Here is a 230,686-nt window from a genome sequence, read left to right on the forward strand (position 1 = left end):
GTGCTGCGTAAACGTTAGACGGTGCATCTAATGAATGAAGAAAAGGCATGTATCCCGCGATTGGGATGCATGCCTTTTTGATGCGCATGTGGGCAGGCTGACCGTTCCAACTGATTCCAAAAGTGGGAGCAAGCTTGTGGTATACTTAGGTAACAAACATTGTTTCTTGTAGGATGGAGAGGGAGTGGATACAGATGGAAGTTTTTATTCTCATCGTCGTCGTATTTGTAATCTTAGTCATTGTCTTTGCAAACAAAGCCAAAACTGGCACAACCAGACGCTCGTACTCAAATTCTACCGATAGCAGCAGCTCCTTCTACGCCGACAGCAGCCATCACCATCGCGACCGTGATACAGATGGAGATTGGAGAAGCAGCGACAGCGGCAGTGACTACAGCAGCAGCAGCGGCAGTGATAGCGGAGGCGGAGACAGCGGCGGAGGCGGCGGTGGAGACTGACGCTTTTGCCACGCCGCGTTGTATGTTACAATGATTGGGAAAATGATTCCAAACCATAAATGGTGCGGTCTTGAAAAGGAGAGATGTTTTATGTCAAACATGAAAAACGCTCAGAGTGTAGGAAGTTTCGTCGCAGGAATCCTCCTTTCAAGCGGAAAATAACACCGTTCACAAAATGAGGATTCGACTGCGACTGGTGTTGGCGTACGGCCAATCATTAACCATTTGCAGGGGGAATCCGTAGTGAATCAAGCAACCAATCAATCAACATTGCAATCTTTGGGCTGGAATGAGCATTTTGCCAATCTGTTTGCCCCTTATGCCGAAGAAGGCTTCAGCGTGGGAAGAATCTCGCTGGAACATAAACGCATTTACCGTCTGATGAGCGAGCATGGCGAGCTGTTGGGCGAAGTCACGGGCAAGCTGCGCTATGAGGCGACGGGTCGCGAGGATTATCCGGCGGTAGGAGACTGGGTAGTCATCAAGGCGCGTCCCGAGGAAAAGAAAGCCTCGATTCATGCGCTGCTCCCGCGCAAGAGCAAGTTTTCGCGAAAAGTGGCCGGGGAAACGGTCGAAGAACAAATCGTGGCAGCCAACGTCGATACGGTCTTTTTGGTGACTGCCTTGAACAACGACTTTAATATACGCAGGATGGAGCGTTATCTCATCCTCGCCTGGGAAAGCGGAGCCAATCCGGTGATCGTGCTGTCCAAGGCTGATTTGTGCGACGATCTGGAAAAGTGCATGGCTGAAGTGGAAACCGTCGCGATCGGCGTGCCTGTGCACGTAGTCAGTGCAGAGCAGGGAGAAGGGCTGGAACAGCTCGCACCTTACCTGGGCAGCGGACAGACGGTGGCGCTCATGGGCTCGTCGGGGGTCGGCAAATCGACGCTGATCAACAAGCTGAGCGGAGCAGAGCGTCAAAAAGTAAGCGGCGTTCGCGACGGAGATGATCGCGGACGGCATACGACGACGCACCGCGAGCTGTTCCAGTTGCCAGGCGGCGCTCTCATGATCGACACGCCGGGAATGAGAGAATTGCAGCTGTGGGAAGCCGATGAAGGATTCCGTGGCGCTTTTGACGATGTCGAGAAGCTGGCGGAAGACTGCCGATTCAGCGATTGCCAGCACGGGCGGGAGCCGGGCTGTGCCGTCCGGGAAGCGATTGCGGATGGCACATTGGAGCAGGCTCGCTTCGACAGCTATTTGAAGCTGCAACGGGAACTGGCTCATCTGGCGCGCAAGGAAGACGCCAGGCTGGCAGCGGCCGAGAAAGACAAATGGAAGAAAATGACGATGCAGCATCGCAGCAAAAAGCCTAAGCGATAAACGAAAAGACCCTCGAAGCTTCGGGGGTTTTTTCCGTTTTTCAGCAAGCAAAAACAGCTTGGCAGACTTTCAGAAATTTACCCTTGATCACAGCAAGCCAGTTGTGATAGATTTGGTCAAGACCCAGCAAACACGCTGGGTAATAGGCAGAAGAAGTGCTCGTATAATTTTGGGAATAAGGCCCAACAGTTTCTACCGGGTGACCGTAAATCGCCTGACTACGAGTGAAATAGCGTCTGTTTGGCATCGCGGATGCCGTTCCTTTGTTCTTCGCAACAAAAGGAGTGGTTTTATCCCGATCCGAACGATGCTGACACGCATTTGTTGGCGTGCTGCACCTAAAGGGAAAAATGCCCCGAGGGACAGTTTCACTTGGCGTTGGTTTTATTACCTGAGCCTGCTTGTGAACTGTCCGTTCGGGGCTTTTATTTTTTTCACCAGGTTTGAGCGAGTGGCGTTGGCAGGCAACGTCCGAGTGTTGATGGAGGAGGAAGAACAGATGAAAGAATTGCAAGAGCGCATTGTCCAGGACGGCAAAGTATTGTCCGCATCCGTGTTGAAGGTGGATGCGTTTTTGAACCATCAGGTAGACCCGCAGTTGACGATGAAAATCGGGGAGCGCTTCGCCGAGCTTTTCGCAGGTGAAAAGATTACGAAAGTATTGACGATTGAGGCAAGCGGGATTCATTTTGCGCTGGCGACGTCGTTTGCCCTCGGTGTGCCTTTTGTATACGCGAAAAAGAAAAAGGCCGTGACGCTGACGGAAGACGTGTACTCGGCTCCTGTGCACTCGTTTACCCGCCAGGAAACGTATCAGATCAGTGTGTCCAAGCAGTACCTGTCTGCCGATGACCGCGTGCTGATCGTCGACGACTTCCTTGCGACAGGAGCAGCTTTGATTGGGTTGACCCAAATCATCAAAGATGCGAATGCTCATCTGGTCGGCATCGGAGCCGTGATCGAGAAAAGCTTCCAGGAAGGTCGCGGACTGCTGGAGCAAGCGGGTGTGCGCATTGAATCGTTGGCCTGTATCGAGTCCATGTCGCCAGAAGGCATTCACTTTATTCAACCGGAATCTGTTCGCGTCTAAAACCGATCGATCAAGAGGAGAGAAGATTACTTCATGCTATCCAAACAAAAGATAGTTACTTTAGGTTTGCAGCACGTTTTGGCGATGTATGCCGGTGCTGTTGTCGTGCCGCTCATTATTGGCGGGGCTTTGAACCTGACTCCCGCCCAGATTGCCTATTTGATTGCCGCTGACTTGTTTACGTGCGGGATTGCCACTCTGTTGCAGGTGATCGGCACGCGTTACACCGGGATTCGTCTTCCGGTCGTGCTCGGGTGTACGTTTACAGCGGTAGGGCCGATTATTGCGATTGCCTCGACGAGCAATTTGGCGACGGCCTACGGGGCCATTATCGTTTCCGGTTTGTTTGTAGTATTGGCAGCTCCTCTGTTTGGCAAGCTGCTGCGGTTTTTCCCGACGGTGGTGCAAGGTTCCGTCGTGACGATTATCGGCTTGTCGCTCATTCCTGTGGCGATGAACAACGCGGCTGGCGGCCAGGGCATGCCTGATTTCGGTTCCCCGCGAAACTTGCTCTTGGCTTTGGGTACATTGGTCATCATTTTGGTTATTAACCGTTTCTTTACCGGATTTATTCGGGCGATTTCTGTCCTGCTCGGCCTTGTGATCGGTACGGTCGTGGCGTACACGATGGGCATGGTCAGCTTCGCCAATGTGGCGGAGGCGTCCTGGTTCAGCGTGGTCGAGCCGTTCTACTTCGGCACCCCGCAATTTTCCATCGTGGCGATTGTGACGATGATTCTGGTCAACATTATCAGTATGGCTGAGTCGACTGGCGTTTATTTTGCGCTTGGAAAAGTAACCGATACGAAGGTTACGGACAAAGACGTAGTCAAAGGTTTGCGCGGGGAAGGAATCGCGATCGTTTTGGGCGGTGTTTTCAATGCCTTCCCGTACACAGCCTTTTCGCAAAACGTTGGTCTGGTTTCCTTGACAGGCATCAAAACGCGCGATGTGATGATCGGAGCCGGCGGCCTGCTGGTTGTCCTCGGCCTTTTGCCGAAGCTGGCTGCCCTGACGACCGTTGTGCCGAATGCCGTGCTGGGCGGCGCCATGATCGCGATGTTCGGCATGGTGGTAGCGTCCGGCATCAACATTTTGTCGCAGGTGGATCTTCGCCAAAACGAAAACTTGCTGATTGCCGCTTGCAGTATCGCAGTCGGTCTTGGCTCCGCGGCTGTTCCAACGATGTTTGACCAACTGCCGACTTTGGCGAAAATGATGCTGCAAAACGGCATCGTGACAGGCTCGCTGACTGCTGTGATTTTGAACATTTTGCTCGTTCATACGAATAAAAAAGTGCAACAGGCTCCTGTGCCGAGTACGATCTCAGAAGCTTCCTGAGGCTTGTCAGGCAATCGTCAGTCCATTAAAAAGATGAAAACCGCCATTCTCTAGCTGTGTGCAGAGGATGGCGGTTTTTTTGGCGATAAAAAAGGCTCTCCCGAGGTTGGCAAGCGTCTAATGGCCTTGGCCAAGTCAGACATACGATGGCTATGTACGAAATCAACAGGGAAGGAAAGATGAGTGCATGGCTACCTTTCGGGAGGCGCTGAAAGCGAAGAACCATCTCGTGAAAAAATGGAAGCGAATGCCCGGTGTCATGGGCATTGGCGTCGGATATGTAAACGGCAGGAACAACCAAAAGGGCGCTTGTGTCGTACTGTATACGCTGGACGCTAGTGCCGCCGTGAAAAAAGGCTGCCCGAGCTGCGTGGCGGTCAAACGGAAAAAAGGCGGAAAGCGGCCAAAGATTACTTCCCATGTGGCTGTCCCTGTGCGAACAGTGACATCGGGGAGATGCAGCAGCCATCAAAAATGGCGGGCAACGTCGAGCTATCGCCGGAGGATTCGTCCGGTGATAGCAGGCGTCAGCGTAGGATATCCGGGAGCGTCCGGGACGGCGGGCCTGATCGTGACCGGAGCGCTCAGACGGGCACAACGCTTTTTGTTGAGCAACAACCACGTTTTGAACCGCAACAATACCGGAGGCTACACGGAGACAATCCAGCCGGGAGGATCGGATGGCGGGCGTTCCGGACGCGACCGGATTGGACAACTGTACCGTTTTGTCCGGCTGCGAAAAAATGCCGTCAACGATATGGATGTGGCGATCAGCATTCCGACTTCCAATAACCTGCTTGCTCCGCGCTATGCGAAAGTCGGCACGATTCCCGGATATGTCCGCTCTTATGCGATCGGCAGCCGTTTGAAAAAGGTAGGCCGGACCACGGGCTTCGTCCATGGAGTCGTAGAGTCGACTCACACCGATATTAACGTCGATTACGGAGATTACGGCGGACTGGGAACGATTCGCTTCCGCAACCAGACCGTGATCCGCAGCGCCGCGCCGATTTCGCTGCCAGGTGATTCCGGCTCTGTCTGGTTGACCGCAAACAACTACGCCGCTGCCGTCAACTTCGCAGGCTCAGCAGACGGCAGGCTGTCGATCGCTTTTCCGATTCACCGGGCGATGCGCGCGCTTGGCTTGCGGGTGGCCCAGCCTGCTTCCGCGCTTTCGTCCAGAAAACGCGCTGTTCGCCGCAGGAAAAAGGTTAGGAAGTAATCTGGTTCATTTCGGAAGCGAGATCGTCCAGACAGGCAAGCACCTCCGCAGAGCGTGCTTCCAGGATGGCAAATGCCATCTCGGCCTCTTTTTGTTTGCCCGTAGAAGCCAGCGTGAAAATATGGCGAATCGCGTCGTGAAACCCTCTGTGCGGCTCTGCCAGCCGTTTGAAAGCGGGGAGGGAGCTGATCGCCTGGTTTTGTTTCGCCTCGTCATACCAAAGCCCGAGACGGCAATTGTGGTGATCGATGAGGTCTTTTTCCGTGATGGAATGATAACCGAGCAAGAAGTTGTACACCCACCATTTCCAGAGCAGATGGTCGGTTTTGACGATGCGCAAGCTGTGTTTGGCTTTCAGGCGTGTAATTTGACTGATGCTGTTTTTGTGCAGGGCGTTGATGCCAGCCCCGATTTCGTAGACGTTTTTGCCTGCGTGGGAGACGTGGGTGAAAATTTGTTCCATATTGTTCTCCACCTGGGAAATTCGCATGGAAATATCTTCGGTTGAAGCTGACTGTTCTTCTGTCAACGAAGCGATGTGTCCCGTCGCATGGCCTACTTGTTCGATATTTTGCACAATCTCGCCTAACAACTCGATCGCTTCGCGTGTCTGAGTGGCATTGTCGTTGAAATGAGTGCCAAGCAGAGCCGCCGTTTCTTTGACCAGGCTCGCTTCATGGCGGACGGTATCCATCGTGCTGGTGATGCTTTGTACGGAATGTTTGGTTTGTTCCGCGAGCTTGCGCACTTCCTCGGCGACGATGGAAAAGCCGCGCCCATGCTCACCCGCCCGGGCAGCTTCGATAGAGGCGTTCAAGGCGAGCAAATTCGTCTGATCCGCGACGCTTTTGATCACTTGCACGACTTGGGAGACAGCTTCGATGGAAGTCGTCAGTGACGAGATTTTGGCCTGCATCTCATTAAATTCTTCCGCCATGGACAGGAAGCTTGTCAATGACGTCTGGATGATTTTTTGCCCGGCTGTGGCCTGCTCCATGGTCGTCGCAGCATTTTCCGCCACGTGCACGGCGGAGGCGGCTACCTTTTGCACCGATTCGGACAATTGCTCGGCTGCGTGTCTGACCGTGCCGGTTTCGACGCTTGTCGTGTCGATGGTATCGAGTACATGCTTGATTTTATCGATTTGCATGACCAGCTCCAGGACATTGCCCAGGCGGTCGATCGTTTTGTAGTCGTGATCCTCTTGATAAGCTTCCAGCACGATCTGGGAGTCGAGCGTGAGCAGCTTGATCAAGGCAAGCAAGATGGAAGACAGTTCGTCCGGCTTTTTGCTGTAAGTATGGACGATGGCGGGAATAAAGCATTCGTACAGCCGCATGTAAGAGCCGGTGTACCACTCTGGGGCGAGTCCGATTTTACTGTGGACTTCCCCGATTTTTTCCCGTCCCGCGACGTAGGCATCGTTGAGTTGTGCGTTGGAAAGCGATTGCAAATAGTGGCGAAAGGAACCGGAGAGGCGTCCTACAGTAGTATGGACTTCAATGATATTCATCAAATTCGCATAGTGGCCAAGTATCTGATAATGCCGCTCGGTAATCGTGTCGATATGCTCGGTTATGAGCGGTTCGATTTGCGCGAGCCGCCTGAGATCGTCATTGTTCATCTGCAAAAAGTTTACTTTTGCCCGCAATTGCTCTGTCATCGCGATATCGCTTTCCTGGATCGGGGCCGTTTGTGATCGCGCCCAACGCTTGCCAAACATAGAATCCCTCCGCTTTTTTATCAAAAACTGACCTATCCATGCCACGGAATAGGTCAGCCACCGTCATCCAAAATAGTTCTCACTACCTACCTGATTATACCATTCGAGGAAGAAATGATACTGTGGAACTACTGTGAATTTGTGAAATGTTTATGTAAGTCAGGCTGCTTCAATCGAAAAAAGTCATGTGTGGCATAGCTTCGCGGTAGTAGGCGAGCCGATCCTGCAACGTTCCAGTGTGCAGCTCGAACTTATGCCCGTCCGGGTCGGTGAAATAAAGCGAGAGCTTGTCCCGTTCATCGCGTTCCCGGCCCGGCAAAATGGGGACGCCGTGCTGTTGCAGATGACGTTTCCAGTCGTCAAAAGCGGCTTCGGAAAGCGAAAAGGCCAGATGCGTGTAGGACAAGGAAATCTCGTTGCGGGGGATGTCGGGTTCTTCGTTCAAAGCGAGCCAGTAGCCGTTCCAGTCAAAATAAGCCAGCTTTCTGCCGCGGACGAGCGGCTTGGCGCCGAGCACGTCACGGTAAAAGCAAAAGGAGCGTTCCAAATCGGCTACCGAAAACAGAAAATGGTTGATTCCGCCCAGTGGTTGCATAGCCATCGCCTCTTTCTCCTTTGCACACAAGTTGCCTTTATTTTACGGTAACAAGGAGCGGGGTGCCAACGACGATCAATCGGACAACTGGACAGGACAGGCGAATAGCGAGCGGCAAAAACAGGCATCCCGCACCATGCGGCTGCCTGTTTTGCCTGTTCAAGCACCAGGGCTAGGATTGGCTCTGTTGCGACTGGGCTTGTGTTTGCAGCGTGGATTGGACTTGCGACACCATCGTTTGCGCCTGGGCAATCTCCTGGGAAGCTTGCTTCAATGCTTCCTCGGCCAGTTGCGGGTTGGCAGCGGATTGCTCGATGGCTTGCGTAATCATATTTTTCGCGAGAGTGGTCGCCACTTCGGCTTTTTTCAGAGAGTCTGTGTTGATTTGGCTTGGCATGTTTGTTCCTCCTTGAACAGATGGTTGATGTGGCACACCGTACTACTTTCTCCTGTTTGCCCGCAATTATGTATGGGGGATGTGCCCAACCGTTTGCGCTGGTGGTTGCATACCCTTGTAGGAGGGGAGGAATGCGAGATGAAGAAAAAGTGGGTTGGGGTTGTCCGGCAAGCGGAGCAGGCTTTTTGGACGATCGTGTTTTCAGCACACAAGCGTGTAGGCAATCGAGGCGTCATTTTGCCCAAACGCTTTAATTCCGTCAGCAAAATTCGCCGGTTCTTGACGAGATTCATGACGCCTTGCCTCGCAAACCGCGTGATCGGCAATCTCGATCTGAGAAGGATCAACGGCCAGCTTGCCGTTCCGGTTGGAGACGGGATCGGAGCGACTCCAATCGTCAAATCGCAGGTGTTGAAAAAGAGTGCGAGGTGCGTGACCATCGCAGTCTGGTTTCAGTTTGACCCGAGCGACCGCTTTTTTCGCGTGTATCAGTTGAAAAAGCTGCCGGACGGCCGCTGGATTGTAGTCGGGCGTCATCCTTTGGACTATCCATTCAATTTGCCAAACCAACTGTTCAGAATCGTGCCGGGTTGCTGCAAGCCGTGTGTGCGCGGATGCAGGCGGCGGGTGAGGGGCAAGGTGCGGCCTGGGGCGAGGACGGCGCTAACAAAACGCAGGAGCGCATGCTGCGCCTGAGAAGCGATCGCAAATTTTCAGGAAAGAAGTGGTGACATTTTCGTACTGACTTCGTTTGGATGAAAGGGAGGTGGGAGATGAAGGCACAATTATGGAGCGAATGGTTCGCTGAGCACCAGCACCCACTGTATCGTTATTTGTATCGGGGTGTGCGGGTTGCGCGAAATTGCCGAAGAGATATTGCAGGAGACTTGTTACCGTGCCATGCTCTCCCTCTCGATTCAAGCTGCCCGGCAGGCTCAGGCGTGGCTCTGCAAAGCGGCGCGGCATTTGTATATGGACTGGCTGCGCAAAAAACATCCGAAAAAAGCAGGCGGGAAAACTTGCGCTGCTTGTTCAGCACATCCTTGCGCCTATATGAACCGGAAGCGATCTAGCGCCAAAAAACGGACAAGGAACGGGCAGGCAGATCATTTTTAAAAAACGGTATTGATTTTGGGACGACTTGCCTGTAAAATATCTAAGTGTTGCGACTCCTATCAGATTTTGTCGAATAGAAGGAGCAATAACGTGTGGGAAATCGGGAAGTAGCTCAGCTTGGTAGAGTACTTGGCTTGGGACCAAGGGGTCGCAGGTTCGAATCCTGTCTTCCCGACCATTTTACACACGAACAGGCCGGTATGGCGGAATTGGCAGACGCGCGCGACTCAAAATCGTGAGGGAAACCGTGGGGGTTCAAGTCCCTCTACCGGCACCAGCAATCTATACATATGGTTTTCGTTATAAGGTGGGAAACAGTGAGTAGACCTGTTTCTCACTTTTTCATTTTGTCCGAAAAAGGGACGTTGCAGCTCGCAGCCTTTCCAATTGCTCTTTCGTTTGTTTACAATAAGGCTCTTTTCGCAAATTTTGTTGCTATTGCTGTTGTGGAAACGTGTGTTCTATAATGAAAATCAGGAAGTCTATAGGATTTCCATTTACCGTGAATGCACGCTTCGCTTGGTACTATAAATATCAAGCAACTCACGGCTTTTCTAAAAGCAACAATTTCTTAGAAAAGAGCGTACAATAAAGAGGAAAAGGAGGCGGATCGCGTGAGACTTGCGGGAAAACAAGTAGTCTGCTTTGTGGAAAGCGAATTTGAAGATCTGGAACTGTGGTACCCGGTGCTCCGGCTGCGCGAGGAAGGGGCGGCTGTTCATCTGGTTGGACCGAAAGCGGGACATGTCTACATCGGAAAATACGGTGTGCCATGCGAAGCGGACAAGGCGATGAGCGAGATTGATCCTTCGCAGTACGACGGCGTGCTCGTTCCGGGCGGCTGGGCGCCGGACAAGCTGCGGCGTTATCCGGAGGTGCTCGCGTTTGTCCGTGCCATGCACGAGGCGAAAAAGCCGATCGGTCACATCTGCCATGCAGGTTGGGTGCTCGCTTCGGCAAAAATTTTGCATGGAGTGAAAACAACGTCGACGCCAGGCATCAAGGATGACATGGAAAACGCTGGTGCGATTTGGATCGATGAAGAGGTCGTGGTCGATGGACACATCGTCGGTTCCCGTCGTCCGCCAGATTTGCCAGCGTACGCCAAAGCTTTCGCCGATTTGCTCGCACAGTAGCAAGCAGGCAATCCGAATATACGAGTGGAACGAAAAGGCACACCCGCAGCGATCAAGCGGGTGTGCCTTTTCTATGTCCGTCAGCTTGCTCTTCACGAGTTGGTTTTTCTGTCTTTTTTCCAGGGCGGATCGCCCCATTCGTGCAGCTTGTTGCTTGCGACATAAAACAGGTACGGAATCAAAAAAGCGAGCAAGGCTCCGCCGAAAGTGAGAAACGGAGGCAGAGAACCGAAGTATTTGAACATAACTGTCACCTTCCTTCCTCTAACTCTGAACGGTTGATGGAGCCGACATTGCGCAAATACACCTTTGCTTCGACCTTGATCGTGCTCTTTTCGTACAGGCGCTGTCCGCTCTCCCAATCTTTCTGGATTTGTTTCCAGAGCGAGTATTCTTTTTGCCGGATATTGCTGCCCAGCTTGATGACATCCACTTTCATTTCCTTATGCACCTTTTGCAGCGTGTCCAGACACATCCGCTCGATTTCCTTGGCGAAGGCGCGTTCCAGCTTTTTCGTCTCTTCTTTGCTGAGAAAATCCATGAGCGCGTAGGCTTCCGCCAAAATGCCCTCGCATTCGATTTTGATGGTGAACTTGAAATTTTGCTTGTCTCGCAAGTCTTGCACGATTTCATGCTTCGTTCCTTGAATGTTCAATACGACGAGATCGCCTTTTACCTTGGCTTTCAACAGTCCTCCATCAATGCTCCCGGTGAGAAAGTTCAAGCCTTCCGTCTCTTCCTCGCCGAGAAAGCCGACCATCTGATTGTAGAGGGAAAATACGGCGCTTCCTGCCATCTTGATTTCATTTTTTTCCGCCCGTACTCGGGGGATGACGAAGCTGAACGGATTAAGCAATTCTTCATGAATATCGCCGATGCGTACCTCGGGGAGCATGCGCGCGTTTTTTTCGATATTTTCGCCAATCGAATTGATGTAGAGCGAGGGCAGCTTTTCTGTTTTCGGCTTGACCTCGATGATGCTTTTGGCTAACCCGTTGGCAATAAACACTTTGCCGCTCCGTCTGGAATCCGGGTCGCGCAGCAGAAAGTCCATGGCGTTGGCGAAGCCGTTGGGAGTACGCGCCACTTCTTCGGAGATGACGAGCACTTTCAGATGCTGGTAAAAAGGAGCGCGGCTCGTACGCGTAGCCAGCTCGCGGGACACTTCGAAGAGCGAGTCACCCTCTGAGGTGAGGTTCAAAAACGCTTCGTTCGTCGTGTTTTGCCCGCCGCCGCCTCCCTGGCTACCCGCGATCAATCCTCCGGGGATGACGAGCTGATGGGTGACGAGAAAGCGTTGCTTCACTTTCGGTTTTCGCGGTGCCTCTTTGGCCGCCCGTTTTTCCACTTCTTTTGTCCGGGGCGCATCAATCGCAATTCCGACGACAAAGCCGCGCTCCTCGATTTGCACCTGATCCCAGCACCCGGCGAGCAGAGCCGAGACGATGACGAGGATGGTCGGCAAGGCAAAGCGCTTATTCATGCCCCTTCACCCCGCGCATGATGGCGATCAGGAGCAGACAGATCGGACATAAATAGACGATGATCATGCCGAAATACGTGATGGCGTCCGCAAAAGCGAAGAAGTCGACCAGGTTTTGCGGCAACATCGCCACGAAGTAAATGATCGGCGACAGGGCCAAAATCCAGACCATCTTTTTCACTTTGCGAAACATGGAGGTCAGATTGAGAATGGTGATGTCGAGCCACATGACGCACGTGTTGAAAATGGTCATGATCCAGATCGTGAAAAACATGGACTCTACCCGTTCAAAAAAACCGCCGGGAATTTCTACTTCCTTCGCGAGGTCAATGGTCGGATAGGTCAGATTTTTGGCGACCTCGGCGGAAAAGACCCCGATGACAAAAATGTAGATGGTGACGTAAAGGGAGACGGGGATGAACAGCCCCAGAAGCATTGCTTTAGGTCCTTCCTCTGGATTTCTCATCAACATCGTATAGAACAGGATGATTTCAAAGCCGGAGTAAGAAAGCCCGACCGCTTTGGAGCCTTCCAGAAGTGATTTCCAGCTTGAAGAAAAATAAGGCCGGATGTTTTCGATTTCCAACAGTTGCGTGGTGAACACCAGAACGAAAAAGATCACGACGAGGACAACGGGCAGAAAAAGCAGGTTCAGCCGCAGCATGGCGATACGCGATCCAGCCACGGCGTATTGTACGATCAACAAAAAGCTGAGGGTAATCATCTCGACGGGCGTACTGTAAAACAAATACTGCTTGGCGATATTTCCGATCGCGCGGATTTCAAACGACACAAACAGCATCGTGTACAGACAGACGAGCAAGGTCAGCGCATAGGCGACAGGTTTGCTCGCGATGATAGCGGTGTAGTCAAAAAACGTTTGCCGGGGAAAGCGTGCCGCCAGCTTCGCCAGCAACCACCCGATCAATAAAGCGACAAGCCCGCTGATCACGACAGAAATCCAGCCGTCGAACCCGCTCGTTGCTTTTGCCAGGGCGCGGGGAAAAGTGAGGATGCCCACCCCGACTGTAACCGAGGCGATGTTGATGCCCATATGATTTTTGCTAATCATTTTTTCCGACAAGGTTTGTGCACTCATTTGGAATCCCCTGTTCTCATGCGAATTTCATCTTCTGGATGCAGGGCTTGCGGCCGCTCTTTCAAGAAGGTCACAGGTGCGCGCAAGATCAAATCTTTCCAGTCCCTGGGCATTTGCGGCGCAAGCGGAGCCAGGTACGGATAGCCGATGCTCGTCAAATTCGACAGGTGGATCATGATGGCGATCAAGCTCAAAATGACCCCGTATATTCCGAAGATGGCCGCGCCAAACATGGCGAAAAACCGGATCATGCGAAAAGCGATCGCCAACTGAAAGGACGGGATCGCAAAAGAGGAGATGGCTGTTAGCGCGACGACGATGACCATGACCGGGCTTACAATCCCGGCGGATACGGCTGCATCTCCGATGACCAAACCGCCGACGATCCCGACGGTTTGTCCGATCGGCTTGGGCAGGCGCAGCCCGGCTTCCTGAAGCAACTCCATGGTCGTGATCATCATGAGCGATTCAATGAAGGCGGGAAACGGAACACCGTCTCGCGTGGCGGCAATCGAGAAGGCGAGATCGGACGGGATCAAGCCCGGGTGAAACGTCACAAGTGCGATATACAACGATGGGGAAAACACCGCGAAAAAAGCGGCCAGATAGCGTAAAAGCCGTGTCAGTGTACCGACGATCCAGCGTTCGTAGTAATCCTCCGGCGAGTGCAGAAGCAGGCCAATTGTGACAGGGAGGATCAACACCATCGGCGTACCGTCGAGCAGGATCGCTACGCGTCCTTGAAACAGCGAAGCGCTGACCTTGTCCGGCCGTTCGGTGTTGTGAGCCTGCGGGAAGGGCGAGAGAAAATCGTCCTCGATCCACTGTTCGATAAAACCGGATTCCTCGACTTCGTCAATGTCAATCGTGGCAATCCGCCGTCTGACCTCGTCCAGCATTTCGTGATCGACGATGTCATCTATATAGGCGATGATCAGCTCGGTTTTGCTGCGTGTCCCTACCCATGAACTTTCAAAGCGCAGATTGGGGTCTTTTACCCGTCTGCGGATGCGCACGGTATTATCGCGGATGCTTTCCGTGAAGCCGTCCCGTGGGCCGCGAACGAGTCCCTCGGAGACTGGCTCTTCGATGCCGCGGGTTTTCCAGCCTTTGCTGTCGATGAGGATCAGCTCGCTGGAACCATCGACAAACAGGGCTGTGTCTCCGGACAAAATACAGTCGAGGGCTGCGGTAAGCGATGTTTCTTTTTTGATCTCGACAACGGACAATACTTCTTCAAAAAGGAGCTGGATGATCTCGTCAGGTTCAGGGGGAACCGATTTTTCCGAGGTGGAGATCATCAACTGGATGTGCCCCAGGACTTGGTTATGCAGCATATCCGAATCCGCTAATCCGTCAAGGGCAATGACCGCGCACGTATGGTTTGTATTGCCGATGAGAAACGTGCGGATCAGCAAATCGTGGGGGTTGCCCAATAAAGTACGGAACAGCTCCAAGTTATCCGCAAGGTTGGGAGAGAGCGTTAATTCAGGCGTTTGCCGCTGTTGCATGTGCTGGGAAAAGGGAGAGGTTTTCTTTTTGCGTCGCTGGGCGAAAAATTTTCGCATCATGGAATTCCCTCCCGTTCAAAATGCGAATAGCATGTTAGTGCGATTTTTTCCAGAACAGAGGGAAATTATGCGGATGAAAGTTCCACGACAAACTTTCGCACAAAGAATTGAACAACCCTATGAGGTATGATACATTCGGCATGGTAGAATAGAGAGTAGTAGAGAGAGTAGGAATGACGGAGAAGGGTGGAATAGTAGTGCTTGACAGTCAAGTTTTGGTTCGGGATACAGACTTTTCAAGACTCGCGCTTACATGGGAGCAGCTTGCGCAGTTGATGGGGGAGCAGGGAGATGCGACAACCCCTGCCAAACTGAGACAGCTGGCTGAAAAAACAAGGAGAGCAGAGTTGAACATCGCTTTTTGCGGACACTTCTCCGCAGGAAAGTCCACGATGATCAATACGCTTCTGGGCGTCAGCCTGCTGCCGTCCAATCCCATACCGACCAGCGCCAATGTAGTGAAGATCCGCGGGGGCGAAAAAGCCGCTCGCGTCTATACAATGAACGGCGATGTCGTGACGTTTGATCCGGATACGGAGATGGAGAAGCTCAAGCAGTTTGCGGTCGATGGGGATACCGTTGAATCGGTGGAAGTTTCCTATCCCGGAACGCTGCTCGACGAACACTCCAGCCTGCTCGATACCCCGGGGATCGACTCGACGGACGCCGCGCACAAAATCGCTACGGAATCCGCGCTGCACCTTGCAGATGTGGTCATTTACATGATGGATTACAACCACGTCCAGGCAGAAGAGAACTTCAATTTTACGAAAACGTTGAAAGACCGCGGCAAACCAGTGTATCTGGTCGTGAACATGATCGACAAGCACATTGACTTTGAGCTTGATTTCGAGAGCTACAAGGAAAGTGTGGAGGAAGCGTTTGCGACCTGGAACATTCATCCGGACGGCATTTTTTACACGTCCCTGGCTGAGCCTGACCACCCAGAAAATCAGTACGTGGAGCTGAAGCAAAAGCTGCTCTCGCTGATTGCCGGACGCGAAGAACTGGTAGCAAAAAGCGTGCGCAGTGCCGCCGAGCATCTGATCGAGGAGCACGTGCAGGCAGTGAAGGCAAGCCATGCGCAAACGCGCCAGGAGCTTGAGAACAAGCTGGACAGCCTGAATGTGGCGGATGTAGACAGCCGCGACGCACATGCTGTCGCCGCTGCGCTTGAACAGGCGCAGGCGATCATGCAGTCGCTTGGCAACCGTACGGCAGAAGCGCGTGCCCAGATGGAAAAAGAGTTGGGTGTTTTGCTCGACAACGCCCGCTTGACTTACTACAGCACGAGCGAAGCAGCGGCAAGCTACCTGGAAAGCCGCAAGCCAGGCTTCAAAATGGGCTTTTTGTTCGCAGGGAAAAAGACGGAGGAAGAGCGTCAGCGCCGCGAGGAAGCACTTCTGGCTGAGTTCCGCGAAAAGGTGGCGGGCAATCTCGACTTCCATTTCAAGGAATTGATGAGCAAACAATTGCAAGCGTACGAGCTGCGCGACGAAGATTACCACGCACGCGTCCATGCGACCGAGATTGTGATTACGGGCGAGTTTCTTGCCAAGCACATCAAGGATGGAGCGGCTTCCCGCGAATATGTGATGAACTACTGTACAGATGTCGCAAGCGCGATCAAACTGGAGTACAGACGCGCTGGCCTTGCGTTCATCGAGGAAGTCACCGCGCGCCTTGCGACCAACATGCAGGCGGAGAGCGCTTCGCAGCAGGAGCGTCTCGACGTGCTGCGCGAGATGGCCGCGGTGCACGGGCAGTTGGCCAGCTTTACTGCAAGCGAGGAAAACACAAGAGAGCGATTGCAGGCAATCATGCGTGAAGGAGAACAAGAATCATGAATCAGCTACGAGACAAATTAGTTGCGGCAGCAGAACGTCTGCGGCGCGCGAGTCACGAAATCGTTTCCGTACCAGGGATGCAAGCACAGGCGCAGGCGATGCTGGATCGCGCAGACCGTCTGACAGCGAACCGCTTCACTGTTGCGCTGTTCGGCGCGTTCAGCGCGGGTAAATCTTCTTTTGCCAATGCCTTGATGGGCGATCTCGTCCTGCCTGTATCCCCGAATCCGACTACGGCAGCGATCAACAAAATCATGCCGCCGAGTGAGGAGCATCCGCACGGCACAGTCCGCGTGGTGCTGAAAAGCAGGGAAGCGATCGAGCAGGATGTGCTGCGCTCGCTCGCTGTTTTCGGATTCCACGCTTCCAGTCTGGAAAGCGCTTTGGCCGAGCTGGACAAGATCGATGTGGCGCAAATTCCGCCGACAGCGAAGCCGCACTATACGTTCCTGAAAGCCGTCACAAAAGGGCTGGGCGAGATGAATGCTCACCTGGGCGGAGAGCTGATTGTCGACATGCAGGCGTTCAAAGGCTTTGTTGCCAAAGAAGAAAAAGCTTGCTTCGCCGAATACATCGAGCTGTTTTATTCCTGCCCGCTGACTGACCAGGGCATCGTGCTGGTCGATACGCCTGGGGCGGATTCGATCAATGCCCGCCATACGGGCGTGGCGTTTGAATACATGAAAAACGCGGACGCTGTTCTGTTCGTCACTTATTACAACCATGCGTTTTCCCAGGCAGACCGCGAATTTTTGCTGCAAATGGGCCGGGTCAAGGACACCTTCGAGATGGACAAGATGTTCTTCATCGTCAATGCAGCCGATCTCGCCGCTTCCCAGGAAGAGTTGCAGGGCGTGATTACGCACGTAGAGAAAAACTTGCTCACTTGTGGCATCCGTTTGCCGCGCATTTATCCGGTATCCAGCCAGACTGCGCTGTTGGCGCGCATGCACGAAAAAGGCAAGCTGGCTGCCTCGGCGGAAAAAGTATACCGTCAACGCACGCAAACAGCAGAAGGCGAGCCGCTCATGGCAGCAGACGAAGCGTTCAAGCTGTCCGGCATGGCTTCGTTTGAAAAAGAGTTCTTGCGTTTCACTATCGAGGAACTGACGCAAATTGCCGTGAACGCAGCGACAGGCGAAATTCGCCGCGCTTTCGACACGCTGAACGAGTTCATGCGCATGGCTCAATCTGGCGAAGACGAGCGCCTCGCGCGCAAAGAAGCGGCGAGCAAGGCCCAATCCGGGGCACTGGCTGCTGTTTCCGCGCTGGCGACTGCTTCGTACGAGCGCGACTTGGCAAAAGAACGGGAAGAGCTGCTCTACTACGTCAAGCAACGGCTGTTCTTCCGTTTTAACGAGTTGTTCAATGTGGCGTTCAACCCGGCTGTCCTGAAAGAAGACGGACGCAACATGAAGCAAGCCCTCCAAGGCTGCATGACCGATCTGTTGCGCTCGATCAGCTACGACCTGGCGCAGGAGCTGCGTGCGACCACGCTGCGCCTGGAGAAGTTTTTGAGCAAGCAGGGAACAGCGCTCGTTTCCGCTTGGCAAAAAGATGTGCATGCTTTCGCGGCAGGCTTGACACTGGCGCCGTACCAGCAGCGCCAGGTAGAGACGTTGAATTTTGCCGAGGAATTGCCTGTAGCGGAAGGGGCTTTCCAGCCAGCGCTCGGACTGTTCAAAAACACGAAAGACTTTTTCGAACTGGACGGCAAGCTGAAGCTGCGCGAAGAACTGGAAAAGCGCATGCAGGAGCCTGTAACGGCTTACGTGGCGACCGGAAGCGAACAGCTGAATCAGCAGTTTACGGCTTTGTTCAACGAGCTTGTCACCACGGAGCGCAACCGGGTAGTCGAGCAAATCAACGAATACTTCACAGGATTGTTCGCCGCGCTGGATATGACGGTCGATCTGGACGAGCTGGGAGCGAAAGTAGACCGCGTAGCGGCAGAGCTTTCCTAACATCTCATCAAGTCAAAAGGATAAGGCAAAAGACAAAAGGCAGTTCGCGCTCTCGTCAGGCAAATGACGGGCGTGACTGCCTTTTGTTGTTGGCTGTGCCTGAGCATGGGGGGCGCAGCCTGCTTTCTTTTGGCGATGTGGCTATTGTTTCCGCGCAAGCTGCTCCCATTCCTCGCGCAAAATGCCCATCTTGATCGCATCGTAGTATTCGCCGCGAACGATCCGCGCTTTTCGCACTCTGGCTTCTTCCTGCATGCCGAGTCGAGCGGCGAGCTTGATCATGCGCTCATTGCCCGACCAGGTGCCGATTCCCAGCCGCACCGTATCCATATGGGTGAACAGGTAATCCATCCACATCGCGAACGCTTCCTGCCCGTAGCCATTTGACCAGTAGCGCGAATCGTAAATGACAATGCCGATTTCAAACCAGTTCGTCTCCTGGGATACCCAATATCGGCCGACACTGCCGCGCAGCTCTCCGTCGATCTCGATGATCAGCTGTGTGCGTGGAGCATCTGTGCCGGCCAGCGCGAGTGATTCCGCGTGGCGAGGCAGGGTGCGGTACTCGTCCAGCGTCATTGGATCGAGCGGCTTGTACGGGCCGTTCCAGTTGAGATGCTCCCGGTCTTTCGCTTCGTAGTTCCAGTAGTAGAGCGTATCGATATCCTCATGGCGGATGTCGCGCAACAAAACTTTTTTTCCTTGCAAATGGACGTGCATGATTTTTCTCCTCTCTGCTTGAACAATCTGTTACCATTACTGTACGGGAAAATGTTCTGCATACATAGGGACAGAGTGCGTGTTTTTAATAGGGACAAAAAGGAGGCGAAGCACATGGAGTTTACGCCCACTTTACATAACGATGCCAGTGAGCCGCTCTATCGGCAGTTGTACAGGCAAATCAGCAAGCAAATCGTGTCGGGCGAGATTGCGGCGGGCACGCGGATGCCATCGATCCGCCAGATGGCAGAGGCGAGCGGTGTAGCGAAAAATACGGTAGAAGCCGCCTATCAGCAGCTGCTTGCCGAAGGTTATTTGACGAGCCGGGAGCGCAGCGGTTTTTTTGCCGCACAGGTGGAGGTGTGGGGGGAGCCGGAGCAGGGAGGGGCGGACATTCGGCAAAAAGCATGGAGCCTGAAAAAGAAAAAGGGCGATCATTTGAGCTGCCGCTTTAATTTTCACGGCTCCGTCGTGGATACGAAGCATTTTCCGTATGCAGCCTGGCGGTCGTGCATGCTGGAAGCACTGGACCGCTATCCGGACGATTTCGCTTTTTACGGAGACGATCAGGGGGAGTGGGAGCTGCGGGAACAGCTGGCGAGCTATTTGCGCAGGGCGCGCACGCTCGCTTGTACGCCTGAGCAAATATGGATCGGAACGGGACTGCAGCAATCGCTCAGCTTCTTGTGCCTGTTGCTTGCGGATCGGCATCGCGTGATCGCGGTGGAAGAACCCGGCTATGCCGATGCGCGGATTGTGTTTTCGCAGCACGGGTATGAAGTGGTTCCGATTCCGCTGGACGCTGACGGGCTATCTATCCAATGCCTTGCGCAGAGCGGGGCAACGGTTGTCTATACGACACCTTCGCACCAGTATCCGTACGGAATGGTCATGCCGATTGCGCAGCGGCAGCGGCTGTTGCAATGGGCGGAGCGCACAAACGGGATCATCATCGAAAACGACTACGATGGAGAATTTCGCTATAATGTGCAGCCGACGCCCTCTTTGCAAGGACTGGATCGGGAGGGGCGCGTCGTTTATGTCGGCAATTTTTCCAAAGCGTTCTCCCCGGCTCTGCGAATGGACTATATGGTGCTGCCAGCGGAACTGCTTGAGCGCTATTTGCAATCGTTTCAAGCCTATCCCGCTGTGGTGTCGCGCCACCTGCAACGGACGATGCAGCTGTTCATGCAAAAAGGGCACTGGGAGAAGCATGTGCGGAAAATGCGCACGATCTATCAGCGCAAGCATGCGATCCTGCTGCAAGCGATCCGCGACTATATGCCACCTACCGTCACGGTGCTCGGCCATTCTGCCGGGCTGCACATTTTGCTTGCGGTACATACGAAGCAGTGCGAGGCAGAGCTGATCGCAGCGGCTTGGGAAGCGGGAATCCGCGTGTATTCGAGCGGGCGCAACTGGATGACGGCCCCGGACATGGAGCTGCCGCGCATCATCGTCGGCTTTGGCGGGATGGAGGAGGACGATATACGGGAAGGGATTCGCCTGCTGGCAAAAGCGTGGTCGGACGCGTAGCGGGCGATTGTGCCCGGAGAATCAGGAATCATCACGATGGGAAGAGGAAAAGCAAGCACAGGCTGCGCTCGCGACAGCAAAACGCCCAAGCACTTGCACAATCGGCAAGGCTCGGGCGTTTCTTTCATTCACTAGTCCAGCTTATTCCGTTACTTTTTTGTACTGATCGAACTGATCCGTTACTGCTTTGGATGGAGAGCTGGTCAGCTTGCTGACGATCACGATGGCAAGCAGGCTCATCGCAAAGCCTGGAACCATTTCGTACAGGAAGTCTTTCAGCACATCGAAACGCGTCCAGATGATCACGGTCAAGGCGCCGGCGATCATGCCGGAGAGTGCGCCCCACTTGTTCATCCGTTTCCAGTACAGGGAGAGCAGGATTACAGGGCCGAACGAAGCGCCGAATCCGGCCCAAGCGTAACCGACGAGATCGAGAATCGTGTCATTTTTGTCCAATGCGAGCAAAAAGGCGATGACAGCGACGAGCAGGACGGAGAGGCGGCCAACGGTCACAAGCTCCTTGTCGCTTGCAGAGCGTTTGAGAAACGTCTTGAAAATGTCTTCTGTCAGTGAGCTGGACGTCACGAGCAACTGGGACGAAATCGTACTCATGATCGCAGCCAAAATCGCAGCGAGCAAGAATCCGGTGATAATCGGGTGGAACAACACGGTGCCGAGCTGAATGAAGATCGTCTCAGGGTCGGCAATCGTCCAGCCTTGTTTCGAGTACAGGGCGATACCGATCAGACCCGTCAGCATGGCTCCGGCAACCGAGAAGATCATCCAGCCCATTCCGATTGAACGCGCTTTCTTGATTTCTTTTGTAGAAGTAATCGCCATAAAGCGGACGATGATGTGCGGCTGCCCGAAGTAACCAAGCCCCCAGGCGAACAGGGAGATGATGCCGAGCAAGCTTGTCCCTTTGAAAATATCAAGCAGGGACGGGTCCACCGCCTGGATCGTTGTAAAAGTTTCACCCACACCGCCAACGGTCAAAATCGTCACCAGCGGAACGAGGATGAGCGCGATGACCATGATCAGTCCTTGCACGGCATCGGTCCAGCTTACGGCGAGGAAGCCGCCAAACAGCGTGTACGCGATGGTAACGAGGCCGACAATCCACAAACCAGTGTGGTAGTCCATGTGGAACGTATTTTCAAACAGGACGCCGCCAGAAACGAGACCGGACGAGACGTAAAACGTAAAAAAGACCATGATGACGAGAGCAGAGACGAGACGCAGCATGCGGGAGCTATCCCCGAAGCGGTTTTCCAGGTAGGCCGGAATCGTGATGGAGTTGTTGGCTACCTCTGTGTACGTTCGCAGGCGCGGCGCTACATACAGCCAGTTTGCATACGCACCGAGAGTCAGTCCGATGGCAATCCACGATGCGCTTAAACCAGAGGCGAACATCGCACCGGGCAAGCCCATCATCAGCCAGCCGCTCATGTCGGAGGCTCCCGCGCTCAGGGCGGTGACGGTTGGGCCGAGTGACCGACCGCCGAGCATGTAGTCAGTCAGATTGGAGGTACGCTTGTAGGCATAGTAGCCGATGAGCAGCATGCCTAGCATGTACACAATAATGGACGCGAGCAGCATATTCATGGATAGCACCTCTTGTTGTGTTGTATATTTATAAAAATTATAGTAACGTCTTACACATTATCATGCCCAGATATGAAAATCTAGAACAAAACACAGAAAATTGTGTAGAGAAGCAATAAAAAGTTTTTAATTGAACTAAAAAACCCGCGATATCGCTATCGCAGGTTCGTTTGCTAATTATTTACTTTTTTATTGGACTTGAATTTGTCCATTGCTGTCGAGACTGACTTTAAACTCTTTCACGACGGTAGGCTCTGCACTTGGATTGTTCAGGTCGTGCTTCAGCACCTGAAACGATCCGTTTGCGGCAAGCTTGCCTGTGTATTCCACTCCGAACGTGTCGGATTTGTAAAAGCTGAAGGTAGCGAGTTCGGTCTTTTGCAACTCGTCGACAAGCAACTGACCGTCGCCGCTGAACATCGCATTGCGCAGCGACTCAGACGATTCGTACTTTTGCTGGAGGTACGTTTGCAATTGCTGGGCAACTTCCGATTCTGCCAGTTGCTTCCCTGCTTCCACGGCTTGTTTGCCGACTTCAATCGCTTGCTTGCCTGTCTCTACTGCCTGCTGTGCCGTCTGCACCCCTTCGGAAATTTCCGAGCATGCTGTAAGCATCAGGGCGCAGCCAATGATCCATGCTTTTTTCATATAGTGTTGCTCCACTCCTTTCACGCGCTCTTATAGCGTACTTTATTTATTTTACTGTATATCCACTTTCGGCGCATCCGCATATGATGAGGTAAGCGTAAGAGCTGCACTGATTACAGGGAGGAAACGCAATGATTCAAGGGAAAGTGAAATGGTTCAGCAAGGAAAAAGGATACGGTTTCATTGAGCGGGATGGAGGACCTGACGTGTTCGTGCACTATTCAGCGATCACCGGCACAGGCTACCGGAATTTGGAGGAAGGCGAGCAGGTTGTCTTCGAGATTGTGAATGGGCAGCGAGGATTGCAAGCAGCCAACGTAGCGCGCAAAAGCTAGGGCACAACTTTTTCAGTCACTTACAAACAGCAGATGACCTAAGCCGTCATCTTTCCATTCTGGACGCCGTCATACCCAGCCAGGGCAGACGGCGTCTTTGTTGATCATCGATTCGATTCCATTCGCAACAGATTGGCGTTGTCAGACTTATACATTGTATAGAAATACAGCCAAAGCAATGACAAGCATCGACGTAATACATCCGTATATGAGCAAAAGGTTGCGCGAACGTTGCTTGAAGCTCAGTTGCTTGCCTTCCGTCGGTTTCAAGCCGATCAGGAACGTGGCGACAAAAGCGATGACCACGAGGATGATGACGGCAATAATAAAGGGATAAATACTCATGACGGTCAATCGTCCTTTCTGTATCACTCTGCTTTGATCATATACCGTCCGTCAAAAAAAGGGGCCATCCACTTGGCTGTTTTTTTGCTCATCCACTTGCGGCAAAAGCTTCCGCAAACCGTTCCACAGCAGCAGGAATTTGCGCAAGGGAAGCTCTGCCAAAAGTAAAGCGTACGTGGCCCGGCTCTGCTCCGAACAAGTGGCCGGGTACGAAGACCACGCCGCGCTTGACCGCTTCCGTCAAAAGCTGCTGCTCACTCCATGTTCCGGCAAAGCGGCACCACAGATGAATGCCGCCTTGTGCACCTGCCATGGCGACTTGCTCGCCGAACTTGTCCTCTAGGGAAAACAGCAGCTGATCGTGGCGCAAAGCCAGTTGGGTGCGCAACCGATCGACGTGCTGGGCAAAGTCAGGCGAAGCCAAAAAACGGTCCGCCAGCCACTGCGGGAAAATGCTGTGTCCAAAATCAAACTGCTGCTTCGCATCCGCCAGCCGCTCGATAACCGTCTGCGGCCCGACGATCCAGCCGATGCGCAAGCCGGAAGCGACGATTTTGGTCAGCGAGCTGATATACAAAACCGTGCCGTGTTTATCCAACGATTTGAGGGTAGGGATCGGCTCTTTGGAAAACGAAGTCAAGCTGTACGGATCGTCCTCGATGATCGGGATGCCGTTTTCGGCGGAAAAAGCGAGCAGCTGTTGCCGCCGGGCCAGCGACAGCAAAGTGCCTGTCGGATTTTGAAAGTTCGGGTTGAGAAACACCATTTTGATCCGGTGCTTGCGATGCAGTTCAGCCAAATGGTTCGGATCGATGCCGTTTTGCTCTACGGGCAGCGAAAAGGTGCGCAGTCCTGCTGAATGAAACAACGGCAGGGAGTGACAATACGATGGCGCCTCGATCGCCACGGCGTCACCTGGCTTGAGCAGGCATTGCACGACGAGGTGGAGGGCTTGCTGCGCTCCCGATGTAATCATGATCGACGTGGCAGGCGCTTCGATGTTTCGCCATTCTTTCATGTGTTTGCCGAGCGTTTCGCGCAGCGACCAGTTGCCCTGCGGATGCTCATAGCCGAGGTGATCGGGAAAATCGTCCGGGCTGATCAAGTGCGACAGCGTGTGGCGGGGAACGAGGTCAGGCGAAAGCTCGCCGCTCGCCAGATCGATCAGTTCATTTTCCTGCGTCTCCCTGCGGATTTTGCGGATCAGCGGCAAATTGGGCCTGAACGACCCGGTTTCCGTCAAATGCCGCCAGTTCGGCACACGCGTGCGAGCCAGCCCCCAGATGTCCTGACTGACGAGTGTTCCACTCCCTTGCTTGCGCTCTACGATCCCGGCGGCCTGCAATTCATCATAGACGGCGACGATCGTCGAACGGTTGACCCCGAGTTCTTTTGCCAGTGAGCGCTCCGAGGGCAGACTGCTGCCCGGGCCGAACTCGCCGCTGCTGATGCGCTGCTCGATCTGTTCGGCAATTTGTTTATATAAAGGCTTGTTTTTTGGCCCTGCTGTCTTGTCATCCATGCCAATCCTGCTTTCTGTACGTGGTCGTTTCCGGTTTTCAAAAGGTTTCAAAACGGTTCCAAAACGGTTCCAAAACCAAAATCATCCAGCCTATTATACCACGCAATGGAAGGCTTTCCTTTTCGACCAGCTTTGTTTAGTATAGAGAACGGAAGGAGTGGTGGGGATGAAACAATATTTAGACTTGTGCCAGCGCATTTTGACAGAAGGCGTGACGAAAGAGGATCGGACAGGCACAGGAACGATTAGCATTTTTGGACACCAGATGCGTTTTGACCTGAGCGAGGGCTTCCCGCTGGTCACGACGAAAAAACTACATATGAAATCGATCATTCACGAGTTGCTGTGGTTTTTGGCCGGAGACACGAATGTGCGCTACCTGCAGGAAAATGGGGTGCGGATTTGGAATGAGTGGGCGGATGAAAACGGCGACTTGGGACCCGTCTACGGAAAGCAGTGGCGTTCTTTTGTCGGGCGCGACGGCAAGACGGTCGACCAAATCCAGTGGGTGATCGACGAAATCAAAAAAAATCCCGACTCAAGACGCCTGATCGTCAGTGCGTGGAATCCGGCTGATCTCGCGGAGATGGTCTTGCCGCCGTGTCATTTGCTGTTCCAGTTTTATGTGGCAGACGGCAAGCTGTCGTGTCAGTTGTACCAGCGCAGTGCCGACACGTTTTTGGGGGTGCCGTTCAACATCGCTTCCTATGCGCTTTTGACGCATATGGTTGCCCATGTGACCGGACTTGAGGTGGGCGACTTCGTTCACACGCTGGGAGACGCGCACTTGTATACAAACCATATCGAACAAGTGAAGCTGCAACTCACTCGCGAGCCGAAGCCGTTGCCTAAGCTGAAGCTTAATCCAGAAGTGACGTCCATTTTTGACTTCACGTATGACGACATTGAAATCGTCGATTACGAGGCCCATCCGCACATCAAAGGCGAGGTGGCTGTATGATCAGTCTGATTGTGGCCTACGCGAAAAATCAGGTGATCGGCAAAGATGGCGACATGCCGTGGAGCCTGCCCGCCGATTTGAAAAACGTCAAGGAAATCACGACAGGGAACACGATTGTGATGGGCCGCAAGACGTTCGAATCGATCGGCAGACCGCTGCCGAACAGACGAAATGTCGTGCTGACGAGAAGCCGCGACTTTCATCCGGAAGGTGTCGATGTCGTCCATACGAAGGAAGAAGTGCTCGCTCTGGGCGACGTCATCATTTTTGGCGGCGCCAACATTTACGGGCAGTTCCTGGACGTGGTAGATCGCATGTACATTACCGAAATCGAGCTGGAAACAGAGGGCGACACGTTTTTCCCTGCGTGGGACAAAGACGCGTTTGTGCTTGTGGACAAGCGCGAAGGTGTTGTCGATGAAAAGAATGCCTACCCGCATACGTTTTACGTGTATGAACGCAAAAATGGTTAGCCCTTCCCGTTGAAACCGGGCAAACTGCCTCCTGAACATCAGGGGGTTTTTTTGTGCAAAACGTCTCGGCGTTTTTCATGAAATTGGATGTGACCGTCTTGTTGTATCCAGATCGAAAAGTCCCGGACAAGCGGCTCGCAGCCTGGGAGGAACGACACAGAGCCTTCATACATATCCCGGCGGTTTCGCGCATACAAACAGTAGAAAACGGTTGGACAAACCGCAGGGGGGATGGGATGAAAGTCGACTTTCATGTGCATCTGGAAGAGGGACCGTATTCGCTGGACTGGTTGGTCGGGCAAGCGTGCGCACTGCGGCCGCTTCTGGACGAAAAGGAAGAGAGCGGAAGCAGGGGCTGGGCACACGAGCTGGTCAAGGGGCTTGCCCACAGGCTCCAAAGAGGGCCTTACTCCAGGGAGTGGCTGGATTTGTACCGGGCGCGGGCGAAACAAGCTGGCATCTCGCAAGTGTGCGTCGTCGAGCATTTGTATCGCTTTGCCGATTTTCGTCCTTATTATGAGCAATTTATTCACGTGGGGCACGACCGTTTAGGCAAAGCGCAGCGGCAGTGGCTTGGACAGATGGCGAACGACTCTTTGCCAGCTTATGTGGCGTTTCTTGCAGAGGAGCGCGAGCGGTGGGCGGAAGATGGGGTGGCGCTTCGCATCGGGATCGAGCTGGATTATTTTCCGGGCGGGGAAGGCGAGCTGCGCGAGGTGATCGAAAAATATCCGTGGGACGTATGCATGGGAGCCGTCCATTTCCCTGGCGGAAAAGGCTATCTCGTTCGCAATCTCCAGGAGCAGCTGGAAGTGCATGCATCACCCGGATGGTTCGTGCGTTATTTTGATGTGGTGGAGCAGGCGATTGACAGTGGCCTGTTCGATGTTTTGACGCATCTGGACGGGGTCAGGGCGTTTGACCCGAAAGCGGATGAAATGACGCTGTTGCCGTACTATCAGCGGATCGCCCGGGCATTGCGGCGGATGGATACGGCAACCGAACTGAACACAGCGTGCGTGCGCGGACAGACGCAGCGGGAGTTTTCGCCGAGCTATCGCTTTTTGCAAATATTGGCGCAGCATGAAGTGCCGATTACGCTGTCCTCCCATGCGACAGCTCCTGATCAGGTCGGGCAGCATCTCGCAGAAGCGCGAATGCAGCTGAGGCGCGCAGGATATGCCAGCTTAGCCGTTTTTGCTGACAGAAAAAGGAGCCTGATGGAGATTGAATAGCAGACTTCCCCGCTAGGTGCGCTTTTTTGCTATGATAGAGACAAGCGTATAAATATGCATCCAGCGGGAGGAGAACACAGCATGTCGTTGCAGGAACGTTTGAAATCGTTGCTCAAAGAGGTGGAGCCGCAAATGATCGCGTGGCGCCGCCATCTTCACCAATATCCGGAACTGTCCTTTCAAGAGGAAAAAACTCCGGCGATGATCGCGGAAATTTTGCGTGGCCTGGAGTTTGACGAAGTAAAAACAGGAGTGGGCGGCCGCGGGGTCATCGGAGTGCTCAAGGGCAGCCGTCCGGGCAAAGTCGTCGCTTTGCGGGCTGATTTCGACGCGTTGCCGATTCAGGATCAAAAAGATGTTCCGTACAAATCGACGGTTCCTGGTGTCATGCACGCCTGCGGCCACGATGCCCATACCTCCGAACTGTTGGGCTTGGCGAGTGTGCTGGCGGCGCATCGCGACCAGTTTGCCGGGGAAATCCGTTTTTTGTTCCAGCACGCGGAAGAAGAATCGCCAGGCGGAGCGATCCAGATGACAGCGGACGGCGCAGTCGACGGCGTAGACGCTGTATTTGGCGTCCATCTCTGGTCCATGCTGCCAGTAGGCAAAGTGTTCATCAGCGGTGGCCCGATCATGGCGAATACAGATGACTTTGTGATCGAAATCAAGGGCCGCGGCGGTCATGGCGCTGTTCCTGAGGAGACAGTCGATTCGATCGTGGTCGGCTCGCAAATCGTAGGAAATTTGCAGACGATCGCCAGCCGCAACGTCAGTCCGTTGGAAAGCGTCGTCGTGACGGTCGGGACGTTCAACGGCGGTGACAACAACAACATCATCGCAGACAGCTGTCGCCTGACGGGAACGGTGCGTTCGTTCCTGCCGGACGTGCGTGATCGCGCTGAGCTTCGCCTCACGGAAATCGCTGTCGGCACGGCTGCCATGATGGGCGCAGAGGCGAAAGTGTCGTACGAGCGCGGCTATCCTGCGGTGATCAATCATGAAGCGGAAGCGCAAATCGCCCGTGAAGCGGCGCTGGCTGCCTTTGGTCCGGAGCGCGTGGAACCGATGAAGCCGCTCATGGGAGGAGAAGACTTCTCTTACTATTTGGAAAAGGTGCCTGGGGCGTATTTGTTTGTCGGGGCCGGCAACCCGGAGAAGCTGGCGAAGTATCCGCACCACCACCCGCATTTTGACATCGACGAAGACTCCATGCTCATCGCCGGAGAGCTGCTCGGACGAACAGCCTTGCTCTATCTGGAGAAAAACGAGGGGTAGTATAAACCTTTCCCTTGCAAAGATGCGCTTTTGCCTAGCAGTGGCAATGGCGCTTTTTTGGCGTCTTGCCATAAACTGTTGAAATGAGGCATCGCATACCGCACACGGCAATCAGATGAGCAAAGGAGGGGGCTGCCTCCAGTGAGAAAACGGATCGGCATACTGACCTACCGGGGAGAATCCGGCTTTATCGAACCGGGATTTTTTCGCCGTCTGGTCAAGGAAGGGAGAGAGCTGGGCGCCGACGTCTTTGTTTTCGGGCCGCAGGATGTGCATGTGTCCGAGCGGAAAATCAAAGGCTTCATCCCTGCCGAAAAAGGCTGGAAGAGCGAATGGTTTGAGTGGCCGGACATTGTCATAGACCGCTATCGGTATTATCCGTTGGCGAAGCATAGCCACTATCCGCCGTTTCGCAAGCAAAACTTGTTCCGCTATGCCAACAGCCGTTTTACGAATAAATTCAATCTCCATCAAATTTTGCTGGAAGACCCGTTTTTGACGAAATGGCTGCCCGAGACGTTCGCTTACGCAAGAAGCACGCTGGTTTCGATGCTGAAACGCCATCGCCAGGTGTATCTCAAGCCGACAAACGGCTCGGGCGGGCGAAGCATTTTGCGCGTGGAAAAAACAGAAGAGGGCTATTTGCTGCATGGCAGAACCAAACAGCAGGCGAAAAGCAGGGAAAAGCTGTCCTCGATCAGCAAAGTATGCGAGCGGCTCGAAGCGTGGATGGAAAAAGAAAAGAACGGAAAAGAGCAGTTTTTTCTCCAGCAAGGTTTGCAATTGGCTCTGGTGCCTGGGCGAACCGTCGATGCCAGGGTGCTTGCGCAAAAAGACGGAGAAGGCATCTGGCGGCTGACAGGCATGGGCATACGCATCGGCTCGACGCGCTCTTCGACGTCCAATTTGCACGGCGGCGGGACGGCGATGCCGGCCATTCCTTTTTTGGCGAGCCGCTTCGGGCAAGAAGCCGCCAAAAGAATCGTGCTCGAATGCAAAGAGCTTGTCATGCTGACTATCGGCAGAATCGAGCAGCACTTCGGGCAGATGATGGAGTTCGGGTTTGACTTAGGCATCGATGTGCACGGCCATGTGTGGATTATCGAGATCAATCCGAAGCCTGGCAGGGAAATATTCCGGCAGCTCGGGGAGCATCGGCGCTATCGGCAGGCCGTGCGCAGGCCGTTGGAATACGCCTTGTATTTGATCGAAAAAAATGAGCGGATGAAAGACCAGCGATTCGGACTCGGGTGAAAAGGCTCTCCACAGCTTGGAGGGTCTTTTTCATTTCTTTTGCGCAAGGCATGCGGCATAATAATAGCCAGGTGGATGCGTGCTCCTTGACGGCGTGCAAGGTTCACAAACAAAGGAATGGAGGAGATGAGCATGAGACAGGAAGCTTTTTCGATTGAGTTGGGCGAAGGCTTGACGCTTCGGGGGAATGTACATACAGACGAGGCAGCGGGTGCCGACCAGCCGCTGTTGCTGTTTTGCCACGGGTTCAAAGGCTTCAAGGATTGGGGCAGCTTCCCCTATGTGGCAGACGAGCTGGCGAAGCGAGGCGTGACGACGATCCGCTTTAATTTTAGCTGCAACGGTGTGGGCGAGAGCTTGACCGAATTTGACGAGCTGGAAAAGTTCGGCCGCAACACGTACGCGCGTGAGCTTGCCGACCTGCAAGCGCTGGTCGAATGGATCGATTCCGGTGAGTTTGTCTGGCCAGACTATGTGGACAAATCCAGACTGTACGTGCTTGGACACAGCAAAGGCGGCGGGGATGCCATCCTGTTCGGAGCGGGCAATCCGCGCGTGGCGGGAATCGTGACCTGGAATGGAATTGCCGATGTCAATTTGTTTGATGCGGGACTGCGCAAGCAAATCGCGGAAACAGGCGTCGGCTATATCGCCAATGCGCGCACCGGGCAAGACATGCCGATTACGCGGACGGTGATCGAGGATGTGGATCAAAACCGGGAAGCGTATGACATTTTGGCGAAAGTGTCTTCGATGGAAACACCTTTGTGCATCTTGAGCGGAGAAAAAGATTTTGTCCGTCTGGTAGAGGGTGCCAAACGGATTCATCAGGCGGCGAAGCACAGCGAGCTGCACTGGATAGAAGGCGGCGACCATACGTGGAACACGCGTCATCCGTTTGCAGGAACTTCTCCGCAACTGGAAGCGGTCATTGAGCAAACGGCGGCTTTTGTCCGTACCCCGCGGACATAGAAAAAGCCTGGATTTTCCTGCGTTTTCAATCCATTTGGGCTATGGTATACTGGGTAACGTCAAAAGATTCAAATGATGTGACTATTCAGAAAATACTAGAGATAGGTGGAGAAGAAACATGAACAGCAAGGTGTATCTGTACGATACCACCCTGCGAGATGGTACGCAGGGAGAGGGGATCAGCCTGTCGGTGGAAGACAAGATAAAGATCGCACTGCGGCTGGATCAGTTCGGAATTGATTTTATCGAGGGCGGTTGGCCTGGAAGCAATCCAAAGGATATGGCATTTTTTGAGCGTATCCGCGAGATTCCGCTACAGCACGCCAAAGTGACGGCTTTTGGCAGCACCTGTCGTCCGAATGTGGCAGCAGCCGCAGACGACAACTTGCTGGCGCTGATCGCCAGCGGTGCCGAAGCTGCGGCGATTTTCGGGAAGTCATGGGACTTGCACGTGACGGACGCCTTGAAGACGACTTTGGAAGAAAACGTGCGCATGGTCGCTGATTCGGTGGCCTTTTTGAAACAGAACGGTTTGACGACGCTCTTTTTGGCGGAGCATTTCTTCGACGGCTACAAAGCAAACCCGCTGTATGCCCTGCGGGTGCTTGCGGCTGCCGAAGAGGCGGGTGCCGACTGGATTGTCCTTTGCGATACAAACGGAGGAAGTCTGCCACACGAAATATACGAGATCGTCAAGGCGGCTGCCGGACAACTTCGTACGCCGCTGGGGATTCATCCGCACAACGACAGCGGCGTAGCTGTGGCGAACGCTTTGGCCGCGATTCAGGCGGGAGCCAAGCAAGTGCAAGGAACGATCAACGGGATCGGGGAGCGCTGCGGCAACGTCAACCTTATTTCCGTTGTGCCCAATTTGCAGCTCAAGCTCGGCTACGAGTGCGTGAGCAGCGAGCAGTTGCAAGAGCTGACGCAGCTTTCGCGCTACGTGGCGGAGATCGCCAACATGACGCTGCCGAACAACCAGCCTTTTGTCGGACACAGCGCTTTTGCCCACAAAGGCGGAATCCACGTCAGCGCCGTATTGCGCGATCCGAAAACGTACGAGCACATCGAACCGGAAAACATCGGCAACAAGCGCCGCGTGCTCGTCTCCGAGCTGGCCGGACAGAGCAATCTGCTCGCCAAAATGGAAGAGCTGGAGATCGATCTGTCGCTGGATCGGGAAAAGACCCGCGAGATTATCACGCGCATCAAAGAGCGCGAGTTCCAGGGTTACCAGTACGAGGGCGCGGAAGCTTCGCTCACGCTCATGCTGCTTGAGGCTGCCGGCAAGCTGAAAAATTTGTTCACGCTCGATTCTTTCAAGATTTTGATGGAAAAGGCGGCCATCCAGTCGATCACGTCCGAGGCGACAGTCAAGCTGCGGGTAAACGGGGAGAGCGTACATACAGCCGCGGATGGCAACGGTCCTGTCAACGCGCTGGACAACGCCATGCGCAAAGCGCTGGAGAGCTACTACCCCTGTATCGCCAACATGCACCTGGCCGACTACAAGGTGCGTGTTCTGGATGAAAACGGAGCGACAGCGGCAAAAGTCCGCGTGCTGATCGAGTCGGCAAGCAACGGGGAGAAGTGGAGCACGGTCGGGGTGTCTACCAACGTAATCGAAGCAAGCTGGGAGGCGCTCGCAGACAGTATTCGCTACTTGTTGTGGCGGGAAGGCTGCGAGGAAGCGGGACATTTGTCCGCAGCAGAGGCGCGGGTCGGAATCGTCAATCATTAGTTGGAAACACCCCATGTAAAGGGAACAAAAATGCAAGGAAGCGTGGCATGTTTGCACACACGCACGCTTAAAAATGACCAGCTACAGTTCAGCGAATTGGCCCTCCTGTTGTGAGACAGAGCGAACAGGAGAGGCTGTCCGAATGAGCGTGGGCTGGTCTTTTTTGCGTTGCGCGTGCCAGCTCAGTCTGGCGTCTCCGCAGCGGGGCGGTCCATCAGCTGGCGCAGCTTTGTTTCGGTCGACGATTGGGGGTCCGGGGTATAAATGCTGCAACGCAAGTCAGCGCTGCCCTGTACTTGCAGGGAGGTGAGGTGAAACTGCATTTTTCCGGCTTTGGCATGGCGAAACTCCAGCAGCACCTCAGGAGCCGTGCTGACGTCGCTCTGTTCCCACAGCCGATGAAAGTCGGGGTGGACGTCTCTCATTTCGCGCAAAAAGTGCTCGTACCATTCGTCTTCCACGTACTGTCCGTAGTACGCGCGAAAAATCGCGAGAAAGCCACTGACGAAGTGCTCCCAGTTGACGGCGAGCCGCCGCAGCTCTTTTCGCGTGAACAACAGTCGGATCAGATTGCGCTCTTCCACTGGTATTTGCTCGAAATCGAGAAAGACGTGCGCCGCCGCTTTGTTCCAACCGACGATGTGGAGTCGTCTGTCCGAGATGATGGCAGGACAGGAGTGCAGCTCGTTCACAATTCGCTCCAGGGCTGGACTGATCTGGGGCGACTCGTCTTTGTGCAGCGTGGTGCCGACAGTTGTGCCGCTTTCCAAGGCGAGCGCGTACAAATACTTGCGCTCGTCGACAGTCAGTTGCAGTGCTTTGGATACGGCATCGAGAACGGAGGGGGATACTTTGATATCCCGGCCTTGTTCCAGCCACGTGTACCAGGTGGAGCTTACCCCTGCCAATTGTGCCACTTCTTCCCGGCGCAGGCCAGGCGTCCGCCGCCTTGTGCCAGGAGCAAGCCCGACGGACTGAGGCAAAATTTTTGCTCGCTGCGCTTTTAAAAAGGACGAGAGTGCTTGCAGGCGTGTCTGATTGTTCATGCGGACTTCCTTTCCAAGTCGAAAATGGGTAAAACTGTTACTTATTATACTAGGATAAACAACAACTTGTAATAGGATAAATCATGTGACAAGATGGTTTCCATAAGGGCTTGTAAAGGAGGATAATGATGGAGAAAGTAGTGGTTACGGGGATGGGCGTCATTTCCCCTATCGGAAGCAATGTCGAGCAATTTTGGAGCAGCCTGGTTGAAGGAAAGCCAGGCATCTCCCACATTGACATATTTGATACATCCCGGTTTAAAACGAAAATCGCGGGTCTTGTCCGGGATTTTGACCCGGAGGCGCGATTCGGGCGCAAAGAGGCGAGAAGAATGGACCGCTTTTGCCAGTTTGCGATTGCAGCGGCGGACGAAGCGCTGGCAGATGCAGGACTCCGGCTCGACGATTGCGATCGCGAACGGATAGGCGTCTATGTCGGCTCTGGAATTGGCGGCGTGCAGACGTTATTGGACCAGTACGACACGCTGAGAAGCCGCGGGCCGGAGCGGGTCAGCCCTACGCTGGTGCCGATGCTGATCTCCAATATAGCAGCAGCAATGATCAGCATCAAATACGGCATATACGGCCCGACGATGTCGCCTGTCACGGCCTGCTCGATTGGCAATACTTCGATCGGCGAAGCGTATCGGCTGATCCAATCGGGCAAAGCTGACGTAGTGATTGCCGGAGGAACGGAAGCCGCGATTAACGAGGTATCGCTGGCGAGCTTCAGCAATGCGACTGCCTTGTCCACGCGAAACGACGATCCGGCTGCGGCGAGCCGCCCTTTTGATGCCAAGCGTGACGGGTTTGTCATGGCGGAGGGAGCGGGTATCCTGATTGTGGAGTCTTACTCGCATGCAAGGAAGCGTGACGCTCGGATTTACGCGGAAGTAATCGGCTACGGAGCAAGCTCCGACGCCTACCATATGGTTGCTACCCATCCGGAAGGGCTTGGCCCATACCGGGCGATGAAATGGGCGCTGGAGGAAGCGGGAATCGAGCCTGCGGAGCTGGATGTGATCAGCGCTCACGCTACAGGTACGGAAGTCGGTGACCGTTCGGAGACGCTGGCGATCAAACGTCTGTTGGGCGACCACGCCGGGCGCATCCCGATCACGGCCAACAAGTCGATGACAGGGCATATGTTCGGGGCGGCAGGCGGCGCGGAGGCGATTGCGCTGATCAAGAGCCTTCAGGAGGGAGTCGTACCGCCGACGATCAACCAGGACGAGCGCGATCCTGTCTGTGACCTGGACTATGTGCCAAATACAGCCCGGCGCATGGCGCTGAACGTGGGGATGTCCAATTCCTTTGGCTTTGGTGGTCACAATGCGGTGATTGTGCTGCGGAAGTACGAGGGGTAAGGAAGTCAGAAAGTTAGAGTGAGGGAGTCTTCCGGGGTGTTTGGGGCGGCTCTTTTTTTTTGCTTGATTAGAGATCAGGGAAGCGGACGCACGTTGCCGCCTGAAAGCGTGTTTTCCTTTTTCGCCTGCGTCTCGGTAAGAGTCCCAAAGCCCTTTCGCTTGTTTCCCCTGTTTCCTCGGCCGACGTGTAGCTTTGGTTGGATAGTGCTTTTTGAAAGTTGATCAGGGATGAGAAATCTCTTTTTTGGCGTGTTTTCGCTTTTCCCCGGAGCCGTGCAGTGAAGTCAACAGGGGGTATCCCAAGAAGCTACAGCGATTCGTCTCTTTCCTCGCCACGCCTAAAGTACCGACGAAGCAGACTACGAAGCGCCATCTCAAACAAAGCTTTCAATCATTCAGCCTTTTCTTTAAAACCTCCGCCGACCACAACCAGCCCCAGACGAGAAAGAGACGAAATCCGCGAAAGCTCTTTGGGATACCGACCGAGGCTGCGAGGAAAAAGCGAAACACGGTTTTAAGCGTCAACGTGCCCTCGCTTCTGTGAGATGCTGCTTTTGACGCGGTTTCGCTTTTTCCCCGGAGCCGTGCAGTCTAAGTCCACAGGGGGTATCCCAAGAAGCTACAGCGATTCGTCTCTTTCCTCGCCACGCCAAAAGTACCGACGAAGCAGACTACGAAGCGCCCCCCCAAACCAATCTTTCAATCCTTCATCCTTTTCTTCGCGATCTCCGAAGTTTCGAAATAAAGCAGACTCCAAAGCACGATCCCAAGCAATCTTTCAGTCATTCACCATTCCGCCTAGAACCCCCCGCCAACTCCAAGAATGCCCCTAGGAAAAAGGCAGCATACTAACAAAAACCAGAACCAAAAAAGGGGAATCATTCATGACGAACGAGCAGGGAGCGACAGAAACAAACATCCAGCGGGCACCGATTCTCGGCGTCATTATTGCCGGAGCGATAGCGGCCCTGCTGAACCAGACACTCCTCAACGTAGCCCTCCCCAAGCTGATGGAGCAATTCCACATCACTACCTCCACAGCCCAATGGGTCATCACCATTTACATGCTGGTCAACGGCGTCCTGATCCCGACGACGGCTTTTCTGATGGAAAAATATACGACCAGACAGCTGTTTATTTCCGCAATGAGCCTTTTTGCCGCAGGAACGCTCATCTGCGGCATTGCCCCCAGCTTCTCGATCATGTTGATCGGACGCGTGGTGCAAGCAGCGGGGGCAGGGATTCTCATGCCGCTCATGACCAATGTCATTTTCAACATGTTCCCCGCTGATCGGCGCGGTTCCGCGATGGGCATCGTCGGGATTGCCATGGTCTTTGCCCCGGCGATCGGGCCGACCTTGTCCGGGTGGATTGTCGAGCATTACTCGTGGCGCTTGCTGTTTTTCGTCGTCCTGCCGATTGCGCTGATCGTGCTGGTCACGTCCTTTTTCGTCCTGAAAAATGTGACCGAGACGCAAAATCCGAAGCTGGACTCATGGGGAGTCGTCTTGTCGACGATCGGCTTCGGCGGGCTGCTCTACGGCTTCAGCTCCGCAGGCGCGGCGGGCTGGAGGAGTGCAGAAGTCATCGGCATGCTGCTCGTGGGCTGTATCAGCTTGGGGGCGTTTGTCTGGCGGCAGTTGTCGATTGACCATGCGATGCTGGAGTTTCGCATCTTTCAAACTCCGGCCTACACGTTGGCCGTCCTGATCAGCCTGATGGTCAACATGTCGCTCTACTCGGGGATGATTCTCCTGCCTGTCTACGTGCAAAACATCCTGCACTTCACACCTGTGCAATCAGGTTTGCTGCTTTTGCCGGGGAGCATCATCATGGGCATCATGTCTCCGATCACAGGCAAGCTGTTTGACAAGTTTGGCGCAAAATGGCTCGCCCTGATCGGACTCATTATCACGATCGTCACGACTTACGGCTTCACGAAGCTGAGCCTCTCGACAAGCTACAGCTACTTGGTGACACTTTATACCGTGCGTATGTTCGGACTGTCGATGCTGATGATGCCCGTCATGACGTCAGGCTTGAACGCCCTGCCATTGCAGCTCAATCCGCACGGGACGGCGATGTCCAACACGATCAACGCGATAGGGGGAGCGCTCGGCACAGCGTTGTTCGTCACGATCATGACGACGAAAAGCGCAGCCCACACGGCGGATATCGTCCGAAGCCAGCACCTCAACCCGGCTGACCTCGCCCAGATGCAGCTGGCGACGAAGCAAGGAATTGCCATGGGCACAAACGATGCCTTTATGATCGCCACGCTGTTTACCGTCATCGCGCTCGTTTTGGCGCTGTTCCTCGGCAACAAAACGCCGCGAAGACAAGAGGCTGCCGCACAAAAAAGAGTACCCCAGCCGTCGTAAGCAAGCGCAGTCCGCCAAAAGCCATAAAAAAACCAAAAACCATAACATAAAAAAAAGCGCCGCTTCCGCAAAAGGGAGGCGCCGCTTTTTGACGCGTGCTGCGTACTAGCCTTGTTTTCTCATAGCCCCTAATTCTTCGACGATCGCCGTCATCTCATTGATGCCAAACGCCGTTTTTTTCTGCACCATGTTGTACAGGTACAAAAGGTCTTCGTAGTGGGCGAGGTCAAAATCTTCCGGGCGCATAACCGCTGTGTTCGCCATGTTGAGCTTGGCTTTGATGCCCTCGATCAGAACCGCCAAATTTTCCTGGGTTGCCTCTTTCAAATCTGCCATTGCTTGGTCTCCTCTCCAAAAACGCTGCTTGTTATTTGGTCAGCTGTCCACGCGTGACGCCGAGCTGGTTGGTCGCTTTCAGCGTGCGCCATACGTGTGTGCCGCTAACTTCTCCGCGCAGAGCCTTACGATACAGGCTGATGACTTCACGCACGCGCTCCGGTTCTTCTTCCAGAAACTCGATGCGGTAGCTGCCTACATTCAGGGAGCGGAACTCTTTCAAATACTCCGCGCCAGACTGGTCGATGGCGTTGTACACCGTGTTGCGGCAGCCGGTATCTACCCGCACCGGATGCGAGAAGCCGACGCGATCCTTGAGCGAGATGCGAGAGGTTTCGCATGGGGTTCCGCAGTTGGTATGGTCGGTTCCCTCACTCATGAACGTGCAATATACGCAGTGCTCGGTATGGAACATCGGCATATGCTGATGGATGACCAGCTCCATGTTTGCTGCGTTGGAGCGGCTGAGCAAGTCCACCATTTGCTGGATGTTCAGATCATACGAAGGTGTGACCCGTGTCAGGCCAGCTTCGAGGAACAGCTCCACCGCTTTATGGTTGGCCACGTTCAGGGAGAAATCGCCGATCAGCGGGATGTCGATCTCATCCTTGCGGGACAGGTAGTAGTAGAGTGCCCCTGTATTGCGCACCAAAATCGCGTCCGGCTTGCTTTTGGCAATCAGGGCGAGCACGCCGTTTTCATCCGGCATGTGGATGCGCATCGTGGCAATCCCGATTTTCTTGCCGTATTTGTGCGCCAGCTTGACGCCTTCCGGATACTGTTTGACAAATTCGAAGTCCGCGTAAAGGAAATCGACGTCCGTCTGCGCCGCAGCTTCCAGTTGTTCCAGCGAGCGGCACAAAGCTGTCAACAGCGGCTTTTCCACCGGCTGCGAGCGAGGCACGTCCGCATACACATTCACATTGCGATGCTGGTAGACAGGCGGCTTGGAACGCAAGTACACAAGCTGCTCTACCGCTTCACGGCGCATCCGGTTCAGCTCGCTGACCGGAACGATCAAGTCTCCGGCAAGGTCAACCGTCAAATCGTGAGCGTCCAGATGGTAAACCGTTCCGCCCAGACGGCTGAGCTGGTCATGCAAAAGCTCGTGCGTCAGCGGTCGCTTCACGGCAGATTCCAGCAGCTTCTCCGACGGAACGGTGACAGCGTGGTTCGCCTGTTTGTCCACCCAGGTGATGCAGAGTTTATCGCCCAGCTTGCCGCTGACATGCACCGACAGTGGGAACGTGCGGTACGGCTTTTCCGTTTCAAACGTTTTGCGCAGGCGGCGGTCAAGCTCGGGATCGCTTGTTTTCCAGACGCGGTCGCCTACGTGGAGTCGTTTCAGGTTGACGTCGTTTCGGCCCATCACGATCTCGTACACGCCTTTTTCCACTTCGCCCTCGATCTTTTTGCCGCGGGACAAAATATCGTAGACGCGTCCGCCTTCTTCTTTTTGCGTCGGGTCGCCCGCGTCGAACACGATGCCGTCACCGCGTTTGACAGGAGCAGCAATTTCCACGAGCACGCTTGTGCCCAGCAACTTTTTCACTGTGCCTAAAAAGACGCCGCGGCTTTTCGGGAACGATCCGTCTATGAGCTGCTTGTTGTTCGTTCCTTCCAAAAATCCGTGGGTGAAACCACGGGAAAAGCTTTGCTGCAACTCGCGAATTTCTATTTCCGACGGGCCTGTGTCTTGTCCGGCAAAATAGCGCTCGATTGCCGCGTTGTATTTGCTGACCACGTTGGCTACGTACTCCGGAGATTTCAGGCGCCCTTCGATTTTAAAAGAAGTGACGCCTGCCTCGATCAGCTCGGGAACCAGGTCGACGGCAGCCAGATCTTTTGGCGAGAGGACGTAGGCGATGTTGCCCATATCCTTTTGCACGCCGTCCACGATCAAATCGTACGGCAGTCGGCAAGCCTGGGCGCACTCGCCGCGGTTGGCAGAGCGGCCGCCCCACATTTCCGAAGTCAGACACTGACCAGAGTAGGAGACGCACAAAGCGCCGTGGACAAAAACTTCCATCGGCAGCTTCGCTTTTTCGCCGATCTTCTTGATTTCCTTCAAGGAATTTTCCCGGCCCAAAACGACGCGTTCCATGTCGAATGGTTTCGTAAATTCGACAGCTTCCGGGGAAGTGATCGTCATCTGCGTGGAGCCGTGGATCGGGAAGTCAGGGGAGATTTCGCGAATCAGCTTCACCAGACCGAGGTCCTGGACGATAACCGCGTCCACCCCGGCGTGAATACAGGCGTCAATCAGCTCGCGGGCATCCTCCAGCTCGTTTTCGAATACGAGAATATTAAAGGTAAGAAAACCTTTTACACCGTACATATGCAAGTAAGCCATAATCTCAGGCAGCTCAGCCATTTGAAAGTTCTCCGCGCGTGCGCGTGCGTTGAACTTTTCTACACCGAAAAAGATGGCGTTGGCACCATTCGCGACGGCGGCTTTCAAACAGTCCCAGTTGCCTGCGGGGGCCAACAGCTCAATATCTTCACGCTTTATGTTGTTTCGCATGTGTATGTCATTACCTCCAAGGTCTTTAAAAAAAGCTCTTCTTCATCATAGGGAAATGTCCTTGCTCCCGCAACAAAAACCTCCACTTCTCCAAATGTTGAAAATTGTCGCTTCCAGTAAGTGTGAGTTTGATGGTATTCTGTAAGAAAAATCAAAAGATTCCACAATGGAATGATCAGCCAAATCGACAAAATTCGTGGATTTTTTTGAGCAACAAGCTTCCCCACCATTATAGCCATCGTTTGCACAGCTTATAGCTCGGCTCGTGATCTAGCCGAATGACAACTGGCAACAGCAGCGCAGAAAGGAGGCGAACATGGCACAGGACCAGGAAATGTGGGACAAGCTGTTTCATGAGCTTGCCTGCATCAAAAGCGAGTTAAAAGCGTTTAAGCTTGAAACCCGGGCAGAACTATACCAAATCAAAGACGAGCTGAAAGAATGGCAACAGCAGAATGGACAACAACGGCTCCCTAAAAAAGGGGAATAAACGATGATGACAGCAAACAAGAACAGCAACTGGTGGAATAAAACGGTCAAAGCGGTACTCGCGACAGGCTTGACCGTATCTCTGGCGGCGTGCGGACAGGCACCGGAAGCCGCAAAACCAGCCCAGCCATCGCAACAGGCGACAACTCAGCCGGCACCAGCGAAGGAAACCAAACAGCCTGAGCAGGTGCTCCGACTGAACAACTTTACGGAGCCGCTTTCTCTGCATCCGGGAATGATTACAGATGTATGGTCTTCCAATGTCATTTTCCAGACGTTTGAGGGACTGACACGAATCGACAAAGACGGCGTGCCACAACCGGCGATTGCCCAAGAAATCAAAGCGTCCGACGATCTGCTCACCTATACCTTTACACTGCGGGACAACGCCAAATGGTCAAACGGTGATCCGGTAACGGCACACGACTTCGAGAACGCCTGGAAATGGGTATTGGACGCGAAAAACGGTTCCGAATACGCCTACCAGCTCTTTTATGTGAAAAATGCAGAAGCGGCATTCAGCGGAAAAGCAAAGCCGGAAGAGATCGGGGTAAAAGCGACGGATGACAAGACACTGGTCGTCCAGTTGGAAAACCCGACGCCGTTTTTCCTGGAGCTGACCGCGTTCTACAGCTACTTCCCGGTTAACACAAAAGTAGCGAAAGAGCACCCGGATTGGGCGAAGGACGCAGGTCCGAACTACACTTCGAACGGACCGTTCAAGCTGACTTCCTGGGATCACAAAAACAAGCTGGTGCTGGAGAAAAACGAGAACTACTGGGATGCTGGCACAGTCAAGCTGACGAAAATCGAAATGAACATCATCAATGACGCCAATACCGAGTTGTCCATGCTGGAGAACGGCGATCTGGACTGGGCAGGAGCGCCTACCGGAAACTTGCCGCTCGACGCGATGCAGACGCTGAAGGAAAAAGGTCTTCTGGAGATTACACCGAAAGCAGGAACGTACTGGTACGAGTTCAATACGCAACAAAAACCGTTCAATAACAAAAAAATTCGCCAAGCGTTCGCACTGGCGATCAGCCGCCAAGACATCGTCGACAACGTGACGCAAGGCGGCGAACTGGTTGCGACAGCCGTAGTGCCTCCGACCATGTTTGCAGAAAACACGCAAGGCTTGTTCAAGGACAACGATGTGGAAAAAGCGAAACAGCTTCTGGCAGAAGGCATGAAGGAAGAAGGATACGCGAGCGCCGACAAGCTGCCGCCAATCACGCTCTCCTACAACACAGAAGAAGCGCAGACCAAAATCGCGCAAGCCGTGCAAGACATGTGGCAAAAAAATCTCGGAGTACAAGTGAAGCTGGAGAACCAAGAGTGGAACGTGTACTACGAAAACGTGAAAAACGGCAAGTTCCAGGTAGCCCGCATGGGTTGGACAGGCGATTTCAACGATCCGATCAACTTCCTGGAAATTTTCCGCACGAAAGAAGGCAACAACCACACCGGATGGGAAAGCAAGGCATACGCCGAGCTGCTCGCCAAGTCTTCCAAGGAAAAGGATGCTGCCAAACGCAAGGCGATCTTGCAGGATGCAGAAAAGCTGCTGGTGGATGAAATGCCAGTAATTCCGTTCTACTTCAAATCCACAGTTTACGCGAAAAATCCGAACCTAAAAGATGTCGTCATTTCCGGGCTGGGTAATGCGCAGTACAAATGGGCCTATTTTGAATAATCGTTCCTAACAAAAATGTGAAGGGCTGGTCGCTTGGATTAATCCACGACCAGCCCTTCGAATACAATCGAGACCTTCTCTTCCATTATTTCTTCCAGCGCCCAGGCGCCTTCGCTGCGCACCCAGTCATACAGCGCGTTGTAGTAGATGTTTTCCAACATGTTTGCCGCCACGAGCGGATTGAACTTGGCCTTTAGCTGTTGCCGATCCTGCGCTTCTTCGATCAGGTCTGCAAAAAGCTGGCGCAGCTCAAAGTACATGTTCTTTTCGTTCTCCAGCACTTTGCGATGCTTCATCGACGATTCCACGACGACCTTGATGAAATCAAAATTGGTGATCGTCACTTCGTTCATGATTTTGTAAATCCGCAGAACCTTGGATTTGCAATCGTCCCCGTAGTCCCACTCCGCACGGCGTTCTTCGATTTCGTGAAGCCGTTCATATCCCCAGTTGGCGAGGATTGCTTCCTTTGACGTGAAATGCAGAAAAATGGTGCCGCGAGCGACATCTGCTTCTTCCGAGATCATGTCGATGGTCGTTGCTTCAAAGCCGTGCTGCTTGAACAGCTTGATGGCAGCGTTGAAGATTTTTTCGCGTGTTTCCCGCTTTTTTCTCTCCCGTCTCGTCGTCAAAAAGGTAGTACCTCCTCTGCTCGTTTGTATGATTATAACATAACACTTACTTACAAAAGAATTTTCCGTACATTTCAGGAGCAAAAGGGCAAAAAAAGGGATAGACTTCTGTGCGAGTCGGATGTATATTTATATATTATAATGAATAAATATTTAATCATACCGAGCTGTTAGAGCATGGGGTGGAGGAGAGTAAAATGAGCGTTGCAAAAGCGCTGACAGTACGTCAGGCAATGATGAAGGACGTCGATGCCATGTTGGAAATCATTAATGAATATGCACAACAGGGATTGATGTTGCCGCGAACGAAACTTTCTGTCTGTGAAAATTTGCAGTCATTTATCGTCGCTCATGATGGAGATACAGTGGTTGGCGTTGCCGGACTGCATATTTTATGGGAGGACCTGGCGGAAATCCGCTCCCTGGCGATATCGGAAAAAGCAAAAGGGATGGGCGTGGGCAAGCATCTCGTCCTTCATCTCGTAGACCAGTGCCGCAACCTGGGCATTAACCGTGTGCTTGCGCTAACCTATCAAAAAGTGTTCTTTGAAAAGTGCGGATTTTGGATCGTAGCGAAGGAAACGTTGCCGCAAAAAGTGTGGAAAGACTGCATTAACTGTTCCAAACTGCCCATGTGCGACGAAATCGCGATGATTTTCGAGACTGCCTGATACATTTGGTATAGCCTTCCTTTTTTCTTTTCTGGTACTATATTCGTAACAATAATAAAAATATAGAGAATATTGAATCAGAAAAGATGTTCGAATTGGGGGGCTTTCCATGAAGCTGGGCGCGCGCGTACTGATCGTGCTCCTGGTCGCGAGTATCGTACCATTGACCGCGGCAGGAGTGTTTGCTTACCAAGAGACGAAACAGGAATTGCTGAATGGCAGTGCAGCCAAGCTGGAAGCGTTGCGAATCAGCAACAAGGAGCAGGTGGAGAATTACTTGCGGGAGCGCACGAAAAACGTCGATACGCTGGCGGCCTCCGGAACAGTAATCTCTGCCGTTTCTGTCTTTTCCGAGTTGTGGCAAGGAGGCAGGGAGTCTGCCGCCTACAAAGAGGCAGAGCTGTCCTACGCCAAAGAGTTGAAGATGGAAGTCGCGCGCTACGGGTTTTCCAACGCCTTTTTGCTCAGTGAAACAGGCGAGATCGTGTACGAGACAAAGCCGCAAGCGGATTTTGGCACCAATTTGCTGACAGGCCCGCATGCAAGCTCCGTATTGGGCAAGACTGTTCAGCAGGTCGTGAAGGGACAGAGCGCCGAGGTGTCTGATCTGGGCAAGTACGAACCGTCAGGCAATGTGCCAGGTGTCTACATTGCGGCTCCGATTTACGAAAAAGGCTATATGATGGGGCAGCTCGCGGTCGAAGTGCCGCTCGATTACATCTCCCGCCTCTTGAACCAGAGAGAGGGCTTGGGCGAAACCGGAAAAATTTATCTCGTCGGGCCGGACAAGCTGATGCGTTCGCAGTTGGGAAGCGGCGAGGAGACGATTCTCAAGCAGGTCGTAGACACGCCGATCATCGGGCAGGCTTTCCAGTCCGAAGGGTTTTCAGGGACGCAGGAGAGCGTCGATTATCGCGGACAGCCCGTTCTCGTTTCCTATGACCAGATCAAAGTAGCGAAGCATACATGGGTCATTCTCGCCGAGATGGACATGACGGAAATTTTGGCGGGGCCAAGCCGGATTCAAACGGCGATGGTCGTTTTCAACGGAGCGGTTCTCTTGCTCATCGTGGCGATTTCGCTCTACACGGCAGGCTGGCTGCGCCGTTCTTTCAGCGGAATGCTCCTGGCCGCAGAACGGATCGGAAAAGGCGACTTCACGACCTCGTTTCCAAGCAAACTTTTGAAGCGCAAAGACGAGCTGGGCGAGCTTGCCCGTTCGCTGTCGGCGATGCAAAAGCAGTTGCAAGGCATTCTTTTGCAAGTCGGACAAGCGGCAGCATCTGTGGCACACGCCGTGCGGGAAATTCACGGGAACACGAATGAGATTGCCGCATCGAGCCAGCAAATTGTGCAGGTGGTCGATCAGGTGGCAGCTTCGAGTGAAAACCAGATGGAGAAAATGGGGCAAACGCTGAATCTGGCCGTGGATTTGACGAATGACGTAGCGGGGGTCACGCAAAACGTGCAGCAAGTCACGCTGTCCTCGACCGAGATGAAGCAGCACGCAGAGGAAGGCAGGGAAGCAGTGACTGCGGTCATTCTCAGCATGGAGGAAATCAACCGCTCGGTAGAAGCTGCCACCTCTGTGATCCACGTCCTGGAGCAGCGCTCGCAAGATATATCGCGCATCATTGCGGTCATTACGGAAATTGCCAGACAGACGAACTTGCTGGCTTTGAATGCGGCGATCGAGGCAGCGCGTGCCGGAGAGCACGGCAAAGGCTTTGCAGTCGTCGCCGGAGAAGTCCGCAAGCTGTCCGAGGGCACGAACGAGGCTGCGCAGCAAATCGTGCGCATGATCAATGACGTACAAAACGACACGGCGATCGCGGTGGCAAAAATGGCCGAGGGAGCCGAGACGACGGCGCACGGCATGAAAACCGCCCGCCAGTCGGGGGAAATGTTCCAGCATATCGAGCAAAACATTTTGCGCGTGTCGGAGGAAATCCGGCGGGTCAGCGACGCCTTCGCGCGGATGGCCCCGGATGCGCAGCAAGTCGTCGTCGTCGCCAAAGAAGTTTCGGCTGCTTCCGTACAAGCTACGGCAGGCGTGCAAAGCATCTCTGCTGCGGTGGAGGAGCAAAGCGCAGCGATGGAACTGATCGCCCAATCTGCCGATCAGCTGGCGAAGCTGGCCGACGATTTGCGCGGCTCGCTGGCCGCATTTGTCCTCAAGTAACCAGGCGGGGAAAATCGCATAACGTTGCCGGGAAATGTTCGTTTTCCCGGCTCTTTTTGCATTTTGGAAGGATATCTCACACAAAATGTTGAATGATAAGGACGATGGAGAGTTTCGGGCCGGAGGGACGTAAGCGTGCACAAACTAGATTGGGAACTTTATTTGCTGCCGTTCGAGCAAGCTGTAGAAGAGATCAAAGTCAAAATTAAAAATATCCGCAACGAGCTGCGCAAGCGCAAGGAGCATTCGCCTATCGAGTTCGCCGTGGGCCGGGTCAAATCGATTCCGAGCATCTACAACAAAGCAAACCGCCTGCAATTTCCGATTGATGAAAATATATGCTGGGAGATCAGGGACATCGCGGGCGTGCGCGTCATCTGTCAGTTTATCGACGACATTCCCGCGGTGGTGGAGATGATCCGCAAGCGCGGCGACATGCGCGTCTATTTGGAAAAAGACTACGTGTCCACGCCAAAAGAAAGCGGTTATCGCGGCTATCACCTGGCGGTCGAATACCCGATCATGATGGCGGGCGGACAAGTGACGATCCCGGTGGAAATCCAAATTCGTACACTCGGAATGAACTTTTGGGCAACGATTGAACACTCGCTGAATTACAAATACGAAGGAATCATTCCGTCGAACATTCGCCAGCGGCTGTTTGAGGCCGCCAAAGCTTCGTACAAGCTGGACAGCGAGATGAACAACATCCGCGACGAGATCAAGGAAGCACAGGCCGAGTTCACGAAAAAGGAAGTGCCGATGGAATCGCTGCTCTCGCTGGTGGAGCTGGACCTGGACATTGACGCTGGAATGATGGAAAGCAGCGCACATGAAAGGAAAGAAAACGAAAATGACGACCATTAATTGGCTGGAAGAAACGAATAAACTCAAGGATGAGCTGATCGCGACGACGCAGGACTTTTTGCGGATCAAAAGCGTGCTCGACCCTGCTACGGCTGGCGAAGGAGCGCCTTTTGGCAAGGGCATTCGCGAAGCGCTGGATTTTGCCCTGGACGTATGCAAGCAAGCCGGAATGACGACCAAGGATGTTCGCGGGTATGCCGCTCACGCCGAGTTCGGGCAAGGGGAAGAGCTGGTCGGCATTTTGAGCCACGTCGATGTCGTGCCGGAAGGGGATGGCTGGAGCACTCCGCCGTACGCCGCCGAAATCGTAGACGGGAAGCTGGTCGCGCGCGGAGCGATTGACGACAAGGGGCCGACCATGGCGGCGATTTTTGCAGCCAAAGTGGTGCTCGGACTGGGACTGCCTCTTTCCAAGCGCGTCCGCTTCATTTTCGGGACGGACGAAGAGTCCAGCTGGCAATGCGTGAAAACGTATTTTGAAACGGAAGAAATGCCGACGATGGGCTTCACGCCTGACGCCGATTTTCCGCTGATCTATGCCGAAAAAGGTTTGACTGACTTGACGCTGTCCCAATCGTATGAAGCGTTCCAAAAGCTCGGCGCTTCGGCTGTCGAGCAAGCAGACGCCAAGCTCGTGTCCTTCCAATCCGGCCTGCGCATGAACATGGTGCCGGACAAAGGAACAGCGAAGCTTGCGCCACAGGGACTGGACAGTCAGGCGATTGTGGAGCGTTACGAGAAGCACTTGGAGCAAACAGGTTTGAAGGGGCAGGCAGAAGCAAAAGACGGCTTGGTCGTGCTGCATATGGAAGGCGTCTCTGTCCACGGCATGGACCCGAAAAAAGGGGTCAACGCAGGTACGGAGCTGCTCCACTTCCTGCACACACTGACATTGGACGCGCGTGCGGCTGTGTACGTTGCCGCAGCAGATCGCTACTTGCACAAGCAGCATGACGGACAAGCGATCGGCATCGCCCATGACGACGAGGAGATGGGCGCGCTCACATTGAACACGGGCGTGCTGGAGTATGAAGCGGAAGGAGACGCGCTGTTCCGCTTGAACATTCGCTATCCGCACTCGATCTCGTTCGAGAAGTGGTCGACGACTCTCGCAGACCGATTCGCTGCGGCTGCTTTTGACTTGCAAGTCGTGGAGCACCTGACTCCGCACCGCGTCGACCCGAATCACCCGCTGGTCACTACCCTGCAAAAGGTGTACACGGAACAGACAGGGGAAGAGGCAGGCATTATCGCTATTGGCGGTGCCACCTACGGCCGCTCCCTGGATGTGGGCGTAGCGTTTGGCCCGCTGTTCCCGGGACGCCCGGACAGTGCCCATCAGCGCGATGAGTACATTTTGGTCGACGATCTGGTCAAGGCGACAGCGATCTACGCTCAGGCGATTTACGAGCTGGCAAAATAATCGACAGGATAATCCGGGGATGCGGCGATTGGCTGCATCCCCTTTACAATTTGTGGGAGCGCGGTTTATACTTTGGAAGTACGATTGATTGAGTAATCATCCATGAGGAGACGTGTTTGCATGGCCCTGTCCGATTCGCAAGTCCAAAAAATGAAACAGAAGCGCGAGACGATATTGGAGCAAGCCACTCTGATGTTTGCCGAGCACGGCTATAACGATACGACGATTGCGAAAGTAGCGAAGGCGTCAGGCGTCAGCTTTGGCAGTGTGTTTACGTATTTTGAAAACAAAGACCAGCTCTTTTTCGCGGCAGTCGTGGAGCCGCTGCAAGTGTACGCACCCAAGCTGCTCGACTTTGATCCGAACGCCAAGCAGCCGACGCAAGAGCTTTGGAACATGGTGGCAAAGCATATCAAAATCTTTTCGAGCTTCGGCCCGTACTTGCGGCTGGTCGTGCAGGTCATCGGCTATCACAACCGCTTTGCCGAAGCGTTTGCCGAGCTGGACGCTTTTCACAATACGTTTCGGGCGAAAATCGGCGAGCTTGTGAAAAACGGCCAGGATCGAGGCGGGCTGCAAATCCAGGATGCCAAGTACGCTGCGACTGCCTACACCAGCTTTTTGATCGGCCTGCGGGTGAATCTCATCGACTCGCCAGACAGCCAGATGTGGGAACAATTTGTGCCGTTTGCCATGCAGCTTTTTGGAGCGAAGACCGACTAACCGTGTTCGCTCTTTTTATGACCAATAAATGATTGATTGATCAATCGTAAAAAGGAGGAATCGCGCGTGGGCATTTTCGCGTTTGACCGAACGATTCGCATTCGGATGGTCCTGCAATTTTGGACGAATCTGGCGGTGATGTCTGTTGTGCCGTACTTGATCGTCTTTTTCTCCAGCCAACTGGGCACAGCCGTCACCGGAATGATGTTCATCGGGGTCATGGCGGCGAGCATTCTCGGGACGTTTGCCGGGGGATATGCAGCGGACCGGATCGGCCGGAAAAAAGTGATCGTCACATGTGAAGCGGTTATTTTTGCAGGTTTTAGTGCGGTTGCCTGGGTAAATGCGCCGGGGTATCAGCTGCCGTATGTGACGTTTGGCTTGTTTGTGTTCATTCAGCTGTGCACAGGCGCGGCGGGACCTGTTTACCAGGCGTTGATTATCGATGTCAGCCGTCCCGACAATCGGCGCGCGATCTTTACGGCTTTGTACTGGCTCAACAATCTCGCGGGTGCGGCTGGCGGCATGATCGGAGCCTTTTTGTTCAAGGAGCATCACTTTTGGCTGTTTGTCGGAGTCGCTTGCAGCACGGCTATTTCTTTGCTCATCACGATTTTGTACATTGGCGAGACGTATGTGCCGAAAAGCCAAAGCCAGCCCGGCAAAAAGGAAGCGCAGACAAGAGGCGGCGAAGGGCGGAAGTTCAGTCGGGTGCTGACGGCGTACGCGAGCGTTTTTCGCCATAAATGGTTCATGCGGTTCGCCCTGGCAAGCTTGCTGATCATCTCGGTGGAAGAACAATTGACGAACGCCATCGGGATTCGCCTGGTGAAGGAGCTGGCGGAACCGCAAGCGCTCCTGCCGTTTCTCGCCTTTCAGGTAGACGGAATGAACATGCTGGGGATACTGAGATCGGAGAATACGCTCCTGGTTGTATGCCTGACCGGACTCGTCTCCCTGCTGATGAAAAAGGTCAAGGAGCGCGCCAGCTTGCTGTGGGGTCTTGTGCTTTTTTTCAGCGGCTACACGGTGATCAGCTACAGCGCCTCGCCATGGCTGCTGCTGTTCGCGATGCTTGTAGCGACGATCGGCGAGTTGATGCACATTCCCACAAAGCAAACGATGCTGGCGAACATGGTGCCAGATGATGCGCGAAGCACGTACATGGCGGTTTATTCCTTGCTCAACATCGTGGGAGTCAGCAGCGCCGGCGTGTTTATTCTCATCAGCGCCTGGGTGCCGCCGCTGCTTCTCAGTGCCGGATTTGCCTGCATGGGAGCTGTCAGCGTGGGCATGTTCGCAGTTATCACCAAACGGCTTGCGCAAGAACCCGAGACTTCTGCCGCCCCGATCCAGACCGGAGCCTGAGCTTGCTTTCTCTCTGTCTAGCGTTCAAGGGAATTAGCTGGGCTGTCGCGAAAAAGAATAAAGAAAAAATTGATTTTCCAATAGGAGGAATTTTTCTGATGGATGACATCACCAAATTGATCAAGGAACTGACAGAGGTGGACGGCGTTCCCGGACACGAGCGCGAAGTGAGAAAAAAGATGGAGGAGCATTTGGCGCCGCTTAGCGAGCAGCTCGTAAAAGATCGGCTGGGCGGAGTTCTCGGTGCGAAAACGGGGGATGCGGGCGGCCCGAAAATTTTGCTGGCGGGACACCTCGACGAAATCGGCTTCATGATTACGCAGATTACGCCAAAAGGCTACTTGCGCTTCATGCAGCTTGGCGGCTGGTGGCCGCACAATTTGCTCTCGCAGCGAGTGAAGGTCAAGACGCGAAAAGGCGAATACGTGGGGATCATCGGCTCGAAACCGCCGCACTCTCTGGAAAAAGAGGAGCGGGAAAAAGTGATGAAGCTCAAAGATTTGTACATCGACATCGGGGCTAAAAACGAGGAAGAGGCGAAAGCGATGGGCGTCCGCCCCGGCGATTGGGCTGTTCCGGCAAGCGAGTTTACGACGATGCGCGACGGAGAGTTGTGGGTAGCCAAGGCGCTGGACAATCGGGCAGGGTGCGCGCTCGCGATTGAGGTTCTCAAGCGTTTGCAGACAGAGGAGCACCCCAATGTCGTATACGCCGGGGCAACCGTGCAGGAAGAGGTCGGCTCTCGCGGAGCAGGTACGGTCGCCCATTTGGTGCAGCCAGACATTGCCTTTGCCCTGGATGTAGGGGTCGCCTACGATACGCCGGGAAGCGAGTCGCATCCGTTCACGTGCAATATGGGCGACGGCCCGCTGATTTTCCTCTACGACGCGACGATGATTCCGCATACCGGACTGCGCGATCTCGTCATGGATACGGCGGAGGAGCTGGGAATCCACGTGCAAGTCGATGCGATGGCAGGCGGGGGAACGGACGCCGACAAGTTCCATACGAGCGGTGTCGGCTGCCCGTCCTTGGTCGTCGGTTTTGCCACCAGGTACATCCACAGCCATAATTCGATCATGTCCAAAAAAGATTTTGAACAGGCTGCCGAGCTGTTGACGGCGGTGATCAAAAAGCTCGATCATGATACGGTAGCGCGATTGATCGACTAATTTCCAGCAGAAATCACCTTCCTGACCACGGCAAAAAGCGAAGGCGTGTCGAATGGTTTGGTTGTATTTTTCAAGCGACTCCTATAGTATAGGTAGGATAGGATTTCGCAAGGGTACAACCTGCCTGGGATGATTCACACCCGCTGTCCATGCAGCCAAGGGTGTACAGAACGGGACCGCGTGTGATGTGAAAGGAAGTGGATATGATGGCAAAATCGTTTGCGTCTTTTGGCTTTCGACCGGAGCTGATGCAAGGGATTCAAGACCTGTATTATAAAGAACCGACACCGATCCAGGAGGAAGCGATTCCGCTGATTCTGGAAGGGAAAGATGTGATTGGACAAGCGCAGACCGGAACCGGAAAAACAGCAGCGTTCATGCTGCCGATCCTGAACCGTCTGGAGGAAGGAAAGCGCGACATTCAAGCGCTGATTTTGACCCCGACGCGCGAGCTGTCCATTCAGATTGCCAAAGAAGTGGAGAAGCTGGGCAAGCACCTCGATGTGAATGTGCTGTCTTTGCACGGCGGAGCGGATATTGACAAACAGCTGAGCAAGCTGAAAGCGACGGTACATGTGGTCGTCGGGACGCCAGGCCGCGTACTCGATCACATGAAGCGCGGTTCGCTGCATTTCGGACGGATTTCCACGCTTGTCTTGGACGAAGCGGACAAGATGATGGAGATGGGCTTTTTGGAGGATGTCGAGCAAGTGATCGTCCACACGCCATCGCAGCGTCAAGTGCTGCTCTTCTCCGCAACCATGCCCGATTTGGTCAAGCGGCTCGCTCATCGCTTCATGAAGCAGCCGCCGCATCTTAAAATCGAGGGCAAGCAAAAGACCGTAGAGAAAATCGAGCAATTTTACTACGTCGTCAACCAGAGCGACAAAACAGATGCGCTCGTCGATGTCGTGGAGCAGGAACAGCCGTTTTTGACGATTGTGTTCGCGAACACGCAAGTCCGCGTGCAGCAACTCACGGCTCGTTTGCAGGAAAACGGACTGTCCGCGCAAGCGCTGTACGGAGATTTGTCGCAAAGCAAGCGCGAGCAGCTGATGAGACAGTTCCGCGAGATGCGCTTCCAGTACCTGGTTGCCACCGATATCGCGGCGCGCGGGCTGGACGTCGAGGGCATCACGCACGTCATCAACTACGATTTGCCCAACGACGTCGACAGCTACATTCACCGCGTAGGCCGTACAGGGCGTGCGGGACAGAGCGGTAAAGCGATCTCGCTTATTTCCCCGCGCCAGAAAAACTTGATGGGCCGTTTTGCCAAAGCGACGAAGGCGTCGATTGAAGAGCGCATTCTGGAGCCAGGCCGCCATCTGGATGCAGGCCGTCGCGAACGTGCGCAGGAGCGTGAGGCCCACTTCATCGAGCTGCGCGCCCAACAGGCGAAAGAACAGCAAAAGGAAAAAGACAAAGAGTTCGCTCCAGTGCGTGAAGCTTTGAAGAAAAAAGCGAAAGTAAAGCCAGGCTACAAGAAAAAGCTGGCGCGCGAGCTGGGCGAGCTTCAGACGCAGTATGAGAAAAACCGCAAAAAGGCAGAAGCGATTGCTGCCAGAAAAGCAGGAAAATCGGCAAAGCCGGCAGATGCCAAAAAAGCGGGAAAAGGCGGAGCAAACCGCTCTGCCAAAGGGGCAAGACCGTTCCGTCAAGATTCGGGCAAGTCCAGAGGGTAATGCAAGCATAAAAAAAGGTCCAGATTCGCTTCGTGCGAGCTGGGCCTTTTTCGCGTGTGTCCGATGGCGAGTTATTGTTGGAATTATTTGAACCATAAAACAAAAGTGCAAAAATATTAATTCTGATAAAACATATCGGAATAATGTTGAATAAAATCTTTTTATCGATTAGACTCTAACCTAAGTTCGCAATTTAAATCATACTATTTTTATCTGATTAGTTGTAGTGGGGAGGAAGCGATTATGTGGAAATACATGCTCAAGCGGTCGCTGTCGATGGTCATAACGTTATGGCTCATCGCCACATTGACGTTTGTCATCATGCACCTGATTCCCGGTGATCCGTTCGCGACGGAAGCGCGCATGCTGCCGGAAGAGGTGGTGCAGAACATGCGGGAGCGATACCACCTCGATAAACCGCTGATTGAGCAGTATGTCCAGTATATGAATGGACTGATTCATCTCGATCTCGGCCCTTCGATTCAACAAAAGTCGCAGGACGTCACGACGTTGATTCAAAGCGGCTTTCCAGCGTCAGCCGTACTCGGTTTGCAGTCGCTGGTGATCGCCCTGACCGGGGGCATCGCGCTCGGAGTCGTTGCAGCCCTGTTTCACAACCGCCTGATGGATTATGCGGCGATGTTTTTTGCCATCCTCGGCATCTCGGTTCCGAGCTTCATCCTGGCTCCTTTACTGATCAAGTATTTTGCGGTGAAGTGGGAGCTGCTTCCGGTAGCGTCCTGGGACGGCTGGGAATACTCCGTGCTCCCGTCCGTTGCACTGGCGATCGGGCCGCTGGCGATTATTGCCCGCTTTGTCCGCACTAGCATGATCGAGGTGTTTGACCAGGACTACATGAGCACGGCGGAGGCAAAAGGACTTTCGACTTTTCACATCGTGTTCCGCCACGGTATCCGCAATGCGATTCTTCCGGTCATTACGTTTATCGGCCCGCTGTTTGCCAACCTGATTACGGGCACATTTGTCGTCGAAAAGATTTTCGCGATCCCGGGCATCGGCAAATATTTCGTGGAAAGTATTTTCAATCGCGATTATCCGGTTATTCTCGGAACTTCTGTCTTTTACAGTGCCGTCCTGATTTTGACCTTGTTTGTCACCGACATTTTGTACCGATTCGTCGATCCGCGAATCAAATTAGCCAATGGAGGGGAATAGCGCGATGGCAGAAGTATCACAAGTGCCAGATGAACTTTTTCGCCCGCTTGATCGCAGCCGGTTCGACAGTCACAACGCCATGCGGCCGAGTGCGAGCTACGGCCTGGAAAGCATCCAGAAAATTTTTCGCAACAAGCTGGCGGTTCTGGGCTTTTGTTTGCTCGGGGCAATCGTGATCTTGTCCGCTTTTGGGCCGGGCATGCTTCCTTACTCCGCCAGCGAGCAATCTCTCGTCTCGGGCAATTTGCCGCTGTCAGCCGAGCATTGGTTTGGAACGGACGACCTCGGCCGCGACATGTGGGTGCGCACCTGGGAGGGAGGGCGAATCTCCCTGTTCATCGGAGTCGTTGCCGCCCTGATCGACTTGGTCATCGGCGTAGTGGTCGGCGGGTTGTCGGGTTACATGGCGGGTCGCGGCAAATGGGGCGATCGCATTGACAATTTCCTGATGAGGCTGGTCGAGATCTTGTACGGAATCCCGTATCTGTTGGTCGTGATTTTGCTGATGGTCATTATGGAGCCTGGACTGGCCACGATTATTACGGCGTTGTCGATCACGGGCTGGGTCGGGATGGCTCGGCTGGTACGCGGGCAAATTTTGCAGGTAAAAGGCCAGGAGTACGTGCTGGCGGCGGAAAAGCTGGGAACGCCGCACGCGAAAATCATTTGGCGGCACCTGATTCCGAACGTCGCCGGGATCATTATCGTCAACTTGACCTTTACGATCCCGCAGGCCATTTTTGCCGAATCATTCCTCAGCTTTCTCGGCTTGGGCGTGCAGGCTCCGACCGCGAGTTGGGGCACGATGGCAAACGATGGGTTAGCCGTGATTTTGAGCGGGCAATGGTGGAGGCTGTTTTTTCCGGGGGTCATGATTTCCTTGACGATGTTTGCTTTTAACGCGATCGGAGACGGATTGCAGGACGCCTTCAACCCGAGGGGCGGCAAAGCTTGAAGGAGGAACGACAGATGAGGAATGTGCTGGAAGTGGAAGATTTGCATGTCTCCTTCCGAGCTTATGGCGGGGAAATCCAGGCGGTTCGCGGCGTGAGCTTCGCCGTGCGGCCAGGCGAGACACTGGCGATTGTCGGGGAGAGCGGCTGCGGCAAAAGTGTGACGGCGCGGGCGATTTTGGGCATGGTGAAAGCGCCGCGGGGCCGCGTGAAGAAAGGGAGCGTGCGTTTGCAGGGCAGAGAGCTGTCCTGTCTCGGGAAAAAAGAGCTGCAACAAGTGCGCGGAGCACAAATCGGCATGATTTTTCAAGACCCGATGACTTCGCTGAATCCGACGATGAAGATCGGGACGCAAATCGCGGAAGTGCTGATCAAGCATCAAAAGCTGGCCAAAAAGCAGGCGCGCGAAAAGGCGATCGAGCTGCTGGCGGCGGTCGGCATCCCGGAGCCTGCCCGACGGTACGAGCAGTATCCTCACGAATGCAGCGGAGGGATGAGACAGCGGATCGTGATCGCCATAGCCTTGGCCTGCGACCCTGAGCTGATCATTGCGGATGAGCCGACGACCGCTCTGGACGTGACGATCCAGGCGCAGATTTTGGCTCTGCTGAACGATTTGCAGCGCACAAAAGGCACGTCGATCATCATGATCACGCACGACTTGGGCGTAGTGGCGGAAGTGGCCGATCAGATGGCGGTCATGTACGCCGGGATCATCGTCGAGCAAGGGCCAGTAGAGGAAATATTCGACAACCCGCAGCATCCGTACACAAAAGGGCTGCTGCAATCGGTGCCGCGCCTGGATCAGCCGAGCGAGGAACGGCTCATTCCGATCCAGGGCGCACCGCCCGATCTGTTTGCGCCGCCTGCGGGCTGCCCGTTTGCCGCCAGATGCGATCACGCGATGGAAGTGTGCGCGCAGTACATGCCGAAAAGCACGGCGTTTTCAGCGCAGCATCAGGCCAAATGCTGGCTGCACGATCGGCGTGCGCACCGCGTGGAGGAACTGGTGAGTGCAGGGAGGGAGCAGCATGTCTGACATATTGGTACAGGTAAACGAACTGCGCAAATATTATTCGATCGGCAACGGCAGACAGGTCAAGTCCGTAGACGACATCTCGTTTTCGATCCGCAAAGGGGAGACGCTCGGACTGGTCGGCGAGAGCGGCAGCGGCAAGTCGACGCTCGGCCGGACCATAGTCGGCCTGTACCCGCCGACGAGCGGCTCGGTCAGCTTTGCGGGAACCGATCTGGCTACGGCACGCGGCAGGCAAAAGCGCGAGATCAATCGCCAGATGCAGCTCATTTTTCAAGACCCGCAATCTTCGCTCAATCCGCGCTTGCGAGTAGGCGAGATCATCGCGGAAGGAATCGAGGCCCACGGCTTGGCAAAAGGCCGCGAGAAAGCGGAGCGGGTGCACCAGTTGCTGGAAAAAGTCGGCTTGCACCCGGACCATGCGAAGCGGTATCCGCACGAATTTAGCGGCGGACAGCGGCAGCGGATCGGAATTGCCCGGGCGCTCGCTGTGCAGCCCAGCTTCATCGTGGCGGATGAGCCGATTTCCGCCCTGGACGTCTCGATTCAGGCGCAAGTGGTGAATTTGCTGGCCGATTTGCAAGCGGAAAGCCAACTGACGTATTTGTTCATCGCCCACGATCTGGCTATGGTCAAATACATCAGCGACCGGATCGGCGTGATGTATTTGGGCCGCATGATGGAGCTGGCTGAAAGCGATGACCTTTTTGCCAAGCCGCTGCATCCGTATACGCAAGTGCTGCTGTCTACAATGCCGGTATCTCATCCGAAGCATCGTGCAGAACGCGAACGCATTGTCATCGGCGAACCGCCAAGCCCGATCAATCCGCCAACAGGCTGCCCGTTTCAGACGAGATGCCCGCAGGCTATGGGCATTTGCAAACAAATCGCGCCAACCTGGAGGGAGGTGGAGGCCAAGCACTGGGTAGCCTGCTTTTTATACGAGTAATTGAGAGAGAAACATACGGAGGAAAGAGACATGAAAAAGAAACTACTTACCGCTGCTGCTTTGCTGATGCTGGTTGTTCCAGGGTTGGCCGCGTGCAGTAAGGACACGCCAGCAGCTTCGGATACAAAGACAGGCCAAACGACTACGCAAGCGGCCGCCATCAAGCAAGAAGTGACCGCCAACCTCAAAGGAGAGCCGTACACGCTCGACCCGGCGTTCGCTTCCGACTCGACTTCGTACTGGGTGATCGACCATCTGTACGAAGGGCTGTATCGCTATAACGACAAGGGAGAACTGGTGGAAGGCGCAGCCGAAAAAATCGAGATTTCCCCGGACGGAAAGACGTACACTTTTCACATTCGCAAAGGCTTGAAATGGTCCAACGGCGATGCGTTGACCGCCAAAGATTTCGAATTTGCCTGGAAGCGGGTACTGGACCCGCAAACAGCGGCATATGAGCCTTCTGCCCTGTACTACATCGAAGGCGCCGAGGAGTACAACACAGGAAAAGGCCCGCTGGACAAGGTGAAAATCTCGACGCCGGATGAATATACGCTCGTCGTCGGCCTGAAAAATCCGGCAAGTTTCTTCCCGAAAGTGGCGATTGGCCGCCCGTACTTGCCTGTGAACCCGAAAGTCGTGCAAGCGGACAAAAACTGGGCAGGAGAAGCGAAAAGCATCGTGACAAACGGCGCATACAAAGTTGGCGCCTGGGAGCACAACAACGAACTGACGCTGGCGAAAAACGACCAGTATTGGGAAAAAGATGCCGTGACGATGGAAACCGTGCATTTTAAAATGGTCAACGATGCCACGACCGCTTATCAAATGTACAAGACAGGCAAGCTTGATCTGATCGATACGTTGCCAACCGATGTGATCGAACAGGAAAAAGGCAAGGATGAGTACAAGGCAGTCGCTGACTTTGGCGTGTATACATACACGTTCAACACTTCCGCAGAGCCGTTCAACAACGCGAAAATCAGACGGGCATTCACAATGGCAATTGACCGCGAGGCGATCACCAATAACATCACCAAAGGCGATCAGAAAGCGGCCTACGGCTACGTCGCTTACGGCGTGACCACGCCATCCGGCAAAGACTTCCGCGATGAAGTAGCGCCTTATTACAGCAACGATCCAGCCGAAGCGAAAAAGCTGCTGGAAGAAGGCATGAAGGAGCAAGGCTGGTCGACGCTCCCTGCCGTTACGTTGAAATACAGCACAGGAGAGACGCATAAAAAAGTAGCAGAAGCTCTGCAAGAAATGTTCCGCAAAAACCTGGGCGTAGAAATCAAGCTGGAGCACCAGGAGTGGAAGACTTACATCGATACGTACAAACAAATGAACTTCCAAATCGCGCGCATGGGCTGGACCGGATCGTATCTGGACCCGCTGGCTGTGCTGGAACTGTACACAAGCAAAAGCTCCAGCAACTTCACCAAATGGGAAAATGCGAAGTACGACCAGCTGATCGAACAGGCGAGAGTGGAACAGGATCAGGAAAAACGCAACAAACTTTTGCATGAAGCAGAAGATGTATTGATGGCAGAATTGCCGATCATTCCGGTCTACTTCTATACACAAAACTACTTGAACAGCAAAAAAATCGAAGGAATCCAGTACAGCGTGACGCGGGAGCCAGATTTCCGCCAGGCGAAAAAGGTAGCCGAATAAATCGTGCCCGCTGGCCCGGGACACGCAAGAAAACAAGGGGAGCCTCTCAAGTCAGGGAGGCTCCTTTTTCCTATGGAACAGACAAGCAGAGATAAGGCAATGTTGTGAAATAGTGTTTTCCTCCTAGTAGAATGAGGGTAATATATAGGTAGATAGAACCGTGTGCGAGAAAGCAATGGATCGTAGAGGGCGTGAGGAGAACGAGTGATGATGGATACGTGTTTCAAATGCGGAAGCAAAATGAATCCGAACGAATATAGCTGTCACGTCTGTGGTCAAAACGAAATGGAAGACTATCGGATGATTCGCAATTACGTGCGGAGTTATCCCAATTCGAATGCGATGCAAATTGCCAACGCGACGGGCATCTCCGTCTCGAAAATATTGCGCTACATCAAAAATGGCTCCCTGACCGTCGTGGACAATCAGTCGCGCAGAGGACGGCGTTTTGACTGAACCGGAGATGGACGAAAAGCCCGCACGCGGCAACATGCGTAAAAGCATGTGAGCGTGCGGGCTTTATTGTGCTGAAAGCAAATGGTGTCCAGCAGCTTGTAAGAGCATGCCAGTAAGTATCTCATATGAATGTCAATCGTGCTTGCCTCCACATGCCCTCGGAAATGGGCTGTTTTTTATTTTGCTCAGGTTACATACGGTATAATTTCATGTGGTTTAAGATGACTTTTAGTTACTTTTAGGGGTATTTGCTTGAAAAGGATGTCATTTGTGTTTAATTAACAAAGTTTAAGGTTTATAATTAGGAGGAGGGAATAATTTACACTCATATAATGGAATATTTTAGATAATTCAGGGGTGATTACATGAAATTAAAAGCAAATGAAGTATTTATTCCGGGTGCTTTCCCTAAATATACGTATATTTCTCGGCAATCGTCCGAATTTGATATTTCCTATGAATTTCGATTAAACCAATCTTTAAACACAGTTGGCTTTCTTACCTCAATTGTCGGTCCTTCGAAGACGGGTAAAACCGTATTGTGTGAAAAAGTAATAGGTATTGATAAAATGAAGGATTTTTCAGGAAGTGATTTCAAGGAATCCGAAGACTTTTGGGTAACAATTGCAAAAAGAGTTGGATTGCCACTTGAGAGTGACCAAACTGAGCAAAGGACGATACAAGGACAGGGGATCGCTGGTACTAGAGAGGGTGTAGCATCTTCAATAACAGAAAAGTATCATTCAAATAAAGAAAAAGTCATTCAATATTTTCTCGAAAATGATTGGGTGCTGGTTTTAGATGATTTTCATTACGCTTCCCCAAATATGCAAATGGAAATAGCTTATCAGCTAAAAGACGCCATACGCAAATATTTCAAGACAGTGGTCATTTCCTTGCCGCATCGATCTGATGACGCGATTAGAAAAAACTCAGATTTGAGCGGTAGATTGAATTTGATTAATATTGAACCTTGGAATACGAAGGAATTGCGAGAAATCGCCGTAACTGGATTTGGTAAACTTGGGCTAAATATAAATTCTACTTTAGCGAATAACATGGCTCAGGAAAGTTTGTCTTCACCACAGCTCATGCAATCCATTTGCCTAAATCTCTCCCTGTTACTTGATATAGACAACAAAGATAACCCCAAACTCGATTCATCCATGCTGAAAAAAGCATATGAGATGACTTCTTTGAACCTTCTTTCTTACAGAGAAGTTGCTAGAAAGCTCAAAAATGGCCCCAATCCGAGAGGACAAAAGCGGAAAACGTACACCATTAACAGTGGTAATCAAGTTGATATTTACGAATTGCTTTTAAAGGCATTAAGTGTTGATCCGCCGAAGGTAAGTCTTTTTATCGATGAAATGAAAAGAAGAATGGATGCATTGGTAAGTGATACAGATAAACCGGATCGATTAAAAATCAAAACGACAATTGGTCAAGTACAGTCAATCATGCAAACCAGTGAACCAATGTATCAAGTATTTGAATATAAAGACGACGAGGTTTATATACTAGAGCCTCTTTTCCTTTTCTATTTGCGCTGGGGAAGGCTTAACTGAACGTAGCAAGCACAGGTTTATTCAAGAGGGGGATCATCTTGACTAAGTTAATTCAAAGTAAAGCTGATGCCATTAGAGCAATACAAGAGCTGATAGACGAAGGGCGGAAATTAACTCTGGAGGAACAATTTTCTTCTTGGAAAACGACCACCGCCAGAGGTTTAGAACGCTTATTTTCTGATCAGACAATCGGACAGTCTTTTGCAATAAGCGTCTTTGGGTCAATGAAGAGGGATTCCCATCTACTTGGAGTATCTTATCTTGAAAGCTTGATTCGTGATATAAATAAAGGTTTATTCGAACCTAATGGAACCCGAGATGAAATTGACGTGGAGCATTTTCACATCATTATTCGGAGAATCCTTGCCAATTTTTATAAGCATATTCAGGAAATGTATCAAAAGCCTGTGCATGGCAGAGGGACATTGACAAAAGCGGACTTACAGAAGATTGTTCTCGGGAATGAGTACGATGTGCAACGTATGCTTTATTCATTAATCCGCCCGATTTTCCCTGATGCAAGAGTTGAAATCTACGGGGATGGTGGATATAAAAGTTATCGCTATGATATTTTTTTTGATGCATACGAAACGGTTATCGAAGTCAAATGCTCCCGGCCATCGATGCAAGAACGTGAGCTAACCGAGCAAATCGGATCGGATGCTTTTCATTATCAAGAAAAGTACATTTACTTCTTTATTTACGATAAGCATGGAGTAATAGCAAATGTCGATGCTTTCTGCAACACATATAGGAAATCGCTGGATACACACGAAAAGCAAATCGAAACGGTTGTTATCCAGCCCATTACTATTTAAAAAGATCCTCCAGCGTGTTTACGCACTCTTTCGCAGTACAAAGACGGTGTGTGGACAAATTAAAAAGAGGCCAGAGCTGTGCACGCAGCTTGGCCTCAGTACATGAAGACGGTCGTTTCCGAAAGGTTCGGTTCAATAGGTTGCAGCAAATGACTGCCCGTGCTCTGCATGCATAAGGGTGGTCATTTTTTGTGTAATCAAGATTCAGACTTGATTGTGCCAGTGTAATGATGACAGTGCTGGCTACAGCCACCGCAGTCCTTTCGGATAATGATTTTTCAACTGCCCCTCGGACTGTTTGCCCCAGCCGAGCGAAAAGCCGTCGACGGTGACAAGTGTCCAGCCGTTTGCTCCGTCTCTTGCGAGGGCTTCGCCTTTCAAATAGCGCACGACTTGCGGATCGTCCGAAGCGTAGGAGGCTACGCGGGCTGCCTGTGCGGGTGTGCTGGCGAGCGCGAGCGCATGGGCTGGCTCCAGCCGATTTTTTTTCACGGTGCCGAGGTGGAGTCCGACGCGTGCGACCTTCAGCTTGTCCCAATCAAAGCCAGGCAGCGGCGAGTAGTAAAGCTGTTCGCCAAACAAAAGAAATGCGGACTCGTCCGCAAACTCGGCGAGAAGCTCGGGCATCGCTTCCTCGGCAAAAGCGCGCCAGGCCAAGAGCGCTTCCTTGCGTCCGGCGGGAGCGGCTTTGGCTTTTGCCGCGCGTTTGTCCTTGCGCTTTTCTGGTAGCTCGCTGGAGTCGGCATCGCGGCTTTTTTGCAGCTTGGCGAGGTAATGACCTTCCCCTTGCAAAAGGTGCGGCCACAAGCGCGCTGTCTTGCCGAGCGGCTCGCAGCGAGGATTGGCCCAGTCGGGTTGCCCCGGTGCAAACCATCCTGGCTCAGGCAGCTCCACGACCGTAAATTCCGGGTGACGGGTCAGGAAATCGACGAGAGACTGCTCATTTTCCAGCGGCGCGAACGTGCACGTCGAGTAGACCAGTGTTCCCCCGGGCTTGAGCATAGCACTGGCAGCGTCGAGAATGTCTTGCTGCATGAGGTGGCATTCTGTCACTTTGTCGGGCGACCAGTCTTCGATGGCTTCCGGCAGCTTGCGGAACATGCCTTCGCCCGAGCACGGTGCGTCCACGAGAATTTTGTCGAAAAACTGCGGGAAGCGCTCTTGCAATTTTTCCGGTGTCTCGTTGGTCACAACCGCATTTTTGACGCCGCAGCGCTCCAGGTTTTCCGCCAAAGCCTTGACGCGAACCGGATGGATTTCGTTGGCAACGAGCAAGCCCTGACCGTTCAGGCCCGCAGCGAGCTGCGTCGACTTGCCTCCCGGAGCGGCGCACAGGTCGAGAATGCGTTCCCCTGGCTGGGCGTCCAGCGCTTCGACCGCAGACATCGCGCTTGGCTCTTGCAAGTAATACAACCCAGCGGCGTGATACGGATGTTTTCCGGGACGCTCCTGGTCTTGGTAGCGAAACCCGTTCACACACCAGGGTATCGGCTCCAAAGCAAAAGGCGAGCGGGACAGAAACTGCTCGCGCGCGACTTTGAGCGGATTGACCCGCAATCCGTGCGTAACAGGTTGGTCGTAGGATGCGAGGAACGCTGCGAACTCCTGGTTCAGCAGGCTTTTCATACGTTCTGTGAAGAGTCCGGGTAGATTTTGTGTCATAAATGCCTCCGTTGTCAGATTTTGGCCGCAAGTAAAAGGAAAAGCTAGAATCATGGCGAATCATAGAAAATGAGGTGAGAGCTTTTATGAAGGGATCCCGTGCAGAACGCTACCGCTCCCGGCGGAGGAACGACTCGGAAGTCAGCCGGTTTTGGATCATGGGGTTGCTTTTCTCACTGCTGGTGCTCGCTTTTGAATTCTTCATCGAAATTCCCGCCGATGCAGATTGGCTTGTGGATATGGAGATGGCTTTGTTTTCGGCCAGCTTTACTTTGCTCGCCTTTTACCTGCTCGGGCTTACCTTTGCCTTTTCCCGCCATCAAAAGGCAGGGAAGATCAATCACCAGATCATCATCTATGTATGGTTGGGGGCGATCTTGTTTCACCTGTTCCTGCTCATCAGCAACTTGTCCAATCAGCATGTGTACAAGGCAGGGATCATTCTATTTTTAGGGCCTTTGTTTTTGACTGTCTACCATTTTATCACGTACTTGTCCGCTTTGCGCGAGGAGCGTGAGGAGCAGGAGGCAGCTACGGCTGCTTCGCTGGAGCGCACGGCCTACCAGATGATTTTGGAGGGCGGCAAAGTGTACAGCGAAATCAGCCGGTTAAAAACAGAATATCCAGAAGTGGATCAGATGCTTCGAGCCAACGATTTTCACGATAGATTGGAGCGCTATGCCCTGGAAATGCAACAGTATTTGCAGGTCAAGCAATTTGAGCGCAAAGACGTGGAGTTGTTGGAGGGACATTACTATTTCTTGGAGAATTTGCTGAGTCTCGCCAAGCAGCACCCCGGGATCATCGAATCCCGCGCGTATTCTCGGCGAAAAGACATGTAAAGCGAAAAAGGAGAGGGAAAGCGGATGTTTTGGAAAAAGGACAAAGGACTTGCGGAAAAAGAAACAGCAGCAGCGGCAGCAGTGACAACCGTGACAAAAGAGAGCGCAGCACACCAGGCAGACACGTGGAAAAAGGAACTTCGCGGGTTATACGAGCAGATGGGCGCCATCATTTCGCAGCACAATGAAGTAAATGCCCAGCATGATGGGCTTGCCCGTCTGGCGACACAAATGAAAAACGTCGTAGAAAAAATTCAGGCCATCAACGAAAAAGACGATGAATCCGCCAACCAGCTCTCCATTCGTGGCGAGCGGTTGACGGCTATCTGCAAAGAGTCCGTAGAGCGTTCCGATGCGGGCAAAAAGGCGATGACAGAAGTCGTAGATGTCATGAGCCAGCTGGAAAAGGAATCGACGAACACATCCCGCTCCATGAGCCGTCTCGAAGAACGTTCTTCGGAAATTACCAGCATCGTCAAAGTGATCAGCGACATCGCCAACCAGACGAATTTGCTCGCGCTCAACGCAGCCATCGAGGCGGCGCGTGCGGGTGAACAAGGCCGCGGCTTTGCCGTAGTAGCGGATGAGGTGCGCAAGCTGGCGGAAATGACGGCCAATTCGACCAAGACGATCGCTGATTTGATCGGCAAAATCCAGGAAGAGACGAAGGAAGCGCTCGCCAACAGCGAGAAGAGCGGCAACGCGATCAAAAGCGGACTGTCCATCAGCAAGGAAGCATCGGAGAAAATGGAGGGCATCGCGCGTGCTTTCCACGAAGTCAACGGCGAAGTGGCAGGCGTGATGCAGATCATCCAGCAGCAAAAACGCTTTGCCGATGAGGTTTCCGGCCAGGTCAATGAAGCGCGGGACTTGCTGGACGGCTTGAACGACGATTTGATCGGGCACGTCAAAGAAGCGGGTGTGGTCGATCATCTTTTGCAGGCAAGTTTGAAGGAACTCAAAAAAGTATTGTCCTAATTCATTTTTTTAGAAACGAAAAGTCCCTCACCACAGTCTTTAAAGGTGAGGGATTTTTTTTATGGAAAAAAACACCTGGCAGTGTACGCCGAGCCGATCCAGCTTGGCAGCCATTCGTGATAGGCGGATATGGTTGGGCGCTGGCTTGCGGGAATAGGGTAAGCGCCAGTCGGAACTTGATCGAGTTGCTCAGGACGGCTGTTGTTGAGTCTGTGTGACGCGACATCGTGGGAGTCCTTTCGCGTTAGATGGTATCATTTTCAAGCTGATACAAGAAATGTTTGATTCGCAAGTATGAAATGGAGGAGTTTTTTTCAAACAGGAGGATGAGATGGTTAAAAAATTGAGCTTCTTGACTCTATTGATGGTGACGATTGCCGTATCTTCGTTTCTTTACGGTTCGGCTACGGCGCAGTTTTGGCAAAAGCCTGCTGAAAAAGCAACAACGAGCAAAGTAAATGGCGGTACTCTTTCCACGCGGGAGTTTGTCTTCGGCGAGGGCGAAGTGTATTGGAGCCAGCAGATCACGGGCAAGCAAGATAAGCAGCCGCACGTGATTACCGTTCCGATCCAGGGCAACAGCCAGAACATGCTGTTTCGCTATCGAGCCTACACGGAGGATAAACAGCCATATTGGCAATCCGTTTCGCTCGATCAGGTAAAAGAGCTGCCATTGGCTGCCGGATTCGTGGAAACAGAAGGGCGGTATATTTGGCTGGGAATGCCGACAGTATATGCCCACTTAGGCCAGGGCACGATCCAGGAACATATCGAGCTTGCCCTGCCAGTTGAAGTCAAACAGAAGGCAAAAGGGGTCGAGCTGGAAATCAAGCTGCCGATCAGGGCGGGGTATACAAGCGAGATGTGGGCGCTTGACTCCAGGGAACCGCTCGTGCCGTGGGGCGAGAAACATTATGACAAAATTTGGCTCGCACTCGATGTTTCGCAAAATGCGAAATGGTTGCAGGACGGCTATTACTATAAAAGTCCGTCCACCTATGTACCGACTTCGGATACTTCTTATTGGCGGATTCCAGAAAATTATGTATTGCGCTCCTTTTTGTACACGGGCGGTGCCAGAGCGGGAGAAAACATGGCATACGTCATGTTGAAGGCGAGCATGCTGCAGCAGGAGCCGGAGGGAGATTGGAAGACGCTGCCTCTTTCCCAATGGCTGAGCGACGATTACGGGATTCCCGAAGGCTTTTTTGACACGCGGTTTAACACAGGGGCAGCCGAATTGATGCTGCGGGGCTGCCAGAAATACAACGAAGAACAATTTTGCCAGGCGGCGCAAAAATATAGCGCGTATTTCCATAAATACGCGGCTGAACATCATTATTCCGCAGCAGGCGTAACGGAAGGCTGGCTCGTGGCCGATTATGCCCATCCGGCCAAGCCTGGCATTCAGACACATGTGTCGCTCAACCATCAGCTGGCGGAAATCAATTACTTGTACAGCAGCTACCAGCAATTCGGCAATCCGACAGACAAAGATTTGGCTGATGTCATGCTGACAGGGGTCATTAACCTGGGAAGCAAATGGATTCTTCCCAACGGCGACTTGCACTATGCCTACTTCCCGAACGGAACTTTCGGAAGGAGGGACTATCCGACTTTGACTTACAACGACTTGGTAGAAACCCAGCGCTTGTATCAACAGCTTCATGGCATGGAGGAACCAACCATCGCTCAGCTGATCGCGAGCAAGCAAGTATGGATGCAAAAAAACAACATCGCGTATTCCCAGTAAGACACGGCAAAAAAAGGCTGTAGGAGAGTTAGCTCCCGCAGCCTTTTGCTATGGAATCCTGCCTATTGCTTCTGAAGGGCAAACAAAGTCAGAAAACTGACAGCTTCTCGCAGCTCCACGCTCAAGCGCCCGACGATATCCGGAGTAATGCCTTCCTTGTACACAGGCTCCTCCGCAAGCAGCACAAAGCCGTTTTCGGCCGCAAGCTGCTTGGCTTCCCACGGCATCATCGTATTTTGAATCGTATTTTCTTCGTACAGCCGCCGATAGCTATGGGCGCGCGGGCCTGCTGTCGGGCCTAAAATACCGAGGATGAGAATCCCGCCTGGAGCGAGGACGCGATGCAGCTCCAGCAAAGCTTGCAAGGGAGCGGGCGCAAATTCGACGACATTGATGGACATGACTGCTGCAAACGTGCCGTCTGCAAAGGGAAGCTTGCTGATATCTGCTGTCTGGAAGCGGACATTTTCCGGGAAAGCGGTTTGCCTGCTTTGGGCGAGACGAATCATTTCCCCGGCAATGTCGACCCCTTGGACCTGATATCCGTACTCGGCCAGCTTGCAGCTTGCGTAGCCATCTCCGCAGCCTGCATCCAGAATCGGCCCTTGTTCTGCCGACACATGTCGCTGTAAAAACGGGAGAATCGTGCTGCGGCTTCCTTTTTCCCACATCTGCTCGCTTCTTTTGTGCCAGTCGGCGGCAAACTCATCCCATTGTCTGGCAGCTTCTTTGCTCCATTGACCTGACAACTCTTCCACCTCCTAATGAAAGTGTGAACTGGCTTTATTGTACCAAGCGGGCGCTCAATTGCGTACTTTAATTGGTGAAAGCGTTTGAGCGTTTTCGCGTTGTTCCGTGTTCTTGCACGAGGAAGCGCTTCCAATGTAATCTCAATATAACGACAAAATAATCCCAATAAACCAAAAAGTAATAATTATTGAAAAAGAAGGAAAGCGGAGGGGTAGGCAATGAGCAATACCGATTTTTTCCCGATTCAGGACTGGGACTATTTGGAATTTTATGTAGGGAACGCTAAGCAGGCCATGCATTATTTTATAAAAGCGTTCGGCTTTGAAGCAGTAGCGTACGCCGGGCTGGAAACAGGCTCGCGCGAAAAAGTTTCCTATGTACTCAAGCAAAAGCACATGACTTTTGTCATCAGTGGCGCTCTGACGCCTGACAGCCCCATCGCCGATTTTGCGAAAAAGCATGGAGACGGCGTCAAAGACGTTGCCCTCCGGGTGGACGACTGTGAGCAAGCCTACCGCGAAGCCGTCTCGCGCGGTGCGATCCCGATCATGGAGCCAACCGAGTACACCGATGAATTTGGTACGGTGAAAAAAGCGGTAATCGGAACTTACGGCGAAAACGTGCACTCTTTTATTGAACGGAAAAATTACAACGGTCCATTCCTGCCTGGTTATGTCGCTTATCAGGCTCCGGTCACAGGAGAAAGCACCGGGCTGATCGGAATCGACCACATCGTCGGAAACGTGGAAGTGATGGACGAGTGGGTTGGCTACTATCAGCGGGTCATGGGATTCACCGCTGTGCAAAATTTCAGCGAGGACGACATTTCCACCGAGTATTCGGCTTTGATGTCCAAAGTGATGCAAAGCGGTACGGGACGAATCAAGTTCCCGATTAACGAGCCGGCAGAAGGACGCCGCAAATCGCAAATCCAGGAATTTCTTGAGTTCTACCAAGGACCAGGCGTACAGCACATTGCCGTGTTGACCAACGATATCATCGAAACCGTCTCCAAGCTGCGCGATAATGGCGTAGACTTCCTCACCGTGCCAGACACGTACTACGAGGATTTGAAAGAGCGTGTAGGCGAGATCGACGAAGATATCGAGGCGCTGAAAAAACTGGGCGTCCTGGTGGACAGAGACGATGAAGGCTACCTGCTGCAACTGTTCAGCAAGCCAATCGTCGACCGCCCGACTTTGTTTATCGAAGTGATTCAGCGCAAAGGAGCGCGCGGCTTCGGCAACGGCAACTTCAAGGCGCTGTTCGAGGCATTGGAGCGCGAGCAAGAGCGCAGGGGCAACCTGTAATACGTTCCATCGCCCAAGAAAAGCCATCTGTTGTGCACAAAAGCACGATGGATGGCTTTGTTTGTGTCTCGTTCTTTTATTCTGCTTAATCAGCCTACTCTGACAATTGTCTTGACCGCATCTTTGCCCGCTGTAGATAATGGAGCAAAGGCGGACGAGCCGGAGGTGGCCCCGTCCTGACGCGAGCGAAGAGGGTGAGCAGATGGATGTATTTTTGATGATTCCACTGGCGGAGCGTACAGCAGTTCTGATCGTAGTCGCTTTGTTGTTTACGCGCGTGCGGGCTTTCCGCAGCATTTTGAACCAGCAGGCGACCTGGCGGGAAAAAGCCGTGATGGTCGTGATTTTTTCCGCGATCTCGATTCTCGGGACGTACAACGGGATCTGGTATCAGGACGCGATCGCCAATTCCCGCGTGATCGGCACGGTGGTAGCCGGACTGCTGGCAGGGCCAGGGGTAGGGCTGATGACAGGGCTGGTTGCCGGCATTCACCGCTACTCGCTGGGAGGCTTTACGGATTTGGCCTGCACGATTTCGACGATCAGCGAAGGCGTAATGGCCGGATGGATTTATCAGTTTCGGCGCAACCGCAATCAGGAGATCGGCTGGACAACGGCGCTCGTCGTCGGGTTTTTGGCGGAGTGGATGCAGATGGGCATCATTTTGCTCGTCGCCAAGCCATACGGGGATGCGCTTGCCCTCGTGCAGTCGATCAGTGTTCCGATGTCTGTGGTCAACTCGTTCGGCATCGCCATTTTGATCATCATTATTGACCTGGCGAAAAAAGAAGAAGACCGGATCGGGGCGCTTCAAGCGCAAAGAACGATGCGGGTAGCGGACAAGACGCTTTCCTATTTGCGGGAAGGTTTGACCTACGAATCCGCGCGAAAAGTAGCAGAGGAAATTTTGCGCACGACGAGAGTGGCCGCTGTCGCGATCACCGATACACGCTGCGTGCTTGCCCATGTAGGGGCAGGCTCGTCGCATCATGTGGTGGGAGAAGGCATTACGACGAAGGCGACCAAGGAAGTGCTGGAAAGAAAAATGCTGATGATCGCCCGGACAAAAGAAGAGATCGGTTGCAAGGAGTCGAACTGTTCGCTGCGCTATGCGATTATCGTCCCGTTGATGCGCAGACAGGAGGTTGCGGGCGTGCTCAAGCTGTACCAGGATCGCTCGCGCATGCTGTCGGCAGTCGATTTGGAGCTGGTGCGCGGACTGGGGAACCTGATTTCTACCCAGCTGGAGCTGGCCGAGCTGGAAAAGCAGTCGCGGCTGCTGGCAGACGCCGAAATCAAAGCGCTGCACGCGCAAATCAACCCGCACTTTTTGTTCAATGCGCTCAACACGATTGTCTCGTTCATCCGATTCCGGCCCGAGCAGGCTCGCGAGCTGCTGATCCATCTCGGCGAGTATTTTCGCCGCAACCTGCACGATTCCAGCGGCTATGTCAGCCTTGCGGGGGAGCTGGAGCATATTGAAGCGTACTTGGCGATTGAACGGGCGCGCTTTGGCGAAAAGCTGCACGTCGAATACGACATCGAGGACGGGGTGGAACGCTATACAGTTCCCGGACTGATTTTGCAGCCGCTGGTGGAAAATGCGGTCAAGCACGGGCTGCTGCCCAAGCGCGAGGGCGGGACCGTTCAAATCCGGGCGCGAAAAATTCAGCCGGATACGCTCGAACTGACGGTGGCGGATGACGGAGTAGGGATGGATACCGACCCGTTTTTACAGGCGAAGACGCCAAACAGGGAGCGGCGGCGTCTGTCGGGAATCGGTTTGGCGAATGTGAAAAGCCGGCTTGCCTCCATATACGGCGAGCCATACGGAATCGTCATCCAGAGCAGTGCAGGGAGCGGGACGACGTGTACGATACAATTGCCAATAGGAGTGAGTAGTAGTGCTAAAAGTGTTCATCGTGGATGACGAGGCACCTGCGCGAGAAGAGTTGCGCTATTTGCTGGAGCAATTTTTTGAGGTGTCGGTGATTGGCGAGGCTGCCAGCGGCGAGGAAGCGATCGAGTCAGTCATGCAGCTGGAACCGGATGCCGTCTTTTTGGACATTCACTTGCAGGATCGCGATGGCGTCGACGTAGGACAGGAGCTGTTGGAGTCGATGGTGAGGCCGCCCGTGATCATTTTTGCCAGTGCGTACGAGATTCATGCCGTTCGCGCGTTTGAAACAGAAGCGGTCGATTACATCGTCAAGCCGTTCAGCGAGGCGAGATTGGAAAAGACGGTGAACCGCGTCCGGAAAATGCTGCGGACGATGGAAGCGCCTATGGAAGCGCCTGCCGAGGCGGTCCGCTTTTCCGAGGAGCAATTGCAAAGCCTGCTGCAAACCGTGTTGGCTGATCAGCAGCCCCGCCGTGTTCCCGTCGAGAAGAACGGGAAAATCATGCTGATCGATCCGAACGAGATCGTCTTTGCCACACTGGAAGGCAGGTATGCGAGCATTTACACCCATTGCGAGCAATACGCCACCAGCTTTACTTTGCAAGAATTGGAGAGCAGGCTGTCGCGCCAGCAGTTTTTTCGGACGCATCGGGCGTTCATCGTCAATTTGGCCAAGACGGCGGAACTGGTTCCGTGGTTCAAAGGCTCGATTCATCTGGTCATGCAGGACAGCCGCAAAACAGAGGTGCCCGTCAGCCGCAATGTCGTGAAGGAGTTGAAGAAGCGGTTGGGGTTTTGACGCGGCGAGCAGAGGGCGTAGCGATCATGCGCCATACAATCGGGTGAGCGCAAGATGGTGCCGCTATCTACCTGTCGTCAGGTACGTGCCACAAAGCACTCCATCGCAAGACGCGAGGAACTGGCGACAATCGTCCGTATACTGCTCAAGTCGGCTGGCGCCTGGACTGTCGTTCGGGCGAAGTGACAGCCGGAGCTTGCAAAAAAAGCCCCCTCTCCCGCACGGAAAAACGTGTCGGGCAGAAGGGGCTTTTTGGCAAGCGGAAATGCTTGTTTAGAACGGTTGTTGATCCTGCTTCTTTTTCGTCAGCAGGAAGCCGCCGACGAGAATCAGCAAAAGTCCGATAGTTCCTCCGATTTGCGTCGACAGGAAGTTGGCCATCAAAAACACGATCGCAACAATCGTCAGGATGGCGATGGGAATGAGCAGCGCTGCCCTGCGGCCGCCAAACACGTACAGCTCGAACAGTCCCAGCGCTGGTCCAAGCAAGAAGAAAGGCCACGTATGGCTCATGTCTCCGTCCGCAAACACCGCGCTGAAAAAGAACAGCGGGGCATAGACGAGCAAAATGCCGCCGGGAACGAGCAGCCCGGCACGATGAGGCTTAGGGTCCATGAAGAAAAACAGATGAAAGCCGATAGCAGGGATGAGCAGAAAGGCAGGCCACAGCTTGTCAATGGCCAGGGGGATGCCGAGGTAGGTCGTCAGTACAAAAATGGCGCCGATTCCAATCAGCAAATAGCCTCCGATTTGTCGCATGAACGTGTTCTCCTTTTGGGTGGGAATGGCAATTATGTCTAAGTGTAACACGATTGGCGGGAGCGTGGATCGGCCTTGCGACGGAGGGTGTCTCAGACTGCAGCAGCCTCTTTCGCCGGAGATTGCGAGAGAGGCTGCCAGTTCTGAATCGATTTATCCGATATAATACTTCAACGCAAACAGACCGATCACGACAAAGATCAGGCTGACGGCAAAAATCTTGATGCTCTTGACCGTGCCCTGAATCATTTCCATTTCTTTTTTGCTATATTTCATAGTTAGACGACGCTCCTTTTCCGGATAGTTGCATGGTCCGAAAAAGAGCGTTGTCCAAAAAACGCGACCCGAATTTGAGCGGCATCAGCTTGAGCCAGTGCAGTCTTTTTTGCACGAGGAACAGCAACAGTTCGAGCAGGAAAACTAGCAAAAACAGAACCATCGCTGGCGGTTCAACCAGGATCGCCCGAGAGAGTCTGAGGTCGCAGGAAGCGATCGGTGCAGGCGGACGGTAGCCAGCCCAATGAAAAATCCCCTGATGGGCGGGGGTATATGTAGCAGAGTCATCTGCGGATGTCCATTCCGTTGTCAGCGAGGCCGTGGGCAACAGGCACACACAGGCAAGCAAAAGAGCTGCCAGCCATGTGCGGACCAGAGCGGAAGAATGCGCCAGCATGGGGTACCTCCGTTTTTGCATCATCCAATTCCTTACGTTTACGAACGAGGCGGGAAAAGGTTTCGGTATGGGAAAGAAAATGTATGCGTTTTCGCTCAAACGGATATGTTGCATCTCGTGCATGGTTTTGTACGGTTCAGCCATTTTTTGTTCTGTGAGGAAACCCCTTCGTGATACCTTGTACCAAGGTGAATTGCCTGAATTTTGGATAAATGGAAAGGGGCGACTCGAATGAAAAAATGGCTTCTCTCTCTCCTGATTTGGGGCGGGATTGCCGCTTTGGGTGCGGTTGGCTTCGGGATTATCGCGCTCAGCCGTGGAGAATCAGTCAATTCCTTCTGGTTGCTGACCGCTGCATTTTGTACGTACGCGGTTGCTTATCGCTTTTACAGCCGATTTATTGCGCGAAAAATCATGGGGCTGGACGACAAGCGGGCGACACCTGCCGAGGTGAACAACGACGGCAAAGATTTTGTGCCGACGAACAAGTGGATCTTGTTTGGGCACCACTTCGCCGCGATTGCCGGAGCGGGACCGCTGGTAGGTCCGACTTTGGCGGCACAGATGGGGTATTTGCCAGGGACGATCTGGATCATTGTCGGGGTCGTCATCGGCGGGGCAGTACAAGACTTTGTCATTTTATTCGGTTCCATGCGTCGCAACGGGAAAACGTTGGGGCAGATTGCCAAGGAGGAGATCGGTCCGGTCGGCGGCGTCCTCGCCTTGGTAGGAATTATTGCAATTATGGTCATTTTGATTGCCGTTTTGGCGATGGTTGTTGTAAACGCTCTCGCGGAATCTCCGTGGGCTACTTTCACGATTTTCATGACATTGCCTATCGCGATTTTGATGGGCCTGTACATGCGCTACATTCGCCCCGGACGAGTCATGGAAGGCTCGCTCATCGGTTTGGCGCTGCTGTTTTTCTCCCTCTGGCTGGGCCAGCTTGTCGCTGCATCGCCAACGTGGGGGCCAGCTTTTACGTTCAGCAAAGTCCAGCTCGCCTGGATGATCATCATTTACGGCTTTATCGCTTCCGTCTTGCCAGTCTGGCTGCTGTTGGCGCCGCGTGATTACCTCAGCTCGTTTTTGAAGGTCGGCACCATCGCTGTGCTCGCGGTAGGCATCGTGTTGACGCTGCCGCCGCTGCACATGCCAGCTCTCACCAAGTTTATCGATGGAACGGGTCCGGTTTTTGCAGGCAATCTGTTCCCGTTCTTGTTCATTACGATTGCGTGCGGGGCGGTGTCCGGGTTCCACGCCTTGGTCTCATCCGGTACGACACCGAAGATGATCGCCAAAGAATCTCATGCTCCGCTGATTGGCTACGGCGGCATGCTGATGGAATCCGGCGTGGCGATCATGGCGATGATTGCCGCTTGCGTCTTGACTCCCGGCGTTTACTTCGCCATCAACTCGCCTGCTGCCGTTATCGGCGTCGATGCTGCGGCTGCCGCGCAGACGATTACAGGCTGGGGCTTTACCGTGTCGCCCGACCATTTGACGACGCTTGCCAACGACATTCAGGAAAAAACCATTTTGTCCCGGACAGGCGGAGCACCGTCTCTGGCTATCGGCATGGCGACGATCTTCTCCGGCATTTTGGGCGGAAAAGCACTGATGGCGTTTTGGTACCACTTCGCGATTTTGTTTGAAGCGGTGTTCATTTTGACGACGATTGACGCGGGAACCCGGGTGGGCCGCTTCATGGTTCAGGATATGCTCGGCAACGTGATCCCGAAAATGAAGCAAGTCAACTGGCTGCCGGGGAACCTGATCGGCTCGGCGATCATTACATTCGGCTGGGGCTACTTCCTGCTCCAGGGCGTCATGGACCCGCTCGGTGGCATCTACACGCTGTGGCCGCTGTTCGGTATCGCCAACCAGATGCTCGCCGCGATCGCCTTTACAGTCGGCACGACGCTGATTTTCAAAATGGGCAAGGCCGCTTATTCGTGGGTCACGCTTGTGCCTATGGCGTGGTTGACGACTGCTACCTTGACCGCAGGCTGGCAAAAGCTGTTCCATGCCGATCCGAAAATCGGCTTTCTCGCTCACGCAGACGCTTTCCAGAAGGCGTTGGATTCCGGAACGCTGCCAAACGGGGTAAAGACGATCGAGGCCGCGCAAAAAATGATCATGAACGACCATATCGACGCAGCGGTGTGCGCGATTTTCATGGTCATCACCGCGGGGATTATTCTCGATGGAGCGCGGGTGTGGATCAACATCCTGCGCGGCAAGAAGTATCCGCTGCACGAGTCGCCGTACATCGAGTCCAAAGGCGTTGTGATTGACGGCAAAGGACATCATGTCGCATGAGGCGAAGGTGGAGGGAGATGCGCAAGGCATTGCGGCGGGTCAGCTCTGCGATCAAAACGATTTTCGGCATGCCGGACTACGACCGCTACCTCAAGCATTGGTACGAGACGCACGGCGCGCCGGGCATTTTCCCGATGACCGAGCGAGAATACTACATGTACGCCCTGCAAGAGCGCTTTGAAAAAGGCGGGGTAACGCGCTGCTGCTAGTTTGCAACGTCTGTAACAAAAGGTGCCCCTGTCATCAGCAGATGGCGGGTGGGCACCTTTTGTACGCGGTGAACAAGACGCAAATTCAAGTGTGACCGCAGATTTTGCGTGTGGTGTATCAACAGGTAAAGTATGGTACACTAAAAAGAAAGTCAAGTTTTAGGTGGCGATATGCGTGCAAGCATCAACTCTGGCGGCGCTAAAAGAGCTGGCTCTGCAATGCGCCCGTTCAGCGGGTGAGCTGAGTCTGAAGCGAATGAAAGAGCCTTTTACCGTCGAATATAAGACGTCTGCCTCCGATCTTGTCACAGCAGTAGATAAAGAAGTGGAGAAGCATGTCATCAGCATGATTTTGAAACGCTTTCCCGATCACGGGATTTTGGGGGAAGAGAGCACTTTTGCGCAAGACCCCGCACAGTTCGAGACACTTTGGGTCATCGATCCCATTGATGGAACGACCAATTACGTGCACCAGCAAATCAATTTTTCCGTTTCCATTGCCGTTTATCATAAGGGAGAGGGCCTGGTTGGAGTGGTTTACGATCCTTCCCGCGACGAGCTGTTTTACGCGGTGAAGGGCGAAGGGGCGTACTTGAACGACCGTCCGCTTCATTTGGACCGCATCGTCAGTCTGGAAGAGGCGCTTTTGTGCACGAGCGTGTTCTGGAACAAGCGCGCCGAACAGATGGGCATTGACTTGATCGTCAAAAAGCTCGCGGGAAAAGTGCGCGGGATGCGCCTGCTCGGCAGCGCGGCCCTGGAGATGGCTTACGTGGCGGCAGGCAGGCTGGACGGCTATGTGAGCCTTTCGCTCAATGCCTGGGATTTTGGCGCGGGGCGAATCCTGGTGGAAGAGGCAGGAGGCCGGGTCACGACAATGACGGGCACGCCGCTTCCTTACAACGAAAAAAGCAGCGTAATGGCCTGCAACCCGACTTTTTACGAAGAATTGCAGCAATACCTGCATGTGGCAGAAAATACGCAAACCGATTAGGGGAGCAACACATCGGACAAAACCCACTGGACACAGGCTGCCAGTGGGTTTTGTCTAGGCGAGCGCCGCAAAAGGTGCCTTTCGCGGGGCTTGATGCATATGCTACAAAAAAGCGAGCAGAGCACAAGAGAACACAAATCGTCAGGCTTTCCATGGAGAAGGCTTGTCTCATAAAAGGGGGAAAGAGTGTGGCTGCCAAAACCTTGATGGCTGACAGTGTACGGTTGATCTTGCAGCACCAGGCGGCGAGTGGAGCGTATCTCGCGTCACCTGGCTTTCTCCACTATCAATACGCCTGGCTGCGCGACGGGACGTTCACGGCGTATGCGATGAATCGCGCAGGGCAACATGACAGCGCTTCCCGCTTTTATGAATGGTGCGGAGATGTCATCGTCAGGCATGAACAAAAGGCCAGAGCAGCCATTTTGGCCGTACAGTCAGGCAAGTGGGATGGCAAAGCAGGCAACGAGCTGTTTTTGCACACGCGCTACACCGTGGATGGCAAAGAAGTGGCGGGCGAGTGGGGCAGCTTTCAACTCGATGGCTATGGGACATGGCTGTGGGGGGTGTCCGAGCATGTCCGGATGAGCGGGGAGCAAGCGATCATCGACAGGCTCGCCCCGGCGATTGAGCTGACTTTGGACTACTTGGCTGCCTGCTGGCCACTGCCCAATTTCGACTGCTGGGAGGAATGGGGCGAACGGATTCACCCTGTCACGCTCGCAGCCGTTTTTGCCGGAGTCAAAGCGATGGAGCGGCATCTGCCCGAGCGCGCATCCGAGCTTGCGCTTTTGGCGGACCGGATTCGTCAGTACGTGCTTGAGCATGGGACGGCAAACGGAAAATTCCTCAAATCTGTCGGCAATCACGCGGTAGACGCCAGTCTTTTGTGGTTGGCATTGCCGTACGGCCTGGTCGAGGTGACAGACCCGCTCATGGTGAAAACGGTAGAGGCGATCGAGCAAGAGTTGCTGTTCGGCTGCGGCGTGCATCGGTATGCGGCGGATACGTACTACGGAGGAGGACAGTGGCCGCTTTTGTCTGCCTGGCTTGGCTGGTACTATGTGCGTGCAGGCAAAACGGACAGGGCACAAGAGATTTTGGACTGGATTGTCGCCAAGCAAGCAGCGGAGGGACTGCCTGAACAGGTGCAGGAGCATTTGCTGGCGCCTGAGCAGTATGCGGCATGGATAGAGAGGGCTGGTCAGCCTGCGGTTCCCTTGTTGTGGTCGCACGCGATGTTTCTCGTTCTTGCTGTTGAGCTTGGCCTGCTTGAGTCTGGAACGTAAAACGCGGCACTCCTGGGCGGGAGGCCGCGTTTTGTTTGCGGAGGCTTGCTTTATTCTTTTTGCCAGGCAATCGACAGCGAGTTGTGTTGTCTGTATGTGATGACAAAGCGCACCTTGCTGTGAGAAAGCACCTTGTCCTCCGGGCCTTGCTTCATCTCGCTGATATTTCGGCTACCTCGTATCGGGTAATCGGTCGATCCCGGTACAAATACTGGTTGCGCTCGAAGCGGGACAAGTATTGTTGCTGCAAAGTTGAGTAAGGGTAGTGGTAAGGCGCCAAAGCGTCATAAATGGGATCGGCCCAGTGGAGGGCTTGCTTTTTGCTTGGCGGAATCTGGATGTGATAAGTCCGGGCCAGCATGGTGAAAAAAGCGGCGACGGTAACGTGCTCCTCCGGGGCAAAGCGATTTCCCGGATAGCCTTGTACAATGCCTTGCTCGACGGCGCGTGCAATCGTATCTTTGGCCCAGTGTTGTTCAGGCACGTCGGTGAAAGTTGCCGCCCTGGCAGGCAAAACGGACAGCGTGGCAAACAAGACAGCCATGATTGCCAGCAAATAAGGTTTCATTTTTCAGTCACTTCCTTTGCTGTTTGCAAGCGTTAGTGGAAAAGGCGACAAGCCCGTTCATTTATACGCACTTGACTGGTAGAAAGTTACAATGGAGCATCCGCTTTTATTTGCTGTTGAGGAAGCTTTTTGTTCACGGCAAGCAGCACGCCTGCAAGTGTCACAACACCGCCCGCGATGGACAGCCAGGAAGGAACCTCGCCCAACCAGCCCCAGGCGATCAAAAAGGACAGGGCAGGCGTCAAGTAAAGGGAGCTGGTCGCTTCCTTCGTGCCGACAGCCGAAGTGACGTAAGCCAGAGCCAAATAGGCGACGACGCTCGGAAAGATGCCCAAGTACAGGACACTTTGCGTGACAGCCCACGGGGCGGACAAAATAGCGCTCCCAAGCCCCGGCAAAAAAACGAGCATGAACAGCGTGCCTGCCCAGAGCGTATAGGCGGTAAACGCGAAGACGCCGTATTTTTCTACATAGTTTCGCTGAAAGGCAAAGTAGATGCTCTCACTCACTGCTGCCAACAAAATCAAGAATATTCCGTTATTAAAAGACAAGGAGCTGTCGGTTCCTAGCGAACAAACAACGACTCCCGTGAAAGCGATCAGCGCCCCAATCCAGCCTCGCACCCCACAGCGTTCCCGGAAGAACAGAAAGGCAAACAGGGCAGAAAAAATCGGGGTAGTCGTCACAAACAGGCTGGCAACTCCGGCGCTGACCGTCAACTCGCCGATATTGAGTGCCGTATGGTAAACGGAAAAGCCAAGCCCTCCGAGCAGAAAGAGAGCGGGAATGTCTTTTTTCGCGGGAAGCGGCAGGCGAAGGAAAGGAGCAAGCACCAGCAAAAACGCAGAACCGATCAAAAACCGCAGCAACGACAGATGCTCCGGCGAATACCCTTGCAATCCGACGCGAATGCCTGCAAAAGCAGATGCCCACAGCACCAGGCTGACGCCGTGAGCGGCCAACACTCGTCCTTTGGAATTGGAATAAGCCGACACGTGTACAACATCCCCTCGCTATAAAATGAACCCAACCAGTTGAGTTGCTTTTTCCATGGTAATCAAGAAGTGGTAAAATAGCTGCAACCACTCGGGCAACAAAAAAACCAACCACTTTTGCTCAAAAAGAAAAAGGCGAGGGGAGCGGGACAAGTGAGCAGCGAAGGGCCAAACGGCGCCAAGGCAACGCCAAAATACAAGCAGATTATCGCTTACATCAAAAGCAAAATCTCGTCAGGGGAATGGCCCATCGGCAGCAAAATTCCCAGCCAGCGCGTCCTGGCAGCTACTTTTGGGGTCAATCGCAGCACGGTCATCACGGCGCTGGAGGAGCTTGCTGCGGACGGCTTGATCGAGGGCAGGCTGGGGATGGGAACGGTGGTCGTCAACAATACGTGGACACTGCTCGCCACGACGCCTCCGCCGGATTGGGACCAGTACGTCAAGGCGGGCTTGCACAAGCCGAGCCAGACCGCTGTGCATCAGATCAACGAGGATGAATTTAACAGCGAACTGATTCAACTCAGCAAAGGGGAGCTGTCGCCGGAGATTTTCCCGCTGGAAGGGATGAAGCAGGTGATGGAGCGGGTGACGCAGCGGCTGTCACGCTTTGGCTACGAGGAGCCGAGAGGGTATTTGCCGCTGCGCGAAGCGGTGAGCGAATACGTGAAAAGGTTGGGCATCCAGGCGTCCGCCTCGTCCATTTTGATCGTCTCGGGAGCTTTGCAGGCGCTCCAGTTGATATCTGTCGGGCTGTTGCATCGCGGCTCGACGGTCTATCTGGAGCAGCCTTCCTATTTGAACTCTTTGCACGTGTTTCAATCGGCGGGCATGAAGCTGTCCGGTCTGCGGATGGATCAGGAAGGGCTTGTCCCGGACGAGCTTGCACCGGGGAACAGGCAAGGGAGCGGGGCGATTCTCTACACGAATCCGTGCTTTCACAACCCGACAGGCATCCTGATGACAGAACGCCGCCGCCGCGAGTTGCTGCGGGTGTGCGAGCAAGAACGGTTGCCAGTCATCGAGGATGATATATACCGCGAGCTGTGGACGACAGAACCGCCACCACCGCCGCTCAAGGCCAGAGATCGCCACGGACACGTCCTGTACCTCGGCAGCCTGTCCAAGTCGCTGACGCCTGGTTTGCGCATTGGCTGGGTAGTTGGCCCGGAGCCTGTCATTGCCAGGCTCGCCGATCTGAAAATGCAGACAGATTACGGGGCAAGCTCGCTGTCGCAGCGGGTGGCAGCGGAGTGGCTGGCAAGCGGCATGTACGAGCAGCAGATGAACGAGGTTCGCTGGCAGCTGCTCATGCGCCAGGAGGCAGCCGTCCACGCGCTGAACATGCACATGAACGGGCTGGCAAGCTGGGAAGTGCCCGCGGGCGGCTTTTTTATCTGGCTGAAAATCAATGGCAAGCTGTCCATGACGGAGCTGTTTACCGCGGCGCAGCGCCAAGGGGTGCTGATTAATCCGGGCTATATATACGGCGAGACGCAAGGAGGGTACGTGCGCCTGTCCTATGCCTACGCTTCGGTGGCAGAGCTGCACACCGGGATCGAGCGTCTCGGCAAGATTGTCGCTGCGCTTTTGCAGAAATAAAGGAGGGCGAGCGGGGCGGGGGAGTAGAGTAGCTCCTGTTCCGGTAACGGCGGAAACGGGTTCGCTCGCTTGGCTTGGTGACAACGGGCTGTGTCTCGTTGGCAGGTTTGTGGTCAAGGAGAAGCGGCTTCATTGCTTGTAACAGCGGCGCTGGTTTGCTCGCCTGCCAGTGGCTATAATGTCGCGCCAGCAGCTTTTTGTTCAGGGAGAAAAGGTTCCATTGCTTGTAACGGTGTCATTAATCTGCTAACCTGCCCACGTCACTAAACCTCCCCAACAGCTTTTCGATCAGGGAAAAGCGGCTCCATTGCTTGTAACGCTGGCAATTAATTCGCAAGCCTGCCCACGTTCCCATGCCTCGCCAGCAGCTTTGCGGTCAGGCAGTAACAGCTCGATTGCCTGTAACGTCGGCAATTAATTCGCTGTCGCAAGCCTGCCCACGCCTCTAAGCCCCGCCAGCAGCTTTGCAGTCAAACAGAAGCCGCTCTTGTTCCTGTAATGGCGGCACCAGATTCGCCGCCCCCTGACGACAACGAACTAAACCTCCCCAACAGCTTTGCGGTCAGGCAAAAACGGCTCCATTGCCTGCACGTACTTTTGACTGTGCACGGCAAATTCGGCGGTCAAGGGGGAGATCGTCTGCCAGTCGCGCACCGCGAGAACGACCTCGCGCCGGATCGGCGGGTCGAGCGGAATGGCGACGACCTTGGGCAGAACAGCGGGCATATACAGCTCCGGCATGATCGTGACGCCGATGTACTCCTGAACCATGGTCAAAATCGTGTACACTTCCCGGACTTCAAACGTAATTGCGGGCGTAATCGCGTTTTCCTGCAACATCTTTTTGATACACCCGTCTTTTGGCATGATAAAACAGCGATCGGCAATCTCGTCGAAGCGCAAAGTCGCCCGATCTTTCAGCGGATGCGTATCAGGCAAAATCACCATCATTTCGTCCAACAGCAGCGGCATCGTTTGCAGCTCGCGGCCCGGAATCGCGGTAAAAGCGATGTCCACCACCGAGCTGCTCATCCATTTGTCGATCTCGTCGCTGTCGCCTTCGAGCAGCATGATCTCCACCGCCGGGAACCGTTTGCGAAAGCTCCCGAGAAGTCCCGGCAAAAAGCGCGAAGCGACGCTCGGAATTGAGGCGATGCGCAAAGTACCGGACGCAAGCCCCCTCGCCAGATTGGCCTCTTCCGTCATGCAAGCGGTAATCGTCAAAATGTCGCGGGCATGCTGCAGCATCCGTTCGCCGATGCTCGTCGGAGTGATGCCGCTGCGACTGCGCAGAAACAGGCAGACGCCGAGTTCTTTTTCCAACGCCTGAATCATTTGCGACACAGCCGATTGCGTAAAACCGATTTCTTCCGCAGCGCGAGTAAAGCTGCCTGCCTTGGCTGCGGCGACCAGTACCTGAAGCTGAGTGAGCGTCATCATGGCTCATTCCTTTTCCATTAGTAAAATCTTATGGAATGTATTATAAAGCATTGTTTTACTGATAGAAAACCTCCCCGTATAGTAAAAGACGTAGCAAGACCAACAACGATTTGAAAAACGGGGAGGATTTTGGCATGCATCCTGAATGGCAACGAATTGCGAATGAATTTATCCAGGCTACATCGTATCGGCTGGGTGATCTGGAAAAGGGCTGGGCTGCCCGCTACGACTTTTCCAAACGGCCGCCGACCTATTTACAGTATGAAGAGGCGTTTGTGCGCATTCCTTTGGGCGAGCCCGACTTTCCAAGCTCCGGTGATTCGGCTGATTTGTGGGAGCTTCTGCAAAATCGCCGCTCCAAACGCAACTTTTTGCCCCAGCCGCTCAGCCTGAACGAGCTGAACTTGCTGCTCTGGGGCACGCAAGGCATCACGGCAGACATGGGAGACTACCAGCTGCGCACGACTCCTTCGGCAGGCGCTTTGTATCCGATCGAGACGTTTTTGCTGATCAACCATGTCGAAGGTTTGGAAAAAGGCTTGTATCATCTCGACGTGAAAAATTGGTGCCTGGAAGGCTTGAAAAAACAAGACGTGTCTGAAGTAGCCTATCAGCTTACAGAGGAGCAGGAGATGACGCGGCGCGCAGCCGTCAATTTTGTCTGGACGGCCAAAGTGGATCGGGTGCGGCATAAATACAACGAACGGGCTTACCGCTACATTTGGTGGGACTCCGGCCACACCGCGCAGAACCTGCATCTGGCAGCAAACGCTTTGGGACTTGGGGTCAGCACGGTCGGCCACTGGATGGATCACGACATGAACGAATTTTTGGGAATCGATGGCACGGAGCATTTGTCCGTATTGATGGCATCCGTCGGCAAAATCGCCGGAGGGCATTGGCTGGAGGAGCGGCGGCCGAAGTGATGGCGGAAAGCGGGATGGCTGAGGAGGCCATCCTTTTTTATGCAGAAGCAAAGTGCAGCCAACATGCTTTTCCCCTTGCTTTTCTCCCAGCCAAACGATAACATATGATACTGATAACCATTATCAGGATATAATTATGTCCGTCCAAAGAAGGTGAACGATGTGTCCATTGCCAAAGTCATTCGCGAGCGCCGCTCGATTAAAAAGGCTTATAAACCGGATGCCGTACCCGAACAACTCGTACTGGAACTGTTGAATGATGCTGTATACGCACCGAATCACGGTTTGCGCGAGCCATGGCGCTTCTTGTTTGTGCCGACGGAGAACAAGGCCGCTTTTGTAGAGAAACTGATTACAGCCTATCCGGCCGAATCGCACGAGGCGCGCAGAGAAATGTACAACCAGCCGGCTGCTTACTTGATCGTCATCATGAAGGAAGACCCGCGCCAAAAACAGTGGGAGGAAGATTTCAGCGCCGTTTGCGCGTTGATTCAAAACTTTCAGCTGTTGGCCTGGGAGCGCGATTTGGGCGTGGTCTGGAAAACGAACGCGCACAACTGGGACCCGAAGGCTCACCAGCTGCTGGGCGTTGCGCCAGGCGAGAAAATCGTCGGCTTTTTGCACCTGGGCTTTTTCGACCAGGAAGACGTGCCGGAAGCTCGTCCGCGGACGAGAGCAGAAGAAAAGTTTACAAGATTTGAATAGCAGCAGCTATCTTCCTGTTCAGCAAAAGACATGCAAAGCGAGGCCCACACAGGGTCTCGCTTTTTTGCATGCTGACGAAGCAGTCACCCTTCCCGCGAATATCCGGCAAAACTGTCGCACAACGCTTGCCAGATCACGTCCACATCTTGGCCCACTGTTCGCCAGTTGCTGAAGGCGGCTCGAATTGCCGGGCTTCCTTGATAGTTCGTCGGGGTCATGAACACACGCCCATCCCGACTGAGCTGGTCGAGAAACCGAGTGATGTCATTCATAGTCAGTGGTTCTTCCGCACGCGTTTTCCTTTTCAACGAAAAGCACACGACATTCAGCCTGACGGGCGCGAGCAGTTCGAAGCTGTCGCTGCCCGCGATTTTTTCGCCCAACAGCCGGGCTACCTCGGCGTTTGATTCCACGATTTCTTTGTACCCAGCGCGTCCGTAAGCCTGCAAGCTGAACCAGGCGGGGAGGGCGCGGAAACGTCGGGAGTTTTCCGGAGTGAGATGAGCAAATTCGGGTTGGGCGATTGCGCTGCCCAAATACGCGGCGTTATTTTGGAAAACGTCTACCTGGAGCGACTTGTGCCGCGTGAACTGCATGGCGGAGTCGTACGGGACATTGAGCCATTTGTGCGCGTCGATGGTGATGGAGTCAGCGTGCTCCAAGCCGTTTACGAGGTGGCTGAAGCGAGGGGAGCATGCCGCGAACCCGCCAAAAGCAGCGTCGACGTGTAGCCAGAAAGCATAGTCGCTTTTCAGCCGGGCGATAGCCGCAAGATCGTCGTAGTCGACCGTGTTGACGGTTCCGGCATTGGCTACGACCACGCACGGCTCGTTGCGATGTTCCTCCAAAAAAGTGCGCAGCGCAGCGATGTCGATTGCTTCCCGGTTTGGCTGGCACGGGATCAAGTGCATGCTTTTTCTGCCGATGCCGAGCATGGAGAGAGATTTATAGATGCTGGAATGCGGAGCGCCACTGGCGATTTTGAGCGGAGGCAACTGGTACAGGCCATCGTTTGCCACGTCCACCCCTTGCTTGCGGGCAGCCCACTGCCTGGCTTGGGCCAGACCAACGAAATTCGCCATCGTCGCGCCGCTGACAAATGCTCCGCTGAAATCGTCCGGGAGCAGGAACAGCTCTTTGAGCATGGCGATCGTCTCCAGCTCCACGTAACCTGCGATCGAATCGGAAATCCCGGACAGGTTCTGGTCGTAAACGCTGACGAGCCAGTCGCCCGCGATGGAAGCCGGGGTCGCCCCGCCTGTGACGAATCCGAGGTAACGCGGCCCGGCGCTTGCGCTCAACTTTTTCGCATACAGCTGCTGAAACCGTTCCAACGCCTGCAAGCCCCCGCGGCCATCTGACGGCAACGACTCCACCGCTTCCGTTTTCGCTTGCGCAGCGACTGGCCGCTCTTCCAGTCCGGCAAAAAACTGGAGCGATTCCTGCACCACCCGATTCAAAAGGGCCGCCAAATCCTGCTGATCTGCTTGCATTTTGCTGACCATTGCCATCCACTCCCTCATCTTTTCTTCCAGTAAAGCAAACCGTTGTTATAACAGTACAGCTTGTGGTAAAACAGTTGGTAAGAAAGAGGGGGAACGGATGCATATTTTATTGGACAAAACCGGGAAAGAATCGTTGACCGTCCAAATCGCCCAAGCCGTGATCGAACGGATCAGCTCTGGGATGTACGAGGCGGGCGAGCTGTTGCCGTCTGTGCGCAAGCTGGCAAAAGAAATCGGGGTCAGCGTGTTGACGGTCATTCGCGCCTATAAAATCGTCGAGGAAAAAGGCTATGCCGTGACGCTGCATGGCAAGGGAACATACGTCAGGCGGCTGGAAAAAGCGGCTCCACCCGCTGCCAGTCACGACTACGAGTGGCAAGAGTCGTATTACGATTACGTGGGAAGGTCGATTTTCGGGCAGCAGACGCCGCGCGGGAGCCGTCTGCTTTTTCCTTTTCACTCTGCGACCTTGTCAAAAGAAGAGCACCTTCCGCTCGAAGCGCTGCAAAAGGCAACCGCTTTGGCAGCGCGTGATCCGCATACTTTTGCCGAATATTCCTCTCCACTCGGCGATCTGCCGCTGCGCGAGCATTTGGCGCATGCTTTTCAGCAAAGAGGCATACGCGTTACGGAAAGCGAGCTGATGGTGACGACGGGCTGCCAGCAAGGGATTGACCTCGTGGCTCGCACCTTCGCAGGGCCGGGCGACATCGTCATGGTGGAATCTCCGACGTACCCTGCTGCTTTGGATGCGTTTCGCTCGCGCGGGGCGACGATTTTGCCGATTCCTTGCGACAGCAGCGGAATCCGCATCGATCTGCTGACACGGATGTTCGACCAGCGCCCGCCCAAGCTGATCTACGTGATTCCGACCGGGCAAAATCCAACCGGAAAAATCATGAGCGAGCAGACGCGGAGAAGTTTGCTTGCGCTGGCTGAAAGTTTTCACTGCCTGATCGTCGAGGATGATCCGTGGTCAGAGCTGCATTACACGGCAACCATACCGCCAAGCATTTGCAGCATGGATCAAAACGGGCATGTCATCTATTTGAAAGGCTACAGCAAAGTGATTGCGCCTGGCTTGCGCATCGGCTGTCTGGTTGCCAGAGGGTCTGTCTTTTTGCGGCTGGCCAATGTCAAAGCGATCGCTGATTTGGCGACGCCGCTGTTCAATCAGCGCAGCTTCTATCATTTGTTGCAAAACGTCTCAGACGAGCGTTACTTCGAGTCGGTTCGCGCCAAGATGAAGCGAAAAAAAGAGCGGGTGGACAAGCTTTTGCGGCAGCATGGCGGAGCTGCGCTGACATGGGAAGCGCCGCAGGCTGGCCCTAATTTTTGGCTGCAAACGAGTGCGAATACAGAGGCGCTGTCGCTTCTCGCCAAGCCGCACGGTCTGTCTTTTTTGCCGGGGGCAGCCTGTTTTACCGATTTGTCAGGAGGCGGGCACATCCGGATCGGCTTCGGCTCGGTCCCGGACGACAAGCTGGAGGAAGGCATTGCGCTTTTGTGCAGACTGATCGAAAAACAAGGAAAGGAACTGTACGAACCGGATGCGTTGTCATAAACCATCCTGCTCCTGGCAGTTCCTCTCTCCGGTCTTTTATTTAGGCTGATTGCTCAAATGCTCGTGAATCAGCTTCCAGTCGCCGTCTGCCGTCTTCGTGAACACGTTGGTGGCGCGGCCGCTTCCGGTGACGAACTGGCCGTTGTAGTAGCCCTCGTACTGGTACGTGTACAGACAGGTCGCACAATGCTGGTCTACCGCGATCCATTGCACATCGACAGCGGAATACACTTCTTCCTTGATCACATTCCAGGCATTCTCGAAGTAACGGCCGATTTCTTCAAGCGATGTGCAGGTCTTGTCCGAGAACCAGTAGACGGCATGTGGGTGCAAGACCTTTTCGACCTGGGAAAAGTCGTGTGTGTTCGTAGCAGCGATGTACTGTTCAAGCGCTTTTTGATAACCCATGGCGAAAATGACCTCCACAACAAAATTCAGGGAATTGTTCAACTATTATGTATTGTAGCGGATTTGGGAAAGGGGCACCAGCCCGCGAAAAAGCCACGAAAAAAAGCCCGCCCGATCTAGAAGGGGGCTATTCGGGCGGTAATGGAGGACGTAATGTCCATCGTAGGGTCTGACAATACCATCATAGACCGGACATGTTAAGGGAGAGTAGAGCCAGCATGAAGCATTTGTTAATTTTAGGCGAAAAGCGGGCGAGAAGGGCAAGCACCCGTTTTTTTTTATTTTGCGAGTCAACTAGACAGGCATCCATGCGGACAGAGTTAGGTTGTCATAAGCTGAAAGGAAGCGCTGGCTTCTTTGCGAGTTTACGAGGCCAGTTTTGCTTGATGACGTGAGAAGAGAGGAGAGAAAAGCCATGGGATGCAGGCGCGGTGGTGGTTTCGGCTTCGGAGGTGGCGGGTTTTTTTGGATCATCCTCATCATTCTTCTGGTCACTTCTTTCTGGGATGACTAAGCACGGATAGACGTTAGCAAAAAAGACTCTGCCCGCTTTACTGCGTCGGCAGAGTCTTTTGCTTTACGCTTTCAGGTGCTGCAAAAACTGGCGAGTGCGCTCCTCGCGCGGCTGGGCGAACAGCTTGGCAGGAGTGTCGCGCTCCACGATTACGCCCTGATCCATGAAAATGACTTCGTCCGCCACCTCGCGGGCAAATCCCATCTCATGCGTGACGACGACCATCGTCATGCCTTCCTGGGCCAGCTCCTTCATGACCTTCAATACTTCGCCGACCAGCTCGGGATCGAGGGCGGAAGTCGGCTCGTCGAACAGCATGACTTGCGGGTCCATCGCCAGGGCGCGGGCGATTCCCACGCGCTGCTGCTGGCCGCCGGAGAGCTGCGCCGGGTAATGATCCAGCTTGTCTCCGAGACCTACTTTGGACAACAGCTTGGCTGCTTTCGCCCGCGCGCTGTCCTTGTCTGCCTTTTTGACAGTCACGGGACCTTCCATGACGTTTTCCAGCGCGGTCATATGCGGGAACAAATTGTAGCTTTGAAACACCATGCCTGTCTGTTTGCGCAGTCGCGGGATGCTTGAACGATCAACCTTTTGCGAAAAGTCGAGCTTGACTTCGCCGATCTGCACGCTGCCGCTGGTCGGTACTTCCAGTGCGTTCAGGCAGCGCAGCAGCGTCGTTTTCCCGGAGCCGGAAGGGCCGATGATGACGACGACCTTGCCTTTTTCCACCGTCAGCGAAATTCCTTTTAACACTTGCAAGTTGTGAAACTGTTTATGCAAATCCGTGATGGTAATCATCTGCGTTCACCTGCTTTTTAGACGTAGCGGTCCAGCTTGTTTTCGATCCGGTCTTGAATAAAGGAAAGGACAAAGCAAATCATCCAGTAGATGAGCGCGGCTTCCGAGTAGACAAGCAACGGCTCATAGGTCGAGGCGACGATTTCCTGTGCTTTGCGAAACATCTCGGGAACGAGAATGGCCGCGGCGAGCGACGTATCCTTGACCAGACTGATAAACGAGTTGGACAGAGGGGGAACCGAAACGCGCGCTGCCTGCGGCAACACGACCCGGCGCAACGCTTGCCAGTACGTCATCCCGAGAGAGTAGGCGGCTTCCCACTGTCCTTTGTGAATGGACAGAATCGCGGCGCGCACGACCTCGGAGGAATAGGCGCCGACGCTGAGCGAGAAGCCGATGACGGCCGAAGGAAACGGATCGATCATGATTCCTACGCTCGGCAAACCGAAGAAAATGATGAAAAGCTGCACCAACAGCGGCGTTCCACGGATGAGCGATACATAAAAACGGGCAAGGCCAACCAGCGGCTTGATGCCGGACAGGCGGGCCAATGCGGCCAAAACAGCGAGAATCAGGCCAAAGAAAAAGGAAACGATGGCAAGCGTCAAAGAATAGAGCAAGGCTCCTTTCAGCAGAGGCAGAAAGGAGCTTTGCGCGATATCGATCCATCGGTTCAGGCGTTCCGGGTTGTCAAAGAAGTTACTTAGAAACATCTGCACCAAACCATTTCTCGGAAATTTTTGCGAGTGTACCGTCTTTCGTCATGTCATCCAGCGCTTTGTTGAACGCTTCAACCAGCTCTGTGCTGCCTTTGCGGAAGAGGAACCCGTTTGTCGCTACATTCGGATCTTTGGCGACGATTTTGATTGGCGTATCAGGCTTTTGCTTCAGGAAGTCAAGCAAGGAAAGACCGTCGTTGATCGTAATGTCGACGCGCTTGGAAGTCAAAAGGTCGATCGCCTGGTTGAAGCCCTCTACTCCGACGATTTCCGCTCCGTTTTTCTTCGCGATGTCGGTGAGGTTGCTCGTCAGCGTTTGCGCTGCTTTCAAGCCTTTAATATCTTCAAAGCCTTTTACCGTCGTGTTGTCCTTGTGAGTGACGAGCACCGCTGTCGATACGGTATACGGATTGGAGAAGTCGTATTTTTCCTGGCGGTCAGGGCGGATTCCGACCTGATTCGCTACGACGTCAAAGCGCTTGGAATCCAGTCCCGCGAACATGGCGTCCCACTGTGTCTCCTGGAACACTGGCTCAACGCCAAGGCGCTTGGCGACTTCGGTTACGACTTCGACGTCATATCCGGTCAGCTTGCCGGATTGATCGTGAAAGGTGAAGGGGGAGTACGTGCCCTCGGTACCAATCAAAATTTTTCCGTCCGCTTTGACTTTTTCCAGCAAGTTTTGCTCTTTTTTCTCTTCGCTGGCAGCTGGAGCAGGCGAAGCGTTGTTTTGTGGCGCCTGAGAGGAAGAGGAGCCGCAACCGGCCAAGGCGACCAGCAAAGCAGATGTGAGAACGGAAAACAATAGTTTTTTCATAAATGAAACCCCCACTAAACCGATATGATTTTTATTAGGAACATACTAAAAGGGACAGACAATTTTGTCAATGAATGTTTACTTCGTGATATCTTCGCTGAACCATTTTTCCGAAATCGCCTTCAACGTGCCGTCTTTTTTCATCTCATCCAGCACCTTGTCAATCTCGGCGACCAGTTCTGTGCTGCCTTTGCGGAACAGGAAGGCGGTTGGCTGGCCTTTGTCGTTTTTAGTGACGATTTGGATTGGCGTATCCGGTTTTTGTTTCAAAAAGTCGAGCACGGACAAGTTGTCGTTGATAGCGACATCGACGCGTTTTTGCGCGATCAGGTCAATCGCCTGGTTGAAGTTGTCGACAGCGACGATCTCTGCCCCGTTCGAGCGGGCGAGGTCTGCGTAGTTGCTGGTCATGGACTGCCCGGCTTTCAAGCCTTTGATGTCTGCAAAACTTTTTAGCGTCGTATTGTCTTTGTGCGCGACGAGAACAGCGCGCGAGATCGTGTACGGCTGGGAAAAATCGTATTTTTCCTGACGGTCAGGGCGTATCCCTACCTGGTTGGCAACCACGTCAAAGCGCTTGGAATCCAGACCCGCAAACATGGCGTCCCATTGCGTTTCCTGGAAAACAGGCTCTACACCGAGCCGCTTGGCAACCTCGCTTACGACCTCCACGTCGTATCCGGTCAGTTTGCCGGACTGATCGTGGTATGTAAACGGCGAGTAAGTGCCTTCTGTCCCGATGACGAGCTTTTTCTCCGCTTTTACTTTTTCCAGCAAGTTTTGCGAAGCAGCCGGCGGTGTAGCGCTATCGGTTTGGGAAGGGGCGCCAGAGCTGCTGCAACCAACGATTCCTACCAACAGACAAGAGAGCAAAGTAGAGAAAACGACTTTTTTCATGATGATTAAATCCCCTTTATGCTGATCGAATTTCATGGATTCATAGTAGTAGCCTCATCGGTCTTTGTCAATCATAAAAATGTTTATTCCGATTTGTTTACTATGAATTTCTTGGTCTGCAAACGGTTCCTTTCTCAGGATTCTCCAATTGCCCTATCGCTATGTGCAGGAGCGTCAGAGGGCTTGCAAGTAGTGGTTGAGGTTGTGGGGGCAGATAGCGTACAATAAGTACGACCTTGGGCGTTTGCCCATTTTTTCGGACGAAACATCTTGATGCTTTGGGACAAAGACAACCATGAATGGATAAAAGGAGTCAATCAGCATGTTAAACGACTGGCGTATGTATACCGATGGCAGTGGAACGGAGCAGAAGCATGTAGCCTGGCACGAAGTATTGAAGGAAATCGCGCAGTTGAATGGCGAGAATCGCACGCTGGTGCATGCCGCATACGGTGACCACGTGGATTTGGTGGTGGCTGGCGGCAACAACGGCAAAGTGCTTGTCCAGTGGAAAGAGCACGAGCCAGGCGAGCAGCATTTTGTGCTGACGAATGGCGAGCAGAACGCGGTGATGGCATCGCTCGTGATTGAAGGCAGCGAAGCGGTGTTCCCGCTCTCCTGGTGCGTTCCGCTCGAACAAGCTGTTCCGCTTTGCGGGGATGTTTTGCGGACATGCGATAAAGGCGAGCCGGCAAATTTGCAATGGCTCCCGATCGAAATGTAAGCGGGGGACGGTGCGATGGAATTTCAGACGTTGCAGCAATCCGTACTCATCATGGCCGTCATCATCGGCATCGGTAGCCTGATCGGTTACCGACAGCCGTTGACAGCCGATTCGCGGCAGCTCGTCATTACGATCATTATCAACGTGGCGATGCCCTGCATCATTTTGGACGGGATTTTTCAAACCCAGATCGATAACCAGCTTTTGGTGCAAATTTTTGCAATATTCGTCATTTCGATTGTGTTGAACTGTTTGGGCATCCTGCTCGGCTGGGCAGGAGCGAGGACATTGCCGTTGCCTGCCAAAAAGCGCAGGGAAATCGCGATCTTGTCTGGCCTCGGCAACACGGGCTTTATCGGTCTGCCGCTGTGCGCAGCGCTGTTCGGGCCAAAAGGTGCGCTCCTGGCTGCCATTTTTGACGCTGGCGTCGACGTCGTGCTGTGGACAGTCGGGGTCATGATGCTCCAGGAAAAAGGCTCGTTTTCGCTCAAAGGGCTGAAAACGCTGATCAATATTCCGATGATTGCCATCGTGTTCGGACTTGGTTCCGCGCTGATCGGCTTTGCCCCGCCTGAGCCAGTCAAGCACCTGTTTGGCACGCTGGCCAAACTGGCTTCGCCGCTCGCCATGATGTATATCGGGATGCTGCTCCCGCTGTTTTTGCGCAGCAAGCCGCAAGTATCATTGCCGCTGCTTGGCATGCCGCTTGCTTTCAAGCTGTTTGTCTTTCCGCTTTTGACGGCGCTGCTGCTCTCCGTGTTTTCGCTGGACAGCGATATCGTCAGTGTGACATTGGTACAGGTGGCCATGCCGACTTTGACGCTCGCCTCGATTTTGTTTGGACGCTACAAGGCAGATGAGGAAATGGGCGCGATGACGACCGTCTTTTCGACGTTGCTGGCGCTTTTGACGATTCCGGCTGTTGTGCTGATGAGCAACTGGCTGTTGCACTAATTTTTTTCCATGGACAACCGGTCTGCTTTCTGGTCAGGCCGGTTGTTCTTTTTGTGGCAAGAGCACTGAAACGAATAAGACCTGAGGTAAGTCTAACAAGATAGAAGATAGAATGAATCCCGGCAAAAAGGAATGGAGGAACGAAGATGAACAAAAAAGCATGGCTGATTGCAGCCCTCAGCCTCCAGCTTGTGTCCGTCTACTCGGTGGCGGCAGCGACAAGCGGGAGCCAGGCACAGACGGCAGCGATTTCCGTAGATGGAAAAGCGGCGGCTTTGCAAAAACAGGCCGTTTTGCATCAGCAAAAAACGTACGTCCTTGCCCAAGATGCAGCGAACATCCTGAAAGCGAAGTGGACGCTGCAAGGACAAACAGGGCAGATGAAAGTCGGCAACCATACGATCGCCTACCAGCTGGATTCCGGAGCGGTGACGGTTGACGGCAAGGCGGTTCAAGGTGGCGAAGCAGCGCTGCTTCGCGGCAAAGACGTGTATGTGCCGCTGAGGTGGCTGGTGGAGCAGGCAGGCCAAAAGATTGCTTGGAATGCCGAGAAAAGGGCGGTGGAGATTGTGTCATCCGGACAAAATGATTCGTTCGTCCTCGTGGATGAAAAGCAGTTGACCGAAGCAGAGCAGGAGTTCGTCGAGTCCGTCAAAGGCAAGCAAGGCATTCACCAACAGGGAGACTTGTACGTGATCGCGCGCGGCCAATCTCCTCACCCCGGTTACGGCCTGCAAGTCACGAAGGTGCAGCAGAGCTGGGAGCAGCTTTTGGTCTACGTGAAATTGACGGAGCCAGTTCCAGGGATGATGTATCCGCAAGTGATCACCTATCCGTACTTGACGGCAAAAGTGAAGCTCCCGCCGTACAACACGATTGTGTTCATCGATGCCGATACGAACAAACCTTTGTTTGAAGGGGCGCAAAGCAACCAATAAGCAGCCGTTTCTTTTGCTGACTGCCCCTTGTTTTTCGCTCGCAGCTGTACTATGATGGTGGATAAGATTTACCTAATCCTTGGGAATGGAGGTGTGTGTACGTGTTCGGAACCGTTCAGGCGTGGTTTGTGGTAGAAACTTCCAGTATGACGCATGATTTTTCTTTCAACGGGACCAGTCTGCCCATTTTTGCGCATACAACTGAACGAAGTTTCCATAGGCGTACCATGCATCGACCAGGGACGGTTTGTTCTTGTCAATAATGGGTGACTGATTCGGGCAGCATTTTTGGCTGACGATATCTTCCCCTCGCGATGCCGCAGGTAATGGCCTGCGGCTTTTTTGCGTCCATTTTTGCCTTTTGGCAGACAGATGGCATATGGGGGCAAAAATCGCCGGGGCCGGCCAGGAAAGACCATTATGTTGAACCGTACCACATACCAGGGAGGAAAAAATCATGATTATCGTCGCAACTACTCAATTACAAAAATCGTACGGAGCCGATCCGGTTTTGCAAAATATTACGTTGGAAATAAAAGCGGGCGAGCGGGTAGGAATCGTCGGCCCAAACGGTGCGGGCAAGACGACCTTGTTCAAACTGCTGGCAGGCATCGAAAGTCCGGACTCAGGCGAGCTGTACCGGGCAAAAGGAACGGTGTGGGCGTATTTGCCGCAATCCCCGCAGTATCCGCAGGAGTGGACGGGGCGAGATGTGGTGGCGAGCGCTTTTGCTGAAGTTCGCCACATTCAGGAGCAGATGCGCGAGCTGGAAAGCCAGATGGCGCTGCTCTACGAGGACGAAGCGGCGTTGAATCGGCTGATGCAGCGTTACCAGAAGTTGCAAGACGAATTTGAGCAGCAGGATGGCTACCAGTGGGAGACGCGCATGACTCAGGTCGTGCAAGGATTGGGAGTAAGCGAAGAGCTGCTCGCTACGCCGTTTGCCCAACTGAGCGGAGGGGAGAAAACGAAGGCGGGGCTTGCCAAGCTTTTGTGCCAAAAGAGCGATGTCCTGCTGCTGGATGAGCCGACGAACCATCTGGACGTGGAGTCGATGGAGTGGCTGGAGCAATTTTTGCAGAGCTATCCGGGAACGGTGCTGATTATTTCCCACGACCGTTATTTCCTGGATGCAGTCGTTACTTCTGTCTACCATGTGGACGGCGGGGAAGCGGAGTTTTACATCGGAAACTACAGCGCCTTTGCCACCGAGCGGGAGGAGCGTTTGCTGCGGCAGTTTGCCGCCTACCAGGAGCAGCAGAAAAAGATCAAAAAAATGAAAGAGACAATCAAGCGGCTAAAAGAGTGGGGCAATCGCTCCAACCCGCCAAACGAGGCGTTTCACCGTCGGGCGAAAAGCATGGAAAAAGCGTTGGCCCGGATCGAACGCATCGAGCGGCCGAAAATGGAAGCGGACCGGATGGGGCTGCAATTCAAAAAGACAGACCGCAGCGGCCAGGACGTGCTGATCGTAACAGACGTGCACAAGACGTACGGCGGAAAGCAGCTGTTTGCAGACGCCAGCTTGCTGCTTCGTTTCGGGGAGCGCAAAGCACTGCTCGGGCCAAACGGCTGCGGGAAGTCCACGTTGATCCGCATGCTTTTGGGAGAGACAGAGCCGGATGCAGGCAGGCTCGCAATCGGCAGCAGCGTCAAAGTCGGCTATCTCTCGCAGCAAGCGTTGGAAGGGGATCAAAACCAGCGGCTGATCGAAGCGTTCCGCGATGTCGCGAAAGTGACGGAAGCAGAGGCGAGACATTTGCTGGCGAAGTTTCTGTTTTACGGCGAGCATGTGTTCAAAAAGGTCAGCCAGCTGAGCGGTGGCGAGCGAATGCGTTTGCGCCTGGCCCAGTTGATGCATCAGGACATCAACCTGCTCATTCTCGACGAACCGACGAACCATCTCGATATTGAAGCGCGGGAAACGCTGGAGGAAGCGCTCGCCGATTTCCACGGCTCGCTGTTTATTGTTTCCCACGACCGCTATTTTCTGCAAAAAATGGTAGACGGCGTTTTCTGGGTGGAAGACAAGCGGATCGTGCATGACGTAGGCACGTATGAAGAGGCGAGAGCCAAGCAAAAGGAACGTTCGCAGAAGAGGGCGGACAGACTTGCGGGGGAAGCAAAAGCCAAGCCAGCAGCAAAGCCAAAGCCGCCAGAGCCTAAGCGGGAAGTGGTAGCCACAGAAGCAGCGCCAAAACGCCCGAACACTTACAAGCTGTCTGAGCTGGAACAGCGAATTGCCAAGCTGGAAGAGAAAAAGGCGAGCTTGACCGGGCTGCTTTCCCAAGCAGAGACGGACTATCAGCAACTGGCTGCGTGGCAAACAGAAATCGAGCACGTCCAGCAAGAAATCGATGACTGCTACGTCGCCTGGGTGAGCATGCAGGAAGTGTAAGGCAGGCGGCAAGTGCGTCGATTTGGAAAAGGTTAGAGACTATGTTCATAAAAAAGGCAGCAACAGTCGTCAATAAGACTGTTGCTGCCTCGCTTTTTGCCTGGCGATGTGACTAGGCTTGAATGATTGGCTCCGGGTTCAGCAGTCCTCACCGACGCCTCAAGATCGAACTTTCGGCTGCTGTTCCAGCTCTCGCCTATGGCTCTAAGCTTGCACCGTCGGCTCCGGGTCCGGCAGTCGCCGATGGCTCAACTGGAACCAGAGCAGAATCAGCACCATCAGGACGCCGCCGAGGAAAAACGGGCCGCTGTGCGAAAAGGTGTAGACGGCGCCGCCAGCCAGCGGGCCGAGAATGCGACCGAGGCTGTCCATCGAGCTGATCGCTCCGCTTGTGATCCCCTGGCCTTCCGTTGTTCGCTGCGTAATCATCGCGGTGGCAGTTGCGCGAATCATGCCTTGGCCCGCGCCGAACAAAGACAGAATCAAAGCGAGTACCCAAAAGTTTCCCGACAGCGGAATGGCGAAAAAGCCGATCCCGTAAAAAATCATCCCCACGGTGAGAATGGCCGCTTCCCCGAACTGCTTGACCAGGCGGCCGATCAAGCCGCCCTGCACACAGGCTGCAATGATGCCCATGACGAGGAACATGTAGCCGAGGTCTTTGGATGTGAAGCCGTACAAGTCATGGATGTACAGGGCAAAAGTCGTTTCCAGACCGGAAAAGGCAAACGACACGACGAACAAAATGCCGTACAAAAGAGACAGGGAGCCAAAGAGCGAGACCAGCGGGTTTTGACTGGCCTCTTTTCGCAGGCTCGTCCGCTTTTCCTTCGGCAAGCTTTCCGGCAACGCATAAAGAATGAAGAAAAACGTCAGCAGCGCGACAAGCCCCGAAGCGTAAAACGGAACGGCAAAGCCGTAGCCGCTGAGCAGGCCGCCTATGACAGGGCCGAATACAAAGCTGAGCCCGATGCCCGCGCCGACGACCCCCATCCCTTTTGCTCGCTCTTCAGTTGGGAGCAAATCGGCAACCATCGCCGTTACAGTCGGCAACGCGGCAGCAGAGACGATTCCGCCCAGAATGCGGTAAACGAGCATTTCCGTATAGCTTTCCGCCATTCCGAACAGGATAAACGTCACGGCAAAGCCGAGTAGCCCGAAAGAAACGAGCGGCTTGCGCCCGATCCGGTCCGAGAGAGTTCCCCAAACGGGTGCAAACAACAGCTGCATAATATTGTAGCTGGCGAACAGAACGCCGATCTGAAAAGAGGTCGCACCCAGTTTTTCTGCAAAAAAGGGAAGGATGGGAATGATAATACCGAATCCGAGCATGGTCAAAAATGCGACGAAGAACAAGAGGGCAAGATGCTTCTTCTTCACAACAAATTACCTCGTTTCACACAAAAATCATCACTATCAGTTGCTTGCATTTTCCACCTTACGTGAACGAACTGTCGAAGTCAAGCGAGTGGCGTGGGCAGCCGTGCACTTCTCGTGCTATAATGGAAAAGAAAGAAGAATCGTTTGGCAAGTTGTCTAGTATATATCCATGAGGTGTTTGTGATCATGTCTACTGCAATGCTGTACTACCTGGCCTGGCATGAAGATGATTGGCTGGATGAGGTTCTCGACCGTTTTCCGGAAGTGAACGCGATGGTGCCTACTGCAAAAACGTTTGAACTGATTGCCGGACAACGGGAGTCAAAGGAAGTGGAACGCGCGGTACTCGTTCTGAATGCGGCACAGGAGCAGGACAGATGCCGCGAATTTTTGCGTCTGTGCCAGGAGCACCCGGAGCTTTCCAAAGATCCGCTCTATCTTGTCGGATTGAAACCGGTTGAGGAGGAGGCGTGGAAAGAGGCGTATCCGTATGCGAAGATCATCGTTATTACCGGCTTTGCTGTCGAGTTTGACTACGATGCCGTCCTCGCGAGGATGGAAATCGATCTGGAGGGAGCCTATTGAAAGCCAACCCCAATGATTTCGATTTAAAGGCGTTTCTGCACCGCTTCGGCTTGTTCATCTACACGGGGGACCCGGTGGGGGATCTGTTGCTGATAGAAGACGAAATTCGCGAGTTGTACGAACTGAATGTGATTGAAAAAGAAGAGTTTATGGAGGCCATGTCAGCTGTGCACAGCAAGCGCAAAGCGATGGAAGCCCGATAAACCAGGGACAGGCGTGTTTATCTGCCGTTTTGCGACGCGGCGATGATAAGCGCGTTTTTTGTTTTGTGCGCCTGTTCACACCCGTGCCGCTCTCTTAAGAAATTCTTCAGGATTCCTTTTAGAAAACTTAAGGCATTCTCTCTCTTTTAGAAAGGTTTACCCGCTACGATAGAAGCAGGGAATCGGAGAGGGGGAGCGGCTGTGGAGCAGGCGAGTTTTGCAATCATGTTTCATTCGTTATGGAAACAATTTTTTTGGCAGCTTTTACCCGATGAGATGTCAGTGATCGGCTTTGGCGCACGAATGGCGCATGTGGACACCGGGTTTTTGGTTGTGTATGCAGCGGTGTTTGCGGCTGTGAGCGCGGGAGTGGGGGCTGGCTATCTGGTGAGTGCCTGGCTGGGAGCGCCCGTATTGGCAAAATGGGCAGGCAAGCGTTGGCACAAGCACGTCAGGCTCATGGACTGGGAGCAAGAATACATGGGCTGGGTGCTGGCGATCAGCATGTTTATTCCGGTGATTCGCCATATCGTGCCAATCGTCGCGGGCTTGTATCGGATGCCGCTCAGACAGTTTTTGGCTTTCTTTTTACCGAGCACGTTTGTCTGGACGCTGCATTATTTTCTCATGGGCTACTGGTTTGCCGCTGAGCTGGATGTGATGCTTGCAGGCGTGTATTCCTACAGCAAAATTACGTTGACGACGGTAGCACTGGCAGCCGCTGTCTACATGGTGATTCGCCAGTACATACGACTGCGTTGCTTTATGCTTCCTGCCGACTCGCAGGAAAGCGGGGATTGCCCTCAACAATTGAAAAAGGAGCCGACTGCCTGAGCGAAGAGCTTGCAGGTACAGTTGGCTCCTTTTTCAATTGGCGGCGTGTGCAGAGGAAGCTTCCCAGCCGAAGCTGTCAAACCACTCGTTCCTTCTGTAATTGGAGATGGCTTGTCTCACATAGGGAATCATATTGTCGGGCAGCTTGTCGAGGTCGACCCAAATCAGTTCGTCGCACTTGTCAGGCTCGGCGTTGACGATCTCGCCCTGCCAGTTACGCGCGGCGACGAAAAAGTCGATGCGCTCGTCAAAAGACCGTCTGTGCATGACTCCTGCAAGCGAAAGGTCCGCTGGTGCGAGGTCGATCCCGCACTCTTCCTTGGCCTCGCGAATGGCTGCTGCCTTGACTTCTTCATTGCCGTCCAGATGTCCGGCCGGAACGCTGTAGTTTCCGTCTTCATATCCGGTATTGTAACGGCGAAGCAATAAAATTTCCTGTCCGCGCAGCAAAAACAGGTGCACGGCAACTGGCATCGTAAAGTAGTTTCGCATGACGAGGTTCCTTTCTCAATGCTCTTCGGGACGATGATTTTCGGCCGCTTTTCTGCGCAGTTTTTCCCGGTTTTTCTTCAGGGCAGGGGAACTGCTCATCGCTGCGAACAGCATGCCGAAACCGGCGATGGCCAAAACAATTCCAATGATGAGGTAGAGCGTAGAAGACATTCGAAAAAGACCTCCTTATTCTATGAAAGCAAGCATGAATCTGACTTTGAACTGTGCTATAATGGCACAGTGTGTTTTACCCGATACTAGGTATGATTTTATAGAAAAGCACAGGGAGGATTTCGCGAGATGACTCAGCATACGTCTGTCGATCAGCTATCCATTAACACCATCCGCACGCTGGCTATTGATGCCATCGAAAAAGCAAATTCCGGCCACCCGGGAATGCCGATGGGCGCTGCCCCAATGGCTCATGTTCTGTGGAGCCGTTTCATGAAAGTAAATCCAAGCAATCCGCAATGGATCGACCGCGACCGTTTTGTCTTGTCTGCGGGACATGGCTCTATGCTATTATACTCGATGTTGCATTTGATGAAATACGATGTTTCTCTGGAAGACCTACATAACTTCCGCCAGTGGGGCAGCAAAACGCCTGGCCATCCGGAGTTCGGACATACGGCTGGTGTTGACGCAACGACTGGACCGCTGGGACAAGGGATCGCGATGGCGGTCGGTATGGCCATGGCGGAAAAACATATGGCAGCTGTCTACAACCGCGACAAGTTTGACATCGTGAACCACTACACGTATGTCATCTGCGGCGACGGCGACCTGATGGAGGGCGTATCCAGCGAGGCTTCTTCCCTGGCTGCTCACCTGAAACTGGGCAAAATGATCGTGCTGTACGATTCGAACGATATCTCCCTGGACGGCGAACTGTCCCGCTCGTTCTCGGAAAATGTGGCAGGACGCTACCAAGCGTACGGCTGGCAATATTTGCGCGTAGAAGACGGAAACGATCTGGCAGCGATTGATGCCGCTATCGCTGAAGCGAAAAAAGATCTGGATCGTCCTACGCTGATCGAAGTCAAAACTGTCATCGGCTACGGCAGCCCGAACAAAGGCGGCTCCAGCGCTTCCCACGGCGCACCGCTCGGCAAAGATGAAGTGAAGCTGACAAAAGCAAACTACGAGTGGTCGCATGACCAAGAGTTCCACGTTCCTGCGGAAGTGGCTGACTTCTACGCAGGACTGGCAGAAGCGGGCGAAAAAGCGGAAGCGGCATGGCGTGACCTGTTTGCCGAGTACGCCAAAGCATATCCGGACCTGGCTGCGCAATTCACGACAGCACAGGAAGGCCACCTGCCAGCAGGCTGGGATGCCAACATGCCGGTATACGAAGCAGGGGCGAAGCTGGCAACCCGCGTCGCTTCCGGAAACGCAATCAATGCATTGGCAACATCCGTGCCGTTTTTCCTCGGCGGTTCCGCAGACCTGGCTCACTCCAACAACACAGTGATCAAAGAAGCGGGCAACTTCCTGCCAGGCTCCTACGATGGCCGCAACATCTGGTTTGGTGTTCGCGAGTTCGCCATGGGGGCAGCACTCAACGGTATGGCTCTGCACGGTGGGGTAAAAGTATACGGCGGTACGTTCTTCGTCTTCTCTGACTACGTGCGTCCGGCTATCCGCCTGTCTGCTCTGATGAAACAGCCGGTTGTGTACGTGTTCACGCACGACTCTATCGCTGTAGGGGAAGACGGTCCGACTCACGAGCCGATCGAACAATTGGCGTCCTTGCGCGCGATGCCAGGACTGACCATTATGCGTCCGGCTGATGCCGTAGAGACAAACGAAGCTTGGAAATACGCTGTTTCCCGCACAGACGAGCCAGTCGTACTTGTTTTGACTCGCCAAAACTTGCCAGTCTTGCCAGAGACCATCGAGAAAGCGGGAGAAGGCGTGAGCAAAGGGGCATATGTGCTCGCAGACGCTCCAAGCGGCAATCCGCAACTGATCTTGCTGGCTACCGGCTCCGAAGTATCCTTGGTAATGCAAGCGCGTGAAGAGCTGCTCTCCCGCGGAATCGAGGCACGCGTCGTGTCCATGCCAAGCTGGAACCTGTTCGAGCGTCAGCCGCAAGAGTACCGCGATGCGGTTATTCCTCCGACAGTAAAAGCGCGTGTAGCAGTAGAGATGGGCTCTCCTATGGGCTGGGAACGTTATGCTGGAGATGGCGGAAAAGTGATCGCGATCAACCAGTTCGGCGCCTCCGCACCTGGCGACCGCATCATGCGCGAATACGGCTTCACCGTAGAAAATGTAGTGGCTACAGCAGAAGGGCTGCTCAAATAAATTGCCTTTGCTTCATAAGAAAAGCCTATCTCTCACAAGGAGATAGGCTTTTCCAGTGACAAAACCGAAACAGTGTGGAATGATAGACACGTGCCAAAAGGGAGAAACTTTTTTCAAAAGCATCCGTCTATATAAGATGCGGGGGAGAGAGAAAACCAGGAGGTAAGAAATGGCAACAAAGGCCAAGAAGAAAGTCAGGAAGAAAAAGAACAACTTGCTGATGATTGCCGTAGGATTCGCCGTCTTTCTCATCTTGAGCGTCATCGGGGGATACTTTTCCCTGTTGTACGCGGGAGACCGGATGATTGCGGAAAACGAACAGAAGCTGAAAGACTTGAAAGCAGAACCAACGGTCATATATGACAAAAACGGTGAAGAGATGACGAGTCTGATACGTCAAAAAAACCGTGAATACAAACCGATCAACGAAGTGCCCAAAGTGTTGATTGACGCATTCCTTGCTGTCGAGGACAAACGGTTTTACGAGCACAAAGGCGTCGATATGGTACGGATCGGCGGAGCTATCATCAATGACATTAAAAAAGGTTCATTGGCTGAAGGGGGAAGCACGATCACCCAGCAGCTTGCCAGAAACGTTTTCCTCAACCTGGACCAAACGTTTTGGCGCAAGACCAAAGAGATGAGCATTGCGATCGGACTGGAGCGCCGCTATTCCAAGGATCAGATTTTGGAAATGTATCTCAACCGCGTGTACTTGGGTGAAGGGGAGTTCGGGATCGAGGACGCTTCGAACTACTACTTCGGAATGTCCGTCAGCTCTGATAAATTTACGGTTGCCAAAGCAGCGATGCTCGCAGCAATTCCGAAAGCGCCGACGACGTACTCGCCGTTCAACAACCCAGAGAAGGCGAAGCTGCGGCGCGATACGGTCATTCGCCTGATGTACGAGCAAGGCATTATTACCGAGGCACAAAAAAATGAAGCGCAGGCGGAGGCATTGCCTACCGAGCCGACAGAGACGGCTGGAGCGAGCCTGAAAAAAGGCTACCGCGCTTTCTTCGACCATATGGTGGACGAAGCGGAAGCAAATTACGGCGTGACGGAGGAAGAGTTGTACCGTGGCGGTTGGCACGTCTATACGACCTTCGATCCGAAAGTACAGGATGCGATGATCGCGGAGTACGCCAACGCGAAAAACTTCCCGAAAGACGGCGCAAAACGCGGCGTCGAGTCGGCGATGATTGTCGTGGATGCGAAAAACGGCGGGATTGCCGGAATGATGGGCGGCCGCAACTACGCCGCAAAAGGCTTTAACTACGCGACTGACATGAAGCGCCAGCCAGGTTCCAGCTTCAAGCCGCTGGCGGTGTACGCGCCTGCGGTTGATATGGACGGCAGAAAATGGGGGCCGAACTCTTCCCTCAGCAACAAAAAGCAAAGCTTCAACGGCTATGAGCCGCGCAACTACAACAACAAATACAGCGAAACGGTGAGCATGAACCGCGCCCTGATCGACTCGCTCAACGTGCCTGCTGTTTGGCTGTTAAATGAAATCGGAGTCAATAACGGGCTGGATTACCTGAAAAAATTCGGCGTCGACCTGGCGCCGGAGGACCGCAACCTGGCCATCGCCCTCGGCGGTCTTAGCCAAGGGACGTCTCCGTTGAAAATGGCGCAGGCGTACACGACTTTTGTCAACGGCGGGGTTATGTCGGAAGCGCACACGATTGCCAAAATCGAGAACAAGAGCGAAGGCGTCGTTCGTGAATACGAAGACAAGCAAACGCAAGTGCTTAAGCCGCAGGCGGCGTGGACGGTTCACACGATGCTGGAGCGGGCGGTTCAGGAAGGGACGGGGAAAGCTGCCCGAATCTCTGGCCGTCATGTAGCCGGAAAAACCGGGACGACCCAATCGATTGCCGGAGACAGCGGTGTGAACAAAGACGCCTGGTTTGTCGGCTATACGCCAGAATACGTCGGAGCGGTCTGGATGGGCTTCGATCCCGAGGACAAACAGCATCTGATGCGTCAGGGAAGCAGCTTGACGGCGCAAATGTTTTCCAAAGTGCTCGCAGCAGGTCTGAAGGGCGTGAAGGCGACAGATTTCCAACCGCCAGCAGGTGCCGTCGAAGAACAGCCGGAAGAAGAGACAGTGCAGCCGCTGCAACTGGCAGCAGACCTGACTATGGAAAACAACCAGATGAAAGTAGTCTTGAGCTGGATTGGCGGTTCTCCTGATTACACGTATGACGTCTATCGCGTCAAGCAAAATGACGAGCGCGTGCTGATCGCTTCCGGCTTGAAGGATACGACTTATGTCGATGTGCTGGATGATCCGAACCAGTATCGCTATGTGGTGGTTCCGCGCAACGCCCAGGGCGAGGAGCAGACTCCTTCCCCGATCACCAAGATTAACATGCAAAATCTGGAGAACCTGATTAACGACGGAGAAGAGCACCACGAGGACGGCAACAATCAGGGACAAAATCCGGATGAAAACAATAACGGCAACGGCGACGGCGACGGCTCTGTGACGATTCCGCCGAATTTCGGCGGCGGCGACAACCAGGGCAACAACAGCAACAACGGCAACAACGGCAACAACGGCGGACAGCCGAACGGTCAGAATCCGAATCCGGGCCAGGGCAATACGGGCAACCCGGGAAATCCTGGAGAGATTCCGCCTGATATCGCCAATCCGGGAGCAAACCAGCCGGGGGGAGTTTCTGACGGCAGCCAGCAGCCAGTACAGCCTGTAGACGGCGGCCAACAGCAGCCGCCAGCAAATGGAACAAACGGCGGCTGAGCGGCATAGGATAGACAACTCGACAGATTCAGCTATTTGCACATCTTCTTTCGCGTGGTACAATACCAGTAAATCGGGAGACAGGGGGACAGTCCATGTCTGACTTCGCACAAAGAGATTTGCCCACTTTTTTCAAGGAACAACTTAGCCGAGCCAAAGTGAATTTTGAGCGAGCTCTCGACTGTAAACATACCGATTTTGACGACCTGTACCCATATATGAACGAGCAGCCACAGTTTTTCTGGTACAAACGCTACGTCGCTTGGTCAGAGCTGTTGACTGTCGTGCGGTTGGCGGAGGAATTAGGCGTCGAATGGACAGAAGATTTCAGTGAGCAGCAGGTGGAGTTTATCAAAGGCAAGGTTCTGCAAGGCAAAGTGCTCGACTACTGGAATCCGGAAGAAGAACAGGAAGAAACGATCAGTCAGTTGGAAGAAGAAAAATAAGACCAAATACAAGTAGCGCGTTCCCGCTTTGGGAGCGCGCTTTTTTCGTCCGCGGATGCGGGTGCGGCGACTGGCTTGGATGGAATCTCCACGTAACCAGGCGAAGGGCTGATTCGTCTTTTCAAAGGAAAAAGGCTGCACATTAATGCAGCCAGGTGTAAATGACTTGTGGCGTTTCTTCTTCCGGTCCCGCCGGAAGGACGAACAAAGGCGGATTGCTCCACGGGCTTGCGGGAGCAGGGGCATCCGAGATGATAAATTCGGTGCCCAGTGAGACGAAGGAGTACAGTTCCTCCACAGCGGCATTGAGCAAGCGCACACAGCCGAGAGACACGGAGGTTCCGATGCTCTCCGGATGGTTGGTGCCGTGGATCGCATAGCCGTTTCCTTGAAAAACCATCCCTCGTGTGCCGTATATGTTGTCATGGCCGCGCGGTTTGTTGATTTTTTGCAAGATCGTATAGTACCCCTCTGGCGTCGAGTCGTTTTTGCCGATGCCCGCCGGATAGCTGCGCACGAGATGCGTGCCGCTCAAAAGCTGGAGCGTGTGCGACTTTTGTGCAAGGCGAACTTGCAGCGGTTCCAAAGGCGACAGCGGCTCAGGATAGCCGGGAAGCGGCAGGACATCGCGCAAGCTTGCCCATGCCGCTCCGCTCTGAAAAGCAGCGGGGTGATACGGATAGCTTTCCAGCAAGAGACGTTTTGGCGGAACAGGGATTTGCGGCAAATAGTTGCCGGGGTAGCTTGCTGCCAAATCCGCCAGCCTGGTTGGAAGGGTCCCTTTTTGCTGATAGTAGCGATAGAGGGCATTGCGCAATGTCAGCACGTGCTGGAGTGTTTGCTGCTCGGTTGCGAGGTCTGTGCGCGCTGTTGCAAGCGCCGCCTCCTGAGCGAAGCTGGCTGGTGCTGCAAACCAGCGCTGGCTGATGACACTCCGGCTGGCGGGATTGTATTGCACAATCCCTTTTACCTGTTTGGGCTGATAAAACAACAGTGGCGTAAACAGCGGCGATCCGGGCACTTCCGGAACGACGATGACTGTATACGGCTGTGTCAGCGCCGGACGACGCCCCTCTACATAACGGCGAACCTGGCTCTGCAATTGTTTCGGGTCAAGTGCCGCAGGAACCGCAATCACCTCGACATGAGGCTGCGATCCAGCAGGAGTGCCGACAGGCTTTTCCGCTGTCTGTGTGCGGGCAGCAGGAGCGGCATCTTGCAAAGGTCCGGGTGAGAACACAAACTGGGCGTACAAAAAGGCGAGTCCCGCCAGAAGCAAGCGTGCCTGGTTGCGCCAGTTCTGGCGTTTTTGCTCGCGAAGCAATTTTTGATAGGCGTCTCGCGCCTCGTTAAAATAAGGGCCTTGTTTGGCAAAAAGACTTTGTCTGTAAGCGGCGAGCGCCTGCTGCGTGTCGCCTTGCGCTTCTTTTGCTTGGCCAAGATGGTACCAGCCAATCGCTTCATCCGGGTGTTGCTGGGTAAACCACCGGTAGAAGGAGAGGTCGCTTTGCTCTGGATATTTCATATGAAAGGCGCTTTTTTCCTGAAGAAAGGAAACCTTGTCCACCGATACTCCCCCCTATATGGTTGTATCGGCGTGGCTCGGCAAAAAAGTGAGTGTGGAGGGGAAAATAATGGTTTATTTACGGACGATCAAGCTGTTACGCGAGAAGTTTCCCGAGGCGGGGCGGTATCCGTTTGACCTGCCGTCGCTGCGAAATTTGGAGGCGATCGAGCTGGACACGAGCGTGACTTTTTTGGTCGGGGAAAACGGTTCGGGCAAGTCGACGATGCTCGAAGCCGTCGCGTATCAGTGCGGCTTTCACACGGCTGGCGGATCGCGCAACAATTATTATGACGTCCACAAGTCCGAAGCGAGTCTGGGCGACTATATCCGGCTTTCCTGGCTTCCGAAGCAGACGAACGGTTTTTTCTTGCGGGCCGAGAGCTTTTACCAGTTTGCCAGCCACATCGACTCGATCGGCGGCAGCGGCAGTTACGGCGGGAGGTCGCTGCACGCGCAATCGCACGGGGAAGCGTTCATGTCGCTGTTCACCAACCGCTTCAACAGCAAAGGCATTTACTTGCTGGACGAACCTGAGGCGGCCCTGTCGCCCAAACGTCAACTGGCCTTCTTGTTTTTGATGCGCGAACTGGTGGCAGAGGGCGCGCAGTTTGTGATCGCGACTCATTCCCCGATTTTGATGGGCTTTCCCGGAGCGAAAATCTTCAGCTTTGACGAATCGCCTGTGCAGGAAGTGCGGTATCAGGAGACGGAGCACTACCAACTGACCCGGCGGTTTTTGGAGAAGCCGGCTGCTTTTTTAGACGAATAACGATTTTTTAAAAAATATCCTGTCACAAAAAAGGTCCCGGCGGTTTCTATAAGGTGTAGAACGCGATAGAAGCTGAGTCAGCGGCCTTTGCAGGAAGGAGGAGACGTGATGGAGGTGCAGGCAAAACTGGCGATGAACCAGACGCGGGTGCAAGACGATGCAGACTCGTTTCACGATCTGTTTACCGCTTACTACCCGTTCGTTGTCCGGCAGGCGATGCGGATTGTCCGCGAGCAGCAAGCAGCAGAAGATGTCGCTCAGGAAGTATTTCTCTCCTTTTACGATACAGATCGCTCCGCTGTAGAGAATATCCCGGCTTGGCTATCCAAAGCGGCACTCTATGCAGCCTGCAACTATTTGCGATCAGAGAAGCGCAGGCAGGACAGGCAGGAGCGCACTACTGCGGATCAGGCGCACACCACGCCGTCATCCGAGGAAGCATGGCTGGAAAAAGAAGCGATCAGCCACGTGCAAGAGGTGCTGGACGAGCTGGATGAGCGTGAGCGTACTTTGCTGGTCATGAAATACTCCGGCTTTCCCTACGCCGAGCTGGCAAAAGCGACTGGAACTCCGGTTCAATCTGTCGGAACGATTTTGGCGCGAGCGAAAAACAAATTTCGCAGGCTATACGAGCGGATCAGGGGGGAAGAGGGATGAAATGTGCAGATACGGGCTTTATCCAGGCTTTTCTGGATGGAGAGTGCGAAGCCCGGGAGAGCGAGCAGTTCCGCAGTCACCTGACGGAGTGCGAGCAATGCCGTGCTCGCCTGGATGAGCTGATGGCTTTGGATGTTTGGTCGCGGGAACAGATCGAAGCAGACGTATTCGCCCGTGCCGATCAGGCGAAAGTGAACACGGACGCAGCTTGGCAGCGGTTTTCGCAAACAGTAGGAAAGGCAAACAAGAGCAATCAGTTGCGTGAGTGGAATCACCACAAAGAGCGCAAAGCAAAAAGGAGCTGGAACGAAATGAACAAATCGACGAAACGCTGGGTAACAGCGGCATCGGCAGCAGCTGTGGTCGCCGTGTCTCTGTCTTTTCCGCAAGTACAGGCGGCGGCTAATGACTTTTTGTCCATGTTTCGCATGAGCAAAGTCGAATTTGTCAAAGTGACGCAAGAAGACTTGCAAGAAGTGGAAAACTGGATGGCAAGCGGCAAAGCCGGGGAGATCGATCTGAAAGGAATCGGAAAGATCGAAATCGACGGAATGGATGACAACAAACAGGAAAGCCGTAACCACTACTACAACAACCGGGAAGCTGCGGAAAAAGCGGGAGTCAAGCTGCCGTCAGTGCCTGCCGACATGGCTGTGGAAGGGGTAGAAGTTACCTCGCCGTATCGCATGCATCTCGAAATCGACACCGAGCGGGCAAACAAGCTGCTTGCCCAACTGCAAATTGATGCTCGCTTCGACGACGAGCTGAATGGCAAGCGCATCTCGCTGGAAGTGCCGAAAATGCAAACAACATATATCGGCACCGGAAAAGAGAGCTATTCCTACACGATTGTGGACGCGCCTGAGCTGAAAGCTCCCGATGGCGTAGATCTGGAAAAGCTGCGCGAGACGATGCTGGCTCTGCCGTTCATCCCGGAGCAAGTGAAAAAGCAAATGCTTGACATCAAAGACTGGAAACATACGATTCCTGTTCCGTACATGGCGGACGGCAAAAGCGACATGAAAGAAGTCAAAGTGAACGGCGAAGAGGGCATGCTGCTCACAAGCGAGTACAATACGCATCTCGTTTGGCAAAAAGACGGGAAAATCCACATTTTGGATGGCAGCGAAAAGCGTGGAGAAGAACTTCTGGCTTTGGCAAAACAGCTGAACTAAAGAAGCAGCATAAAGCGAAATATAAAGCGGAATGGCAGAGTTTTCCTGTAGGGGGAGGCTCTGCTTTGTCCCGTTTTCCGCTAAAGTTTCAAGTTTTAGGAGGCATGAGATGTCCAATTACGTAATCGAGACCTGGGATTTGTCCAAGCAGTACAACGGCAAGGCGGGCTGCAAAAACATCACTTTGCAAGTGCCGCGTGGCAGTGTGTTTGGATTTCTCGGGCAAAATGGCGCAGGGAAAAGCACGTTTGTCAGGACGATGCTCGGTCTGCTGCACCCGACAGCGGGCAAGGCCGTCATGCTTGGGCATCCGATCGGCACGGTGGAATCGCGGCAAAAGGTCGGGTATTTGCCGGAGCTGTTTCGCTACCCCGATTGGCTGACGGGCCAACAGCTTCTGGAGCACCACGCCCAGCTGTGCGGATTGTCCCGTTCCCAGGGCAGAGCGGTCATCCGGGATGTACTGGAGCAGGTAGGGCTGGCAGGGCGTGAGCGCGAGCGCATTCGCGGCTATTCCAAAGGCATGCAGCAGCGCATCGGAATCGCTTGTGCGCTCTTGTCCGATCCCGAGCTGATTTTTTTGGATGAGCCGACCTCGGCGCTGGACCCGATTGGGCGAAAAGAAGTGCGCGAGTTGATTACCAGGCTCCGCGATCAAGGAAAAACGATTTTTCTCAACAGCCATTTGCTGAGCGAGATGGAGAGCGTCTGCAACTATGTAGGGATTATTCACCGCAGCGAGCTGGTCGTGCATGGAGATTGGCGCAAGCTGAGCAGCGTTGCCCCGCAGGTGGAGCTTACGGTGGAAGCGGCGAGTTTTTCGGCGGGTGAGGAGCTTCCGGCATTCGTGACAGAGAGCAGATTGCTCAGGGAAGCTGCTTCTCGCGCCACGTGGCTTTTGACTCTGGATCAGGACAACCGGGTTCCGGCTCTTTTGCAGGCACTGGTTGGCCGAGGCGCTGCAGTACATGAGGTTGTGCAAAAGCAGCAATCGCTGGAGGAAGTATTTTTGTACTGGGTGCAAAAGAAGGAGGGGGAAGCACATGTGGCCGATCATGAAAATCACGTATAGGGAGATGATCTCCAAGCGGATTTTTACGATTACGATATTGATGTCGCTGGCTTTCCTGTTGCTGTTTGGCGTAGCGACCTGGTATGCGGCGCGGGAAATGAACGAGTCATGGGGTGGCAGGGCAAGTGACATGCTGCTGCAAAAAAACTTTTTCTCCACGCAACTGCTCGGCATGGGCCTGTACTTTGGTTCGTTCATTACGGCGCTGCTCGCGATCCTGAGCAGTGTCGGCAGTATTGCCCACGAAGTCGAGAGTCATCAGATTGATACGTGGTTGGCCCGGGCGTTGCCGCGCCACCGATACGTCCTGGGGAAGTTCGGCGGATTGACGAGCATGCTTGTCCTCTATGCGCTCCTGATGTTTCTCGGCATTCTCGGGATCAATCAATGGGTTGGCGGAGGCATGCTGGCGGTTGACGTGAGTGCGCAGCAAATAGGGACGTCGCTCGGGTATTTTATCCTGATGCCAGTGATTCTCGTCTGCGTCTCCTTGCTGCTCAGCAGCATCACGACGACGGTAACAGGCGGCATCATCCTGATCATTTTGTACGGAATCAGCTTCATCGGCGGGTTTGTCGAGCAGATCGGGTCGATTTTGGGGGAGAACGCACTGATCAACATCGGGATTATATCCAGCTTGTTGTTTCCTACCGATTCGCTGTTCAGACAATCGACGGTCGCGCTTTTCGAGGCAGCGGAGGACCCGATTTCGTTTGCTTCCCAGGGGATATTTGGCACCACGTCTCCGCCAAGCCAGTTGATGTTTTTCTACACGCTGTTTTACGGCGCGGCGACGCTGGCGCTGGCTGTCCGGTTGTTTGGAAAGCGGGATGTGTAGATCGCACAAAGATGAAAATAATAGCAGCCCGAGCCGTGAAGAGACGGACTCGGGCTTTTTTCTGGGAAAAACGTCGAGACGTTTTTCATGAAATGGGATGTGAGTGCTTGCGGTCAACAGGACGGTCTAGCGTGTGTCAAGGTGGTCGGATTGCGGGGGAGCGGCTGGTTCTTTTTGTTCGCCTTTTTGTAGAAGCTGGATCAATTGGTCCAGCTTTTCATTTCGTTCTTGGTCGAGGGCAATTTTGTTGTTCATGAACCGGATCAGGCTAATGAGCAAATAAATGATCAGGCCGTAAAACAAAAGCATGATGAACAGTGGGATGGATGCGATTCCGAAATCGAGCATGCAAACCTCCGTTTGGAAAAATATAGGTTGTCACTATTGTACCATTTAAACGAATAAGCAGACAGGCGTATCGTGAATTTTATGACGTTTATGACAAAAATGCGGGTAAAACTGTTTATGCGCAAATTGTATTCGGATTTTTACGAACATTGCTATAATGACAGCAGCAAATGAAAGCGCATTCGTACACGTTGTTGTAAGCGCATTCTCCCAAGGAGGAAAAAGGTATGCTGTCATGGCTTGGCTTTTTAATGGTAGCCGTTTTCATGTATTTGATCATGTCGAAGCGACTTTCGGCTTTGGTTGCACTTATTGTGGTTCCTGTTGTGTTTGCTTTGCTCGGCGGCTTTGCGGATCAGCTTGGCACGATGATGCTTGCCGGTATCAAGCAGATTGCGCCTACGGGAATCATGCTGCTGTTTGCCATCCTGTACTTCGGAATCATGATGGATGCTGGCTTGTTTGATCCGTTGATTGCGAAAATATTGCAGATCGTCAAGGGCGATCCGCTGAAAATCGTCGTCGGTACGGCGATTCTCGCCAGTCTGGTCGCATTGGACGGAGACGGTACGACGACTTACATGATTACGGTCACGGCCATGTTGCCGCTGTATCAACGAATGGGGATCAAACCGATGATTTTGGCGGTCATTCCGATGCTTGCGCTGGGCGTCATGAACATGGCGCCGTGGGGCGGTCCGACTGCGAGAGCGATGAGTGTGTTGGGACTGGACGCATCCGAGCTGTTTACCCCGCTCATTCCTGCCATGGCTGCCGGGATCGCTTGGGTCATTTTCGTCGCCTGTATATTGGGCAAAGCAGAACGGAAACGGCTGGGGATTATCGAGCTTGGCGGTGCATCTCGCGCATCGTCGCCAGCACAAGCCGAGTTGGCGGCGGCTCATGAAGCAACTGCGAGCAAGCGTCCACAGCTGCTCTGGTTTAATCTGCTGCTGACCGTTGCGCTGATGCTCGGACTTATCACCAGCTTTTTGCCTTTGCCCATCTTGTTCATGATCGCGTTTGCCATCGCGCTGTTGATCAACTATCCCAAAATGGAAGACCAGAAGGAGCGGATCGCAGCGCACGCGGGCAACGCTCTCGCGACTGTCTCGATGGTCTTCGCTGCCGGAATTTTTACAGGCATTTTGACCGAGACAAAAATGATTGACGCCATGTCGAATACGGTTGTCTCCTGGCTGCCGGACTCGCTTGGCTCGCACATGCCTGTATTGGTCGCTTTGACCAGCATGCCTTTTACGTATTTCATGTCCAACGACGCCTATTATTTCGGCGTGGTGCCGATTTTGGCAAATGCGGCAGCAGCGTATGGGGTCGATCCGGCAGAGATCGGGCGGGCGTCGATTCTCGGCCAGCCCTTGCACGTTTTGAGTCCGCTGTTTGCCGCTCAATATTTGCTGCTGGGGATGGTTGGCGTGGACTACGCGCAGACGCAGCGCTTTATCATGAAATGGGCATTCGGCACTTCGCTTGTCATGATCGTTGTCGCGTTGCTTACGGGAGTGCTCACGTTGTAGCAGAGAACTTGCGAACTTGCGGGAAAAAGAGGCCGGGCGAAGGGCCTCTTTTTCAGTTGGACGCAAAATTGGGTTACAATGAGAAGAAGGGGGGGAGAGGAACGTGCGTTTTCACAGCAAGCTGATGTTGATCATCTGTTCGCTCCTGCTAGGTGTCATCGTGATTTTGGGGATTACGTTTGAGCTGATGCTCGCGGATGCCCTGGAAAAAGAGATTGGCAGACGGGCGTTGGACACGGCGAAAACCGTGGCGCAAATGGAGGAAATCAAGCAGGCGTTTTACACAGAGGACCCGGCCAAAATCATCAATCCGATTGCGGAAAAAATCCGGGTAAGCACGAACGCCGCTTTTATTACAGTTGGCAATTTGCAAGGGATTCGCTACTCCCATCCAGACCCGGATGAAATCGGCAAGCCGATGGTCGGGGGCGATAACGAAACGGTGTTCGAAGGAAACTCGATCATCTCGGAAACGGTCGGATCGCTGGGGCCTGGCCTCAGGGGAAAAACGCCGATCTATAATGAAGCAGGGCAAGTGATAGGAGTCGTATCTGTCGGATTTTTGTTTGCCGATATTAATGAGACGATTGAATCGTACCGCGACCGGATTGTGCTTGTCGGGATCATCACGCTGCTTTTGGGCGTCGTGTGTACGATACTGCTTGCCCGGAATGTCAAAAAAGCGATTTTCGGCTTGGAGCCAGCGAGCATCGGACGGCTGTATCAGGAGAACCAGGCTGTGCTTGAATCGATTCGCGAAGGCATTGTGGCGGTCAACGAGACAGGGGCGATCACGCTTGCCAATCAGACGGCGCAACGACTGCTCGGCCAAAAGCAGGAAAAGGAGCGCGATTGTTTGACAGAGAAGCAGGACGACCTGGTGCACGCGCTTGGCCTCACGGAGGTAATCGAGACGGGGGAAGCCGAGTTTGACCGCGAAGCGCTGGTGAACGAGCAGGTGCTGATTGTCAACCGCGTGCCGATCAAGGATGCGAACAACCAGATCACGGGCGCTGTCGCCAGCTTCCGCAACCGTTCGGAATTGTTCGAGGTGACGCAAGAGCTGTCCAGGGTAAAGGAATATGCTGAAGTGCTCCGCTCGCAAACGCACGAGTATTCCAACAAGCTGCACCTGATCTCCGGTTTGATCCAGCTGGAGTCGTATCAGGAAGCGATCCAGTTTATCTCGTCCGAGCTGGATGCACACGTCAGCCATACGCGATTCATTTTGCAAGAGGTGCCAGACCCGCTGATCGCCGGACTTTTGCTCGGCAAGCTGAATCAGGCCAATGAGCGCAAAATTGAGCTGAAAATCGATCCGGAAAGCAACTTCCGCGAAATTCCAGCGGCTATTGATCGCGCCCAACTGATTGTCATTTTGGGAAATTTGCTCGATAATGCGATGGATGCCGTCTGGGCACCGGGCGCTTTTGCCCAGGAGATCACGATTTTTTTGCTCGATATGCAAGAGGTGCTGTTGATCGAAGTAGAAGATCGCGGCCCAGGCATCTCGCGGGAACATGCCGAGCGGGTATTCGAGCTTGGCTTTTCTACCAAGCAGCAGCCGAATCACGGGTACGGCCTGCATCTGGTGCAACAAGCGGTTTCCAAGCTGCATGGCAATATTACGCATACAGGTAATCCGGCGGGCGGAACTATTTTTACGGTGACGCTGCCGAAAGAGGTTTGAACGTCGCAGATGAAGGAGGGAGAGCTGTAGTGAAGAGCATGGCGGGAAAAAGCGCAATACGGGTTTTGATTGTAGAGGACGATTTGAGGATTGCCGAAGTAAATCGTCGCTTTGTGGAAAAGGTGGAAGGGTACGAGGTTGTCGGCATTGCGACCAATGCCCAGGAAGCCAGGGATCAGCTGGAGCTGCTTCAGCCCGATTTGGTGCTGTTGGACATTTATTTTCCGGACATGGACGGACTGGATTTCTTGTCTGTGATCAAGGAGCAGTTTCCCGCGTGCGATTGCATCATGCTGACAGCAGCCAAAGAGGTGGATACCGTCGTAGAAGCGATACGCTACGGCGTCTTTGATTTCATCACCAAGCCGCTGATTTTTGCCCGCCTGCAACAGACTTTGCAGAGCTACCAGGAGTTCAGGCAAAAAGTGCGGGAGTGGAAACAGGACAGGGAGCAAATCAGCCAGGCCCAGATTGATGAGCTAATTTCCCGGACAAGCAGCAAAAAACCAGCGGAAGGAAGAGCCGTCAAAGGGATTGATCAGATTACACTGGACAAAATATCCGGCTATCTGATGCAAACACAAGAAGCTACTACCGAGCTGGTCAGCAAAGAAACGGGCATCAGCCGTTCAACGGCCCGTCGCTATTTGGAGTATCTGGTTGCTATTGGCGAAGCCGTCGCTGACCTTTCCTACGGCGTGGTTGGACGGCCAGAACGTGTGTACAGAATGGTGAGCAGGCGAAAAGACGGCAACTGAACAACTAGCGGCTTTTCAGGATTAAACCAGCGGATGAGCGCCGCCGACCATGTCGGACAGCTCCTTTTTCCGTCTGGTTTTTTCTTTGTACATGGCTGCATCAGCTTGCTCGATCATGTCCTCGATCGTTACATCCATACCAGAGCAGAAATAAAACAGTCCGTGGCTCGCCGTAATGAGGTACGGCTTTTTCTGGGCGGCATTGATCGCCAAAAACTGCTGCCAAATGACGTCCCAAAGCGCCTCGACTGCTTCTTGCGACTTGCCGGTAAAGAGGATGATGAACTCGTCACCGCCGTAGCGAAACAAAATGTCGTCAGCGCAGATGACGCCTCTGATCACATCGCACACCGTCGTGATCAGCGCGTCGCCCTCCCGGTGTCCGTACTGGTCGTTTACTTGCTTGAGATTGTTGATGTCGACGAAGCAAATCGTGCATGAAATCCAGGAGCTGCGGGATTCAGCGACGATCTGTTGCAGGGCTTCGATCCCGCTCCGGCGATTCAACTGACCAGTCAGCAAGTCGATCGAGGCGTGCTTTGCCAGCTCGCTTTCTACTTTTTTCAACTCGGTGATGTCTGTCATCCCGGATAAAATGCACGGGATGTTGTCGTACTCAATCACTTCATAGTGAACCATGGCCCAACGGGTAAAGCCCGGCGCGCTTTTTTGCTGGAGCACGTGGTTTTTGATGCTGCCTGTTTTGCGCAGTTGCTCGACGACTTCCTGGCGATCTGCTGCGTCCTGAAAAACATAGCTCGTGTCGTAACGTTCTTCGTCACCTGCTGTGCAGGGCCATTCTTTTTGGGCGCGCTCGTTCATCAGCAAAATGCGCCCGTCAGAGAGGCGGGAGAGAAGCAGCGGGTACGGATTGATGTCAAACAATTTGCGCAAATTTTCCGCTGATTCCTTTTGCTCACGCTTGTAGTTGAACTCTTTTTTTCTATAAGAATGGAAAGCAAGCACGATGAAAAAGGAGATGCACACCGTCATGCTCGTATTGATCTGTTTGGCGTGAAGCGAGAAATCATCCTGGGGAATTTGCGCCAACACATACAGAAACAGCAAGTGACAAGGCACAAGAATATAGGCGAAGTACCGCGGGCGCAGCGGAAAGACGGCTGCAACCCCGATGAGCACGACGACGTAGGCGTCAATATTTCCCGAGAGTCTGTGGCTGTTCAAAGACGACAGAGCGCTTGCTAGGACGTAGCCCGCCACGAACAAAATGATCAGAGAGTGCGGCCAGGAGGAGCGCATGAAGCTTTCGCTCTTCTGAAATTTTTGATAGATGAAGACGAGAATCAAGGAGGCGATAAAGCCTGATGTATGTATAGAAGTAAGCGTGTAAAGAAACAGCGGATTGCCGACGTCTTTAAGCAGGACGAGATCGACGTACAGAAAGACGGGATAGCACAAAAGCAAGAATATCGAGGTCATCCGTAACCGCGCGAACAAAAGGCTGTTATTCCATTCGTGAAAGGCATCATCGTAGCGATTCATATGCTTTTCTCCCAATCCTTTGCTTGAAAGATCGAAAAAACCCCACGCAAGCACGAGCTGTATCCATAGCGTGTTCGCGTGGGAGTCATTTACTTGTAAAAGCGTTGCGCTTCGCTTACTTTATCAAGCAGCTGGCTTCTACCCGGTAGATCCGCTGTCCTCTGGAAGAAAAGCGCTCTTCGTACTCGGTCATCACGTTTTCTTCTGCGAGTTTCGATTGGTGAAGATCAAAGGTGATGTTCTTCATCTGAAAGCGCTCGGCAGCGAATTGATTGAGGGAGAACTCAAACAGCTTTTCGTTGTCGGTCTTCATATGAATTTCGCCGTCTTGGGTGAGCACCTGGCGATAGTTGTTCAGGAAGCTGGCGTAGGTGAGGCGGCGCTTGGCATGGCGCGCTTTTGGCCACGGATCGCTGAAATTCAAATAAATCCGGGCAATTTCATGATCGGCGAACAGTTCACTGATCTTGGAGGCGTCGAACTGGATAAATGCCAGATTCGGAATCGTCTCGTACTCGGTTCGCTGCAAGGCCCGCAAAACAACCTCTGCTTTCAGTTCAACCGCAATGAAATTCGTATCAGGGTGACGCTTTGCCAGTGTATTAATGAAGCGTCCCTTTCCACAGCCGATCTCCACGTGGATCGGATGGTCATTTCCGAAGCGTTCCTTCCATCTTCCTTTATAGGAAAGCGGGCTGTCTACAAATGTCGGATATTCACGCAGGGCCGCTTCGGCGCCTGGGATGTTACGCAGTCGCATATGTTCCTCCTTCAAAACGAACTCCTATCTACTTTACGATGACTCTCAACAGGTTGCAAGCATAGAGAAGAGAGAGAAGGAAGAAACCATTTTTGCCCGCGTGAAAATAGCGCGAAAAGGGATTTTTTGCAAGTGGGTATAGGTCATAAGTCGCATATGATGCGGACAATCGGCGAATCGCACTGGATACAATTGGACAAAACCGGAGGAACATTTTGGCATGAAAATAAACTGAAAATTTAAGGAATGCCTGTTACAGCGGGCTTGAGGGCGTCAAGCGGAAATCACATCCATTTGTTCAATCGGTTTCTGCCAAGTTTTTGGTAATTTCACAGCGCGACAGCTTTGGTAAAGTAGAGAACAAGTGAGAGGTCACCCAAACTTTGCATAAATAAAGCTTCTACCGAAACCATCTCGTAGAAGCGCGTTCTGTCAAAAGGGAGGATGAACAACATGAAATTGCGAAAAACCCTCATCGGAATCGTAATGGGATTGACTTTAGGAGTAACAGCGATTGCACTGCCAATGCCAGGAGAGCAAAATGTAGCTCACGCAGCCTGGACGCAAGCGAAGGCAGACAAAGTCATCAGCACAGGTAAAAAATATCTGGGGACCCCCTATAAATTTGGTGCAAAGAGCTCGACAACAGCTGTTTTTGACTGCTCTTCTTTCACGCAGCGCGTATTCCGTGTAGCAGTAGGCAAAAGCTTGCCACGTACCTCGCGTGACCAGGCGAAAAAAGGCGTGAGTGTGTCCAAGGCCAACCTGAAAAAAGGGGATTTGGTATTTTTCAAGGCGAGCACGACGACGAAGTCCAAGCGGATTACTCACGTTGCTATTTATGCGGGAAACAACAAGATTCTACATACCTACGGGCAACCGGGTGTGACCTTTACCGCATTTAAAGGAACGTCCTGGGAGAAGCGCTTCGTTTCTGCGCGACGTGTTCTGTAGCTGATTCTTTGTTCTCTTACTTAGTAATACGTCTCGCAGCGCAGATTGTTGCGAGAAAAGCGCAAGCAAATTTTGGAAAAGAACAAGCCGCAATGCTTCTCGGAACGATCCTTTGTGGATCGTTCTTTTTGTATACGTGCGAAAATGGTAGAAAAGTGACTGATAATGTTTATGGTAAACTACAATATGTATGTTGTTCATTCATAAGCCGTTTATGTAAAATGAACACAGGCATACGCAGGGAAAGTGTGGAATTTAGGGCTTTACTACCTCTTTAAAAGTAGTGTATAGTGCGAAATTAGAAAGAAAACTGCTTTTCTGGAACTTTTTTCATAGGTAAAATTACCTATATTGTCATTCTTGTACATATTTTATGACAAGGGGAAAGGAAACTTGATGGTTACTACGCGTACGCCACGCAAACGGCGGGTTCTGCCGTGGAGTGCATGGATGATTGCAAGCTCTTTGCTTGTCGGCTGCCAGTTTGGGGTTGAAGAAGCAAACAACGTTCCGAAAGCGAATACGACTCAAACGATTCCCGCGAGCAACGGTGAGAAGAGCAAAGTCATTCCTTTTGTATATACAGCAAAGAAAGAACTGACCCTGACCTTCAACGGGATGGGGGATGACGCAACCATGAAGAAGCTGCTGGACGAGCTGGACAAGTACCAGATCAAAGCGACCTTTTTTCTCCCGGGCATGCGGGTTGCGGAAGAGCCGGAGATCGCCAAGGAAATCCTCAAGCGAGGGCATGAAATCGAGAACAACACGCTGAATCACTTGGACGATGCCCAACTCAGCTATGAGCAAATCTACAAAGAGATTCAGCTTGGCAACGACGTAATCAAAAAGCAGACCGGAGTTACTCCAAGCTATGTGCGCACCAAATCGGGGGATGTTACCGATAATGTCCGTCTGGCTGCGGCTGCGTTGGGAATGAAAGGCGTAGTCAGCTACAGCATCAATCCGAAAGACCGGGACATGAAAAAGGATGCAAAGGCGATTGGCGAGTACGTGGAGAGGTTCATGACCAGGGGCGGGATTATTACGATGAATACAGACATCAATCCCGAAGTGATTCCCGCCATCTCCTATATTGCGAAAGCGGCCAATGACATCGGCTACAAGCTCGTTCCGCTGGGGGAGCTTGTGAAAAACGGAGGAGAGCGCAAGCCGCTGGAACAAATTCCTGGCTATGATGCGGCAAAAATCAATCCCGACACGAAAAATGCCACCTATCACCTCATCTATCAGATGGAGACGAACGAACCGAAAATTGCCCTGACTTTTGACGACTGGGGCAGCGACAAGACGGTTACGAAGATTCTCGATATTTTGGAAGAGCACGATGTCGTCGCGACCTTTTTCCTGCGGGCAAAAGGGGTAGAGGACAACCCCAACCTGGCGCGGGCGATGGTGGAAGGCGGGCACGACGTGGCGAACCACAGTTACAGCCATCCGGTCGTCACGACGATTTCGCCGCAGCAGTTGCAAGAAGACTTGGTGAAAGCGCACCGTGTCATTACAGATGCGATTCAGCAGCAGCCTGTGATGCTGTTTCGTCCACCGACAGGAGTCGTTAACGACGAGACAGCCCGATTGATCTCGGCAGTCGGATACAAAAACATCGCGATGTACGACGTGACGATGCTGGACTGGGATGCCAGACACAGCGCCGATGATATCGTCAACGGAATCATGACCAAGACGAAAAACGGCAGCGTCATTTTGCTTCATATGCTCGACAACATACATACAGTTGAAGCGCTGCCTGTTGCCTTGGAAAAGCTGAAACAGAAAGGCTTCAAATTCGTCAAAATGGCTGACATGGTTCCAAAGTAAAACGCGGGAAAACTGCCTGGAATTGACTATAGCTGTTTTCTTTCATAAGGAGTAGTATGAAGGACTGTAGTCGAGGAATTTTCTTTGCGTATATCGGGAGAAAAGGAGAAAAGACATGCCCAAAAAGATAGGAAGAAACCAAAAATCATTCTTGTTTTCCATAGCCATGGCGATGCTTGCGATTGCCGTGTTAGCAGGATGCGCTCCGCTGCACGATCGGGGCCAGCCATTTGGCTACGCTGCGCAAAAAACCAAAACGACTCAAAAGATCATTCGCTATACAGGAGAAAAAAGCAAGGGCATTCCTTTCGTCTATACGACCAAGCGAGAACTGGCTCTTACCTTTAACGGGATGGCTGACAGCAAGAAGATGAAACAACTGCTCGATGCACTGGACAAGCAGCAGATCAAGGCGACTTTCTTTTTGCCTGGCATGCGTGTAGCCGAGGAGCCGAATCTGGCAAAAGAAATCGCTGCGCGCGGCCATGAGGTCGAGAACAATACACTGAATCTGCTCGATCTGAGCAAGCTTCCCTATGACAAGATCAGCTCCGAGATCAAGCTGGCCAAAGATGTCATTGAGAAGAAGGCAGGGATTAAAACACGTTACGTGCGAACAAAATCGGCGACCTATACCGATGACATTTTGTTGGCCGCAGCGGGCGCAGGCCATGAAGCTGTTATCTCCACCAGCCTGTTTTTGCATAACTGGGAAAAAGAGACAGAAGAACAAAAAATGCGCTACGTCAGAAAATACATCAATCGTGGCGGGATCATAACCATGGACACCGTTGAGAGCAAGCAACTCGCCGAGAATGTTGCTCTTTTGGCGCGGGCAGCAAACGATGCCGGATATCGCTTTGTTCCTTTGAAAGACTTGATTGCAGGCAGCCAAGAGAGAAAGCCAGCTGAGCAAATTGAAGGCTATGACGCTGCGAAAATCAATTTGGATGTTCAAAATGTTACTTATCGATATGTACAAAGAGACGAGTCAGACAAGCCGCAGATCGCCCTGTCTTTTGACGACTGGGGAAGCGATGCTACTGTCACAAAAATTTTGGACACATTGGACAAGTACCAGATTAAAGCTTCGTTCTTCTTGCGGGCCGACGGGGTGGCAAAAAATCCGAACCTCGCCAGAGCGATATATGAAGCAGGACACGATGTGGCGAACCACACGTACTCTCATCCCGTTTTGACCAAAATCACAGTGGCTCAGATGCAGGAAGAAATCGTCAAAGCGCATCAGATCATTACAGGCGCGATTCAGCAAAAGCCGACCATGTACTTCCGACCACCGACCGGAGCCATTAATGACAATACATTAAAAGCTATTTCAGCGACTGGTTACCATACCATTACGAACTTTGATGTAGATCCTTCCGATTACATGAAAACAAAGACGGCGGACGAAATTGCAAACATCGTCATCGAGAAAACAAAAAATGGCAGTGTGATCCTGCTGCACATGCTCGATGACATAAAAACCGTAGACGCGTTGCCAACCATCATTGAGAAGCTGCAAGAGAAAGGCTATACGTTTGTGAAAATGTCAGAAATGTTTGGTTCGTAATCGACAATGAGAGAGGAAGAAACATCATGGATCTGTTTGACGCAATTGTAGAGCGCCGGGAAAAAATTGCTGTCGTCGGACTCGGATATGTAGGGTTACCAGTAGCAGTTGCGTTGGCAGAAAAAGTGTCTGTAATCGGTTTTGATGTCAATCGCGTCAAAGTGGACAATTACCAAAACGGGCTATGCCCGGATGGAAGCATGGACGAGGAGCGGCTGCGAGCCAGTACGATTGACTTTACGTCAGATGAAACAAGACTGTCGGAAGCGCGGTTTTTCATCGTCGCCGTGCCGACGCCGATCAAGAGCGGCAATGTGCCAGATCTGCACTACGTACAGGCGGCGACGCGGACGGTAGCGAAACATATGCCGAAAGGATCGGTTGTCGTCTTCGAATCGACCGTGTATCCGGGAGTGACCGAGGAAATATGCATCCCGATACTGGAAAGCGAATCGAACATGCGTTGTGGAGAGGATTTCACAGTCGGCTATTCGCCGGAGCGCATCAATCCGGGCGATGACGTGCACCGTTTTGAATCGATCGTGAAGATTGTATCAGGCATGGACGAACAAACATTGGATACGGTGGCACGGGTGTACGGGCTGGTTGTGGAGGCGGGCGTGTATCGGGCGGAGAGCATCAAGGTCGCCGAAGCAGCCAAGGTCATTGAAAATGCCCAGCGCGACATCAATATTGCGTTCATGAATGAGCTTGCGATGCTGTTTCATCAGATGGGCATCGATACGAAGGCCGTGCTGCAGGCTGCCCGGACGAAGTGGAACTTTTTGCCGTTCACACCGGGTCTGGTAGGAGGGCACTGTATCGGCATCGATCCGTATTACTTGACCTACAAGGCAGAAGACAGCGGGTACCATTCCAAAATCATTTTGGCGGGTCGCCACATCAATGACGGGATGGGCAAATACATCGCGGAACAAATCATCAAGTCGGTTGTACGGATGAAGCTGGACGTCAAAAACGTGAAAATCGGCATCATGGGCTTGGCCTACAAGGAAAACTGCCCGGATATTCGCAACTCGAAAGTAGTGGACATTGTTTCCGAGCTTCACGAGTACGGGATTGTGCCGCTTGTCGTCGATCCGCTGGCTGATCCCAGACTGGCGTACGAGGAATACCGGATCGAGCTTTCCCACCCGGATGCGCTGAAAGAATTGGACGTGGTGATCGTAGCGGTTCCGCACGCCTTTTTTGCCAGCATGAGCGTGGACGACTTCGATGCCATGTACGGAAGCGGTCAGACAAAAATGATTTTCGATATCAAAGGAGTTTATCAAAAAGCCGATTTTGTGAATAAGGGTTACCATTACTGGAGCTTGTAAGAGGGAGTGGAGAAGCGACAGTGATATTCAAAAAGAAAAATACAGATGAAGTGCTGACGGTTTCTCGAGCGGATCGGCGACTCCTCTCCAATGTTCCAGACCCAGAAAATATTCGGACACAGGCAGATCGAAGAGGACAGGCTGCGGATGTGGCTCAGGATGATCCAGCTTACCTGGACAGGTTGCGGATGCTGAGCCTGCGTTACATGGCCAATTTTGATGTCGTGGTCTACACGCGCAAGAAACAGAAAAAAAGCGCGTTCAAGGGGCGCACAGTCGATATTTCCACAACAGGTCTTTTGTGCGAATTTGGGCCAGCTGCCCAAGAGCGGCTGTTTGTGGGAAAAACGGTTTCGATTCATTGCGATATTCCTCCAGGCACGATGCCGGAAGGATTTGAATCATCCGTCAAGTTAGAGGCGAAGGTCGTCCGAAACTTTACGAAGACCGAGGATGAGCAGGAGAAGCTGATGGTGGCGTTTGAATTTGCCAAGCCGCTGACAGAATATCTGCAAAGAAAACGATGGGGCTACGCCATTTACGGCTCCAGCGCCATGCTGTTGTTCTCGACGATTTTCATCATGCTCATGCGCGCGGAGAGCGTGATTTACTTCCAGTACAACATTCTTTTGTACATGTACAGCTTGATCGCGGCGGCCTTTTTGCTGACCCGCTACTTTTTTGGCGCCCTGTACCGGGATGTGCCGATCAATCCGGACTTTACGCCGGGAGTCTCGATCATCATCCCGTGCTTTAACGAAGAGGAATGGATTCATCGCACGATTTTGAGTTGTGTCAATCAAAACTATCCGATCGACAAACTGGAAGTAATCGTGGTCGATGATCGCTCGACGGACCGCTCGGTGGAGCAGATCGAGAAGGTCATCGAGATGATCCATAACGAGGCCGACCGCTTCATGACGAGAGAAAGGGTGCGCATGCATGTCCTGCCCGAAAATGGCGGGAAGCGCGTCGCTCTGGTCAAAGGCGTGGAGATGGCGAAGCACGATCTGGTCGTGTTTGTGGACTCGGACAGCTTCCTGGAGCCGACCGCGATCCGCCATCTGGTTCAGCCTTTTCAGGACCCGAAAATGGGCGGCGTAGCCGGGCGGACAGACGTGGAGAACAAATACACGAACTCGATTACGAAGCTGCAAACGGTTCGGTACTATATCGCTTTTCGCATCATGAAAGCGGCAGAAGCCTGGTTCGACAGCGTGACGTGCTTGTCCGGGCCGCTGTCGTGCTATCGCAAAGATTTGATCACCAAGCATTCCGATGCCTGGCTGAGTCAGAAGTTTCTCGGTCAGCCTGCGACTTTTGGCGACGACCGAAGCATGACCAACTACATTTTGCAGACACATCGAACCTCTTACCAGGACTCGGCCATCTGTTCGACGATTGTGCCGTCGAAGATGAGCGTGTTCTTGAAGCAGCAAATGCGCTGGAAGCGTTCGTGGCTGCGTGAATCGCTGCGGGCCAGCATGTTCATTTGGAAAAAAGAGCCGTTCATGGCGCTGTTCTTTTACATTGGCCTGATTGTTCCGATTGCAGCACCTGTCATCGTGTTGTACAACCTCGGATACGTTCCGCTCGTCCATCACGTGTTCCCCGGAACGTTTTTGATGGGGCTTTTGCTGATGGCGATGCTGATGAGTCTGGCTCATTTGCTGTTCCGCAGGAGCAAGCTGTGGGTGTTCGGGTTTGTTTTTTGCGTGTTCTACGAATTTGTCTTGCTTTGGCAAATGCCTGTCGCCTGGGTGACGTTCTGGAAATCGACCTGGGGCACACGGGAGACACCGCAAGACATTGAGGCGAAATTGAAAAAAGAAGCCCGAAAACAAAAAGGCAAAAAAGGATTCAGCTTGCCGTTTTAAACACAGTTGCTGCGTGGGAGATTTCGAGAGCAAGGGGGGGATGAGATGAGAGGAAAGCGTAGTGCCGCCCTGGATTACAAAAAGAAGGATCGCCGAAAAAAGATTCGCACTGTCTGGCAATTTGCGATTTTGCTGCTTGTCGGCATGATTGTCTATCAAGCCGTTTTCGATACGAAACAATACGTGCAGGCAGATACGACACAGTGGCAAAATCAAAAAGGATTCATTGCCCTTTCCTACTTTGGCGTCGGGCGCAACGGCACACCGAAGCTGATTGCCAAAGAGCTGCTGGATGAACATCTGAAGGCGCTCCGCAAGCAAGGCTACGTGACGATTTCGCAACAAGATGTTCTGGATTTTTACCAAAAAAACAAGCCGCTGCCAGACAAAGCTTTGTTTCTCGCTTTTGAAGATGGGCGAAACGACTCTCATTTGTTTGCTCAGCCGCTTCTGGAAAAGTACAACTACAAGGCAACTGCGCTGACGTACGCCAACAAGATGGGCAACAGCGACAACAAGTTTCTCCAGCCCAAAGATTTGCTGCGCATGCAGGAAAAAGGCTTCTGGGAAATGGGCACAAACGGTTATCGGCTGACCTACATCAATATTTTTGACCGGGACGGCACGTTTATCGGCGTGAGAGACGAAAACCAGCTGCCTACGAAAAACCACGTGGAGTATTACAACCATTTTTTGATGGACTTCATCCGCGATCAGGACATGATTCCGGTGGAAAATCGGACGCAGATGGAAGAACGGATTACCCACGACTATCAGTTGATGAAAGATATTTACACCGAGCAGCTCGGGTCTGTCCCGCGCGTGTACATGATCATGCACGCCAATACGCTCTATCAAGGGATGAACCGGCTCGTTTCCGATGTCAATGATGCGAACATCCGCAAGCTGTTCGCCATGCATTTCAACCGGGAAGGCAACGTGTACAATTCGCGTGACGAGAGCTTGTACAACTTGACTCGCGTGCAGCCTGCCCCTTATTGGTCGACCAATCATTTGCTGATGAAAATTCAGAAGGATACGCAGCAAAAGATGAAATTCGTGCTGGGAGACGAGAACCAGGCGAAACAATGGGAGCGCATGAGCGGAGCGGAAGAATTTAAGGACAACCGACTGATTTTGACTTCCCCGCCGAGCGAGAACGGCCAGATTTATTTGCGCGACAGCGAAAACTACAAAGATGTGGGCTTTACAGCCAAGCTCGAAGGCAACGTCGTCGGCAAGCAAGCGATTTATTTGCGTTATGACCGCAAGAAAAACTCGTTCATTCGCCTGACTTTGGAAAACAATGAACTCAAGCTCGAAGAGAAAAAGCCCGGCAGCGCTGTAAAAGAGCTGTCCAAGACCAAGCTCGGCGAGGTACAATGGAAGCCGGAAGATTTGGCGTACGACAAGGCGACCGTCTACAGCAAGGCCCAGACGGAAGCGGGTGCTCCCAAGGAAGACGAGGGATACCCGATCAATATTCAACAATCTAGGCTGCTTGACATCACTCTCCGGGACAATCAGTTATCTGTGGCTGTGGACAAACAGCTGCTGATAGACAAACAGCAAATAGATGCTACCATGGAGAAAGGCGGCTTGGCACTGGAAGCCCAGTACAGCAAGCAAAACAAAAAAGATGACATTTACGATGCGATTTTTACGGACATGAGCGTGTTTGTTCCGACCAATGGCGAGGCGAGCGATGCTATCCTGTTCAAAAATTCGTATTCGGGCTGGGATGAAGTGGTGCACGTATCGGAGAAAGCGTTCCATGCTGCCATCGACTGGGTCATCGAAACGTTCTAACATAGAAGGAAAAGGGGAACCAGGTCAGGTGACGATGAAGAAGCGGTTCAAAAAACAGACGATTGTTCTCGCAGTATGCCTCAGTGCTATTGGGACGTTACTCGGGGGCTGCGATATCTTGGGAAGCACTTCCGATTCGTGGAAAAGTGTGGAGGCGGCAGAACAGCCGATGGAGAAGACAGCCTGGGTCACGGACTGGCAATGGATGGACGGCTCCGCGGATTTGCAAGGCATGACGAACGGTTTGACCAGTGTGCAGATGTTTGCCGCCTATTTTGACGAAGCGGATCAACTGCTGTTTACCGATATGTTCAAAGAGGGGTTGCCCAAAGTCCAGGAAATCTCGCGAAAAAGCAGTCTCGTCCATGTGGATTTGACGATCGTGAACGATCAGAAGCGCAAGAATGGCACGGACAGCCAAAAGGACCCGGCGATCGTAACGCGGCTGATGGCGACGCCGCAAAGCCGGACGAAGCACATCGACCAGATCATGGAGGCGGTAACGACGTACCAGTTCCATGGGGTGGAGATCGACTACGAACGGGTTGCGGACAAAGACTGGCAGAACATGCTGCTGTTTATCCAGGAACTGCATAAGCGCCTTCAGGCAAAAGAAAAGACCCTCCGGGTGGTGCTGGAGCCGCGGACGCCGATTGAAACACTCGCGCTGCCCAAAGGCCCCGTCTATGTGATGATGGCGTACAACCTGTACGGAACCTCGACCGGGCCAGGACCGAAAGCGGACCGGGCGTTTATCAAAGAACTGGCAACCCGCATGAAGGTCGTGCCGGGAGAAAAGGTAATCGCTATTGCGTCTGGCGGGTTTGACTGGACAGCTTCGGGCAAGGCGGTCCAGGTAACGGAGCAGCAAGCCGTGTATTTGGCGAAAGTCAATATGGCGCAACCGCAGCGTGACGAGGCGAGTGGCAGCCTTTATTTCCAGTACGTAGACGAGCAAAAACAGAAGCACACGGTTTGGTATGCCGACGAGACGACATTGCAAACCTGGTCGCAAGTCATTGCCAGTGAAGGCTACCACAAGCTCGCTTTGTGGCGCCTGGGTGATTTGAGTCCGGCAAGTGTTTCGTTCATGAATGAATAAGAAGAAGCCCCCTTCCTTTGCGGCCATTACTTCTAGGCCAGAGGGAAGGGGGCTTTTCTCTTTTCTATTAGGTCGTGCGCGTACTAGATTTTCAGGATGCCGCCCATGCTCGCATTCGTTACCATCTTGGAGTAGCGTGCCAGGTAGCCTGTTTTCACTTTCGGCTCAAATTCTTTCCAGCCTTCGCGACGGCGGGCCAGTTCAGCCTCGTCAACGTTCAGGTGAATCGTGCGCTCTTCGAGATCGATCGAGATGATGTCGCCGTCTTGGACGAACGCGATAAGGCCGCCTTCAGCCGCTTCCGGGGAGACGTGCCCGATGCTGATGCCGCGGGAAGCGCCGGAGAAACGGCCGTCTGTGACGAGAGCCACTTCCTTGCCGAGTCCCATCCCGACGATTTGCGAAGTAGGAGCCAGCATTTCTGGCATGCCCGGGCCGCCTTTTGGTCCCTCGTAACGGATGATGACGACGTGACCGGACTTGATTTTGCCTGCCGCGATGCCCGCCAGCGCTTCTTCCTGGGAGTCGAAGCAGATCGCTGGTCCTTCGTGCTTTTTAATAGAAGGATCGACACCGCCCGTTTTGATGATCGAGCCTTGCTCGGCGAGGTTGCCGAACAGGACGGCCAGACCGCCGGAGGCACTGTACGGGTTCTCCAGACGGCGGATCACCTGGTCGTTTTTGATTTCCGCTTCCGCGATGTTTTCCGCGAGCGTTTTGCCTGTCACGGTGATGCGGTTCGGATGGATCGCGCCTTCTTTTCGCGCAATTTCCTTGAGAACAGCGGAGACGCCGCCTGCTTCGTGGCAATCCTCGATGTGGTAGTCGGACGATGGCGCCAGTTTGCAAATGTGCGGAATGCGCTTCGCCACTTCGTTGATGCGCTCGATTGGATACTCGATGCCTGCCTCCTGAGCGATTGCCAATGTGTGCAAAACGGTATTCGTCGAGCCGCCCATCGCCATATCGAGCGCGAAGGCGTCGTCGATCGCTTCGAGGGTAACGATATCGCGCGGTTTGATATCACGCTCGATCAAATTTTTCAGTTTTTCTGCAGAGGCTTGTACCAGTTCGCGGCGCTCCGGAGAGACGGCGAGAACGGTGCCGTTGCCTGGCAGCGCCAGACCGATCGCTTCGAGCAGACAGTTCATCGAGTTGGCGGTAAACATACCGGAACAGGAACCGCAAGTCGGACATCCGTATTGCTCCAGCTCTTCCAGCTGCTTGTTGTCGATCAGACCTGCCTGGTACGCCCCGACTCCTTCGAATACGGAGGAAAGCGAGATAGAGCGGCCGTCGCTTGTCTTGCCTGCTTTCATCGGTCCGCCTGTCACGAAGACAGTCGGAATGTTGACGCGCAGAGCGCCCATGATCATTCCCGGAGTGATCTTGTCACAGTTCGGGATGCAAATCATGCCGTCGAACCAGTGCGCGGCTACGACCGTTTCCAGGCTGTCTGCGATGATCTCGCGGCTTGGGAGGGAATAGCGCATCCCGATATGGCCCATGGCGATCCCGTCATCAACCCCGATGGTATTAAACTCAAATGGAACCATGCCTGCGGCGCGAACAGCTTCTTTGACCAGCTTGCCAAACTCCTGCAAGTGCACATGGCCTGGGATAATATCAATGTAAGAGTTGCAGATGGCGATAAACGGTTTGTCGAAATCCTCGTCTTTTACGCCTGCCGCCCGGAGCAAGCTGCGGTGCGGTGCGCGGTCGAAACCTTTTTTAATCATGTCACTGCGTTGTCTAGCCAATGTATAGCTCTCCCTTCCTGCTTGAAAATGACCTGTCTTATGTTTTGCACTATCTTATCAATTTTTATTAGTAGAAACAACCGTAAAAGTCTGAACATTTGCTCAGTCTGACGCTTGCAGGCAGCTTGCCATGCCGCTTGCAGCATGGCGAAAACAAGCTTTATCAGCTACAATAAGAGAACGAATTTTAATTTTGTTGGAGTGAACAAAATGATAGAGGAATTGAAAAGTATTTGCGAGGAAGGCAGCGATGAGGAGCGCAAAATACTGGAGTTGGCGATGCAGGCTATCCGGCAAAAGCGCGAGCGCAAAAGTGCCTATCTTTCAGGCTTTCTCGGCTTGAAGGGAGAGTTTATCGACGAAAAGAAGCAGTCGTATCGCTTCGAACTGCCGCTCACGGTGTTCATGCACAATTCGGGAGGCGCGGTACATGGAGGGATTCTCGCCACGCTGATCGACTCGGCCATGGGCTCGTTGATCAACCGTTCCCTGCCCCCGGAGCAGTACGCGGTCACGACCGAGTTGAAGCTCAACTACTTGCGTCCGGGAATAGGGGAACGGCTGCGCGCTGAAGCGACATTTTTGCATCGGGGACAGACGCTGGTCGTTATGGAAGGCAGCGTTTACGACGAGCGTAACCATCGGATCGCGCACGGCACGGGTTCGTTTATCGTTTTAAATCGAAAATTTTTTACCTGAACTTCACCGGATCACAACAAGTCCGCTGTATTGTGAAATATAGGTCAGCATCTTGCCGGAGAGGGGCACGATAAATTCCATGTTTTCTTTCTCCACGATGCCGGAACGAGAGACGATCCGCGCCCATTTGACGCCGATTTTGTAGTATTGGGAGCCAAAGGTCGTGTGGACGGTTTCTCTGTTCAGCCGAAACGACATCGGCGCCGTATCGAGCGTATGCGGCACCATGCTGACGATATCGTGCAAAAACAGGTGGTAGGTCAGGTGCGGCTTGAAAAACACGAGTTCTTTTGTCGTGACCGTAAAGCCGTAGCTATTGTTCATCTGGGTGAATTTCAGCTCACCCTCCATATTTTTCAGACGAATGAAGTCGCTGTTCATGTTTTTCCCCTCCTAAAAAGCGTCGGGCTGTATGCGCCAAAGCCTGGCTTTGCGCCCGCTCGCCTGCGCTGCGTCTTTTGTCTTTTTCGCGATGGGTGTCATTCTATCATAGTGATGTGCGCATGAGGAATGCAAGGGAAAACAATGGACAAACGACCCAATGAAGGAGCGAAAAGCCGATGCTGGAAATTGCCAAGGAAGCAGCAAGTGTGGCAGGAGCCTTTTTGAAGGAGCGTTTTCTGGAGCAGCTCACCCCTGACGAGGAGCTGCATAACGATGTGAAACTGCCGGAGGACAAAGGCAGCGAGCAGCGCATCATTGAAGTGCTGCACCGTCACTTCCCGACGCATACGATTTTTTCCGAAGAGATCGGGATGGTCAGCCGCGACGAGGAGTATTTGTGGATTGTCGATCCGCTGGACGGCACGAACAATTATTTTATCGGCCATCCGTATTTTAGTATATCGATTGCCTTGCAGCACAAAGGCGAACTCGCCCTTGGCGTCGTGTACAATCCGGTAGCAGGTCAAATGTTCTGGGCGGAAAAAGGGCAAGGAGCGTTCCTGAACGGCAAACGCATCTCGATCAACAACCGGACAGACTTGACGCGGGCAGCAGGGACGTACATTCGCGGACGCGAAACCGTGACCAGGCAGGAGGAGCTTGCTGTTACAGAGCCGTTCATGCTCCAGACGAAGCGTCTGTTGCGCAACGTGGCTCCGGCACTCGATTGGTGCCTGCTCGCCAATGGCTGGCTCGACTACATCGTCATGCAGCGTTCGGGGATCATGGACGTGGCTGCCGGAATCGTGATCGCGAGTGAAGCGGGCGCTACCATAACCGATTGGCAAGGTGAGCCTTACCGACACGAGCCGTTTTTCCAGGATCAGACGCGTTCGCTCGTAGCGACAAACGGTCAGCTGCACGATACGATCCGCGCGATGACAGTGGAGCAGCACGTGGCGAATGTGCAGCGGTAGGCTTGGAAGCCACATACAAACAGCGCGACCATTTTCACAAACGCTCTTTTCTAAGAAATTGTTGCTTTTAGAAAAGCCGTGAGTTGCTTGATATTTATAGTACCAAGCGAAGCGTGCATTCACGGTAAATGGAAATCCTATAGACTTCCTGATTTTCATTATAGAACACACGTTTCCACAACAGCAATAGCAACAAAATTTGCGAAAAGAGCCTTCACAAAAATGGCCAAGGCTGGGGCAGGAGACGGGACTCTTGCACCAGCTTTTCCCTTTTTAGCCGAATTTCGTGTTTTTTCGGCAACCATTTGTTCCGTGATGCGTATAAATTGGTGCTATCTTGAAAAGGGCATCATTTTACTGAGAAATGGGGTGACAGCATGGCTAGACTGGAATATCGTCTGCTGGACGAGACGAACGGGTACCCTGTCCTGTTTTATTACGATCGCATCGACAAGGACGAGGTGTCGCTGCGCTTTGCCTGCGACTATTTGGTGAAGGGGCATGTCGTCTACGAGAAGACTTCTTGCGCCATCGAGGGCGGGACATATGTGATCTACGTCCGCCACTCGTCCGAGGAGACGGCGGTGGACTATGCCGAAAGACCGTCCGTGCGCTGGGGGAGCATCCAGATCGAGATGCGCGAATACAGGGAGAACACACGTCTCTACCCACTCGTGCACACGTTTTCGTTCAAAGATGACGACGATGCTCTCCTGCATTTGCAAAGCGACTATTTGTATCTGAATGGCCGCGAATGGGAAAAAACCTCGGCTGAGGTGGATGAGGATCGTCAGGTGTACATTTACTACGCACAGCCGGCAGGGTAGGAGGGAAAAAGCATGGCACTGACAAAATCGGCAAAGGTGGTCGGTCTGTTTGTGGCGGCAACGCTGGCTATTAGCGGATGCTCGTCTGATTATGATGACGATTGCTACGACGATGACAATGACGGATATTGCGACGACGGCGGGAGCAGTTCGCGCGGATCGTCCGGCTACTACGGCGGCAGTTCGTCCAAAAGCAAGTCGTCAGGAGTATCCAGCGGCATTAGCCCCAGCAGCTCCAAAGGTGGAATCGGCAGCTCGGGCGTGTCCAGCTCGGGGTGATGGAAGTGGATAACAAGAACCGAAGAGAAGCGCTGTACGGCCCTTTGCGCGAGGAAGGAATTTTCCTGTGGGATTGGATGTACGGGGAAGAGTATGCGCTGGCGGATATCCACCTCATCTCCGAATCGTTTCGGGAGGAGCTTGCGACAGCAACGGCAAAGCTCGGCCGCATTTTTACGAAAGTGATGCCTGTCTTGCAACGCGCGGACGATGCGCTTCTGCTTGAGTTGGGCGTTCCGGCGCAAGCGTTGCAAACCGTGCGAACCGCTGTCCTGCAAGATTTGCCTACAGCGATCGGCCGCTTTGACTTCGCCAGCACGAGCGAAGGGCTGAAGATGCTGGAATGCAACAGCGATACCCCGACAGGGATTGTGGAAGCTTTTCACGTCAACGAACACGCGTGTCGCTACTTCGGGGTGAAAAACCCGAATGCCGGGATGGACGCGCAGCTGCAACGCGCTTTTGCCAGGCTGATGCAAGCTTACAGCGACAAGGGCTATCCGGTTGAGCACGTCTGGTTCAGCTCGCTGGACTGGCACGAGGAAGACAAGGGAACGACCTTGTATCTGATGGAAAAGTCGGGAATCGACGCCCGATTTGCGCCGCTGGAAAAGCTTCGCGTCTGGGAAGACGGACTGTACGTCGAAGCAGAGGGCAGCTTGCTTCCCGTCGATGTGCTGTATCGGCTGCACGCCTTGGAAAAGCTGGCCGAAGAGCGGGACGAAGACGGCTATCCCACAGGGGAGCACGTGCTTTCCCTGATCGCTGCGAAAAAACTGGCGATTATCAATCCGCCGTCTGCGTTTTTGATCCAGACGAAAGCGCTCCAGGCGCTGATCTGGAACTTGCACGAGGCAGGCGAATTTTTCCAGGAAGAAGAACACGCGATCATCGAGACGTACATGCTTCCAACGTACTTCGAAAATCGGTTTGCAGGAGCGAATGACTATGTCACCAAGCCGATTTTCGGCAGAGAGGGTGGCGGTGTCGCGCTGTTTGCAGCCGATGGGACACTGGTCGAAAAAGATCAGGAGGAATTTTACTGGGAGCAGCCGATGATTTATCAAAAGCGGGTGGAATTGCCCGAGATTACGGTACAGACGCTGTCAGGCCCGTATCAAGGCAGGCTGTTGTGGGGCTCCTTCTGGATTGGCGGAGAAGCGTCTGCGGTCGTGGCCCGTGTCGGCGGCCCGATCACCAACAACTTGTCCTATTACTTGCCGGTCGGCATGAAAGGGTAACGAAAAGGAGAGGAGTGCGGCATGATTACACAATGGAGTTACATACTCAATTTTTTGGCCTATTTGGCCGTGACTATTCCGATATTGGCAGTCGGCATTTTCGTTTTTACGTTTACGACTCCGTATAAGGAATTTGCGTTGATCAAAGACGGGGCACAGACAGACGACCCGAAAAAAATGGCGGCGGCGAAAGCAGCGGCACACGATTTGGGCGGAAAAATTATCGGTCTGGCGATCGTGCTTGCATCCGCTGTCTATCACTCCGTCAACCTGTTGGATCTGGTCGTGTGGGGATTGGTTGGCATGGTGTTTCAAGTCGTTATTTTTTATTTGTTCGAGTGGATCACGCCGTTCAAAGTGGTGTCGGAAATCCCGAACGGCAACGTTTCTGTCGGCATTTTCGCCTCCCGGCTGAGCATTGCGGCAGGCTTGCTGATGGCGGCTCTCATCAGCTACTAAGATATAGAAAAGCGGGATCGGTCCTCGGGAGGAGTCCTTCGTGTTTTGGCGCGTCATGTATGAGATATTCGTCATCATGCTAGTAATTACGTATGCAATTTTGCTTTTTGCTGATTTCTCGAACCACCCGCTGCTGACAGACGAATTGATGCATTGGGTCGACAACGGGCTTATCGTCATGCTCATCGCAGAATATATGGTTCGCTTGTGGAAGGCAAAAAACAAGCGGCAGTTTGTCATCTCCAACTGGTTCGATCTGGTGGCGATGATTCCCTTGGACCAGTATTTGTATTTGGCCCGGTTCATGCGTGTCCTGCGTTTGGTGCGCATTGTGCGGGCTTCTCCGTTTTTGCTTGGCGTCATCCGCTCCGGCCCTATGCGGCAAGTTCTCGGGGTCGTTACGATTATCATGCTCTGGAGCTCGACAGCGATTTATTTGCTGGAATACGGCGTGAACGAAAATATCAAGAGCTTCACCGATGCGCTTTGGTGGTCGATCGTGACGACGACGACGGTAGGGTACGGGGATATTTCCCCTGTGACGTCAGGCGGGCGGATCATGGCGACGATTTTGATGGTGACAGGGATTGGCATGATCGGTGCGCTGACAGCCAACTTTGCGACCCACTGGACGGAGACGCACGATGCCAAAAGCGACTCCGAAACCGACCGACTGACAGAAGAAATCCGGAAGCAGACGATTTCCTACATCCAGCAAATCGAGAGCTTGCGGGAAGAAGAGTACGAGACGTTAAAAGAAAGTCTGGACTTATTGTATCGTCGAACGAGAAAGAAACACGAAGAAGAGTGAGCTGTCGGTGCGCCGGCAGCTTTTTTTCATGACTTTTCGGGGGAAAATACAGAAAAGAAGCTATTTTCGTGAAGATTATACCGAAGAAATACGAATTGATTGTTGACGCGGAAAAGCAACCCATTTATAATTCCGAGTAAACACATATGATTTACTAAATAAGTTTGGATGAGGGGTATATCCGATGGCAAAAACTGCGGCTTTGGTAATCGCTCACGGTTCTCCCGATCCCGACTGGCTGAATCTGGTTGAATCAGCAGTCAGGCAGTGCCAGAGCGAGCTGCCGACCCGGGTCGCCTATCTGGGGGGAGTAGAAGGGCGCAGCATCAGCGACGAGTGGAAGCGCCTGGAGGCATCCGGAGCGAAGCGGATTGTCGTGGTTCCTCTGTTTGCCTCGGCGGGCAGCAATCATGTGACAGAGATACGGGCGATGCTGGGGCTTACGCCTTGGCCCACCTGGGAGACGGAGCAGGTGCGCATTCCTGTTCGGGCGAGGATTTTATGGTGTCCGCCGTTGGAAGATCATTCGCTGGTGGAGCAGATCGTCGGACAGCGCGCCATGGAGCTGGCAAAAGATCCTCGCAAGGAAGCGTTGTTGCTCGTCGGTCACGGCAGCGACTGGCCGGGATGCCAGGAGCGATGGGAAAAGCTGCTGCGCCGCATGACGTTTCGCCTGCAAAACCGCTATGCCTTTGCTGCAGCCGGATATGCGACGCTTCGGCCAGACACGCTGCGGGAACAAGTCGTGGCGCTCTCGGAAAAAGGGGAGGTCATCGTGCTCCCTCTGTTTGTCAGTCAAGGGTATTTCACCCGCAAGGCGATTCCGGCACGGCTGGCAGAGCTGTCGTATCGGTATAACGGCAGCGCGTATTTGCCCCATCCGCTGATTGCTGATTGGATTGCCCAATCGATTCGCATGGCACTTGTAACAGACCTTTTTACGCAAAGGAGCGTGTATGAGCATGGCAGAGAGAAAACAGTGGAAGTGGGCAGATGATCCGTCCCTGAACAAAATGGAATTTACCAAGCTGGAAAAGGACGGACTGGATGTCATCGAGACAATCGTCAACACTTATTCCAAAGAAGGCTTCGAATCGATCGAATCTTCTGATATGGACCGCTTCAAGTGGGCGGGTGTCTACCAGCAACGCCCGAAAGACGGCCACTTCATGATGCGTGTGCGCATACCTGGCGGGATCATGAGCAGCGAGCAAGCGAGAGTGCTTGCCAAAATCGCCCAGGATTACGGCCGCGATCTGGTCGACGTAACGACGCGTCAGGCTGTCCAGTTTCACTGGCTGACCGTAGAGTCGCTCGCAGACATTTTTGATCGGCTCGGTGCCGCTGGCTTGTCGTCCTTCGAAGCTTGCGGAGACTGTCCGCGGCAGATCATGGGCAATCCGCTCGCAGGAATCGATCCGCATGAAGTGCTGGATACGCGCCCGATCGTAGCCGAGCTGGAGCAGTTTTTCCTGCTTAACCGCGACTTCTCCAACCTGCCGCGCAAATACAAAATGTCCGTATCTGCGAACATTTACAACGCTGCCCATGCGCAAATCAACGACCTCGCCTTTACTCCGGCAAAAAAAGTCATCGCTGGCGAAGAAGTCATCGGCTTTCACGTCTGGGTGGGCGGAGGCTTGTCGGCAAAGCCGTATTTGGCGAAAAAGCTCGATATTTTCGTCCGTCCGGAAGAAGTCGTCAAAGTGGCGGCAGGCGTCACGACGCTGTTCCGCGACTTCGGCTATCGGCAAAAGCGCACGCATGCCCGCCTGAAATTTTTGGTGGCGGACTGGGGACCGGAGAAGTTCAAGGAAGAGCTTGTCCAACTGGTAGGCGAGCTGGAAGCTGGCGGAGAGGATTTGACGAAAGGCTGGAACGGCGGTTACTTCTACGGTCTGCACGAGCAGCGCCAGCCAGGATTGTACTACGCAGGGCTGTCTGTTCCCGTCGGGCGGATGAACGCGGAGGAGCTGATCGAACTGGCTCGTCTGGCAGACGAATACGGGGATGGCACGATCGGAGCCTGCAACACGCAAAATATCCTGATCCGCAATATTGCGAAAGAAAAAGTGGCGGCGTTCCGCCAAGAACCGCTGATTGTCAACCGTTTCAAACTAAAGCCGAATACGTTTGTCGGATATGCCGTCTCCTGCACAGGCATCGAGTATTGCAATCTGGCTATCGTCGAGACAAAAGAAAGAATGCGCGGGCTGGCGCAATATTTGGATGATGCGGTTTCGCTCGACACACCGCTGCGCATCCACATGATCGGCTGCCCGAACTCGTGCGGACAACGCCAGATTGCCGACATCGGTCTGCAAGGCGCGCTGGTGAAGACGCCAGCCGGGATGGTCGAAGCTTTTGATGTCCACGTAGGCGGAACGCTGGAAGAGCCGCAATTCAACCGCAAGCTGAACGCGCGCGTCACCGTAGACAGGCTGGGGGCTTTCCTGGCGCAGCTGATCGCGCTTTACAAGGAAGATCGGCTGGAGGGCGAGGAATACTGGCGCTACGTCGAACGGGTCGGGCTTGCCCGGATTCAGGAGCAAGTCGACAGCATTTTGCAAACCGCATAACCAAGCCGAGCGAAAAACGCAATCTGAGGAAATGAGGGAGTACCATGGCAGAGGAACAAGCCGAGAGCTATTTGTACAAATTGGAGGCTGTGCTGGAAGAAGGCCAGTTGCTGACCGTGGTCGTGATTGCGAAATCGGATGAGCGTGCCTTTTCCACTGCGGAAAACAACCTGCTTCGGCACACGATTGTCCCGCCGAAGGTCAAGGAGCTGAGTCTGGTCGAGAAAAAGCCGCTCGGCCGTCAGGGAGTCGGCTACGTCGTGGAGACATCCCGTTTCAGCTAACCGGATGTGAAACAGGCAGCTTTGCTTTTCATGCTAGGAAGGCGTCAAGGAGGAGTGATCAACAATGAATGCTGGCAGAGTCGTCTTTGTAGGGGCAGGCCCCGGCGATCCGAAACTGCTTACCATCCGCGGGATGGAGGCGCTGCAAAATGCGGATGTCGTCGTCTACGACCGTCTGGCTAGTCCGTTGCTCCTCTCCCATGTCAAAAGGGAAGCCAGACTCATTTACTGCGGCAAGGAAAGAGACAGCCATACGCTGCCGCAGGAAGAGATCAACCTCCTGCTGATACGAGAAGCCAAACAGGGGAATAACGTCGTGCGCCTAAAAGGCGGGGACCCGAGCATGTTCGGCCGGGTCGGCGAAGAGGCGCAAATGTGCGTGGAGCATGGCGTGGCGTATGAGATCGTGCCGGGGATTACTTCCGGCATGGCTGCGCCGCTCTATGCGGGCATTCCGCTGACCCATCGCCAGTTCAGCTCCTCCGTCGCTTTTGTCACCGGACATCTCTGCGAGCAAAATGCCGACAAGCAAGCGGATTGGCAGGCATTGTCCCGAGTGGAGACGCTCGTGATTTACATGGGCGTGAAAAATTTGCCGCACATTCAAGAGCAACTGCTTGCGTGCGGAAAAGCGGGAAATACCCCAGTCGCCCTGGTCAGATGGGGCACGGTTGGCGAGCAGCAAACATTGGTCGGCAGGCTTGCGACGATCGATCAGGATGTAGCCAAAGCAGGTTTTGCGGCACCTGCGATCATCATTGTCGGCGAAGTGGTGCAGCTTCGCGAGCAACTGAACTGGTACGAGTCTCGGCCCCTGTTCGGACAGCGGGTGGCCGTGGCAACCCGGACAGGATCAGGCAGCCAACTGCTGGCGAACCGCCTGGAGCAGCTAGGGGCAGAAGTGGTCCCCCTGCCGCTTGCGGAGCGGCCCTTGCTGGCAGCGGAATGCTTGGGCGTGCCAAAAGACATGGCGGCATACAGCTGGGTGCTGCTCGACGACGAGCGGCAAGCGAGGGCGTTTCTCGCGGAGCTTGGCAGGCGCCGCTTTGACCTGCGAAAGCTGACGTGCAAGCTCGCCGCGCGCGGGGAGCGTACAGCCCTGTTTCTGGCGGACAGAGGATTGTATCCGGAGCGGGTCTTTGCCGAGTCGCTCGCTTCGTCGGCTTTGATCGAGGAGCTTGTGCAAAAGAACGGGGAACAGCGGGTTTTGCATCTGCGCTCAAAAGGCGTGGCAGCGCTTGCCCATCCGGCGGCAGATGTCATCCATCTCACAGCAGGGGGAGTCCTGGAGTGGGAGGAGACGCATCCGATTGTTTCCTGGATAAAAAAGCGGCCGTTTGACTGGTTTGCAGCCGATGACGGCGAGGTTTTGCCTGCCTTGGCGGATTTTGCAGGGGCTGGCTGGGAGAATGTGCCACTCTTTTGCGCCAACCAGCGTACACAGCAGGTGGCGAAAAAAATGGGGTGGCGCATCGTCATCGACGATAGCCTGGAAAGCTTTGCCCAAGGAATCCATCCGCATGAGCAAATCGCCAGTGTAACGAATCCGGCGCCCCTGCTTTTTTGGAAAAACAGATTGGCATGACAGGAGGTAGGGCTGCTCGTGGATTGGAGTTACGTCGCCATCGCCATCGCTTTGTTTTTTGCAATGAATATCGGCGCAAGCGGGACTGCTGCTTCGATGGGTGCAGCATACGGCAGCGGAGCGGTTAAAAGCAAGCTGCTTGCGATGATTCTCGTCGCCATCGCGGCTCTGCTTGGAGCTGTGCTTGGCGGCGGCGAGGTCGTCAAGACGATTAGCGGAGGAATTATTCCGACGAATTTGCTCAGCATCGAGGTCGTCGTGATCATCCTTGCTTCCGCCACACTGACGCTTTTCGGCGCCAACCTGCTCGGGATTCCGCTCTCGACCAGCGAAGTGACGGTGGGCTCGATTGTCGGGGTAGGGCTTGCTTATCAGTCGCTGTTTGTGGGGCACATTCTCGTCATTCTGTTCTTTTGGATCGTGGTGCCAATCGCGGCTTTTATCGGAGCCTACGTTGCCGGGAGGGTCATTTCCCGTGTGGAGCGGCGCTGGCCAGACTTGCAAAAACCAGGCTCCAAAGGAGAGCGCTGGCTGACGATCTTGCTCGTTTTGTGTGGGGTATACGAAGCGTTTTCAGCCGGAATGAACAACGTAGCGAATGCGGTTGGCCCGTTAGTGGGAGCAGGCTTGATGTCGACCGACTCCGGCGTGTGGCTCGGCGGTTTGGCCGTCGCTGCCGGGTGCCTGTTGCTGGGCGGAAAAGTGCTGGAAACGAACGGCAAGAAAATTACGTCGCTGTCGCTTTTACAAGGGAGTGCCGTATCGGCAACGGGTGGGACATTGGTGATCGTCGCGTCTTTGTTCGGGATTCCCGTGCCTCTGACGCAGGCGACTACTTGCGCGATTTTGGGTGTCGGGACGTCTGAGCGAGGTTTTGTTTTGTGGCAAAAAGGGATTATCAAGCAAATTCTCATGGTCTGGATTGTCTCGCCTGTTTCCTCGCTGGTCGTTTCCTTCGCGTTTGTCCATCTCTTTTTGCGCTCGGATTTGTACACGCTCGTCGTGCTCGTGAGCGTATTCGTAGCGACATTGGGCTTCGTAGGACTGATCCGGCTGATTCGCAGGGAAAACAGTTCCATCAACGATCAAGGAGGGGGCATATGAGCCGTTTACATTACGACACGGCAACAGCCGAGCAGCTTGCCGCGATCAACAAAACGCTGGCAAAGGGAGATACCGTCGATGTCATCAAGTGGGCCTACGAGACGTTTGGCGATGACCTGATCTATTCGTGCAGCTTCGGGGCAGAAGCCATGGTGCTCATCGACATGATCAGCGATGTGAAAAAAGACGCCCGCGTCACGTTTTTGGATACCCATCTGCATTTTGCCCAGACGTATGAGCTGATTGAAAAAGTGCGCGCCCGCTATCCTGCGCTGCAATTGACGATCAAGGAGCCGCAGCTGTCGCTTGCCCAGCAGGCAGCAGAGCACGGCGACGAACTGTGGATTGCGAAGCCGGATCTGTGTTGCCACTTGCGCAAAGTGCAGCCGATGGAAAGCGTGTTGAAGGGCACTGTGGCCTGGATGTCAGGACTGCGCCGCGAACAGTCTGCGACAAGAGCAGACGTCCAGTTTGTCAATCGCGACGAGAAGTTTCAGTCGCTGAAAATTTGCCCGCTGATTCACTGGAAGGCAGAAGAGGTGTGGCAGTACATCCGCGTGTTCGAGCTGCCGTACAATGCTTTGCACGACCAAAGCTATCCGAGCATCGGCTGCGCGCCATGCACGCGTCCGGTCAGAGCGGGCGAAGACGAACGCGCTGGTCGCTGGTCGCATCTGGGCAAGACAGAGTGCGGGCTGCATCTCGCCAAGTGAGTGTGAAGATAGAGAAAACGGATATGGATGAGGAGGGCTTGAAAGTGAGTGGTAGCATTCCGCATGGCAACGTACTGGTAAACCGTTTTGATCCGACCGCGGACCTGTCCCGTGCGACAGCAGAGGTCGAACTGGATGCTTTTGCCCTGTCAGATTTGGAGCTGATCGCGATCGGAGGATACAGTCCGATTGCCGGATTTTTGGATCGGCACGACTATACATCTGTCGTGGAACGCATGAGGCTGGCCGATGGATCGGTCTGGAGCATTCCGATCACGCTTCCCGTTTCAGCAGCTGTGGCAGGAAGTCTGCAAGCAGGAGACGCGGTGCGCCTGGTCTATCAGGGCGAGGTGTACGGCCTGTTGGAAATTTCCGACATTTATTCCCCGGATAAGCGGCAGGAAGCGCGCCTCATATACGGCACGGACGACGAGAACCATCCCGGCGTGAAAAAGCTGCTGGAACGTCCTGATGTGTATCTCGGCGGGCCGATTACGTTGGTGCGGCGAGCTGATAAAGGGGCGTTTGCCGCTCACCATTTCGACCCGGTGGAAACGAGAGCGGCGTTTGCCGCCAAAGGCTGGAAAACGGTCGTCGGCTTCCAGACGCGCAACCCTGTGCATCGGGCGCATGAGTACATCCAGAAATCGGCATTGGAAACCGTCGATGGCCTGTTTCTCAATCCGCTCGTGGGCGAGACGAAATCCGATGATATTCCGGCCGAAGTGCGGATGAAAAGCTATCGGGTGCTCCTGGACAAATACTACCCGGCTGAGCGGGTCGAACTGGCCGTGTTTCCTGCCGCGATGCGCTACGCCGGGCCGCGCGAAGCCATTTTCCACGCGCTGGTGCGCAAAAACTACGGCTGCACTCATTTTATCGTAGGCAGGGACCATGCGGGGGTCGGCAACTACTACGGTACATATGACGCCCAGCATATTTTCCGCCAGTTCCAGCCTGAGGAACTGGGCATCACGCCTCTGTTTTTCGAGAACAGCTTCTACTGCAAGACATGCGGCAATATGGCATCTGCGAAGACGTGCCCGCACAGCGCTGAACACCATGTCGCCTTGTCGGGAACGAAGGTGCGGGAAATGCTGTCTCGCGGCGAAGCTCCGCCAGCGGAATTTAGCCGTCCGGAAGTGGCGCAAGTGCTGATCGAGGGGTTGCGGCCGATCTCCGTATGACCAGGCAAGCAGCTTTTTGGCAAGGAAGGGAAGAAAGGGGAACGACTATGGCGAACGACAGTGCTGCGAATATTGTGTGGCACCCGACAACGGTGACGAAAGAACAGCGGCAGCAGCGCGCTGGACATAAAAGCGCTGTTCTCTGGTTCACGGGCTTGTCCGGGGCGGGCAAGTCGACATTGGCCAACGCGGTCGAGCACGAGCTGAATCAGCGCGGCTTGGCGAGCTATGTGCTGGATGGCGACAATATCCGTCACGGCTTGAACAAGGGACTGGGATTCGGGGAAGAGGACCGAAAAGAGAACATTCGCCGCATCGGCGAGGTTGCCAAATTGTTTGTGGATGCAGGCGTGATTGTCCTGACCGCGTTTATTTCGCCGTATCGCTCGGATCGCGAGCTGGCGCGCAGTTTGGTAGCGGCAGGGGAATTTATCGAAGTCTACGTCCAATGTCCGCTGGAAGAATGCGAACGGCGAGACGTGAAAGGGCTATATCAAAAGGCGCGGCGCGGGGAGATCGGCCAGTTCACCGGAATTTCTGCGCCCTACGAGGAGCCGGATCAGCCAGAGCTTGTCGTCGCCAGCAGCGAGCAGTCGATTGAGGAGTCGGTTGCTGCGGTCCTGGCCTATCTGGAGCAGGCGGGCATCCTCACCTACGAAAAAAAGCACGACGCGTAAATGCGCCGTGCTTTTTTTGTACAAGTGCAGCTAAGGCTGCTGTTAAGGAGTAGCTGGAGTTACTTCTTCAGCCCACTCCGCTTCCAGTTCTTTTTGCCATTTCAGATCGTCCACTAGGCTTTGTGCAAAGTGACGCATGAAGCCTTTGTCGCTGAAGTTGTTGATCGCTTTTTCGTCTTTGTAAAGGTCTTCCGCTGTCAGGTAAGCGTCTTTTGCAGGGATTTCGAACTTGGTTGCTTTTCCGAAGTTGAACGCGTATTGATCAGCAAACAGACCGACTGTCAAAGGCTCTTTCATTTCTGGCGCCTGGAACGTTACGCTCAGGTCGCTCTTTTGGTGAACAGGCATTTTGTTTTTGTCTACGTAGAAGTCGAGGTTCCAAGCCAGCTTGTGGAAGCCTTCTTTTTTCATTTCTTCTACGATTTTTTCAGGTGTGTATGTTTTGCCTGTCTCTTCCAGCCATTGTTTTGCTTCTTTCAAGCCTTCGTTGATGGTAGCTTCGGCATTGGCGCGTTTTTCTGCCTCTGTCGTTTTGCCCATTTCCGGATACATTTCTTCTGTCAGGGAATTGGTCAGCACCAGCATGTCGATTGCGAACGTTTTGACGTCTTGGCTTGCTACCGCGTCGTTGGCAGTGAAGAAGAACATTTTTACCAGTTCTTTGGCATCGATCTTCACGTTTACGTGAGTCGCTTCCACTTTTTCGCCGTTTGGCAAGGTTACGGTTTCTGTGCCGAGGTTTTTCGCATCAGCCAGTTTGTAGCCGTATTTGCCTACGTATTTTTTGATGAAGTCAAGCGTCAGCTTGTTCATTTTGTCTTGGTATTCTTTGAGTTTCGCCGGGTTTGCCTTGTCGTTTCCGCTTACGCCAGTGAAAGCGCCGGAAGTGTTTGCATCCACAGCCAAGTATTTGTTGTCGAGCGGAGATTTCACGAATACTTTGTCGTCGCTTACGAGCAGCTCAACAGACGCTTTTTTGTCGCCAGTCCAGAGCTTGTTGTCGCGCAGCAGTTTGTCGTCGTTTACTTCCAGTTGAACTTTTGCGTTTTTCAAGTCAAGCTGGGAGCCTTTTACTGTTACCCCTGCTTTCAAAGCGGACAAAATGGCTTGTCCTTCTTTGTCAGGATTGGTTTCCCCAAATGCCTGAGGCAATTTGTCTACGTCTCCGGTCAATTTCACAGTGCCTTGGAAGTCGTAGTTTGGTTTATCGATGGATGCCACGATCGAATCGCGCACCAGTGAAGCCTCACCAGCACATCCAGTGAGTACCAGCATACCTGCGAGCAGTAGGGCACTTCCTTTTTTCCACATGCTGTGTTCCTCCCCTATGTATTTGTATTTTTGTTCCTCTATGTATTACGTTTTAGTAAAGAAAAGGTTTCGCAAATACGGAAAAAAATCACAATCGGTCTAATTCGGCGCCGATTTCATGGTAAGATGAAAGGGAATAGATGGTTAGCAAAGAAAGGACGTTGCAACATGTGGTTGTGGCTTCAAAAGCTGATGAAATTTTTTCAGGGCGAAGAGGAGCAAGATGAAGTAGTGGAAGGGCGTCCGGCAGCGAGTCCTCCTCCTGCAAGCCCGGCTCCCCGCCAGCCCCAAGCGAAGACGAAAAGCATTTACCCGAAAGAGCGGGTAAGTAGCCGGAATATAGAGGATGCGCGTCCACGCAGGGATCGTCAGTTTCGTTTTCCTGTCGTGCCAGACGATTATTTGGAGAACAAGCGAAAAGAGAGAATGAAGCAGCAGGCGACAGAAGAGGCCCAGCGAGTTCAGCCGCCCGTGCGTGAACGGCGGGAGCCAAGCGTCAGGGAGTCTTCCCGCGAGTCTTTTCGTGCCGCACGCGAAGAATACATACCGGACAAGCCTATAGAGACGGGCGCAGCCAAAAAGCCGTCTGCTACCACCGAGTACAAACGCGAGACACCGAGAAGGGAGCCTGTCAAACAGCCGGACAGCGCAGGGCGCGCGCCTTCGATTGCGGAAGGAAAGAAGGCGTACCAGCCATCGGAGATTGTGTCGCCCGTGTATGGCAAAATCACCCCGGCTACCCGTGAGGCTGAGCATCGCATCCATACGACAGGCGGTATCGTGTACCCGCGTCTGGAGCAGGAGGAGCATCTCCAGCAGCTCAAGCAGTGGGAGCAGGAAATCAGCGAGCGTTATTTCCCGGATGAGACGTGGGAGCATGTGCACTCAGCGAGCGATTCGGGTTCAGCAAGCGACCCCGCAAACGGTTTTGCAAGCGATTCAACCATTGATGCCGCAAGCGCGACGAAGGCGGACAGCCGGGTCAGCGAGCAAGGTGGGGAAAAAGTTGTTCCGCTTGAGCAGGCAGCAGAGGAAATCGCGGATGCACAGGACCAGGCAGCAGCAGCGGCCTTTGTGGCTTCGCAGGCGGAAGCAGCGGTTTCGGAGCCTGGACGTATTGTTGTGGAGCCGCCAGAAATGGTTGGCGGTGAACACGGAGACGGCGAGAAGACAGAAGTCGGGCAGCTAACTGAACGGACGACTGAACCAGGGCAGACAGAGCAGCTGGACGGGGCGTATGAGTCAGGTCTAGGTCCAGAAAACACGCAAGAATGGCAGCAAAGGGCAGCGAGTGACGCGGTTCATCAGGAAGGCGAGGCGCAAGCGGTCGTGCTCTCGACCGACCATGCGACGACAACCGAAGCAGATGGCGAGTTGGCGGATGCGGAACGTGGCGGCGCAAGCGCAGGAGTGGAGCGAGAGTCAGCGTTTGCAGCGGGACAAGCCGAGACAGAGGGAGAACTTCACGAAGCCGCGGCAACTGCGGAGATCGCGGAGGGGCAGGCACAGCCTGACGTGGAGCTTGTGGTCGTGCGAGAACAAGCGGGTGCAGGTGAAGCGGTTGAAACCGCGGAAGCAGCGGGGGCGACGTTAACAGCGCAGGGGCGTTCGGTGACCGACGAGAGCGATATGCAGGCGCAGCAAAAGCTGATCGCAGCGCTAGGCGACGCCGTGCGCACAGGAATCGAGGAGGGCTTCGCGGCTGTTCACGGACAAGGGCAAATAGTCGATAGCGCCAAGCCTGCTGTTACGGGAAGCAACAATCATTTTGATGCCGATGTCAACCGTCTTTTGGCGCGTGCGATGCCGGAGTCGGGCGGTGAAGCTTCGTCTGTAGCGAGTGTGAAGCAGCCGGAGTCGGGTGAAGCAACGTTGACCGTGTCGGGAGCGAAGTCAGGGGCGGATGAAGCAACGTCGACTGTGGTGGGAGCGAAGCTGGAGACGGGCGAAGGAAGCTTGACCATGGCAGTAGTGAAGCCGGAGTCGGGTGAAGTGACGCTGACTGTGGCGGGAGCGCAGTCAGCGTCGGATGAAGCAACATCGACTGTGGCAGTAGTGAAGCCGGAGTCGGGTGAAGCGACGTTGACCGTGTTGGGAGCGAAGCCAGAAACGGGCGAAGAAAGCTTGCCCGTGGCAGGAGTGAAGCCAGAGTCGGATGAAGCAACGCTAACTGTGGCGGGAGTGAAGTCAGAGTCGGATGAAGCGACAATGACCGTGGCGGGAGCGAAGTCAGAGTCGGATGAAGCAACGTTGACCGTGGCGGGAGCGAAGTCAGGGTCGGATGAAGCAACGTCGACTGTGGTGGGAGCGAAGCTGGAGACGGGCGAAGGAAGCTTGACCGTGGCAGGAGCGAAGTCAGAGTCGGATGAAGCAACGCTGACCGTAGCAGGAGCGAAGCCAGAGTCGGATGAAGCAACGCTGACTGTGGTAGGAGTGAAGTCAGAGTCGGGCGAAGAAAGCTTGCCCGTGGCAGGAGTGAAGCCGGAATCGGACGAGCCAACTTTGACCGTAGCGGGAGCAAAGCTGGAATCGGCCGAAGCAACCTTGACCGTGGCAGAAGCGAAGCCAGAAACAGCCGAAGCATCCCCGGCTTTAGCGGCGGATGCTGCTACAGAGAACGCCCAACCAGCACCGCAAGCACCCGTGATCCAGCTGCCAAACGCTGGACAACAGACTGGCTTCCAGACATCGCCAGCCGCCGGGGTGGCAACACCGGGTCCGAGCGCGAATCCACCTGCAAGTACGGCGCAATCAAGCACACCATCCGAGCCAAGCGAAGCGGAAATCGCGGAACCTCCGTACTGCTTGCCGACGCTTGCGCTGTTGAATCCGAGCCCGCCGCCAAGCGATGACGACGATGAGCATACGCAGCTGCAAAAGCTGCTTTTGGAAGAAACGTTGTCCAACTTCAACGTGAGCGCAACGGTCGTCGGGATCGTCAAAGGCCCTTCCGTCACGCGCTTTGAGTTGCAGCCTGCTCCTGGCGTGAAGGTAAACAAAATTACCGGCTTGGTCGACGACATCAAGCTGAATCTGGCGGCCAAAGACATTCGGATCGAAGCGCCGATCCCGGGACGCAACGCGATCGGGATCGAGGTTCCGAATTTGGCGAGCCAGCCTGTACTGATCGAGAAGATCATCGGATCGGAAAAGTTCCAGCAGCATTCGTCGCCATTGGCTGTAGCCCTCGGCATGGACATCGGCGGCGAGCCGATTATTGCGGATATCAAAAAAATGCCGCACGGCCTGATCGCAGGCTCGACCGGATCAGGGAAAAGCGTCTGCATCAACTCGATCATCGTCAGCCTGCTTTACAAAGCGACGCCAGAACAAGTACGGCTTTTGCTGATCGATCCGAAAATGGTCGAGCTGGCACCGTACAACCATTTGCCGCACCTCGTCACACCTGTTGTGACCGACGCGAAGCAGGCGACAGCCTCGCTGAAATGGGCGGTCGAGGAAATGGAAAAGCGCTATGCCCTGTTTGTCGACGCAGGTGTGCGGGATATTGACCGCTACAACCAGACGACAGACGATCAGCTGCCGTATATCGTGATTGTCATTGACGAGTTGGCAGACTTGATGATGGTCTCCCCGCAGGATGTGGAGGATTGCATCATCCGGATTGCGCAAAAAGCGCGCGCCTGCGGCATTCATTTGCTGCTCGCGACCCAGCGGCCTTCGGTGGACGTCATTACGGGCAACATCAAGGCAAACGTGCCGACGCGTTTGGCGTTTGCCGTATTCTCGCAGGTGGATTCCCGCACGATCCTCGACCAGTCGGGGGCGGAACGGTTGCTGGGACGAGGCGACATGCTGTTCCTGGAGAGCGGCACCACCCCGGTGCGTTTGCAGGGCAACTTCGTCTCTGACGATGAGATCGAGCGCATTACGCAGGCGATCAAGAAGCAGCGCAAGCCGTCGTACCTGTTCAGCAAGGAAGATTTGGAGCAGCAGGTGCAATCTTTTGATGCAGGGGATGATCCGCTGTATATGGAGGCGCTGCTGTTCGTGGCAGACCAGGGCCAGGCTTCGGCATCCGGGCTGCAACGCCGCTTCCGGGTCGGCTACAACCGCGCTGCCCGCCTGATCGAGATGATGGAGGCGGACGGCTACGTCGCTGGACAGAGCGGAGGCAAGGCGCGGGCTGTTCTCATCACCCGCGAAGACGCCCAGGCTGTAGCGGACGGCTCGACTTTGTTGTAAAAAAATGTTGCAAAAGCAGAGGGGCTTGCCCAAGGTGGCAGGCTCTTTTTGCTAACCGAGGCAGGTAGGCAGATGCGTGTAAACACGCTGCTGTGGCAGCTTTTTTGCAAAACAGACAGCAGAATATATAAAAAGGCACCGCGCCCAGAGAAGGACGCTCCCGTCGTGCCAAACCCGCGCAACCTCATTTCGTCAGGGAGGTGCCCGTTGGCTTCACTGAGAAGTTTCCTGCTTGCAAGATCAGGCAAAATAAGATATAACTGAATTTAGTTAGATAATCTAATTGAATTACAGAGGTGATGTCATGGCAAAAGAAAGCACAGTGGATCAACAGTTGCCCAAATTAGGGATCGCTCCTTATTTGCAACTGATGAACAACACGATGGCAAAGGGAACGGATCGCAAATCGGCTCAGATGGGATTGCTGATGTTGTGGCTCAGTGACAATGTCCTAGATGTGATCGACGAGGATTTGTCTGCGTTCGGAATTACCGAGAGCAAGCTGGATTTGTTGCTTTTGCTTCTGCTGCATGAGGAAAGAGAACTGGTCACTCCTTCGGCCATCGCAGATCGGCTGGGGATTCGCCGGGCTTCTGCAACAGCTCTGCTCGACTGGCTGGAAAAAAGAAAATGGATTGCCCGCGAGCAAAGCGCCAAAGATCGCCGCATGATTCATGTCCGTATTACCGAAGAAGGAGTGGACTTGATTGACAATGTGCTGCCGACCTTTTGGGCGACTTGCGCTTCCTTGCTCGACGACTTGGATGCGGAGGAACGCAAGCTGTTTGAGAAAATTCTGGTTAAATTGAATGGAAGTATAGAAAAAAGGTTAGGGGTGGGCAGATAATTTTTTTGTGCATATAGTTAGATAGTCTTACTATTTTAAAGAGAAATTCAGGTGATGCGATGAAATCCCGTTCCCACCGTTATCGATTGTTTTCAGAAATGCTCCGGGAGGTGTTTTTTCAAGCAAAAGGGCAATGGAAGTATATTTTGGTAGCCGCTTTGTCTATCCTGGCGATTTCCGTCCTTGAATTTATCATTCCGCAGTGGACGAAAGTCGTCATTGATCAGGTCATCCCCGAGCAACAAATTGCTGCCTTGTTTGAACTGGGAGCCGCGATCGTTGGAGCTGCGCTGCTGTTGGGAGTGTTTCGGTTTGTTAGCAGCTTCGTGATGACGATTGTCAGCCAAGGAGCGATTTCACAGCTGCGGAACAAGCTGTACCGACATACCGTGAACCTGGATTTGAACTTTTTCGATCGCAACCGCACCGGCGATCTCATGTCCAGATTGACGAGTGATGTCAACCAGTTGCAGGAACTGGTTTCGGCCGACACATTATCCATTGTGGCTGATTTCTTCACGTTTATCGCCATATGCGGTTATTTGCTGTATGTCGACTGGCAACTGGCGCTCTTGCTGATGAGCACGTTTCCTTTTCTGTTCTACACGTCGCGGTTTTTCAGCGGACGAATCAAGTCGGTCTATCGAACGGTACGACAATCCTCTGCCGAATTGAGCAATCATTTGCAGGATACGTTGTCAGGGATTCGCGTGATTAAATCATTTGCCAGCGAGAACGATGAAATCGATCGATTCGCTGGACTGACCGAGATCAATCGGGCCTCAATCGTGAAAGCTTCCCGGCTGTCCGCGTCCTTCCCGCCGATTATCGAGTGGCTGAATTACATCGGAATGACACTCGTACTGCTTTTTGGTGCGTGGCAGGCGATGCACAACCACATTACCGTAGGAGACATTGTCGCCTATTTGGCTTACTTGCGTCTGCTGCAAGGACCTGTTCGTTCCTTCAGCCGAATGGTTAGTAAAATTCAACAAGCTTCGGCTGCCTATGAACGAATCCATGAAGTGCTGGTGACGGTGCCAGCAGTGCGGAACAAAGAGAGAGCGATCATTTTACCACCCATTCAAGGAGAGATTCTGTTTGACAATGTGGATTTCGCTTATGAAAAAGGCGTGCCAGTCTTGGAAAATTTTTATTTGCAAATAGAGCCTCAACAAGTTACCGCATTGGTTGGCTCGTCTGGTTCCGGGAAGTCGACCATCGCGCACTTGATTGCCCGTCTGTACGATGTGCAAAAAGGAGCGATTTTCATCGATGGGTATCCACTAACAGATGTCACGCTTGAATCGCTCCGCACGCAAATCGGGATTGTATCACAGGATGTCATCTTGCTTAACGGAACGATTCGGGACAATATTGCCTACGGAAAGCCACAGGCCACTCGCGAAGAGATCGAGGCAGCGGCGAGAGCTGCGAATGCTCTGGAGTTTATTGAAGCTTTTCCGCAAGGGTACGATACGTTGGTCGGAGAAAGGGGCGTCAAGCTGTCTGGCGGTCAAAAACAGCGGCTGTCGATCGCGAGGGCGTTGTTGAAAAATCCGCGCCTGATCATATTGGATGAAGCGACAGCGGCGTTGGATACAGAATCGGAACAACTGATCCAAAGCGCGCTCTCCACTCTGCTTCCCGGGCGAACCTGCCTGGTGATTGCCCATCGTCTCTCCACGATTCAAAGCGCCGATCACATCGTAGTTTTGGAAAAAGGCAGGATTGTCGAAGCGGGCACGCACGAAGGACTGCTGACCCTTTCCGGTCGATACAAAACGTTATACGATAAGCAGTTTCCGCAAATGATCAAAGAGAAGGAGACGCTTCTAGCTTAGTCCATTTACGCTCCAACATTTATGAAAAGAGGTGCCTTATGTCACAAGCAGCGAGTTCAGCGGTAACGAAAAGAAACTTTTCGCTCATGGCGGCGATTTTATGCTGGTCTGGCATGGCCGTCATGTCCAGTTTGTATGTAACGATCCCTTTAATCTCCTTGTTTGCCGAGCTTTATCGCATTACGCCTACGCAGGCAGCGGCTACAGGAAGTGTTTTTTCGGTCGGCTTTGCGATTGGCTGCCTGATTTATGGCGCATTATCGGATAAATACGGGCGCAAGCAAGTCATTTTGATTGGACTTGTTGCGCTTGCGGCCATCTCTTTGCTGCTTGGCATGGTCGAAAGCTTCTCCTGGATGATTGTGCTGAGAGGGTTGCAAGGCTTTGCGGCAGCTACGTTTTCGCCAGTTGCCCTTGCTTATGCGGTAGAAATGTTCCCGGCAGACAAACGGGTGACGACGATCGGATTTATCAGCACCGGGTTTTTGGTCGCAGGCATCGTCGGGCAGGTTGTCAGTAGCCTCATCAGTGAGCAGCACGGATGGAACGCCGTATTTTATCTCCTGGCAGGGGTGTATGCCTTAACAGCGGTTCTGATTCTGCGCTTCTTGCCAAAAGGAGAGATTCAACAGCCACACGCGACTATATGGGAACCTTTAAAGCAAATCGGTAAAGTATTTTCGCAAAAAAACCTTGTTCTGAGCTATGTGGTGGCATTGGTGCTGCTCATGTCTTTTGTCAGCATGTACACGGTTTTGGGCAATTACTTGAGCGGTCCCGATTTTGGCCTGAATAAAGCAGAAGTTCTTTATGTTCGCTCTGTCGGTGTTTTGGGCATGCTGATTTCTCCTTTGTCCGGAAAAGTAGCGATGCGCTTTGGGGTTCGCGCGGTTCTGCGAGGCGGATTGCTGCTGGCGATGGCAGGCTTGGCTTCGTTGGGGCTGATTGCCAGCTTGCCTTTGCTGATTGCGATGAGTGTCATTTTTGTGGCGGGCATTGCGCTCTCCGTTCCAGCGCTCGTCTCTCTCGTCGGCCAATTGGCAGGCAAGGCGCGCGGAATTGCCGTTTCGGTCTACACGTTTGTTCTATTTGCGGGAACAAGTCTCGGCCCTATTATCTCTATCCGTTTGATGGAAAGCGGCAGCTACTTGCTGACTTTTGCGTTACTGGCGCTGCTCCTCGGCATAGGTCTGCTGGCTTCGTTGCTGATTCAGCGAGAGGTGCCTGCGCCTGCGGAAAATCAGGCGTTGAAACAAACATAAGGGAAAGGCCGCTTGAACACGCGACTTTTTTGTCTATTCAACATTTTCCGACGAATTTGTTGCCGAATGATTCGGGGAGATAGTATGCTATAGGATAGATTGTGGCGATAGCTGGAAGGGGAACGAGACAATGAATCCGCTTGCAAAAAAGTATCAGCAAATTGACGAGAAGATCGTGTTGTTCAACGAGGAGTATTATCTGGGTGTGGCAAAAATCGATATTTCCGCGCTGACGCTGGAAATCAGAGAAGCGCTGTTCAATCACCTCTACGATTTCGACAGCAAAGATATGGAGCTGGAAATCGATGTATCCGAGGAGGACAAAGGGAACTGGTACCTGCAACTGCTCGTCCCGCACGTCCTCACCTTGCCAGAAGCAGCCAAAAGACGGATTGAGCAAGGCACCGAACAATTGGTTCAACACCTGTCCGAAAAGACAAGCGATCTGAACCACGTGCGTCTCATCGGTGACGAAATCTATGACTATGTGAAGCGATACAATCCGGATCTGGAGCGGATTGCCTAATAAAAAACATCTCTTCTCGCCCGGGCAAGTTCACCGGGGAGGAGGGATGTTTTTTTGTGCTGGAAAGTTAGCTTTTTGCGGTTTTGGTCGCCAGCCACGTGCAGGCGGTCTTGTTTGTCGTGGTAGCGATCCACTCGCACGGCTGCCCGTTGACAGGCGTGATCAGCCGGAGCGTGTCGCCTTTGATCCCTCCGTATTTAACCGACGAGCTGGGAGGAGTGCTGACGTAGACGATTCGCTCGTTAATCGCCACGTTGGGGAGGTAGGAAGAGTTGTCAGAGTTGTAGCCGCTCGTCAGGCTGACGGGTACGGGCACGTTTTTCATGGAAAGTGTGACTTTGTCAGCCGCTTTATGATAAAACATTTTTCCGGTGACCTGGCTGAAATCTCCGCCGTCCACGGTGAGAAAAAGCGGGTATGAACCGGAGCCGTACAGCGCAATCACATGATCGCTGCCGGAGTAGCGGTTGTTTTCCAGATACACATTGCCGCAGCGGTTCAGGTACAGGTTTTGCTTGAGGCGGGGGTCGAACGCGCAGTTGCGGACCGTCACGATTCGTTGCGCCGGGACATCCCATGGATCAAAGCTGAGCGCGTAGCCATCGATCACAGCAGCGCTATCGGCGGCCTCGAAGCAGCAGCCGTCAAACACAAGACCGACGTTGTTGTAGTCGATAGTCAGGCCGCTGCCGATTGTTTTGGCTGCGCCTTGCGAGGTTGTATGCAGAACCCAGTTGCACTGGTGGAAAGTCATGTTCCGCATGAAGTTGACCCGGTTTTTCTGCGCGGTAGCGGTATAAAAGGTAGAGGCGCTGATCGTGCCAGTCAAGCAGCTAAGGCTGAAGCTGGCAAGCGAGACGAGGTGGCTTCCCTGGACGCGAATCGGCGCTGTCGCAATCCCTTCCAGATCGAGCTGTTGGCGGCAGTGAATATTGCTCAGATTGGCGATCATCGGGAGCTTGCCGTCGTATGCTTCATTCAGCTCTACTTCAAAGCGGTCGCAGGAAACATTGACAGCGTTCAGACGCTCCAAGCCTCCGGTGACCGTGATGTCGGAGCGGGTGCGTGTCCGGTTGTCGCTCGTAAAGTCGCTGATCGACACGGAGCGGACGTAGCAGTTCGCTTCTCCGGCGAAGTAAAAATGATCGGCTACGGCATCGGTGCACCATATGTGACTCAGCAGCACGTAGTTGATATAGCTTCCAGGCCCGTCGCCGCGAATGTAGAAGTCGGCGGAGTGCTCATAGGCATATGGTTCTGGCGGAACGGGATTTTCGCGCGCATTGGAGTCGATTTTCAGATTGGACACGACAAACGAATCAGCGTCTCCGCCCACTGAGGTGATCGAAAACAGCCACCTCCAGTCCTCGGCGGTAGAATTGGCTTTTCGTTTCAAAACGGAAAAAGGACCGGCACCCTGCAGCACCAGGCTTTTGCCTTTCCCTAGTGTGACAGCCAGTCTTTTCGGTTCAATGATATAGGTTCCCGGGGGAAAATACAGCGGAATTTGCTGGTTGACCGCGGCTGCCAGCGCGGCGGATATCGCCTGCGTATCATCTGTCACCCCATCTCCTCGCGCCCCGTAGGACTTTACATCGAGCATCATGCATCAATCTCCTCCACTTTGAAAAAATAGTCAGACAAGATTAGATTGTCTTCTTTCATTTCATTCAAAAAACGAAAAAAGTTGACAACCATTTTGCAAAACAGGCAAGAGCTTGTTTGCCTGGCAAGAGTGTCCTAGTCTTCCTGAACCGTTCCTGGCCGTCCTCATCCTACTGGCATATTTGTCCTAGAACCTCCGTATGAATAAGCAAAGAGGTGGAATGTATGTCGATTTTGGTGACAGGAACTGCTGGATTCATTGGATTTCACGTAGCGAAAAGACTTTTGGAAGGAGGGGAAGTCGTATGGGGGGTGGATAATTGCAACGAGTATTACGATCCCCGCTTGAAGGCAAAAAGACTGTCGATGCTGCAAGAGTTCGAACAGTTCCACTTCTATCAAGCAGATATAGCCGATCAGACGACAATGGACGAGTTGTTCCGCAAAATGCAACCGGAGCGGGTCATCCATCTGGCGGCGCAGGCTGGAGTCAGGTATAGCCTGGAAAACCCTCACGTATACACGTCCTCCAACATCACGGGATTTTTGCATATATTGGAAGGCTGCCGGCACACAGGGGTCAAGCACTTGCTCTACGCTTCTTCCAGCTCCGTCTACGGCGGGAACAAGAAACTCCCCTTTTCCGAGGGCGACCGGGTGGATGAGCCGAACAGCCTGTACGCCGCCACGAAAAAAGCGAACGAGCTGATGGCGTACACGTACAGCCATCTGTACAACATTCCGGCGACCGGGCTGCGGTTTTTTACCGTCTACGGGCCGTGGGGCCGCCCGGACATGGCGCTCTATGCGTTCACCAAGGCGATTTTGGCGGGGGAGCCAGTGAGCATTTTCAACTACGGAAAAATGATCCGGGACTTTACTTACATTGATGATGTGGTCGAGGGCATCTTGCGACTCATGGATCGTTTGCCTGAACCAAAAGACGGAAAGGCGCCGCACAAGGTCTTGAATATCGGGAATCATCGGCCTGTGGAGCTGCTTTCGTTCCTCGAACTGCTGGAACAGAAGCTGAAACGGCCAGCCAACCGCCAGTACATGCCGATTCAGCCAGGAGACGTGGCTGCTACTTTCGCCTCGGTCGATGCGCTGTTCGCAGAAACGGGCTTTCGGCCTGATACTCCGGTCGAGGTAGGAATTTCCCGTTTTGTCGATTGGTATCTTGATTATTACGGTGATGCCCATGCGTAAAAAAGTAGGAGTCGTAGGACTCGGGTATGTGGGCTTGCCTGTTGCGGCTGCTTTTGGGCAAAAGGTTCCGGTGATCGGCTACGACGTGGACGCTGCGCGCATTGCCGCGCTACAGACAGGGCGGGATGAGACGGGAGAGCTGACGGCTGACGAGCTGGCGCGTTCAAGCATCACGTATACGGATGATCCCGGGCTGCTTGCGGAATGCGACTTTATCATCGTGACCGTGCCTACGCCTGTGGACGACGCCAAGCGCCCTGACTTGAAGGCGTTGCTGCTCGCCTCCGAGACAGTAGGAAAGCATTTGCAGCCAGGAGCGATTGTCGTCTATGAATCGACCGTATACCCTGGCGCCACGGAGGAAACGTGCATTCCGGCGCTGGAGCGCTCATCCGGGATGCGGGCAGGCGCAGAGTTTTTTGTCGGCTATTCGCCCGAGCGGATCAATCCGGGGGACAAGGAGCGCAGACTCGCCCAGATCGTCAAGGTCGTCTCCGGGCAGGATCAGGCAACGTGTGACGAGATCGCGCAAATGTACGGGCTGGTAGTCGAAGCAGGGATTCATAAAGCGTCCTCGATTCAGGTGGCAGAGGCAGCCAAGGTGATTGAAAATACGCAGCGCGACCTGAATATTGCGTTGATCAACGAATTGGCGATCATCTTTGACCGACTGGGAATCGAAACAGCCGACGTGCTGGAGGCGGCTGGAACAAAATGGAATTTTCTGCCGTTTTCGCCGGGACTGGTCGGCGGTCATTGCATTGGAGTAGACCCTTACTATTTGACCTATCAGGCGGAGCGCGTAGGCTACCATCCGCAGGTGATTTTGGCGGGACGGCGCATCAACGACGGGATGGGAAAATTCGTCGCGACCTCCCTGGTCAAGCAGATGATCTGGCGTCATATTCCGATTCAAGGCTCACGCGTCACGATTTTGGGGATGACGTTCAAGGAAAATGTGGCGGATATTCGCAACAGCAGAGTGATCGACATCGTCCATGAGCTGCGGGAATTTGGCGTGGAAGTTCAGGTGACAGACGATTTGGCAGACCCGGAGAAGACATGGTCAGAGTACGGCATCAAGCTGAGGGAATGGGACGAATTGCAGCCTGCCGATGCGCTGGTTCTGGCTGTGCCGCACGCGAAATACGTCCATCTGAGCTGGGCTGAGCTGTCGTCTTTGCTGCACCAAAACTGCGGAGTGATTGCAGATGTGAAAAGCGTGTTGAATCAAAAAACATGCCCGTCTGATATCGTTGTCTGGCGCTTGTAGATGCAGCCACGATTGCGAATCTAGACTGCCTGGAGCGGATGAATATGAGCTACCGGAAGAGAAGATTCTGGTTAAGCTTATCGGACGCAGGAATTATCAGTTTGGCTGTTTGGCTGGCCTGCCTGGTTCGATTTGATTTTTCTTTTGCCGAAATATACGAGCATCGCCCTCTTTATTTGATCATTGGACATGTGCTGTTCGTTTTGGCGGGGATGCATCTCGCCGAGTTGTACCGACCCGTCTACCGTTACGTCAGTGCGGGCGAGCTTGCCTCGATTGTCAAGGCGACGAGTTTGTCCATCCTGATTCTCGCTTTTTTCCTGAACACGCTGGGGCATTGGCTGTGGATGCCAATCCGGTTTCCGATATCTTTGTTTTTGATTGCCTGGACGTTCGTGCTTGCCGGGATCACAGGCTCGCGTTTTCTGTGGAAATGGTGGTATGAGGAACGCGACAAAAGGAGCCTGGATCGCAGGCGCACCTTGATTGTCGGGGCAGGCAGCGCAGGCGTGCTCGTTGCCAGGGAGATGCGGCGGTCGCCGCTGTCCGAGCAACGGCCGATCGCTTTCATTGACGACGAGCCGAGCAAGCAAAATTTGCGCGTGTACGGCTTGCCCGTAATCGGGAGCAGGGAAGACATCCCGCGCATCGTACAGCGGCACGCGATTTCCGATATTGTGATCGCCATGCCGTCTGCGTCGCGCCAAACGATCCGCGACATTTTTGATATTTGCAAGACGACGAAGGCAAGCGTCAAAATTTTGCCGCACGTCTCGGATATTCTCAGCGGGAAAATCAGCATGGGCATGATCCGCAACGTCAAGCTGGAGGACTTGCTCGGGCGCGAGACGGTGGAAATGAATTTAGAAGAAATCACGGGTTATTTGCGCCAGCAAGTCGTGCTTGTTACCGGAGCCGGGGGGTCTATCGGTTCGGAGCTTTGCCGTCAGATCGCTAGATTTGGCCCAGGGAAACTGCTTTTGCTCGGAAATGAGGAAAACGGCATTTTCGAGATCAGTCTGGAGCTGAAGCGAGCATTTCCTGAATTGTCTACAGCAAGCCTCATCGCAGATATACGCGATCGGCAGCGGATTGCTGCGATCATGAGCGAGTATCGTCCTGCCGTCATCTTTCACGCCGCCGCCCACAAGCATGTGCCCCTCATGGAACAAAACCCGAGTGAAGCGTTGAAAAACAACATTTTGGGAACGAAAAATGTGGCCGAATGCGCTCTGGAAGCGCAAGCCGAGCATTTCATCCTGATTTCCACCGACAAGGCCGTCAATCCGACGAGCGTGATGGGCGCCACGAAGCGCATTGCCGAGCTTTTGATCCAGGGATATAACCGCTTTGGTCACACTCGTTTTGCGGCGGTTCGCTTTGGCAATGTTCTCGGAAGCAGAGGCAGCGTCGTGCCGATTTTTCTCGATCAAATTCGGGCGGGCGGTCCGGTGACGATCACGCATCCGGAGATGGAACGGTATTTCATGACCATTCCCGAAGCGGCCCAGTTGGTCATTCAGGCTGGCGCGCTGGCGCACGGTGGCGAGATTTTCGTGCTCGACATGGGCAAACCTGTCAAAATCGTCGATATGGCGAAGGACCTGATCCGCTTGGCGGGCCTGGAGCCGGAAAAAGATATCCCGGTCGTCTACACAGGCATCCGTTCCGGTGAAAAGCTGTACGAGGAACTTTTGACGGCGGAAGAAGGGCTGACTTCGACGTGCCACGACCGCATTTTCATCGGAAAGCCGCTCGACTTTTCCTGGAGCGAGCTGTTGTCTGCGATTTCCCGTTTGGAGCAGTTGGCCAAAAAGGGCGGGCTGATCGAGGATCACTCGAAAATGATTGAAATTTTGCAGGCGGTCATTCCGAGCTATCAGTCTGCCTCCCAGCCTGTCGACGATGCCAAGCCAGTCCCTTTCTCGGTAGCCACAGGATGAAAGAGACGACGAGGAAAGAGCGAATCGCGCGGACAGCGAGGCAAAAGTGGGCGCGCATCCTGCTGGCAGGGGGGATTGCCTGTCTGGTTGGACTGGGAGGGTATGCGACTTACGTCTATTTTTCGATCAAACAGACCGTAAACAGCATGTACGTCCCGCTGCGGACGGAGAAGACCAAGGCGTCTTCCCTTCCTGCGCCAACCGTGAGGCAGCAAGAGCGAGCAGAAAAGCAAGCCCAGCCTGAACAACCTGCTGTGCAGCCGGAGAAAGCAGAAGTGCACGAACCTGTCACCTTGCTCTTGCTCGGGATCGATGAACGGGAAAACGACAAGGGGCGCTCGGATGTGATCCTCGTGTTGACGGTCAATCCGCAGACAAAATCGGCGCTGTTGGTCAGCATTCCACGGGACACGCGCACGCAGCTGGCCCATTCGAAAACGCTGGATAAAATTAACCACGCCTACGCATTTGGCGGACTGCAACAAGCCGTTGACACCGTCGAGCAATTTATTTCCGCGCCTGTCGATTACGTGGTGGCCGCCAACATGGAAGGCTTCGCCGGGATCATCGACACGTTGGGCGGTGTGGATGTCGAGAACAAGCTCGCTTTTACCTACGCCGATTATCACTTTCCGCTGGGGCCGATTCACCTGGATGGAAAGCAGGCGCTCGTGTATGCGCGCATGCGCTATGAAGACCCGCGGGGAGATTTGGGGAGAAACGAGCGACAGCAACTGCTTATCAAAGCGCTGATGCAAAAAAAGGGGGCTTTGGCGTCTCCCTCTACCTTGAACGGAGTCCTCGATACCATGGGGAAATACGTGAAGACGAACATGACCTTTGACGACATGAAAATGCTTGTTCAAAGCTACGGTACGGCCGTATCAAGCGTGGAGACGATTCGGATGGAAGGAAACGGCCAGCTGATCAACGGGATTTACTACTACATCGTAAGCCAGGGGGAGCGGGAAAAGTTGATCCGTCGGCTGTCTGCCTTTCGCGAGCAAGTCGTTGAGAAAGGCGCAGAGAAAGCCGGTGAGGCCAAGCCACTGCCGAATCAAGCGAGTGACAGCATGGAGGGGCGAAGGGGGGAGCAAAATGAATGAAACCGTGAATCTCCGGGAAATATTGCTGGTTTTGTCCAAACGCTGGGGCGTGATTCTCGCCATTACTTCCATTTTTACGATAGGAACGGCACTCATCAGTTTTTTTGCATTGACGCCGATCTATCAGGCAAAAACGGAAATTTTGGTGAATCGCTCGCTGGACTCGAATCTGGAGGGAGTGCTGTCGGTTGCCGAGATTGACTCCAATCTCAAGCTGATCGAGACGTACCGGGTCATTATCGAGAGTCCGCGAATCATGGAGAGAGTCGTGCAGACACTCGGGCCGGAAGCGAGCATGGATGAGCTGCTGCTGCATACGAAAGTAGAGCCGGTCAAAGATTCGCAAGTCATTTCTATTACAGTGGAAGACCCTGATCAAAAGCGAGCCGTGCTGATTGCCAACACGATTGCCACGACCTTCCAGGAAGAAGTGGTCAAAATGTTGAGCATGAACAACGTGCACATTTTGGCGGAAGCGCGCGATAACCCGGCAGCCAAGCCTGTCAGTCCGAAGCCGCTGCTCAACTCGATTATCGGCTTTGTGCTTGGGCTGGCTACTTCTGTAGGCGTTGTGTTTTTCATGGAGCATCTCGATACACGGCTGAGATCGGAAAAGGAAGTGGAGGAATATTTGGGCCTGCCTGTGCTCGCCACCATCGCCGTCATCGACAAAAAGACAAAGAAGCACTTGCGGCAAAAAAGGGCGGAGGAGGTAAGAAGCGAGTATGAGAAGGCAGAAGCCTGACGATCGTTACCAGAAGCTGATCGCCCATTGGGAGCCACTGTCTCCCCTGGTGGAAGGCTACCGCACCTTGAAGCTGAACATTTCGTTTTCCACACAGGGACAAAGGTTGCAGACGGTTTTGGTGAGCAGCCCGGGGCCATCGGAGGGCAAGACGATTACGGCAGCCAACTTGTCGCTGATGATGGCAAAAGATCGGCGCAAGACGGTGCTGATCGATTTCGACTTGCGCAATCCGCGCATTCATTTCACGTTTGAGATGCCGAATTTGTACGGGATCAGTTCTTATATGACCGGGATGTGCCAGTTTTCCGACATCATTCAGGATGCGGGCGTTCCGAATTTGTCGATCGTGACAGCGGGGCCGATTCCCCACAATCCGGCTGAACTGTTGGGAACGCCGCGACTGGGGGAATTGCTGGAGCAGCTGCGCAACAACTTTGACATGATCGTCGTGGACAGTCCTCCGCTCATTGTGAGCGATGCCATGGTGCTGGCGAGAGAGACGGACGGGTGCATTCTCGTCGTGGACGCGAGCAAAACAAAGCGGGATTCGGCCGTTCGCGCAGTCGAGCAGCTGAAGACGGCCGGGGCCAACCTGCTCGGGGTTGTTCTCAACAACAAAAAGCTCGGGAAGAGAGAAGGCTATTACGGTTATGGGTATATGGAATAGTCAAGTCAGAAGCGGGGGCGAGTAATGGATGAATGCCCTCAAACTTGTTTGGCAGCAGCAGTTGGCCAAAGTCCGCAACAATCGGGACGTTCATGAAGTATTGCACGGTTCAGCGATTACGTTTCTGTTCCGGCTTTTCGGGTTTGTTCTGCTCTATTCGTTGCAGCTGTTTATTGCCAGGGAGTACGGGGCAGGCAATCTGGGCATTTACTCGCTGACGATCACGCTGCTCAACATCGGGATGGTGCTGGCGCTGTTTGGCACCGACACGGCGATCATCCGCTTGCTGGCCGAGTATCGGGCGCAGGGGGCGTCCCAGCGGATTCGGCAGCTGTTCAACAAGGTTGCGGTCTGGACATTCGTGCCCTCTCTCTTGCTTTCGGGACTGTTCTATTTGTTTGCCGAGCCGATCTCCAGCTATGTGTTTGCCAACGAGCTGCCTGCGCAAACGTTGCGGGTGATGGCCTGGATGCTGCCGTTTGTCTCGCTTGCCAGACTGTACGCTTCGGCTTTCCGCGCCCTGCATCGCGTGACGGCGTCCGTGATCGTCGATACGGTGGGCATGCGCTTCCTCCATCTGCTGTTTCTCGTGATCGCGCTGCCCTTGCTTGCTCCGACCCCCAATCTGTTGATCGGCTTGCTCGCAGTCGCTGTCATTTTGAACACGCTGATCGGCATGGGGAAGTGGCATGTTGTGTCGCGAAGCATGAACGCGGGCATTCAGCCGCGCGAGATGGAGGAAGGCCAGGCCATCGGCTTTCGCACGCTTTGCGCTATGGCGATTCCGATGTACCTGAGCGCCTCGATGGAGCTGATCATGAGCTGGACAGACACGATCATGCTGGGGATTTTTACAGACGCGGAAACAGTCGGAGTGTACAGCGTCGTCATTCGTCTCTCGATGGTGACCAGCTTTGCGCTCATCTCCATCAACACGATTCTCTCCCCGAAATTTTCCGAGATGTACGCCCGTGGGGATATGGACGGGCTGAGAAAAATGATTGCGTTTGCCAATCGGCTCATTTTCTTCGCATCTGCTCCGATCAATTTGCTGGTCGCCATTTTTGCCGCCCCGTTGCTTACCTTGTTCGGCGAAGAGTTCGCTGGCAGCAGTCTCGTCCTCGTCATTCTTTGTCTGGGGCAGTTTATCAACTTTTCTTCCGGCAGCGTCATTCCGCTTTTGACGATGACGGGCCGCCAGAAAACGTCGCGCAACATCCTGGTTTTTTCAGCCTTGCTCAACATTTGCGGCAACTGCCTGTTGATTCCCTGGCTTGGCATTACAGGAGCAGCAATCGCCACCGCTATCAGCCTGAGCTGTCGAGATATCTGTGCTTCGTATTGGGCATACCGATATTTCGGTTTCCGCACGTGGTATATCCCGTTCTTCTCTGAAAAAAATTCCGTCTTGATACGAAGACGAGGTAATGAAGAAGGTGGCTTACGGTGAAGGAAGACTTGTATCCGAACATGTTTTGGGACAGCGAGAAGATTCGAGATTGCCGGATTCAGGTGCAAAAGCCATGGGTTCGCGAGGAGTTTTGGTCGTACTATTTCTCCAGGCGCATCTCGATTTACTTGAGTCTGTTTTTGGCAAAAAGAAAAGGGGTTTCCCCGAATGCCATCACGATCGCGGGAATCGCTGCCGGGCTGATCGCCGCAGCAGCTTTCATGTACGGATCAGCCGCGGCCTTTTTGATCGGGTGTTTTTTCTACCAAATGTGCTACCTCGCTGACTGCGTCGACGGAGAAGTCGCCCGGATCAAAAACCAGAACAGCGCAGGGGGCGTCTGGCTCGATATCGGATTGAACTACTCGCTGTACCTCGTCTCGTTCAGCGTCATCTACGGCGTCGCCAGCAGCCAGCCGACGCTCGGGCCGTACTTGATCTACCTGATCCTGTTTACGATTTTTACGGAAATATTGGCGACGAACGGTTCGGATCTCGCTTTTGGTCAAGGGAAAATCTCGCACGAAACCGTATCCATGCGCAAGCGCAGCAGATGGCTCGATGCCGGAGTGTTTCTGTTCCTGACCCAGACAGGCTTCCAGAGTGGCGTGCTGATCGCCGCGCTCATGTGGGCATTTAGCGGACAGCATCAGTTTCTCGATTTGTGGACGGGGTATCATCTGCTGGTGGGACTCCTCAGAGCGCTATACAAGCTGAAACTGAACATCAAGTATGTCACTTCATCGAGACAAGAGGGAGGGGAAGCACATGAAGGCTCTGCTCATGGCGGCAGGACTCGGATCAAGGATCAGCGGGCAAATTGACGGCAGCCCGAAATGCACGATCGATATCGGCAACCAGGCGTTGATCGAAAATACGATTTTGGAGTTGAAGCGAAAAGGGATTCACGAGATTGCCATGGTCGTCGGATACCGTGCTCACGTGATTACCAGTCTGCTTGGCGGCGAAAACATCCGCTTTTTTCACAACCCGTTTTACGATCGCACCAACAGCATCGCCTCCATGTGGTTTGCCCGCGATTTTCTGACGGACAGCGACTGCCTCTTGCTCAACGCGGATGTTTATTTTGAAGAGCAAGTATTGGATGTCGTGCTCCAGGAGACGAGGAGTCCGGTCATGTTCGCCGACCCTTTTCGCAGGGCGGAAGGCGATTACAAATTCGGCTACGAAAACGGCCTTTTGCAAAAGCACGGCAAAGAACTCCCCCTGGAGGAGACGACAGGGGAATACGTCGGGATTGCCCGGCTGCACCGCGAGTTTGTCCCGATCTTTCAGGAGCGGCTGCAAAGTCTGATTTTGCAGCGGCAGCACGATTTGTGGTGGGAAAATGTTCTGTATTCGTTTTTGGGAGAAAGAGACGTGCATGTGGCGCAAATACCGCCGGGGCTGTTCTGGGCAGAGGTAGATACATGGGAGGACTACAAGCGGATTCTTCATTTTACGAATCATTTGGCGCATATGTAGGCGATGGCTAAAGCAAAGCTCTCGCTGGACAAAGTTCTGCTGTTTCTCTACGTACTGCTGAAGCCCTTCTACTTCTTCCCGAGCGGAAATCCGCAAATTGCCGATTTTGTCATGATGCTTCTCATCGCGTATACGTTTTTGTTTCAGCTGAAATGGCTGGAACGCAAATACCGTTTTTTCGTCGTGATTACGCTGTTATTTTTATACGATATTTTGCTGGTGAACGGGATTTGGGCGATCGCTTTGGGCGGCGTCATGGAAGTGTTTGAGTCGACGAAATGGTATTTGTACAACGGAGCGGTCATGCTGACCATCATCGTGCTGGGCCAGCGTGATCCCCGCGGCTATGCGAAATGGCTGTTTTGGGCCGTCGCCTGTTCGCTTGCTGTGCAGACACTTGCGCTGCTCTTTGGACTTGCCCCGGGGGAGCACGACTTCCGTCAGGCGCTGTTTTTCAACAACCCGAATCAGCTCGGCTACTACGGCTTGCTTTGTCTCGGGATTTGCCTGTTTTGCGCCCGCTTTTTTCCTGTCAAATCGCTCTACCTGTTTCTCGTCATCGGCTGCTCGCTGAGCGTGATTGCCGCCTCGTTGTCCAAAGCAGCGATCTTGAGTGCCGTGCTGATGTACCTTGTGTTTCTGTTCGTCTCGTCAAAAGAGCGGACAGGGCTTTTTTGGCAAAACGTGGTGTGTGTGCTCGCTCTCTTTTTTCTGCTGTTTTGCGTATCGCTGTACACGAATGAAAACGTATTGCACGATGCGACCATTTACACACAAGTAAAAGAGCGGATGGAAACATTGGGGGAGGACTCGGACGACAATTTGGCATCCAGAGGCTACGACAGGATCGCCAATCATCCGCAGTACGTGTTTTTCGGTGCCGGAGAAGGGCAGTATGAGCGGTTTGAGAGCACGATTACGCTCGAACTGCACTCGACGATTGCCAATCTGTTCTTTTCGTACGGCATTGTGGGCACGCTGCTGTTTTTGCTGCTTTTGTACGCTGGCGTGAGAGGGCATCGGCTGTACTCCTGGTATCCGCTCTTTTTTCAAATTGTGTACGGCTTGACGCACAACGGCATCCGCGAAACGTTTTTCTGGATCTTGCTGGCGCTCTATTGTGTGACAGCCGGACTGAGTCTTGGCTCAATCAAAAATGGCGGTGACCTGCATGGGAAAAATCTTGCAAATTTGCGCAATTGACCGATCAGTGGAAAGCTTGCTGCTGCCGCTGATCGAAAAGCTGACGGACGAAGGCCACGAAGTGCATACCGCTTGCACGGATACCGGACGGTTCGCGTCGCTGCGGGCTATGGACCACGTCCTTTGGCATATCCCGATCAAACGTAAAATCGCCCCCGTCTCCAATTGCCGTTCCATCCACGCCCTGTACCGGCTGATGAAGCAGGAGCAGTACGATGCGGTGCACGTTCACACGCCGATAGCCGCGGTTCTCGGGCGGGTGGCAGCGAAGCTCGCGGGCGTCCGTCCGGTCATTTATACGGCGCACGGCTATTACTTCCACGACGGAATGAGCAGGGGCGAGTACCAGTTTTACTACGGGCTGGAAAAGTGGTTCGCCAAGCACCTGACAGACTACTTGCTCTTGCAAAGCAGGGAGGATTACGAATTGAGCGTGCAGGAAGGTTTTGCCCCTCCGGAGCGGATCGTGCACCTCGGAAACGGGGTGGATGTGGAACGCCGCTTCCATCCGCAGGCAGTCACGAGCGAGGAGGCTGCGCAAGTGCGCGCTGCTCTCGGCATCGGCCAGGAAGAGCTGGTCATCGCGTACGTGGGCCGGATGGTGAGCGAAAAAGGGATATTCGAGCTGCTGGAGGCGTTTCACAGGCTGGCGAGAGAATCGTCGCGCGTGCGTCTTTTGCTGGTGGGGGAAGTATTGGCGAGCGAGCGGGACCAGCGCGGACAAGATTTGCAGCAGCTTTGCCTGTCGCATCCGCAAATCGTCCTGACCGGATTTCGCTCGGACATCCCGCAGTTGCTTGCGGCAAGCGACATCTTCGTCCTGCCTTCCCACCGCGAAGGCTTGCCCCGGTCGATCATCGAAGCGATGGCGATGGGCAAGCCGATCGTCGCCACGAACATTCGCGGCTGCCGGGAAGAAGTGACGGACGGCGTGAATGGACTTTTGGTAGAGCCAAAGCATAGCGAATATTTGTACAAGGCTTTGAAAAAGCTCGCTTTGGACGCCAGGCTTCGCGAAGCGTACGGACAAAACAGCCGCTACCTTGCGGAGGAGCATTTCAACGAGCGACATGTCCTCGACAGGCAAGCCCGCCTGTTCGCCGACTTGATCGCCGTCAAAACAAAGCCGCCGCGCACGGAAAAGGAGGTTGACGAACGGATTGGGCACAACAGGAGCGTTGGTCATATCCCTTGATTTTGAACTGTACTGGGGCGTGCGCGACAAAAGAGCGCTGTCTTCCTGCCAGGAAAATTTGCACGGAACTCGCCAGGTCATTCCCGCCATTTTGGAGCTTTTTCAAAAATACGAGATTCACGCTACCTGGGCGACGGTCGGCTTTTTGTTCTGCGAGTCGCGCGAGGAACTGATGAGCACGCTTCCCGGACTGTTGCCAGACTATGCAGACGCCAACTTGTCGCCTTACCGTTACTTGCAGTCGGGAACAGTGGGAGAACGCGAGCAGGCCGATCCGTATCACTACGCCCCGTCCCTCATTCGACTGATCTCCTCCTACCCGCACCAGTTTATCGGCAGCCACACGCACTCCCACTACTATTGCCTGGAGCCGGGACAGACCGCCCAGACGTTTGCAGCAGATTTGGCCGCCTGCAAAAAAGTGGCGCGCAAGAAAGGACATTCCCCGACGAGCATCGTTTTTCCGCGCAACCAGCTCCAGCCTGCCTATTTGGCGCTCTGCAAAAAGCACGGCTTCACTTCGTACCGCGGAAACGAGTCAGCGTGGATGTACCGCGCCGGGCCGGGAGCGGAAGACTCGCTGTTCAAACGGGCTTTGCGGCTTGCCGACTCGTACGTCAATTTGAGCGGACATCACGCTTACGACAAGCTGTTCACGAGTCGGGAAGGGCTTGTCAACGTCCCTTCCAGCCGTTTTTTGCGGCCTTATTCGCCCAAGCTTCGCTGGCTGGAAGAGCTTCGGTATGCACGGCTCAGGCGCGACTTGCTGTTTGCCGCGAAACATCAGCGACTGTATCACTTGTGGTGGCACCCGGAAAACTTCGGCAGCTATCCGGCGGAAAATGTGCGTTTTCTGGAGCGGCTTCTCGCCTATTTTGCCGATTTGCGCCGCCAGTACGGGATGCAGAGTCTCAGCATGGAGGAGGCGGCAGCGGACTGGAACAAGCAAAAGGAGGGGCGGCATGAAGCTTTTGTTTGATCGGCTGGTCGCTTTGTCGCTGTTAATCGCGGTTTCGCCTCTGCTGCTCGTGTTGTCCGTGTTGATTCGCTGCAAGCTCGGTGCCCCGGTCTTTTTCGTCCAGGAGCGCCCGGGCCGCTACGGAAAGCCCTTTTTCATCTATAAGTTTCGCACGATGACCGACCAGCGGGACACGTCCGGCGAGTTGCTATCAGACGCCCAGAGGCTGACGCCATTCGGCATGATGCTCAGGAAATACAGCCTGGATGAGCTGCCGCAGTTGTGGAATGTGTTGAAGGGCGAGCTGAGTCTCGTCGGGCCGAGGCCGCTGCTCATGGAGTATCTCCCGCTGTATACCCCCCGGCAAATGAAACGGCACGATGTGCTGCCGGGCATTACCGGATGGGCGCAAGTCAACGGACGAAACGCGATTACATGGGAGCAAAAATTCGAACTGGATGTCTGGTACGTGGAAAATCGCAGCTTTCTCCTCGACATGAAAATATTGCTGTTGACCGTCAAGCGGGTCTTGCAAAAAACCGGAATCAGTCATGAAGGCTGCGTCACGATGGAAAAATTCACGGGAAGCAAACAGGCAGAGCAGGCTAGGAGGGACTTGCGTGAGTTTGATCGTGCTTACGAATCAGGATGACTGGACGTGCTGTATGCGCGAGGTGGCGCATTTGGACATTTCCTACACAAAAGAGTACGTAAGCCTGTACGCCGAGCGAGAAGGGGGAGTGCCGGAAGCAGTGTTCTTCTCAGAGGGAGAGGAGCGGATTTTTTATCCGTATGTGGTGCGCTCCCTCGACTCGTTCCTCCCGGGCTATTCGGATATCGTATCGATCGGGTACGGCGGCCCGTCGCTGTGTTCCAAGCAAAGCGTGGTCCAGTCGTTTTCCGCGCAGTTTCACGCCTATTGCCAGAGCAAAAAGTACGTCACGGAAACGGTGCGTTTTCATCCGCTTTTGAACAACGCCGAACTGTTTCGCGATCAGATGCAGCTTGATCTCGTGCGCGAAACGATTGCTGTCGATGTGCGGCCCTCGCTCGCCCAGATTCAGGCGCAGTACAGTCAAAATGTCAGGCGCAATATGAAAAAGGCCAAAGACCATGCGGTGAGAATAGTGGAAGGAAAAAGCAATCATGACCTCGCGGCTTTCATTTCGTTGTATCGCGAGACGATGGAGCGCAATCACGCTGGCGCTTCCTATTATTATGACAATCCGTTTTTTGCCGGACTGTTGCAGGAAACGGCGCTGTGCAAGCCGCGACTGTTGCTGGCGATTCACGATGACATCGCGGTAGCGGGCGCGATCATGCTGTGCGGCAGCCGTTATGCCCATTTCCATCTGGGAGCATCGCACACGGAGGACATGCCGCTCGGGATCAATCATTTGCTGTTCGATGCGATGATTTCGCTGGCGAAGGAGGACGGACTGGATTACTTGCTGCTCGGGGGAGGAAATCAGGAGCAAGACGGTCTGTTTCGCTTCAAGGCATCGTTTACAAAAGATGCGCCTTATCCTTACTGGATGGGCAAGCGTGTGCACGACGAAGAGGTGTACCAGGTGCTATGCGAACAAAATCGGGCGGATGACGCGGGAAGTTCGACTTTTTTTCCCGCCTACCGCGCATGGGGGAAATGAATATGGGGGAACAATCGCGCATTTTTTTGTCGCCGCCGCACATGGGAACAGAGGAGCAGGAGCTTGTTGCCCACGCCTTCGCCTCCAACTGGATTGCGCCGCTCGGGGAGCATGTCGATGCGTTTGAGCACGAAGTCGCCCGGTATGTCGGGACAAAAGGAGCGCTTGCCGTCTCGTCAGGCACGGCGGCCATCCATCTGGGGCTGCGCTTGGCCGGGGTCGGGCCGGGCGATCTCGTGTTTTGCTCCAGTCTGACTTTTGTGGCGAGCGCCAATCCGATCTTGTACTTGGGAGCCACTCCCGTCTTTATCGATTCCGATGAAGCGACCTGGAACATGTCGGAGGCGGCGCTTGCGAGAGCGCTGCGAGAAGCAAACGAGCTAGGGCAATTGCCCAAGGCTGTCGTCATCGTTCACTTGTACGGGCAAAGCGCCGACATGGGGCCGCTCATTGCGCTGTGCGAGCAATACAAGGTCGCGGTCGTGGAAGACGCGGCAGAGTCGCTGGGCGCCGACTACAAAGGGAGAATGAGCGGCTCCTTGGGGCATTTCGGCATTTTTTCGTTCAACGGCAACAAAATCATTACGACCTCCGGCGGGGGCATGCTCGTCTCGGACGATCTCGAAGCTTTGGAGCGAGCGCGGTTTTGGGCGATGCAGGCCCGCGAGCGGGAACGCCATTATGAACATGTGCAGATGGGCTACAACTATCGGTTGAGCAATTTGCTGGCGGCTGTCGGCAGAGGGCAATTGCGCGTGCTGGAGGAGCGGGTGGCGGCGAGAAGGCGAATCTATCAACGCTATGCAGCGGCGCTTCAGCCGTATGCTGGCATCACCTTCATGCCGGAATCTCCGACAGGGAGAGCGACGCGCTGGCTGACGGCGCTGACGGTTGACCCCGAGCAGGCCGGAATTACCGCAACGCAACTGATTGATGCATTGGAAAAGGCAAACATCGAGGCGCGGCCCGTGTGGAAGCCGATGCACCGCCAGCCGCTGTTTGCAGGGTGCCGCTACTACCCGCACGAGCCGGGGTACAGCGTGTCTGACGAGCTGTACGCGCGTGGCATCTGCCTTCCTTCCGGCTCCAGTCTGGGCGACGAACAGCAGGAGCGGGTCATTTCCGTGATCAGGAGCTGCCTGTCGGGACGCGCGAAGGAGGTCGGTCATGTACACTTATGAGCAGCTTGCCGAGTGGCGAAAGCTTTGTCAATCTTCGTTTTTCCTGCTGGATACGGCCAGGCTCCGCGACAACTACCGACGGTTTTACGAAGCGTTTGCCAGTCGCTATGAGCAGGTGAGCGTTGCCTACTCGTACAAGACGAACTACGTGCCGTTTGTCTGCCAATCTTTGCACCAGCTCGGGGCGCAGGCGGAGGTCGTGTCCAGGCTGGAGTACGATCTCGCCCGGAAGCTTGGTGTCGAGCCTACTGCCATCGTTTTCAACGGCCCGCTGAAAACGGCAGAAGATATTCAGCTGGCTTTGGAGCTGGGCAGCCTGGTCAATCTGGATTCGTTTTCGGAGATTGCCCCTGTGCTCACCTACGCAAGACAGCACCCTGAACAGACGGTCCGCGTCGGCTTGCGCGTCAATTTCGATTTGACGCGCGGCGGCGTCAGTCCGCTGCAAAACGGCTATGAAGTGAGCCGCTTTGGCTTTTGCGTGGAAAACGGCAGCTTTGCCCAAGCGCTGGCGCTGTTGTCTGCTGTGCCGAATGTGCGGGTCACGGGCTTGCACGGGCATTTTTCCACGAACCGCAGCGTGGGGGTGTATCGGCAAATTGCCCGCGAGCTGTGCCGACTGGGCAAAGCGCATCTCGGAGAGCGGCTTGAATTTATCGACATCGGGGGCGGATTTTACGGCGAGCTGCCCGCCACGTTCGGGATGGTCGGCGTTCCGAGCTTTGACGATTACGCTGCGGCGATCACTTCTGTACTCAAGGACGAACTGGCGGAGGCGGCACGCTTGCCGCAGTTGATTCTGGAACCGGGCATCTCGCTTGTGGCCGATGCGGTCGAGTTCGTCTGCCAGGTCGTGGATGTCAAGGTGAACCGCGGCGATCGCTTTGTGCTTGTAGACGGCAGTGTCCACAATATCAAGCCGACCATGCACGCACATCGGCTTCCCGCCACCGTCGTGACACAGAGCAACGAGGCAAGGGAAGGGACGTACCATGTCGTAGGCTATACGTGCATGGAAAAAGACTATTTGCTGCAAGGCTTTCGCGGCAAAGTGCCGGAACCGGGAGATTTTCTCGTGTTCGGGCACACGGGGGCGTACACGCTCGTGTTCAATCCGCCGTTTATTCGCGAGCGGCCGCCTGTCCTGGCTATCGCAGGCGGCGATGTCGTCGTCGCCAGGCGCAAAGAGACGCTGGCGGAGTTTTTCCCGGAGTCGCTCTATGAATTTCCGGCTGGTCAGGCTGGCAAAACAGGAGGATACGCCCAATGAATGTGCTCATGACGAGCGTAGGCCGCAGGGTCAAGCTGATCGAGTATTTCGTCCAAGAGTGGGGCAGTGCCGGCAAAATTATCGCGGTGGACTGCGATCCTACGGCTCCCGCGCTGTTCGCCGCCCATCACAGGCAGATCGTCCCGCGCATCGACGACCCGGATTACGTACAGGCATTGGAGCAAATTTGCCTGCGCTATGACATCAGGGCGGTGCTTTCCTTGATCGATCCCGAGCTTGGCGTGCTCGCCGCCCATGCCGAGCAATTTTCGCGGCTTGGCGTGCAGGCCGTCGTCTCTCGGACGGACGTGGTGGACTTGTGCCTCGATAAAAAGGCGACCTGCGATTTTTTGCGCGACCACGGGCTGCCGTGCGTTCCTACTTACACGCTGGAAGAGGCGCGAGCGGCGCTTGCCTGCGGAGAGCTTGCCTATCCGCTATTGGCGAAGCCGCGCAAAGGCAGCGCCAGCCTGGGCCTGGTCCGTATCGAGAGCGGGTCGGAGCTTGCCGCACTCGCGCAAAAGACAGAGGAGCTGATTGTCCAGCCGTTTTTGCAGGCGGAGGAATACGGCGTGGACGGCTACGCCGATCTCGTCACGGGTGAACTGACGACGCTTTTTACGCGCAAAAAAATTCGCATGCGGGCAGGCGAGACAGACCGCTCGCTGGCGATCCGGGACGAGCGGCTGACGTCGCTGGCCGCGTCGCTCGTCTCTGTCTTGCCGCTTCGCGGACCGTTCGACATCGACTGCTTTTTGCTCGGGGACCAGTACGTGATCTCCGAGATCAATCCGCGGTTCGGCGGCGGCTATCCTCATGCACACGAAAGCGGCGTGAACGCCGTCGCTGCTCTGTTCCGCAATTTGCGAAAAGAGGCGAGCAAGCCGAACGTAGGCGACTACGAAGCAGGGACGATCATGCTGAAATACGATCAGGTCATGCTCGTCCACAGCAGTCGGCTGGCGGGGGAGGAGATGTAAAAAAGCGCGGCGGTCTTGGGCGATCTGTTGTACAATGCAAGGTACGGGGGAGAAATGCCCCCCGTGAGCATTTTGACAGGAGTGTCGTCCGCTATGACTATGAGTCCCCAATTCATGCGTTATCGGTAAGAAAAGGTACAGTCTAGCCTGATCCCGCTCGTTTTTTCAAAAGGAGAGCCGGGGTTTATTTGACTGTGCCTTTTTTCATTCACCGATTTCGAATGAATGGGGTGCTTTTTTTATGCTTCCAACCAAAAAAGAGCGGCAGGCCGAACTGCTGGCCCGGCATAGCGGGATGCTTAGATGCCCGGTTTGCCACGGGACGCTGACGCTCATCCATACAGCCAGCCTTGTATGCGCCAACCGCCATTGCTTTGATGTGTCGAGACACGGCTATGTGCACCTGGCGAATGCGGGCTACCGATCGAAGTACGAGCAAGAAATGTTTTTGGCGAGAAGAACGATTTGCGAGCAAGGCTTTTTTTCTCCGCTGCACGCTGCTGTCAGTCAAAAGCTGGCGGAGTACGCAGCGACCAGCGGCGAGCCGCTGTACGTGCTGGATGCCGGGTGCGGCGAAGGTTCGCACCTGGCCCGCATTCGCGAAGAGGTGATAGCGCGACAGTCAGTCGATGTCGTCGGCGCGGGTGTCGATCTGTCCAAAGCGGGCATCGCCCTCGCAGCCAAGGCGCACCCCGAGCTGATCTGGTGCGTCGGCGATCTGGCGAATGCTCCGTTTGCCGACAATCGCTTTGCGGCCATCCTCAACGTGCTGTCGCCGTCCAATACGCGGGAGTTTGCGCGAATGCTGAAAAAAGACGGGTTCGTCATCAAGGTCGTGCCGGGCGAGCGATATTTGCTGGAACTGCGCGAGCGCCTTTATGCCCAGCCTGTAAAGCAGGTGTATTCCAATGCAGCGACGATCCAGCGCTTCGCCGCCAGCTTTTCGCTGATCGACTGCGAGCGGGTGGCGTATTCGTTTCGGCTGGACCAGCCGAGCCTGGCCGCGCTGGTCCAGATGACGCCGCTGACGTGGGGGGCCGCGCCACAGCAGTTGGCACAGGCGCATGAGCTGGAGGGCGGTGAGATTTCCGTCGAGTTTACGGTTCTTGTTGGAAGAAAATGAGTGAGGGGGCAGCGCGCGCCGCGGATAGCTTGCAGCAGTAGCGCGCCTTTTTAGGCAAAACAGAATGACGGAGAGCGCCGCCTGTACCGTTTCATTCCTTTGGGAGTGAAGGTGCGGGCGGCGTTTTTTTGCTAAAGAAACCGGGATGGAAATTCGTATCGCGCAAATGCAAAGGGCGGATATCAGCCAGTGAAAGGTTCTGTCACAACCATTGGCGCAGCCAAGTTTTTTATGCGATAGTCTCAATTTGATACAAAAAGTCTCAAAATGATCCTTCTGTCATCTCATTTTGATATGGATATTCTGTCCAGAAGGAACGGAACGGGATGAGCAAATCGCCGGGCTGCCTATCCTCATGCCTTCAACCGCCTTGGCACATTCCTTGCAATTCAAATAGTCAACCAGAATGGCAAAAGCCAGCAAAAGGAGGAAACTGCCGATGTCAGCAGAAAAAACGATACGAGCAGTGGCAAACACGAAAAAGCAGCGCGGCTCGCAAGCCGAGCGCCAGGCAATCCCTGTCTTTTTGTCCGCAGAGGAAACACAGCCTGCGCGCGACTTTCACGCGTCTTGTCCCGTCTATGCGCCGACGCCGCTCGTCCCGCTGCCGCAACTCGCCCGCGAGCTGGGAGTTGGGCATTTGCTGGTGAAGGACGAATCGCTGCGCTTTGGGCTGAACGCTTTCAAAGTGTTGGGCGCGTCTTATGCGATGGCCCGGTATTTGTACGCAAAGCTGGGGCACACGCCCGAGGGGATGAGCTTCGCTGCTCTCGGCGAGGAAGAGGCGAGAAGACAGATCGGAGAAGTGACCTTTGTCACCGCGACCGACGGCAATCACGGCCGGGCGGTTGCCTGGGCAGCGCGGGAGCTGGGCCAGCGCGCAGTCGTTTACTTGCCAAAAGGCTCGACAGCAGAACGGGTGGAAGCGATCCGCTCGCTGGGGGCACAGGCGCATGTCATCAATGGCAACTACGACGAGGCTGTCCGCCTTTCGGAAAAAGTAGCCAGGGAGCGCGGCTGGCAGGTGGTGCAAGACACGGCTTGGGAGGGCTACACGACGATTCCGGGCTGGATCATGCAAGGCTATGCGACGATGGCGGCAGAAGCGCGCGAGCAGCTGGCGGCCCTTTTGCCGGACAAAAAGCCGACGCACTTGTTTTTGCAGGCGGGCGTTGGCTCGATGGCGGCGGCTGTGCTGGGACACTTCGTCGCAGAAGCTGGCGGGGAGGAGCTGGTCAGCGTCATCGTCGAGCCGCATGCGGCGAATTGCATGGTTTTGTCTGCCGAAGCAGCGGACGGAGAGCCGCAAGTGGCGCACGGGGAGCTGGCGACGATTATGGCCGGACTCGCTTGTGGCGAGCCGAATCCGGTTGCCTGGGAAATTTTGCGCGACCATGCCGACTTCTTTGTCAGTTGTCCAGATTTCATCGCGGCAAACGGGGTGAGGATGCTGGCTGCGCCAAAAGCAGGCGACCCGCAAGTCATCAGTGGCGAAAGCGGTGCTGTTGGAGTAGGGCTGTTGGCGGCGCTAATGAACAAGCCGGAGTACAGAGGACTTGCCAAGCAACTGGGGCTAAACGAAGAGTCGGTCGTCTTGTGCTTCAGCACCGAAGGAGATACGGACCAGGATTCTTATCGGCGCATTGTTTGGGAGGGCGCGTGTTCGGCTGACGACAAGTAAAAAGGAGGAAGCGACGATGAATGTCACGATCAACCGGGAAAGACTCGTTCAACTTGTGCAAGAGTTGATTCGCATCGATTCGGTCAATCCGTACCTGGACGCGGATGGAGCAGGAGAAGCCGGGATTGCTGCGTTTATTGCCGACAAGCTCAAGTCAATCGGGCTTGAGGTAGCCGTCATTCCGATCAACGAGACGGCGTGCAACGTCATCGGGATTTTGCGCGGGAGTGGAAACGGCAAGTCGCTCATGCTGAACGGGCACATGGACACGGTGAGCGCCAAGCGCATGTCGATCCCGCCTTTTGAACCGACTGTAACCGACGGCAAAATTTTCGGCAGAGGCAGCCAGGATATGAAAGGCAGTCTCGGGGCGATGCTGGCGGCAGTCGAAGCAGTTACCCAGGCGAAAGTTCCGCTTGCGGGCGATGTGATCCTGGCGTTTGTCGCCGACGAGGAGTACAAGAGCATCGGGACGGAAGCATTGGTGCAGGACTATTCCGCAGATGCCGCGATCTGCTGCGAGCCGTCTGATTTGCAAATCGGCGTTGTGCACAGAGGCTTTGCCTGGGTCAAGTGCGAGGTGTTCGGCAAGGCGGCGCACGGCAGCAGGCCACAAGAAGGAATCGATGCGATCGTTCACGCGGGCAGGGTGCTGCGCGAGCTGGAAAGCTTGTCGGAAAAGCTGGCGCAAGAGCCGCCGCACCCGATTCTCGGGACGGCATCTGTTCACGCGTCGCTGATTCAAGGCGGAACAGAACTGTCTACGTATCCCGACTATTGCCGGATCGACTGGGAGCGCAGAACTGTGCCGAACGAGACGCAAGAACAAGTGGCTCTGGAAATCGAATCGTTGCTTGCGAAGCTGCGGGCAGAGGACGCGGCATTCCGCGCGAGTGCCGAGCTGACGTTTTGGCGCGAGCCGTTTGAGGTGGCACTGGCCGAGCCGATTTTTCTCGCCTTGCAAGCGGCTTGCGAAAAGCGGCTGGGGGCAGCGCCCGGCATTTGCGGCTTTTCCGGCTGGACAGACGCCGCACTGCTGCAAGGAGCGGGGATTCCGACCGTCCTGTTCGGCCCGGTGGGAGCGGGACTGCATTCGGCAGTGGAATACGTCGAGGTGGATAGCCTCGTGGACATGAGCTATATTTTGGCCCAAACCATTTGCGAGTTTTGCCAGGAGTAGACAGGCGGTTCCTCCTGTCGCCGCGTTATAATGAGAAAAAGACAAGCAGAGGAGGAACAAGCCGATGTCCTTGCGGGAGATTCAGAAGAGCGTGCAAAAAATCGCCCAGGCAGTCGCCGCCGTGCTGCGAGTGGAAGTAGAGATTGCCGACAGCGATTTTTTGCGAATTGCAGGGACGGGCAAAACCGAATCCGGCGTGTTGCGCACGATGGCAGGCGAAGATCATATTTACCGGGCGTCGCTTGTCAATGGCGAGCCTGTCGTGATTACCCGACCGGGGCAGGATGAAAAATGCCGCCCTTGCACGCATTATGGAAGCTGTGCGGAGACGGGGGAAATATGCTGTCCGATCCGGCTGGATGGGCAAAGCGTAGGCGTGATCGGGCTGCTCGCTTTTGACGACGAACAAAGGGAGCGGTTGTTTGCCGATGTCGAGGCGATTCTCGGCTTTTTGCAAAAAATGGCCGAGCTGATTGCGGTCAAGCTCAAAGAGCACATCATGTACACCAGGCAACAGCTCATTGCCGAAAAGCTGCGTGTCGTCATGGATGAAATGGACAAGGCAATGCTTCTGATCGATCAAAAAAACCGTATCGTCGAAGCGAATCAGCGGGCGCGGCAATATTTGCAACTCGATGCAGACGACAGTCAGGCCGCAGAATGGATTGCCGCCATTCGCTTAGCCGATGGCTCGCAGTCCGCGCCCAAGCAAGTGGCGCTTTCGGTTGGCGGAAAAGCCAAAACGTTTTTGTTCGCCATCCGCCCTGTTCAGCTTGGCGACGAGATCAAGGAGTGGGTCATTACGCTCGACGATGCGCAGGAAGTCGTCGAGATGGCGCGCCGGGTCACGGCCACAGATGCAGGGGATGCTTTTGCGGCGATTTCCGGCAACAGCCCTGCGCTGCTCCAGGCCAAAACGATCGCGCGGACAGTGGCGGGCAGCGAATCGACGATTTTGCTCCAGGGAGAGAGCGGCACGGGAAAAGAGCTGTTCGCCAAAGCGATCCATCAGGCCAGTCCGCGGCGGCAACAGCCGCTAATTTCGATCAATTGTGCGGCGATTCCCGAGCATCTGATGGAAAGCGAACTGTTCGGCTATGAAGACGGCACGTTTACCGGCGCGCGAAAAGGCGGAAAGGCAGGCGTGTTTGAGGCGGCTGGCAAAGGGACGTTGTTTCTCGACGAAATCGGGGATTTGCCGATGCACTTGCAAGGCAAGCTGCTGCGGGTGTTGCAGGAAAAAGAGTTCCAGCGGCTGGGCAGCAGCGGAAAAACGCTACCCGTCGAAGCGCGGATTATCGCCGCGACCCACCTCGATTTGCAGGAGCGGGTTGCGCAAGGCCAGTTTCGCCTCGATTTGTATTACCGCCTGCACGTCATTCCGATTCAACTGCCTGCTTTGCGGGAGCGCAGGGAAGACATTCTTTTGCTCGCCCATGAATTTCTGGCTGCGTATACAAAAACGCTGGGGAAAACGATTCGCGGCTTTTCCCAGGAGGCGCAGTCCGTGCTGTTTTGCCATGACTGGCCTGGCAACGTCCGCGAGCTGGCAAATACGGTAGAATACGCGGCCAATCTGGAAAACTCCGACTGGATACAAGCGGCAAGCCTGCCTGGACACACATTCCGGCTGCAAAAGCCTGCGGAAAGAACGGGACGCACAGATAGCAGCGAAGCGCCAAAGCCGATCGCGACGCTCAAAGAGCTGGAAAAGTCTGCTGTGGCGCAAGCTTTGAATGAAGTGCGGATGCGCAAGGGCAAAAAGGAAGAAGCAGCCGCGCTGCTCGGGATCAGCCGGGCGACGCTGTTTCGGAAAATGCGCGAGTACGGACTGTTGTGACTCTCGCGTGCTGACGTGGATGAAGAGCGAAAAGAGCCGGGGAGCTTATGGGACCGGCTTTTTGGGTTTGCGTCATTTTTGTGATATGATAGAGGGTAGAGGATAGGGGAACGAAGTTGTATGAGAGGAGTGGCATAGCATAATGAAAGAGCTGATGGGATGGGTCCGTTCGATTGCCTTTGCAATCGTCTTCGCTCTGGTTCTCGGAATCTTCGTGTTCCAGCCGTACAAGGTTGATGGTCATTCGATGGACCCTACCTTGCAAGACCAGCAACGCATTTACGTGTCCAAGCTATCGCATACGTTTTCGTATTTGCCGGACTATGGCGATATCGTCGTCATCGACAGTCGCGTGGAACGCAAAAGGTCCCTTGTGGACGATGTCGTCAGTCACCCATTGGTGGCGCTGGTGACAGGGAAAGCGGACGACGACCACTCGATGTACGTCAAGCGAGTGATTGGCAAGCCTGGCGATGTGCTGGAGTTCAAAGACAATCAGGTGTATCGCAACGGCACGGTGCTCAACGAACCGTACATCAAGGAAACGATGGAGTACGTATCCGATGGAAAAGTGACAGTGCCAGCCAACCATATTTTCGTCATGGGGGATAACCGCAACCATAGCACGGATTCCCGTGAGATCGGCTTTATTCCACTTGATCACATCATGGGCACGATGATCCAAAATCCGTTTACAAACGAAGAGAAATAGCAGGAGCAAAGGTTGTCCATTCACGGGCAACCTTTGTTTGCAACAAGAGAAGTTCTCGCATTTTTCTGGCAAGCCGCAAAAGGAGGGCTGACGATGCCCGGCATACTGATTGCAGACAGGGACGCGACAGAGCGGGCCGGGATCAGCTGGCTCGTCGCAAGCTGCGCCATCCCGTATGACAACGTACATACGGCCGGGACGATGGCGGAAGTGTTTCAGGTGATGGAAGCACACCTGCCGCAAGTCGTCTGCATGGAACTGGATATGATTGACAAGGCGCACTGGGAGCGCTTCAAACTTTTGGTCGCCCAATATCGGCCGATCGTGCTGGTCACGACTTCGGAAGCGACCTTTGAGCGGGCGATGCAAGGAATCGAGCTTTCCGCGCGGGACTTGTGGCTGAAGCCGCAAACACCTGAATACATCCGCCGCGTTTTGACGCGCTGCTGTCAGGAACGCTCAGGAGACGAACGGCTGGAGCCAGGAGCGGGGAGCGTCCAGGGGCTGCGCAAGGAAATCTCGTATCTCGACTTGTTTTTGCCCGGATCGTCGCCAGTTGGTCAGCAAAAAGTCATGCTCGCCCAATTGGAGGATGCCCGCAGACATTCGGAGCTGCTCGACTTTTTTTCCGGCTACCCGTTTCGCGACAAGCCTGTGCTGTTGCCGACCAAAGACGCGATTGCCGCTGTTTTTCCGGCAGACGCTACCTTGTCCTGGTCCCAGTGGCACCAATTTGGCAAGCGTTTGCTGATGGACTGGGAGGCGTCGAGCGATGCTCCGCTTTTTCTCGTCATCCACGATGCCGAAGATTCCGAGCAGAGCTTGCAGCAAAAATACGAGCAGGCGAGCCAGGCGCTGCACTTGCGTTTTTTCAAGGGCTATCGGCAAGTGAGCATGGTAGAAGGCAGCGTAAACTGGCTGATGATCGACCCGTTCCTGACGCCAGGCGAGCAGCGAACGTGGATCGACATGCTGCACAGCGGCAATCGCGAGCAGCTGAAGCAGTGGCTGTATGCGCATTTTTTTTACAAGGACGAGCCGTACCCCGAGCCGGGGCTGTTGCGCATTCGTCTGACCAGCATTCTCGCGCAGGTCAGGCGCTACATGAAGTCGCACGGGCTGGACAGCGCTTTACTCGAAGAAGCGTACCATCGTGTGTTTGAGACGATTTTGTACGCCCCGATCTTGTACCGGATCGTGACGGAGCTGCTGCTTTTTATCAACGAACTGCTCGATACTTTCAACAACAGGGGCGACGAGATCAAAGCGGATGTGATCGAGCAAGCGCTGCGCTACATGGAGGGGCGTTACACCGATCCGGCTTTGCGCCTGGAAGATGTGGCCCGGCATGTCGACCGCAGCCCGGCTTATTTCAGCACACTGTTTGCGCAGAAGCAAGGCAGCTCCTTCCGGCAAATTCTCACGGCGATGCGGGTGAAGGAAGCGCAGCGCCTGCTGCTGGAAACGGCGTTGTCCGTCCAGGAGGTGGCCGAGCGCAGCGGGTTCGTCAATGCCAATTACTTTAGTAAAATTTTTAAGGAAAAGACGGGTACAACCCCACGTTTGTTACGAAATCAAAAGAAAAGATAGAAATCGAAAGAAAAGAGAGTTTTTTAGAAAATTCAATCTGCTTCCCTTGATTCAATCGAAAGAAGAGGCACCAAATCGAAAGCACGGTGCCTTTTTTGTCTGTTTTCCGGCTTTTACAATATAGCTAAGAGATACACACTCTAAGGAAAAGCAGGTGGAAGCAGGATGACAACGACACAATCCATTGAGCAATTGATTCAGGCTTACTCGGGCACTGAACTGCATACAAAAGGGTGGATTCAGGAAGCGGCGCTGCGCATGCTTTTGAACAATTTGAATCCCGACGTGGCGGAGCGTACGGAAGATTTGGTCGTGTATGGCGGGATCGGGAAAGCGGCGCGCAACTGGGAATGTTTCGATGCCATTGTCAAAACATTGCAAACGTTGGAGAGTGACGAGACACTGCTGATCCAGTCCGGGAAGCCAGTGGCGGTGTTCAAGTCCCACACGGACGCGCCGCGCGTGCTTTTGGCAAACTCCAACCTCGTTCCGGCCTGGGCCAACTGGGAACACTTCCACGAGCTGGACAAAAAGGGCTTGATGATGTACGGACAGATGACAGCAGGTAGCTGGATTTACATCGGCAGCCAAGGGATCGTCCAGGGAACGTACGAGACGTTTGCGGAGCTGGCTCGCCAGCATTTTGCAGGTACACTCGCTGGCACGATCACGGTTACTGCTGGTCTCGGCGGCATGGGCGGCGCACAACCTCTGGCCGTATCGCTCAATGGCGGCGTGAGCATCAACATCGAGGTCGACCCGACACGCATCCAGCGCAGACTGGATACACGCTACCTGGATGTGATGACAGACAGCCTCGATGAAGCGATCAAAATGGCGGAGGAAGCCAAGCGGGAGAAAAAAGGCATTTCGATCGGACTTTTGGGCAATGCGCCGGAAGTGCTGAATGCGATGCTTGACCGCGGCTTTATACCGGACGTTTTGACGGACCAGACTTCTTCGCATGACCCGCTCAACGGCTACATTCCGGAGGGCATGAGCCTGGAAGCGGCCGCAGAGCTGCGCACGCGCGATCCGAAAGAATACGAGCGACGTTCCAAAGCGAGCATCGCCAACCACGTCCGCGCCATGCTGGCTTTGCAGGAGAAGGGTGCCGTTACGTTTGACTACGGCAACAACATCAGACAAGTAGCGAAAAACGAGGGTGTCGAGGACGCATTCCGCTTCCCTGGCTTTGTGCCGGCTTACATCCGCCCGCAATTTTGCGAGGGCAAAGGCCCGTTTCGCTGGGTAGCGCTGTCCGGCGATCCTGAAGATATTTACAAGACGGACGAAGTCATTCTGCGCGAGTTTTCCTATAATACGCATCTGTGCAACTGGATTCGCATGGCGCAGGAGCGGATTCAGTTCCAGGGACTTCCTTCCCGCATTTGCTGGCTGGGGTATGGCGAGCGGGCGCGTTTTGGCCAAATCATTAACGAGATGGTGGCGCGCGGCGAGCTGAAAGCGCCGATCGTCATTGGCCGCGATCACCTCGACTCTGGCTCTGTCGCTTCGCCAAACCGCGAGACGGAAGCGATGAAAGACGGCAGTGACGCTGTTTCCGACTGGCCGATCCTGAACGCGATGATCAATGCGGTAGGCGGCGCAAGCTGGGTGTCGGTGCATCACGGCGGCGGCGTCGGGATGGGGTACTCCTTGCACGCAGGTATGGTCATCGTGGCAGACGGCACGCCGGAAGCGGCGCGTCGCCTGGAGCGCGTCCTGACCAGCGACCCGGGAATGGGCATCGTCCGCCATGCGGATGCAGGCTACGAGCTGGCGATTCAGACCGCCAAGGAAAAAGGCGTCCACATCCCGATGTTGAAGGAGTAAAAGCGATGAACAAACCAGTATGGATTCGCCATGCCAGCCAGCTTGCCACGCTGGCTGGCGGCTCTCACTCTCCGGTGACAGGTGCCAGAATGAACGAGCTGTCCATCATCGAAAATGGCAGCGTCTGGCTGGAAAACGGTGTAATCGAACGCGTCGGCACAGATGAAGAACTGGCTGAGTGGTTCCGCGAACGCGCCCACGAAGCAGATGTCATTGACGCCACAGGCAAGCTGGTTACGCCTGGCCTGATTGACCCACACACACATCTGGTGCACGCAGGCACGCGACAAAACGAGTTCAACATGCGGCTCTCTGGCGCTACTTATATGGAAATCATGAACAACGGCGGCGGAATCCACGCCACGACGGCTGCGACGCGACAGGCGACGCACGACGAGCTGTATGAGCAGAGCAAGCGGCGGCTCGACCAGTTTTTGCTGCACGGAGTGACGACGGTCGAAGCGAAAAGCGGTTACGGCCTTACTTTGGAAGACGAGATCAAGCAGTTGGAAGTAGCGCAAAAGCTGCACGAAACCCACCCGGTCGACCTCGTGAGCACCTTCATGGGCGCACATGCGGTACCGCGCGAGTACAAGGAAACGCCGGATGCGTTTGTCGATCTCGTCATCGAGCAGATGATTCCCGAAGTAGCGCGCCGCAAGCTGGCCGTCTTCAACGATGTGTTTTGCGAGCGCGGCGTGTTCACTCCCGAGCAGTCGCGGCGCATTCTCGAAGCGGGCCGGGAGCACGGCCTTTTGCCGAAAATTCACGCCGATGAGATCGAGCCGTACGAGGGAGCCGAATTGGCGGCGTCTCTGGGAGCGGTGTCCGCCGATCATTTGTTGCGGGCGTCAGATGCGGGCATCGAGCGAATGGCGGAAGCAGGCGTCATCGCGGTACTGCTGCCGGGAACGGCCTTTTTCCTCATGGCGGAGTCCGCAAACGGCCGTAAAATGATTGACCGTGGCGTGGCAGTCGCGATCTCGACCGACTGCAATCCCGGCTCCTCGCCTACTGTCTCGATGCCGCTCATCATGAACCTCGGCTGCCTGAAAATGGGCATGACCCCGGCAGAAGTGCTGACGGCGGCGACGATCAATGCGGCACACGCGATCCGTTGCGCCCACGAGGTCGGCAGCATCGAGGCCGGAAAAAAAGCCGATGTTACCATTTTTGCTGTGCCTGACTTCATGACGCTGCAATACCGTTACGGTGTGAACCATGTGGATACGGTAATCAAAAACGGAGCAGTAGTCGTGGCGGGAGGGCGGCTCGTATGACGGCATACCCGTACCCGCTGCTTAAACCGCCCAGCTTTGCCTGGGACAGGAGTGCCGCGCCAGCCGAGCCAAAAGTGAGCGAATGGATCAAGACGCTAGAGGTGGCAACGGCGGGCAACACTGATTGGAGCGACTACGATGTAGCGCTGCTCGGAGTGCCGCTTTCCCGTTCGTCCATCTCGGCATCGGCCGCCAGCGAAAATCCGGATGCGATGCGGCGGGCGTGGAAATATTTTACGACGTACAACCTCGATTACGATGTCGACCTGCAATCGCTTCGCGTGGTCGATCTGGGCGACGTCAGGCAGCATGTTACCGACATCGCCCAGTGCCACCGCAACATTCGCGAAGCCATGGCGCACATGCGCACGAACCATCCTCAGCTTTTGCCCGTGATGATGGGCGGCGATCACTCGATTACGGCCATGCTGATCAAAGGCTACAAGGACGTTCACACGGACGAGCGGGTAGGCATTTTGCAGCTGGACACCCATTTTGACTTGCGCGACCTGACGGATAACGGACCTTCGAACGGCACGCCGATTCGCAATTTGATCGAAAGCAAGACGATCCAGGCCGAGGACGTTCACAACATCGGTTTGCACGGCTTTTTCAATGCCCGGTCGCTCAAGGCTTACGCGGATGAGGCAGGCGTGCGCTATACGACGCTGCGCCAGGCGCGGCAAAAAGGCGTTGCCCAAACTGTGCAGGAAGCGCTCGAACGGCTGGCGGCACAAGTCGATACGATTTATTTGACCGTCGATATGGATGTGCTCGACATCGGCTACGGGCCGGGCGTCCCTGCTTCTACTCCCGGGGGTATGCGGAGCGACGAGCTGTTTGACGCCGTCTATGAGGCAGGCTTGCACCCGAAGGTCAAAGCCATGGACATCGTATGTCTCGACCCGTACAAAGACCGGACGGAGGCGACAGTCAAAACAGCCGTTCATGTGATGCTGTCCTTTTTGACGGGATATCGGCAGCGAAAGTAATTTTTGGCGTCAAATCTGCTCCTGCAAAAGTTTTTTTGCTTGGCGAACCGTTGTTTCTCTGCTGCTGACAGAGGGACAGCGGTTTTTTGTCGAAAAAAAGCTAACTTTAGTAAGGTTCTTTTTCAAGCAAATTTTGGTAGAATTTACTTGCCATTTCTTGGGTTATCCATGACGGAAGAAAGTCAGCAGAAGACGAGGGAATGAGCCATTTTTACTATTTGCGAAAGGAGGAATGGAGAGGCCGATATGAAAAAGATGCTTTCAAGGCTGTTGTCCATGTTGTTGGTTTTTTCGCTGGTGCAGCCGATGGTGTTGCCTGAGCGTGTTGCCGTAGCCAAGGTAGAAGATCCGTTTCAAATCGTTGTCGATGAAGATTTTTTTGTAGATCCTATGGGTGCGTATCCGTACGGGGAAGCAGATGGCCTAGGAGGAAACAATCGTGTATTTGTCGGGTATGACGCTGCTTTTGGACCTGCGAATGCTGCAATGAAGTTTCATTTGGGGCCAGACAAGGTGGACTTTGGCCGAAAGATCGAATCTGCCCAATTGAAGCTTTACCTGACCAAAGTGGACAGGACAGGGGGCGAGCCTTTTCTCGACCTGTATGGAGTGGACAATGACTCCTGGTCGCAGTTGGACATGACCTTGCCTGCTACCGGCACTGCCCTTGGAAAAGCTCCCGCGTCCGGCTCGAGTTTGCAAAAGGACAGCTGGGTGTCTTTTGATGTGACTGATTACATCAAGCTCCAATCGAACGACAAAGTGGCGAGCTTTGTGCTAAAGGGTGCTCAAACCGCTCCGCCTATCCCAAATGCGCAAGTACAAGTCCTTTTTTACGACAAAGCTTCCAACAACTCACCTTTGCTTCCCAGACTCGAAATCAAGTATGTCGATAACTCCCCACCGACAGACATTTCACTCAGCAAACAATCCGTAAAAGAAAATCTGCCACCGAACACGCTGGTCGGAACATTGAGCGCGACAGACCCTGACAGCGAAGACCAAGGGAATTTGACCTTCGAGCTCGCAGGGGGCGATCAAAGCGCCTTCAAGCTGGTTGACAACAATTTGTACACAACGCAATCGTTTGACTACGAAGCGAAAAGCAGCTATTCCGTCTCGATCAAGGTAAGCGATCCGTCGGGAGGCTCATTCACCAAAGCTTTTACCATTCAAATCGAGGATGTGCAGGAGCCGCCTACCTCTGCCGAGCTGAAAATCAATGGCGGAATGCTGGTCACCGGTTCCAGTCAGGTTAATCTGCAGGCAACCGTTGTCGACCCCGATACGGGCAAGCCGTTAGAGGTGCGTTTTTCCAATGCGTCCGATCAGTGGACGGAGGACTGGAAGCCTTACAGTGCGGCTACCTCCTATAACTGGGCGCTGACTGCGGGCGACGGAGCGAAGACCGTCTATATGCAGGCGCGCGACGAGGCTCACAACCAAATTTCCGCGAGCGCCAATATCACGCTGGATACGACACCTCCTGTGGTATCTGGAGTGAGCAATAACGGCTCCTACTCGCAAGCAGTGACAATCACATTCAACGAAGGAACAGCGACATTGGACGGCGCTGTATTTGTCGGCGGCGGAACGGTAACGGCAGATGGCGACCATACATTGGTCGTGACAGATATGGCCGGCAATACGACGACCATTCGCTTTTTTCTGGACACAACTCCTCCGACGGGAACGCTTGTGATCGAAAACGGCAAGACGTTCACGACGACACGGGACGTTGCACTGACGATCACGGGGACAGACGGCGCGGGAAGTGGACAAATCCAGATGAGCTTTTCCAATGACGGAACGACTTGGTCTACTTGGGAGCAGCTTGCCGCCACCAAAGCATGGCAACTGGCTGCTGGAGACGGAAACAAGACCGTGTACATGAAGCTCAAGGATGGCGAAGGGCATGAGCAGCAATATTCTGACAGCATCATGCTGGATACGGTTCCTCCGGTAGCCACCATGTCCATTAAAGGCACGAATGCGGGCAATACGGCGACTTCCACGGCAGCAGTGAAGCTGTTGTTCGAAGCGACAGACGCTAACGGGCCGGTAGAGGTGAGCCTGTCCAACACTGACGGCGTGTTCGCGGACGGCTGGCAGCCGGTGCAACCGGAAATGTCCTGGACGCTCACGAATGGCGACGGCACCAAAACCGTCTACGCCAAATTCCGCGATCAGGCCGGGCATGAAACGAGCAAATCAGCGAGCATTTTGCTGGACACGGTTCCGCCAGTCGTGACAGGAGTTGCGGCGAACCAGATTTCCAAGCAGGCTGTTACGGTTCAGTTTTCGGAAGGAACAGCTTTGCTGAACGGCCAGCCTTTCAGCGGCGGGGATACGATCTCCCAAGACGGGGCTTACACGCTTGTCGTCACAGACGAGGCGGGCAATGTCACAACGCTGTCTTTTACCGTGGATCAGACGAAGCCGCAAGGAACGATGACGATCGGCAATGGCGACACTCACACGAATCAATCGCAAGTCAGCTTGCAGTTGAACGTGACGGATTTGACTTCCATGACCACTGTCTACTCCAATGACGGGGCCAACTGGAGTTTGCCAGAGCCGTACGCAAGCACGAAGACATGGACGCTTGCTCCCGGAGACGGAGAGAAGCGAGTCACGGCAAACATAACGGATGCAGCAGGGAATACCGCAACATTGGAAGCGACCGTCATCGTCGACCAGACGGCTCCGACCGGAAGCTTCACGATCAATGACGGCGCGAGTGCGACAAACGCGAAGCAGGTGGCACTGAAGCTGCAATACGCCGATGCCGACGATCAGTTGCAAATGCGCTTTTCTCCGACAGGCAGCGGCGATTGGTCTGGATGGGAAGCGGTACAGGAGACAAAATCGTGGACTTTGTCAGACGGGGATGGCGCGAAGACGGTATTTTTGCAAATACGCGATCGTGCTGGCAACGTGCTTGACCTGCAAAAGTCAATTACTCTCGATGCGACTGCTCCTGTCGTAACAGGCGTTGACGATGAGGGCGTGTACAACTCAGACAGGCTGATTACTTTCTCGGAAGGAACAGCTACGCTGAACGGCGCGCCATTCGCGAGCGGCGCGACTGTCACGGAGCAAGGAAACTACACGCTTGTCGTGACAGACGAAGCCGGAAACAAGACGACCGTCGTCTTCTCCATCGACAAGACGCCGCTGTTTGGCGCCTTCTCGATCAATGAAGATGCGCGGTTCACCACCTCGCGAGACGTGACCTTGCACGTGACAACAAGCAAAAGTGCGGCTGACACAAGCATGTCTTTCTCGATGGACGGTACTACCTGGAGCGTGCCAGAACCTTTTGCACTAACAAAAGCGTGGCAATTGCCAGTCGGTGACGGTGTCAAAACCGTCTATGTGAAATTGCTGCACAAATCGGGTTACATCGCGAACATGCAAGATGAAATTACGTTGGACACAACCTTGCCGTCAGGGTCGCTCAGCATTAATGGAGGGGCCAGCGTGACGCAGGATCAAACGGTCAATCTGACTGTCACCGCTACTGATGCCAATGGACCTGTCCAGGTTCGCTTCGCCAACGAAAGTAATGCGTGGAGCGCCTGGAACGATGCGGTTCCGACACAGACGTGGATGCTTTCTGCTAACGACGGGCAAAAAACCGTCCACATGCAGATGCGTGACAAGGCGGGCAATGTAGCCGACGTCTCCGCCAATATCGAGCTTGATATGGAAGCGCCTGTCGTTTCGGGCGTGGAGAACGGCAAAAGCTACAAAGACGATGTGCAGATTACGTTCAACGAAGGGACGGCAACCCTCGACGGTCAGCCGTTTACCAGCGGAACGACCGTAAGCAGTGAAGGCGAGCATGAGCTTGTCGTCACGGATGCCGCGAGCCATGTCACACGCATTGCCTTTACGATTGACAAGACTGCTCCGCAAGGCACGTTTGCCATCAACAGCGGCGCGCAAACATCCAGCTCCGTCTACGTGACGCTGAATGTAACCGCCACGGACTCGCTAGGAACGGTAGAAATGCGTTTTGCCAATGAAAACGAGGGCTGGAGCGATTGGCAACAGGTCGCTGCAAGCACGTCTTGGCGGCTCGCGTATGGCAATGGCATGAAAAAGGTGCTGCTGCAACTGCGCGACGAAGCGCATAACACGACCGAGCTGGAAGCGCAGATCAGGCTGTCTGTCTATCAGCCGCCAAGCGCGGTCAAGGTAACGGGTGTAGAGCTGGACGTTCGCCAGTTGGTGCTAAAAGCTGGCGAGACGCACGCACTGAAGGCCGTGATTCAGCCGGAAAATGCGACTGACAAGCGGGTCAAGTGGGAGAGCAGCGATCGTGCCGTAGCGGAAGTGAATGAGCAAGGCAAGGTCGTGGCCGTAGCACCTGGTACCGCGCGCATCACCGTCACAACGGCAGACGGCGGCTATACCGCAACGGCGGACGTAACCGTCAAGGCAACTGTTTCTGACGTTTTGCAGGCATCACAAAAAGCATTTCGCCTGAAGCCCAAAGAGCGGCAAAGCTTCCAAATCTTCAAAGTGGATGGCGCTAAAAAGGTCGACATCACCACGGATGAAGCGGTAGAGTATTCCACCGAAAACGATCTTGTCACGGTGACAGCGGGCGAGATTCAGGCAGGCAGCAAAACGGGCAAAGACATAATCACGGTTTCGTATGAAGGGCAAGAGCTGCACATCCCCGTTACGATTGCAAGCGGTACAGACGCCAGAATCAAGCTGCTGACTCGCAGCGAAGGCGTGCTGGAAGTAGACGAGGAGCGGCAGCTGGAGCTTGTCATGCTGGACGGTGACGAGACCGAAGATATTACCGAGCAGGCAAACTGGATATCCTCCGATCCTGAAGTCGTGGAGGTAACAGAAGAAGGCAAGCTGATCGCCAAAGCGACTGGTACCGCGGTAATTTCCGGAAAAGTGGACAAGAGCAAATTCCGGGTTCGCCTCATGGTTGTAGAGGAGAAAATCCCGGTTCGCTTGGAGGCTGCTCCTTCGTATGTGCGTCTGAAAGAAGGTCAGGAAAAGCCGATTACTTTGATCGGAACATACAGCAAAAGCTATACAGATCTCATTGCAGAAGAAGTGGAATGGGCGGTCGAGGACCCCGAGATTGCGGAAGTAGTCGACGGAAATGTGGTCGCCAAACAAGCCGGAAGAACTGCGATTACGGTCACCTACAAAGGCAAGACAGCCAAAATCACAGTAGAGGTCAGGCAGTAGCAAGCAACAGGAGAGAGGTGCCAGCTGGATGATTTAGCTGGCCCTTTCGCAATAGGATGTGCGCTTTTTCTGATCCGCCACAAGCAATCAAGGAGGCAGCGACAAAGATGGAATCAATTTTGGGAGAAATCAGAATGTTTGCCGGAGAATTTGCGCCAGTAGGCTGGGCCTTTTGCAACGGTCAATTGCTCAGCATCGCGGAAAATGATGCATTGTTCAACCTGATTGGGACGACCTATGGCGGCGATGGCATGACTACGTTTGGCCTTCCTGATTTGCGTGGGCGGGTTCCCGTCCATCAGGGAAAAAATCCGCGTACGCAAACAACCTTTTCTATCGGGGCAAAAGGGGGAACAGAGACGGTACACCTGCAGACAAACCAATTGCCGATCCACACCCACACGGTCAACGTGTCGTCAGCAGAAGGCACAGAAATCGAGCCGGGCCAGCACGTATGGGCAAAACGAATCGTGCAATTCTCGCAAAATCCCGCCGCAATCCAGATGAGCCCAGGCTCTGTAACATTTGAGGGCGGAAACCAGCCGCATTCCAACATGATGCCGTTTACCGTAATCAGCTTCATTATTGCCACGCAAGGCTATTATCCACCGCAATCATAAGGAAACTATTAACCACTGGAGGTTGACGATCATGTCAGAACCGTATGTCGGCGAAATTCGCGCCTTTGCTTTTCCTTTTCCGATGAGAGGATGGGCGCTGTGCGATGGGCAGATTTTGCCGATCAACCAAAATCAGGCGCTGTACTCCATTATCGGAACAACCTACGGAGGGGACGGAAAAACGACGTTTGCCTTGCCGGATTTGCGGGGCAGAGTGCCTGTGCATGTCGGAAATGGCGTGGGGTATGGACAAGCTGGCGGTGAGGAGGTCCATGCTCTGACGGTTCGCGAAATGCCGCAGCATCAGCACGTGGCCAAGCCTCTTGTGACAACGGGCGTAACGGAAAAAGCAGCTGCGAACGTATGGGCCAAGACGGATTATCAGGCATTTGCTGCCCAGCCTAATGCGACGATGCGCCAGGATGCTCTGCTCACAACGGGCGGGGGCCAGCCGCACTATAACATGCAGCCGTATCAGGTGTTCAATTACTGCATTGCCACCCAAGGAGTATATCCGAGCCGCGATTGATAGAGGAGGAAAACGAATGGAAGCCTATTACGGGGAAATTCGCATTTTTACAGGAAAGTTCGCTCCAAGAGGCTGGGCTTTTTGCGATGGAGCCTTAATGCAAATTCGGCAGAATACCGCTCTGTACGCCATCCTGGGCACGAGATTTGGCGGAGATGGCATAAACACCTTTGCTCTGCCTAATTTGCAAGGGGCGGCACCTATGCACCATGGAGCAGCGCCGGATTTGACGCCGCGCACGATTGGCGAGCAGGGCGGGAGCAGCGAGGTCGGACTGACGATTCAGGAGATGCCTGCGCATACGCACATTCCCAATGCAGCGGAAAAGCCGACGACGAACAATCCGGACGGGATGATCTGGGCGAACACGGAAGGCAGAGGACGTGTCTTTGCCTATGGAGCGCCGAACGCTTCGGAGCAGACTCCTTTCAGCCAAGCCGCGATTTCAGTTGCGGGTGAAGGAATGCCGCACAACAATCGACAGCCGTTTTTGGGTGTTCACTATATCATTTGTCTGGAAGGCGAATTTCCACAAAAGCCGTAACAAAAGCCTGATCTCAAAAAGAAGTGCCAGATGCGAAGCTGCCCTGCATCTGGCACTTGCTTTGTCCGATTGACCTATTGTAAGATGACAGAATATTACTGCGATACCGTTTCCTTGGGGTGATTTGATGCAGATGCCTGTCCATGATTCATCCTCGATCTCTGTCTCTGTTCAATTGAAAGAGCAACTAAAAAGTTTGATGGAACAACGAATTTATCAGCCACGCGAAACATTGCCAACAGTCCGTGCGCTATCCGGCTTTTTGCGGCTGAATCAGGATACCGTGCAAAAGGCGTACGAGGCGCTGAAAGCAGAGGGCTACGTCACGATTGGAAACGATGGCGAAGCAGTGGTTGCGGACCCGCTCCCGAGAAAAAGCGGAATGCCCGTTGCGAGTGGCATTTCTTCGCGAGAGCAGCAGAAGGATGCCGCTGTTTCACCGCCCGTTTCAGGAAAGCCGGGACATCCGGCCAGCTTCAAGCGGGAGGAAAGGACGAAGCCAGCGATCCTGTTTGCCGAGTGCAATGTCGTGCAAGTGCAGGAGTACGCAGTCGAGCTGGAAAAAGCGACAGGCTACACGGTGAAGCCATGCCTGATCAAAGACTTGGACCAGTTTGCCACAAGCATCGTGAACGGCTACTACGATCTCGTCGTCACGACGTTTTTGCATATAGAAGAAGTGCAAAAATGGCTGGATCGTCTGGAAGGAGACAACGTGCCGATCGTCATCGGCTGCCTCCTGGATTCCAATCTCCAGTCGATCCGCGAGCTTCAGCAATTGCCGCCCGGAAGCCTGGTCGGAATCGGAGGCACGACCTGGGAGGGGGCGCACAATTTCCGCCAGTCGATTATGAATGCCGGGATGACTCATCTGGAGCTTTTGGTCGGCACGATGGAGTACCCCTCATCCCTGGATGAAGTGCTGGCGGCCAAGCCCGAGCTGATTGTCTGCACCAGCATCGTCGGTGCCTATTTGAAAAGGCAGGCGCGTTTTTTGCCGCTGCTGATTGAAGATCGCTTCTTGAATGTCCAGTCGGTGCAGTACATTCAGCAATTCGTCGAAGGCTTCCGGCAGTGAGCAAAGCAAATCCCCGGACTTGTCCGCCGATCGTTATGGTATGATGAAGGGGAGAGCTTTTCCACAAAAGGAAAAAGAGGTGCTATCATGTCAGGATTCGGAATATTTCGTGAAGTAATCACATCGGAAACCCAATTGCGGGAAATTTTCGGAGAGCCGAGCCGTCTGGTGCAAAACAAGGTGATTACCCAACTGGACGACCATTGCCGCAATTATATAGCCCAGTCGCCTTTTTTGATTATCTCGACTGCCGACGAAAAAGGAAACTGTGACGCATCCCCGCGCGGCGATGCTCCAGGCTTCGTGCACATCGTCGACGACCACCATCTGGTTATCCCGGAGCGCCCGGGCAACAAGCGGATGGATTCGATCACCAACATCCTCGTGAATCCGCACATCGGCCTGATTTTTTTGATTCCGACCTTGGAAGAAACGCTGCGGATCAACGGTCGGGCGTGCATCATCCAGGATCAGGATATTTTGGAGAAAATGGCGGTCAAAGGCAAGGTGCCGACGCATGGAATCGGCGTGCAAGTGGAAGAATGTTACGCCCATTGCGCCAAGGCGTTCATGCGCTCCGGGCTGTGGAAGCCGGACACGTGGCCTGAGGCTGGAACGACCCCGGATATCGCCAAAATGATCGCGGATCATGTGAAGCTGCCCGGTTTAGGGGCGAAAGAAGTGGCTGAGGGATTGCAGGATAGCTATAAAAATCGGTTGTACTAAAAGGTGGGCTTTTTGCCAGCTTGTATGAGACAAGTTTTCCGATCGACCAACCTGTGATATACTTTCTTAATGTAAGTACATAAACAGCGTTAGTCGGGAGGAGATCGGATGGCAACAAAAATCACGGATCGTTCCGTTTTGAACAACGGAGTGGAAATGCCTTGGTTGGGCCTGGGTGTCTGGAAAGCAAAGGAAGGCAACGAAACAGTGGCAGTCCGCTCGGCTATTGAGGCGGGTTACCGCAGTGTGGACACGGCAGCTGTCTACGGCAACGAGGAAGGCGTAGCAGAAGGTATCCGTCAGGCGGGAATCGATCGCGATCAGCTGTTCATCACGACAAAGGTTTGGAATGCGGATCAAGGCTATGAGTCGACGCTCAAAGCTTTTGACGTGAGCATGAAAAAGCTGAAGCTCGACACGCTTGATTTGTACCTGGTCCACTGGCCGGTAAAAGACAAGTTCGTGGACACGTGGAGAGCCTTGGAAAAGCTGTATCGGGACGGCTACGTGCGCGCAATCGGCGTGAGCAATTTCCACATTCACCATCTGGAAGAGCTGCGCAAGCACAGCGAAATTACGCCGGTTGTCAACCAGGTCGAATACCATCCGCTGCTCACGCAAAGGGAGCTGCATGCGTACTGCAAGGATCGCGCTATCCAGCTGGAGGCGTGGAGCCCGCTGATGCAAGGAAACCTCGATCATCCGCTGCTGGTGGAACTGGGACAAAAATACGGCAAATCGCCTGCGCAAATCGTCATTCGTTGGGATTTGCAAAACGGGGTCGTCACAATCCCGAAATCGATCACGCCTGCTCGGATTGAGCAAAATGCCGACGTCTTTGATTTTGCGTTGAGCGCGGAAGACGTGGACAAAATCAGTGCGTTGAACGAGAACAAGCGCTTTGGGCCAGACCCGGACAACTTCGATTTCTAAAATCACGGTGATAATAGCAGGGGGGCTGTCCCGAACGTCTTGCGCAGACGAAGGGGATGTGCCCCTTTTCTTTTGCCTTTTCCTGGTCGAACAAGATCAAGGCAAGCCGTGCTAAGCCGTGCTCAAAAAAGGCAAAGCCCCCGCCGGACGATTTCGTCCCGATCAGGAGCTTATGCCCGGTTTATCTGCGCCTGCGATAGGCAACGATCGTTCTGTACATGCTTTTGTCCGCGAGCTTCAAAAATAGAGAGATGTCAGGACGCAAGTTTGCTTCAATGATCCACACCCGCCCTTTTGCATCGACGCCCATGTCCAGGCCGAAAACGCGCTGACTCGTATAGTAGCGGGACAGACGCTGGGCAGCGAGCAGAGCAACCTGCCGCATGCGGGCGATGACGGCAGCGGGAGAAGCGCCGCGAATGTTCGAGCGGTGGAGGGCTGTGGAGAGCGGGAGCACTTTGCCGCCGCTGCGCTTGATGTTGGTTATGATATAGCCGCGTCCGGCCACTTTGGCAAGCATTCCGGTCACGACCCACGGCTGACCGCTTTTTCGCTGCACCATGACTCTGACGTCAAACAAAGATCCGCTGACGCGAGCCAAAGAGATGCCTCGCTGCACGAGATAGCGGCTGCTGATTTTTTTGCGCAAATACTTGTAGGTCGATTTTTTGCTGTGCTTGGTCTTGCGTTTGGCACCACGCTGGATGCGGTATTTGCTGCGGCCCAGTCCGGTTACGAGAATGACTCCGGCTCCGCCGCTGCCTGCGGCTGGCTTGGCGATCACTTTGCTGTAGCGATCGAGGAAATCGTACAAGGCGCGTTTGGAAAAGGGACGCGTGCGCGGCAATGCGCCGGACAGGGTGGAGCTTGCGCGCAAGACGTAGTATTTGGTAAGCTTGGACTCGCTTTTTTTGCCCAAAGAGGTCATTCCCCCAATCGAAACATGAAACGTCTTTTGCTTCTTCATAATGTATGTGCAGCTTGTTTCAGCGCTTGTGGGAATGTCCTTGCTGTCAAAAAATAGGTAGGATATGGCGGGGAGGGCGAAGATTCGCTCTTTACTATGCCTTTAATTTTTGTATACTGAAAAGTAGCATATTTGTTTCATCAGATGAAACGAACGGAACCAAGTAGGAAGAAGGGGTAAGAAACAATGGATGAACAAAAAGCAAACGTTCGCTCTGTCGAACGTGCTTTGGATATCCTGCTCTGTTTTACGGACGCCACAGACCTTGGGCTTAGTGAGATATCGAGTCGCCTTTCCTTGCATAAAAGCACCGTGCATCGTCTGCTGGCGACGCTGGAGAACAAGGGCTTTCTCATCCGTGATGTTCAGACGGAGAAATACCGGCTGGGCTTTCGAATCTGGGAGCTTTCGGCCAATTTGACGCATAACGATGATCCGGCTACGCTTCTCTTGCCTGAGATGGAGAGATTGCGGGATTTGGTCGAAGAAACAATCAGCCTGTATGTGCGAGATGGAAACGAGCGGATACGTATTCAGGCTGTGCAGAGCAGACAACCGATTCGCCGGGTCGCTCCGATCGGGGCGCGCATGCCACTGGCTGTGGGAGCGTCCAGCAAGGTGTTGGTGGCTTATGCCGATCCGTATGTGCTGGAGCAAGTCTTGAACGATCCGAACTGGCCCGACTTCGTGAATCAGGAAGCGTACATCGAGCAGCTCGACCAGATCAGAAGACAAGGATTTGCCACCAGTGTGGAGGAACGGGAGCTTGGGACAGCGGCGGTCGCGGTTCCGATCTTCAACCGCAACGGGCAGCTTGTCGCATCGATTGCGGCTTCTGGCCCGTCCAATCGTCTGACACCGGAAAAAATGAGCCAGTACGCGCCGTACATTATGGAAGCAGCCTATCGCATGGGAAAAATGATGAAATAACACCAAAAGCCAACACAGCTTCTGCTCAAGGAGCGTGTTGGCTTTTGGCTATTTGCGGTAGCTAAATTCCGTTTGCAGGACGCGCCAGAAAGACTGGACGGCGTTGTCGGCGAGAAAGCGCTCCCCGCGCGACCGCACGTACGCGCTCATGTCCGCGTAATAGGCCGGGTTGCGCAGCTTTTCGTAATGAAAAGCGATGTCGTGGGCATCTTGCACGAAAAGGGGATACGCTTCTCCGAGCAGAGCGAGATTGCCGATCGTCCGGGTCGTCAGCACGGGTACGCCGAGCGCCATGCATTCGATGATCCGCGACAAGTAGGAGTGGGACGGGTTTTGGTCCGGAGTGTTGTCGTAGAGCAGCGCAATGCCGATCCCGCTCTGGACGATCATTTTTTTCGTCGCCCACATCGATTTTTGCCCGTGGTCGGCTACTCCGGGCGTGCGCAGCAGAAGCTGCGCTTTCTTTTGATAGCTCCCGACGATGGACGGGTAAAGGACGCGCAGCTTCGCCTGCGGAACCGATTTGCGGATCAGGCGGATCGCTTTGGTGGCTACAGCAAGTCCATAGCGTGGTCGGATGACGCCTGCCCAGATCAGGTGCAGCGGATCTCCCGGCTGACGGATGAGCGCCCCGTCTTCCTGGTGCTCGACAAACTGGGGCAGCACCTGGATTTTGCGGTTCAGTTCCTTTTCCGCGTATTTGGCTTTGCTTAACTGGTAGCGGCGATAGCGCTCGGCGTTCGGCTCGGTCTGGAAAAAAACGACGCGGGAATGCTGAAAGATGTGATCCAGCCTGCCCATGATGTACGGATCGCGCAAATTGTACTGGACGGCCAAATACAGCAGTTTTTTGCCGAGGGACGGCTTTTTTTCCACCAGATGAAACGCTTCGTTGCGGCCGCGGATAAACAAAAAGTCGTAGTTGTGCTTTTGGTCGCGGGCAATGAGGTCGTCGACGAGCTGGTCGGATTTGTAAAAGCGGACGTGTTCAAACGTAAAGCCGCCCATCCCGTTGCGAAACTGAAAAGGGAGGACGCAGTCGAGCACGTACCGCTTGCGTTCGTTTGCCCCAAGCTTCGCCACTTTGCGGTCGAGGGAGCGCAGCAAAATAAAAAATTGCAGGACGTTCCCCTTTGGCTTGAACTCGATGAGATTGCAGGAAAAACAAATTCTCACGGGGGATTCTCTCCTTCAACAAGGCTCTTTCCCTATCGTATGGGTTTTTGGGCCATTGGCTACTGGGGGAGGAGAAATCAGCAAGCGATTTTGAGTTTTGTTTACTCGAATAAAAAACTTTACTAAAGTTAACTTAAGTGCTATCCTAGTCTTGGGTGTAACTGGAAGGGAAGGAAACAATGGCTGAAACGATTTCGTTGCGTGAGAAAAAGAAAGCGAAGACGAAGCTCGCCTTGCTGGAGGCAGCGCTTGCGCTGATCAACGAAGGCACATTCCGCAGCGTGCTTGTGGATGACATATGCGCGCAGGCAGAAGTCTCCAAGGTGACCTTTTTCAAATTTTTCCCGCAAAAAGAAGAGCTGCTGATTTATTTTATGAGCATCTGGCAGGTGCGGTGTTACAAAGAGCTGGCAGACAACGGGAAGCGAGGCTTTGCCGCCGTGCGCCACGTCTTTTCCATGGTGGCGCAATATGCGGAAAAGCAGCCTGGAATCATGCTCAGCCTGATCAGTTTTCTCGCCGAGCAAAAGATGCATCCGTGCGTTCCGGCACTGTCGGAGGCGGAACTGTCCTTGCTGTTCCCCGATGTCGAAGCGGCGCAGCGAGCAGAAATCGGCGGCAAGAACATGCACCAGATTTTTGAGCAGTGTGTGCAGGAAGCGCGCGAAGACGGACAGTTGGTTGCTCATGTCAGCAACGAAGAGGCAGTCGTTTTGTTATTCTCGATGTTTTACGGAGCGTATTTGTCGGCGCATTTGTTTCATTCTGATGATTTCATGGCTTACTATGAGCTTCATCTCAAAACGTTGACAAGGTAGGGGATTGCAGATGGCAAACGTAATGCCAGGGCGGTATACGGCAAAAGTGGATGGGTCTTACGTGGTGTTCATTATCGGTATGCGAATCAACCAGTTGCTGGCTGTGCACAAATGGGTTCCGGTGGCGAAGGCAATGGGCGGGATGATGCAGGAGCTGTATCAAAATCCCGAACTCGGGTTTTTGGGCAGCCGCTCCAGCGTCAACATGCGGACGATTACGCAGATTCAATATTGGCGGTCGTTTGAGCATTTGGAAAAGTATGCGCGGCATGCGCCCCTTCACCTGACAGCGTGGCGAAAATTCAATCAGGCGGTAGGGACGGATGGCTCGGTAGGGATTTATCACGAGACGTATCTGGTGGAAGCAGGGAACTACGAGTGCGTGTACGTCAATATGCCTGCTTTTGGCCTGGGAGAAGTGGGAGAGCTGGTTCCCGCCACAGGCAAGCGGGAATCAGCCCGGCAGCGAATCAACAAAGAATAAGCGCGTCGGCAAGCCTATTCGTTTACGAGACGAAGCAGCCATTCTTTGAGATCGACGATGCGGTTCGTTTTCGGTCGGCTGTCCGTCCCGGTGACCAAGAGCGGGACGAGTGAATCGACTTCATGCAGCGAGCCGTGTGCAGCACCTCCCAGATGGGCAGGAGAGCTTTCTGTCGCCAGCTCGTAGCCAGGCTGGGCGGTGACAACCACGTAGCGCCCAGGATGGGAGTTCAAGGCACCGTTCAGCCTGGCAAGCACATCGGGGTATTTTCCGTACGTGATGCGCTTTTTTGCCCGCTTGATATCGAGCACGCTCGCGTCACCCTGCAAGCTCCACGACTGCCCGTACTCATCTTGAAAAGGCCCGCCTGGCTTGTACGCCACCCGGCGTTTGCCATCGCTTCCGCCAGCGGAGACGACGATGGACGATCCTTCTTTGCGCGCGATGATATCGAGCCTCGGCTCGCGCTGAAGCTGAGTGACGAGCGCAGAGAGGGAGAGTTTTGGATCAAGGGCGTACACATACGCCATCCGTTCATTGGCGGCGATGACGACCTGGTCATTCGCTTGCGGAGGACGGCTGATCGGGGGGATGAGAAAAGGCGCGAGCAAGCTGCGCAGGTCGATAATAGCGGCTTGCCGATCCGCTTTTACCGCGCTTTGTGCGCTGTCTCCCATGACGATCCAACGCACTTCCTCGACCGCCTGGTCCCACGATCCAAAAGTATCAAGCAGACTTTGCAGCGCCTTGTCCGCATTTTCAATCCCGTCTATCGTCGCTGGCCCCTTTTTGTGTACCTCTGCGTCATTTTCCGGCAAGTAGGCAATGGTCAGCGGAGGCAGTCGGCTATGATCGATCAAAAAGGCGGTTTCCTGCGCAGAGAACTCATCGTTCATGCCGTATTTGCGCCAGATTCGCGTGTGCCGCTTTTGATTCGGATCGAGTTGGGCAAAGGCGGCGTAGGACATGAATGTCGGTCCCGTAACCGAAAGCTCGCCGGGAAGTTGAGCGGCCACCTCGATCAGATGGGGGATTTTCAAGGTATGGGCTGTTTTTCCGCGCCAGACAATCGCATTGATGGAAGCAGAGTCTTTGCCCAGGTCCGCGAGTTCTTCGTGGATCGTTTTTGTGTCTTTGCTCAACTGGGTTTGGTTCAATTGCTGAATGGCATCGAGCAGCACTTGCGGCTGGTCGATTTTCAGCGCTTCTTTCGGGCCGTATCCGTAGTAAATCATCCGGTTTTCCGCTTCGCTGTACCAGGAAAGTCCGGGGATGTGGTGGCGATCGGCGTAGCTTCCTGTGAGCAGCGTGCTGTCGATGGTGACAGACATCGTGGGAAAAGAACTGACGATGCGCGGGAAGTAGTGTCCTTTTGCCTGCAAAAAAGCCAGGGCAGGAGCGCGGCCTTGGCGGATGGCTTCTTGCAGGGGCTTGTCCATTAACGAATCGATCAGGATGACCACGACTGGCTTATGCGCCTGAACCGAGCCGTCGTCAGAAAGCGGGGCTGGCCCCTTTTTCTCCTGGAGCTGAAATGGTTCACCAGCCTTGCAGCCGAAAAGGGGCAGGCTGAGCAGCAAAAAGGCAAGAATGGCGCAGGTCCATCGTGACTTCATGGGTTCAATCCAATCCTTTCCATGGCAAGATTCTCTTATGTTTTGTTGCTGGCGGCTAATCTATGCGAAAAAACTCCCCTGCTGACAGCGGATGCTGTTCGTACAGGGGAGTGGGCAAGCGGTTATCCTTTTGGCAGCAAATGCGTGATTTCCACGACTTCTCCTTTGACCAAAAACAAGCGCGGGATGCGGTTGCTTAAAGTAGCCACGACTTCGTAGTTGATCGTTCCGAGCATTTCCGCGATTTCATCCACGGTAATTTCTCCGCCTTCTTGCTTGCCGTACAGGACGATTTCCTCGCCTTGCTTCGCTTTTCGCTCGCCGAGACTGACCATCAGCTGATCCATCGTCACGCGCCCGGCAATGGGCATGCGCTTGCCTTTGTACAACACAAACCCGCGGTTCGACAAAGCGCGCGAGTAGCCGTCGGCATAACCGATGGGAATCGTTCCGATGACTTCGCCTTTTTTCGCTATGTACGTCGCTCCATAGCTGATCGTGTACGGTTCCGACAGCATCGTTTTCACATACGAAAAACGCGACTTCAAACTGAGCGCGGGCACGAGCCTGATGCGATTCAGGCTGCGAATGTAAGCGGACGGATACAGTCCGTACATGCCGATGCCGAGGCGAATCATATCTGCGCTGTAATCCGGATAGGCGATGGCGGCGGCTGTATTGCACATGTGTACGGTCGGGAGCTTGAACCCGTGTTGCTCCAAATAGCGCAGGCCATTGACGAAAAGCTCGTGCTGTAGCTTGGTCAAGGTGTGGTCGGCTTCATCGGCGGTGGAAAAATGGGTGAAAATGCCATTCCAGTGCAAGTCCGGGCTGGCCTCCAATGCTTTTACGACGGAGAGCAGATTTTTCTTTGTCCGTACGCCAAGACGTCCCATCCCTGTGTCCATATTGACGTGAATGTTCAGGCGGCCGCTGAAATCGGATGCGCGGACAATTTTTTGCGCTTCTTTGATCCAGTCTACCTGGAAGGCGGATAGCTCGATATTCCAGGCGAGTGCTTCCTTGACGCGGGAGAGCGGGGTGAAACCAAGCACAAGGATCGGGGCGGTGATTCCCGCCTGGCGCAGGACAATGCCTTCCTCGATGATCGCGACAGCAAGAGAGGTTGCTCCGTACTGCAGAGCGTGGCGGGCAACGCCTACCGAACCATGTCCGTAAGCGTTCGCCTTGACCACCGCCATGATTTTCGTCTGCTTGGGAATATAGCGACGGAACGCCCGAATATTTTTCTTGATCGCATCGAGATTGACTTCGATCCACGTTTCTCGAAACAACTGTTTCACAGTATGTTCCTCCCCATTTGGTGAAATGAGAAATCCTGCTTTTTCCATAAATATTCGCTGCCCCTGCTGCTTAGGCGTGGCCTGCTTTTCGCGAAGCAAATAAAAGCAGGCCATCGGATCAATGGCCTGTACAGGGTGTGGCGACTTAAAAAGCTGGGAGGTTGTCCAGGTTGTTTTCCTTGATGCCGTCAGGCTCGCTGCGCAAAATATCCCGTCCGTACTTGTGAAACACGTCCACATGCGCCAGGTTCCCCGCCTTGGCCTCCTGCAAAGCGGTGAGGTAATCCAGCTCCCTTCCCGAGTTTGTTTTGAAGGCGATCAAATCGCCATCGTCATTTTTGCGCACGGCAACAATTTGCTCTTTGCCCGCAGCAGACGGGAGGTAGCCCTGGTCGCTTTCGCGCAAAGCCTGTTGCTCGCCTGCCGCTTTGTATTCCGCATAAATTTGTTCGAAGTTTTGCTCGCTCATGATCGTATCCCTCCTTCCCTATAAGGGTGGCTCAAGCGGGAAGAGAACATGCATTCGTTTTACAGCGACGATTTTCACCTATTGACAGTCGCTGCTAACAGGATTATATTTTGACTGACACGAAAGTCAATGAAAAAAGGGGGGAGCAGCTCGTGCCTCGCTCAAAGGAGCAGAACGAAGAAATTCGCGCCCAGCGAAAGGAAGCGATCATGCAGGGCGCTCTTGCTGTTTATGTGGAAAAGGGCTACGCAGCCGCAGATATCAAGGATGTGGCTGAGCATGCCGGAGTAGCCAGAGGATTGGTGTATTACTACTACAAAGACAAGCGCTCGTTGTTTCGCGATTTGTTTGCGCATATGTTTCAGCTCTCCAACAAGCATACCCGCTATCATTTTTCGCAGGAAGGGACAGCGGTAGAACTGTGCAAACAGTTTGCCCTCGTCATGTTCCACAATTTGTTTGAACGCTCTTTGCATGTCATGTTCTTTTTTCGCATGCGCCATGATTTGCGTGAGCTGTTTACGGGGGAAGAACTGCGTGGGCTGATGTGGCGCGACAACAATTTGCAAGTCATGGTAGATGCGCTCCGCCAAGGGATGGAGGCAGGCGATGTGCGTCAAATGTCGCCGGAGTTGCTCGCGGAGCAGTTTTGGGGAGCGATGATGCACGCGATGGGTTATTTGCACCGGAAAAAGAAGAACTTGCGCGCGGACGGACATGATATGGAACAAATCAAGGCGTTGCTCACGGATGAGATTGAAGCGGCAACTGAATCGTGCGTCTCCATGCTCCGGCCTTAACCGCGCATGTAGCTGAAGGACAAAAGGAGGATTTTTTTGCTGAAATTATTGCGTTATTTACGGCCATACCGTCAGATGGTCTTTCTGACGATGTTGTTTATGTTGCTTCAGTCGATTGCGAACTTGTATCTCCCGACGTTGATGTCACATATCGTCAACGAAGGGATCGTGAAGGAAAATACGGCTTATATATGGACAACGGGCGGCTTCATGCTGCTTGTCTCGGCAGGCGCTGCAGTTTTGTCTGTCGCGGCCAGCTACATGGCATCCCGTTCTGCTTCCGGTTTCGGGATGCGGATACGCAGCAGCGTGTTCAGTCATATTGAACGGTTCTCGCTGGAGGAGTTCGACAAGCACGGGACCGCTTCGCTGATCACGAGAACGACCAATGACATTGCCCAAGTCCAGCAGGTGCTGAACATGATGTTGCGGATGATGGTCATGGCTCCGATGATGTGTATCGGCGGGATCATCATGGCTTTGTCCAAAGACGCGGAGCTGTCCATCGTGATCATTGTGGCGATTCCGATTTTGGTCCTGGCGATTTTCGGGATCGGCTCGAAAGGGATTCCGTATTTCCAAGCCATGCAAGGCAAAATCGACAAGCTCAATCTCGTGCTGCGCGAGTCGTTGACAGGCATCCGCGTCGTGCGGGCTTTCAATCGGATTGAGCACGAGCGGGGACGCTTCAATCGCGCGAACGAAGATTTGACTGCGACAGCGATCAAAGCCAACCAGATCATGGCTGGGATGATGCCTGTCATGATGCTGATGATGAATGCCACTTCGATTGCGATCATCTGGTTTGGCGGATTGCGGATTAGCACGGGCCATATGCAAGTAGGCGATTTGATGGCCTTTTTGCAGTATGCGATGCAAATTTTGTTTTCCTTGATGATGGCGTCGATGATGTTCAGCATGGTGCCGAGAGCTTCCGCTTCAGCGGCGCGGATTCACGACGTGCTCTCGACTGAGCCGGTCATCGTCGACCGCGAGCAGGCAAGTGTAGGGAAAGCAAGCGCAGGGGGAGACGTCGTTTTTGACCAAGTGACGTTCCGCTATCCAGGCGCAGAAAAGCCCGCCCTCTCCGACATTTCTTTCGTGGCCCGGCGTGGACAGGTGACGGCCGTGATCGGAGGAACCGGCTCGGGGAAAAGCACGCTCGCCAGCCTGATCCCGCGCTTTTACGATGTCGAGAGCGGGTATGTTCAAGTAGGCGGCACGGATGTGCGCGACTGGCCGCAAAGCGAGCTGCGGACAAACATTGGCTTCGTGCCGCAAAAGGCTCTGCTGTTCACCGGGACGATTGCGGACAATATTCGTTACGGAAAAGAAGAGGCGACAACAGAGGAAATCCGGCACGCACTGGACATTGCCCAAGCCACAGACTTTATCGAGAACATGCCGGACGGATTGGATACGGTGCTCTCGCAGGGCGGAGCCAATTTGTCCGGCGGGCAAAAGCAGCGGCTTTCGATTGCCCGGGCGCTCGTTCGCCAGCCGGGCGTCTACATTTTTGACGACAGCTTTTCGGCGCTTGATTTCAAAACAGATGCCAAGCTGAGAGCTGCCTTGAAAAGCGAAACGCAGGAGGCGACGGTCATCATCGTGGCACAGCGGGTCAACACGGTGATGGACGCTGACCAGATCATCGTGCTGGAGGAAGGCAGAGTGGCGGGGATCGGCACACACCGCGAGCTGCTTGCCACCTGTAGCATCTACCAGGAGATTGTCACATCCCAACTGACAGAGGAGGAACTCGCATGAAGGAAAATCAACAACGACCTCCCCAAGGGCCAGGCGGGCAAAGGCCGATGGGCTTCGGCGGGCCTGGAATGCTGACAATGCCTGGTCAGAAGGCAAAAGATTTCAAAGGGACGCTGCGCCGCTTGCTCGGCTATTTGAAGCCGTATCGCTTCCAGCTGTTCATCGTCTTTTTGACCGCTGCACTCAGTACGATTTTCGGTATTCTCAGTCCGAAGCTGCTGGGGAATGCAACGACTACGATTTTCGAAGGGTTCATGGGCAAGGTGAAGGGAGTACCTGGGGCGACGTTCGATTTTTCTGCGATCTGGCAAATTATCGTGACGCTGATCGGGCTGTATTTGTTTTCGTCTCTGTTTGCCTATATTCAGCAATACGTGATGGCTTCTGTCGCGCAAAAGACCGTGTATGCTTTGCGCAAAGAAGTAAATGAAAAGCTGGCGCGGCTGCCGCTGAAATACTTTGACGAGCGCACGTATGGCGAGATCATGAGCCGGGTCGTCAACGATGTGGATACGATCAGCGGGACGTTGCAGCAAAGCTTGACGCAGACGATCACGTCGATCATCACGCTGGTGGGGGTAGTCGTCATGATGCTGACGATCAGTCCGCTGATGACGGTGATTTTGATGCTGACCTTGCCGCTTAGCGTCGTTGTGATCAAACTGGTGGCTTCCCGCTCGATGCCGCATTTCAAAGGACAGCAGCAAGCGCTCGGCGAACTGAACGGTCACGTGGAAGAAATGTACACGGGGCATAAAATCGTCAAAGCGTTTGGCCGGGAAAAAAGCGCGATCGAGAAGTTCGATGCGATTAACGAAAAGCTGTATCAATCAGGCTGGAAGGCGCAGTTTCTTGCCGGGATCATGATGCCTTTGATGATGTTTGTCGGCAATATCGGATTTGTGCTTGTCTGTGTAGTCGGAGGCGTGCTCGTGACTCGCGGCAGTATTACGATCGGGGATGTGCAGGCGTTCATCCAGTACGCCCAGCAGTTTTCCCAGCCGATTACGCAAACGGCCAACATTGCGAACATCATCCAGTCAACGCTTGTCGCTGCCGAGCGTGTTTTTGAAGTGCTGGACGCAGAAGAGGAGTCGGCAGATGAGCGCTCCGAAGCTGTCGCTGTCCGTTCGCAGGGGCATGTGCAGTTCGAACACGTGTCGTTTGGCTACAAGGAAGCGGAACCGCTGATTACGGATATGAACATCGATGTACAGCCAGGCATGACGGTGGCGATCGTCGGACCGACCGGGGCTGGCAAGACTACTTTGGTCAATTTGCTCATGCGCTTCTACGAGCTTGATGGCGGACGCATTACGATTGACGGACACGACATCCGCGATTTGCCGCGGGGCGAGCTGCGGAGCCAGTTTGGCATGGTGCTGCAGGACACGTGGCTGTTTAACGGAACGATCAAGGAAAATATCGCCTACGGACGGGCGGGGGCAAGCGACGCCGAGATCATCGAGGCGGCGAAAGCAGCACATGCCGACCATTTTGTGCGGACGCTGCCGGAAGGATACGAGACGATGCTGAATGAGGAAGCATCGAATATCTCGCAAGGACAAAAGCAGCTTCTGACGATTGCCAGGGCGTTCCTCGCCGATCCGGCGATTTTGATTCTCGATGAGGCGACGAGCAGCGTCGATACCCGGACAGAGCTGTTGATTCAAAAAGCGATGGCTGGTCTGATGGAAGGACGAACGAGCTTTGTGATCGCCCATCGCCTGTCGACGATCCGCGATGCCGATATGATTCTCGTCATGAACAAGGGCACGGTGATCGAGCAGGGGAATCACGCAGAACTGCTGGCGCAGGGCGGTTTCTACGCCGATTTGTACAACAGCCAGTTTTCGCAAGACAGCGAGACGCAAGTAAGCTAATAAAAGTGCGGGATTCTTCCCAGCCTCCGCTGGCAAAGCTCCGTGACACTTGAACTGCTTTCTTTCCAAACCAAACGCCAGGAGAGTAGTAAATCAGTAACCACCACAGACTTTTTGTGGTGGTTTTTGTACGTGCTCCAGAACACGAAAAAGCAGGCCGCCGAAAACTCCGGGGCCTGCTTTTTTGGGTGGGTGCTGTTACGAACTTATTTGTGTCGCGAAAACTTACGCGTTTACTGGTTTGCCTTCGTCCAGCAGCTGGCGAAGAACAGTTTGCAGAATACCACCGTTGCGGTAGTAGTCTACGTCTACCATGGAGTCGAGACGAACGATTACTTCGAACTCGAACTTGCTGCCGTCTTGTTTGGTTGCTTCTACTTTTACGCGTTGGCCTGGCTGAACTTCGTCGGAGAGACCCAGGATGCTGAAGGACTCAGTGCCGTCGATGCCCAGGGACTTCCAGCTTTGGCCGTCAGCGAATTGCAGAGGCAGAACGCCCATACCTACGAGGTTCGCACGGTGGATACGCTCGAAGCTCTCAGCGATAACCGCTTTGATGCCCAAGAGGAAAGTACCTTTTGCTGCCCAGTCACGGGAAGAACCAGTACCGTACTCTTTACCAGCCAGTACAACGAGTGGAGTGCCGTCTGCTTGATACTTCATGGAAGCATCGTAGATGGACATAACTTCGCCGGATGGCAAGTATTTCGTTACGCCGCCCTCAGTGCCAGGAGCCACTTGGTTGCGGATACGGATGTTGGCAAACGTACCGCGCATCATGACATCGTGGCTACCACGACGAGCGCCGTAGGAGTTGAAGTCTTTGCGCTCTACGCCATTTGCTTGCAGATAAATACCTGCAGGGCTGGTTGGCGAGATGTTACCAGCTGGGGAGATGTGGTCAGTTGTCACAGAGTCACCGAACAGAGCGATGGTGTTCGCTGCTTTGATGTCTGCGATCGCTGCGATTTCGCCAGCAAGGTCTTTGAAGAATGGCGGTTCTTGGATGTAGGTGGATTTTTCGTCCCACTCGTACAGATCGCCAGTTGGAACGTCGATTTTGTTCCAAGCTTCGTTTTGTGTGAACACTTGGCCGTACTCGGCACGGAACAGGTCTGGGTTCATTGCTTTGCCCATTGCTTCCGAGATTTCTTGTGGAGTTGGCCAGATGTCTTTCAGGTAAACAGGCTCTCCGTCTTTGCCAGTACCGATTGGTTCTGTAGTCAGGTCGATGTCTACAGTACCAGCCAGTGCGTAGGCGATAACCAATGGAGGAGAAGCGAGGTAGTTCGCTTTTACCTGTGCATGGATACGTCCTTCGAAGTTACGGTTACCGGACAGAACAGCTGCTACTGTCAGGTCTTCGTCAGCGATTGCTTTGCTGGTTTCTTCTGGCAATGGACCGGAGTTACCGATGCAAGTGGTGCAACCGTAGCCGACTACGTTGAATCCGATCGCATCCAAAGAATCAATCAGACCAGCGTCAGTCAGGTATTGCGTTACGACGCGGGAACCTGGAGCCAGGGAGCTTTTCACGAAAGGAGGCTTTTTCAAACCTTTTTCCACTGCTTTTTTCGCCAGGATACCTGCACCCAGCATTACGCTAGGATTTGATGTATTGGTACAGGAAGTAATCGCTGCGATCACGACAGCACCTGTTTTCAGCGTAGCGGTTTCACCGTTTGGATAAGCAACTGGTGCGCTTGCTGCGATTTTCTCTTCGGAAAGACCAAATCCGCCTTTGTCGATTGGCGTACGGAGGCTGTTGTTGAAGGATTCCTTCATAGCAGTCAGCTCTACGCGGTCTTGCGGGCGTTTTGGACCAGCCAAGCTTGGTACGACAGTGGACAAATCCAGTTCCAATGTTTCGGAGAAGACTGGGTCTGGAGTGTCGTCGGTACGGAACAGACCTTGTGCTTTGGTGTAAGTTTCTACCAGAGAGATCAGGTCTTCTTCACGACCAGTTTGACGCATGTAGTTGAGTGTCTCCGCATCTACAGGGAAGAAGCCCATTGTAGCGCCGTACTCAGGAGCCATGTTTGCTACGGTAGCGCGGTCAGCCAGCGAGATGTTGGACAGGCCAGGGCCGTAGAACTCCACGAATTTACCTACCACACCTTTTTTACGCAGCATTTGCGTAACAGTCAGGGCGAGGTCAGTTGCCGTTGCACCAGCATTCAGGGTGCCAGTCAGTTTGAAGCCGACAACTTCTGGTGTTACGAAGTACAGAGGTTGACCGAGCATTCCTGCTTCTGCCTCGATACCACCGACACCCCAACCAAGAACACCAAGACCGTTGATCATAGTGGTGTGGGAGTCAGTACCTACCAGAGAGTCAGGGAAAGCAACGAGTTCGCCATCTACTTCGCGAGTAGCGATAACAGTTGCCAAGTACTCCAGGTTTACTTGGTGAACGATACCAGTAGCTGGAGGAACAGCACGGAAGTTGTCAAACGCTGTTTGCGCCCAACGCAGGAAACGGTAGCGCTCTTGGTTGCGTTCAAATTCGAGCTTCATGTTGTTGTCCAGAGCTGCTGCATTACCGAAATCGTCAACCATTACGGAGTGGTCGATTACGAGATCAACAGGCACGAGCGGGTTGATTCGTTTTGGATCTCCACCAGCGCGCTTCATCGCGATACGCATCGCTGCCAAGTCAACGACAGCAGGTACGCCTGTGAAGTCTTGCAGGACGATACGAGCTGGCATGAGTGGTACTTCTTGGTTTTCGTCGCGGCCTTTTGTCCAGGTCGCCAGTTGTTGTACGTGTTCTTTGGTGATCGCACGGCCATCGAACTGACGTACAGCAGCCTCAAGCAAAACTTTAATGGAGAACGGCAGTTTGGAAACATCGCCGAGTCCTTGTTCTTCCAATCCTTGCAGGCGATAGTACGCGAAAGACTTGTCGCCTACTTGCAGGGAAGATTTCACTTTGTAAGCATCTTGTTTAGCCAATGTATACAACCTCCCTATTGTAACTTGGGGTTTCATCTGGTGAAACGCAGTTTCGTTTCCTTATTACGAACTTATTATACTCGATTTGTTTCCCGGCTTCTACCCCAAATTCATCATTTATATACAAAAATGATGGGAGAAAAAACAAACCGGTATGTTTCCCGTTGTATTTAATGAAGGAAAAATATCCAGACTTCATGTATTATCCCGTTTATATTTCGTTTACATTCATCCGTTATCGTATCACTTGTCACGAAAAACAAGCAGAGGAGTCAGCTATATGAAAGAACAAACGACCAACCAAAGACCCGGATTGGGAAATTGGCGACCTTTTTATCAACTCATCAAGGCAACGAAGCCGTCCAAAATGAAGCTCGGCATCGCCTTGTTTATGAGCATCGCGACGACTGTGGTCAGTCTGGTCATTCCGATGTTTACGAAAGACCTCGTCGACAGCTTCACCCTTTCGACGATCAGCCAGGGGCAAATTGCGCTGTTGATGATTGCTTTCGTCGCGCAAGCCATTGCCAGCGGCTTGTCCATTTACTTGTTGAATCACGTCGGCCAGAGCATTGTGGCTGCGCTGCGTGAGCGCTTGTGGAAAAAGCTGCTCGTCCTGCCCGTCGCTTATTATGACAACCATCGCACGGGAGAAACGATCAGCCGGATGACGAACGACACCGGGGTTGTCAAAGGACTGATCAGCGAGCACCTCGCCAACTTTTTTACCGGAATTATCGCCATCATCGGATCGGTGGCAACGCTGTTGTACCTCGATTGGCAAATGACGCTGACGATGCTGATCGCCGTCCCGCTGTCCATCGCGATTCTCGTCCCGTTAGGCCGGCAAATGTACAAAATCTCCAAAGGGCTGCAAGATGAGACAGCGAGCTTTACCACGGTCATGAATCAAGTCTTGTCCGAGGTGCGGCTGGTCAAGGCGCAAAACGCCGAGCCGCATGAGTACGCAGCCGGAAGCCGGGGGATTGGCAACCTGTTCCGTTACGGGCTGAAAGAAGGACGCGTGCAGGCGATGATCGGGCCGTTGATCTCGTTTGTTTTGATGGTGTTGCTCGTCGTGATCATGGGCTACGGCGGGATGCGCGTTGCGACTGGCGCTCTGAGCGCTGGCGAACTTGTCGCGTTTATTTTGTACCTCGTTCAGATCATCATGCCGCTGGGGCAGTTTACCCAATTTTTTACCCAACTGCAAAAGGCAATGGGCGCAACAGAGCGAATCATAGCTACATTGGAGGAACCGGAGGAAGATCACGAGACAGGTCGCACACTGGAAAATGCAGCGCTGCCGATCCAACTGGACAAAGTGGGCTTTGCCTACGAAAACGGGGAGCGCATTCTCGATCAGGTCAGCTTTACGATTCCGGCGGGAAAAGTGACGGCGATTGTCGGGCCGAGCGGAAGCGGCAAAACGACGCTGTTCGCCTTGCTGGAACGGTTTTATCAGCCAGCAGAAGGCGAAATTCGCTTGGGACATGATCCGATCGATACGTTTTCGTTGGCATCATGGCGCAGCAAGATCGGCTACGTCTCCCAGGAAAGCCCTTTGATTGCAGGGACGATCCGGGAAAATATTTGCTACGGCATTTCCCGCCCGATTAGCGAAGCAGAACTGAAACAAGCGGCGGCGATGGCGTACGCGGACCAGTTTATTGACGAATTGCCTGATGGCTACGACACTCAAGTAGGAGAGCGAGGCGTCAAGCTGTCGGGAGGGCAACGTCAACGCATCGGGATTGCCCGCGCCCTGCTGCGCGATCCGCAAATTTTGATGCTGGATGAAGCGACCTCAAGCCTCGACAGCAAGTCGGAAATCATCGTTCAGCAAGCGTTGCAAAACTTGATGAAGGGGCGCACGACTCTCGTGATTGCCCACCGACTGTCTACCGTGGTGGACGCGGATCAGATCATCTTCCTGGAAAAAGGCAAAATAACCGGAATGGGAACGCACGAACAACTGTTTGAATCGCACGACATGTACAAGGAGCTGGCTAGCCAGCAATTGCTGATGAAGGAGAAGGTGCAGGCGACATGACGAAAATTATGGTAGTGGACGATGATCCGCACATTCGTGAGCTTGTCCGCGTCTTTTTGCGCAACGAGGGCTTCGAGGTCGTGGAAGCGGAAAATGGCGTCGAGGCGCTGAAAAAAATGGAATCGCCCGGTGCCGATCTGGTCATCCTCGATATTATGATGCCGCAGATGGACGGCTGGGAGCTGTGCCGACAATTGCGTGAGCATTACGATACCCCGCTGCTCATGCTGACGGCCAAAGGAGAGACGGCACAAAAAGTCAAAGGCTTCGAACTCGGAACGGACGATTATCTCGTCAAGCCGTTTGAGCCGGCAGAACTGGCTGTGCGGGTAAAAGCGCTGCTCAAGCGCTACAAAATCGCCGCCTCCCACAAAGTACAGGCAGGGCTTTTGCAGTTGGATCGCAAGACGTTCGAGATTGCGTGTCAGGACAAGGCGTGGACGATTCCGTTGAAAGAGTTTGAACTGTTGTTCAAGCTGGCGAGCTATCCGGGGCAGACGATTCCGCGCGAGCAGTTGATCGAGCAAATCTGGGGCTACGATTTTGAAGGCAACGAACGTACCGTCGACGTGCACATCAATCGGCTGCGCGAGCGTTTTACGGAAGGGGAGTACGGCTTTCGCATCCGCACCGTCCGCGGCCTCGGTTATCGACTGGAGCTGGACAAATGAAACAGCCAAAACAAATGCCGAACCATTTGTCCCATTCCAGTCGCAAGTTTATCGTTCTGAAACTGCTGTTTCTGGTCGGGCTGGTGGCTTTGCTCATCGCCTGCGGGGCTGGGGCGTATTGGGCGACCGGTTTCGTTTTCCACTATGCCGGACTTACGCAGAGCGAATTTATTCGAGCAGTAGTCAGCTCTTTCCTCAGCTTCGTTTTGTTTATTCTCATAGCGTCTGTGATTTCTCGCTTTGTCCGTCCGCGACATCTGGAGCTGTTTCAATTGCTGATCGATGCGTTAAGACGGATTGCCAAAGGAGATTTCAACGTGAATCTGGATTTCAAAGTGGAGCGGGAGTGGGGGCAACTCGTGGCGGGCATCAATCACATGGCGGAGCAATTGCAGGAAATGGAGAACATGCGCCAAGAGTTCATTTCCAATGTCTCGCATGAAATCCAGTCGCCGCTGACTTCGATTCGCGGCTTCGCCCGCGCCCTGCAAAACGACAGCCTGAGCGCCGAAGAGCGTCAACATTACTTGGAGATCATCGAAACGGAAAGCAACCGCTTGTCCAAAATCAGCGACAACTTGTTGAAGCTGACCTCGCTGGAGGGCAAGCATCACCCGTTTGAACGCAAGCGCTATCGTCTCGATCAGCAGTTGCAACAAATCATTTTGGCTTGCGAGCCGCAATGGCTGGACAAAGAAATTGAAATGGAGCTTGATCTGGAAAAGGTGTACATCGTGGCTGACGAGGACATGATGAGCCAGGTGTGGAACAATCTGCTTGCCAACAGCATCAAGTTCACCGAGCCGGGCGGGCAGATTCGCGTCGCACTGCACGAGCAGCAGGGCGCTGTACAGGTGCGCATTTCCGATACGGGGATCGGCATCGCCAAAGAAAATCTCGAACGCATTTTTGAGCGGTTTTTTAAGGAAGACAAGTCGCGCAATCGCACAACAGGCGGAAGCGGTCTTGGACTGTCCATCGTCAAAAAAATTGTGGAGATGCACGAGGCGACCATTTCCGTGGAGAGCGAGCCGGGAAAAGGAACGACTTTTACAGTAGCATGGCCGAGCGAGCAGGCGGACGCTCAAACAGATGGGCAGCCTGGCGCCGAGGAACAGCATCGAAAAAGAAAAAGACCTTGAGAGCCATACATTCTCAAGGTCTTTTTGTCGTGGCATTACGCCCCGATGTATTTGGCGTGCAGCGATCTTGCTACGCTGACCTCATCCGTTCCTTGCACGAGTACGCGCCCGTCCGGGAAGGCGACGAGGGTGTATGCATCGACGTGGAAGCGGAGCAGGAATTTGTTTTGCTCAATTCGGCCCAGTGGAGCGAGCCGTGCTGCGAGAGCGTCCAAATCGAGCGAGACAGCAGCTCCCGGCGAGATTTGCACCGTGTCTCGGCCACAGAGAGAGACTGCCTGTCCGTCCTGTGATTCGGGCTGCAAAAAGGTGTACTCGTGCTTGCCGCAGGTTGGGCAATCGCTGCGGCGGGCATTCGCCACTTTGATTTGCTGGTGGCGGTTTTGCCAGATTTCAAAATGCTCCAGATTCAAGTTGAGGTCGTCTGTTGCGCCGACCAACAGCTTGAACGCTTCGGTAGCTTGATACGAAGCTACGATATGAATGATCGGGCCGATGACGCCCGCTGTATCGCAAGTGGGCATTTCGCCCGGGTTGGGAGCTTCCGGGAACAAACAGCGCAAACATGGCGTGATGCCGGGACGGATCGTGGTAAACGTGCCCGTCGCACTGACAGCACCGCCGTACACCCACGGAATGCCGTGCTTGACGCAGACGTCGTTGACCAGATAGCGAACCTGGAAGTTGTCTGTCGCATCCAGCACCAGATCGACGTCAGAAAGCAGTTCCTCGGCGTTATAGGCGGACAGATCGGCGACAATCGGTTCGATGACGACGGATGAATTGATGTTCGACAGCTTGGCGTGGGCTGCAATCGCTTTTGGCAAATGCTCGGCGGCATCCGTCTCGTCGTAGAGCATCTGCCGCTGCAAGTTGCTCGGCTCCACGAAGTCGCGGTCGATCAGGCGGACAAAGCCTACTCCGGCGCGAACCAGATGATTCGACAGCACGGTGCCAAGCGCCCCCATGCCGACGATGGCCACACGGCTTTGTCCGAGCTTCTCCTGCCCGCTGCGTCCGATCGGATGAAACAGGATTTGACGGGAATAGCGTGTATCCAAAGCGACTACTCCTCCTTTCCGTACTCGGAGGCAAGCGGATTCCACGGGCCTTGCTGGTGGCCTTTCCATTCGCTGCCGTCTTCCCACATTTCTTTTTTCCAGATCGGAACGATTTGCTTCAGTCGTTCGATGGCGTAGCGCCCTGCTTCAAAAGACTCGTTGCGGTGCGCAGTAGCGACGGCGACGACGACTGCGATTTCCTCTACAGCCAAGTCTCCGATGCGATGATGCATCGCGACGGTCGCGCCAGGCCAGCGTTCCTTGATCTCGTCCGCGACCTGCTTCATTTTTTCCACTGCCATCGGTTCGTACGCTTCATAGGACAGGTAGACCGTGCGCTGTCCGTGCGTAAATTCGCGCACCGTCCCGACAAAGGTGAGAATCGCGCCTGCGTGCGGGTTGCTCACGAGGCTGACCAGCTTGTCCGCCGAGAGCTTTTCCCGGGTAACGGCAAAAAAGGGCACTTCTTCGCCGCCGCTGACTGGAGGCAAAAGAGCGATCTCATCCTGAGCGGAAATGACGCGATCAGGCTGGGCGTATTCGTGATTAATGGAAACAAAACTGCTGCCGAGCAGCGGGGCGAGGACAGGGTACTCTTCCCGGATTGCTTGCAGCAGATCGTGTACAGTAGCGTTTTCTGGCAAAGTCAATTGGATGTCGCGGGCATTGGCGCGTTCGGCCAGTCCGGCAAACAACAATACGGTAATCGTCAAGGCAATTCCTCACTTCCGCTTGTAAATGACAGTTCTCTATGGCTTGACGATATCACAATCGGAGAGAGATGCCAATGAGCGAAGGGCTGCAAGGTGCACGCTAAAAGGGCTAGGGGGCGAATCCCTCCTGGCTGATTTTGACTTCGCCAGGGGCGAAGACGCGCAACAGCCGCTTGTAGACGATCCGATACGCGGAAGGTCCCGCCCATTCCTCTAGTCCCGCTTCGCTGAACAGGGCGGGGATGCCGTTTTTGCTCGTCCGTTTGCCGCCGCTGCCGTCTCCCATATAAAAATCGTCCAGGCAGACGCGCGTGACCAGCGGCCGCAGCAAGTCGGGAAACGCTTCTGTGCTCGGCAAGGCCGGAGCGATCGTCGCCTGGGTCGGGACGCCAGCGGCAGCCAGTCGCTCCAACGCTTTCAGCCGAGCCGCAATCGGCGGAGCCTGCGGCGAAAACAGCTTGCGCATATCCTCCCGGTCGGTTTCCACCGTCATGCTGACCCGTACACGCTCTCCGAGTTGAACGAGCAAATCGATATCGCGTGTGACCAGCGGGCTGCGCGTCTGAACGAGCAAAAAGTCGGGTGGATTGTCCGCCATGACTTCCAACAGCGAGCGCGTCACCTTTTCCCGGTACTCCGCAGGCTGATAAGGGTCTGTGCTCGACGACATGAAAATCGTGACCTTGCCTTTTGCCTTTGCTTTGCTCAGCTCTTTGGCAAGCAGTGTGGCTGCTTCGGTTTTGACGTCGACCCACGTGCCCCAGTCCAAACCGCGAAACAGCGAGACAGGCATTTGCCGCACGTAACAGTAAGAACAGGCGAACGAACAGCCTGTGTACGGGTTGAGCGAATGCGTGTAATCCGCGAGAAAGCCGCTGCCTTTATTCAGGAGCGACTTCGGTTGTTTGTAAAAGAGCGTGCTTTTCAAGCTAATCCCTTCTTTTACGTAGCGTCGTGGAAAATGATGCCCAGGCTGTACCGCGTGCCTGTCGTGATCGTGCTGACTCCGTGACGCATCGTCGTTTTGTAGTAGCCACGCGTTCCGGCTACAGGGCGGTAGGAGGTGGGGAAAATCAATCCCGCCCCTTGTTCCAAGGTTATCACATGACCTCTGCTTTGCGCGCGTGGCCGTTGCTCTGTCAGGAGAAATTCCCCGCCGGAAAAGTCTTTTTCCTGCTGATTTAAGACAAACACAACCTGAAACGGAAAAAACAGCTCTCCGTACATATCCTGATGCAGACAATTGTAGCCGCCTGCTTCGTATTTTAAAATCAGCGGCGTCGGCCTGGTCTGTCCGTGCTGGTGACAATGATCGAGAAAATCAGTCAGAGCCGCAGGGAAAGCAGCCGTATGTCCGAGCAGTTGCCCCCAATGATTGGCTACTGGAGCCAGCCGGGGATACAAGCTTGCCCTGAGCTGTTGGACGAGCGGCGGCAGCGGAGCCTGATAGTAGCGATATTCGCCGCTGCCAAAGCGGTAGCGCTCCATCGGGATTGTTTTGCGAAAAAGCGAGTCAGCGGAGTAGCCCGCGATCAACTCCTGACATTCTTCTTCCTTTAATAGGCGCGGGAGAGTGGCGTAGCCTTGTGCATCCAACTCATGAACGATCTGCTCCCAGCTTTGCGCGTCGATTCGATTCGCCAACGTGTCAGACATGGACAGCGCTCCGTTTCACGCTCGTTTTCTCCAGCTTGAGCAGCTCTGTTTTCATGGGGAGGCCGCCGCGATAGCCTGTAAGCTTCCCGTCTTTTCCGACCACCCGATGGCACGGAATCGTCAACAACAACGGATTGGCGCCAATCGCTGCGCCCACTGCCCGGACAGCCGCGCTGTTGTTGATGTGGGCAGCAACGTCGGAGTAAGAGGCCGTCTGTCCGTACGGAATTTGCTGCAACGCCTGCCAAACCGCTTGTTGAAAAGGAGTGCCCGACAGATCGTGGGCGACTGAAAACTGCTGGCGTTCTCCCTGCAAATACTCGATGATCTCTTTGGCGTACGGAGCCAGCCGAGCCGCATCCTGGACGAGAGCGTATCGGGGTTTGCGCCGCGCTGCCCATTGTGCCAATTCGTCAATCGGGTGGTGATTGGAGCCGACGAAAGCAAGTCCCTTCTCTGTTGCTGCGATGTACAGACTCCACTCGCCATGCTCTACTTTTGCCCAGTATATGTGCTGATTTTTGTTCATTTTGTTTGCGCCTCCTTAACAGTTGCCAATGTACGCACAGTATACCTTTGTTTTCGCGATTCCGTACGTTTTCGGCAATAAATCAGCAAGATAGTGAAAGCGGTGCGACATGATTTGCCAAAGACAAATCTCGCGGTGTTCCCATTGCTTTTCGCAAGCGGCGGGAGTAAGGTAGAAGAAGCAAAGTTGTAAGCGGGTTACGGGATCGTACAAATGGAGGACGAACAGGAACATGAGTGATCAACTGACGCATTTTAATGAACAAAACCGTGCACGCATGGTGGATGTTTCGGAAAAAGACATCACCAAGCGGGAGGCCGTAGCGGAAAGCAAAATCGTCATGAAGCCCGAGACGCTTCAGCGTATTCGCGAAGGGCGGGTAGAGAAGGGGGATGTGCTGGCAGTCGCGCAAGTAGCGGGAGTCATGGCTGCGAAAAAGACGTGGGACATCATTCCGATGTGTCATCCGCTTTCCTTGACCGGGATTGATATTCGCTTCACTTTTGAAAACGAGACGACGCTGGGCCTGGAAGCAAGCGTGCGGACGACCGGAAAAACAGGCGTCGAGATGGAAGCTTTGACAGCGGTAAGCGTTGCTGCTCTTACGGTGTACGACATGTGCAAGGCGATGGACAAAGGCATGGTCATCGGGCCGACCTGTCTGTTGAGCAAATCAGGCGGGAAGAACGGCGATTTTCGTCGGGGAGAGAACTAGATCATGAGACAGAAATGGGAATCCTATCCGAGCAGCATTCGTCTTCTGGCGGTTGCTGCCATCATTTTTTCTACGGGTATGGCATGTATATGGCCGCTCGTCACAATTTACATTCACGATTACTTGGGGAAGCCGCTGCCTGTAGCGGGTTTTTTGCTGTTATTGAACCAGGGCGCGTTTTTGATCGGAAGCATCACGGGTGGCATGCTGTTTGACCGCTGGGGAAGAATGCGGACGATCATAATCGGCTCTGTCGGCATTATTTTGATTACAATCGGTCTTGGACTTACGCACGATTTTACCGTGTATACGATCTTGCTGCTGTTAAACGGGCTGTTCTACGGAACGCTGTCTCCTGTCATGAACGCGCTGGCGGTCGTTTTGTGGCCGGAAGGCGGGCGCAAAGGAATCAACATGATTTACGTCGCGTTGAATGCGGGAGTGGCGGCAGGCTCGGCGCTGGGCGGACTTTTGGCGAGCGTATCGTTTTCCTGGACCTTTTTCGGGAACGCACTCACGCAAATGATCGTTCTCGCCATCTTCGTGATCTTTTTGCCGCGCCATCTGAAAGCGGCGGAGAATCGGCCACTGCCTGCTTCGCCAGCGGGCGAGTCGGACACGAGCAAGACCGATGCTGACGGACAGCTTGGCGCACATGGCGCAGGAGAGCTTCAGCCAACGCGAAAAGTGGTTTGGGGAGCCTTGCTGTTTTTGTGCAGCGGCTTGCTGATCAGCTGGATTGTGTACGTGCAATGGACGACGGTGTTGTCGACTTACATGCAATCTTTGGGCATCTCCTTGCGCCAGTACAGCTTGCTGTGGACGCTGAATGGCGGCTTGATCCTGTTTGGTCAACCGCTGATCGCCTGGGTCATTCGCCGCTTTGCTCGCACGCTGAAAGCGCAAATGCTGCTCGGCTCCTACGTCTTTGCCTTGTCGATGCTGATTTTGTCGCAGTCGACCTCCTATGCGGGCTTCGTCGCCGCAATGTTTATCATGACGTTGGGCGAAATGCTCGTCTGGCCAGCCGTTCCTGCCGTAGCCGCACAAATTACGCCAGCAGGACGTGAAGGCTTTATTCAAGGGCTGATCGCGGGAACAGGCTCGGCAGGGCGGATGCTCGGACCGTTGCTCGGCGCGATCATTTTCCAGCACTTCCAGGCGCAAGGGCTTTTGTACATCATGGCAGGGCTTGCGCTCTTGTCCGTGGCGTTTTTCGCCTTCCACACAACGTTTTTGAATCGCCGTCAAAAGGTGGCTGTGCCAACCGCAGAAAAGATGTAGCGAAAAAAGGCGAGCGTCTGCGGGGAAGCATCTTGACACGCCGAGAGCAGGCAATGTAGTATGAAGAAGATTAAAAACAGTATATTCCGTGTGATTTACTTATGAAGAGAGGCGGAGGGACTGGCCCTATGAAGCCCGGCAGCGGATCTGCGCGTGTAGCGATGCAGATGCTGTGCCAATTCCAGCAGGAGCATTCCTGACAGATAAGGACGTGACCAAGCTGATCTCCCCCTTTTTCTGTACGGAAAAAGGGGGTTTTTGCTGTATGGGCGAAAAGAAAGGAACTGAAGAGAAATGCGTATCCAACCTTCCGACATGATTGACCGACTGCCAACCCAATTTTTCGCGACGCTGGTAGCGAAAGTAAATAAAGTCATCGCCAACGGGCACGATGTGATCAACCTGGGGCAGGGAAACCCGGACTTGCCGACTCCTCCCCACATCGTAGAAGCGCTGCAAGCACATACAGCCAACCCGCTTCACCACAAGTACCCGCCTTTTTCCGGCCGACTGGAACTGAAGCAGGCTGTTGCGCACTGGTACAAACAACAATTTGACGTAGACCTTGATCCGGAAGAAGAAGTAGCGGTTTTGTTCGGCAGCAAAACAGGACTGGTGGAAATTTGCCAGGTGCTGATGAACGCAGGCGACGTCGCGCTCGTACCGGACCCGGGCTATCCGGATTACTGGTCGGGTGTGGCGGTCGTCAATGGTCGGATGTCGATGATGCCGCTGACAGCAGAAAATCAGTTTTTGCCGGACTACAGCAAAATTCCGCAAGCCGATTTGGATCGGGCCAAGCTGATGTTTTTGAACTATCCGAATAACCCGACAGCGGTGAATGCGCCGTTTGAATTTTACGAGGAAACGATTCAATTTGCCCGCAAGCATGAGATCGTCGTCTGCCACGACTTTGCCTACGGCGCGATCAGCTACGACGGCAAAAAGCCGGTCAGCTTCATGCAGGTGCCAGGGGCAAAAGAGGTCGGTGTCGAGTTTTACACTTTGTCCAAAACGTACAACATGGCTGGCTGGCGCGTAGGGGCGATGGTCGGCAACCGCGAGCTGGTGAGACTGATCAATTTGATTCAGGATCATTATTTCGTCAGCCTGTTCGGTGCTGTGCAAATGGCCGCGGTAACCGCGATGACCGAATCGCAACAATGCGTTCGGGATTTGGTGGCTGTTTACGAAAGCAGACGCAACGCCTTGTTCTCCAATCTGCACCGCATCGGCTGGCAAGCGCCGCCGTCCCAAGGCTCGTTTTTTGCCTGGCTTCCGGTTCCAGCCGGATTCACTTCCATCGAGTTTTCCGATTTGCTCCTGGAAAAAGCGCATGTCGTCGTTGCTCCCGGTGACGGCTTCGGCCCTACCGGGGAAGGATACGTTCGCGCCGCGCTGTTGTCGAGTGAAGAACGTCTGGCGGAAGCGGTACAGCGCATTGAGAAATTGGGACTGTTTGCCAATATCAAATAGGATGAGAACGGACCGCACTTTCCTGCATGAGAAAGTGCGGTTTTTGTTTGGAAATCAGGGGAATAGCAGGAGATTTTCTGGGTAAAATGTAAGGGCCATGCGTTTTTGGAAACCAAGACAGGCAAGGCGAATAAAAATCATTCTCACCGTTGACAGATAATGATTTTCATTATAGGATGGTAATGATAATTGATCTCAGCAAGAGCGGGAGGGTACTATGCGCTATCAGATTAACGGTTACACGGACATGTATACGGTGATCGCCAACGAGCGGAAGATCGGTGGAGCCATTGAAGCAGCTCAGGTTCGACTGCGCACGGGAGAGATTTTTGCCAATGCGGTTCTCACTCGTTTGGAAATGTCAGGTGCGCATTTTTGCTCGATCGGATTCGTCACAGAAGAAGGCAAGCGGCTGATTGTGCACGTAGATGATATCAGCATGATCGCAGATGCGCGCCATGTAAATGTATGTGAGCTGACCAATGAATGCATGCGTGCAGAGAAATGCGCGGATCGCTTGAAGCGTTTGAAGCGTCTCTGTGAGCTGAACGAAGGAAGCTGTACGCCGACTTTCCAGGAAGAAGCGCTGCTTTTGGCAGAGGACATCGGACTGGATGAAGCACGCGGACACGTAGACTTGTCTTTCTTGCCGCAAGCAGAAAAGGCTCGTGTTGTTCGCATCGCGTAGAATAGCTATTTGATTTACATAATCGCCCCTTTCCCTTTTACAGCGGAGAGGGGCTTTTTGCGTGCGGGCGTTGATGCTGCAAAAACCGGATGAAGCTCTGGACCGGATAAGGCATGATGTCGTCCTGGCGATAGACGAGGCAAATGTGCCGGCGATTGACGTAGCCGGGCAGTTCGCGAACGATCAGTTCACCAGTCTCGCTTTCGCGCACGACGCTGCGATACGGCAGGACACTGACGCCCATGTTGTGTTTGGTCGCTTCCTTGATCGTCTCGATCGCCCCCAGCTCCATGCGCACTTGCCAGCGCAGCTGGTTTTCCTGGGCCCAAAGTTCAGCAAGCTCGCGTGAGGTGGAGCCTGCTTCGTGAATGAGAAACGGCTCGGATTGCAAATCAGTCAGCTCGATCACGTTTTTTTGGGCAAGCGGATTTTGCGGAGCGAGAACGAGGCGCAGCTCGTCGGCAAGCAGCGGAATGACATGCAGACCGTCCTGGGGCTGCATGGACAACGAGACAATCGCCAAATCGATCTCAAAATCGCGCAGCAGCTCCATGAGCGGCCGCGCTTTTTTTACGGTCAAAATCGGCAGGACGTGCGGATGCTCCGCCTGAAATGAAGCCAGATAAGGGGGAAGATAGTAGGTGGCAGGCGTATAGCTCGCCCCGATTTTCAGCGTTCCTCTGCCGCCGTGGCGAAACTCCTCCATGACTTGTCCGGCCTCTGTGAGCAAAGTGGACACTCTGCGGGCATAAGGCAAGAGCGCCGCTCCTGCTTCCGTCAGGCGAAAGTGCCGCGGCTGCTTGTAATACAGCTCCACGCCGAGGTCGCTCTCCAGTTTTTTCAGGTGAAAGCTGACGGTTGGCTGCTTGATATGCAAAGCTTCGGCGGCTTCGGTCAGCGACTTGCATTGAGCGGAAACGGCAAATACGCGCAATTGCTGAATATTCATCGAGTCGATCCCTCCGCCACCAGTATAGATACTCTCTATCGTTCCATCAATAAACATAGACGTTATTTAACACAAGCTTAGCATCTCATTTACTTTCCGCTCACACTAATCGCGTAAAGTTGTCGGTAGGAAAAGAAATGGGAGGGAAACGGAATGAACAAGAAAAATCGCAAGCCAAAATGGTCCGTATTGACGCTGCTCGTCTCAACGTCTTTGCTTTTTGCAGGATGTGGACAAGGCTCCACCACTCCGGCAGCATCAGGTACAGACAAAGCGGGCAATCAGCCGGCAGCATCCACAACAACCGGGAGCGCGCCAACAAAAGAAGACAAGTCGAAGGGAGAGCCGCTCGTCGTCTATCTCAATGACTTCGATGAGATCATCGGCCCGATGTTTGAAAAAGAGACAGGCTACAAAGTCAAACTCGTCTCTGGCAACGGAGCAGAAATCATGTCGCGGATCGAAGCGGAAAAAGGCAATCCGCACTGGGATGTCGTCTGGATGGACGCGATGCCGTCGATTCACAAGCTGGGCAAAGACGGACAACTGCTCGAAGGCTGGACGCCGAATAACGCTGCGGGCTTGACAGACTTTGCGGCGAAGCTCGTTCCAGCGAACAAAACGTACTACCCGACAGGTGCGCATGCAGCGGGTGTCATCATTGCCAATACGAAACAACTCCCGGCAGACAAAGCTCCGAAATCGTGGAACGATCTGGTCAAGCCGGAGTTTCAAAATATGGTCGGCATGGCGGACCCGGCGGTAGCTGCTCCGGCCTATCCGTTTGTCGCCTGGTTTTTCCAGCAGGAGGGCATGGACAAAGGCAAAGCTTACTTCGATCTGCTGCTGCAAAACGGCGCTCGCGTCTACCCGAAAAATCCGAATGTGGCAAAAGCTTTGACAGGGGGCGAGATCAAACTGGCAGCCCTGCAAGAAAGCAATGCCTACACGCTGAAAAACAAAAAAGAGCCTGTTGAAATCATCTGGCCAGAAGAAGGAGCGCCTGCATCTGTGCGCGTAGCCGGGATTCAGAAGGATACGAAAAACGTGGAAGCAGCGAAAGCGTTTATCGACTTCATTCTCGATCCGAAGGTCCAGCAGCAATTGATCGATCAGGGAGAAGAAAGCTACTTCGAGCCGTCCGCAAAAGGAGCCGTTGCCAAAAAAGACCGGGCTGCCAATGCCAAGCTGGTCGTCGCCGATCCAGAGTGGGCTTCCGAGCATGAAGCGGAAATCAAGCAATGGTTTGCCGACAAAGCGGTAAAGTAAAGCGATGAGATTGCTAGGGACATATGGAAACCGAATGGGCTGGCTCGTGCTGGCCATTCTCTTTTTCCTGATTTTATTGCCGCTTGCTGCTGTCATCATTCAAGTGTTGTTGCCCGGTGTCTTTTTCGGGCAGTGGAACACCGGGGATTTATCGCTGCTGCTGGACGTGTTCACTCGGCCGCTCTGGCTGGCTTCCTTGAAAAATTCCTTATACCTTGGCGTAGGAACGACGGTATTTGCGACAGCGCTCGGCTGCGCACTGGCTATCGTCCGTTCGCGCTGGTCGTTTCAAACGGCAAGGCTGCTCGATCTGGCGGTCTGGGTGTTGCTGATTACGCCATCGTTCATTTTGGCGCAAGGCTGGGTGATGTTTGCTGCGGCAGATGGTCTGGCGAACGCCTGGCTGGGCTGGACCTGGATCACAAGTCTCGTCTTTTCGCCAGAAGGTCTGGTTGTGGTGATGTCGCTCAGCAAATTCCCGCTCGCTTACTTGGCGATTGCGAGTGCGCTGGAATGGAAGGTGGACCGATTGGGAGAGGCAGCCAGATTGTGCGGCAGCTCGCTCTGGACGGTCTGGCGCACGGTAGAGCTGCCGTTATTGCTGCCTGCGATTTGTTCCGGGGCGCTGCTCGTGTTCATGGATACGATCGGCGACTTCGGCTTGCCAGCTTCAATTGCTGCTGTCTTCCGTTTTCCGACGCTGCCGTATTCGATTTATTCGGCTCTGTACACGTCGCCCATCCGCTTTGACATGGCGGGAGTGCTGTCGTTTTACCTCGTGCTGCTGATTGTCGCTGCGATGAGCATTCAGTTTTATGTGATGCGCAAGGCGCGGTTTGATGTACTGTCCTCCCGGGCGACCAGACAGGAGCGCAAGACAACAAAGCGGGGCAGCATGTGGCTGAATATCGGCTGCATCAGCTTTTTGCTGGTCGTCATCGGCATTCCGTTCGGGGCGAACCTGCTCATGTCCATCTCGGATACATCGAGCATGGATCAGGGCTTGCAAGGATTGACTCTGCGTCATTACGAAGAGCTGTTTGCCAATGGAGAAGCCTTGCTGGACGGCTTGCTGCATTCGCTTGGCATCGCCGCTACCGCAGGCATTATCGGACTGATCGTCGGATTTTTCGTCGCCTACGTGCTGACGTATTCGCCGTTCAAATACCGCAGGGCTGTCGACGTTATCTCGCTGGTCTCGCTGGCTGTACCTGGCGTTGTTCTCGGCATTGGCTATATTTTTGTCTGGAATCAGCGTTGGCTCGAACCGATCGGCTTGTTGCTGTACGGAACGCCGTGGATTCTCGCGCTGGCAAGTGTGGCAGGTGCCATCCCGATCATTACGCGGGTCATTGTCGGCGCGATGGCAAAAGTGCCAGGGCAGCTGCTGGCAGCTGCGCAAATGCAGGGAGCAAGCTTCGTCCAGCGCGTGAGGTGGATTTTGCTGCCGTTGATCCGCGGGGCGCTCGTCGCAGCAGGCTTGTCCGCTTTTGGCAGCAGTGTGTTTGATTTGGCGGCGACTTCGATTTTGTTCCCGCCTGATTTTATGACCTTGCCCGTCTTTATCAACAAGGCGTTTGAAGATCTGAAATTCGCTTACGCGGCGGCTTCGACCTTGATGGGCGGCGGTTTGGTCGTCCTGATCATCGTCATTGTCGAGCTGTTGTTTCAGCCGAAAAAATGGAAAGCTGGGAGAGATCATGCTTGAATCCGATACTGGAAGTTCGCGGAGTACACAAATCGTTTGGCAACTATGCTGCCCTGCGCGGAATTGATTTGTCCGTCCAAAAGGGAGAAATCATCAGCGTCCTGGGACCATCCGGCTGCGGGAAGTCGACTTTGTTGCAAGTCATTGCCGGGCTGACGCAGCCAGATGCGGGAGAAGTGCAACTGCGAGGTGCGCAGGTCGCTTCGCCTACGCGACTGGTGCCCCCGGAAAAGCGCAATATCAACATGGTGTTTCAAGACTACGCCCTGTGGCCGCACATGACGGTCTACGAGAACATCGCTTATGGATTGCAGCGCAAAAAAGCGAAAGCGGATTACATAAAGGCCAAGATTGCCGAGCTTGTCAGCTTGCTGCGTCTCGAAGGACTGGAGCAACGCCTGCCGCCCCAGCTTTCAGGAGGCCAACAGCAGCGTGTGGCGATTGCTCGCGCGCTTGCCACAGAGCCGGATTTGCTTTTGCTGGATGAGCCGCTATCCAATCTCGACATGCGGCTGCGCATCCGCATGCGCACGGAAATGGCTTACTTGTTCCGCCGTCTGGGAACAACCGTCTTTCATGTGACACACGATCCGGATGAAGCGTTTGCCATGGCAGATCGGCTGGTCATCATGAGAGCGGGGGCGATCGATCAGATGGGAGCGCCGCAAGATTGCTACGAGCAGCCAGCGACACGCTCTGCCGCATCTTTGCTGGGGGCCGGCAATCAGCTGACGGGCACGTTGCGCAAGGCAGCTGGCCGCGACATCGCGCTCATCGGAGAAGCGCTCGTCGAGGGTACAATACCCGCCGCAAAAGGAAGCGGGGATAGCGCTCATGTCCAGTCGGCGCTTGCAGACGGCGAGCAGATTGACCTTTTGTTTCGTCCCGAAGAAGCAGAGTGGGCGCAGCAGCCGGAGGCAAACAGTTTGCCTGTTCGCGTCGTGCACAGCACATACGAGGGCAATCGCTGGCGCATCCTCGGTGAAATCGGCGGAGGACAGACTTTGGCCTTTTTTCACGCGGAGCGACTGGAAAATACGGAACGGGGATACGTCTGCCTGAAGCCATCAGCCGCTTACTTGTTTCCTCATCTGGACGAAAGGTGAGCGAAGTCATGTCACGTATCCTTGCCATTTCAGACATTCACGGGCACGGTGCAGGGGCAAAGCAGCTTCTGGAGCTGGCCCAGTACGATCCGAAAGTCGATCGGCTGTTTCTGCTCGGCGACTATATCGACAAAAGCCCGGAGACGTGGGAGACGCTCTCTTTTGTGCAAGGGCTGCTGCAAGAAGGGGCGGCAGCCGTGCGGGGCAATCTGGAGCAATGGTTTCTCGACCAGCATGCGGCAGAAGAGCAGCCAGAGTCGATCAAGCAAGCCGTTGCCTTTGTCGCCGGATTGCCATTGTACATCGAGTACGGACCATACTTGTTCGTCCATGCGGGCATTCGCCCGGGAATCGCGCTCGCTGCCCAGCAGCAGGTCGATCTGCTTTCCATTCGCGAGGAGTTTTGGAACAGCTCGTCTCGCTACGAGTGGATCGTCGTCTTTGGTCACACTCCCACCTATCGCATGGGGGTTGCGCCGGGAGACATCTGGGCAGAAGCTGACCGGATCGGCATTGATACCGGGGCGAAGCACGGCGTCAGATTGACGCTGCTCGATCTCACTCACCACAAAAGCTATTCCTGCTCGACCGAGACAAAAGGGGTGTACACAGATTTTCGCACAGCGGACTGGTGCATCGAAAAGTAGGGTCATTGCCTGCGCGAAAAGCGGGCAGTGGCTTTTTTACATGGGAAAACAGCCTGCAACGGCACGGCACACTAGGCAGCAGTTAGCGGCATCCTGATCACCTTAGCCGAGGAAGCAGTCGATTGAACAATCGCTCGACATAGCCAAAACCTATCCGCTCATAGCCAGCGGGGATTGGACTTTGCCTATCGACAGTGATAAAACAAGAATAAGCAAAATCAAGGGGGAACGGAACATGGAGTACACATTTTCGAAATCAGTAGATGCATTATCCTCCTCGGCTGTCCGGGAAATCTTGAAGCTGACCCAAGGCAATCAAGTGCTCTCGCTCGCAGGTGGCCTGCCAGCCGAGGATTCTTTTCCCATCCAGGAAATGCGCGAAGCGTTTAATCGGGCATTCGATCTGGGCGCGAAATCGTTGCAATACGGTTTGACAGACGGATATATCCCGCTTCGGGAGTGGGTAGCCTCACGAATGAAGCAAAAACATATGAACGTAGGCTTGGACAATATGCTGTTGACCACCGGCTCCCAGCAGGCCGTCGACTTACTGTGTCGAGTCTATTTGGATGAAGGCGACGTCGTGCTGGTAGAAAATCCAACGTATCTGGCTGCAGTCCAATTGTTCCAGTTCCGGGGGATTCGCGCCATTCCGGTGGAAGGTGATTCGGAAGGGATGGACCTGGAGGATCTGGCGAAAAAGATCGCGCAGTATCGTCCGAAAATGGTCTACGTCATTCCGACTTTTGCGAATCCTACGGGAAAAGTATGGAGCCTCGAACGCCGCCAGGGCTTGCTCGCCCAGTGCAAGGCAAACAACATTCTCATTCTGGAGGACGATCCGTACGGCGAAATCCAGTTTGACGGCGAAGCTTCGTACCGCTCGATTTTCTCGCTCGACGAACATCCGACCAATTCCTGTGTCGTCTATACCAGCACGTTTTCCAAGATCGTTGCTCCTGGTCTGCGCACCGGATGGGCAATCGGCGACCAGCGCGTCATTTCGATGATGGTAAAAGCGAAGCAAGCCGTCGACCTCCAGTCCAGCACCATTGACCAGATCGCGCTGCACGAGTTGCTCTCCCGCTTCGATCTGGAAAGCCACATCGAAAAAATCCGCGCTTCCTACAAAGAGCGCATGGAATGGATGAACGAGCTTTTGCTCGCACAAAGCTGGGATGGCGTGCAGTGGGAAAAGCCGCGCGGAGGCATGTTCCTGTGGGTCAACTTGCCAGCCGATGTGGACGCAGAGAAGCTGTTGGCCCGCTCTGTACAAGAAGGCGTGGCATTCGTGCCAGGCAAGCCGTTTTACGCCGCCGAGCCGCAGCACAACACAATGCGCTTGAACTACACACTGTTGAACCGCGAAGATACGCAGCTCGCCATC

General features: G+C 54.0%; 203 protein-coding genes, 2 tRNA genes and 2 riboswitches (2 of these 207 only partly in view). Of the genes, 151 read left to right on the forward strand and 54 right to left on the reverse strand.

From position 1 onward, the window contains the following. Positions 1-18, forward strand: partial view of an MFS transporter gene (locus M2298_RS15570; protein ID WP_280648701.1) — the end only. The gene continues 1,224 nt to the left of window position 1, outside the view; 18 of the gene's 1,242 nt are visible here — the last part of the coding sequence; its start codon lies beyond the left edge, outside the window; it ends in the stop codon at positions 16-18. A 269-nt stretch (positions 19-287) separates the two neighbouring features. On the opposite strand, the gene M2298_RS15575 is transcribed toward M2298_RS15570, so the two are convergent. Beyond that, on the reverse strand, positions 288-470 hold the full coding sequence (locus tag M2298_RS15575) for a hypothetical protein (protein ID WP_167470271.1): 183 nt from the start codon (positions 468-470) through the stop codon (positions 288-290). Positions 471-701: 231 nt separating this feature from the next. Between M2298_RS15575 and rsgA the strand changes: the two genes are divergently transcribed. The 4 genes from rsgA to M2298_RS15595 all read left to right on the forward strand — a co-directional run bounded on the left by rsgA (position 702) and on the right by M2298_RS15595 (position 5,440). Then, positions 702-1,787: a ribosome small subunit-dependent GTPase A gene (gene rsgA, locus M2298_RS15580; RefSeq protein WP_173599913.1), complete on the forward strand. Its 1,086-nt coding sequence runs from the start codon at positions 702-704 to the stop codon at positions 1,785-1,787. A 139-nt stretch (positions 1,788-1,926) separates the two neighbouring features. Next, a riboswitch (purine riboswitch) is annotated at positions 1,927-2,028 on the forward strand. A gap of 258 nt (positions 2,029-2,286) precedes the next feature. Continuing rightward, a complete protein-coding gene (locus M2298_RS15585) occupies positions 2,287-2,877 on the forward strand; it encodes a xanthine phosphoribosyltransferase (RefSeq protein ID WP_280648702.1) in 591 nt (196 codons plus the stop codon). Positions 2,878-2,910: 33 nt separating this feature from the next. Further along, positions 2,911-4,218, forward strand: a complete 1,308-nt coding sequence (locus M2298_RS15590; protein ID WP_122963835.1) for a nucleobase:cation symporter-2 family protein — start codon at positions 2,911-2,913, stop codon at positions 4,216-4,218. A gap of 187 nt (positions 4,219-4,405) precedes the next feature. Further along, positions 4,406-5,440: a chymotrypsin family serine protease gene (locus M2298_RS15595; RefSeq protein ID WP_173596798.1), complete on the forward strand. Its 1,035-nt coding sequence runs from the start codon at positions 4,406-4,408 to the stop codon at positions 5,438-5,440. Here M2298_RS15595 and M2298_RS15600 read toward each other — a convergent pair. From M2298_RS15600 to M2298_RS15610, 3 genes are all read right to left on the reverse strand, one after another. Beyond that, positions 5,430-7,163: a protoglobin domain-containing protein gene (locus M2298_RS15600; protein WP_280648703.1), complete on the reverse strand. Its 1,734-nt coding sequence runs from the start codon at positions 7,161-7,163 to the stop codon at positions 5,430-5,432. The genes M2298_RS15595 and M2298_RS15600 overlap by 11 nt on opposite strands. A gap of 169 nt (positions 7,164-7,332) precedes the next feature. Continuing rightward, a complete protein-coding gene (gene fosB, locus M2298_RS15605; protein ID WP_280648771.1) occupies positions 7,333-7,758 on the reverse strand; it encodes a metallothiol transferase FosB in 426 nt (141 codons plus the stop codon). 172 nt (positions 7,759-7,930) lie between these two features. Then, positions 7,931-8,155, reverse strand: a complete 225-nt coding sequence (locus M2298_RS15610) for a hypothetical protein (protein WP_063227938.1) — start codon at positions 8,153-8,155, stop codon at positions 7,931-7,933. Positions 8,156-8,293: 138 nt separating this feature from the next. On the opposite strand from M2298_RS15610, the gene M2298_RS15615 reads away from it, so the two are divergent. The 5 genes from M2298_RS15615 (at position 8,294) to M2298_RS15635 (ending at position 10,407) form a co-directional block, all read left to right on the forward strand. Further along, positions 8,294-8,851, forward strand: coding sequence for a hypothetical protein (locus M2298_RS15615; protein ID WP_122963837.1), 558 nt, complete (start codon positions 8,294-8,296; stop codon positions 8,849-8,851). 77 nt (positions 8,852-8,928) lie between these two features. Continuing rightward, positions 8,929-9,228: a hypothetical protein gene (locus tag M2298_RS28195; RefSeq protein WP_348521713.1), complete on the forward strand. Its 300-nt coding sequence runs from the start codon at positions 8,929-8,931 to the stop codon at positions 9,226-9,228. Between the two features lie 144 nt (positions 9,229-9,372). Next, positions 9,373-9,449 (forward strand) — tRNA-Pro (locus tag M2298_RS15625). A 16-nt stretch (positions 9,450-9,465) separates the two neighbouring features. Next, positions 9,466-9,548: transfer RNA gene (locus tag M2298_RS15630), tRNA-Leu, on the forward strand. Between the two features lie 337 nt (positions 9,549-9,885). After that, on the forward strand, positions 9,886-10,407 hold the full coding sequence (locus M2298_RS15635) for a type 1 glutamine amidotransferase domain-containing protein (RefSeq protein ID WP_122963838.1): 522 nt from the start codon (positions 9,886-9,888) through the stop codon (positions 10,405-10,407). Positions 10,408-10,499: 92 nt separating this feature from the next. Here M2298_RS15635 and M2298_RS15640 read toward each other — a convergent pair whose 3' ends face one another. The 4 genes from M2298_RS15640 to M2298_RS15655 are packed head-to-tail and all read right to left on the reverse strand — an operon-like array spanning position 10,500 to position 14,560. Further along, entirely contained in the window at positions 10,500-10,661 is a 162-nt protein-coding gene (locus M2298_RS15640; protein WP_167470270.1) for a hypothetical protein, read from the reverse strand. Further along, entirely contained in the window at positions 10,658-11,890 is a 1,233-nt protein-coding gene (locus tag M2298_RS15645; protein WP_122963839.1) for a Ger(x)C family spore germination protein, read from the reverse strand. The genes M2298_RS15640 and M2298_RS15645 overlap by 4 nt, the downstream gene beginning before the upstream one ends. Continuing rightward, the gene (locus M2298_RS15650) at positions 11,883-12,989 is read right to left on the reverse strand and encodes a GerAB/ArcD/ProY family transporter (protein ID WP_173596801.1); all 1,107 of its coding nucleotides are present in this window, start codon (positions 12,987-12,989) and stop codon (positions 11,883-11,885) included. Before M2298_RS15650 ends, M2298_RS15645 begins: the two co-directional genes overlap by 8 nt. Continuing rightward, the gene (locus M2298_RS15655; protein ID WP_122963841.1) at positions 12,986-14,560 is read right to left on the reverse strand and encodes a spore germination protein; all 1,575 of its coding nucleotides are present in this window, start codon (positions 14,558-14,560) and stop codon (positions 12,986-12,988) included. The genes M2298_RS15650 and M2298_RS15655 overlap by 4 nt, the downstream gene beginning before the upstream one ends. Before the next feature lie 197 nt (positions 14,561-14,757). Between M2298_RS15655 and M2298_RS15660 the strand changes: the two genes are divergently transcribed. Both M2298_RS15660 and M2298_RS15665 read left to right on the forward strand, forming a co-directional pair. Continuing rightward, a complete protein-coding gene (locus M2298_RS15660; RefSeq protein WP_445662494.1) occupies positions 14,758-16,407 on the forward strand; it encodes a dynamin family protein in 1,650 nt (549 codons plus the stop codon). Next, the gene (locus M2298_RS15665) at positions 16,404-18,371 is read left to right on the forward strand and encodes a dynamin family protein (protein WP_217022353.1); all 1,968 of its coding nucleotides are present in this window, start codon (positions 16,404-16,406) and stop codon (positions 18,369-18,371) included. Before M2298_RS15660 ends, M2298_RS15665 begins: the two co-directional genes overlap by 4 nt. A 141-nt stretch (positions 18,372-18,512) precedes the next feature. Here the strand turns inward: M2298_RS15665 and M2298_RS15670 are convergent, their stop codons facing one another. Then, positions 18,513-19,091, reverse strand: coding sequence for a GNAT family N-acetyltransferase (locus tag M2298_RS15670; RefSeq protein ID WP_173596803.1), 579 nt, complete (start codon positions 19,089-19,091; stop codon positions 18,513-18,515). Between the two features lie 114 nt (positions 19,092-19,205). Here M2298_RS15670 and pdxR (M2298_RS15675) point away from each other — a divergent pair, with 114 nt between their 5' ends. Continuing rightward, on the forward strand, positions 19,206-20,627 hold the full coding sequence (gene pdxR / locus M2298_RS15675; protein WP_242774824.1) for a MocR-like pyridoxine biosynthesis transcription factor PdxR: 1,422 nt from the start codon (positions 19,206-19,208) through the stop codon (positions 20,625-20,627). A gap of 141 nt (positions 20,628-20,768) precedes the next feature. Here the strand turns inward: pdxR (M2298_RS15675) and putP are convergent, their stop codons facing one another. Together putP and M2298_RS15685 are read right to left on the reverse strand one after the other, a co-directional pair. Continuing rightward, a complete protein-coding gene (gene putP / locus M2298_RS15680; protein WP_167470273.1) occupies positions 20,769-22,232 on the reverse strand; it encodes a sodium/proline symporter PutP in 1,464 nt (487 codons plus the stop codon). 189 nt (positions 22,233-22,421) lie between these two features. Further along, entirely contained in the window at positions 22,422-22,880 is a 459-nt protein-coding gene (locus M2298_RS15685; RefSeq protein ID WP_122963847.1) for a hypothetical protein, read from the reverse strand. Between the two features lie 131 nt (positions 22,881-23,011). On the opposite strand from M2298_RS15685, the gene M2298_RS15690 reads away from it, so the two are divergent. Then, entirely contained in the window at positions 23,012-23,215 is a 204-nt protein-coding gene (locus M2298_RS15690; protein WP_063227950.1) for a cold-shock protein, read from the forward strand. A 147-nt stretch (positions 23,216-23,362) separates the two neighbouring features. Here M2298_RS15690 and M2298_RS15695 read toward each other — a convergent pair whose 3' ends face one another. After that, entirely contained in the window at positions 23,363-23,560 is a 198-nt protein-coding gene (locus M2298_RS15695; RefSeq protein ID WP_063227951.1) for a hypothetical protein, read from the reverse strand. 88 nt (positions 23,561-23,648) lie between these two features. Then, positions 23,649-25,082: a MocR-like pyridoxine biosynthesis transcription factor PdxR gene (gene pdxR, locus M2298_RS15700; protein WP_122963848.1), complete on the reverse strand. Its 1,434-nt coding sequence runs from the start codon at positions 25,080-25,082 to the stop codon at positions 23,649-23,651. Between the two features lie 166 nt (positions 25,083-25,248). On the opposite strand from pdxR (M2298_RS15700), the gene M2298_RS15705 reads away from it, so the two are divergent. The 7 genes from M2298_RS15705 to cimA all read left to right on the forward strand — a co-directional run bounded on the left by M2298_RS15705 (position 25,249) and on the right by cimA (position 32,993). Beyond that, positions 25,249-26,043 (forward strand): thymidylate synthase, encoded by a 795-nt coding sequence (locus tag M2298_RS15705; RefSeq protein WP_280648705.1) that lies wholly within the window; start codon positions 25,249-25,251, stop codon positions 26,041-26,043. Then, entirely contained in the window at positions 26,040-26,516 is a 477-nt protein-coding gene (locus M2298_RS15710) for a dihydrofolate reductase (RefSeq protein WP_122963850.1), read from the forward strand. The genes M2298_RS15705 and M2298_RS15710 overlap by 4 nt, the downstream gene beginning before the upstream one ends. 236 nt (positions 26,517-26,752) lie before the next feature. Continuing rightward, positions 26,753-27,751, forward strand: a complete 999-nt coding sequence (locus M2298_RS15715; protein ID WP_280648706.1) for a PHP domain-containing protein — start codon at positions 26,753-26,755, stop codon at positions 27,749-27,751. A gap of 81 nt (positions 27,752-27,832) precedes the next feature. Beyond that, positions 27,833-29,026, forward strand: a complete 1,194-nt coding sequence (locus M2298_RS15720; protein WP_280648707.1) for a M20 metallopeptidase family protein — start codon at positions 27,833-27,835, stop codon at positions 29,024-29,026. 141 nt (positions 29,027-29,167) lie between these two features. After that, positions 29,168-30,280, forward strand: a complete 1,113-nt coding sequence (locus M2298_RS15725) for a YheC/YheD family endospore coat-associated protein (protein WP_173596809.1) — start codon at positions 29,168-29,170, stop codon at positions 30,278-30,280. A 132-nt stretch (positions 30,281-30,412) separates the two neighbouring features. Beyond that, entirely contained in the window at positions 30,413-31,252 is an 840-nt protein-coding gene (locus tag M2298_RS15730; RefSeq protein WP_122963853.1) for an alpha/beta hydrolase, read from the forward strand. A gap of 118 nt (positions 31,253-31,370) precedes the next feature. Next, positions 31,371-32,993 carry a citramalate synthase gene (cimA, locus tag M2298_RS15735; RefSeq protein WP_280648708.1) on the forward strand — a complete coding sequence of 541 codons (1,623 nt, stop codon included), beginning with the start codon at positions 31,371-31,373 and terminating at the stop codon, positions 32,991-32,993. A 182-nt stretch (positions 32,994-33,175) separates the two neighbouring features. Here cimA and M2298_RS15740 read toward each other — a convergent pair whose 3' ends face one another. Next, complete coding sequence (locus M2298_RS15740; RefSeq protein WP_242774830.1) at positions 33,176-34,039, reverse strand: helix-turn-helix transcriptional regulator; 864 nt, start codon at positions 34,037-34,039, stop codon at positions 33,176-33,178. 128 nt (positions 34,040-34,167) lie between these two features. Here M2298_RS15740 and fabF point away from each other — a divergent pair, with 128 nt between their 5' ends. Both fabF and M2298_RS15750 read left to right on the forward strand, forming a co-directional pair. Next, positions 34,168-35,406 carry a beta-ketoacyl-ACP synthase II gene (gene fabF, locus M2298_RS15745; protein ID WP_173596812.1) on the forward strand — a complete coding sequence of 413 codons (1,239 nt, stop codon included), beginning with the start codon at positions 34,168-34,170 and terminating at the stop codon, positions 35,404-35,406. A gap of 884 nt (positions 35,407-36,290) precedes the next feature. Continuing rightward, entirely contained in the window at positions 36,291-37,787 is a 1,497-nt protein-coding gene (locus M2298_RS15750; RefSeq protein ID WP_122963857.1) for a DHA2 family efflux MFS transporter permease subunit, read from the forward strand. A 105-nt stretch (positions 37,788-37,892) separates the two neighbouring features. On the opposite strand, the gene M2298_RS15755 is transcribed toward M2298_RS15750, so the two are convergent. Beyond that, positions 37,893-38,123, reverse strand: coding sequence for a DUF1128 domain-containing protein (locus M2298_RS15755; RefSeq protein ID WP_063227962.1), 231 nt, complete (start codon positions 38,121-38,123; stop codon positions 37,893-37,895). A gap of 31 nt (positions 38,124-38,154) precedes the next feature. Beyond that, on the reverse strand, positions 38,155-40,647 hold the full coding sequence (locus M2298_RS15760; RefSeq protein WP_280648709.1) for a U32 family peptidase: 2,493 nt from the start codon (positions 40,645-40,647) through the stop codon (positions 38,155-38,157). 316 nt (positions 40,648-40,963) lie between these two features. Between M2298_RS15760 and M2298_RS15765 the strand changes: the two genes are divergently transcribed. Both M2298_RS15765 and M2298_RS15770 read left to right on the forward strand, forming a co-directional pair. Further along, positions 40,964-41,137 (forward strand): hypothetical protein, encoded by a 174-nt coding sequence (locus tag M2298_RS15765; protein ID WP_167470274.1) that lies wholly within the window; start codon positions 40,964-40,966, stop codon positions 41,135-41,137. Positions 41,138-41,140: 3 nt separating this feature from the next. Next, entirely contained in the window at positions 41,141-42,832 is a 1,692-nt protein-coding gene (locus M2298_RS15770; RefSeq protein WP_370641081.1) for a peptide ABC transporter substrate-binding protein, read from the forward strand. Between the two features lie 38 nt (positions 42,833-42,870). Here M2298_RS15770 and M2298_RS15775 read toward each other — a convergent pair whose 3' ends face one another. Continuing rightward, positions 42,871-43,464 (reverse strand): TetR/AcrR family transcriptional regulator, encoded by a 594-nt coding sequence (locus tag M2298_RS15775; protein ID WP_063227964.1) that lies wholly within the window; start codon positions 43,462-43,464, stop codon positions 42,871-42,873. Between the two features lie 197 nt (positions 43,465-43,661). Between M2298_RS15775 and M2298_RS15780 the strand changes: the two genes are divergently transcribed. The 16 genes from M2298_RS15780 to M2298_RS15855 all read left to right on the forward strand — a co-directional run bounded on the left by M2298_RS15780 (position 43,662) and on the right by M2298_RS15855 (position 62,188). Beyond that, positions 43,662-44,135 (forward strand): N-acetyltransferase, encoded by a 474-nt coding sequence (locus M2298_RS15780; protein WP_122963860.1) that lies wholly within the window; start codon positions 43,662-43,664, stop codon positions 44,133-44,135. A gap of 109 nt (positions 44,136-44,244) precedes the next feature. Continuing rightward, positions 44,245-46,317 (forward strand): methyl-accepting chemotaxis protein, encoded by a 2,073-nt coding sequence (locus M2298_RS15785; RefSeq protein ID WP_280648710.1) that lies wholly within the window; start codon positions 44,245-44,247, stop codon positions 46,315-46,317. Positions 46,318-46,452: 135 nt separating this feature from the next. Then, a complete protein-coding gene (locus M2298_RS15790; RefSeq protein WP_122963862.1) occupies positions 46,453-47,184 on the forward strand; it encodes a GTP pyrophosphokinase in 732 nt (243 codons plus the stop codon). Further along, positions 47,171-48,607 carry a dipeptidase PepV gene (pepV, locus tag M2298_RS15795; RefSeq protein ID WP_280648711.1) on the forward strand — a complete coding sequence of 479 codons (1,437 nt, stop codon included), beginning with the start codon at positions 47,171-47,173 and terminating at the stop codon, positions 48,605-48,607. Before M2298_RS15790 ends, pepV begins: the two co-directional genes overlap by 14 nt. Positions 48,608-48,727: 120 nt before the next feature. Then, positions 48,728-49,330, forward strand: coding sequence for a TetR/AcrR family transcriptional regulator (locus M2298_RS15800; RefSeq protein ID WP_280648712.1), 603 nt, complete (start codon positions 48,728-48,730; stop codon positions 49,328-49,330). 66 nt (positions 49,331-49,396) lie between these two features. After that, positions 49,397-50,698, forward strand: a complete 1,302-nt coding sequence (locus M2298_RS15805) for an MFS transporter (RefSeq protein WP_280648713.1) — start codon at positions 49,397-49,399, stop codon at positions 50,696-50,698. 98 nt (positions 50,699-50,796) lie between these two features. Further along, the gene (locus M2298_RS15810; protein WP_122963866.1) at positions 50,797-51,870 is read left to right on the forward strand and encodes a M42 family metallopeptidase; all 1,074 of its coding nucleotides are present in this window, start codon (positions 50,797-50,799) and stop codon (positions 51,868-51,870) included. A gap of 206 nt (positions 51,871-52,076) precedes the next feature. Next, the gene (locus M2298_RS15815) at positions 52,077-53,555 is read left to right on the forward strand and encodes a DEAD/DEAH box helicase (protein ID WP_122963867.1); all 1,479 of its coding nucleotides are present in this window, start codon (positions 52,077-52,079) and stop codon (positions 53,553-53,555) included. Between the two features lie 243 nt (positions 53,556-53,798). Beyond that, positions 53,799-54,731 (forward strand): ABC transporter permease, encoded by a 933-nt coding sequence (locus M2298_RS15820; RefSeq protein WP_122963868.1) that lies wholly within the window; start codon positions 53,799-53,801, stop codon positions 54,729-54,731. 4 nt (positions 54,732-54,735) lie between these two features. Further along, complete coding sequence (locus tag M2298_RS15825) at positions 54,736-55,686, forward strand: ABC transporter permease (RefSeq protein ID WP_280648714.1); 951 nt, start codon at positions 54,736-54,738, stop codon at positions 55,684-55,686. Positions 55,687-55,700: 14 nt separating this feature from the next. Continuing rightward, positions 55,701-56,723, forward strand: a complete 1,023-nt coding sequence (locus tag M2298_RS15830) for an ABC transporter ATP-binding protein (protein WP_242774842.1) — start codon at positions 55,701-55,703, stop codon at positions 56,721-56,723. After that, positions 56,716-57,669: an ABC transporter ATP-binding protein gene (locus tag M2298_RS15835; RefSeq protein WP_173596820.1), complete on the forward strand. Its 954-nt coding sequence runs from the start codon at positions 56,716-56,718 to the stop codon at positions 57,667-57,669. The genes M2298_RS15830 and M2298_RS15835 overlap by 8 nt, the downstream gene beginning before the upstream one ends. A gap of 30 nt (positions 57,670-57,699) precedes the next feature. Beyond that, the gene (locus tag M2298_RS15840; protein WP_173596821.1) at positions 57,700-59,346 is read left to right on the forward strand and encodes a peptide ABC transporter substrate-binding protein; all 1,647 of its coding nucleotides are present in this window, start codon (positions 57,700-57,702) and stop codon (positions 59,344-59,346) included. 207 nt (positions 59,347-59,553) lie between these two features. Next, positions 59,554-59,802, forward strand: a complete 249-nt coding sequence (locus M2298_RS15845) for a hypothetical protein (protein ID WP_217365125.1) — start codon at positions 59,554-59,556, stop codon at positions 59,800-59,802. Between the two features lie 365 nt (positions 59,803-60,167). Next, positions 60,168-61,370 (forward strand): ATP-binding protein, encoded by a 1,203-nt coding sequence (locus M2298_RS15850; RefSeq protein ID WP_280648715.1) that lies wholly within the window; start codon positions 60,168-60,170, stop codon positions 61,368-61,370. A 38-nt stretch (positions 61,371-61,408) separates the two neighbouring features. Continuing rightward, positions 61,409-62,188, forward strand: coding sequence for a PD-(D/E)XK nuclease domain-containing protein (locus tag M2298_RS15855; RefSeq protein WP_242774845.1), 780 nt, complete (start codon positions 61,409-61,411; stop codon positions 62,186-62,188). 243 nt (positions 62,189-62,431) lie between these two features. Here M2298_RS15855 and M2298_RS15860 read toward each other — a convergent pair whose 3' ends face one another. Beyond that, positions 62,432-63,850 carry an RsmF rRNA methyltransferase first C-terminal domain-containing protein gene (locus M2298_RS15860; protein ID WP_280648716.1) on the reverse strand — a complete coding sequence of 473 codons (1,419 nt, stop codon included), beginning with the start codon at positions 63,848-63,850 and terminating at the stop codon, positions 62,432-62,434. 86 nt (positions 63,851-63,936) lie between these two features. Between M2298_RS15860 and M2298_RS15865 the strand changes: the two genes are divergently transcribed. The 3 genes from M2298_RS15865 to M2298_RS15875 all read left to right on the forward strand — a co-directional run bounded on the left by M2298_RS15865 (position 63,937) and on the right by M2298_RS15875 (position 67,423). After that, on the forward strand, positions 63,937-64,692 hold the full coding sequence (locus tag M2298_RS15865; protein ID WP_173596825.1) for a hypothetical protein: 756 nt from the start codon (positions 63,937-63,939) through the stop codon (positions 64,690-64,692). Between the two features lie 24 nt (positions 64,693-64,716). Next, the gene (locus tag M2298_RS15870; protein WP_122963876.1) at positions 64,717-65,670 is read left to right on the forward strand and encodes a methyl-accepting chemotaxis protein; all 954 of its coding nucleotides are present in this window, start codon (positions 64,717-64,719) and stop codon (positions 65,668-65,670) included. 331 nt (positions 65,671-66,001) lie between these two features. Beyond that, the gene (locus tag M2298_RS15875; RefSeq protein ID WP_122963877.1) at positions 66,002-67,423 is read left to right on the forward strand and encodes a hypothetical protein; all 1,422 of its coding nucleotides are present in this window, start codon (positions 66,002-66,004) and stop codon (positions 67,421-67,423) included. A 62-nt stretch (positions 67,424-67,485) separates the two neighbouring features. Here M2298_RS15875 and M2298_RS15880 read toward each other — a convergent pair whose 3' ends face one another. Continuing rightward, the gene (locus M2298_RS15880; protein WP_280648717.1) at positions 67,486-68,172 is read right to left on the reverse strand and encodes a class I SAM-dependent methyltransferase; all 687 of its coding nucleotides are present in this window, start codon (positions 68,170-68,172) and stop codon (positions 67,486-67,488) included. A gap of 219 nt (positions 68,173-68,391) precedes the next feature. Between M2298_RS15880 and hppD the strand changes: the two genes are divergently transcribed. From hppD to M2298_RS15895, 3 genes are all read left to right on the forward strand, one after another. Beyond that, on the forward strand, positions 68,392-69,483 hold the full coding sequence (hppD, locus tag M2298_RS15885) for a 4-hydroxyphenylpyruvate dioxygenase (protein WP_122963879.1): 1,092 nt from the start codon (positions 68,392-68,394) through the stop codon (positions 69,481-69,483). A 202-nt stretch (positions 69,484-69,685) separates the two neighbouring features. Next, positions 69,686-71,413 (forward strand): sensor histidine kinase, encoded by a 1,728-nt coding sequence (locus M2298_RS15890; RefSeq protein ID WP_122963880.1) that lies wholly within the window; start codon positions 69,686-69,688, stop codon positions 71,411-71,413. Next, entirely contained in the window at positions 71,388-72,182 is a 795-nt protein-coding gene (locus tag M2298_RS15895; RefSeq protein WP_173596827.1) for a LytR/AlgR family response regulator transcription factor, read from the forward strand. Before M2298_RS15890 ends, M2298_RS15895 begins: the two co-directional genes overlap by 26 nt. Positions 72,183-72,455: 273 nt before the next feature. Here the strand turns inward: M2298_RS15895 and M2298_RS15900 are convergent, their stop codons facing one another. The 3 genes from M2298_RS15900 to M2298_RS15910 all read right to left on the reverse strand — a co-directional run bounded on the left by M2298_RS15900 (position 72,456) and on the right by M2298_RS15910 (position 73,614). Continuing rightward, entirely contained in the window at positions 72,456-72,941 is a 486-nt protein-coding gene (locus M2298_RS15900) for an LPXTG cell wall anchor domain-containing protein (RefSeq protein ID WP_122963882.1), read from the reverse strand. A gap of 153 nt (positions 72,942-73,094) precedes the next feature. Beyond that, positions 73,095-73,217: a hypothetical protein gene (locus M2298_RS15905; protein WP_255679119.1), complete on the reverse strand. Its 123-nt coding sequence runs from the start codon at positions 73,215-73,217 to the stop codon at positions 73,095-73,097. Beyond that, a complete protein-coding gene (locus M2298_RS15910) occupies positions 73,207-73,614 on the reverse strand; it encodes a hypothetical protein (protein WP_280648718.1) in 408 nt (135 codons plus the stop codon). Before M2298_RS15910 ends, M2298_RS15905 begins: the two co-directional genes overlap by 11 nt. A 231-nt stretch (positions 73,615-73,845) precedes the next feature. Between M2298_RS15910 and M2298_RS15915 the strand changes: the two genes are divergently transcribed. The 4 genes from M2298_RS15915 to M2298_RS15930 all read left to right on the forward strand — a co-directional run bounded on the left by M2298_RS15915 (position 73,846) and on the right by M2298_RS15930 (position 78,428). Continuing rightward, the gene (locus M2298_RS15915) at positions 73,846-75,936 is read left to right on the forward strand and encodes a carbon starvation CstA family protein (RefSeq protein WP_122963884.1); all 2,091 of its coding nucleotides are present in this window, start codon (positions 73,846-73,848) and stop codon (positions 75,934-75,936) included. Continuing rightward, entirely contained in the window at positions 75,933-76,145 is a 213-nt protein-coding gene (locus M2298_RS15920) for a CstA-like transporter-associated (seleno)protein (RefSeq protein ID WP_280648719.1), read from the forward strand. The genes M2298_RS15915 and M2298_RS15920 overlap by 4 nt, the downstream gene beginning before the upstream one ends. 175 nt (positions 76,146-76,320) lie before the next feature. Further along, complete coding sequence (locus M2298_RS15925; RefSeq protein WP_122963885.1) at positions 76,321-77,139, forward strand: inositol monophosphatase family protein; 819 nt, start codon at positions 76,321-76,323, stop codon at positions 77,137-77,139. A gap of 188 nt (positions 77,140-77,327) precedes the next feature. Then, positions 77,328-78,428, forward strand: a complete 1,101-nt coding sequence (locus tag M2298_RS15930) for a glycoside hydrolase family 15 protein (protein ID WP_229049727.1) — start codon at positions 77,328-77,330, stop codon at positions 78,426-78,428. Positions 78,429-78,579: 151 nt separating this feature from the next. Here M2298_RS15930 and M2298_RS15935 read toward each other — a convergent pair whose 3' ends face one another. Together M2298_RS15935 and M2298_RS15940 are read right to left on the reverse strand one after the other, a co-directional pair. Continuing rightward, entirely contained in the window at positions 78,580-78,996 is a 417-nt protein-coding gene (locus M2298_RS15935; RefSeq protein WP_280648720.1) for an S-layer homology domain-containing protein, read from the reverse strand. Positions 78,997-79,082: 86 nt separating this feature from the next. Then, the gene (locus tag M2298_RS15940) at positions 79,083-79,991 is read right to left on the reverse strand and encodes a DMT family transporter (protein ID WP_122963887.1); all 909 of its coding nucleotides are present in this window, start codon (positions 79,989-79,991) and stop codon (positions 79,083-79,085) included. A 153-nt stretch (positions 79,992-80,144) separates the two neighbouring features. On the opposite strand from M2298_RS15940, the gene M2298_RS15945 reads away from it, so the two are divergent. Continuing rightward, on the forward strand, positions 80,145-81,593 hold the full coding sequence (locus tag M2298_RS15945; protein ID WP_280648721.1) for an aminotransferase-like domain-containing protein: 1,449 nt from the start codon (positions 80,145-80,147) through the stop codon (positions 81,591-81,593). Positions 81,594-82,130: 537 nt separating this feature from the next. Here M2298_RS15945 and M2298_RS15950 read toward each other — a convergent pair. Then, a complete protein-coding gene (locus tag M2298_RS15950) occupies positions 82,131-83,033 on the reverse strand; it encodes a LysR family transcriptional regulator (protein WP_229049725.1) in 903 nt (300 codons plus the stop codon). A gap of 134 nt (positions 83,034-83,167) precedes the next feature. Between M2298_RS15950 and M2298_RS15955 the strand changes: the two genes are divergently transcribed. Beyond that, on the forward strand, positions 83,168-83,959 hold the full coding sequence (locus M2298_RS15955; RefSeq protein ID WP_173596833.1) for a SagB/ThcOx family dehydrogenase: 792 nt from the start codon (positions 83,168-83,170) through the stop codon (positions 83,957-83,959). A gap of 162 nt (positions 83,960-84,121) precedes the next feature. Next, on the forward strand, positions 84,122-84,664 hold the full coding sequence (locus M2298_RS15960; protein ID WP_122963892.1) for a nitroreductase family protein: 543 nt from the start codon (positions 84,122-84,124) through the stop codon (positions 84,662-84,664). Between the two features lie 83 nt (positions 84,665-84,747). Here M2298_RS15960 and M2298_RS15965 read toward each other — a convergent pair whose 3' ends face one another. After that, the gene (locus M2298_RS15965; protein ID WP_280648722.1) at positions 84,748-86,175 is read right to left on the reverse strand and encodes a pyridoxal phosphate-dependent decarboxylase family protein; all 1,428 of its coding nucleotides are present in this window, start codon (positions 86,173-86,175) and stop codon (positions 84,748-84,750) included. Between the two features lie 91 nt (positions 86,176-86,266). On the opposite strand from M2298_RS15965, the gene M2298_RS15970 reads away from it, so the two are divergent. After that, entirely contained in the window at positions 86,267-87,733 is a 1,467-nt protein-coding gene (locus M2298_RS15970) for an aminotransferase-like domain-containing protein (RefSeq protein ID WP_274874167.1), read from the forward strand. Between the two features lie 36 nt (positions 87,734-87,769). On the opposite strand, the gene M2298_RS15975 is transcribed toward M2298_RS15970, so the two are convergent. The 5 genes from M2298_RS15975 to M2298_RS15995 all read right to left on the reverse strand — a co-directional run bounded on the left by M2298_RS15975 (position 87,770) and on the right by M2298_RS15995 (position 91,889). Continuing rightward, positions 87,770-88,141, reverse strand: a complete 372-nt coding sequence (locus tag M2298_RS15975; protein WP_122963894.1) for a YybH family protein — start codon at positions 88,139-88,141, stop codon at positions 87,770-87,772. 577 nt (positions 88,142-88,718) lie between these two features. After that, entirely contained in the window at positions 88,719-89,456 is a 738-nt protein-coding gene (locus tag M2298_RS15980) for an amino acid ABC transporter ATP-binding protein (RefSeq protein WP_122963895.1), read from the reverse strand. 17 nt (positions 89,457-89,473) lie between these two features. Further along, the gene (locus M2298_RS15985) at positions 89,474-90,169 is read right to left on the reverse strand and encodes an ABC transporter permease subunit (RefSeq protein ID WP_280648723.1); all 696 of its coding nucleotides are present in this window, start codon (positions 90,167-90,169) and stop codon (positions 89,474-89,476) included. Next, positions 90,156-90,992 (reverse strand): amino acid ABC transporter substrate-binding protein, encoded by an 837-nt coding sequence (locus M2298_RS15990; RefSeq protein ID WP_173596836.1) that lies wholly within the window; start codon positions 90,990-90,992, stop codon positions 90,156-90,158. The genes M2298_RS15985 and M2298_RS15990 overlap by 14 nt, the downstream gene beginning before the upstream one ends. A 78-nt stretch (positions 90,993-91,070) precedes the next feature. Continuing rightward, positions 91,071-91,889, reverse strand: coding sequence for an amino acid ABC transporter substrate-binding protein (locus M2298_RS15995; protein ID WP_280648724.1), 819 nt, complete (start codon positions 91,887-91,889; stop codon positions 91,071-91,073). Positions 91,890-92,211: 322 nt separating this feature from the next. On the opposite strand from M2298_RS15995, the gene M2298_RS16000 reads away from it, so the two are divergent. The 4 genes from M2298_RS16000 (at position 92,212) to abc-f (ending at position 96,903) form a co-directional block, all read left to right on the forward strand. Continuing rightward, the gene (locus M2298_RS16000) at positions 92,212-92,613 is read left to right on the forward strand and encodes a hypothetical protein (protein ID WP_122963899.1); all 402 of its coding nucleotides are present in this window, start codon (positions 92,212-92,214) and stop codon (positions 92,611-92,613) included. 15 nt (positions 92,614-92,628) lie between these two features. Beyond that, positions 92,629-93,567 (forward strand): AEC family transporter, encoded by a 939-nt coding sequence (locus tag M2298_RS16005; RefSeq protein ID WP_122963900.1) that lies wholly within the window; start codon positions 92,629-92,631, stop codon positions 93,565-93,567. A 146-nt stretch (positions 93,568-93,713) separates the two neighbouring features. Continuing rightward, positions 93,714-94,505: a stalk domain-containing protein gene (locus M2298_RS16010; protein ID WP_280648725.1), complete on the forward strand. Its 792-nt coding sequence runs from the start codon at positions 93,714-93,716 to the stop codon at positions 94,503-94,505. 457 nt (positions 94,506-94,962) lie between these two features. Continuing rightward, positions 94,963-96,903: a ribosomal protection-like ABC-F family protein gene (gene abc-f / locus M2298_RS16015; protein WP_280648726.1), complete on the forward strand. Its 1,941-nt coding sequence runs from the start codon at positions 94,963-94,965 to the stop codon at positions 96,901-96,903. 204 nt (positions 96,904-97,107) lie between these two features. Here abc-f and M2298_RS16020 read toward each other — a convergent pair whose 3' ends face one another. Further along, positions 97,108-98,283 carry an MFS transporter gene (locus tag M2298_RS16020; protein ID WP_122963903.1) on the reverse strand — a complete coding sequence of 392 codons (1,176 nt, stop codon included), beginning with the start codon at positions 98,281-98,283 and terminating at the stop codon, positions 97,108-97,110. A 186-nt stretch (positions 98,284-98,469) separates the two neighbouring features. Between M2298_RS16020 and M2298_RS16025 the strand changes: the two genes are divergently transcribed. The 3 genes from M2298_RS16025 (at position 98,470) to M2298_RS16035 (ending at position 99,905) form a co-directional block, all read left to right on the forward strand. Beyond that, positions 98,470-98,868: a hypothetical protein gene (locus M2298_RS16025; RefSeq protein ID WP_122963904.1), complete on the forward strand. Its 399-nt coding sequence runs from the start codon at positions 98,470-98,472 to the stop codon at positions 98,866-98,868. Beyond that, positions 98,865-99,071 carry a YqgQ family protein gene (locus M2298_RS16030; protein WP_063228008.1) on the forward strand — a complete coding sequence of 69 codons (207 nt, stop codon included), beginning with the start codon at positions 98,865-98,867 and terminating at the stop codon, positions 99,069-99,071. The genes M2298_RS16025 and M2298_RS16030 overlap by 4 nt, the downstream gene beginning before the upstream one ends. Before the next feature lie 201 nt (positions 99,072-99,272). Continuing rightward, complete coding sequence (locus M2298_RS16035) at positions 99,273-99,905, forward strand: DedA family protein (protein ID WP_280648727.1); 633 nt, start codon at positions 99,273-99,275, stop codon at positions 99,903-99,905. A gap of 33 nt (positions 99,906-99,938) precedes the next feature. On the opposite strand, the gene M2298_RS16040 is transcribed toward M2298_RS16035, so the two are convergent. Next, entirely contained in the window at positions 99,939-100,397 is a 459-nt protein-coding gene (locus M2298_RS16040) for an NUDIX hydrolase (protein WP_173596840.1), read from the reverse strand. Between the two features lie 15 nt (positions 100,398-100,412). After that, positions 100,413-100,568: a hypothetical protein gene (locus M2298_RS16045; RefSeq protein ID WP_167470275.1), complete on the reverse strand. Its 156-nt coding sequence runs from the start codon at positions 100,566-100,568 to the stop codon at positions 100,413-100,415. Positions 100,569-100,697: 129 nt separating this feature from the next. Between M2298_RS16045 and tkt the strand changes: the two genes are divergently transcribed. From tkt to M2298_RS16060, 3 genes are all read left to right on the forward strand, one after another. Further along, on the forward strand, positions 100,698-102,704 hold the full coding sequence (gene tkt, locus M2298_RS16050; RefSeq protein ID WP_280648728.1) for a transketolase: 2,007 nt from the start codon (positions 100,698-100,700) through the stop codon (positions 102,702-102,704). A gap of 169 nt (positions 102,705-102,873) precedes the next feature. After that, a complete protein-coding gene (locus M2298_RS16055) occupies positions 102,874-105,471 on the forward strand; it encodes a transglycosylase domain-containing protein (protein ID WP_280648729.1) in 2,598 nt (865 codons plus the stop codon). 95 nt (positions 105,472-105,566) lie between these two features. Next, positions 105,567-105,917: a hypothetical protein gene (locus M2298_RS16060; protein WP_122963908.1), complete on the forward strand. Its 351-nt coding sequence runs from the start codon at positions 105,567-105,569 to the stop codon at positions 105,915-105,917. Positions 105,918-106,059: 142 nt separating this feature from the next. Here M2298_RS16060 and M2298_RS16065 read toward each other — a convergent pair whose 3' ends face one another. Next, positions 106,060-107,484, reverse strand: coding sequence for a L,D-transpeptidase family protein (locus M2298_RS16065; protein ID WP_173596842.1), 1,425 nt, complete (start codon positions 107,482-107,484; stop codon positions 106,060-106,062). A gap of 67 nt (positions 107,485-107,551) precedes the next feature. Between M2298_RS16065 and M2298_RS16070 the strand changes: the two genes are divergently transcribed. The 5 genes from M2298_RS16070 (at position 107,552) to M2298_RS16090 (ending at position 111,995) form a co-directional block, all read left to right on the forward strand. Further along, complete coding sequence (locus tag M2298_RS16070) at positions 107,552-108,253, forward strand: AAA family ATPase (protein WP_122963910.1); 702 nt, start codon at positions 107,552-107,554, stop codon at positions 108,251-108,253. A 108-nt stretch (positions 108,254-108,361) separates the two neighbouring features. Then, on the forward strand, positions 108,362-108,910 hold the full coding sequence (locus M2298_RS16075) for an RNA polymerase sigma factor SigX (protein WP_217022346.1): 549 nt from the start codon (positions 108,362-108,364) through the stop codon (positions 108,908-108,910). Beyond that, positions 108,907-110,085 (forward strand): anti-sigma factor family protein, encoded by a 1,179-nt coding sequence (locus tag M2298_RS16080; RefSeq protein WP_173596843.1) that lies wholly within the window; start codon positions 108,907-108,909, stop codon positions 110,083-110,085. Before M2298_RS16075 ends, M2298_RS16080 begins: the two co-directional genes overlap by 4 nt. Positions 110,086-110,194: 109 nt before the next feature. Beyond that, the gene (locus M2298_RS16085) at positions 110,195-111,157 is read left to right on the forward strand and encodes an ABC transporter ATP-binding protein (RefSeq protein ID WP_122963913.1); all 963 of its coding nucleotides are present in this window, start codon (positions 110,195-110,197) and stop codon (positions 111,155-111,157) included. After that, positions 111,129-111,995 carry an ABC transporter permease gene (locus M2298_RS16090; protein WP_063228018.1) on the forward strand — a complete coding sequence of 289 codons (867 nt, stop codon included), beginning with the start codon at positions 111,129-111,131 and terminating at the stop codon, positions 111,993-111,995. Before M2298_RS16085 ends, M2298_RS16090 begins: the two co-directional genes overlap by 29 nt. A gap of 126 nt (positions 111,996-112,121) precedes the next feature. Here M2298_RS16090 and M2298_RS16095 read toward each other — a convergent pair whose 3' ends face one another. Beyond that, positions 112,122-112,343: a hypothetical protein gene (locus tag M2298_RS16095; RefSeq protein ID WP_122963914.1), complete on the reverse strand. Its 222-nt coding sequence runs from the start codon at positions 112,341-112,343 to the stop codon at positions 112,122-112,124. A gap of 227 nt (positions 112,344-112,570) precedes the next feature. On the opposite strand from M2298_RS16095, the gene M2298_RS16100 reads away from it, so the two are divergent. The 3 genes from M2298_RS16100 (at position 112,571) to M2298_RS16110 (ending at position 116,329) form a co-directional block, all read left to right on the forward strand. After that, a complete protein-coding gene (locus tag M2298_RS16100) occupies positions 112,571-113,881 on the forward strand; it encodes a CitMHS family transporter (protein ID WP_122963915.1) in 1,311 nt (436 codons plus the stop codon). Between the two features lie 103 nt (positions 113,882-113,984). Further along, positions 113,985-115,571, forward strand: coding sequence for a sensor histidine kinase (locus M2298_RS16105; RefSeq protein ID WP_280648730.1), 1,587 nt, complete (start codon positions 113,985-113,987; stop codon positions 115,569-115,571). Between the two features lie 38 nt (positions 115,572-115,609). Continuing rightward, entirely contained in the window at positions 115,610-116,329 is a 720-nt protein-coding gene (locus M2298_RS16110) for a response regulator (protein ID WP_280648773.1), read from the forward strand. A 21-nt stretch (positions 116,330-116,350) separates the two neighbouring features. Here M2298_RS16110 and M2298_RS16115 read toward each other — a convergent pair whose 3' ends face one another. Next, complete coding sequence (locus M2298_RS16115; RefSeq protein ID WP_242774882.1) at positions 116,351-117,832, reverse strand: sensor domain-containing diguanylate cyclase; 1,482 nt, start codon at positions 117,830-117,832, stop codon at positions 116,351-116,353. Positions 117,833-117,947: 115 nt separating this feature from the next. Continuing rightward, entirely contained in the window at positions 117,948-118,592 is a 645-nt protein-coding gene (gene trmB / locus M2298_RS16120) for a tRNA (guanosine(46)-N7)-methyltransferase TrmB (protein ID WP_122963918.1), read from the reverse strand. A 453-nt stretch (positions 118,593-119,045) separates the two neighbouring features. Here trmB and M2298_RS16125 point away from each other — a divergent pair, with 453 nt between their 5' ends. From M2298_RS16125 to M2298_RS16155, 7 genes are all read left to right on the forward strand, one after another. Further along, positions 119,046-119,546 (forward strand): C40 family peptidase, encoded by a 501-nt coding sequence (locus tag M2298_RS16125; protein WP_122963919.1) that lies wholly within the window; start codon positions 119,046-119,048, stop codon positions 119,544-119,546. A 396-nt stretch (positions 119,547-119,942) separates the two neighbouring features. Then, a complete protein-coding gene (locus M2298_RS16130; protein ID WP_371736944.1) occupies positions 119,943-121,388 on the forward strand; it encodes a polysaccharide deacetylase family protein in 1,446 nt (481 codons plus the stop codon). Positions 121,389-121,503: 115 nt separating this feature from the next. Continuing rightward, complete coding sequence (locus M2298_RS16135; RefSeq protein WP_122963921.1) at positions 121,504-122,961, forward strand: polysaccharide deacetylase family protein; 1,458 nt, start codon at positions 121,504-121,506, stop codon at positions 122,959-122,961. A gap of 26 nt (positions 122,962-122,987) precedes the next feature. Beyond that, entirely contained in the window at positions 122,988-124,301 is a 1,314-nt protein-coding gene (locus tag M2298_RS16140; protein ID WP_280648732.1) for a nucleotide sugar dehydrogenase, read from the forward strand. 20 nt (positions 124,302-124,321) lie between these two features. Beyond that, positions 124,322-126,178, forward strand: coding sequence for a glycosyltransferase (locus M2298_RS16145; RefSeq protein WP_280648733.1), 1,857 nt, complete (start codon positions 124,322-124,324; stop codon positions 126,176-126,178). Positions 126,179-126,223: 45 nt separating this feature from the next. After that, positions 126,224-127,987 (forward strand): polysaccharide deacetylase family protein, encoded by a 1,764-nt coding sequence (locus M2298_RS16150; RefSeq protein ID WP_280648734.1) that lies wholly within the window; start codon positions 126,224-126,226, stop codon positions 127,985-127,987. A 34-nt stretch (positions 127,988-128,021) separates the two neighbouring features. Beyond that, positions 128,022-129,089 carry a glycosyl hydrolase family 18 protein gene (locus tag M2298_RS16155; protein WP_173599137.1) on the forward strand — a complete coding sequence of 356 codons (1,068 nt, stop codon included), beginning with the start codon at positions 128,022-128,024 and terminating at the stop codon, positions 129,087-129,089. Between the two features lie 83 nt (positions 129,090-129,172). Here the strand turns inward: M2298_RS16155 and ilvD are convergent, their stop codons facing one another. Then, on the reverse strand, positions 129,173-130,849 hold the full coding sequence (gene ilvD, locus M2298_RS16160; RefSeq protein ID WP_122963925.1) for a dihydroxy-acid dehydratase: 1,677 nt from the start codon (positions 130,847-130,849) through the stop codon (positions 129,173-129,175). Positions 130,850-131,059: 210 nt separating this feature from the next. On the opposite strand from ilvD, the gene M2298_RS16165 reads away from it, so the two are divergent. Continuing rightward, positions 131,060-131,548, forward strand: a complete 489-nt coding sequence (locus M2298_RS16165) for a PaaI family thioesterase (RefSeq protein ID WP_122963926.1) — start codon at positions 131,060-131,062, stop codon at positions 131,546-131,548. 3 nt (positions 131,549-131,551) lie between these two features. On the opposite strand, the gene M2298_RS16170 is transcribed toward M2298_RS16165, so the two are convergent. Beyond that, on the reverse strand, positions 131,552-131,929 hold the full coding sequence (locus M2298_RS16170) for a hypothetical protein (protein WP_122963927.1): 378 nt from the start codon (positions 131,927-131,929) through the stop codon (positions 131,552-131,554). A 179-nt stretch (positions 131,930-132,108) separates the two neighbouring features. Here M2298_RS16170 and M2298_RS16175 point away from each other — a divergent pair, with 179 nt between their 5' ends. The 14 genes from M2298_RS16175 to cysC all read left to right on the forward strand — a co-directional run bounded on the left by M2298_RS16175 (position 132,109) and on the right by cysC (position 144,655). Continuing rightward, on the forward strand, positions 132,109-132,909 hold the full coding sequence (locus tag M2298_RS16175; RefSeq protein ID WP_122963928.1) for an inositol monophosphatase family protein: 801 nt from the start codon (positions 132,109-132,111) through the stop codon (positions 132,907-132,909). 377 nt (positions 132,910-133,286) lie between these two features. Next, positions 133,287-133,736, forward strand: a complete 450-nt coding sequence (locus M2298_RS16180) for a hypothetical protein (RefSeq protein ID WP_173596849.1) — start codon at positions 133,287-133,289, stop codon at positions 133,734-133,736. A 12-nt stretch (positions 133,737-133,748) separates the two neighbouring features. Further along, positions 133,749-134,015, forward strand: a complete 267-nt coding sequence (locus tag M2298_RS16185) for a hypothetical protein (RefSeq protein ID WP_122963930.1) — start codon at positions 133,749-133,751, stop codon at positions 134,013-134,015. Continuing rightward, the gene (locus M2298_RS16190) at positions 134,015-135,256 is read left to right on the forward strand and encodes a glutathionylspermidine synthase family protein (protein ID WP_173599138.1); all 1,242 of its coding nucleotides are present in this window, start codon (positions 134,015-134,017) and stop codon (positions 135,254-135,256) included. Before M2298_RS16185 ends, M2298_RS16190 begins: the two co-directional genes overlap by 1 nt. A 21-nt stretch (positions 135,257-135,277) precedes the next feature. Continuing rightward, positions 135,278-135,715: a DUF350 domain-containing protein gene (locus M2298_RS16195; protein WP_063228032.1), complete on the forward strand. Its 438-nt coding sequence runs from the start codon at positions 135,278-135,280 to the stop codon at positions 135,713-135,715. Between the two features lie 40 nt (positions 135,716-135,755). Next, a complete protein-coding gene (locus tag M2298_RS16200; protein WP_122963932.1) occupies positions 135,756-136,526 on the forward strand; it encodes a potassium channel family protein in 771 nt (256 codons plus the stop codon). Between the two features lie 184 nt (positions 136,527-136,710). Beyond that, complete coding sequence (locus tag M2298_RS16205) at positions 136,711-137,523, forward strand: sirohydrochlorin chelatase (protein WP_122963933.1); 813 nt, start codon at positions 136,711-136,713, stop codon at positions 137,521-137,523. After that, a complete protein-coding gene (locus tag M2298_RS16210; RefSeq protein ID WP_280648735.1) occupies positions 137,489-139,105 on the forward strand; it encodes a nitrite/sulfite reductase in 1,617 nt (538 codons plus the stop codon). Before M2298_RS16205 ends, M2298_RS16210 begins: the two co-directional genes overlap by 35 nt. 44 nt (positions 139,106-139,149) lie before the next feature. Then, the gene (locus tag M2298_RS16215) at positions 139,150-139,389 is read left to right on the forward strand and encodes a DUF3906 family protein (protein WP_063228036.1); all 240 of its coding nucleotides are present in this window, start codon (positions 139,150-139,152) and stop codon (positions 139,387-139,389) included. Between the two features lie 64 nt (positions 139,390-139,453). Beyond that, positions 139,454-140,974 (forward strand): uroporphyrinogen-III C-methyltransferase, encoded by a 1,521-nt coding sequence (cobA, locus tag M2298_RS16220; RefSeq protein WP_280648736.1) that lies wholly within the window; start codon positions 139,454-139,456, stop codon positions 140,972-140,974. Between the two features lie 18 nt (positions 140,975-140,992). Then, on the forward strand, positions 140,993-142,078 hold the full coding sequence (locus M2298_RS16225) for an inorganic phosphate transporter (RefSeq protein ID WP_122963936.1): 1,086 nt from the start codon (positions 140,993-140,995) through the stop codon (positions 142,076-142,078). Next, a complete protein-coding gene (locus tag M2298_RS16230) occupies positions 142,075-142,791 on the forward strand; it encodes a phosphoadenylyl-sulfate reductase (RefSeq protein WP_122963937.1) in 717 nt (238 codons plus the stop codon). Before M2298_RS16225 ends, M2298_RS16230 begins: the two co-directional genes overlap by 4 nt. Positions 142,792-142,835: 44 nt before the next feature. Beyond that, positions 142,836-143,978 (forward strand): sulfate adenylyltransferase, encoded by a 1,143-nt coding sequence (gene sat / locus M2298_RS16235; protein WP_122963938.1) that lies wholly within the window; start codon positions 142,836-142,838, stop codon positions 143,976-143,978. 47 nt (positions 143,979-144,025) lie between these two features. Beyond that, positions 144,026-144,655, forward strand: coding sequence for an adenylyl-sulfate kinase (gene cysC, locus M2298_RS16240; protein ID WP_217022342.1), 630 nt, complete (start codon positions 144,026-144,028; stop codon positions 144,653-144,655). Positions 144,656-144,697: 42 nt separating this feature from the next. On the opposite strand, the gene M2298_RS16245 is transcribed toward cysC, so the two are convergent. Continuing rightward, positions 144,698-145,966: a hypothetical protein gene (locus tag M2298_RS16245; protein WP_122963940.1), complete on the reverse strand. Its 1,269-nt coding sequence runs from the start codon at positions 145,964-145,966 to the stop codon at positions 144,698-144,700. A 168-nt stretch (positions 145,967-146,134) separates the two neighbouring features. Between M2298_RS16245 and M2298_RS16250 the strand changes: the two genes are divergently transcribed. The 5 genes from M2298_RS16250 to M2298_RS16270 all read left to right on the forward strand — a co-directional run bounded on the left by M2298_RS16250 (position 146,135) and on the right by M2298_RS16270 (position 154,651). Next, on the forward strand, positions 146,135-150,172 hold the full coding sequence (locus tag M2298_RS16250; protein ID WP_348521714.1) for a DNA translocase FtsK: 4,038 nt from the start codon (positions 146,135-146,137) through the stop codon (positions 150,170-150,172). Between the two features lie 304 nt (positions 150,173-150,476). Then, positions 150,477-151,019: a MarR family winged helix-turn-helix transcriptional regulator gene (locus M2298_RS16255; protein WP_274874155.1), complete on the forward strand. Its 543-nt coding sequence runs from the start codon at positions 150,477-150,479 to the stop codon at positions 151,017-151,019. Positions 151,020-151,078: 59 nt separating this feature from the next. Further along, positions 151,079-152,863 (forward strand): ABC transporter ATP-binding protein, encoded by a 1,785-nt coding sequence (locus M2298_RS16260; RefSeq protein WP_274874154.1) that lies wholly within the window; start codon positions 151,079-151,081, stop codon positions 152,861-152,863. A gap of 38 nt (positions 152,864-152,901) precedes the next feature. Continuing rightward, complete coding sequence (locus M2298_RS16265) at positions 152,902-154,125, forward strand: MFS transporter (protein ID WP_173599108.1); 1,224 nt, start codon at positions 152,902-152,904, stop codon at positions 154,123-154,125. 130 nt (positions 154,126-154,255) lie between these two features. Then, positions 154,256-154,651, forward strand: a complete 396-nt coding sequence (locus tag M2298_RS16270) for a hypothetical protein (protein WP_122963945.1) — start codon at positions 154,256-154,258, stop codon at positions 154,649-154,651. Between the two features lie 67 nt (positions 154,652-154,718). Here the strand turns inward: M2298_RS16270 and M2298_RS16275 are convergent, their stop codons facing one another. After that, entirely contained in the window at positions 154,719-156,257 is a 1,539-nt protein-coding gene (locus M2298_RS16275; protein WP_173599109.1) for a glycosyl hydrolase family 28-related protein, read from the reverse strand. Positions 156,258-156,481: 224 nt separating this feature from the next. Here M2298_RS16275 and M2298_RS16280 point away from each other — a divergent pair, with 224 nt between their 5' ends. The 33 genes from M2298_RS16280 (at position 156,482) to M2298_RS16440 (ending at position 196,463) form a co-directional block, all read left to right on the forward strand. Continuing rightward, positions 156,482-157,465 (forward strand): NAD-dependent epimerase/dehydratase family protein, encoded by a 984-nt coding sequence (locus M2298_RS16280; RefSeq protein WP_173599110.1) that lies wholly within the window; start codon positions 156,482-156,484, stop codon positions 157,463-157,465. Beyond that, positions 157,458-158,738 carry a nucleotide sugar dehydrogenase gene (locus M2298_RS16285; protein ID WP_217022337.1) on the forward strand — a complete coding sequence of 427 codons (1,281 nt, stop codon included), beginning with the start codon at positions 157,458-157,460 and terminating at the stop codon, positions 158,736-158,738. Before M2298_RS16280 ends, M2298_RS16285 begins: the two co-directional genes overlap by 8 nt. A 44-nt stretch (positions 158,739-158,782) precedes the next feature. Beyond that, positions 158,783-160,681 carry a polysaccharide biosynthesis protein gene (locus tag M2298_RS16290; protein WP_173596864.1) on the forward strand — a complete coding sequence of 633 codons (1,899 nt, stop codon included), beginning with the start codon at positions 158,783-158,785 and terminating at the stop codon, positions 160,679-160,681. Beyond that, on the forward strand, positions 160,678-161,787 hold the full coding sequence (locus M2298_RS16295) for an LCP family glycopolymer transferase (RefSeq protein ID WP_173596865.1): 1,110 nt from the start codon (positions 160,678-160,680) through the stop codon (positions 161,785-161,787). Before M2298_RS16290 ends, M2298_RS16295 begins: the two co-directional genes overlap by 4 nt. After that, positions 161,780-162,532, forward strand: coding sequence for a YveK family protein (locus tag M2298_RS16300; protein ID WP_122963951.1), 753 nt, complete (start codon positions 161,780-161,782; stop codon positions 162,530-162,532). Before M2298_RS16295 ends, M2298_RS16300 begins: the two co-directional genes overlap by 8 nt. Then, a complete protein-coding gene (locus M2298_RS16305; RefSeq protein WP_063228054.1) occupies positions 162,513-163,202 on the forward strand; it encodes a CpsD/CapB family tyrosine-protein kinase in 690 nt (229 codons plus the stop codon). Before M2298_RS16300 ends, M2298_RS16305 begins: the two co-directional genes overlap by 20 nt. A 28-nt stretch (positions 163,203-163,230) precedes the next feature. Continuing rightward, on the forward strand, positions 163,231-164,652 hold the full coding sequence (locus tag M2298_RS16310; RefSeq protein WP_173596866.1) for a flippase: 1,422 nt from the start codon (positions 163,231-163,233) through the stop codon (positions 164,650-164,652). Further along, a complete protein-coding gene (locus M2298_RS16315) occupies positions 164,649-165,476 on the forward strand; it encodes a CDP-alcohol phosphatidyltransferase family protein (RefSeq protein ID WP_122963953.1) in 828 nt (275 codons plus the stop codon). The genes M2298_RS16310 and M2298_RS16315 overlap by 4 nt, the downstream gene beginning before the upstream one ends. Next, positions 165,421-166,137, forward strand: a complete 717-nt coding sequence (locus M2298_RS16320; protein WP_280648737.1) for a phosphocholine cytidylyltransferase family protein — start codon at positions 165,421-165,423, stop codon at positions 166,135-166,137. The genes M2298_RS16315 and M2298_RS16320 overlap by 56 nt, the downstream gene beginning before the upstream one ends. 3 nt (positions 166,138-166,140) lie before the next feature. Further along, positions 166,141-167,340 (forward strand): O-antigen ligase family protein, encoded by a 1,200-nt coding sequence (locus M2298_RS16325; protein WP_173596867.1) that lies wholly within the window; start codon positions 166,141-166,143, stop codon positions 167,338-167,340. Continuing rightward, complete coding sequence (locus tag M2298_RS16330) at positions 167,309-168,535, forward strand: glycosyltransferase family 4 protein (protein WP_242774901.1); 1,227 nt, start codon at positions 167,309-167,311, stop codon at positions 168,533-168,535. The genes M2298_RS16325 and M2298_RS16330 overlap by 32 nt, the downstream gene beginning before the upstream one ends. Further along, positions 168,501-169,514 (forward strand): polysaccharide deacetylase family protein, encoded by a 1,014-nt coding sequence (locus M2298_RS16335; RefSeq protein WP_242774903.1) that lies wholly within the window; start codon positions 168,501-168,503, stop codon positions 169,512-169,514. The genes M2298_RS16330 and M2298_RS16335 overlap by 35 nt, the downstream gene beginning before the upstream one ends. After that, positions 169,498-170,145, forward strand: coding sequence for a sugar transferase (locus M2298_RS16340; RefSeq protein WP_122963958.1), 648 nt, complete (start codon positions 169,498-169,500; stop codon positions 170,143-170,145). The genes M2298_RS16335 and M2298_RS16340 overlap by 17 nt, the downstream gene beginning before the upstream one ends. Further along, positions 170,114-171,142 (forward strand): GNAT family N-acetyltransferase, encoded by a 1,029-nt coding sequence (locus M2298_RS16345; protein ID WP_122963959.1) that lies wholly within the window; start codon positions 170,114-170,116, stop codon positions 171,140-171,142. Before M2298_RS16340 ends, M2298_RS16345 begins: the two co-directional genes overlap by 32 nt. A gap of 2 nt (positions 171,143-171,144) precedes the next feature. Continuing rightward, entirely contained in the window at positions 171,145-172,323 is a 1,179-nt protein-coding gene (locus tag M2298_RS16350) for a DegT/DnrJ/EryC1/StrS family aminotransferase (RefSeq protein WP_280648738.1), read from the forward strand. Beyond that, entirely contained in the window at positions 172,310-173,593 is a 1,284-nt protein-coding gene (locus M2298_RS16355; protein ID WP_280648739.1) for a type III PLP-dependent enzyme domain-containing protein, read from the forward strand. The genes M2298_RS16350 and M2298_RS16355 overlap by 14 nt, the downstream gene beginning before the upstream one ends. Further along, positions 173,590-174,573 (forward strand): ATP-grasp domain-containing protein, encoded by a 984-nt coding sequence (locus M2298_RS16360; protein ID WP_173599117.1) that lies wholly within the window; start codon positions 173,590-173,592, stop codon positions 174,571-174,573. Before M2298_RS16355 ends, M2298_RS16360 begins: the two co-directional genes overlap by 4 nt. A 241-nt stretch (positions 174,574-174,814) precedes the next feature. Next, a complete protein-coding gene (locus tag M2298_RS16365) occupies positions 174,815-175,696 on the forward strand; it encodes a putative RNA methyltransferase (RefSeq protein WP_173596874.1) in 882 nt (293 codons plus the stop codon). A 439-nt stretch (positions 175,697-176,135) separates the two neighbouring features. After that, complete coding sequence (gene dpaL / locus M2298_RS16370) at positions 176,136-177,377, forward strand: diaminopropionate ammonia-lyase (RefSeq protein WP_122963964.1); 1,242 nt, start codon at positions 176,136-176,138, stop codon at positions 177,375-177,377. 16 nt (positions 177,378-177,393) lie between these two features. Beyond that, positions 177,394-178,557, forward strand: coding sequence for an ArgE/DapE family deacylase (locus M2298_RS16375; RefSeq protein WP_122963965.1), 1,164 nt, complete (start codon positions 177,394-177,396; stop codon positions 178,555-178,557). A gap of 64 nt (positions 178,558-178,621) precedes the next feature. Continuing rightward, positions 178,622-180,397, forward strand: a complete 1,776-nt coding sequence (locus M2298_RS16380) for a sigma-54 interaction domain-containing protein (protein WP_280648740.1) — start codon at positions 178,622-178,624, stop codon at positions 180,395-180,397. Between the two features lie 142 nt (positions 180,398-180,539). Continuing rightward, positions 180,540-181,109 (forward strand): signal peptidase I, encoded by a 570-nt coding sequence (gene lepB / locus M2298_RS16385; RefSeq protein WP_122963967.1) that lies wholly within the window; start codon positions 180,540-180,542, stop codon positions 181,107-181,109. A gap of 93 nt (positions 181,110-181,202) precedes the next feature. Continuing rightward, the gene (locus M2298_RS16390; RefSeq protein ID WP_280648741.1) at positions 181,203-182,699 is read left to right on the forward strand and encodes a helix-turn-helix domain-containing protein; all 1,497 of its coding nucleotides are present in this window, start codon (positions 181,203-181,205) and stop codon (positions 182,697-182,699) included. 165 nt (positions 182,700-182,864) lie between these two features. Further along, positions 182,865-184,535, forward strand: coding sequence for a urocanate hydratase (hutU, locus tag M2298_RS16395; protein WP_173599122.1), 1,671 nt, complete (start codon positions 182,865-182,867; stop codon positions 184,533-184,535). Positions 184,536-184,540: 5 nt separating this feature from the next. Next, positions 184,541-185,815 (forward strand): imidazolonepropionase, encoded by a 1,275-nt coding sequence (gene hutI, locus M2298_RS16400; RefSeq protein ID WP_122963970.1) that lies wholly within the window; start codon positions 184,541-184,543, stop codon positions 185,813-185,815. Then, entirely contained in the window at positions 185,812-186,807 is a 996-nt protein-coding gene (locus tag M2298_RS16405; RefSeq protein WP_280648742.1) for an agmatinase family protein, read from the forward strand. Before hutI ends, M2298_RS16405 begins: the two co-directional genes overlap by 4 nt. 246 nt (positions 186,808-187,053) lie before the next feature. Then, positions 187,054-192,033: an Ig-like domain-containing protein gene (locus M2298_RS16410; RefSeq protein WP_280648743.1), complete on the forward strand. Its 4,980-nt coding sequence runs from the start codon at positions 187,054-187,056 to the stop codon at positions 192,031-192,033. A 107-nt stretch (positions 192,034-192,140) separates the two neighbouring features. Continuing rightward, positions 192,141-192,653, forward strand: coding sequence for a phage tail protein (locus M2298_RS16415; RefSeq protein ID WP_122963973.1), 513 nt, complete (start codon positions 192,141-192,143; stop codon positions 192,651-192,653). Between the two features lie 31 nt (positions 192,654-192,684). Beyond that, positions 192,685-193,182, forward strand: coding sequence for a phage tail protein (locus tag M2298_RS16420; RefSeq protein ID WP_280648744.1), 498 nt, complete (start codon positions 192,685-192,687; stop codon positions 193,180-193,182). 16 nt (positions 193,183-193,198) lie between these two features. Continuing rightward, on the forward strand, positions 193,199-193,726 hold the full coding sequence (locus M2298_RS16425) for a phage tail protein (protein WP_122963975.1): 528 nt from the start codon (positions 193,199-193,201) through the stop codon (positions 193,724-193,726). Positions 193,727-193,859: 133 nt separating this feature from the next. Next, on the forward strand, positions 193,860-194,804 hold the full coding sequence (locus M2298_RS16430; RefSeq protein ID WP_280648745.1) for a GntR family transcriptional regulator: 945 nt from the start codon (positions 193,860-193,862) through the stop codon (positions 194,802-194,804). A gap of 87 nt (positions 194,805-194,891) precedes the next feature. After that, positions 194,892-195,530: a pyridoxamine 5'-phosphate oxidase family protein gene (locus tag M2298_RS16435; RefSeq protein ID WP_173596885.1), complete on the forward strand. Its 639-nt coding sequence runs from the start codon at positions 194,892-194,894 to the stop codon at positions 195,528-195,530. A gap of 108 nt (positions 195,531-195,638) precedes the next feature. Then, positions 195,639-196,463 (forward strand): aldo/keto reductase, encoded by an 825-nt coding sequence (locus tag M2298_RS16440; RefSeq protein ID WP_280648746.1) that lies wholly within the window; start codon positions 195,639-195,641, stop codon positions 196,461-196,463. A 181-nt stretch (positions 196,464-196,644) separates the two neighbouring features. Here the strand turns inward: M2298_RS16440 and M2298_RS16445 are convergent, their stop codons facing one another. After that, a complete protein-coding gene (locus M2298_RS16445; protein ID WP_280648747.1) occupies positions 196,645-197,430 on the reverse strand; it encodes a YheC/YheD family protein in 786 nt (261 codons plus the stop codon). A 186-nt stretch (positions 197,431-197,616) separates the two neighbouring features. Between M2298_RS16445 and M2298_RS16450 the strand changes: the two genes are divergently transcribed. Then, positions 197,617-198,360, forward strand: coding sequence for an IclR family transcriptional regulator (locus M2298_RS16450; RefSeq protein ID WP_122963980.1), 744 nt, complete (start codon positions 197,617-197,619; stop codon positions 198,358-198,360). A 48-nt stretch (positions 198,361-198,408) separates the two neighbouring features. Here the strand turns inward: M2298_RS16450 and M2298_RS16455 are convergent, their stop codons facing one another. Continuing rightward, complete coding sequence (locus tag M2298_RS16455) at positions 198,409-199,536, reverse strand: glycosyltransferase family protein (protein ID WP_280648748.1); 1,128 nt, start codon at positions 199,534-199,536, stop codon at positions 198,409-198,411. A 179-nt stretch (positions 199,537-199,715) separates the two neighbouring features. Between M2298_RS16455 and M2298_RS16460 the strand changes: the two genes are divergently transcribed. Both M2298_RS16460 and M2298_RS16465 read left to right on the forward strand, forming a co-directional pair. After that, positions 199,716-200,354 carry a TetR/AcrR family transcriptional regulator gene (locus M2298_RS16460; RefSeq protein ID WP_280648749.1) on the forward strand — a complete coding sequence of 213 codons (639 nt, stop codon included), beginning with the start codon at positions 199,716-199,718 and terminating at the stop codon, positions 200,352-200,354. A 10-nt stretch (positions 200,355-200,364) separates the two neighbouring features. Further along, positions 200,365-200,838 (forward strand): DUF4188 domain-containing protein, encoded by a 474-nt coding sequence (locus M2298_RS16465; protein WP_122963983.1) that lies wholly within the window; start codon positions 200,365-200,367, stop codon positions 200,836-200,838. 14 nt (positions 200,839-200,852) lie between these two features. Here the strand turns inward: M2298_RS16465 and M2298_RS16470 are convergent, their stop codons facing one another. From M2298_RS16470 to M2298_RS16480, 3 genes are all read right to left on the reverse strand, one after another. Further along, positions 200,853-202,454 (reverse strand): alkaline phosphatase family protein, encoded by a 1,602-nt coding sequence (locus M2298_RS16470; protein WP_280648750.1) that lies wholly within the window; start codon positions 202,452-202,454, stop codon positions 200,853-200,855. A 122-nt stretch (positions 202,455-202,576) separates the two neighbouring features. Continuing rightward, positions 202,577-203,758: an alanine racemase gene (gene alr, locus M2298_RS16475; protein ID WP_122964071.1), complete on the reverse strand. Its 1,182-nt coding sequence runs from the start codon at positions 203,756-203,758 to the stop codon at positions 202,577-202,579. A 145-nt stretch (positions 203,759-203,903) separates the two neighbouring features. Continuing rightward, complete coding sequence (locus M2298_RS16480; RefSeq protein WP_122963985.1) at positions 203,904-204,227, reverse strand: DUF3892 domain-containing protein; 324 nt, start codon at positions 204,225-204,227, stop codon at positions 203,904-203,906. A gap of 152 nt (positions 204,228-204,379) precedes the next feature. Between M2298_RS16480 and M2298_RS16485 the strand changes: the two genes are divergently transcribed. From M2298_RS16485 to M2298_RS16495, 3 genes are read left to right on the forward strand one after another with little or no spacing between them, the layout of a single operon-like run. Beyond that, positions 204,380-205,027 (forward strand): TetR/AcrR family transcriptional regulator, encoded by a 648-nt coding sequence (locus M2298_RS16485; protein ID WP_122964072.1) that lies wholly within the window; start codon positions 204,380-204,382, stop codon positions 205,025-205,027. Positions 205,028-205,063: 36 nt separating this feature from the next. Then, positions 205,064-206,794, forward strand: a complete 1,731-nt coding sequence (locus M2298_RS16490) for an ABC transporter ATP-binding protein (RefSeq protein WP_173599126.1) — start codon at positions 205,064-205,066, stop codon at positions 206,792-206,794. After that, positions 206,791-208,677: an ABC transporter ATP-binding protein gene (locus M2298_RS16495; RefSeq protein WP_280648751.1), complete on the forward strand. Its 1,887-nt coding sequence runs from the start codon at positions 206,791-206,793 to the stop codon at positions 208,675-208,677. The genes M2298_RS16490 and M2298_RS16495 overlap by 4 nt, the downstream gene beginning before the upstream one ends. 225 nt (positions 208,678-208,902) lie before the next feature. Here M2298_RS16495 and acnA read toward each other — a convergent pair whose 3' ends face one another. After that, on the reverse strand, positions 208,903-211,632 hold the full coding sequence (acnA, locus tag M2298_RS16500) for an aconitate hydratase AcnA (protein ID WP_122963987.1): 2,730 nt from the start codon (positions 211,630-211,632) through the stop codon (positions 208,903-208,905). A gap of 280 nt (positions 211,633-211,912) precedes the next feature. Here acnA and M2298_RS16505 point away from each other — a divergent pair, with 280 nt between their 5' ends. From M2298_RS16505 to M2298_RS16515, 3 genes are read left to right on the forward strand one after another with little or no spacing between them, the layout of a single operon-like run. Further along, positions 211,913-213,685: an ABC transporter ATP-binding protein gene (locus tag M2298_RS16505; protein ID WP_280648752.1), complete on the forward strand. Its 1,773-nt coding sequence runs from the start codon at positions 211,913-211,915 to the stop codon at positions 213,683-213,685. Further along, a complete protein-coding gene (locus M2298_RS16510; protein ID WP_280648753.1) occupies positions 213,682-214,356 on the forward strand; it encodes a response regulator transcription factor in 675 nt (224 codons plus the stop codon). The genes M2298_RS16505 and M2298_RS16510 overlap by 4 nt, the downstream gene beginning before the upstream one ends. Then, the gene (locus M2298_RS16515; protein ID WP_122963990.1) at positions 214,353-215,498 is read left to right on the forward strand and encodes a sensor histidine kinase; all 1,146 of its coding nucleotides are present in this window, start codon (positions 214,353-214,355) and stop codon (positions 215,496-215,498) included. Before M2298_RS16510 ends, M2298_RS16515 begins: the two co-directional genes overlap by 4 nt. Before the next feature lie 35 nt (positions 215,499-215,533). Here M2298_RS16515 and M2298_RS16520 read toward each other — a convergent pair whose 3' ends face one another. The 5 genes from M2298_RS16520 to M2298_RS16540 all read right to left on the reverse strand — a co-directional run bounded on the left by M2298_RS16520 (position 215,534) and on the right by M2298_RS16540 (position 219,457). Then, positions 215,534-216,559, reverse strand: a complete 1,026-nt coding sequence (locus tag M2298_RS16520) for a ThiF family adenylyltransferase (protein ID WP_122963991.1) — start codon at positions 216,557-216,559, stop codon at positions 215,534-215,536. A gap of 5 nt (positions 216,560-216,564) precedes the next feature. Next, a complete protein-coding gene (locus M2298_RS16525) occupies positions 216,565-217,272 on the reverse strand; it encodes a molybdenum cofactor biosynthesis protein (RefSeq protein WP_173596893.1) in 708 nt (235 codons plus the stop codon). A gap of 109 nt (positions 217,273-217,381) precedes the next feature. Further along, positions 217,382-218,200, reverse strand: coding sequence for an SPL family radical SAM protein (locus M2298_RS16530; RefSeq protein ID WP_280648754.1), 819 nt, complete (start codon positions 218,198-218,200; stop codon positions 217,382-217,384). 14 nt (positions 218,201-218,214) lie between these two features. Continuing rightward, complete coding sequence (locus M2298_RS16535; protein ID WP_280648755.1) at positions 218,215-218,928, reverse strand: 2OG-Fe(II) oxygenase; 714 nt, start codon at positions 218,926-218,928, stop codon at positions 218,215-218,217. Then, a complete protein-coding gene (locus M2298_RS16540; RefSeq protein ID WP_173599132.1) occupies positions 218,921-219,457 on the reverse strand; it encodes a methylated-DNA--[protein]-cysteine S-methyltransferase in 537 nt (178 codons plus the stop codon). Before M2298_RS16540 ends, M2298_RS16535 begins: the two co-directional genes overlap by 8 nt. Before the next feature lie 232 nt (positions 219,458-219,689). Here M2298_RS16540 and moaC point away from each other — a divergent pair, with 232 nt between their 5' ends. The 4 genes from moaC to M2298_RS16560 all read left to right on the forward strand — a co-directional run bounded on the left by moaC (position 219,690) and on the right by M2298_RS16560 (position 223,620). Further along, a complete protein-coding gene (gene moaC, locus M2298_RS16545) occupies positions 219,690-220,172 on the forward strand; it encodes a cyclic pyranopterin monophosphate synthase MoaC (protein WP_063228098.1) in 483 nt (160 codons plus the stop codon). A gap of 3 nt (positions 220,173-220,175) precedes the next feature. Next, on the forward strand, positions 220,176-221,456 hold the full coding sequence (locus tag M2298_RS16550; RefSeq protein WP_173599133.1) for an MFS transporter: 1,281 nt from the start codon (positions 220,176-220,178) through the stop codon (positions 221,454-221,456). A 96-nt stretch (positions 221,457-221,552) separates the two neighbouring features. After that, positions 221,553-221,666: riboswitch (SAM riboswitch) on the forward strand. Between the two features lie 84 nt (positions 221,667-221,750). Then, on the forward strand, positions 221,751-222,932 hold the full coding sequence (locus M2298_RS16555) for a pyridoxal phosphate-dependent aminotransferase (RefSeq protein WP_280648756.1): 1,182 nt from the start codon (positions 221,751-221,753) through the stop codon (positions 222,930-222,932). 217 nt (positions 222,933-223,149) lie between these two features. Beyond that, complete coding sequence (locus M2298_RS16560) at positions 223,150-223,620, forward strand: hypothetical protein (protein ID WP_122963998.1); 471 nt, start codon at positions 223,150-223,152, stop codon at positions 223,618-223,620. Positions 223,621-223,657: 37 nt separating this feature from the next. Here the strand turns inward: M2298_RS16560 and M2298_RS16565 are convergent, their stop codons facing one another. Continuing rightward, positions 223,658-224,569: a LysR family transcriptional regulator gene (locus tag M2298_RS16565; RefSeq protein WP_254223353.1), complete on the reverse strand. Its 912-nt coding sequence runs from the start codon at positions 224,567-224,569 to the stop codon at positions 223,658-223,660. Between the two features lie 153 nt (positions 224,570-224,722). Between M2298_RS16565 and M2298_RS16570 the strand changes: the two genes are divergently transcribed. From M2298_RS16570 to M2298_RS16590, 5 genes are all read left to right on the forward strand, one after another. Then, complete coding sequence (locus tag M2298_RS16570; RefSeq protein WP_217022320.1) at positions 224,723-225,838, forward strand: extracellular solute-binding protein; 1,116 nt, start codon at positions 224,723-224,725, stop codon at positions 225,836-225,838. 4 nt (positions 225,839-225,842) lie between these two features. Beyond that, positions 225,843-227,546 (forward strand): ABC transporter permease, encoded by a 1,704-nt coding sequence (locus tag M2298_RS16575; RefSeq protein ID WP_217022319.1) that lies wholly within the window; start codon positions 225,843-225,845, stop codon positions 227,544-227,546. After that, positions 227,543-228,652 (forward strand): ABC transporter ATP-binding protein, encoded by a 1,110-nt coding sequence (locus M2298_RS16580; protein WP_254223352.1) that lies wholly within the window; start codon positions 227,543-227,545, stop codon positions 228,650-228,652. Before M2298_RS16575 ends, M2298_RS16580 begins: the two co-directional genes overlap by 4 nt. Before the next feature lie 8 nt (positions 228,653-228,660). Then, a complete protein-coding gene (locus M2298_RS16585; protein WP_280648757.1) occupies positions 228,661-229,299 on the forward strand; it encodes a metallophosphoesterase in 639 nt (212 codons plus the stop codon). A gap of 235 nt (positions 229,300-229,534) precedes the next feature. Further along, positions 229,535-230,686: the 5' portion of an aminotransferase-like domain-containing protein gene (locus tag M2298_RS16590; protein WP_122964004.1), read on the forward strand. It continues 54 nt past the right edge of the window; only the first 1,152 of its 1,206 coding nucleotides appear in the window; it begins with the start codon at positions 229,535-229,537; its stop codon lies off the right edge, out of view.

Source organism: Brevibacillus sp. 1238 (assembly GCF_029892995.1).
Classification (GTDB): Bacteria; Bacillota; Bacilli; order Brevibacillales; family Brevibacillaceae; genus Brevibacillus; species Brevibacillus parabrevis.

Excerpts from the sequence above, each read along its gene's own strand:
- M2298_RS16045 (WP_167470275.1), bottom strand. The coding sequence starts at position 100,568 with ATGTCTTCTACGCTCTACCTCATCATTGGAATTGTTTTGGCCATCGCC.
- M2298_RS15915 (WP_122963884.1), top strand. The coding sequence starts at position 73,846 with ATGAAAAAATGGCTTCTCTCTCTCCTGATTTGGGGCGGGATTGCCGCT.
- M2298_RS16450 (WP_122963980.1), top strand. The coding sequence starts at position 197,617 with ATGGATGAACAAAAAGCAAACGTTCGCTCTGTCGAACGTGCTTTGGAT.
- M2298_RS16320 (WP_280648737.1), top strand. The coding sequence starts at position 165,421 with ATGAAGGCTCTGCTCATGGCGGCAGGACTCGGATCAAGGATCAGCGGG.
- M2298_RS16575 (WP_217022319.1), top strand. The coding sequence starts at position 225,843 with ATGAGATTGCTAGGGACATATGGAAACCGAATGGGCTGGCTCGTGCTG.
- M2298_RS16265 (WP_173599108.1), top strand. The coding sequence starts at position 152,902 with ATGTCACAAGCAGCGAGTTCAGCGGTAACGAAAAGAAACTTTTCGCTC.
- M2298_RS16405 (WP_280648742.1), top strand. The coding sequence starts at position 185,812 with ATGACGGCATACCCGTACCCGCTGCTTAAACCGCCCAGCTTTGCCTGG.
- M2298_RS15970 (WP_274874167.1), top strand. The coding sequence starts at position 86,267 with ATGCATATTTTATTGGACAAAACCGGGAAAGAATCGTTGACCGTCCAA.
- M2298_RS16285 (WP_217022337.1), top strand. The coding sequence starts at position 157,458 with ATGCGTAAAAAAGTAGGAGTCGTAGGACTCGGGTATGTGGGCTTGCCT.
- M2298_RS15645 (WP_122963839.1), bottom strand. The coding sequence starts at position 11,890 with ATGAATAAGCGCTTTGCCTTGCCGACCATCCTCGTCATCGTCTCGGCT.
- hutU (WP_173599122.1), top strand. The coding sequence starts at position 182,865 with ATGACAACGACACAATCCATTGAGCAATTGATTCAGGCTTACTCGGGC.
- M2298_RS16420 (WP_280648744.1), top strand. The coding sequence starts at position 192,685 with ATGTCAGAACCGTATGTCGGCGAAATTCGCGCCTTTGCTTTTCCTTTT.
- M2298_RS15980 (WP_122963895.1), bottom strand. The coding sequence starts at position 89,456 with ATGATTACCATCACGGATTTGCATAAACAGTTTCACAACTTGCAAGTG.
- M2298_RS16195 (WP_063228032.1), top strand. The coding sequence starts at position 135,278 with ATGATTACACAATGGAGTTACATACTCAATTTTTTGGCCTATTTGGCC.
- hppD (WP_122963879.1), top strand. The coding sequence starts at position 68,392 with ATGAGCAATACCGATTTTTTCCCGATTCAGGACTGGGACTATTTGGAA.
- M2298_RS16155 (WP_173599137.1), top strand. The coding sequence starts at position 128,022 with ATGAAGAAGCGGTTCAAAAAACAGACGATTGTTCTCGCAGTATGCCTC.
- M2298_RS16415 (WP_122963973.1), top strand. The coding sequence starts at position 192,141 with ATGGAATCAATTTTGGGAGAAATCAGAATGTTTGCCGGAGAATTTGCG.
- M2298_RS15875 (WP_122963877.1), top strand. The coding sequence starts at position 66,002 with ATGGTTAAAAAATTGAGCTTCTTGACTCTATTGATGGTGACGATTGCC.
- M2298_RS15755 (WP_063227962.1), bottom strand. The coding sequence starts at position 38,123 with ATGGCAGATTTGAAAGAGGCAACCCAGGAAAATTTGGCGGTTCTGATC.
- M2298_RS15905 (WP_255679119.1), bottom strand. The coding sequence starts at position 73,217 with ATGAAATATAGCAAAAAAGAAATGGAAATGATTCAGGGCACGGTCAAG.
- pdxR (WP_122963848.1), bottom strand. The coding sequence starts at position 25,082 with ATGGATGACAAGACAGCAGGGCCAAAAAACAAGCCTTTATATAAACAA.
- M2298_RS16090 (WP_063228018.1), top strand. The coding sequence starts at position 111,129 with ATGTGGCCGATCATGAAAATCACGTATAGGGAGATGATCTCCAAGCGG.
- M2298_RS16305 (WP_063228054.1), top strand. The coding sequence starts at position 162,513 with ATGAGAAGGCAGAAGCCTGACGATCGTTACCAGAAGCTGATCGCCCAT.
- M2298_RS15590 (WP_122963835.1), top strand. The coding sequence starts at position 2,911 with ATGCTATCCAAACAAAAGATAGTTACTTTAGGTTTGCAGCACGTTTTG.
- M2298_RS16430 (WP_280648745.1), top strand. The coding sequence starts at position 193,860 with ATGCCTGTCCATGATTCATCCTCGATCTCTGTCTCTGTTCAATTGAAA.
- M2298_RS15815 (WP_122963867.1), top strand. The coding sequence starts at position 52,077 with ATGGCAAAATCGTTTGCGTCTTTTGGCTTTCGACCGGAGCTGATGCAA.
- M2298_RS16375 (WP_122963965.1), top strand. The coding sequence starts at position 177,394 with ATGAATGTCACGATCAACCGGGAAAGACTCGTTCAACTTGTGCAAGAG.
- M2298_RS16085 (WP_122963913.1), top strand. The coding sequence starts at position 110,195 with ATGTCCAATTACGTAATCGAGACCTGGGATTTGTCCAAGCAGTACAAC.
- M2298_RS15705 (WP_280648705.1), top strand. The coding sequence starts at position 25,249 with ATGAAACAATATTTAGACTTGTGCCAGCGCATTTTGACAGAAGGCGTG.
- trmB (WP_122963918.1), bottom strand. The coding sequence starts at position 118,592 with ATGCGACTGCGTAACATCCCAGGCGCCGAAGCGGCCCTGCGTGAATAT.
- M2298_RS15685 (WP_122963847.1), bottom strand. The coding sequence starts at position 22,880 with ATGAAAAAAGCATGGATCATTGGCTGCGCCCTGATGCTTACAGCATGC.
- M2298_RS16115 (WP_242774882.1), bottom strand. The coding sequence starts at position 117,832 with ATGAATCGCTACGATGATGCCTTTCACGAATGGAATAACAGCCTTTTG.
- M2298_RS16410 (WP_280648743.1), top strand. The coding sequence starts at position 187,054 with ATGAAAAAGATGCTTTCAAGGCTGTTGTCCATGTTGTTGGTTTTTTCG.
- M2298_RS16280 (WP_173599110.1), top strand. The coding sequence starts at position 156,482 with ATGTCGATTTTGGTGACAGGAACTGCTGGATTCATTGGATTTCACGTA.
- M2298_RS16390 (WP_280648741.1), top strand. The coding sequence starts at position 181,203 with ATGCCCGGCATACTGATTGCAGACAGGGACGCGACAGAGCGGGCCGGG.
- M2298_RS15860 (WP_280648716.1), bottom strand. The coding sequence starts at position 63,850 with ATGACACAAAATCTACCCGGACTCTTCACAGAACGTATGAAAAGCCTG.
- M2298_RS15840 (WP_173596821.1), top strand. The coding sequence starts at position 57,700 with ATGAAAAAGAAACTACTTACCGCTGCTGCTTTGCTGATGCTGGTTGTT.
- M2298_RS15850 (WP_280648715.1), top strand. The coding sequence starts at position 60,168 with ATGAAATTAAAAGCAAATGAAGTATTTATTCCGGGTGCTTTCCCTAAA.
- M2298_RS16170 (WP_122963927.1), bottom strand. The coding sequence starts at position 131,929 with ATGAACAGCGACTTCATTCGTCTGAAAAATATGGAGGGTGAGCTGAAA.
- pepV (WP_280648711.1), top strand. The coding sequence starts at position 47,171 with ATGACGACCATTAATTGGCTGGAAGAAACGAATAAACTCAAGGATGAG.
- M2298_RS16470 (WP_280648750.1), bottom strand. The coding sequence starts at position 202,454 with ATGAAGTCACGATGGACCTGCGCCATTCTTGCCTTTTTGCTGCTCAGC.
- M2298_RS15595 (WP_173596798.1), top strand. The coding sequence starts at position 4,406 with ATGGCTACCTTTCGGGAGGCGCTGAAAGCGAAGAACCATCTCGTGAAA.
- M2298_RS16550 (WP_173599133.1), top strand. The coding sequence starts at position 220,176 with ATGAGACAGAAATGGGAATCCTATCCGAGCAGCATTCGTCTTCTGGCG.
- M2298_RS15820 (WP_122963868.1), top strand. The coding sequence starts at position 53,799 with ATGTGGAAATACATGCTCAAGCGGTCGCTGTCGATGGTCATAACGTTA.
- M2298_RS16355 (WP_280648739.1), top strand. The coding sequence starts at position 172,310 with ATGTACACTTATGAGCAGCTTGCCGAGTGGCGAAAGCTTTGTCAATCT.
- M2298_RS16565 (WP_254223353.1), bottom strand. The coding sequence starts at position 224,569 with ATGAATATTCAGCAATTGCGCGTATTTGCCGTTTCCGCTCAATGCAAG.
- M2298_RS15655 (WP_122963841.1), bottom strand. The coding sequence starts at position 14,560 with ATGATGCGAAAATTTTTCGCCCAGCGACGCAAAAAGAAAACCTCTCCC.
- M2298_RS16365 (WP_173596874.1), top strand. The coding sequence starts at position 174,815 with ATGCTTCCAACCAAAAAAGAGCGGCAGGCCGAACTGCTGGCCCGGCAT.
- dpaL (WP_122963964.1), top strand. The coding sequence starts at position 176,136 with ATGTCAGCAGAAAAAACGATACGAGCAGTGGCAAACACGAAAAAGCAG.
- M2298_RS16175 (WP_122963928.1), top strand. The coding sequence starts at position 132,109 with ATGCTGGAAATTGCCAAGGAAGCAGCAAGTGTGGCAGGAGCCTTTTTG.
- M2298_RS16230 (WP_122963937.1), top strand. The coding sequence starts at position 142,075 with ATGAGCCGTTTACATTACGACACGGCAACAGCCGAGCAGCTTGCCGCG.
- M2298_RS16445 (WP_280648747.1), bottom strand. The coding sequence starts at position 197,430 with ATGAAGAAGCAAAAGACGTTTCATGTTTCGATTGGGGGAATGACCTCT.
- M2298_RS16440 (WP_280648746.1), top strand. The coding sequence starts at position 195,639 with ATGGCAACAAAAATCACGGATCGTTCCGTTTTGAACAACGGAGTGGAA.
- M2298_RS16110 (WP_280648773.1), top strand. The coding sequence starts at position 115,610 with ATGGCGGGAAAAAGCGCAATACGGGTTTTGATTGTAGAGGACGATTTG.
- M2298_RS16560 (WP_122963998.1), top strand. The coding sequence starts at position 223,150 with ATGCGCTATCAGATTAACGGTTACACGGACATGTATACGGTGATCGCC.
- M2298_RS15910 (WP_280648718.1), bottom strand. The coding sequence starts at position 73,614 with ATGCTGGCGCATTCTTCCGCTCTGGTCCGCACATGGCTGGCAGCTCTT.
- M2298_RS16310 (WP_173596866.1), top strand. The coding sequence starts at position 163,231 with ATGAATGCCCTCAAACTTGTTTGGCAGCAGCAGTTGGCCAAAGTCCGC.
- hutI (WP_122963970.1), top strand. The coding sequence starts at position 184,541 with ATGAACAAACCAGTATGGATTCGCCATGCCAGCCAGCTTGCCACGCTG.
- M2298_RS16135 (WP_122963921.1), top strand. The coding sequence starts at position 121,504 with ATGCCCAAAAAGATAGGAAGAAACCAAAAATCATTCTTGTTTTCCATA.
- M2298_RS15615 (WP_122963837.1), top strand. The coding sequence starts at position 8,294 with ATGAAGAAAAAGTGGGTTGGGGTTGTCCGGCAAGCGGAGCAGGCTTTT.
- M2298_RS15585 (WP_280648702.1), top strand. The coding sequence starts at position 2,287 with ATGAAAGAATTGCAAGAGCGCATTGTCCAGGACGGCAAAGTATTGTCC.
- M2298_RS16270 (WP_122963945.1), top strand. The coding sequence starts at position 154,256 with ATGAATCCGCTTGCAAAAAAGTATCAGCAAATTGACGAGAAGATCGTG.
- M2298_RS16465 (WP_122963983.1), top strand. The coding sequence starts at position 200,365 with ATGGCAAACGTAATGCCAGGGCGGTATACGGCAAAAGTGGATGGGTCT.
- tkt (WP_280648728.1), top strand. The coding sequence starts at position 100,698 with ATGACTCAGCATACGTCTGTCGATCAGCTATCCATTAACACCATCCGC.
- M2298_RS16290 (WP_173596864.1), top strand. The coding sequence starts at position 158,783 with ATGAGCTACCGGAAGAGAAGATTCTGGTTAAGCTTATCGGACGCAGGA.
- M2298_RS16425 (WP_122963975.1), top strand. The coding sequence starts at position 193,199 with ATGGAAGCCTATTACGGGGAAATTCGCATTTTTACAGGAAAGTTCGCT.
- M2298_RS16040 (WP_173596840.1), bottom strand. The coding sequence starts at position 100,397 with ATGCGAAACTACTTTACGATGCCAGTTGCCGTGCACCTGTTTTTGCTG.
- M2298_RS16350 (WP_280648738.1), top strand. The coding sequence starts at position 171,145 with ATGGGGGAACAATCGCGCATTTTTTTGTCGCCGCCGCACATGGGAACA.
- M2298_RS15950 (WP_229049725.1), bottom strand. The coding sequence starts at position 83,033 with ATGATGACGCTCACTCAGCTTCAGGTACTGGTCGCCGCAGCCAAGGCA.
- M2298_RS16070 (WP_122963910.1), top strand. The coding sequence starts at position 107,552 with ATGGTTTATTTACGGACGATCAAGCTGTTACGCGAGAAGTTTCCCGAG.
- cysC (WP_217022342.1), top strand. The coding sequence starts at position 144,026 with ATGGCGAACGACAGTGCTGCGAATATTGTGTGGCACCCGACAACGGTG.
- M2298_RS16125 (WP_122963919.1), top strand. The coding sequence starts at position 119,046 with ATGAAATTGCGAAAAACCCTCATCGGAATCGTAATGGGATTGACTTTA.
- M2298_RS16190 (WP_173599138.1), top strand. The coding sequence starts at position 134,015 with ATGGAAGTGGATAACAAGAACCGAAGAGAAGCGCTGTACGGCCCTTTG.
- M2298_RS15865 (WP_173596825.1), top strand. The coding sequence starts at position 63,937 with ATGAAGGGATCCCGTGCAGAACGCTACCGCTCCCGGCGGAGGAACGAC.
- M2298_RS16165 (WP_122963926.1), top strand. The coding sequence starts at position 131,060 with ATGATAGAGGAATTGAAAAGTATTTGCGAGGAAGGCAGCGATGAGGAG.
- M2298_RS15810 (WP_122963866.1), top strand. The coding sequence starts at position 50,797 with ATGGATGACATCACCAAATTGATCAAGGAACTGACAGAGGTGGACGGC.
- M2298_RS16460 (WP_280648749.1), top strand. The coding sequence starts at position 199,716 with ATGGCTGAAACGATTTCGTTGCGTGAGAAAAAGAAAGCGAAGACGAAG.
- M2298_RS16540 (WP_173599132.1), bottom strand. The coding sequence starts at position 219,457 with ATGAACAAAAATCAGCACATATACTGGGCAAAAGTAGAGCATGGCGAG.
- cimA (WP_280648708.1), top strand. The coding sequence starts at position 31,371 with ATGAACAGCAAGGTGTATCTGTACGATACCACCCTGCGAGATGGTACG.
- putP (WP_167470273.1), bottom strand. The coding sequence starts at position 22,232 with ATGAATATGCTGCTCGCGTCCATTATTGTGTACATGCTAGGCATGCTG.
- M2298_RS16435 (WP_173596885.1), top strand. The coding sequence starts at position 194,892 with ATGTCAGGATTCGGAATATTTCGTGAAGTAATCACATCGGAAACCCAA.
- M2298_RS15770 (WP_370641081.1), top strand. The coding sequence starts at position 41,141 with ATGATGACAGCAAACAAGAACAGCAACTGGTGGAATAAAACGGTCAAA.
- M2298_RS15760 (WP_280648709.1), bottom strand. The coding sequence starts at position 40,647 with ATGCGAAACAACATAAAGCGTGAAGATATTGAGCTGTTGGCCCCCGCA.
- M2298_RS16260 (WP_274874154.1), top strand. The coding sequence starts at position 151,079 with ATGAAATCCCGTTCCCACCGTTATCGATTGTTTTCAGAAATGCTCCGG.
- M2298_RS16295 (WP_173596865.1), top strand. The coding sequence starts at position 160,678 with ATGAAAGAGACGACGAGGAAAGAGCGAATCGCGCGGACAGCGAGGCAA.
- M2298_RS16380 (WP_280648740.1), top strand. The coding sequence starts at position 178,622 with ATGTCCTTGCGGGAGATTCAGAAGAGCGTGCAAAAAATCGCCCAGGCA.
- M2298_RS16185 (WP_122963930.1), top strand. The coding sequence starts at position 133,749 with ATGGCACTGACAAAATCGGCAAAGGTGGTCGGTCTGTTTGTGGCGGCA.
- M2298_RS15870 (WP_122963876.1), top strand. The coding sequence starts at position 64,717 with ATGTTTTGGAAAAAGGACAAAGGACTTGCGGAAAAAGAAACAGCAGCA.
- M2298_RS16245 (WP_122963940.1), bottom strand. The coding sequence starts at position 145,966 with ATGTGGAAAAAAGGAAGTGCCCTACTGCTCGCAGGTATGCTGGTACTC.
- M2298_RS15800 (WP_280648712.1), top strand. The coding sequence starts at position 48,728 with ATGGCCCTGTCCGATTCGCAAGTCCAAAAAATGAAACAGAAGCGCGAG.
- M2298_RS15845 (WP_217365125.1), top strand. The coding sequence starts at position 59,554 with ATGATGGATACGTGTTTCAAATGCGGAAGCAAAATGAATCCGAACGAA.
- M2298_RS16300 (WP_122963951.1), top strand. The coding sequence starts at position 161,780 with ATGAATGAAACCGTGAATCTCCGGGAAATATTGCTGGTTTTGTCCAAA.
- M2298_RS16505 (WP_280648752.1), top strand. The coding sequence starts at position 211,913 with ATGAAAGAACAAACGACCAACCAAAGACCCGGATTGGGAAATTGGCGA.
- M2298_RS15785 (WP_280648710.1), top strand. The coding sequence starts at position 44,245 with ATGAAGCTGGGCGCGCGCGTACTGATCGTGCTCCTGGTCGCGAGTATC.
- M2298_RS15720 (WP_280648707.1), top strand. The coding sequence starts at position 27,833 with ATGTCGTTGCAGGAACGTTTGAAATCGTTGCTCAAAGAGGTGGAGCCG.
- M2298_RS15695 (WP_063227951.1), bottom strand. The coding sequence starts at position 23,560 with ATGAGTATTTATCCCTTTATTATTGCCGTCATCATCCTCGTGGTCATC.
- M2298_RS15730 (WP_122963853.1), top strand. The coding sequence starts at position 30,413 with ATGAGACAGGAAGCTTTTTCGATTGAGTTGGGCGAAGGCTTGACGCTT.
- M2298_RS16075 (WP_217022346.1), top strand. The coding sequence starts at position 108,362 with ATGGAGGTGCAGGCAAAACTGGCGATGAACCAGACGCGGGTGCAAGAC.
- M2298_RS16095 (WP_122963914.1), bottom strand. The coding sequence starts at position 112,343 with ATGCTCGATTTCGGAATCGCATCCATCCCACTGTTCATCATGCTTTTG.
- M2298_RS16495 (WP_280648751.1), top strand. The coding sequence starts at position 206,791 with ATGAAGGAAAATCAACAACGACCTCCCCAAGGGCCAGGCGGGCAAAGG.
- M2298_RS16025 (WP_122963904.1), top strand. The coding sequence starts at position 98,470 with ATGTCTACTGCAATGCTGTACTACCTGGCCTGGCATGAAGATGATTGG.
- M2298_RS16515 (WP_122963990.1), top strand. The coding sequence starts at position 214,353 with ATGAAACAGCCAAAACAAATGCCGAACCATTTGTCCCATTCCAGTCGC.
- cobA (WP_280648736.1), top strand. The coding sequence starts at position 139,454 with ATGAATGCTGGCAGAGTCGTCTTTGTAGGGGCAGGCCCCGGCGATCCG.
- M2298_RS16535 (WP_280648755.1), bottom strand. The coding sequence starts at position 218,928 with ATGTCTGACACGTTGGCGAATCGAATCGACGCGCAAAGCTGGGAGCAG.
- M2298_RS15890 (WP_122963880.1), top strand. The coding sequence starts at position 69,686 with ATGGATGTATTTTTGATGATTCCACTGGCGGAGCGTACAGCAGTTCTG.
- M2298_RS16275 (WP_173599109.1), bottom strand. The coding sequence starts at position 156,257 with ATGATGCTCGATGTAAAGTCCTACGGGGCGCGAGGAGATGGGGTGACA.
- fosB (WP_280648771.1), bottom strand. The coding sequence starts at position 7,758 with ATGCAACCACTGGGCGGAATCAACCATTTTCTGTTTTCGGTAGCCGAT.
- M2298_RS16330 (WP_242774901.1), top strand. The coding sequence starts at position 167,309 with ATGGGAAAAATCTTGCAAATTTGCGCAATTGACCGATCAGTGGAAAGC.
- M2298_RS16555 (WP_280648756.1), top strand. The coding sequence starts at position 221,751 with ATGCGTATCCAACCTTCCGACATGATTGACCGACTGCCAACCCAATTT.
- M2298_RS16010 (WP_280648725.1), top strand. The coding sequence starts at position 93,714 with ATGAACAAAAAAGCATGGCTGATTGCAGCCCTCAGCCTCCAGCTTGTG.
- M2298_RS16360 (WP_173599117.1), top strand. The coding sequence starts at position 173,590 with ATGAATGTGCTCATGACGAGCGTAGGCCGCAGGGTCAAGCTGATCGAG.
- M2298_RS15670 (WP_173596803.1), bottom strand. The coding sequence starts at position 19,091 with ATGCACGTCCATTTGCAAGGAAAAAAAGTTTTGTTGCGCGACATCCGC.
- M2298_RS15965 (WP_280648722.1), bottom strand. The coding sequence starts at position 86,175 with ATGGCAATGGTCAGCAAAATGCAAGCAGATCAGCAGGATTTGGCGGCC.
- M2298_RS15830 (WP_242774842.1), top strand. The coding sequence starts at position 55,701 with ATGAGGAATGTGCTGGAAGTGGAAGATTTGCATGTCTCCTTCCGAGCT.
- M2298_RS15935 (WP_280648720.1), bottom strand. The coding sequence starts at position 78,996 with ATGAAACCTTATTTGCTGGCAATCATGGCTGTCTTGTTTGCCACGCTG.
- pdxR (WP_242774824.1), top strand. The coding sequence starts at position 19,206 with ATGGAGTTTACGCCCACTTTACATAACGATGCCAGTGAGCCGCTCTAT.
- M2298_RS16585 (WP_280648757.1), top strand. The coding sequence starts at position 228,661 with ATGTCACGTATCCTTGCCATTTCAGACATTCACGGGCACGGTGCAGGG.
- M2298_RS16215 (WP_063228036.1), top strand. The coding sequence starts at position 139,150 with ATGGCAGAGGAACAAGCCGAGAGCTATTTGTACAAATTGGAGGCTGTG.
- M2298_RS16325 (WP_173596867.1), top strand. The coding sequence starts at position 166,141 with ATGGCTAAAGCAAAGCTCTCGCTGGACAAAGTTCTGCTGTTTCTCTAC.
- M2298_RS15835 (WP_173596820.1), top strand. The coding sequence starts at position 56,716 with ATGTCTGACATATTGGTACAGGTAAACGAACTGCGCAAATATTATTCG.
- M2298_RS16255 (WP_274874155.1), top strand. The coding sequence starts at position 150,477 with ATGGCAAAAGAAAGCACAGTGGATCAACAGTTGCCCAAATTAGGGATC.
- M2298_RS15780 (WP_122963860.1), top strand. The coding sequence starts at position 43,662 with ATGAGCGTTGCAAAAGCGCTGACAGTACGTCAGGCAATGATGAAGGAC.
- M2298_RS16055 (WP_280648729.1), top strand. The coding sequence starts at position 102,874 with ATGGCAACAAAGGCCAAGAAGAAAGTCAGGAAGAAAAAGAACAACTTG.
- M2298_RS15710 (WP_122963850.1), top strand. The coding sequence starts at position 26,040 with ATGATCAGTCTGATTGTGGCCTACGCGAAAAATCAGGTGATCGGCAAA.
- M2298_RS16570 (WP_217022320.1), top strand. The coding sequence starts at position 224,723 with ATGAACAAGAAAAATCGCAAGCCAAAATGGTCCGTATTGACGCTGCTC.
- M2298_RS16180 (WP_173596849.1), top strand. The coding sequence starts at position 133,287 with ATGGCTAGACTGGAATATCGTCTGCTGGACGAGACGAACGGGTACCCT.
- M2298_RS16130 (WP_371736944.1), top strand. The coding sequence starts at position 119,943 with ATGGTTACTACGCGTACGCCACGCAAACGGCGGGTTCTGCCGTGGAGT.
- M2298_RS15985 (WP_280648723.1), bottom strand. The coding sequence starts at position 90,169 with ATGTTTCTAAGTAACTTCTTTGACAACCCGGAACGCCTGAACCGATGG.
- M2298_RS15715 (WP_280648706.1), top strand. The coding sequence starts at position 26,753 with ATGAAAGTCGACTTTCATGTGCATCTGGAAGAGGGACCGTATTCGCTG.
- M2298_RS16340 (WP_122963958.1), top strand. The coding sequence starts at position 169,498 with ATGAAGCTTTTGTTTGATCGGCTGGTCGCTTTGTCGCTGTTAATCGCG.
- M2298_RS15975 (WP_122963894.1), bottom strand. The coding sequence starts at position 88,141 with ATGGGTTATCAAAAAGCGCTTGAACAGTACATCGCTGCTACGAACACA.
- M2298_RS16205 (WP_122963933.1), top strand. The coding sequence starts at position 136,711 with ATGGCAAAAACTGCGGCTTTGGTAATCGCTCACGGTTCTCCCGATCCC.
- M2298_RS15610 (WP_063227938.1), bottom strand. The coding sequence starts at position 8,155 with ATGCCAAGCCAAATCAACACAGACTCTCTGAAAAAAGCCGAAGTGGCG.
- M2298_RS15600 (WP_280648703.1), bottom strand. The coding sequence starts at position 7,163 with ATGTTTGGCAAGCGTTGGGCGCGATCACAAACGGCCCCGATCCAGGAA.
- M2298_RS16080 (WP_173596843.1), top strand. The coding sequence starts at position 108,907 with ATGAAATGTGCAGATACGGGCTTTATCCAGGCTTTTCTGGATGGAGAG.
- M2298_RS16140 (WP_280648732.1), top strand. The coding sequence starts at position 122,988 with ATGGATCTGTTTGACGCAATTGTAGAGCGCCGGGAAAAAATTGCTGTC.
- M2298_RS15955 (WP_173596833.1), top strand. The coding sequence starts at position 83,168 with ATGCATCCTGAATGGCAACGAATTGCGAATGAATTTATCCAGGCTACA.
- M2298_RS15650 (WP_173596801.1), bottom strand. The coding sequence starts at position 12,989 with ATGAGTGCACAAACCTTGTCGGAAAAAATGATTAGCAAAAATCATATG.
- M2298_RS15690 (WP_063227950.1), top strand. The coding sequence starts at position 23,012 with ATGATTCAAGGGAAAGTGAAATGGTTCAGCAAGGAAAAAGGATACGGT.
- M2298_RS15900 (WP_122963882.1), bottom strand. The coding sequence starts at position 72,941 with ATGCGACAAATCGGAGGCTATTTGCTGATTGGAATCGGCGCCATTTTT.
- M2298_RS16100 (WP_122963915.1), top strand. The coding sequence starts at position 112,571 with ATGCTGTCATGGCTTGGCTTTTTAATGGTAGCCGTTTTCATGTATTTG.
- M2298_RS16000 (WP_122963899.1), top strand. The coding sequence starts at position 92,212 with ATGTTAAACGACTGGCGTATGTATACCGATGGCAGTGGAACGGAGCAG.
- M2298_RS15740 (WP_242774830.1), bottom strand. The coding sequence starts at position 34,039 with ATGAACAATCAGACACGCCTGCAAGCACTCTCGTCCTTTTTAAAAGCG.
- fabF (WP_173596812.1), top strand. The coding sequence starts at position 34,168 with ATGGAGAAAGTAGTGGTTACGGGGATGGGCGTCATTTCCCCTATCGGA.
- M2298_RS16510 (WP_280648753.1), top strand. The coding sequence starts at position 213,682 with ATGACGAAAATTATGGTAGTGGACGATGATCCGCACATTCGTGAGCTT.
- abc-f (WP_280648726.1), top strand. The coding sequence starts at position 94,963 with ATGATTATCGTCGCAACTACTCAATTACAAAAATCGTACGGAGCCGAT.
- M2298_RS15990 (WP_173596836.1), bottom strand. The coding sequence starts at position 90,992 with ATGAAAAAACTATTGTTTTCCGTTCTCACATCTGCTTTGCTGGTCGCC.
- M2298_RS15825 (WP_280648714.1), top strand. The coding sequence starts at position 54,736 with ATGGCAGAAGTATCACAAGTGCCAGATGAACTTTTTCGCCCGCTTGAT.
- M2298_RS16250 (WP_348521714.1), top strand. The coding sequence starts at position 146,135 with ATGTGGTTGTGGCTTCAAAAGCTGATGAAATTTTTTCAGGGCGAAGAG.
- M2298_RS15750 (WP_122963857.1), top strand. The coding sequence starts at position 36,291 with ATGACGAACGAGCAGGGAGCGACAGAAACAAACATCCAGCGGGCACCG.
- M2298_RS16005 (WP_122963900.1), top strand. The coding sequence starts at position 92,629 with ATGGAATTTCAGACGTTGCAGCAATCCGTACTCATCATGGCCGTCATC.
- M2298_RS15920 (WP_280648719.1), top strand. The coding sequence starts at position 75,933 with ATGAGGCGAAGGTGGAGGGAGATGCGCAAGGCATTGCGGCGGGTCAGC.
- M2298_RS28195 (WP_348521713.1), top strand. The coding sequence starts at position 8,929 with ATGAAGGCACAATTATGGAGCGAATGGTTCGCTGAGCACCAGCACCCA.
- M2298_RS16480 (WP_122963985.1), bottom strand. The coding sequence starts at position 204,227 with ATGAGCGAGCAAAACTTCGAACAAATTTATGCGGAATACAAAGCGGCA.
- M2298_RS16060 (WP_122963908.1), top strand. The coding sequence starts at position 105,567 with ATGTCTGACTTCGCACAAAGAGATTTGCCCACTTTTTTCAAGGAACAA.
- M2298_RS15995 (WP_280648724.1), bottom strand. The coding sequence starts at position 91,889 with ATGAAAAAAGTCGTTTTCTCTACTTTGCTCTCTTGTCTGTTGGTAGGA.
- M2298_RS16210 (WP_280648735.1), top strand. The coding sequence starts at position 137,489 with ATGGCAGAGAGAAAACAGTGGAAGTGGGCAGATGATCCGTCCCTGAAC.
- lepB (WP_122963967.1), top strand. The coding sequence starts at position 180,540 with ATGAAAGAGCTGATGGGATGGGTCCGTTCGATTGCCTTTGCAATCGTC.
- M2298_RS16150 (WP_280648734.1), top strand. The coding sequence starts at position 126,224 with ATGAGAGGAAAGCGTAGTGCCGCCCTGGATTACAAAAAGAAGGATCGC.
- M2298_RS15765 (WP_167470274.1), top strand. The coding sequence starts at position 40,964 with ATGGCACAGGACCAGGAAATGTGGGACAAGCTGTTTCATGAGCTTGCC.
- M2298_RS15665 (WP_217022353.1), top strand. The coding sequence starts at position 16,404 with ATGAATCAGCTACGAGACAAATTAGTTGCGGCAGCAGAACGTCTGCGG.
- moaC (WP_063228098.1), top strand. The coding sequence starts at position 219,690 with ATGAGTGATCAACTGACGCATTTTAATGAACAAAACCGTGCACGCATG.